The sequence below is a fragment of the Archangium sp. Cb G35 genome, assembly GCF_001896145.1.
Lineage (GTDB): Bacteria > Myxococcota > Myxococcia > Myxococcales > Myxococcaceae > Archangium > Archangium violaceum.
In genome coordinates this window covers 1-230,686 of the sequence record NZ_MPOI01000001.1, presented here as the reverse complement: position 1 = coordinate 230,686, position 230,686 = coordinate 1, and the positions used below count along the sequence as shown (strand labels likewise).

General features: G+C 68.2%; 189 protein-coding genes, 7 tRNA genes and 1 pseudogene (1 of these 197 cut by a window edge). 101 read left to right on the top strand and 96 right to left on the bottom strand.

Going from position 1 to position 230,686, the window contains the following annotated elements; genetic code table 11:
- The 3 genes from BO221_RS00975 to BO221_RS00965 all read left to right on the top strand — a co-directional run.
- Positions 1-1,813, top strand: partial view of a SusC/RagA family TonB-linked outer membrane protein gene (locus tag BO221_RS00975; RefSeq protein ID WP_198956043.1) — the 3' portion only. It extends 1,187 nt beyond the left edge of the window; 1,813 of the gene's 3,000 nt are visible here — the last part of the coding sequence; its start codon lies beyond the left edge, outside the window; its stop codon occupies positions 1,811-1,813.
- A 4-nt stretch (positions 1,814-1,817) separates the two neighbouring features.
- Positions 1,818-3,218: a RagB/SusD family nutrient uptake outer membrane protein gene (locus BO221_RS00970; RefSeq protein ID WP_233165564.1), complete on the top strand. Its 1,401-nt coding sequence runs from the start codon at positions 1,818-1,820 to the stop codon at positions 3,216-3,218.
- Positions 3,219-3,296: 78 nt separating this feature from the next.
- The gene (locus BO221_RS00965) at positions 3,297-4,838 is read left to right on the top strand and encodes an Hsp70 family protein (RefSeq protein ID WP_073558455.1); all 1,542 of its coding nucleotides are present in this window, start codon (positions 3,297-3,299) and stop codon (positions 4,836-4,838) included.
- 85 nt (positions 4,839-4,923) lie between these two features.
- On the opposite strand, the gene BO221_RS00960 is transcribed toward BO221_RS00965, so the two are convergent.
- Positions 4,924-6,702, bottom strand: coding sequence for a M20/M25/M40 family metallo-hydrolase (locus BO221_RS00960; protein WP_073558454.1), 1,779 nt, complete (start codon positions 6,700-6,702; stop codon positions 4,924-4,926).
- A 277-nt stretch (positions 6,703-6,979) separates the two neighbouring features.
- On the opposite strand from BO221_RS00960, the gene BO221_RS00955 reads away from it, so the two are divergent.
- The 5 genes from BO221_RS00955 to BO221_RS00935 all read left to right on the top strand — a co-directional run bounded on the left by BO221_RS00955 (position 6,980) and on the right by BO221_RS00935 (position 16,677).
- Positions 6,980-7,402, top strand: a complete 423-nt coding sequence (locus BO221_RS00955) for an SET domain-containing protein-lysine N-methyltransferase (protein ID WP_073558453.1) — start codon at positions 6,980-6,982, stop codon at positions 7,400-7,402.
- Positions 7,403-7,474: 72 nt separating this feature from the next.
- A complete protein-coding gene (locus BO221_RS00950; protein ID WP_233165563.1) occupies positions 7,475-9,142 on the top strand; it encodes an NHL repeat-containing protein in 1,668 nt (555 codons plus the stop codon).
- A 240-nt stretch (positions 9,143-9,382) separates the two neighbouring features.
- The gene (locus tag BO221_RS00945) at positions 9,383-12,457 is read left to right on the top strand and encodes a serine/threonine-protein kinase (RefSeq protein WP_083680613.1); all 3,075 of its coding nucleotides are present in this window, start codon (positions 9,383-9,385) and stop codon (positions 12,455-12,457) included.
- Positions 12,458-12,465: 8 nt separating this feature from the next.
- On the top strand, positions 12,466-13,722 hold the full coding sequence (locus BO221_RS00940) for a hypothetical protein (protein ID WP_073558450.1): 1,257 nt from the start codon (positions 12,466-12,468) through the stop codon (positions 13,720-13,722).
- 24 nt (positions 13,723-13,746) lie between these two features.
- A complete protein-coding gene (locus BO221_RS00935) occupies positions 13,747-16,677 on the top strand; it encodes a DUF4215 domain-containing protein (protein ID WP_083680611.1) in 2,931 nt (976 codons plus the stop codon).
- Positions 16,678-16,963: 286 nt separating this feature from the next.
- Here BO221_RS00935 and BO221_RS00930 read toward each other — a convergent pair whose 3' ends face one another.
- Positions 16,964-19,225: a M4 family metallopeptidase gene (locus tag BO221_RS00930; RefSeq protein ID WP_073558448.1), complete on the bottom strand. Its 2,262-nt coding sequence runs from the start codon at positions 19,223-19,225 to the stop codon at positions 16,964-16,966.
- A gap of 475 nt (positions 19,226-19,700) precedes the next feature.
- Between BO221_RS00930 and BO221_RS00925 the strand changes: the two genes are divergently transcribed.
- The 4 genes from BO221_RS00925 (at position 19,701) to BO221_RS00910 (ending at position 22,116) form a co-directional block, all read left to right on the top strand.
- Complete coding sequence (locus tag BO221_RS00925) at positions 19,701-20,417, top strand: MotA/TolQ/ExbB proton channel family protein (protein ID WP_073558447.1); 717 nt, start codon at positions 19,701-19,703, stop codon at positions 20,415-20,417.
- Between the two features lie 3 nt (positions 20,418-20,420).
- Positions 20,421-20,855, top strand: coding sequence for a biopolymer transporter ExbD (locus BO221_RS00920; RefSeq protein ID WP_073558446.1), 435 nt, complete (start codon positions 20,421-20,423; stop codon positions 20,853-20,855).
- A gap of 16 nt (positions 20,856-20,871) precedes the next feature.
- Positions 20,872-21,669: an energy transducer TonB gene (locus BO221_RS00915; RefSeq protein WP_073558445.1), complete on the top strand. Its 798-nt coding sequence runs from the start codon at positions 20,872-20,874 to the stop codon at positions 21,667-21,669.
- A 114-nt stretch (positions 21,670-21,783) separates the two neighbouring features.
- Positions 21,784-22,116 (top strand): hypothetical protein, encoded by a 333-nt coding sequence (locus BO221_RS00910; RefSeq protein ID WP_073558444.1) that lies wholly within the window; start codon positions 21,784-21,786, stop codon positions 22,114-22,116.
- Positions 22,117-22,134: 18 nt separating this feature from the next.
- On the opposite strand, the gene BO221_RS00905 is transcribed toward BO221_RS00910, so the two are convergent.
- From BO221_RS00905 to BO221_RS00895, 3 genes are all read right to left on the bottom strand, one after another.
- A complete protein-coding gene (locus BO221_RS00905; protein WP_073558443.1) occupies positions 22,135-22,557 on the bottom strand; it encodes a hypothetical protein in 423 nt (140 codons plus the stop codon).
- 145 nt (positions 22,558-22,702) lie between these two features.
- Complete coding sequence (locus BO221_RS00900; RefSeq protein WP_073558442.1) at positions 22,703-23,329, bottom strand: hypothetical protein; 627 nt, start codon at positions 23,327-23,329, stop codon at positions 22,703-22,705.
- 128 nt (positions 23,330-23,457) lie between these two features.
- On the bottom strand, positions 23,458-23,793 hold the full coding sequence (locus tag BO221_RS00895) for a hypothetical protein (RefSeq protein WP_143195196.1): 336 nt from the start codon (positions 23,791-23,793) through the stop codon (positions 23,458-23,460).
- Between the two features lie 499 nt (positions 23,794-24,292).
- Between BO221_RS00895 and BO221_RS00890 the strand changes: the two genes are divergently transcribed.
- Together BO221_RS00890 and BO221_RS00885 are read left to right on the top strand one after the other, a co-directional pair.
- Positions 24,293-27,169 (top strand): hypothetical protein, encoded by a 2,877-nt coding sequence (locus tag BO221_RS00890; protein WP_073558440.1) that lies wholly within the window; start codon positions 24,293-24,295, stop codon positions 27,167-27,169.
- 142 nt (positions 27,170-27,311) lie between these two features.
- Positions 27,312-27,593, top strand: coding sequence for a mersacidin/lichenicidin family type 2 lantibiotic (locus BO221_RS00885; protein WP_073558439.1), 282 nt, complete (start codon positions 27,312-27,314; stop codon positions 27,591-27,593).
- 88 nt (positions 27,594-27,681) lie between these two features.
- On the opposite strand, the gene BO221_RS00880 is transcribed toward BO221_RS00885, so the two are convergent.
- Entirely contained in the window at positions 27,682-28,503 is an 822-nt protein-coding gene (locus tag BO221_RS00880; protein WP_043395317.1) for an alpha/beta hydrolase, read from the bottom strand.
- Between the two features lie 136 nt (positions 28,504-28,639).
- On the opposite strand from BO221_RS00880, the gene BO221_RS00875 reads away from it, so the two are divergent.
- From BO221_RS00875 to BO221_RS00850, 6 genes and pseudogenes are all read left to right on the top strand, one after another.
- Entirely contained in the window at positions 28,640-29,566 is a 927-nt protein-coding gene (locus BO221_RS00875) for a LysR family transcriptional regulator (protein ID WP_073558438.1), read from the top strand.
- A 396-nt stretch (positions 29,567-29,962) separates the two neighbouring features.
- Positions 29,963-30,478 (top strand): annotated as a pseudogene (locus BO221_RS00870) (MotA/TolQ/ExbB proton channel family protein); the annotation flags it as partial.
- Positions 30,479-30,526: 48 nt separating this feature from the next.
- Positions 30,527-30,937, top strand: coding sequence for a helix-turn-helix transcriptional regulator (locus tag BO221_RS00865; RefSeq protein WP_073558437.1), 411 nt, complete (start codon positions 30,527-30,529; stop codon positions 30,935-30,937).
- On the top strand, positions 30,934-31,332 hold the full coding sequence (gene tnpB, locus BO221_RS00860; RefSeq protein WP_083680609.1) for an IS66 family insertion sequence element accessory protein TnpB: 399 nt from the start codon (positions 30,934-30,936) through the stop codon (positions 31,330-31,332). The genes BO221_RS00865 and tnpB overlap by 4 nt, the downstream gene beginning before the upstream one ends.
- 55 nt (positions 31,333-31,387) lie before the next feature.
- Entirely contained in the window at positions 31,388-32,884 is a 1,497-nt protein-coding gene (locus BO221_RS00855) for an IS66 family transposase (protein WP_143195195.1), read from the top strand.
- Positions 32,885-33,044: 160 nt separating this feature from the next.
- Positions 33,045-33,599, top strand: a complete 555-nt coding sequence (locus tag BO221_RS00850; RefSeq protein ID WP_073558435.1) for a transposase — start codon at positions 33,045-33,047, stop codon at positions 33,597-33,599.
- Between the two features lie 291 nt (positions 33,600-33,890).
- Here the strand turns inward: BO221_RS00850 and BO221_RS00845 are convergent, their stop codons facing one another.
- The 5 genes from BO221_RS00845 to BO221_RS00825 all read right to left on the bottom strand — a co-directional run bounded on the left by BO221_RS00845 (position 33,891) and on the right by BO221_RS00825 (position 39,183).
- Positions 33,891-34,361: an NUDIX hydrolase gene (locus BO221_RS00845; protein WP_073558434.1), complete on the bottom strand. Its 471-nt coding sequence runs from the start codon at positions 34,359-34,361 to the stop codon at positions 33,891-33,893.
- On the bottom strand, positions 34,358-35,884 hold the full coding sequence (locus tag BO221_RS00840) for a DUF2380 domain-containing protein (protein WP_083680607.1): 1,527 nt from the start codon (positions 35,882-35,884) through the stop codon (positions 34,358-34,360). Before BO221_RS00840 ends, BO221_RS00845 begins: the two co-directional genes overlap by 4 nt.
- A gap of 111 nt (positions 35,885-35,995) precedes the next feature.
- Entirely contained in the window at positions 35,996-37,120 is a 1,125-nt protein-coding gene (locus BO221_RS00835) for a hypothetical protein (protein ID WP_073558433.1), read from the bottom strand.
- Between the two features lie 39 nt (positions 37,121-37,159).
- Entirely contained in the window at positions 37,160-38,269 is a 1,110-nt protein-coding gene (locus tag BO221_RS00830; protein ID WP_369864081.1) for a 5'-nucleotidase, read from the bottom strand.
- 83 nt (positions 38,270-38,352) lie between these two features.
- Positions 38,353-39,183 (bottom strand): SH3 domain-containing protein, encoded by an 831-nt coding sequence (locus tag BO221_RS00825; RefSeq protein WP_073558432.1) that lies wholly within the window; start codon positions 39,181-39,183, stop codon positions 38,353-38,355.
- Positions 39,184-39,426: 243 nt separating this feature from the next.
- On the opposite strand from BO221_RS00825, the gene BO221_RS00820 reads away from it, so the two are divergent.
- The 4 genes from BO221_RS00820 (at position 39,427) to BO221_RS00805 (ending at position 44,033) form a co-directional block, all read left to right on the top strand.
- A complete protein-coding gene (locus BO221_RS00820; RefSeq protein ID WP_073558431.1) occupies positions 39,427-40,383 on the top strand; it encodes a DUF808 domain-containing protein in 957 nt (318 codons plus the stop codon).
- Between the two features lie 113 nt (positions 40,384-40,496).
- Positions 40,497-40,739: a hypothetical protein gene (locus BO221_RS00815; RefSeq protein ID WP_043398644.1), complete on the top strand. Its 243-nt coding sequence runs from the start codon at positions 40,497-40,499 to the stop codon at positions 40,737-40,739.
- Positions 40,736-42,121: a bifunctional 2-polyprenyl-6-hydroxyphenol methylase/3-demethylubiquinol 3-O-methyltransferase UbiG gene (locus BO221_RS00810; protein WP_073558430.1), complete on the top strand. Its 1,386-nt coding sequence runs from the start codon at positions 40,736-40,738 to the stop codon at positions 42,119-42,121. The genes BO221_RS00815 and BO221_RS00810 overlap by 4 nt, the downstream gene beginning before the upstream one ends.
- A gap of 10 nt (positions 42,122-42,131) precedes the next feature.
- On the top strand, positions 42,132-44,033 hold the full coding sequence (locus BO221_RS00805) for a sulfatase (protein ID WP_073558429.1): 1,902 nt from the start codon (positions 42,132-42,134) through the stop codon (positions 44,031-44,033).
- A gap of 6 nt (positions 44,034-44,039) precedes the next feature.
- Here BO221_RS00805 and BO221_RS00800 read toward each other — a convergent pair whose 3' ends face one another.
- The 5 genes from BO221_RS00800 to BO221_RS00780 all read right to left on the bottom strand — a co-directional run bounded on the left by BO221_RS00800 (position 44,040) and on the right by BO221_RS00780 (position 47,871).
- Positions 44,040-44,618: an HD family hydrolase gene (locus BO221_RS00800; RefSeq protein WP_073558428.1), complete on the bottom strand. Its 579-nt coding sequence runs from the start codon at positions 44,616-44,618 to the stop codon at positions 44,040-44,042.
- Between the two features lie 110 nt (positions 44,619-44,728).
- Entirely contained in the window at positions 44,729-45,973 is a 1,245-nt protein-coding gene (locus BO221_RS00795) for a cytochrome P450 (protein ID WP_073558427.1), read from the bottom strand.
- A gap of 43 nt (positions 45,974-46,016) precedes the next feature.
- On the bottom strand, positions 46,017-46,211 hold the full coding sequence (locus BO221_RS00790) for a ferredoxin (protein WP_083680604.1): 195 nt from the start codon (positions 46,209-46,211) through the stop codon (positions 46,017-46,019).
- Positions 46,212-46,267: 56 nt separating this feature from the next.
- Positions 46,268-46,861 carry a TetR/AcrR family transcriptional regulator gene (locus BO221_RS00785; RefSeq protein WP_143195193.1) on the bottom strand — a complete coding sequence of 198 codons (594 nt, stop codon included), beginning with the start codon at positions 46,859-46,861 and terminating at the stop codon, positions 46,268-46,270.
- Between the two features lie 107 nt (positions 46,862-46,968).
- The gene (locus tag BO221_RS00780) at positions 46,969-47,871 is read right to left on the bottom strand and encodes a LysR substrate-binding domain-containing protein (RefSeq protein ID WP_073558424.1); all 903 of its coding nucleotides are present in this window, start codon (positions 47,869-47,871) and stop codon (positions 46,969-46,971) included.
- A 127-nt stretch (positions 47,872-47,998) separates the two neighbouring features.
- Here BO221_RS00780 and BO221_RS00775 point away from each other — a divergent pair, with 127 nt between their 5' ends.
- The 3 genes from BO221_RS00775 to BO221_RS00765 all read left to right on the top strand — a co-directional run bounded on the left by BO221_RS00775 (position 47,999) and on the right by BO221_RS00765 (position 51,269).
- Positions 47,999-48,751: a glucose 1-dehydrogenase gene (locus tag BO221_RS00775; RefSeq protein WP_073558423.1), complete on the top strand. Its 753-nt coding sequence runs from the start codon at positions 47,999-48,001 to the stop codon at positions 48,749-48,751.
- Between the two features lie 235 nt (positions 48,752-48,986).
- Entirely contained in the window at positions 48,987-50,066 is a 1,080-nt protein-coding gene (locus BO221_RS00770; protein ID WP_143195192.1) for a hypothetical protein, read from the top strand.
- A 90-nt stretch (positions 50,067-50,156) separates the two neighbouring features.
- Positions 50,157-51,269: a hypothetical protein gene (locus tag BO221_RS00765; RefSeq protein WP_143195191.1), complete on the top strand. Its 1,113-nt coding sequence runs from the start codon at positions 50,157-50,159 to the stop codon at positions 51,267-51,269.
- A 9-nt stretch (positions 51,270-51,278) separates the two neighbouring features.
- On the opposite strand, the gene BO221_RS00760 is transcribed toward BO221_RS00765, so the two are convergent.
- A complete protein-coding gene (locus BO221_RS00760) occupies positions 51,279-51,815 on the bottom strand; it encodes a hypothetical protein (RefSeq protein WP_073558420.1) in 537 nt (178 codons plus the stop codon).
- A gap of 109 nt (positions 51,816-51,924) precedes the next feature.
- Here BO221_RS00760 and BO221_RS00755 point away from each other — a divergent pair, with 109 nt between their 5' ends.
- Genes BO221_RS00755 through BO221_RS00740 form a run of 4 tightly spaced genes read left to right on the top strand, consistent with a single transcriptional unit; the run spans position 51,925 to position 56,456 of the window.
- On the top strand, positions 51,925-53,835 hold the full coding sequence (locus BO221_RS00755; RefSeq protein WP_233165562.1) for a 3-oxoacyl-[acyl-carrier-protein] synthase III C-terminal domain-containing protein: 1,911 nt from the start codon (positions 51,925-51,927) through the stop codon (positions 53,833-53,835).
- Entirely contained in the window at positions 53,835-54,692 is an 858-nt protein-coding gene (locus tag BO221_RS00750; protein ID WP_143195190.1) for an acyl-CoA desaturase, read from the top strand. The genes BO221_RS00755 and BO221_RS00750 overlap by 1 nt, the downstream gene beginning before the upstream one ends.
- Positions 54,676-55,686, top strand: a complete 1,011-nt coding sequence (locus tag BO221_RS00745) for a hypothetical protein (protein WP_198956041.1) — start codon at positions 54,676-54,678, stop codon at positions 55,684-55,686. The genes BO221_RS00750 and BO221_RS00745 overlap by 17 nt, the downstream gene beginning before the upstream one ends.
- Positions 55,683-56,456, top strand: coding sequence for a sterol desaturase family protein (locus BO221_RS00740; RefSeq protein ID WP_083680603.1), 774 nt, complete (start codon positions 55,683-55,685; stop codon positions 56,454-56,456). The genes BO221_RS00745 and BO221_RS00740 overlap by 4 nt, the downstream gene beginning before the upstream one ends.
- Before the next feature lie 4 nt (positions 56,457-56,460).
- Here the strand turns inward: BO221_RS00740 and BO221_RS00735 are convergent, their stop codons facing one another.
- From BO221_RS00735 to BO221_RS00705, 7 genes are all read right to left on the bottom strand, one after another.
- Entirely contained in the window at positions 56,461-59,010 is a 2,550-nt protein-coding gene (locus BO221_RS00735) for an FtsX-like permease family protein (RefSeq protein ID WP_073558418.1), read from the bottom strand.
- Entirely contained in the window at positions 59,007-59,606 is a 600-nt protein-coding gene (locus BO221_RS00730) for an ABC transporter ATP-binding protein (RefSeq protein WP_233165707.1), read from the bottom strand. Before BO221_RS00730 ends, BO221_RS00735 begins: the two co-directional genes overlap by 4 nt.
- 126 nt (positions 59,607-59,732) lie before the next feature.
- Complete coding sequence (locus BO221_RS00725; protein WP_073558416.1) at positions 59,733-60,272, bottom strand: AAA family ATPase; 540 nt, start codon at positions 60,270-60,272, stop codon at positions 59,733-59,735.
- A gap of 27 nt (positions 60,273-60,299) precedes the next feature.
- Positions 60,300-61,295: a tetratricopeptide repeat protein gene (locus tag BO221_RS00720; protein ID WP_143195189.1), complete on the bottom strand. Its 996-nt coding sequence runs from the start codon at positions 61,293-61,295 to the stop codon at positions 60,300-60,302.
- A gap of 124 nt (positions 61,296-61,419) precedes the next feature.
- Positions 61,420-61,767, bottom strand: a complete 348-nt coding sequence (locus tag BO221_RS00715) for a hypothetical protein (protein WP_073558415.1) — start codon at positions 61,765-61,767, stop codon at positions 61,420-61,422.
- 137 nt (positions 61,768-61,904) lie between these two features.
- Complete coding sequence (locus tag BO221_RS00710) at positions 61,905-62,696, bottom strand: enoyl-CoA hydratase/isomerase family protein (protein ID WP_073558414.1); 792 nt, start codon at positions 62,694-62,696, stop codon at positions 61,905-61,907.
- Positions 62,697-62,756: 60 nt separating this feature from the next.
- Entirely contained in the window at positions 62,757-63,935 is a 1,179-nt protein-coding gene (locus BO221_RS00705) for a DUF6068 family protein (RefSeq protein ID WP_073558413.1), read from the bottom strand.
- A 334-nt stretch (positions 63,936-64,269) separates the two neighbouring features.
- Here BO221_RS00705 and BO221_RS00700 point away from each other — a divergent pair, with 334 nt between their 5' ends.
- The 9 genes from BO221_RS00700 to BO221_RS00660 all read left to right on the top strand — a co-directional run bounded on the left by BO221_RS00700 (position 64,270) and on the right by BO221_RS00660 (position 74,050).
- Positions 64,270-65,034: a zinc-dependent metalloprotease gene (locus BO221_RS00700; protein WP_073558412.1), complete on the top strand. Its 765-nt coding sequence runs from the start codon at positions 64,270-64,272 to the stop codon at positions 65,032-65,034.
- Positions 65,035-65,470: 436 nt separating this feature from the next.
- The gene (locus BO221_RS00695; protein WP_073558411.1) at positions 65,471-66,229 is read left to right on the top strand and encodes a zinc-dependent metalloprotease; all 759 of its coding nucleotides are present in this window, start codon (positions 65,471-65,473) and stop codon (positions 66,227-66,229) included.
- Positions 66,230-66,671: 442 nt separating this feature from the next.
- Entirely contained in the window at positions 66,672-67,430 is a 759-nt protein-coding gene (locus BO221_RS00690; protein WP_073558410.1) for a zinc-dependent metalloprotease, read from the top strand.
- Between the two features lie 4 nt (positions 67,431-67,434).
- Positions 67,435-68,247, top strand: a complete 813-nt coding sequence (locus BO221_RS00685) for a serine protease (RefSeq protein WP_073558409.1) — start codon at positions 67,435-67,437, stop codon at positions 68,245-68,247.
- Between the two features lie 128 nt (positions 68,248-68,375).
- On the top strand, positions 68,376-69,149 hold the full coding sequence (locus BO221_RS00680; protein WP_073558408.1) for a hypothetical protein: 774 nt from the start codon (positions 68,376-68,378) through the stop codon (positions 69,147-69,149).
- Positions 69,150-69,195: 46 nt separating this feature from the next.
- Entirely contained in the window at positions 69,196-70,932 is a 1,737-nt protein-coding gene (locus tag BO221_RS00675; RefSeq protein WP_073558407.1) for a sigma 54-interacting transcriptional regulator, read from the top strand.
- Between the two features lie 18 nt (positions 70,933-70,950).
- On the top strand, positions 70,951-71,484 hold the full coding sequence (locus tag BO221_RS55780; RefSeq protein ID WP_073558406.1) for a hypothetical protein: 534 nt from the start codon (positions 70,951-70,953) through the stop codon (positions 71,482-71,484).
- A gap of 38 nt (positions 71,485-71,522) precedes the next feature.
- Positions 71,523-73,331: a serine/threonine-protein kinase gene (locus tag BO221_RS00665; protein WP_073558405.1), complete on the top strand. Its 1,809-nt coding sequence runs from the start codon at positions 71,523-71,525 to the stop codon at positions 73,329-73,331.
- Positions 73,328-74,050: a hypothetical protein gene (locus tag BO221_RS00660; protein WP_073558404.1), complete on the top strand. Its 723-nt coding sequence runs from the start codon at positions 73,328-73,330 to the stop codon at positions 74,048-74,050. The genes BO221_RS00665 and BO221_RS00660 overlap by 4 nt, the downstream gene beginning before the upstream one ends.
- On the opposite strand, the gene BO221_RS00655 is transcribed toward BO221_RS00660, so the two are convergent.
- A complete protein-coding gene (locus BO221_RS00655; RefSeq protein ID WP_143195188.1) occupies positions 74,035-75,798 on the bottom strand; it encodes a DNRLRE domain-containing protein in 1,764 nt (587 codons plus the stop codon). The two genes, BO221_RS00660 and BO221_RS00655, sit on opposite strands and share 16 nt — an antisense overlap.
- Before the next feature lie 407 nt (positions 75,799-76,205).
- Between BO221_RS00655 and BO221_RS00650 the strand changes: the two genes are divergently transcribed.
- On the top strand, positions 76,206-78,701 hold the full coding sequence (locus BO221_RS00650) for a LamG domain-containing protein (protein ID WP_233165561.1): 2,496 nt from the start codon (positions 76,206-76,208) through the stop codon (positions 78,699-78,701).
- A gap of 7 nt (positions 78,702-78,708) precedes the next feature.
- Positions 78,709-79,650, top strand: a complete 942-nt coding sequence (locus BO221_RS00645; RefSeq protein WP_073558401.1) for a LysR family transcriptional regulator — start codon at positions 78,709-78,711, stop codon at positions 79,648-79,650.
- Here the strand turns inward: BO221_RS00645 and BO221_RS00640 are convergent.
- The 5 genes from BO221_RS00640 to BO221_RS00620 all read right to left on the bottom strand — a co-directional run bounded on the left by BO221_RS00640 (position 79,647) and on the right by BO221_RS00620 (position 86,578).
- Positions 79,647-80,642: a zinc-binding alcohol dehydrogenase family protein gene (locus BO221_RS00640; protein WP_073558400.1), complete on the bottom strand. Its 996-nt coding sequence runs from the start codon at positions 80,640-80,642 to the stop codon at positions 79,647-79,649. The genes BO221_RS00645 and BO221_RS00640 overlap by 4 nt on opposite strands.
- 162 nt (positions 80,643-80,804) lie before the next feature.
- A complete protein-coding gene (locus BO221_RS00635; protein ID WP_073558399.1) occupies positions 80,805-82,421 on the bottom strand; it encodes an NADP-dependent glyceraldehyde-3-phosphate dehydrogenase in 1,617 nt (538 codons plus the stop codon).
- 44 nt (positions 82,422-82,465) lie between these two features.
- Entirely contained in the window at positions 82,466-84,694 is a 2,229-nt protein-coding gene (locus tag BO221_RS00630) for a peptidase domain-containing ABC transporter (protein WP_073558398.1), read from the bottom strand.
- On the bottom strand, positions 84,684-85,643 hold the full coding sequence (locus BO221_RS00625) for an efflux RND transporter periplasmic adaptor subunit (RefSeq protein ID WP_073558397.1): 960 nt from the start codon (positions 85,641-85,643) through the stop codon (positions 84,684-84,686). The genes BO221_RS00630 and BO221_RS00625 overlap by 11 nt, the downstream gene beginning before the upstream one ends.
- Positions 85,640-86,578, bottom strand: coding sequence for an efflux RND transporter periplasmic adaptor subunit (locus BO221_RS00620; RefSeq protein WP_073558396.1), 939 nt, complete (start codon positions 86,576-86,578; stop codon positions 85,640-85,642). The genes BO221_RS00625 and BO221_RS00620 overlap by 4 nt, the downstream gene beginning before the upstream one ends.
- A gap of 458 nt (positions 86,579-87,036) precedes the next feature.
- On the opposite strand from BO221_RS00620, the gene BO221_RS00615 reads away from it, so the two are divergent.
- The 5 genes from BO221_RS00615 to BO221_RS00595 are packed head-to-tail and all read left to right on the top strand — an operon-like array spanning position 87,037 to position 89,309.
- Entirely contained in the window at positions 87,037-88,479 is a 1,443-nt protein-coding gene (locus tag BO221_RS00615; protein WP_073558395.1) for a radical SAM protein, read from the top strand.
- A gap of 25 nt (positions 88,480-88,504) precedes the next feature.
- The gene (locus tag BO221_RS00610) at positions 88,505-88,684 is read left to right on the top strand and encodes a hypothetical protein (RefSeq protein WP_073558394.1); all 180 of its coding nucleotides are present in this window, start codon (positions 88,505-88,507) and stop codon (positions 88,682-88,684) included.
- A complete protein-coding gene (locus tag BO221_RS00605; protein WP_073558393.1) occupies positions 88,677-88,862 on the top strand; it encodes a hypothetical protein in 186 nt (61 codons plus the stop codon). Before BO221_RS00610 ends, BO221_RS00605 begins: the two co-directional genes overlap by 8 nt.
- A gap of 39 nt (positions 88,863-88,901) precedes the next feature.
- A complete protein-coding gene (locus BO221_RS00600) occupies positions 88,902-89,087 on the top strand; it encodes a hypothetical protein (protein WP_073558392.1) in 186 nt (61 codons plus the stop codon).
- 39 nt (positions 89,088-89,126) lie between these two features.
- Entirely contained in the window at positions 89,127-89,309 is a 183-nt protein-coding gene (locus BO221_RS00595) for a hypothetical protein (RefSeq protein ID WP_073558391.1), read from the top strand.
- Between the two features lie 149 nt (positions 89,310-89,458).
- Here the strand turns inward: BO221_RS00595 and BO221_RS00590 are convergent, their stop codons facing one another.
- Positions 89,459-90,025: a hypothetical protein gene (locus BO221_RS00590; RefSeq protein ID WP_073558390.1), complete on the bottom strand. Its 567-nt coding sequence runs from the start codon at positions 90,023-90,025 to the stop codon at positions 89,459-89,461.
- A 250-nt stretch (positions 90,026-90,275) separates the two neighbouring features.
- On the opposite strand from BO221_RS00590, the gene BO221_RS00585 reads away from it, so the two are divergent.
- From BO221_RS00585 to BO221_RS00575, 3 genes are all read left to right on the top strand, one after another.
- A complete protein-coding gene (locus BO221_RS00585; RefSeq protein ID WP_073558389.1) occupies positions 90,276-90,962 on the top strand; it encodes a Coq4 family protein in 687 nt (228 codons plus the stop codon).
- 6 nt (positions 90,963-90,968) lie between these two features.
- A complete protein-coding gene (locus tag BO221_RS00580; RefSeq protein ID WP_233165560.1) occupies positions 90,969-91,514 on the top strand; it encodes a MarR family winged helix-turn-helix transcriptional regulator in 546 nt (181 codons plus the stop codon).
- A 377-nt stretch (positions 91,515-91,891) separates the two neighbouring features.
- Positions 91,892-92,434: a hypothetical protein gene (locus tag BO221_RS00575; RefSeq protein WP_073558388.1), complete on the top strand. Its 543-nt coding sequence runs from the start codon at positions 91,892-91,894 to the stop codon at positions 92,432-92,434.
- Positions 92,435-92,549: 115 nt separating this feature from the next.
- On the opposite strand, the gene BO221_RS00570 is transcribed toward BO221_RS00575, so the two are convergent.
- The gene (locus BO221_RS00570; protein ID WP_073558387.1) at positions 92,550-95,291 is read right to left on the bottom strand and encodes a PQQ-dependent sugar dehydrogenase; all 2,742 of its coding nucleotides are present in this window, start codon (positions 95,289-95,291) and stop codon (positions 92,550-92,552) included.
- 141 nt (positions 95,292-95,432) lie between these two features.
- Here BO221_RS00570 and BO221_RS00565 point away from each other — a divergent pair, with 141 nt between their 5' ends.
- On the top strand, positions 95,433-97,349 hold the full coding sequence (locus BO221_RS00565) for a family 43 glycosylhydrolase (protein WP_073558386.1): 1,917 nt from the start codon (positions 95,433-95,435) through the stop codon (positions 97,347-97,349).
- Between the two features lie 112 nt (positions 97,350-97,461).
- Positions 97,462-99,084 (top strand): M4 family metallopeptidase, encoded by a 1,623-nt coding sequence (locus BO221_RS00560; protein WP_073558385.1) that lies wholly within the window; start codon positions 97,462-97,464, stop codon positions 99,082-99,084.
- Positions 99,085-99,087: 3 nt separating this feature from the next.
- Here the strand turns inward: BO221_RS00560 and BO221_RS54715 are convergent.
- The 3 genes from BO221_RS54715 to BO221_RS53335 form a co-directional block, all read right to left on the bottom strand.
- Positions 99,088-99,193: transfer RNA gene (locus BO221_RS54715), tRNA-OTHER, on the bottom strand.
- A gap of 558 nt (positions 99,194-99,751) precedes the next feature.
- A complete protein-coding gene (locus BO221_RS00555) occupies positions 99,752-100,117 on the bottom strand; it encodes a hypothetical protein (protein WP_073558384.1) in 366 nt (121 codons plus the stop codon).
- On the bottom strand, positions 100,114-100,674 hold the full coding sequence (locus tag BO221_RS53335; RefSeq protein ID WP_143195187.1) for a hypothetical protein: 561 nt from the start codon (positions 100,672-100,674) through the stop codon (positions 100,114-100,116). Before BO221_RS53335 ends, BO221_RS00555 begins: the two co-directional genes overlap by 4 nt.
- A gap of 442 nt (positions 100,675-101,116) precedes the next feature.
- On the opposite strand from BO221_RS53335, the gene rpsD reads away from it, so the two are divergent.
- From rpsD to BO221_RS00535, 3 genes are all read left to right on the top strand, one after another.
- Positions 101,117-101,749 carry a 30S ribosomal protein S4 gene (rpsD, locus tag BO221_RS00545; protein WP_073558382.1) on the top strand — a complete coding sequence of 211 codons (633 nt, stop codon included), beginning with the start codon at positions 101,117-101,119 and terminating at the stop codon, positions 101,747-101,749.
- A 196-nt stretch (positions 101,750-101,945) separates the two neighbouring features.
- Positions 101,946-102,566 carry a uridine kinase gene (udk, locus tag BO221_RS00540; protein WP_073558381.1) on the top strand — a complete coding sequence of 207 codons (621 nt, stop codon included), beginning with the start codon at positions 101,946-101,948 and terminating at the stop codon, positions 102,564-102,566.
- Positions 102,567-102,631: 65 nt separating this feature from the next.
- Positions 102,632-103,459, top strand: coding sequence for a class I SAM-dependent methyltransferase (locus tag BO221_RS00535; protein ID WP_073558380.1), 828 nt, complete (start codon positions 102,632-102,634; stop codon positions 103,457-103,459).
- Between the two features lie 94 nt (positions 103,460-103,553).
- Here the strand turns inward: BO221_RS00535 and BO221_RS00530 are convergent, their stop codons facing one another.
- Entirely contained in the window at positions 103,554-103,892 is a 339-nt protein-coding gene (locus tag BO221_RS00530) for a hypothetical protein (RefSeq protein WP_073558379.1), read from the bottom strand.
- 205 nt (positions 103,893-104,097) lie between these two features.
- Positions 104,098-105,234, bottom strand: coding sequence for a DUF1624 domain-containing protein (locus BO221_RS00525; RefSeq protein WP_233165559.1), 1,137 nt, complete (start codon positions 105,232-105,234; stop codon positions 104,098-104,100).
- 502 nt (positions 105,235-105,736) lie between these two features.
- Between BO221_RS00525 and BO221_RS00520 the strand changes: the two genes are divergently transcribed.
- Positions 105,737-105,988 (top strand): hypothetical protein, encoded by a 252-nt coding sequence (locus BO221_RS00520; RefSeq protein WP_073558377.1) that lies wholly within the window; start codon positions 105,737-105,739, stop codon positions 105,986-105,988.
- 59 nt (positions 105,989-106,047) lie between these two features.
- Here BO221_RS00520 and cysI read toward each other — a convergent pair whose 3' ends face one another.
- The 8 genes from cysI to BO221_RS00480 are packed head-to-tail and all read right to left on the bottom strand — an operon-like array spanning position 106,048 to position 115,221.
- Entirely contained in the window at positions 106,048-107,760 is a 1,713-nt protein-coding gene (gene cysI, locus BO221_RS00515; protein ID WP_073558376.1) for an assimilatory sulfite reductase (NADPH) hemoprotein subunit, read from the bottom strand.
- A 12-nt stretch (positions 107,761-107,772) separates the two neighbouring features.
- Positions 107,773-109,599 (bottom strand): assimilatory sulfite reductase (NADPH) flavoprotein subunit, encoded by a 1,827-nt coding sequence (locus BO221_RS00510; RefSeq protein ID WP_083680600.1) that lies wholly within the window; start codon positions 109,597-109,599, stop codon positions 107,773-107,775.
- Positions 109,596-111,254 carry a GTP-binding protein gene (locus tag BO221_RS00505; protein ID WP_073558375.1) on the bottom strand — a complete coding sequence of 553 codons (1,659 nt, stop codon included), beginning with the start codon at positions 111,252-111,254 and terminating at the stop codon, positions 109,596-109,598. The genes BO221_RS00510 and BO221_RS00505 overlap by 4 nt, the downstream gene beginning before the upstream one ends.
- On the bottom strand, positions 111,254-112,171 hold the full coding sequence (gene cysD / locus BO221_RS00500; RefSeq protein WP_073558374.1) for a sulfate adenylyltransferase subunit CysD: 918 nt from the start codon (positions 112,169-112,171) through the stop codon (positions 111,254-111,256). Before cysD ends, BO221_RS00505 begins: the two co-directional genes overlap by 1 nt.
- A complete protein-coding gene (gene cobA / locus BO221_RS00495; RefSeq protein ID WP_073558373.1) occupies positions 112,164-112,964 on the bottom strand; it encodes a uroporphyrinogen-III C-methyltransferase in 801 nt (266 codons plus the stop codon). The genes cysD and cobA overlap by 8 nt, the downstream gene beginning before the upstream one ends.
- Complete coding sequence (locus tag BO221_RS00490) at positions 112,961-113,602, bottom strand: bifunctional precorrin-2 dehydrogenase/sirohydrochlorin ferrochelatase (protein WP_073558372.1); 642 nt, start codon at positions 113,600-113,602, stop codon at positions 112,961-112,963. Before BO221_RS00490 ends, cobA begins: the two co-directional genes overlap by 4 nt.
- Positions 113,599-114,462, bottom strand: a complete 864-nt coding sequence (locus BO221_RS00485; protein ID WP_073558371.1) for a sulfite exporter TauE/SafE family protein — start codon at positions 114,460-114,462, stop codon at positions 113,599-113,601. Before BO221_RS00485 ends, BO221_RS00490 begins: the two co-directional genes overlap by 4 nt.
- A gap of 21 nt (positions 114,463-114,483) precedes the next feature.
- Positions 114,484-115,221 carry a phosphoadenylyl-sulfate reductase gene (locus tag BO221_RS00480; RefSeq protein ID WP_073558370.1) on the bottom strand — a complete coding sequence of 246 codons (738 nt, stop codon included), beginning with the start codon at positions 115,219-115,221 and terminating at the stop codon, positions 114,484-114,486.
- 279 nt (positions 115,222-115,500) lie between these two features.
- Between BO221_RS00480 and BO221_RS00475 the strand changes: the two genes are divergently transcribed.
- The gene (locus BO221_RS00475; RefSeq protein ID WP_073558369.1) at positions 115,501-116,307 is read left to right on the top strand and encodes an MOSC domain-containing protein; all 807 of its coding nucleotides are present in this window, start codon (positions 115,501-115,503) and stop codon (positions 116,305-116,307) included.
- Here the strand turns inward: BO221_RS00475 and BO221_RS00470 are convergent.
- Complete coding sequence (locus BO221_RS00470) at positions 116,249-120,397, bottom strand: protein kinase (protein WP_073558368.1); 4,149 nt, start codon at positions 120,395-120,397, stop codon at positions 116,249-116,251. The genes BO221_RS00475 and BO221_RS00470 overlap by 59 nt on opposite strands.
- A 225-nt stretch (positions 120,398-120,622) precedes the next feature.
- On the opposite strand from BO221_RS00470, the gene BO221_RS00465 reads away from it, so the two are divergent.
- The 3 genes from BO221_RS00465 (at position 120,623) to BO221_RS00455 (ending at position 124,338) form a co-directional block, all read left to right on the top strand.
- Entirely contained in the window at positions 120,623-121,489 is an 867-nt protein-coding gene (locus BO221_RS00465; protein WP_073558367.1) for a YihY/virulence factor BrkB family protein, read from the top strand.
- Positions 121,490-121,663: 174 nt separating this feature from the next.
- Complete coding sequence (locus tag BO221_RS00460) at positions 121,664-123,160, top strand: hypothetical protein (protein WP_073558366.1); 1,497 nt, start codon at positions 121,664-121,666, stop codon at positions 123,158-123,160.
- Complete coding sequence (locus tag BO221_RS00455) at positions 123,160-124,338, top strand: hypothetical protein (protein ID WP_073558365.1); 1,179 nt, start codon at positions 123,160-123,162, stop codon at positions 124,336-124,338. Before BO221_RS00460 ends, BO221_RS00455 begins: the two co-directional genes overlap by 1 nt.
- Positions 124,339-124,424: 86 nt before the next feature.
- Here the strand turns inward: BO221_RS00455 and BO221_RS55775 are convergent, their stop codons facing one another.
- Positions 124,425-125,126: a hypothetical protein gene (locus BO221_RS55775; protein WP_233165558.1), complete on the bottom strand. Its 702-nt coding sequence runs from the start codon at positions 125,124-125,126 to the stop codon at positions 124,425-124,427.
- Between the two features lie 140 nt (positions 125,127-125,266).
- Here BO221_RS55775 and BO221_RS00445 point away from each other — a divergent pair, with 140 nt between their 5' ends.
- Positions 125,267-126,730 carry a PQQ-dependent sugar dehydrogenase gene (locus tag BO221_RS00445; RefSeq protein ID WP_073558364.1) on the top strand — a complete coding sequence of 488 codons (1,464 nt, stop codon included), beginning with the start codon at positions 125,267-125,269 and terminating at the stop codon, positions 126,728-126,730.
- Between the two features lie 45 nt (positions 126,731-126,775).
- Here the strand turns inward: BO221_RS00445 and BO221_RS00440 are convergent, their stop codons facing one another.
- Positions 126,776-127,534, bottom strand: coding sequence for an SDR family NAD(P)-dependent oxidoreductase (locus tag BO221_RS00440; protein WP_073558363.1), 759 nt, complete (start codon positions 127,532-127,534; stop codon positions 126,776-126,778).
- Between the two features lie 70 nt (positions 127,535-127,604).
- On the bottom strand, positions 127,605-128,381 hold the full coding sequence (nth, locus tag BO221_RS00435) for an endonuclease III (protein ID WP_073558362.1): 777 nt from the start codon (positions 128,379-128,381) through the stop codon (positions 127,605-127,607).
- A gap of 167 nt (positions 128,382-128,548) precedes the next feature.
- Here nth and BO221_RS00430 point away from each other — a divergent pair, with 167 nt between their 5' ends.
- The 8 genes from BO221_RS00430 (at position 128,549) to BO221_RS00395 (ending at position 137,140) form a co-directional block, all read left to right on the top strand.
- Complete coding sequence (locus BO221_RS00430; protein ID WP_073558361.1) at positions 128,549-130,399, top strand: HAMP domain-containing sensor histidine kinase; 1,851 nt, start codon at positions 128,549-128,551, stop codon at positions 130,397-130,399.
- The gene (locus BO221_RS00425) at positions 130,374-131,090 is read left to right on the top strand and encodes a response regulator transcription factor (protein ID WP_073558360.1); all 717 of its coding nucleotides are present in this window, start codon (positions 130,374-130,376) and stop codon (positions 131,088-131,090) included. Before BO221_RS00430 ends, BO221_RS00425 begins: the two co-directional genes overlap by 26 nt.
- A gap of 183 nt (positions 131,091-131,273) precedes the next feature.
- Positions 131,274-132,029, top strand: coding sequence for an energy transducer TonB (locus BO221_RS00420; RefSeq protein WP_073558359.1), 756 nt, complete (start codon positions 131,274-131,276; stop codon positions 132,027-132,029).
- Positions 132,030-132,178: 149 nt separating this feature from the next.
- Positions 132,179-132,946, top strand: a complete 768-nt coding sequence (locus BO221_RS00415; RefSeq protein ID WP_073558358.1) for a hypothetical protein — start codon at positions 132,179-132,181, stop codon at positions 132,944-132,946.
- Positions 132,928-133,608, top strand: a complete 681-nt coding sequence (locus tag BO221_RS00410; RefSeq protein WP_073558357.1) for a plastocyanin/azurin family copper-binding protein — start codon at positions 132,928-132,930, stop codon at positions 133,606-133,608. Before BO221_RS00415 ends, BO221_RS00410 begins: the two co-directional genes overlap by 19 nt.
- A gap of 46 nt (positions 133,609-133,654) precedes the next feature.
- Positions 133,655-135,850 carry an adenylate/guanylate cyclase domain-containing protein gene (locus tag BO221_RS00405; RefSeq protein WP_233165557.1) on the top strand — a complete coding sequence of 732 codons (2,196 nt, stop codon included), beginning with the start codon at positions 133,655-133,657 and terminating at the stop codon, positions 135,848-135,850.
- A 111-nt stretch (positions 135,851-135,961) separates the two neighbouring features.
- On the top strand, positions 135,962-136,717 hold the full coding sequence (locus BO221_RS00400) for an energy transducer TonB (protein WP_073558356.1): 756 nt from the start codon (positions 135,962-135,964) through the stop codon (positions 136,715-136,717).
- Positions 136,718-136,837: 120 nt separating this feature from the next.
- On the top strand, positions 136,838-137,140 hold the full coding sequence (locus tag BO221_RS00395) for a hypothetical protein (protein ID WP_073558355.1): 303 nt from the start codon (positions 136,838-136,840) through the stop codon (positions 137,138-137,140).
- A gap of 9 nt (positions 137,141-137,149) precedes the next feature.
- Here BO221_RS00395 and BO221_RS00390 read toward each other — a convergent pair whose 3' ends face one another.
- The 6 genes from BO221_RS00390 to BO221_RS00365 form a co-directional block, all read right to left on the bottom strand.
- Positions 137,150-138,817 carry an ABC transporter substrate-binding protein gene (locus BO221_RS00390; RefSeq protein ID WP_083680597.1) on the bottom strand — a complete coding sequence of 556 codons (1,668 nt, stop codon included), beginning with the start codon at positions 138,815-138,817 and terminating at the stop codon, positions 137,150-137,152.
- Positions 138,804-139,937 (bottom strand): SCO family protein, encoded by a 1,134-nt coding sequence (locus BO221_RS00385; protein ID WP_073558354.1) that lies wholly within the window; start codon positions 139,935-139,937, stop codon positions 138,804-138,806. The genes BO221_RS00390 and BO221_RS00385 overlap by 14 nt, the downstream gene beginning before the upstream one ends.
- Entirely contained in the window at positions 139,934-141,931 is a 1,998-nt protein-coding gene (locus BO221_RS00380) for a YncE family protein (protein ID WP_073559367.1), read from the bottom strand. Before BO221_RS00380 ends, BO221_RS00385 begins: the two co-directional genes overlap by 4 nt.
- Before the next feature lie 93 nt (positions 141,932-142,024).
- Positions 142,025-146,839 (bottom strand): copper oxidase, encoded by a 4,815-nt coding sequence (locus BO221_RS00375; protein ID WP_073558353.1) that lies wholly within the window; start codon positions 146,837-146,839, stop codon positions 142,025-142,027.
- 297 nt (positions 146,840-147,136) lie between these two features.
- Entirely contained in the window at positions 147,137-148,990 is a 1,854-nt protein-coding gene (locus BO221_RS00370) for a fibronectin type III domain-containing protein (RefSeq protein WP_073558352.1), read from the bottom strand.
- A gap of 639 nt (positions 148,991-149,629) precedes the next feature.
- Positions 149,630-150,187, bottom strand: a complete 558-nt coding sequence (locus BO221_RS00365; protein WP_073558351.1) for an Ig-like domain-containing protein — start codon at positions 150,185-150,187, stop codon at positions 149,630-149,632.
- 371 nt (positions 150,188-150,558) lie between these two features.
- Here BO221_RS00365 and modA point away from each other — a divergent pair, with 371 nt between their 5' ends.
- The 3 genes from modA to modC are packed head-to-tail and all read left to right on the top strand — an operon-like array spanning position 150,559 to position 153,144.
- Positions 150,559-151,392: a molybdate ABC transporter substrate-binding protein gene (gene modA, locus BO221_RS00360; RefSeq protein ID WP_073558350.1), complete on the top strand. Its 834-nt coding sequence runs from the start codon at positions 150,559-150,561 to the stop codon at positions 151,390-151,392.
- A gap of 4 nt (positions 151,393-151,396) precedes the next feature.
- Complete coding sequence (gene modB / locus BO221_RS00355; protein WP_073559366.1) at positions 151,397-152,074, top strand: molybdate ABC transporter permease subunit; 678 nt, start codon at positions 151,397-151,399, stop codon at positions 152,072-152,074.
- A complete protein-coding gene (gene modC, locus BO221_RS00350; RefSeq protein ID WP_073558349.1) occupies positions 152,056-153,144 on the top strand; it encodes a molybdenum ABC transporter ATP-binding protein in 1,089 nt (362 codons plus the stop codon). Before modB ends, modC begins: the two co-directional genes overlap by 19 nt.
- 54 nt (positions 153,145-153,198) lie before the next feature.
- On the opposite strand, the gene BO221_RS00345 is transcribed toward modC, so the two are convergent.
- Positions 153,199-153,660, bottom strand: a complete 462-nt coding sequence (locus BO221_RS00345) for a peroxiredoxin (RefSeq protein ID WP_073558348.1) — start codon at positions 153,658-153,660, stop codon at positions 153,199-153,201.
- A gap of 77 nt (positions 153,661-153,737) precedes the next feature.
- On the opposite strand from BO221_RS00345, the gene BO221_RS00340 reads away from it, so the two are divergent.
- Positions 153,738-155,732 (top strand): VWA domain-containing protein, encoded by a 1,995-nt coding sequence (locus BO221_RS00340; RefSeq protein ID WP_073558347.1) that lies wholly within the window; start codon positions 153,738-153,740, stop codon positions 155,730-155,732.
- Here the strand turns inward: BO221_RS00340 and BO221_RS00335 are convergent.
- Positions 155,729-156,217 (bottom strand): response regulator, encoded by a 489-nt coding sequence (locus BO221_RS00335; RefSeq protein WP_073558346.1) that lies wholly within the window; start codon positions 156,215-156,217, stop codon positions 155,729-155,731. The two genes, BO221_RS00340 and BO221_RS00335, sit on opposite strands and share 4 nt — an antisense overlap.
- Positions 156,218-156,535: 318 nt before the next feature.
- Here BO221_RS00335 and BO221_RS00330 point away from each other — a divergent pair, with 318 nt between their 5' ends.
- The 9 genes from BO221_RS00330 to BO221_RS00285 all read left to right on the top strand — a co-directional run bounded on the left by BO221_RS00330 (position 156,536) and on the right by BO221_RS00285 (position 167,549).
- Positions 156,536-157,174, top strand: coding sequence for a serine/threonine-protein kinase (locus BO221_RS00330; protein WP_158079768.1), 639 nt, complete (start codon positions 156,536-156,538; stop codon positions 157,172-157,174).
- 170 nt (positions 157,175-157,344) lie between these two features.
- A complete protein-coding gene (locus BO221_RS00325; protein ID WP_073558344.1) occupies positions 157,345-157,602 on the top strand; it encodes a hypothetical protein in 258 nt (85 codons plus the stop codon).
- 1,051 nt (positions 157,603-158,653) lie between these two features.
- Positions 158,654-159,553 carry an efflux RND transporter periplasmic adaptor subunit gene (locus BO221_RS00315; protein ID WP_233165556.1) on the top strand — a complete coding sequence of 300 codons (900 nt, stop codon included), beginning with the start codon at positions 158,654-158,656 and terminating at the stop codon, positions 159,551-159,553.
- Positions 159,554-160,501, top strand: a complete 948-nt coding sequence (locus tag BO221_RS00310; RefSeq protein ID WP_073558342.1) for an efflux RND transporter periplasmic adaptor subunit — start codon at positions 159,554-159,556, stop codon at positions 160,499-160,501.
- A complete protein-coding gene (locus tag BO221_RS00305; protein ID WP_073558341.1) occupies positions 160,491-162,719 on the top strand; it encodes a peptidase domain-containing ABC transporter in 2,229 nt (742 codons plus the stop codon). The genes BO221_RS00310 and BO221_RS00305 overlap by 11 nt, the downstream gene beginning before the upstream one ends.
- A 104-nt stretch (positions 162,720-162,823) precedes the next feature.
- Positions 162,824-163,066 carry a mersacidin/lichenicidin family type 2 lantibiotic gene (locus BO221_RS00300; RefSeq protein ID WP_073558340.1) on the top strand — a complete coding sequence of 81 codons (243 nt, stop codon included), beginning with the start codon at positions 162,824-162,826 and terminating at the stop codon, positions 163,064-163,066.
- Positions 163,067-163,229: 163 nt separating this feature from the next.
- Positions 163,230-163,721 carry a thiol peroxidase gene (gene tpx, locus BO221_RS00295; RefSeq protein WP_073558339.1) on the top strand — a complete coding sequence of 164 codons (492 nt, stop codon included), beginning with the start codon at positions 163,230-163,232 and terminating at the stop codon, positions 163,719-163,721.
- 796 nt (positions 163,722-164,517) lie between these two features.
- Positions 164,518-166,437 (top strand): phosphatidylinositol-specific phospholipase C domain-containing protein, encoded by a 1,920-nt coding sequence (locus tag BO221_RS00290; RefSeq protein ID WP_158079767.1) that lies wholly within the window; start codon positions 164,518-164,520, stop codon positions 166,435-166,437.
- 239 nt (positions 166,438-166,676) lie between these two features.
- Positions 166,677-167,549, top strand: a complete 873-nt coding sequence (locus BO221_RS00285; protein ID WP_073558337.1) for a class I SAM-dependent methyltransferase — start codon at positions 166,677-166,679, stop codon at positions 167,547-167,549.
- Here the strand turns inward: BO221_RS00285 and BO221_RS00280 are convergent.
- Complete coding sequence (locus BO221_RS00280; RefSeq protein ID WP_143195185.1) at positions 167,534-168,169, bottom strand: hypothetical protein; 636 nt, start codon at positions 168,167-168,169, stop codon at positions 167,534-167,536. The two genes, BO221_RS00285 and BO221_RS00280, sit on opposite strands and share 16 nt — an antisense overlap.
- Positions 168,170-168,348: 179 nt before the next feature.
- Between BO221_RS00280 and BO221_RS00275 the strand changes: the two genes are divergently transcribed.
- On the top strand, positions 168,349-168,585 hold the full coding sequence (locus tag BO221_RS00275; protein ID WP_073558335.1) for a mersacidin/lichenicidin family type 2 lantibiotic: 237 nt from the start codon (positions 168,349-168,351) through the stop codon (positions 168,583-168,585).
- A 29-nt stretch (positions 168,586-168,614) separates the two neighbouring features.
- Positions 168,615-171,842, top strand: coding sequence for a type 2 lanthipeptide synthetase LanM family protein (locus BO221_RS00270; protein WP_073558334.1), 3,228 nt, complete (start codon positions 168,615-168,617; stop codon positions 171,840-171,842).
- Between the two features lies 1 nt (position 171,843).
- On the opposite strand, the gene BO221_RS00265 is transcribed toward BO221_RS00270, so the two are convergent.
- Both BO221_RS00265 and BO221_RS00260 read right to left on the bottom strand, forming a co-directional pair.
- The gene (locus tag BO221_RS00265; protein WP_073558333.1) at positions 171,844-172,536 is read right to left on the bottom strand and encodes a WecB/TagA/CpsF family glycosyltransferase; all 693 of its coding nucleotides are present in this window, start codon (positions 172,534-172,536) and stop codon (positions 171,844-171,846) included.
- Positions 172,537-172,762: 226 nt separating this feature from the next.
- Entirely contained in the window at positions 172,763-173,452 is a 690-nt protein-coding gene (locus BO221_RS00260) for a response regulator transcription factor (protein ID WP_073558332.1), read from the bottom strand.
- Positions 173,453-173,944: 492 nt separating this feature from the next.
- On the opposite strand from BO221_RS00260, the gene BO221_RS00255 reads away from it, so the two are divergent.
- Positions 173,945-174,454, top strand: a complete 510-nt coding sequence (locus BO221_RS00255; protein WP_073558331.1) for an Hsp20/alpha crystallin family protein — start codon at positions 173,945-173,947, stop codon at positions 174,452-174,454.
- Between the two features lie 70 nt (positions 174,455-174,524).
- Here BO221_RS00255 and BO221_RS00250 read toward each other — a convergent pair whose 3' ends face one another.
- Positions 174,525-175,049: a DUF2267 domain-containing protein gene (locus BO221_RS00250; protein WP_073558330.1), complete on the bottom strand. Its 525-nt coding sequence runs from the start codon at positions 175,047-175,049 to the stop codon at positions 174,525-174,527.
- Positions 175,050-175,195: 146 nt separating this feature from the next.
- On the opposite strand from BO221_RS00250, the gene BO221_RS00245 reads away from it, so the two are divergent.
- The gene (locus tag BO221_RS00245; protein WP_073558329.1) at positions 175,196-175,960 is read left to right on the top strand and encodes an RDD family protein; all 765 of its coding nucleotides are present in this window, start codon (positions 175,196-175,198) and stop codon (positions 175,958-175,960) included.
- Between the two features lies 1 nt (position 175,961).
- Entirely contained in the window at positions 175,962-176,939 is a 978-nt protein-coding gene (locus tag BO221_RS00240; protein WP_073558328.1) for a stage II sporulation protein M, read from the top strand.
- Here the strand turns inward: BO221_RS00240 and BO221_RS00235 are convergent.
- Positions 176,923-177,396 carry a hypothetical protein gene (locus BO221_RS00235; RefSeq protein ID WP_143195184.1) on the bottom strand — a complete coding sequence of 158 codons (474 nt, stop codon included), beginning with the start codon at positions 177,394-177,396 and terminating at the stop codon, positions 176,923-176,925. The genes BO221_RS00240 and BO221_RS00235 overlap by 17 nt on opposite strands.
- A 105-nt stretch (positions 177,397-177,501) precedes the next feature.
- Between BO221_RS00235 and BO221_RS00230 the strand changes: the two genes are divergently transcribed.
- The 5 genes from BO221_RS00230 to BO221_RS54705 all read left to right on the top strand — a co-directional run bounded on the left by BO221_RS00230 (position 177,502) and on the right by BO221_RS54705 (position 177,920).
- Positions 177,502-177,577 (top strand) — tRNA-Glu (locus BO221_RS00230).
- A gap of 19 nt (positions 177,578-177,596) precedes the next feature.
- Positions 177,597-177,667, top strand: a tRNA-Ile gene (locus BO221_RS00225).
- Between the two features lie 18 nt (positions 177,668-177,685).
- Positions 177,686-177,756, top strand: a tRNA-Val gene (locus tag BO221_RS00220).
- Between the two features lie 4 nt (positions 177,757-177,760).
- Positions 177,761-177,831: transfer RNA gene (locus BO221_RS54710), tRNA-Ala, on the top strand.
- A gap of 20 nt (positions 177,832-177,851) precedes the next feature.
- Positions 177,852-177,920 (top strand) — tRNA-OTHER (locus BO221_RS54705).
- A 21-nt stretch (positions 177,921-177,941) separates the two neighbouring features.
- On the opposite strand, the gene BO221_RS00215 is transcribed toward BO221_RS54705, so the two are convergent.
- Entirely contained in the window at positions 177,942-179,384 is a 1,443-nt protein-coding gene (locus BO221_RS00215; RefSeq protein ID WP_233165555.1) for a DUF92 domain-containing protein, read from the bottom strand.
- A gap of 202 nt (positions 179,385-179,586) precedes the next feature.
- Here BO221_RS00215 and BO221_RS00210 point away from each other — a divergent pair, with 202 nt between their 5' ends.
- From BO221_RS00210 to BO221_RS00195, 4 genes are read left to right on the top strand one after another with little or no spacing between them, the layout of a single operon-like run.
- Positions 179,587-183,360 (top strand): PilC/PilY family type IV pilus protein, encoded by a 3,774-nt coding sequence (locus BO221_RS00210; RefSeq protein ID WP_073558326.1) that lies wholly within the window; start codon positions 179,587-179,589, stop codon positions 183,358-183,360.
- 7 nt (positions 183,361-183,367) lie between these two features.
- On the top strand, positions 183,368-183,937 hold the full coding sequence (locus tag BO221_RS00205; RefSeq protein ID WP_073558325.1) for a prepilin-type N-terminal cleavage/methylation domain-containing protein: 570 nt from the start codon (positions 183,368-183,370) through the stop codon (positions 183,935-183,937).
- Positions 183,904-185,034, top strand: a complete 1,131-nt coding sequence (locus tag BO221_RS00200; RefSeq protein WP_143195183.1) for a PilW family protein — start codon at positions 183,904-183,906, stop codon at positions 185,032-185,034. Before BO221_RS00205 ends, BO221_RS00200 begins: the two co-directional genes overlap by 34 nt.
- A 17-nt stretch (positions 185,035-185,051) precedes the next feature.
- Positions 185,052-185,726: a hypothetical protein gene (locus BO221_RS00195; protein ID WP_143195182.1), complete on the top strand. Its 675-nt coding sequence runs from the start codon at positions 185,052-185,054 to the stop codon at positions 185,724-185,726.
- On the opposite strand, the gene BO221_RS00190 is transcribed toward BO221_RS00195, so the two are convergent.
- A complete protein-coding gene (locus BO221_RS00190; RefSeq protein ID WP_073558322.1) occupies positions 185,717-186,268 on the bottom strand; it encodes a J domain-containing protein in 552 nt (183 codons plus the stop codon). The genes BO221_RS00195 and BO221_RS00190 overlap by 10 nt on opposite strands.
- Positions 186,269-186,387: 119 nt before the next feature.
- On the opposite strand from BO221_RS00190, the gene proC reads away from it, so the two are divergent.
- From proC to BO221_RS00165, 5 genes are all read left to right on the top strand, one after another.
- The gene (gene proC, locus BO221_RS00185) at positions 186,388-187,215 is read left to right on the top strand and encodes a pyrroline-5-carboxylate reductase (RefSeq protein ID WP_073558321.1); all 828 of its coding nucleotides are present in this window, start codon (positions 186,388-186,390) and stop codon (positions 187,213-187,215) included.
- A 21-nt stretch (positions 187,216-187,236) separates the two neighbouring features.
- Positions 187,237-187,764, top strand: coding sequence for a DivIVA domain-containing protein (locus BO221_RS00180; protein ID WP_043392932.1), 528 nt, complete (start codon positions 187,237-187,239; stop codon positions 187,762-187,764).
- Between the two features lie 3 nt (positions 187,765-187,767).
- A complete protein-coding gene (locus tag BO221_RS00175; protein WP_073558320.1) occupies positions 187,768-188,067 on the top strand; it encodes a DUF167 domain-containing protein in 300 nt (99 codons plus the stop codon).
- Between the two features lie 7 nt (positions 188,068-188,074).
- The gene (locus BO221_RS00170) at positions 188,075-189,268 is read left to right on the top strand and encodes a peptidase MA family metallohydrolase (RefSeq protein ID WP_073558319.1); all 1,194 of its coding nucleotides are present in this window, start codon (positions 188,075-188,077) and stop codon (positions 189,266-189,268) included.
- Positions 189,269-189,527: 259 nt separating this feature from the next.
- Complete coding sequence (locus BO221_RS00165) at positions 189,528-190,025, top strand: hypothetical protein (RefSeq protein WP_369864025.1); 498 nt, start codon at positions 189,528-189,530, stop codon at positions 190,023-190,025.
- Positions 190,026-190,310: 285 nt separating this feature from the next.
- Here the strand turns inward: BO221_RS00165 and BO221_RS55770 are convergent, their stop codons facing one another.
- The 32 genes from BO221_RS55770 to BO221_RS00005 all read right to left on the bottom strand — a co-directional run.
- A complete protein-coding gene (locus BO221_RS55770; RefSeq protein ID WP_233165554.1) occupies positions 190,311-190,889 on the bottom strand; it encodes a hypothetical protein in 579 nt (192 codons plus the stop codon).
- On the bottom strand, positions 190,886-192,256 hold the full coding sequence (locus tag BO221_RS00155; protein ID WP_073558317.1) for an AHH domain-containing protein: 1,371 nt from the start codon (positions 192,254-192,256) through the stop codon (positions 190,886-190,888). The genes BO221_RS55770 and BO221_RS00155 overlap by 4 nt, the downstream gene beginning before the upstream one ends.
- Positions 192,256-194,988, bottom strand: coding sequence for a DNA polymerase I (gene polA / locus BO221_RS00150; RefSeq protein WP_073558316.1), 2,733 nt, complete (start codon positions 194,986-194,988; stop codon positions 192,256-192,258). Before polA ends, BO221_RS00155 begins: the two co-directional genes overlap by 1 nt.
- A gap of 93 nt (positions 194,989-195,081) precedes the next feature.
- Positions 195,082-197,355 carry an FHA domain-containing protein gene (locus tag BO221_RS00145; protein ID WP_073558315.1) on the bottom strand — a complete coding sequence of 758 codons (2,274 nt, stop codon included), beginning with the start codon at positions 197,353-197,355 and terminating at the stop codon, positions 195,082-195,084.
- Between the two features lie 7 nt (positions 197,356-197,362).
- Complete coding sequence (locus BO221_RS00140) at positions 197,363-199,132, bottom strand: ATPase, T2SS/T4P/T4SS family (protein ID WP_073558314.1); 1,770 nt, start codon at positions 199,130-199,132, stop codon at positions 197,363-197,365.
- Between the two features lie 133 nt (positions 199,133-199,265).
- Positions 199,266-200,714 (bottom strand): type II and III secretion system protein family protein, encoded by a 1,449-nt coding sequence (locus BO221_RS00135; protein ID WP_073558313.1) that lies wholly within the window; start codon positions 200,712-200,714, stop codon positions 199,266-199,268.
- Positions 200,715-200,743: 29 nt separating this feature from the next.
- Positions 200,744-201,280 carry a prepilin peptidase gene (locus tag BO221_RS00130; protein WP_073558312.1) on the bottom strand — a complete coding sequence of 179 codons (537 nt, stop codon included), beginning with the start codon at positions 201,278-201,280 and terminating at the stop codon, positions 200,744-200,746.
- Between the two features lie 109 nt (positions 201,281-201,389).
- Positions 201,390-202,286 (bottom strand): FHA domain-containing protein, encoded by an 897-nt coding sequence (locus BO221_RS00125; protein ID WP_073558311.1) that lies wholly within the window; start codon positions 202,284-202,286, stop codon positions 201,390-201,392.
- A 63-nt stretch (positions 202,287-202,349) separates the two neighbouring features.
- On the bottom strand, positions 202,350-204,554 hold the full coding sequence (locus BO221_RS00120; protein WP_073558310.1) for a hypothetical protein: 2,205 nt from the start codon (positions 204,552-204,554) through the stop codon (positions 202,350-202,352).
- On the bottom strand, positions 204,551-206,011 hold the full coding sequence (locus tag BO221_RS00115; protein ID WP_073558309.1) for a YncE family protein: 1,461 nt from the start codon (positions 206,009-206,011) through the stop codon (positions 204,551-204,553). Before BO221_RS00115 ends, BO221_RS00120 begins: the two co-directional genes overlap by 4 nt.
- 114 nt (positions 206,012-206,125) lie before the next feature.
- Entirely contained in the window at positions 206,126-208,225 is a 2,100-nt protein-coding gene (glyS, locus tag BO221_RS00110) for a glycine--tRNA ligase subunit beta (RefSeq protein WP_073558308.1), read from the bottom strand.
- Positions 208,215-209,195 carry a glycine--tRNA ligase subunit alpha gene (glyQ, locus tag BO221_RS00105; RefSeq protein WP_073558307.1) on the bottom strand — a complete coding sequence of 327 codons (981 nt, stop codon included), beginning with the start codon at positions 209,193-209,195 and terminating at the stop codon, positions 208,215-208,217. The genes glyS and glyQ overlap by 11 nt, the downstream gene beginning before the upstream one ends.
- 54 nt (positions 209,196-209,249) lie before the next feature.
- Entirely contained in the window at positions 209,250-211,445 is a 2,196-nt protein-coding gene (locus BO221_RS00100) for a serine/threonine-protein kinase (protein WP_073558306.1), read from the bottom strand.
- 47 nt (positions 211,446-211,492) lie between these two features.
- Complete coding sequence (locus tag BO221_RS00095; protein WP_073558305.1) at positions 211,493-212,476, bottom strand: carbohydrate kinase family protein; 984 nt, start codon at positions 212,474-212,476, stop codon at positions 211,493-211,495.
- Positions 212,477-212,500: 24 nt separating this feature from the next.
- On the bottom strand, positions 212,501-213,235 hold the full coding sequence (recO, locus tag BO221_RS00090) for a DNA repair protein RecO (protein WP_073558304.1): 735 nt from the start codon (positions 213,233-213,235) through the stop codon (positions 212,501-212,503).
- A 9-nt stretch (positions 213,236-213,244) separates the two neighbouring features.
- Positions 213,245-213,634, bottom strand: coding sequence for a RodZ family helix-turn-helix domain-containing protein (locus tag BO221_RS00085; protein WP_073558303.1), 390 nt, complete (start codon positions 213,632-213,634; stop codon positions 213,245-213,247).
- Positions 213,635-213,652: 18 nt separating this feature from the next.
- Positions 213,653-214,402, bottom strand: a complete 750-nt coding sequence (gene tgl, locus BO221_RS00080; protein WP_073558302.1) for a social motility TPR repeat lipoprotein Tgl — start codon at positions 214,400-214,402, stop codon at positions 213,653-213,655.
- Positions 214,403-214,440: 38 nt separating this feature from the next.
- Positions 214,441-214,908 carry a social motility and stimulation tgl protein gene (locus tag BO221_RS00075; RefSeq protein ID WP_073558301.1) on the bottom strand — a complete coding sequence of 156 codons (468 nt, stop codon included), beginning with the start codon at positions 214,906-214,908 and terminating at the stop codon, positions 214,441-214,443.
- A gap of 19 nt (positions 214,909-214,927) precedes the next feature.
- Positions 214,928-215,650 carry a hypothetical protein gene (locus tag BO221_RS00070; protein WP_073558300.1) on the bottom strand — a complete coding sequence of 241 codons (723 nt, stop codon included), beginning with the start codon at positions 215,648-215,650 and terminating at the stop codon, positions 214,928-214,930.
- Positions 215,651-215,757: 107 nt separating this feature from the next.
- Positions 215,758-216,501, bottom strand: a complete 744-nt coding sequence (locus BO221_RS00065; RefSeq protein ID WP_073558299.1) for a lytic transglycosylase domain-containing protein — start codon at positions 216,499-216,501, stop codon at positions 215,758-215,760.
- The gene (locus tag BO221_RS00060; RefSeq protein ID WP_073558298.1) at positions 216,501-216,845 is read right to left on the bottom strand and encodes a phasin family protein; all 345 of its coding nucleotides are present in this window, start codon (positions 216,843-216,845) and stop codon (positions 216,501-216,503) included. Before BO221_RS00060 ends, BO221_RS00065 begins: the two co-directional genes overlap by 1 nt.
- Before the next feature lie 293 nt (positions 216,846-217,138).
- Positions 217,139-221,359: a DNA-directed RNA polymerase subunit beta' gene (rpoC, locus tag BO221_RS00055; RefSeq protein ID WP_073558297.1), complete on the bottom strand. Its 4,221-nt coding sequence runs from the start codon at positions 221,357-221,359 to the stop codon at positions 217,139-217,141.
- A 105-nt stretch (positions 221,360-221,464) separates the two neighbouring features.
- Entirely contained in the window at positions 221,465-225,694 is a 4,230-nt protein-coding gene (gene rpoB, locus BO221_RS00050) for a DNA-directed RNA polymerase subunit beta (RefSeq protein ID WP_073558296.1), read from the bottom strand.
- Between the two features lie 183 nt (positions 225,695-225,877).
- Complete coding sequence (gene rplL, locus BO221_RS00045) at positions 225,878-226,255, bottom strand: 50S ribosomal protein L7/L12 (RefSeq protein WP_073558295.1); 378 nt, start codon at positions 226,253-226,255, stop codon at positions 225,878-225,880.
- A gap of 87 nt (positions 226,256-226,342) precedes the next feature.
- A complete protein-coding gene (gene rplJ / locus BO221_RS00040) occupies positions 226,343-226,861 on the bottom strand; it encodes a 50S ribosomal protein L10 (RefSeq protein ID WP_043392860.1) in 519 nt (172 codons plus the stop codon).
- A 412-nt stretch (positions 226,862-227,273) separates the two neighbouring features.
- A complete protein-coding gene (rplA, locus tag BO221_RS00035; protein ID WP_073558294.1) occupies positions 227,274-227,987 on the bottom strand; it encodes a 50S ribosomal protein L1 in 714 nt (237 codons plus the stop codon).
- 38 nt (positions 227,988-228,025) lie between these two features.
- Positions 228,026-228,469, bottom strand: a complete 444-nt coding sequence (rplK, locus tag BO221_RS00030; protein ID WP_073558293.1) for a 50S ribosomal protein L11 — start codon at positions 228,467-228,469, stop codon at positions 228,026-228,028.
- Positions 228,470-228,571: 102 nt separating this feature from the next.
- Positions 228,572-229,114, bottom strand: a complete 543-nt coding sequence (nusG, locus tag BO221_RS00025) for a transcription termination/antitermination protein NusG (RefSeq protein WP_043392853.1) — start codon at positions 229,112-229,114, stop codon at positions 228,572-228,574.
- Complete coding sequence (gene secE, locus BO221_RS00020) at positions 229,114-229,557, bottom strand: preprotein translocase subunit SecE (RefSeq protein WP_073558292.1); 444 nt, start codon at positions 229,555-229,557, stop codon at positions 229,114-229,116. Before secE ends, nusG begins: the two co-directional genes overlap by 1 nt.
- Before the next feature lie 86 nt (positions 229,558-229,643).
- Positions 229,644-229,719, bottom strand: a tRNA-Trp gene (locus tag BO221_RS00015).
- A 24-nt stretch (positions 229,720-229,743) separates the two neighbouring features.
- The gene (gene rpmG / locus BO221_RS00010) at positions 229,744-229,908 is read right to left on the bottom strand and encodes a 50S ribosomal protein L33 (RefSeq protein ID WP_043392848.1); all 165 of its coding nucleotides are present in this window, start codon (positions 229,906-229,908) and stop codon (positions 229,744-229,746) included.
- Between the two features lie 97 nt (positions 229,909-230,005).
- On the bottom strand, positions 230,006-230,686 hold a 681-nt coding region (locus tag BO221_RS00005), incomplete at its 5' end, for an EF-Tu/IF-2/RF-3 family GTPase (RefSeq protein ID WP_255408415.1).

Here is a 230,686-nt window from a genome sequence, read left to right as displayed (position 1 = left end):
CGATGTCGAGGTGAACGCCAGCGCCAACCTCGTCCACACCCTGGGCAACCGCGGCCTCACCAACAACGACAACACCAACATCACCTACTACATGGGGCTGGCCTCCACGCCCAGCTTCGTGGACCTGCGTGCCAACGGCGCCGGCATCTACCCGTCCAACCCCTTCGTCTCCAGCCGGGCCAACCCGCTGCAGACGGCCGCCCTCATGACGAACGATGAGGACGTGTGGCGCCTGCTGGGCTCCGCCGACGCGGTGTGGAACGTCTACAAGAGCGAGACGCAGAGCTTCAAGGTGCTCGGCAACCTCGGCGTGGACCGCTTCCAGCAGCAGAACAAGGTGTTCTCGCCCAGCACGCTCGCCTTCGAGCTCCCGCTGGACAACCTGCCGGGCACCTCGCTCCAGGGCAGCCACGAGGTCCTCAACCTCAACACCGGCGTCAACCTGGTGCACAACTACAAGCCCGCCGGCGGCGGCGTGAACGCCACCACCTCGGCCGGCTTCCAGTACGAGCAGAGCGGCGTGGACTCGCTCTACGTCATGAGCGCCGGGCAGATCGCGGATCAGCCCAACGTGAGCTCCGGCACGCAGCTGCGCGTGCGCCAGAACCGCGCGCTCGTGCGCGATCGCGGCTTCTACCTCCAGGAGGAGATGCTGCTGATGGACGAGCACCTCACCCTGGTGGGCGCGGTGCGCGGCGAGCAGAGCAGCGCCAACGGCGACCCCAACCAGCTCTTCTTCTTCCCCAAGGTGGCCACCGCCTACCGCTTCAAGCCCTTCCACCCGGCGGTGAACGAGTTCAAGGTGCGTCTGGCGTACGGTGAGACGGGCAACCGGCCCACCTACGCGCAGAAGTACCGCCCGCTGTCCTCCACCAACAACATCGAGGGCCTGCCGGCCATCATCGGCTCCGGCGTGGCCGGCGCCAAGGACCTCCGTCCCGAGCGCCAGCGGGAGTTCGAGGTCGGTGTGGACACGATGCTCTTCAACGGCAACGCCGTGGTGGAGCTCACCGCCTACCAGCGCAACATCTCCGACCTGCTGCTGCCGCGCACCATCCCCGGCTCCACCGGCTTCACCACCGAGTTCGCCAACGGTGGCGAGATGTTCAACCGCGGCGTGGAGGCCATGCTCCAGGTCACCCCGGTGCGCAACGATGACTGGGAGTGGACGTCCAACACCACCTTCACCCTCAACCGCAGCCAGGTCACCTCGCTGCCCGAGGGTGACGTGCGCATCCCCGTCTTCGGCACCAGCCTCGGCGAGTTCCGCCTCCAGCAGGGCGCCAGCGCCACGCAGATCGTCGGCGACCTGGTGCAGGAGGATGGGACGACGCTGCTCCGGAAGATTGGCGACGCGGAGCCGGACTTCCGCATGGGCTTCAACAACACGGTGAAGTACCGCGACTTCAGCCTGTCCTTCCTGCTCGACTGGCAGCAGGGCAGCGACATCATCAACCTCACCCGCTTCCTGTACGACGCCAACAAGAACTCGGTGGACTACACGACGCGTGGCATCGAGCGCCAGACGATGTCGCTGACCGACGCCGCCGCGTACGTGGAGGACGCCACGTTCCTCAAGCTGCGCGAGGTGACGTTGAGCTACAACCTGCCCGCGTCGCTGCTCTCCAAGGCCCCCATGGTGAAGTCGGCCCGCATCAACATCAGCGGCCGCAACCTGCTCACCTTCACCAACTACTCCGGCCTGGACCCCGAGGTGAGCAACTTCGGCAACCATCCCATCGCCCGTAACGTTGACGTGGCCCCCTTCCCGCCCAGCCGCAGCTTCTGGACGTCGCTCGACGTGGGGTTCTAGGACCATGAGGACTCGCAACAACATGAAGAACATGAAGAAGGTGGTCCTGGCGCTGTGCGCCACGGTGGGGCTTGGCGGGTGCGGTGACCTGTCGGTCCCGGACCTCAACAACCCGAGCCTCGAGTCGTTCCAGGAGACCCCGACGCGCACCGCCGTGCTCAACGCGTCCACGGGTCTGCTCATCGGCACCCGCGCGGGCGTGACGAACCAGAACGGCTACGTGGCCCTGCTGGGCGTGCTGGGCCGCGAGGGCATCGTGCTGGACTCGGCGGATCCCCGCTACATCGCCGAGATGCTGGCGGGCCCCGCGCTCAACGGCGGCAGCCCAGCCTTCGGCGGCAATCTCTGGGACAACCCCTACGCCAACATCCGCAACGCCAACACCCTGCTCAACGCCCTGGAGAAGGTGGACGGCGTCACGGATGCCGAGAAGAAGGCCATCCGCGGCTTCGCCAAGACGATCCAGGCGCTGGACTTCCTGGCCATCATCAACACCCGCGACACCAACGGCGCGCCCATCGACGTGAACCGTCCGTTCGGCGCCGAGCTGGCCCCCATCGAGAGCAAGGAGAAGGTGCTGGCCCACATCGCCCTGCTGCTCGACGAGGCCAAGGCGGACCTGGAGGAGGGTGGCACGGCGTTCCCCTTCCCCATGAGCAGCGGGTTCAAGGACCTCACCCCGAGGACGGACGGCAAGGTGATCGACATCACCGTGCTCAACTTCATCAAGGTCAACCGCGCCATCAAGGCCCGGGTGGACGTGTACCGCGAGCTCTGGGAAGAGGCGCTGGTGGACCTGGAGGAGTCGTTCATCACCACCGCTCCCGGCTCGCTCGACCTGGGCGTCTACCACGCCTACAGCACCGGCTCCGGTGACGTGAAGAACACGCTCAACGGCCCCAACATCTTCGCCAACCCCATCCTCCTGGAGGACGCGAAGCAGCCGGATGGGACGACGCTGGATGCCCGCGTGATGGACAAGGTGAAGGACGCGAAGAACTCCGGCGAGCTGCCGGGGGTCATCGAGAAGTTCACCAAGTCCTTCTCGCACTACGAGGCGGACAACGCCTCCATCCCCATCATCCGCAACGAGGAGCTCATCCTCCTGCGCGCCGAGGCCAACATCCGGCTGGAGCGGTACGAGGCGGCCATGAACGACATCAACCTCATCCGGACCTCGTCCGGTGGCCAGGCGGAGATCCCCGAGGTGCTGGAGGGCGAGCTCGCCATCAACGAGCTGCTCTATCAGCGCCGCTTCTCGCTGCTCTTCGAGGGCGGGCACCGGTGGATCGACATGCGCCGCTACGGGAGGCTGGAGGAGCTGAAGCGGGAGGATCCCCCGGGCATGTCCTTCAACGTCCACCCGCGCTTCCCCATCCCCACGACGGAGATGGTCGGACGCTAGTCCTCATTCACTGAGGGAATGAGCGGGCGGGCATCCATGCGATGTCCGCCCGCTTCGTTTAGAGTGGGTCCCCCCCTTATGAGTGCCCCCCAGAGTGGACCCATCCTCGGCATCGACTTCGGCACGACCAACACGGCGGCGGCGTTCTTCGACCGTCAGGGGAAGCTGAAGCTGGTGTCCGTGTCGGACAAGAACTTCATCCTCCCGTCCGTGGCCTGGTACCACGCCGCGGACAAGGCCATCGTCGGCCCGGCCGCGCGCCGGCAGATCATCGACGACCCGCGTCACACCATCTTCGGCAGCAAGCGCTTCCTCGGGCGGCGCTACCAGTCCGAGTACGTGCAGAGGCACCGCGAGCGCTTCGCCTTCAACCTGATGGAGGGCACGGACGGCTACTGCGCCGTGAAGGTGTACAACCGGGTGACGCCGCTCAACGAGGTGGCGTACTTCATCCTCAAGCACATCCTCACGCTGGCCAACCACGCCGCCGGAGAGCCCTTCTCCGAGTGCGTGCTCACCGTGCCGGCCCACGCGAGCATCCGCCAGCGCGAGGCGGTGCGCTACGCGGCCGAGCGCACGGGCCTCAAGGTGCGCGCCATCATCAACGAGCCCACCGCCGCGGCGCTCTACTACGCCAACCTGCGCAGCCCGGAGCAGACGGTGATGGTGTTCGACCTGGGCGGCGGCACCTTCGACGCCACGCTCATGTCCGTGCAGAACCGGGTGGTGAAGGTGCTGGCCACCGGTGGTGACGCCTTCCTCGGCGGCGCCAACTTCGACGAGTGCATCGTCGAGCACCTGGCCGAGGAGTTCCGCCAACAGCACGGTGTGGATCTGCGCGGCAACAAGATCGTCATGCAGCGGCTCGTCTTCGCCGCCGAGTCCGTGAAGATTCAACTCTCGCGGGCGGAGGTGGCGGAGCTGCGCGTGCCCTGCATCACCCAGGGGCCGGACGGCGGCTTCCTGGACTTCCAGTTCCGCCTCACGCGCAAGCGGCTGGAGGAGATGACGTCCCGGCTCATCGAGCGCACCGTGTCCGCGTGTGACGAGGTGCTGGAGCGCGCGGGCCTGAAGCCGGCCCAGGTGGACGAGCTGGTGCTGGTGGGCGGCCAGACGCGCATGCCCGCCATCCGCGAGCGCCTGTCGCACTTCCGCCGCTTCTCCTCGGAGAAGGACGTGCACCCGGAGCTGGGCGTGGCGGTGGGCGCCGCCATCCTCGGCCGCAACCTGTCCCGGCCCGGCGGCACCGGCCTCATGGACGTGGTGCCCATGCCCATCAGCGTCATGCTCCCCGGCGGCGCCACCCACGAGGTCATCCCCTCCAACACCCCCGTGCCCTGCCGCAAGTCCGTGTCCCTGGAAGCCCTTCCGCCCGGCCCCACCCCGCTGCCCGTGCTCGTCTTCGAGTCCCTGGACACCACCAGCGTGGACCGCGAGGTGCTCGGCACCCTCCAGGTGGGCCCCGAGTGGCGCCGCGGCGGCTCGCCCCGGCTCGAGCTGCACATGGGCCAGGACTTCGTGCTGCGGGCCTCTCTCGTTGGCGCCGACGGCAAGCCCGTCCCCGCCCCCATCGTCGACGCGAGCCCTCAAATGAGAGCGCCCCGGGCCGCGGCTTCTTGAGCCACGGCTCCGGGGCGGGATTCAAGCCGGGGTGAGAAACACCCTCACCCCGACCCTCTCCCGGGGGAGAGGGGGGAGTGACACCTCACTGCACCGTGAAGATCAGGTCGTCGCGGTCGTCGTACGAGCCCGTGGTGCAGACGCCCGCGGAGCCCTGGTAGCGGAAGTTCGCGCGGATGGCCTGGTTGGCACCGGTCGGCAGCGTGTAGTTGGCGGTGATGGTGCGCGCCCCGGAGCCCGCCGGCTTGTACGAGCCGATGAGCACCCACGACGGGCTGCTGGCGTTGGCCGCGTAGTACAGGTCCAGCGTGTCCGACGTGGCGGAGTAGGCCCACACCGTGGCCGTCACCGTCACCTGCTTGCCCGCCTTCAGGTTCGTCCCGTCCACCGTGGCCACCTTCAGCCGGTCATTGGACTCGTCCGAGTGGTAGGTGCCCGAGGCGCCGTCCGTGCAGGAGGCGTTGATGGTGTTGGGCTTGTTCACCTCGGGGCCCAGGCCGCCGCGGCCGTTGAGCAGCGTGCCCGAGTCGCAGCCCGCGCCCGCCGCCGTGCACCGAGGCGCCTTGAGCGTCGCGTCGTAGGTGGCCGTGTTGACGGTGCCACCACCGCCGCTGTCCACCGGCGGAGGCGTGTTGCCCGTCGTCGCGCCCTTGGCCAGCTCACCCATGAAGGACACCGCCAGCTTGGAGAACTTCACCGAGTTGGCCGCCGTGCCGCCCGTGACCGACAGCGTGTCGCCCGAGGTGTGGATCTGCGGGTTGTCCGTGCTCATCGTCGCCTCGAAGGGCATCGAGGCCGGGAAGCCCGCGCTATTCCACGAGGCGTGGTCCGAGCAGCCGTAACCGCACGTGATGTTCGTCCAGGTCAGCCCCGGCTGGTACGTGGAGATGAGGCTGGTGGTGAAGGAGTTCTGCGCGGCGTTGGTGTTGTCCGTCACCATGCCGAAGTCGTAGCTGGAGCCCTTGTAGTTGGTCATGTCCAGTTGGAGCACGCCCACCACGTTCACCCCGTTGTTCCTGTGCCAGTTGGCGATGTCCGCCGAGCCCCGCAGGCCAATCTCCTCGGCGGCATAGGCCATGAACTTCACCGTGCGGGCCGGCTTGTAGCCATTGGCCACGGCCACCCGGAAGGCCTCGGTGAGCGAGGCCACGCCCGAGGCGTCGTCATCCGCGCCCGGCGCCGCGGCGGTGGAGCCGCTCTGGTTGATGGAGTCCAGGTGCCCGCCGATCACCACCACCTCGTTGGGGTGCGTGGTGCCCGTGATGGTGGCGATGACGGACGGCTGCGGCGAGGTGGTGCTCGCGTGCGTGAAGAGCGCCACCGAGATGTCGCTGCGCCCGTTGGCGATGGTGGTCCACTGGCTCCTCAGCCAATTGGCCGCGTCGATGCCCGACTGCACGTTGTAGCGGCGCGTGGTCCAGGTGGTGGACAGGTAGTTGATGGTGTTGCGGATGTTGAGCTCCTGCACGCCGCTCAGCATCGCGTTCACCGACGGGCCGTTGTTGAGGTTGTAGCTCACCAGCGACGCCAGCGGCTGCGGCGCGGTGGAGCCCTCCACGGCCGCCAGTGCCTGCGCCTCGGTGTCATGGGCGATGAAGCCCGCGCACCGGTTGAGCTTGTCGTGCATCGCCGCGGCCAGCGTCTCCAGCTGCGACTCGCGCACGCGCAGCACCGCCACTCCGCCCTTCTCGAGCGCCGGCGCCGGCAGCGTCAGGCCCTTCTGCTGGAACGAGGCGCGCGCCGGCTCCAGCGCGTCCGCCCCGATGGTGATCCACACTTCCTTCTCCTTGGGGGCTGCTTCCGCGAACGCGGGGGCGGCACACGCGAGCATCGCCACGACCGTTCCAAACTTCCTGATTGCCATACGCTTCTCCTGGCGCTGGTGCTTCCTTCGGGGGGGGGGTTCCGCGAACCGAACCTGTCCGGTTCAAAGGAAAGGCAGACTTATCCGCCAATACGCGAACTTATTGTACCCAGGGCGTAGCCGGAAATAACTTGGAGTGTCGTGTGGAAAACCGGCTCGGGAAGAACCTGGGAGGAGATGCCGCCGCGCGGCAATGCTTGCGGGCTCAATCAATCCCAGGCCCTGGCGGTCCTCCGTTGTGGTAGCACGCGGCCTCCGCCAGGAAGGGTTTCCAAGGATGCAGCCAGGAGAGGCACTCTTCGTCCACCCGGGATTGAAGATCAAACCGTGCGAGTGGGGTTATGGCGTCTTCACGGAGGTGGCCATTCCCGAGGGGACCATCCTGGAGGAGTGCCACTACCTCAAGGTGCCCTTCCGCACCGTGCGCAGCTCCGCTCTGTCCGACTACGTCTTCAACATCGAGTGGGGCCCGCACGAGGAGGACCGTGGCGGCGAGTGGGTGGCGATCGTGATGGGCTCGGGGATGATCTACAACCACTCGCAGGACCCCAACGTGTCGTACTACCGGGGGTACCAGAAGGGCCACTCGCCCAAGGACGTCTTCACGTTCTACGCCCTGCGCGACATCGAGGCCGGCGAGCAGCTGTGCATCAGCTACGGGGAGAACTGGTGGAAGACGCGCGGCCAGGACATGCCCTGAGCCACGGCCCGGGCCTCGGGGAGCGCGGCTTGTCGCTCCGTCGGAGCCCGTGACATAAACCCTTGCATGCGCATGGGTCGCCTTGGAGTCCTGGTTCTGGCCACGCTGGTGGCTGCTTGCGAAGAGAAGCCCCCCGCCCCTCCCGCGAAGTACAGCGTGGGCGGAACGCTCGCCGGGCTCTCCGGCGGCGCCCTCACCCTCCAGCTCAACGGGCAGCAGAGCCTCACCCGGAGCGCGGACGGGCCGTTCTCGTTCGAGACGCCACTGGAGGACGGGAGCGGCTACGCGGTGACGGTGGCCAGCGCGCCCGCGGAGCAGGAGTGCTCCGTGGAAGGCGGAACCGGCAAGGTGGCCGGTGCGGACGTGAGCTCCGTCCAGGTGCGCTGCGCGACGAGGACGTACTCGATCGGCGGCACGGTGGAGGGCCTGCGCGGGACACTCGAGCTGGGCCTCGGAAGCGAGCGGCTCCAGGTCACCGCGAATGGCGGCTTCACCTTCACGACGAAGCTGCCCCGTGGCGGCACGTACTCGGTGGAGGTGAAGACGCTTCCCGCGGGCCAGCGCTGCACCCTCTCGAATGGAACCGGGACGGTGGCCGGCGACGTGACGAACCTCTCGGTCCGCTGCATCGACTGGTACACGCTGGACACCCACCAGGCCGCCAGCGTCGTCATCGGCCAGAAGGACTTCACCAGCGGCTTCCCGCACCAGGCGGACACCGCCGGGGCCAACACCCTGGATGGTCCCCTGGGCAACCCGGTGCTCGCGGGCGGGCGGCTCTACCTCTCGGACCAGAACTCCAGCCGCGTCCTCGGCTTCAACGGCGTGCCCTCGGCCAACGATGCCTCCGCGGCCTTCGTCCTCGGACAACCGGACTTCACCTCCATCGAAGCGGGCAGCGGGCAGGGAAACCTGGACGGACCCGCGGGCCTTGCCAGCGATGGGACCCGGCTGGCGGTGACGGACTATCGCAACAACCGCGTCCTGCTCTACCCGGCGCTTCCCGCGAGCACCGGGGCCACGCCCACGCTCGTGCTCGGCCAGCCCGCCCTGGACACCCAGGCCGAGGGCTGCGGCCGGGATGACCTCCGCCTCCCGAAGGACGTGTTCATCGGCCACGGCAAGGTGCTCGTGGCGGACAGCGGCAACAACCGCGTCCTCGTGTGGAACACGTTCCCCAGCGCGAACGCGGCCCCGGCGGAGCTCGTCCTCGGCCAGCAGTCATTCGAGTCCTGCGTCCCCAATGACGCCACGGGCGACGGCACGGAAGACGCCACGCCTTCCGCCTCCACGCTCTTCAGCCCCACGGGGGTGTGGACGGATGGCACCCGCCTCGCGGTGGTGGATACCGCCAACAGCCGCGTGCTCCTCTGGAACAGCTTCCCCACCGTGAATGGGCAGGCCGCGGACGTCGTGCTCGGACAGGCCGACTTCACTTCGCGTGTCACCGGCACCACCGCTTCCAGCCTGCGGATTCCCTCCTACATCGCCTCCACCGGGCTGCAGCTCTTCGTCGCCGACAACCAGAACAACCGGGTGCTGGTGTGGAACCAGTTCCCCACCGCCAACGGCGTGGCGGCGGATCTCGTCCTCGGGCAGCCGGACTTCACCTCCGACACCGAGGCCTCGCCTCCGAACGCCAGCGGCTTCAGCCAGCCGGCCGGCATCCTCCTGGCGTGGCCCCATGTGGTGGTGCCGGACGCCAGCAACAACCGCGTCCTCGTCTTCACCAGCCGTTGAATCCTACCTCGCCCGTCTGCCCGTCTGCCCGGCGGCCTGCCCGTCGGCCCACCTCTACTTTCCGAGGAAATGATGGTTCCTCGGGGTCGCCGACTATCCGAATTCCATCCCCCATGTATGATTACGTACAATCACGGGGAGAAAAGGGGATGACGTTGGAAGCTCCCTGATCCGGAGCAACTGGCGAAGTCGCCTTGAAGCACTCCCCGAGCGTGAATGCTTCGTAGGGGACGTCGCCTGATGAAGAAGAACGAAGCAGCTGCCGTGAGCTGGTCCGCCGACCCCTCCGTGGTGGTGGACACGGACATGGACGAGCGGACCATTGCCGCGGACGTGGAGTCGCTCTTCACGCCCGTGCCGCAGGCGCAGCCCCATACCTGGGATGGGCCCTCCAGCTCGGGCCACTCCAGTTCGGGGCATTCCAGCTCGGGCCATTCCAGTTCTGGGCTCTCGAACTCGGGGCTCTCGGGCTCGGGCTTCTCCGGGTCCAGCCCCTCGGGCTCGGGCCTCACGGGCCCCGGGGAGCTGGATGGCCACGGACTCAGGCCCGGCACGCGCATCCAGCACTACGAGTTGATCCGCGAGCTGGGCAGCGGCGGCATGGGTACCGTCTTCCTGGCGCGTGACACGCGGCTGGGCCGGCGCGTGGCCATCAAGTTCCTGCACACGCAGGACGCGGACGTCACCAAGCGCTTCATCCTCGAGGCGCGCACCACGGCGCGCTGCAGCCACGAGAACATCGTCATCATCTACGAGGTCGGCGAGTCGCAGGCCGGCCCGTTCATGGTGCTCGAGTTCCTCGAGGGCCAGCCGCTGATGAAGGTGATGGGCAAGCAGCGCCTGCCCCCCTCGCGCGCGGTGGAGCTGATGGTGCCGGTGGTGCGTGCCCTGGCGTGCGCCCACGAGCAGGGCATCGTCCACCGCGATTTGAAGCCGGAGAACATCGTCGTGACGAACGCGGGCGCCATCAAGGTGCTCGACTTCGGCATCGCCAAGGTGCTCCAGGGGGACGAGCCCAACGAGGGCCTGATGGCCCAGGGCAACGGCAAGCCCCACCTGCCCTCCGCGCACGAGCTGGGCGAGGACGTCTCCAACCTCACCCGCCGTGGCGCCATCATGGGCACCATGGCGTACATGGCCCCGGAGCAGTGGGGCATCGGCGTGCCCATCGACCACCGGGCGGACATCTGGGCCGTGGGCATCATGCTGTTCCGGATGATCGCCGGAAAGCACCCGTTGGACCCGCTGCGCGGCCCGCAGCTCATGGTCACGGCGATGATGGACGAGGCGATGCCGCGCCTGCAGAGCGTGGTGCCGGACGTGCCGCCGGACCTGGCCGCCGTCATCGACCGGTGTCTGCTCAAGCCCAAGGACGAGCGCTTCCCGGACGCCAACACGCTGCTCAAGGCGCTGGAGCCCTTCCTCCCCGGGCGCTACAGCCGCGAGCTGCGCATCGACGAGAGCCCCTACGCGGGCCTCAGCTCCTTCCAGGAGGCGGACGCGGACCGCTTCTTCGGCCGCACGCGCGAAATCGCCGCCCTGGTCAACCGCATCAGCGACCGGCCGCTGCTGGCCATCGTGGGCCCCTCGGGCACGGGCAAGTCCTCCTTCGTGCGCGCGGGCCTGGTGCCCGTGCTCAAGCGCTCCGGCACGGCCTGGGAGTCGCTCGTCATCCGTCCCGGCCGCAACCCGCTGGGGGCCCTGGCCAACATCGTGGCGCCGCTGGTGAGCTCCTCCACCACCGTGGAGGAGGACATCGCCGAGCAGCAGCGGCTCGTCGAGCGCCTGCAAGCGGAGCCCGGTTACGTGGGCAGCCTGCTGCGCAGCCGCGCCCGCCGCGAGCGCCGCAAGATTCTGCTCTTCATCGACCAGTTCGAGGAGCTCTACACGCTGGTGCCGGATGCGAAGGAGCGCCTGGCCTTCACGGCGTGCCTGTCGGGCATCGCGGATGACGCCACCTCGCCCATCCGCGTCATCCTCTCCATCCGCTCGGACTTCCTGGACCGGGTGCCCGAGGACGAGCGCTTCATGGGCGAGCTGAGCCAGGGGCTCTACTTCCTCACCGCGCCCAACCGCGATGGCCTGCGGGACGCCCTGGTGCAGCCGGCGGAGATGGCCGGCTACCAGTTCGAGAATCCGGCCATGGTGGACAACATGCTGGAGCACCTGGACGCCAGCCAGGGCGCGCTGCCGCTGCTCCAGTTCGCGGCCACCCAGCTGTGGGAGTCGCGCGACACCAAGAACAAGCTGCTCACCGAGAGCGCCTACCAGTCCATCGGCGGTATCGCCGGCGCGCTCGCCACCCACGCGGACAGCGTGCTCGCGAGCATGTCCAACGCGGAGCGCACCCTGGTGCGCGCCGTCTTCCTGCGGCTCGTCACCCCCGAGCGCACGCGCGCCATCGTGTCGGTGGACGAGCTGCGCGAGCTGACGAAGGACTCGGGGGAGATGTCGCGGCTCATCGATCACCTGGTGCAGGCGCGTCTGCTGGTGGTGCAGACGGGAGGCGGGGCCACGGGCGCGACGGTGGAGATCGTCCACGAGTCGCTGCTGCACAGCTGGCCCACGCTCAAGCGCTGGCTGGACGAGGGCCAGGAGGACGCGGGCTTCCTCGAGCAGCTGCGCAACGCGGCCCGGCAATGGCAGGCGAAGAGCTTCGACAACAACCTGCTGTGGCGCGGCGAGATGGTGGAGGAGGCGCTGCGCTTCCAGCGGCGCTTCCGCGGGGAGCTGCCGCAGTTGCAGCAGGACTACCTGGCGTCCGTCTTCGCGCAGGCGAAGAAGGGCAAGCGCTTGAGGAAGGCCCTGCTCTTCGGCGGCACGGCCTTCCTGGGCCTGCTGGTCATCGCGGCGGTGGTGGCACTGGTGGTCATCAGCAACGCGCAGCGCGAGGCCCAGCGTCAGGCGGAGGTGGCCATCAAGGCGGAAGCCGTGGCGCGCACCGCCGAGCAGACGGCGCGCAGTGCCGAGGTGGAGGCCAAGCAGCGTCTGGCCGAGGTGCAGGCCAAGGAGTTGGAGCGTCAGAAGGCGCAGCAGGCGGCGGAGGCCGCCAACAAGCAGGTGGCGCTCGCCAACGAGGAGCTGCTCAGCAAGAACGACGAGCTGCTGCTGGCGCTCAAGCGGGCGCAAGAGGCCCAGACGCGCGCCAAGGGCGCCAAGAGGCGCGCCGAGTCCAGTGCGCGGGAGGCGCGCCTGGCCAAGGAAGAGGCCATCAAGGCGGCGGAGAGCCTCGCCAACCTGCTGCGCCGCGAGCAGGAGCGCGCCCAGCGCCTGCAGTCCCAGCTCGGCAGTCCGGTCATCGAGGTCCTGAAGTGAGAACGGTGATGAACAGGTCCAGGTTCGCGCTCACCCTGTCCGCGGCGCTCCTCGCGCTGTGGACCGTGCCCACGGAGGCCCAGACGCCCCGCGGCAAGCAGAAGGCCCCGGCGGTGCGCAAGGCCGGCACGAAGCTGTCCGGTGCGAAGAAGCCCGGAGCGAAGCTGCCCGGCTCCAAGCAACGGGGCGGCAAGAAGCGGCCCGGAGCCGTGGAGAAACCCGCTGAGGATGCGGCCCTCTCCGGGCTCCCCACCGCGTCCGACGCGCCCGTGGAATCCGCGCCCGCGTCGCCCGACCTCACGCCTCCGGCTCCCGCCCCGCAGCCACAGGCGGCCACCGCCCCCGAGCCGGCCGGAGAGCGGCCCTGGGCCAAGGGCGTGTCTCCGGAGCAGCAGAAGGCCGCGATGGCGCTCTTCCAGTCGGCCAATGCGCTGCTCAAGGAGTCCGTCTTCGTCCAGGCCGTGGAGAAGTACCGCCAGGCGCTCGATGCGTGGCCCCACCCGGCCATCCACTACAACCTGGCCCTGGCGCTGATGAACCTGGACCAGCCCGTCGAGGTGCACGAGCAACTGGTGGCCGCGCTGCGCTTCGGCCCCGCGCCCCTGGAGACCGAGAAGTACGAGTACGCCCGCAACTACAAGACGCTCATGGAGCGGCAGCTCGCCCGGGTGGACATCTCCTGTGACACGCCCGGCACCACCGTGACGATGGATGGCCAGACGTTGTTCGTGGCCCCCGGCAAGTACTCGGGGCTGGTGCGTCCCGGCGCGCACAGCATCGTCGCCTCCAAGGAGGGCTTCCTCCCCACCGACCAGAGCCGCACGCTGCTGCCCGGTGAGACGGCGACCCTCCAGCTGAAGATGTTCACCTCCGAGGACCTCATCGAGTACCGGCGCAAGTGGGCCGCGTGGATGCCCTGGGCGGTGATGGGCGCGGGTGTGGCCGTGGGCGCGGGCAGTGGCTGGCTCCACCTCCAGGCCCGCGACAACCTGCGCGCCCTCGATGCCGGCGTCACCCAGTGCGGGGGATGCTTCCTGACGCCCACCCTCGATGCCACCCTCAACCGGGGCAACACCTACCAGGCGCTCGCCATGGGCGGGTACGCCGTCGGCGGGGCCGCGCTCATCACCGGCGTGGTGCTCGTCTTCATCAACCAGCCCCAGCCATTCCAGATCGACCCCAACCAGAAGAAGGTGGAGACCGTGAGTGTCGCGCCCCTCGTTGGCGGCGGCACGGGCGGCATCCTCACCACCTTCCGTTTCTGAAATCCCCCCTTCCGAGAGCCCCCCATGAGACGACAGCCGCCTCTCCAGATGAACGGCCGCATCGCCGCGCTCGCCCTGACGCTCCTGGCCCTCACCCCCTTCCTGTCCTCCTGCTTCGAGCCCACCAGCGTCCAGTGCCCCTCCGGCCTGTTCTGCCCCACCGGCCAGAAGTGCGCCGCCCGGCAGGACGTGTGCATCAAGACGGACTGTGGTGACGGCATGGTCCAGCAGGGCGAGGCCTGTGACGACGGCAACATCGTCGACGGCGACGGCTGTAACCGCACCTGTACGTCCATTGAAATCTGCGGCAACCAGGTCGTCGACGTGTCCAAGGAGGAGGTCTGCGACGACGGCAACACCCGGGACCGGGACGGCTGCAGCGCCAACTGCAAGTCCAGCGAGCTGTGCGGCAACGGCATCGTGGACCGGGCCGTGGGCGAGGTCTGCGACGACTTCAACAACCGCTCGGGTGACGGCTGCAGCGCGGACTGTCTGTCCGTGGAGGTGTGCGGCAACGGCTACACGGACGCCGCCAAGGGCGAGAAGTGCGACGACGGCAACAACGAGAGCGGCGACGGCTGCAGCTCCGACTGCAAGTCCCAGGAGAGCTGCGGCAACGGCTACAAGGACACCGCCAAGGGCGAGGTCTGCGACGACGGCAACAACATCAACGCCGACGGCTGCAGCTCCGACTGCAAGTCCAACGAGACGTGTGGCAACGGCGTCAAGGACGTCTCCGTCGGCGAGTTCTGCGACGACGGCAACCTCGTGAGCGGTGACGGCTGCAGCTCCGACTGTCTGTCCGGCGAGGGCTGCGGCAACGGCGTGCGCGACCCGGAGGAGCAGTGCGACGACGCGGGCGAGTCCTCCAACTGCAACGCCAACTGCACCCTGCGCATCTGCGGCGACGGCATCGTCAACCGCACCGCCGGTGAGCAGTGCGACACCCGGGGCGAGTCCGCCGAGTGCAACGCCAACTGCACGGCGCGGCGGTGCGGCGATGGCATCGTCAACTCCACCGCCGGCGAGCAGTGCGACAACGGCACCCCCGCCAACTCCGTCACCTGCGACAACGACTGCACCATCCCCTACTGCGGTGACCGCCACGTCAACGGCGCCCTGGGGGAGGTCTGCGACACCGGCGGCGACACCCTGACGTGCAACGCCAACTGCAAGCCGGCCGCCTGCGGCGACAAGTACCTCAACACGGCCGCGGGCGAGCAGTGCGACGACGGCCCCAACTCGCCCTACTGCGACAATGACTGCACGCCGCCCCTGTGTGGCGACAGCACCCTCAACACCGCCGCGGGTGAGAAGTGCGACGACGGCAACACCTCCAACGACGACGATTGCCTCGGCACCTGCCAGCCCAACATCTGCGGCGATGGCCGCGTCAACGTCAACGGCCCCGTCCGCACCGAGGCCTGCGACGACGGCAACACCAGCACCGAGATCGAGTGCTCGTACAACACCCGCACCTGCACCTACTGCAACGCCACCTGCTCCTCCGTCCTCAACCTGACGGGCCGCTACTGCGGTGACGGCGCGACGAACGACGCCAGCGAGAAGTGCGACGACGGCAACAACACCACCGAGACCGAGTGCGCCTACGGCACCAAGAACTGCTCGGCCTGTGACGCGGCCTGCTCGGCGACCCTCAGCCTGACGGGCCGCTTCTGCGGTGACGGTGCGAAGAACGACGCGAGCGAGGTCTGTGACGACGGAAACACCATCACCGATTCCGAGTGCAGGTACGGCGAGAAGACCTGCACGCTGTGCAACGCGGACTGCTCGGCCCCCATCGAGCGCACGGGCCGCTTCTGCGGTGACGGTGCCCGCAACGACGTGAGCGAGGCGTGCGACGACGGCAACAACGTCAACGAGGGCACCTGCCCCTATGGCCAGGCGAACTGCACCACCTGCAACGCCAACTGCACCGCCGCCCTCAACCTCACCGGCGCCTTCTGTGGTGACGGCCTCAAGAACCACCCCAGCGAGGTCTGCGACGACGGGGACAAGATCGACAACGCCGAGTGCCCCTATGGCCAGGCGAGCTGCAACATGTGCAACGCGGACTGCACGGCGTTCCTCCCCCTCACGGGCCGCTTCTGCGGCGATGGCGCGAAGAACGACCCCAGCGAGGTCTGTGACGATGGCAACACGCTCAACGAGACCGAGTGCCCCTATGGCCAGGCGAGCTGCAACACCTGCAACTCGACCTGCTCCGCCGTCATCCCCCGCACGGGCCGCTTCTGCGGTGACGGCCTGAAGAACGACGCGAGCGAGGTCTGCGACGACGGCAACACCATCACGGAGACCGAGTGCCCCTATGGCACCACGAGCTGCATCCGGTGCAACGCGACCTGTGCGGAGGAGCTGCCGCTCTCGGGCCCGTACTGCGGAGATGGGCGCGTCACCAACACCGAGGTCTGCGACGACGGCAACGCCGATGCCTGCGGCACCTGCAGCACCACGTGCAACCGGACCCAGTTCACCAAGGCCTCCGGCACCATCACCGCCGCCGCGGGCTCGAAGCTCAGGGACAAGGACAAGTTCACCATCACCGACGGCATCAACGGCACCACGGTGACCTTCGAGTTCGACGAGTTCGGAGGCGGGGTCTCCGCGGGCAACGTGCAGATCGCCTACACCGATTCGGCGACGGCGAGCCAGATCGCCAACTTCATCACCACGGCCATCAACACGAAGGTGACCGTTCCCTTCGAAATCACGGCGGTGGCCAGCGGCAGCACGGTGACCGTCACGCACCTGAAGGAGGGCTCGTTCGGCAACCGGGCCATGACCGAGTCCGTCAACGGCACCCTGGACTTCAAGGTCAACGGCATGGCCGGTGGCAGCGGCTACGACTGCCCCTCCGGCACGCGGTGCAAGAACGACACGGACTGCGACCCCAGTCTGGAGTGTCTGCCCGAAGGAGTCTGCGGAACGCCGTAGTCGCGGCATTCCGGCAGTGAAGCCGCCGGCGCGGCCTGGCGCTCGTCACGCGAGCGCGCCAGGACGTGGCCGGCGGTCTCGTTTCCGCCCCCCGCCGAGTGGAGCATCCACGAAGTCCCTGGACCTGGTCCGGGAGCCCGTGGATGTCCCCTCTCCCCCTGGGAGAGGGTCAGGGTGAGGGTCTTTCCGCCTCCAGGCCAATGCCCATTCCAGGCCCCCCGCAAGACAACGGGCGGCCCCCCTGGTGGGGAGCCGCCCGCTCAACAACCCATGCTGCTCACCTCGGCTACGGCCGGGTGTAGTTGATGGCCAGGTTGTAGGTAGCCGCGGTGTAGCCGCGCACCATGATGTACGCGCTGGTCTGGCCCGCGGGCACCGTCACGTCGCACGTCTCGGAGGCGCCCGAGAGGTACGGACGGCAGTTGTAGCTGGAGGTGGTCGGCTGGGCACCGAAGCGGACGTAGAGGTCCGGGTCACCCGAGCCCGTCATCACCACCTTGAACTGCGTCCCCGGCACCACGCTGAAGCCGCCGTGGAAGGCGTTCTGGCCCGAGGCCACCGAGCCACCGGCCGTCTCGCTCACCGGGCCGCCACCGCCGGAGCCAGCGGTGTACGAGCCCTTGAGGCTCATGCCCGAGGCGGACGAGTAGCCGTAGATCTTCACGTAGTACGTGCCGGCGCTCGGAGCGGCGAAGTTGCAGGCCTCCGTGTTGCCACCCGCGTAGGGACGGCAGTCGTACGAGGAGCTGGTCGGCTCGGAGCCGAACTTCACGTACATGTCGCCGTCACCCGTGCCACCGCTCAGGTTGAACGCGAGGTTGGTGGAGCCCGCGGGCACCGCCAGCGTGTAGGTGCAGCTCCACGCGCTACCGGACACGGAGATACCCGTGACGCTCACGCCGTTGGAGAGCGCGACGGGCGTGGTGCAGGTCGGCGGCGGGGTGGTGCCACCGCCCACGCCCACGGCCGTCCAGGCGGCCGTCACGGACGCGACCTCCGCCGTGGAGTAGCCGAGCGCCGTCGCGGCCTGCTCGGTGTACGTCTTCGCCTGGGCGAAGGTGGTGGAGGCCGTCATGTAGTCCACGTTGGCCTTGTAGAAGATGGCGCCGGCCTTCTGGATGCCGATGCCCGTCACCACCGTGGTCGTCTTGCCGCGCGGGTGCGTGCCACCATCGCTCAGCAGGTAGAAGGCCAGGTTGGCGATGCCCGAGTTCCAGTGCACGCCGCCGTTGTCGGAGCTGCCCGTGTAGCGCTCGGGGTAGTAGTCGTAGGACGAGCCGTCCTGCGTGGGGTTGGCCATGTAGCGGAGCGCGTCACCCGGGGTGTTGGGCGTCCACACGTCATCGCCCACCATCCACACCGCCGCGTCCGTCACCCAGCCCTTCGTCCACGCCTCGCAGTAGGCGCCGAAGATGTCGCTCATACCCTCGTTGAGCGCGCCGGACTCGTTGGCGTAGGTGAGGTTGGACTCGGAGCTGGTCACCGCGTGGGTCAGCTCGTGCACCGTCACGTCCAGCGACTTGCCCAGCGGCGCGGACTGCGTGCCGTTGCTGTCGCCGTACACCATCTGGCTGCCGTTCCAGAAGGCGTTGGTGTAGTTGCTGCTGTAGTGCACCGTGCTGCGCAGCTGCGCGCCCGCGTTGTTGTACGAGTCGCGGCCGAAGTTCTGGTAGTAGCACTGGTAGGTGGTGCCCAGGTGGCCGTAGTTGTCGTCCACGTGGGTGTCACCGGTGGCCGCGCCACCCTCGGAGCGGCGGAGGGTACCGGGCAGCGAGGTGCCGTTGTTGGCCGAGTACACCGCGCGGTTCTGCGCTGCGTGGATGTCCGTGGACACCACCTCCACCGCGCCGGTCAGCGCGTTCACGTAGACGCGGTCACGGATGGGCAGGTCGCGGCCCTCGCCCGTCACCACCACCTCGTGCACCAGCTTCAGGCGGCTGTCCTTCTCGGAGCGGATGTACACCAGGCGGGCCTCGCCCTCGGTGGCGAGACGGCGGCCCACGGTGTTGTCCAGGGCGGCGGCGCGGGCGGCCTCACCGGAGATGCGCGCCTGCGTGGGGGCGAGCTCGCCACCGCGCGCCGAGCCGTTGGCCGCGTAGATGCGGCCGTCCTGGTCCACGTGCACCACGAGCTCGCCACCCACCACCGGCAGCCCGTTCTGCGTCTGGGCATAGCGGATGTGGCTGTGGCCCTGCTCATCCACGGAGATGCGCTGCACCACGAGATCCGCGGCCTGGAGGCGGAAGATGGGGGCGATGCGGTGGAGCGCGTCACCCACGCGGGCGCTCGCGTCACGGGCGGCGAGGCCCCGCAGCGACTGGCCCGCGGAACCGAAGTCACCGCGCACGAAGTAGGGCACCACACCGTCCTCGTGCTTGCCGAGCACCTGCGCGCCGGGGATGGCGCTCAGCGCCGCCTTCACGTCAGCGGAGGAGAGGGAACCAACGCTGTCGGTGCTCTTCTCCGTCAGCGTCTCGCTCGAGTCCTCCACCGCGCACGCAGCCAGGGGCAGAGAGAGGAGTGCAGCCAGAATCCGATTACGTACCAAAGGGGGACCTCCTGCTGGCCGATGGCGGAGATGCCATCGCAGCCGGGCTCTCCTTCAGCAGGAGTCATACCGAACCCCGAACTCCCGCCCTTTCCCTCTCAAATTCATTTTCCGGGAAGACGCACTGGAGCATGAATGTCCCATGCTCCCGCCCCCTCCGTGTAACCCTTCTTGACAAAGGTGGGTGTAAGTGCGCGTATTGATTGATGATCCAACAAATTGACGGGCTGTCCTGGATTCGGACACCGGGAGAGCGATGAGGTCCCGATCGACCCCGGCCCCAAAGGGAGGTGGACCCCCCCGCCGCCCGCGCAACATCCGGCCGGTGCCTCCATTCCCGAGCGGCTCCACGGGGGTGTGCAACGGATTGGTAGCAACCGGGGAGGCAAGAGCCAAGGTGGCTGATTCATTTGACTTTCGATGCGATGAGGAAGAATTGGAAGCGTCGCTTCACCCCTAGTCATCACAGGTCTCCATGACGTCCTTCGTTCTCCTGGCCCAGATGGGCCACAACGAGCAGCTGGGTTGGCTCAGCCGCAAGCTGCTCGGCGTGACGCTCACCAGCGCCGAGTGGGTGCTGTGGGTGCTGGTCATCCTCTCGGTGCTCTCCATCGCGCTGATGCTGGAGCGGGCCGTGTATTTCGCCACGCACCGGCTGCCCAACTCCGAGGAGCTGGCCGTGCGGCTGGCCCGCGGTGAGTTGGAGGCCGTGCGCACCGCGGTGGCCAAACACAAGGGCATGGAGGCCGCCGTGCTGCGCGAGGCCCTGGCTTCGGTGGATCAGGGCGCGGACACGGTGGAGCAGGTCATTGCCTCCACGGTGGCGCGCGAGCGCCCCCAGTACGAGCGCTACCTGTCCTTCCTGGGCACGCTGGGCAACAACGCGCCCTTCATCGGTCTGTTCGGCACGGTGCTCGGCATCATCAAGGCCTTCAACGACCTGGGCCAGATGAACGCCAAGGGCGCCTCCATGCAGCAGACGGTGATGTCCGGCATCTCCGAGGCGCTGGTGGCCACGGCGGTGGGTCTGGCGGTGGCCATCCCCGCGGTGGTGGCCTTCAACGTCTTCAACCGTCAGCTCAAGACGATCACCTCGCGCACCAACGCCCTGGGCCACGCCCTGGTGGGCAGCCTGCGCGCCGAGCGGGGCCAGGGCGCCACTCGCGCCGTGGCGTCCGGGGAGGCGCGCTAGGTCATGGCCGGCGGCGCTCAGGACAACGACGAGGAGATCACGGGCATCAACGTCACGCCGCTGGTGGACGTGGTGCTGGTGCTGCTCATCATCTTCATGGTGACGGCCAACTTCATCGTCCGCGAGACGGTGGAGGTGGACCTGCCCCGGGCCGCCAACGGCGGGGAAACGGTGCAGGGGCTCGTCAACGTGGTGCTGGACAAGCAGGGCAAGCTCTTCTTCGACGGCGCGGAGGTGAGCGAGGACGAGCTGCGGCGCAAGGTGGTGGAGTCACTGGCCAAGGACAAGGAGACGCGCGCCATCATCAGCGCGGACCAGAGCCTGCCGTACGGCCGGGTGATGAGGCTCATCGACGTGGTGAAGGGCGAGGGCATCGCGAAGTTCGCCCTCAACATCGAGAAGGACGTGGCGCCCGCGGCTACACCCGCGGCGCCCTGAGGGGTCTCCCAGGGTCATGAGCGAGGCCGCGATCAACCCACCCGTGTCCATCCGCCGCGACTCGTCGCGGGCGGTGCTGCTCTTCCTGCTGGTGTCCCTCGGGGTGCACGGCGGGGGCTTCTTCCTGCTGTCGCGGATGCAGGAGCGCACGCCTCCTCCGGTGCAACGCCCGGTGGATCTCGTGATGGTGGAGGTGGCGAAACCGCCTCCTCCGCCGCCCCCGCCACAGGAGGAGCCCAAGCCGCCCCCGCCCAAGCCGAAGGTGGTGCCCAAGCCTCCGCCGGTGAAGGTGGCCCAGGCCGAGAAGCCACCCCCGCCGCCTCCGCCCGACGCGGCGCCTCCGCCGCCCAACGACGCGCCTCCGCCCGAGCCGCCCTCCAAGCCGGTGCCGCTGGTGGTGGGCATCTCCATGTCCTCCACCACGAGCACCGGTGGCTTCGCCGCGCCGGTGGGCAACACCGCCTATGGCAAGACGGGGAACACGGCCACGGACCCCAAGGAGGTGAAGGCCTACGCGGCACCCAAGTACGTGCCCGTGTACCAGGTGGACACCGAGCCCAGCGTGGCCTCCGAGGTGAAGATTCCCTACCCCGACGAGGCCCGGCGCGCGGGCATCGAGGGCACGGTGACGCTGTCCATCACCATCGACAACGAGGGCCGCGTGGTGAAGGCCACCGTCGTCAAGGGACTCGGCTACGGGCTGGACGAGGCCGCGCGCACCGCCCTGCTGCGCTTCCGCTTCAAGCCCGCCATCAAGAACGGCGAGCCCGTCTCCACGGAGATGAAGTACTCGTACACGTTCATGCTGGATTGACAGGCACGCAACACCGGAACGGGCGTCCACCCCTGGACGCCCGGGCCCGCCCCTCTCCCTTGGCACTCCGCGCTCCGGTGTAGAGTCCGTCCTCCCTACCGCCGAGGATGCCGGATGACGCTCACCGCCGAGGACCGCTTCAACATCGAGGTCATCAAGCTGCTGCTCCAGGTCGCATGGGTGGACCGGGAGATCACCAAGACCGAGCGCATGGTCGTCCTGGGCCTGGGCCGCAGTTGGAGCGTGCCAGAGGCCGAGCTGCACGCGATGATGGACCGGCTGGACATTGGCGGCACCATGCCCGAGCCGGACCTGGAAGTGCTGCGCACCCGCCCGGACGAGGTGTTGGAGGCCGCCCGGGCCCTGTGCGTCTCCGATGGCAAGCTCGCCGAGGGGGAGAAGGCCATGCTCGAGCGCATCACCTCCCGGCTGGGTGTGACGCCGTAGGCCCCTCCTCGCGCGGGCTCAGGCCACCGCGGGCTTCTCGGCGGGCGCCAGGTGCACGTCGATGCTCTGCGAGCCCTTCACGCCCAGGAACGTCTCCACGTTGCCCTTGCCGCCCGGCTCGAAGGTGATGGTCTGCATGTTCGAGCCCAGCTTCGCCTCGATGGTCAGCTTGCTGCCGCTGGTGGTGTACGTGGCCTCGGAGGCGCGGTTGCCGTTGAGGGTGACCTCGGCCTTGCCGCCCTCGTTCAGCTTCAGCGTGAGCGAGAGGTCTCCCTTGTAGAAGACCGTGTCGATCTTCCCCTTGAAGGCCGCCTGGGCGGGGCCGAGGTCGATGAACTCGCCGTTGCCCACGTTCACGAAGGCGAAGACCACCTTCGCGAAGATGTTCAGCTTCCCGCCCGCCGCGGTGCCACGTCCGATGAAGTTGCGGAAATCGACCATGTTCTCCCAGTCCGATGCCGATGAGTGAGACGGGGCACATGCCCCGGCGCCACACATCGTACCAGCGCCCGGCGTCCCCACCCGCCGCTGTTTCGCATGACGCGGGCGGACAGACGTGGACTGGCGGACAGGGGAGCGGCCCCGCTCAGGGGCTGACCTGGGTAACCGAGCCGTCCACGCTGGCATTGCGCGGCCGGGCGAAGCGGGCGAGCGACATGACGGGCGAGTAGGTGCTCGTGAAGTTGACCAGCATCAGCGTCATCAGGGATGCCCTCTCCCCGAGCGGACGCTCCATGAGGGGCTCCGGGAAATCCACCCGGAGGTCACCTTCCAGCGACCCGCCGCAGCTGCGCCGGCCCACGAAGCCATCCTCGGCGCGCCGCAGCACGTAGCCGCAGCCGCCCACGTTGCCGTAGAGCCACTCCTTGTCCAGGGTGAGGTCCACCGGCATGCCGCCGAAGCTGCCCCAGACGCGGGTGTCATCGCCCTCGGCGAGCTCCAGGTAGGTGCCGCGCGCGTCCACCGAGCCGGTGACCTCCTGCCAGGTCCACGCGAGGGACACGGGCCTGTCCCGGAAGCGGCCGCGGATGGCGTCGTTGTCGATGACGAGCGAGGACGCGGGGCCGGTGACGTACGAGCCCTGCACCAGCATGGGCTCTCCCGCCGGTTGGCCCAGGGGATACGCCGGCCCTCCGGTGCGGAAGTTGGAGTGGGAACCCGCACACCCGGCACCCAGGAGCATGAAACCCGACAGCAGCAGCAGACGCGACATGGCAGCCTCCGAATCGCTTGGCCGTGACACTCCAGGAAACGCACGGCCCGAAAAGGCATATCGGCCGGGAGGAGCGCTGCCCTATCTCCACCGGCGCGCGGGAGCCATCCCCCCCGCGCGCCAGCGGCTCAGGGACCCGTGGGGTCGCGCACGCAGGCATCTCCGAGGAAGAAGATGTAGGAGCAGACGGGCAACCGCGGTCCGCAATCCGTGTCCACCCGACACGGCCCCGAGCAGTAATAGCTGTTCCAACCCTCGACACAGAGCGCGCTCTCGCAATCATTGCCACTGACGCAGGGATCGACGCCCGCGCGTCCGGTTCCGCGCGCTCCGGTGAGGCACTGACAACCCGTCTCCTCATCGCACTCGCAGCGCTCATCCAGGGGACAATCGCTGTTGAAGGTGCACTCGAGCCCCGAGCCGCCGCCAGGACTCCCCGCATCGAAGGCCTGACCTCCGTCCATCGGAGCGCCCGCATCCGGCATTTCACCAGCATCTGGTACGCCCGCGTCCACGGGTTCGACGTCTGGAGAACCCGAATCCACGGGGCCGGCATCCGGTGAGCCCGCGTCTGGCGCGTTCCCGGCGTCCGGCAAGCTCGCGTCGGGCGTCCCCCCGCCCGCGTCGGGTGTCCCGCCATCCACATGGGTAGTGCCGTCCCCAGCGTCTGGAGCAGGACCGTCGGAAGGGACGCCGCCACAACGCGCGAGCGACACGATTCCCAGCACCACGAAAAAGACACTCCACCGTCTCACGAGCACACTCCCCTTCCAGTCAGCGTCACGAGGGCGCTCTCGTTGTCGTTGCCGAGGAGCGGACATCCGCCATCCGCCCATCATGACGCGCCGCGTCCCGTCAGCACCCTCGGCGTCAGCCGCGGAGCCTGCATTTCAGAAGAGGGAGGTGCAATCCGGCAGCATTTTGAGCGAAAATGAAAATCCTGCTTTCCATGGAGATCCAGCGATGCGCATCTTCTCTCGACCGCCCTCCGTACCGCAGAAGACCTCGAGCACGAACAACGCACGCCCGGCTTCGCAGCCCGCTCCCCAGCCCGCCCCCCACGTGAACCGGGCCCCCGTCGATTCCTTCAGTGCACCGCCCCGCGCCCCCGTCGCGCTCGAGGCGCCGCCACCGCCGCCGCGCCTCCCCCAGCAGGTCCAGGCGCAGCAGACCCAGGCGCAGCGGACGGGGCAGCAGACACAGGCGCAGGCACGGCAGGCGCAGCAGGCCCAGCAGGCGCGTCCGAGCACGAGCTCGGGTGCCTCCACGCTGCGCAACGAGGTGCTCGACGATGGGCGGAGCAACTGCCTGGAGGAGGCCTATGAGCTGGCCCGCCCGGGCGATCAGGTGGTGCTGCTGGCCGACTCGACGGATCCCGTGGGCCACGCGGTGGTGCAGCATCCGAATGGCTCGGTGGTGGACCCCAATGAGCCCACGCGCACATACCCGAGCTTGAAGGCCTGGAACGCCGCGCACCCGGAGTACACGAATCCGCAGGCCGTCTCGCAGCAGAACCTCCAGCGCCTCTTCTCCGTGCCTCCTGGAGCCCAGCGTGACGCGCTCATCCAGGACATGGGCCTGCAGCGCCTGGCCTCGCGCCAGGTGGCCGACGAGATGGTTCCCGCGGGCGTGAGCGAGGCCCGTGCGGAGGAGATCTCATCGCAGGCCAACGACGCCTCCGACTGCTGGGACGTCGTGGACGCCCTGGCGACGATGCCCGAGGGCCCCGAGCGCGACTACTTCATGCGCTGCCTGATGGAGCGCGATCCGGGAGAGGTCACCGAGATCCTGGGCGAGATGGGCGATCTGGGGGAGAGCCTCCCCCCGGAGGAGATGAACCTGGTCACGGACAGCCTGGCCTCCGCCTATGAGTCGGGACTGATCGACAACACGCACCTGGACGCGCTGTTGGATCCCGCGCGGGGCATGGCCTATCCGGGCGGGGGCGCCTGGAGGGATCCCACCTCGTTGGGGAAGCTGCTGGGACAGGTGCCCTCCGACGAGCTGAGGACCCACGCGGCGCTCACCCTGCAGGCCAACGCCGCGTCGCTCGACCCCACCAGTCCCACCAGCACCCTGATGATGAACGCGGCCGCGTACACGGCCGCCAGCAGCCCCGCCGCCGCGCAGGCGCTCCTGACCCGGGTGGGCCCGGAGAACATGCGGGCCTTCATCCACCCGCTCATCAACGGCGACACGCCGGTGGGCGACCCGGTCGGCAACCGCGAGGTGGTGACCACCCTGCTGAACACGGTGTCCAGCGCGCGCACGCCCGCGACCGACGCCATGGTGGCCAACATCCTGAACTACCCCCAGGTGAGCTCGCTGCTCCAGGACGACGCCCTGCGCGGCGCGCTCTCCGACTACATGGCCACGGTGCGCAACCCCGCGGACCCCGCCGCGGACGCCGCCCAGTGGGACACCTTCCTGGCCTCTCCGGGCGGGCAGCGGATGCTCGGCGATGCCGCGGCGTCCGGGACCACGATGGACGTGGTGCGCTTCCTGATGACCCAGCCCACGCTGGATACCGGGATGGCCAACCACTACGACGGAGACTTCGCCCGTTACGCGGCCACCTCCGCCCAGCAGCTCATTGGCGGGGTGGACCCCTCGCAGGTGGCTCCGAATGCCCAGGTGCCCGCCGAGCTGATGGCCGAGTTTCCGGAGCTGGCACACCTGCCTCAGCCCGTGACCGCGGCCTCCGTGGCGGCGCTGGTGCCCAACCCCCTGAGCGCCGAAGCGGTGGCCACCCGCCTGGAGGATCTGGCCACGACCGTGGAGTCCACGGGCAACCCGGACCTGGGCCAGTACGGCGCCGACCCAGTCCTGTCGGGCATCATCACCACGCTGTGGGGCAACCCCATCGAGAACGCACGCCTGCCGGAGTTCGCGCAGATGAGCGGTGACCAGCTCAGGGAGTTGGCGGCACAGGTGCGCACCGAGACGGATCCACAGCTCATCGCCAACAGCCTGGTGCTGGGGACGCTGCAGCACCGTGCGTACTTCGACAACGTGCAGGGCTTCGCCCACCACATCCAGGGCCAGGGCCAGAACATCCAGGGCCAGATCGACTTCGTGAAGGGCACCGCGGAGCTGGTGTTGTCGGCGAGCGCGAACAGCCTGGGCATGGCGCTGGGAGGTCCGGCGGGCGCGGCGGTCGCCAACGGCATGGTGGGTGGCTTCTTGAATGGCCGCGATCAGGTGGTGCGCAACGGAGGCTTCAGCAACTTCAACATGGGCGAGCTGGCCCTGGTGAGCGCCGCCAACGCGGGCGCCAGCCTGGCCTCCGCCATGATTCCAGCGCTCGGCACGCACCTGACCCAGCGCCTCCAGAACCTGAGCCCGGCGGCGCAGGCCCTCATCACGGGAGGCGCCACGGTGGCGGGCGCCATGGCCGACTCGGGGCTCTCGCAGATGGCGGGCCTGCTCGGTGACCCCGCCAGACGCGAGCAGTTCTTCGCGGCGGACCCGAGCGTGCAGTCCGAGGTGCTCAAGGCCTTCGTCGTCGGCGTGGCGGCGGGCGTCGTTCCCTGGGACGCCGTCGTGCCTCCTGGCGGCGACATGGGCGAGACCTGGCGGCTGTTCACGCAAGGGGGACGGCTGGGCGAGGAGTTCCAGGCCAACCTCTCGGAGGAGGTCGCCAAGGGGACCTTCTCATTCGTGGCCGGCGCGATCGCCAACCCCAGCATGGCGGATGCCGTGGCCACGTCGGACAGTCCCCAGCAGCTCCTGGAGCGCGCCCGCGAGCTGAACGTCGACCTCTTCGGCGGCCAGACGGGACAGGTGGACGACGCGGCGGCGGCGGCCATGCTCTGGGCGCTCTACCACCCCGAGAGCTGAGCCCCCGGGCCGGCCCCTGCACCGCTATTGGCAGACGAGGCCAGAGAACCCAGGGAGCGTGCTGGCCCTCGTGTCACGGACAGCGCCCGGGAACTCCATCTGGATGGCCGTGTGAGCGCGGCCCCGCAGGAGGACGGACGACATGAACAAGGAGAGCATCATCCGGGCCTGGAAGGACCCGGCGTACCGGGCGAGTCTGTCGCCCGAGCAGCGGGCGGAGTTGCCGGAGCACCCGGCCGGCGTGACGGAGTTGGACGAGGGCACGTTGGGACAGGCGGTCGGAGGGGGTGGCCTGGACCCCGTGGTCATCGGGAACATCCGCATCATCCGGCTCAGTGCGGTGGACGCATGCCCCTCGCTGTTCTGCCCCTTCTGGGAGCAGGACATCCGCATCAACCCGCAGCAGTTCGCGGCGCGCGTCTAGCGGCCAGACGGCCTCGGGAAACGCTGCGGGCCGCCCACTCCCAAGGTGGACGGCCCGCCTGGACTCCGAGGATTCGCTGGGGCACGTGCTACTGCATCGGGACCGGCTGCGGATTCCGCGCCCACTCGAGCGCAGCGGTGGCGACCTCTTCCCAGCCCTTCTCCCCGACGATGAAGTGGTCGCGGCCAGCGAACTCGCGGAAGGCGACGATGCCGCTCCGGTACTTCCTGGCGTTATCGCGGTTGAGTGCCGCGGGCATGATGTGGTCGTGCTCTCCGGCGATGAAGAAGAGGGGCGCTCGGTCTTCCTTGTGGAAGTCCACCTTCGCGGCGGTGTTCGGGTTCAAGTTGATGGTCGCGCCTTCGAAGAGGATTCGGCCCGGCGCGGCGACGGCGTAGCGCTCATACGCCTCCCGGCTCTCCTCCTCGCTCAGCGTGTTGGTGAAGGCGTAGTGGAACTCTTCGTGGGTGAACGGCACCGCGCGCTTCACGTTCGCCGGATTCTTGAGCACGGGGAACGTCGAACGCACTTGAGTCAGCGGCACCCGCAGCACCCCCTTCACCGGCGCCGAATCAATCACCACCCCCGCTGCACCCAATCCCCGGTCGAGCAGGAGCTGCACCACCGTGCCGCCGAACGAGTGGCCGATGAGGATGGGCTTGGAGGGGAGCGCCTCGATGATGCTCGCGTAGTGGTCCACCACCTTCTGCACGCTCAGCTCGGCAATCGGCGAGGAGTCCTTGCGCAGGCCGTCCACTTCACCCTCCATCCCCGGGTAGGTGGGCGCCAGCACCTTGTACCCACGGGCTTCGTAGAACTTCACCCAGTTCTCCCAGCTACGGGGCGTCACCCAAAGGCCGTGAATGAGGACGATGGTGTCGGGGGAATTGTTCTTGCCGGTGGTCTCCATGGCTTTCTCTCTCTCTCCGGTGCCGCGAAGTTCGTGTCGCGTTGATGAGAGGAGTATGTGCATTCGCCATTTCCTCCGGTAGGAACAGGTTGCGACAATCACCTTCAACCCGAAGTTGAAGATAGGGAGCAAGTGCGTGGAACCCCTTTCAGCCATCGAAGCCTTCGTACGCAGCGCCGAGCTGGGCAGCTTCTCCGCGGCTGCGCGAAAGCTCGTCCTGACGCCCGCGGCGGTGAGCAAGAGCGTCGCCAGGCTCGAGGACTCGCTGGGGGTGCGCCTGTTCCAGCGCACCACACGCAAGCTCAAGCTGACCGAGGCGGGTGAGCACCTGTTCGCTGACGTGGCGGGGAGTCTGCACACGCTGCAGGAGGCACTCACACGCGTCTCGAGCGAGAGACTCGAACCGACGGGGACGCTCAAGCTGAGCCTCGCTCCAGCGTTCGGGCGCGAGTACGTGCTGCCCGTCTTGAAGCCCTACCGGGAGGCCTGCCCTCGCGTACTTCCCGAGTGGCACTTCGAGAACCGGCAGGTGGATCTCATCGCCGAGGGTTATGACGTCGCGGTGGGCGCCGGGTTGGAGCTGAGCGCGGGGCTCGTCGCGCGGGAGCTGGCGCGCATCCACATCATCGCGGTGTCGTCCAAGGAGTACCTCAAGAAGCACGGCACGCCGAAGACGCCGGAGGAGCTGGCCCATCACCAGGTGATCGCGTTCCGTTCGCCGCGCACGGGCAAGCCACGGGTCTGGACGATGCGGAACCGCGACGGCACCGAGGCCCTCGTCGACCCGAAGCCGGCCATCTTGCTGAGCGAGGTGGACGCGATGGCCGCGGCGGTCCGCGGCGGCATGGGCGTGGCGCTGCTGCCGACCTCGCAGGTGCTGGCGGATGTGGAGCGCGGCACGGCCATCCGCGTGCTCCCGGAGTGGTACGCCGACGGCGGCCCCTTGCTCGTCTACTTCTCGAGCCAGCGCCTGCTGCCCGCGCGGGTTCGCGTGTTCATCGAGCTGCTCGCGGCCCACTTCAAGCAGGAGAAGCTCGCGCAGCGGTTCCGGGCGGATCGGTAGAGGAGGAGGCTCCGCACCAGCGAGTACGAATGCGAGGCTGCGCCGCCACCAGCGACACCTCGCCGCGGGCGCCGAGCGCCAGGGGAATCCCAGGCAGACACAGGCGCATCCGTCCAAAGCGGAGCAGGACGAGCACCCGGCGCACGTAGGGAATGAGCAGCTTCCGGGCGAACATCACATCCCCGAGGAGGACGCACCCAGCGAAGGGCACGAGGAGGCGGGGACCCTCTGCCCGTCGATGGTGGCTTCCTCGCCGCACAGTTCGAGTCACCGGACAGGCCCCATGACGCGGCCATGACACAGAAATGGAGCGCCCAAGACCACCGGCCCTCCCCGACTCCGTAGGTTGAGCGGTGTCAGTCCCCTACCCCGCTCGAGGAGGAGCGCATCCACGCCATGGATCATTCCGCTCATTTCACGCTTGCTGGCATCTGGCAATCCACGGGTCCTTTCGCCCGGGGCATCATCTTCGCCCTGGCGCTCATGTCCGTCGCGTCGTTGGTGGTGATGGCCGAGCGCATCATCGTCTTCCGTAAGACGCGCAAGGACTCGCGCAACTTCGCGGCCAAGATGGGCGCCATCCTGGCCGAGGGCGATCTGCAGCAGGCCGCCAACACCAACATGGGCAAGGAGATCGGCCACCTGGGCCGCGTGATCGGCTCCGGCCTGACCGCGTACCGCATCAGCCCTTCCGACAAGGAAGTGGCGGTGGAGTCGGTGGCGCGCGCCCTGGAGCGCCAGGCGCAGCGTGAGGTGCAGAGCCTCAAGCGCGGCCTGGGCGTGCTGGCCACGGTGGGCTCCACGGCCCCGTTCGTGGGTCTGCTGGGCACCACGATGGGTATCGTGAACGCCTTCCAACTCATGGCGGCAGCTGGTGCGGGTGGTCTGGGGACCATCTCCGCCGGTATCGCCGTAAATCCTCGCCCGAGCCCGTCGTGACGCGAGAGCAGAGGCGTGAGCATGTCCGTCGCCCCCGTGAAGGAGGAGGAAGCGATGGAAATGAAGGAGCAGGCGGAGAAGTTCCGGCGGCAGGTACTCGAGCGGGGCGAAGTGGGCCCGCGTACGCGCTACACGCAGGAGCAGAGACAGGAAGCGGTGGCGTACATGCGAGCGCGCCAGCAACAGGGGGCGAGCAGGGAGGAAGCGGCGAAGGAGTTGGGCGTGAGCAGTTGGACGCTCAGCCGCTGGGGCAGCGCAGCTCGCCGTGCCACTCATGAGGAGCCCGCGAGGGCAGCGCTGGTCCCCGTGGAGGTGAAGGACGCGCGCCCCGAGGCCAGAAGAGGAGGGCTGGTGGCGCACGGGCCCGGAGGAGTACGGGTAGAGGGCCTGTGCGTTGAGGACGCGGTGAGGTTGCTGCGAGGGCTGCTGTGATTGGCTCCACGCGCAGGCTCGCGGTGTACGCCTACGGGCAGCCGTGCGACATGCGCAAGAGCTACGACGCGCTGAGCGGGCTGGTGACGCAGGCACTGGGCCGCGACTTCCTCTCGGGCGACGTCTTCCTCTTCGTGGGACGGGACAGGAAGAGGGCCAAGGCGCTCTTCTGGGACGGCACCGGGCTGTGCCTGTACGCCAAGCGGCTGGAGAAAGGACGCTTCGCGCCGCTGTGGCAGCCAGAGAGCGACAAGCCGCCGCTGGTGCTGACGGTGTCGGAGTTGGCCCTGTTTCTGGAGGGCAGCGAGCTGGTGGGACGAGCGCCGCTGTCGCCCGCGCCGTACACGCTGGCGCCGCTCTTCCAGCCGGAGGACGCTGGGGCGGTGACTTCGTGAGTCATGCCGCGCGCACTACTTGCGCGGGCGGGTGCTGGCATGGCACTACCCGCGCATGAGCTTCCAGCTTACGACGGAGAAGGACGTGGAGAGGCTGCGCCAGGCGGCCCTCCTGTTGGAGGCGGAAAACAGACGCCTGGTGGCGCGCGTGGTGGAGCTCACGCGCAAGCTGATGAGCGCCCAGGGCAAGGACGCCGAGGAGTTGCAGCTGCGTTTGCAGGAGTTGGAGCGGCAGCTCGCGCAGCGCACCGGCGAGCTGTTTGGCCGCTCCAGCGAGAAGCGCCCCCAGCGCGAGCAGGACGAGGGGAACAAACCCGAGCCGCCCACGCACGGCCACGGCCCGCGCGCCCAGCCCACGCTGCCGACGCTGGAGGTGGAACACACGCTGGAGGAGCCCGACAAGCAGTGTCCCAAGTGCGGCGGGGCGCTGGCGCAGATGAAGGGCTGCTACGAGGAGGCCGAGGAGGTGGACGTGGTGGAGCGGCGCTTCGTGCTGCGCCGCCACAAGCGCCAGAAGTATCGCTGCGGCTGCGGCGGGTGCGTGGAGACGGCCCTGGGCCCGCCCAAGCTCCAGGCCGGTGGGCGCTACTCCGTGGACTTCGCCGTGGAGGTGGCCGTGGCCAAGTACCTCGACCACATGCCCCTGGAGCGGCAGGTGGGAAGCATGGAGCGCGAGGGGCTGGTGGTGGACAGCCAGACACTCTGGGACCAGATTGACGCGCTGGCGCGGTTGCTGTCGCCCGCGCACGAGGCGCTGCACGCGGCGCTGCTGACGCGCGAGATTCTGGGGGGAGACGAGACGCGCTGGCCGCTGCTGGGCAGCAAGAGCCAGACGCGCTGGCACGCCTGGGCGCTGTGCGCCCCCGACGCAGTGGTGTACCGGATACAGGAGGGCCGGGACACCGAGGCCGCGCGCAACATGCTCCAGGATTATGGCGGAATCCTCATGGTGGATGGGCTGAGCACCTACGAGAGCGCCGCCGCGGGCTCCGGGGGGAAGCTGACCCTGGTGAACTGCTGGATGCACGCGCGGCGCAAGTACGTGGAGTGCGTGGAGGCCTTCCCCCAGGCCGAAGAGGCTCTGGAGATGATTGCCGGGCTGTACGCAGTGGAGCGCGAGTACAAGGAGGGACCCGAGAGCCTGGAGCGCCTGCTGGAGCTGCGACAGCACAAGAGTCGTACCATCATCGAGCGGCTGCACCAGTGGGCGTGCGAGCAGCGCGCATTGCCCCAGTCGGCGCTGGGCCAGGCAATCAAATACATGAGCAACCGGTGGACGGGGCTGACGCGGTTTCTGACGGACCCGCGGGTGCCGCTGGACAATGGGGCCACCGAGCGCGCCATGCGCGGGCTGGCGCTGGGGCGCAAGAACCACTACGGCAGCCGGAGCCGGCGTGGCACCGAGGTGGCGGCCCTCTACTACAGCCTGATGGAGACGGCGAAGCTGGGCGGGGTGGACCCCAAGCGCTACCTGCGAGAGGCCGCGCTGGCGGCCCTGCGCGGGGAAGCGATTCCCCTGCCCAACCAGCTCGCGCAGTCCGCTGCGGGCTGACTCGCCACGGCACTCATTCCCACCTGTCTTGAGCTGACCGGGCGCCGCGCTGGCTGTCGCACCGCGGTGAGCGCTCCCTCATGCCCCGCGCTCGTCGTCAAGCTCCTCGACCACGGGGCTCGGCGAGCATTTACATTTCACCGACCCGGACTCGAGAATCATGCCTCGGGCAGGTGCCTTCCAGCAGTCCTACAACGCACAGGTAGCGGCGGACGCGGACACGCAATTGATAGTGGCGCAGCAGGTGGGGCAGAGCGCCAGCGATGCACGCCAGCTGACGCCCATGGTGGAGCAGGTGGAGGCCAACACGGGATTGGTGCCCGAGGAGCTGAGCGCGGATACGGGCTACCTGTGCAAGGAGGACATTGAGAAGGTAGAGGACAAGGGTGTGGAGTGCTTCATCGCCACCGGGCGCAGCAAGCATGGGGAGCAGGCACCGCCTGCCCCGCGAGGGCGCCCGCCGGCTGGCCTGAGCTTCAAGGAGCGCATGAAGCGCAAGGTTTTGACGAAGCGGGGGCGCAAGGCATACGCGCGGCGCAAGGTGACAGCCGAGCCGGTGATTGGGCAGGTGAAGAACGGAATCCTGCCGCGCTTCTCTCTGCGGGGCCTCACCAAGGTGCAAGGGGAATTCTCGCTGGCGTGTGCCGTCCACAACCTGAAGAAGTTGTGGAAGCTGGGGTGGGAACTGCCCAGCCTGGCCGCGCAGGCGGCGTAGCGGAGCAGGTCGCCGCACGGCGGTCGCGGCTCCACGGCCTCTGCACCTGGGGCGCCATATGGCGCCCGCTACGCGTTACCGTACCTCTGGCCGATTCGCCGACAAGCTCCTAGCCAGGACGATGTACCGGCGTGCCACGGAAAAGCCGTGGCACGCCGTAAACCCTAACGGCAGTCCGCGCGCCGCAGCGAGACACCGGCCTCGGTGCGGTACTGGTAGACGACGCCTCCCTCGTCCAGGACGGCGAAGTCCCGGAACGTCTCCTCGGGCATGGTGTTGAGCGGGAGAGGTTCAGACCTCCTCGTCGGGCAGGAGCGTGCGCAACAACTCGTCGTCGGGCCCGAGGGGACGCCAGCCGGGCGGTGGTGGCGCGGCGCGGAGTGCGGCCCTGGCATTCCCAACACGCTCCTCATGCGTTTCAGGAGTGTACGAGGACCAGCGGCCAAATGCCTCGGCAACCTTGAAACGGTTGGCGTCGTCCATCACTGCCGGCCATCCCTCGGGGACGCTCTGGGCCCACAGGCGCACGAATAGATCGCGCACAAAACGAGTGACCTGCTTGCGCCGCTCCGCCTCGGCGAGCAGCCCCTCCAAGACTTGCACCCCAGCGATGTCGTCCTTGCCCAGTTCCTTGGCAAGCATGTGCAGCGGCATGGTGGGGTGCGCATCAGCGAAGGCAGTGAGCGAGTCGTAACCCCGCTCGCGGACCCGCTCGTACAGGCGTGTCACCCAGTTGCCCTGCCAAGGATGTCCGTCGCTCATGGCCCTCTCCAGGGGATGAAATTCATCGGGATGTAGTAGTCCTCCATGGCCTTCGCGACGATCTTCAGGATCTCATTCCGCGTCAACATCCGGCCAACGTCGGCCTCGGCTTCGTGCAACGCCTTCATGATCATCCGGTTCCATTCACGCGGCCAGGTGCGGCCCAGCTTCCAGTTTCCACCGCCGTGAATGGCCTCGTGGTGCGCCTGCTCCAACTTGACGCAGAACTCGTCAATGTCCATCTCGCCAGTGAAGCCGCGCTTCTCGAACCACTCGCGGAACTCTTTCGGCATGACGTGGTGCCGCGGTGGCTCGGCCATGCCAGCCCCCGCTTTGCCCGTCTCGTGCATGGCCCCCACCTCGGGCCCATCGCCCAGCGCCTCGCGCACGCCCCGCGGCAGCTCGCCGTGCGCCTGCGCCAGCATCACCTGGCCCGCCTGAATCCGCACGGCGGCGCTGACGACGGGCAGGGAGAGGACGCCCGCGCGCACCAACTGGCGCACCATCTCCACCCACTCGGCGGACACGACCATCCGCGCGCCCATCATCACGCCGTCGCCGCCCACCGCCAGGCCAATTCCGGCCAGGGCGGGAGCGGACGGAGGCACCGAGGGCAGCGAAAACCTCATCGTCGAGAGCATCGTGACAGTCTCGATGGCTTCCTTGAGCACCAGCACCTTCTGGAGGTTTTCCGCCCCCACTCGCATTCTTTCCACGGTGGCCGCGAATTCCTCCGTGAGGTGGCCTACCAGCGGAGGTACGTCTTGCGCCGCCGCCTCCATCTGCTCGTGCTCCCGAGAGGAGAGTGCCCTCATTGCGGGCTCAAGCGTCTCCTGCCAGCGCCACATGTCCGCGAAGAGCGTCTCCACCGAGTAGAAGTGTTGTCTGAGCGCGACGTCCGCGAGGTTGAGGAAATCGAGCCAGACGGAGAGCAAGAGCGAGCCCACCATGGCGGCTTCCAGCCGTGGGCCGGCCACGCGCAGCAGGGCGAGTTGCAGGTCCGGCTCCTCCACCTCCGCAGCGGCGTTGGCCAGCCGGGTGGCGGCGACGAGCTGGGCGTCAATCCACCGCAGTTGCTCGGTGCCGTAATCGGCATAGCGGAGGAAGACACCGTCTGCGCTGGCGAGGCCCCGGCCACTGACCTTGAGCCGGGCGAGCTCGCCGGAAATGCGACGGGTGGAGCCCGACACGTCGAGAACGGCACCGCGAAACGCCAACTGGGCCGCGAGGGCGCGTTGCCGCGCCTCCCTTTCCGCGCTGTTCGGGCTCACCGCCGTCACCACACGGGAGGCCCGGCGCCGGTGTAGCCGCTCCGGTGCCTCGGCCTCAGACGTTGAGACGAGGAGGCGCGGAGACTCGACACCCAGCCCCTGAGTCGAGGCAGGTACCGTGGCCTCGCGAGGTGCGTAACGCAAGCTCGTCCCCTGGCCGGGTGGTGGCGTCAGCGAGGCACAGCCAGTGGACAGCAGCGACAAGGCGAGCAGCAGGCCCGCCCACACGGCCCGGAGCGAGTCGGCCCTCATTGTCCACTCCCAGGTCCACGGTCCAAATCCGTGTGCGTTCTGCGACACGAGACCACCTATGCACGCCTCGGGAGGAAGCACCCGCCGCCTCGCGTGGCGGGTGCTCGCCGGCTACCGGCAGTCCGCGCGCCGCAGCGAGACACCGGCCTCGGTGCGGTACTGGTAGACGACGCCTCCCTCGTCCAGGACGGCGAAGTCCCGGAACGTCTCCTCGGGCATGGTGTTGAGCGGCAGGTCCGCCTGGCCCAGCACCTTCCCGTCGAGTGGATCCAGACAGAAGAGCCGCACGCCGGGCTCGGAAGCGGGGCTCGCCTTGCCCGTGGGCAGCTCACCGGCCACTCCCAGGTAGATGACACCCGAGCGGTCGGAGTCGAGCAGCGTGATGTACATCAGCGGGAACTGCACCCGGTACTCGCGGGTGTAGCGCTGCTGGTTCGTCTGGCGATCGACGGCGTTGACCAGCAGGCGCCCACTCGGCCTTTCGATGATGGCCGCGAGGATGTACGAGCGGCCATCCCGGGTGGGACGGCCCGGAACCTCCGGGCGCGTGGTGTCGGCCGTGCCCGAGAGATCGCCGATGCGCACCAGCGCGCCGTGCTCGCGCTCGACGTACACCGAGTCCCCATCCACGAAGGTGCCGGTGATGCCACCCACCTCCGGGATGCCCTGGCCTTGCAGCGGCAATTCTCCACGGAGCGTGCCCGTCTCGGGGTCGATGATGGCCACGGATTTGTCCCGCAGCCGATCCATCACCAGCATCGTGCCGTCCCTGGCCACGGTGACGTCCTGGGGCGTCTGCTGGGTGATGGGCGTGGTCCCGAGCACCTTGCCGTCCTGGCCGATGCGGACGAGCCGTCCATTGAGCTGATCCAGCACCACGACGTCCCCGAGCGGCGTCACCGCCAGCGACATGGGCGCCTCGGGGTTGGCTTCCTGGGGACGGTCGCGCCCGAGCTGCGAGGAACCACTGCCCCAGCCCAGCTCGGCGATCACTCCCGGGGCCCTGTTGGAAGGCGCCGAAGGAGATGCACCCTCCCCCGCCTTGCCCTGACTGGCGCCAGAGGGAGACCGGGGTGCGGTGCCGCCCTGGGCCGACGCCGGGGCCGCCGGCTCTCGAGTGGACGAGGCGGAGCCCGGGCCGTCCTCCCTGCCCGAACGAGCCATCACGAACGCGATGCCGAGCGCGAGCACCGTAAGACCCACGAAGATGACGACAGCGCGCTTGCGCGACTTCATGACTTCTTCCTTTTCAGCTTCGGCTTCAATGAACACGGCTCAATGCGACGGGGAACCCTGCGCCACGAGCCGATCCACCCGCGCCTTCAGCTCCGGATCATCCGGCACGTCCGGCCCGAGCTGGATGAACGAGAGCAACTGGGTACGGCCCTCCGTGACCGGGCGCTCCCGGGCCTGCTCCTCCAGGCGTTGCCGCCGGGACAGGAAACCGGCCAGTGTCTCCTCGAGCGGCTTCCGGGCCGCCTCGTCCTTCGCCGCGGCCAGCCGCTCGCGAGCCCGCTGGATGTTCTCGTCCAGGAGCTTCAGCCCCTGCCGGGCCCTCGCCACCTCGGCGAGATCGACGAACGGCCCCGTCCCCGCGACGGTGAGCTCCAGGCGGCCCAATTGCCTGCCGCGCTCGCCCGAGGGCACCAGGGTGGCGTGACCGGGGCGCTGCGCCGTTCCCGGTAGACGGCCCTCGTGGGACTGCACGACGAAGTCCACCGCATCCCCCACCTCCCGCGCGAGCGCCTGGGCGGACTCCAGGGGCAGCGCGGCCAGCACCACCACCACGTCCACCCGCTCCTTCTCGCGAAGCCGGCGAGCCTCGGCGAGGGCCACGGGGGCGGGAGGCCGGCCCGTCACACCTGGCCGCACCTCGCCCTCGGGCGAGAGCCCCACCACACCGAACGCCAGCTGGCCCACCTTCACCACCGTGGAGGCCGTGAAGAGCGGCTTGCCCTTCGCGTCCACGAGGTTGGCCGACAGCACCTTCATCTTCGACTTCCGGGTGGCCTGCTTCAGGAAGTCCGTGCCGAGCACCAGGTCCCGCGCCCCCACGGCCATGGCCGAGGTACCCAGCGCGTCCATCTGCTCGAGCAACAACTCCGCGCGCTCGCGTGCACCCGGCTCACCCTCCGGCTCGGGCGTCTTGAAGAGCGCATTGCCCGCGTCCAGCACCAGCACCGGCTCGCCCTTCGCGCGCTCGCGCGAGAGGATCGTCTTGCGCCGGGCCAGCCCTCCCGCCGGCAGCTGCCCGCAGCCGCAGTGGGAAATCTCTCCCCGGTTGTCTCCGGTGAACAGGAGCACCGCCTTCCCGGGCGCGGCTCCCGCCACCAGGGGACTCAGCAGCAACACCAGCAGGGCGAGCAGGCCCGGTCGAACGCGCATCACATCCTCGGAAGACAGCCACTCCCCAACGAACGGCGGCCGGGCCACACGCACCCGGCCGCCCCCTCCCCACGGCGGAGGGACTAGAAGTGACGGATGGCGTGGTACGTGGTGGTGGCGGTGCGGAGGTTGTACACGCAACCGGCCGCGCAGCCCTTGCACTCGTAGGCCCACATGCTGCCCCAGCCATCACCCGACTCGTAGAGGAAGATGTGGCCGGCGCCGTTCTGGTTGTAGACGAGCGCGTCGGCCTTCAGCAGGGCGTCCCGGGAGATGGTCGTCCACTGGCTGGTGTCGGAGTTGAAGCTGACGGTGCTGTAGGGATGCGAGTCGACGGCCGTGTTGCTGTTGGTGCTGGGCACCACCCACACCTTGGCGAGGAAGCCGGAGCAGTCCGCGCCGTACGAGCCGCTGTGCGTGCAGGTCGGGCAATTCCCCGAGCACGAGCCCACGGCGGAGCCCGGGTTCCAGGCGCCGTGGCCCCACCAGTACGAAAAGCCCATTCCACTCTTCGCCTTGGCGATGGCGGTGTCACGCGTCGAGGTGGAGGTGGTCACCAGGGTGAGGTAGCTGCCCGAGGCCCAGCCCGTCACGCCGCTGTAGGTGAGCTTGTACCAACCGCTGGTGGGACAACCTCCGCCCGCCTCCTTGGCGATGGCACCGCCCGGCATCGTCAGGAGGATGCCGTAGGACGTCCCGGGCCCGCTGCGCAGGTTCAGGCCCGTGGTCGTCTGGAGGCTGGAGCCCGCGGTGACACAGGTGGTGATCGCGTCGGCGCTGCTGCCCACGCTCTCGTCCACGCCCTTCAGTTCGAAGCTCTCCACGGACGACTGGCCGCCGCCGCAGCCCGCCGCCACCACTGCCAGGACCGCCAACCACTTCAAGGAATGACCGCTCATGCTCCGGGTGCTCATACGTCCCTCCATGGGGGGAACTGCGGGGAAGGCAGGCGCGTCCCACGGCCCTTCACTCCACTGGCATGGCAGGGACGCCTTGAAAAACCAGAAAGCGCATGATTGCAGGAAATGTGGGAGCCGCACAACCCGCGAGAGCGCTCTTCACACCGGCACCGCCCTCCTCCACGAGGGTGCTCGTTCTCTCCCCACAGAGCCCCCGTTCTTCTCTATGTTCCACCGCCTCAACCAAGGAGCCCTATCTTGGCCGGATCCAGCCTTCTCGCACTGCTCGACGACATCGCCACCATCCTCGACGACGTGTCGGTGATGACCAAGGTGGCCGCGAAGAAGACGGCTGGCGTGCTGGGCGATGACCTGGCGCTCAATGCCGAGCAGGTCGCGGGCGTCAACGCCGACCGCGAGCTGCCGGTGGTGTGGGCCGTGGCCAAGGGCTCGATGGTGAACAAGGCCATCCTGGTGCCCGCGGCGCTGCTCATCAGCGCTTACATCCCCTGGGCGATCACGCCGCTGCTGATGCTGGGCGGTCTGTACCTCTGTTACGAGGGCGTCGAGAAGCTGGCGCACAAGTTCCTGCACAGCGAGGCCGAGGACGAGGCCCACCACGCCGAGCTCACCCAGGCCCTGGCGGACCCGAAGGTCGATCTGGTGGCGCTCGAGAAGGAGAAGATCAAGGGCGCGGTGCGCACCGACTTCATCCTCTCGGCGGAGATCATCGTCATCTCGCTGGGTGTCATGGCGTCCGCGCCCTTCAAGACGCAGGTGCTGGCGCTGGTGGGCGTGGCCCTCCTGATGACGGTGGGCGTGTACGGACTGGTGGCGGGCATCGTCAAGCTCGACGACGCGGGGCTCTTCCTCAGCCGGCGGACCGGCTTCCAGCGCACCCTGGGCGTGGGCCTCCTGAAGGGAGCGCCGTACCTCATGAAGGGCCTGTCGATCGCCGGCACCGCGGCCATGTTCCTGGTCGGCGGCGGCATCATCTCGCACGGCATCTCCACGCTGCACCACGGCATCGAGGGCCTGGCCCATCACGCGGGCCAGGTGTCCATCATCGGCGGTCTGCTCGGGGGGCTCACGTCGTCATTGGCCAACGCCCTGGTGGGCCTCGTGGCCGGTACGGCGGCGCTCCTCCTGGTGCTCGGGGTGCAGCGCCTGCTGAAGCGGGGCGACAAGGCTGGAGCCTCGAAGACGCACGGGTGAGTCGCACGCCTGCCCGCCCATGAGGCTGGCCAGCGGGGGCTGGCCGGCCGCCCGGACGGGCTGGAGCGTTTCGTGGAGCGACGAGGCCGCGCGACTTGCTAGGCTCGCGCGCGATGAGACTCCTGGCCCCCCTGCTCCTCGTCTCCCTGCTGCTGTCGTTGGATGCCCATGCCTACGTGGACCCCGGCACCGGCAGCGTGCTGCTGCAAATCCTGCTCGGCGGCTTCGCGGGCCTGGCCCTCTTCGGCAAGCTCTTCTGGCGCCGCGTCACCGAGCTGTTCGGCCGCAAGCCCCTGCCCCCTCCGGCCGCCGCCCCGGCTCCCTCCGACTCGCGTGACGTGAAGAGCGACCGGTGATCGCCTACGAACCCGGCTCCTTCAAGGACCCCTCCGGCCGCGTCTTCTATCTGCGCGATGAGGTGTACCGCACGCTGACCCCCGAGGCGGGCGAGGCGCTGGGCCGCGCGTGGGAGAGCGGCCTGATGCCGGAGCTCACGCGGGCCGGGTTGGTGCTCGAGACGGAGCGGGTGCGCGCCGCGGAGGTGGAGGTACCGGGCCTGGAGGGCACGGCTCAGTTGCTGCGCCAGCCGCGCGTGCCCGTGGTCAGCTACGCGTACGAGTGGAGCTTCGAGATGCTCCGCGACGCCGCCCTGGTGACGCTGGAGATTCTCGAGCGCTGCCTGGCCGCGGGCTTCCTGCTCAAGGACGCCAACTCCTTCAACCTGCTGTTCCTGGCCGGCAAGCCGCGCCTGGTGGACGTTCCCTCCATCGAGCCCTACCAGGAGGGCATGCTGTGGGCGGGCTACGGCCAGTTCTGCCGCAGCTTCCTCTTCCCGCTGCTGCTCGGGGCGCACCTGGGCCTGGAGTTCCAGCCGCTGCTGCGTGGCACGATGGGCGAGCTGCCGGTGCGGGAGGTGGCCCGGCTCTTCCGGCTGCGCGACTGGTTCAAGCCGGGCGTGCTGCGCGACGTGGTGCTGCAAGCGCGCCTGGAGCGGGACTTCGCCCGCCGGCAGGAGACGCTGGCCGGCTCGGTGAGCAACTACCGGCTGCCGAAGGAGCTGCTGGTGGCCAACGTGCGCCGGCTGCGGCGCATCATCGAGCGTTTGCGCACGCCCAACACGCCCTCGGAGTGGTCCGGCTACACCGCGTTCCACAACTACACGGACGAGGACCAGCGGCAGAAGCGCGTCTTCGTGGAGCGGGCCTTGGAGGAGGCGAAGCCCGCGCGGGTGCTCGACCTGGGGTGCAACACCGGGCAGTACACGGAGCTGGCGAGGGCCCGGGGCGCACAGGTGGTGGCGGTGGACGTGGACGCGCAGGCCATCGACCTGCTCTACCGTGGCCTGCCGGCCGGGGCGTCCGTGTGGCCGATGGTGGCCAACCTGGCCAACCCCACACCGGCCATGGGATGGGCGCTGAAGGAGCGCCGCTCGCTGCTGGATCGCCTCGGCTCGGACTTCGTGCTGGCACTGGCGCTGGTGCACCACCTGCGGATTACGGCGGGCGTACCGCTGGAGCAGGTGGTGGAGCAGCTCTTCGCCCTGGCGCCCGAGGGCGTGGTGGAGTGGGTGGACAAGCAGGACTCGATGGTGCGGCGGATGCTGAGCCTGAGGCCGGACGTCTACCCCGACTACACCTGGGAGAACTTCCGGGCGCTGCTGGAGCGCCACGGCACGCTGGTGTCCGTCCAGGAGACGCACGAGGGCCGCCGCCGGCTGTGCCACGTGCGCCGCCGCTGAGAGGTGGACCGTGGCGGGTGAGCGGGTGAACGTCGTGCGTGGTGGAGCCGTCGCGGTGTGGCAGGCCGTCTGGGCCTGCTACGCGTTCGTGCTGCTGGAGTGGCTCTTCCTCGTCACCCAGCAGGGCTTCATGGTGTCGTTCCCGCGCACGGTGTGGGCCAGCACCCTGGCGTGCCTCCCGCTGGTGCTGCTGCTCCCGTCGCTCGCCGTGCTCCCGCCGCTGCTCGGTGTCGAGGCGCTGCTCGCGCGCCTCCCCGAGGGCTCCAGGGCGCGGACGCTGCCCGTCGCCTCCGCCGTCCCGGCGCTGGTGCTGACGGGCCTGTCCTTCCTGCTCATCGACAACTTCACCTACACCCTCTTCGGCTTCGGGGTGGTGACGGTCTCGAAGTCCCTGCTGTTCCTGTACGTGCTGCTGCTGCTCGTGCTCTTCGGCACGCTGGTGCGGAAGCTGGCCCGTGCACGTCAGGAAGTGCTGGCCTCGGACGGGTGGCGCTGTCGGCTCGCGGTGGCGGGAGGGCTCGTGACCCTCTCGCTCGGGGTGCTGGCCCTCCGGCTCGCGGGGGGGAGAGAAGCACCGGAGCAGGAGGCGCCCCTGGCCTCGGCCACGGCCCGGCGGCCCAACGTGCTCTTCATCGCCTCGGACGGACTGGAGGCGCGGCGGATGTCCGCCTACGGCTACGAGCGCCCGAACACGCCCTTCCTGGCGCGCTTCAAGGAGCGCACCCTCTTCTTCGAGAACGCCTTCTCCAACGCCGGGCGCACCACGGGCTCGCTCACCTCGATGCTCACCTCGCGCCTGCCCACGAGCACCCGGGTCATCTTCCCGCCGCACATCCTCTCCGGCGAGGCGGCGTTCCAGCACCTGCCGGGGCTGCTGCGGCGCGCTGGCTACGAGACGCACCAGTTCACCGTCCGCTACTACGCGGACGGGGCCGACCTGAACCTGCAAGGGGGCTTCGAGCGGGCCGGCGGACGGGAGTTGTCCACGGACGTGCCCTCGGGGCCCTGGCGGAACCTCATGGAGGAGCGCTACGTGGCCGAGCGCATGGCCGAACGGCTCTCCGAGCGTGTGCTGTATGTGCTCGGGCTCCGGCCGATGGTGAACTACTTCAAGCTCGTGCAGCTGCCCACGCGCATCTACGGCTGGGACACGGACGAGGATCGCATCAAGGGGGCCCTCGCCGTGGCGGAGAAGGCCCAGCGGCCCTTCTTCACGCACATCCACCTGATGGGGACGCACTGCTGCGCCTACAGGAAGAGTCCCGAGCCGGTCTTCGCGCGCACCCCCGCAGCCACGCCCGAGGAGCAGCGGGAGAACATGCTGGACGACGCCATCCTCGACGCGGACCGCCTCATCGAGCGCCTCCTCACCGGGCTCGAGGAGCGCGGGCTGCTGGAGAACACGCTGGTGGTCATCAGCTCCGATCACAACCAGGGCTGGATGACGCTCGACCGGGTGCCGCTGATGATCCACTTCCCCGGCGGGCAGCGGCACGGAGTGGTGAAGGAGAACGCCCAACTGCTCGACGTGGCACCCACGGTGCTCGAGGCCGTGGGGCTGTCCGTCCCGGGCTGGATGGAGGGCCGCTCCCTGCTCTCCGCACCGCGCGGTCCCACCGAGCCCATTCTCAGCACGGGGGAAGTCGACTCGATGCGCACCGAGGCGAACTGGGAGCGCATCTCACGCCTGAGGGATCCGGGGCCACCGCTCTACGGCCTGAGCACCCTCTCCGCGGTGGTGTGCGACCAGTGGTGGACGCTCCAGCTCAAGACGGGGGAGCTCCAGAAGGGCAAGGTGTCCGGGCACACGGCGCCGTGCGCGGAGACGTCACTTCCCGCGGACCCGGACATCCGCCGGACCCTCCTCACGCACCTGCGGGAGCGCGGCTTCGAGCTCGCGGACCCGCGGTAGAGCCCATCAGGCGCCGAACCACCCCTTCTGGAGCGCCTCCTCGAGACGGCCTTCCAGATAGGCCCACAGGGCCGGACAGCCATCCTTGATGGGCGGAGCGATGCGGCGCACCACACGCTCATGGCTGACGCCGTTCTCTCGCCAGCTCTGCCCCGAGTTGGCCAGGTTCAGCAGCACCGGCATGGCCCGGTCCACGGCATGCGCGAAACGGGCTTCCGGCGTCTCGCCCGTCTCGAACTCCTGCCACAGCGCCAGGAAGGCCGCGCCCTGCTGCTCCGGCAACAACCCGAAGATCCGTTTCACCGCCGCCAGCTCGGCCGCCTTGCGCTCCTTCCAATCTCCCTCGGCGTACACCAGGGTGTCCCCGGTATCGATCTCCCCGATGTCATGCACCAGCAGCATGCGGATGACCCGGTTGATGTCGATGGTGGAGCCCGCGTAGGGCGCCAGCGAGGCGGCCAGCATGGCGATCTGCCAGCTGTGCTCCGCGGAGTTCTCATAGCGCTCGAGCCCCAGCGGACGGGTCTTGCGCGTCACGCCCTTGAGCTTGTCCAGCTCCAGGATGAAGTCGATGATCTGCTGCATCGCCGTGCCTCCAGGAGCCCTCTGAGCCAGCCCCTCGCGGCACTCTACAAAAAGCGGCCTGGACTGGCGTGGGATCATCACCCCCACGCCAGCCCGGAAGCTGCCTCGGGTTACTGCTGGTTCAGCTGGACCTCGAGCGACTCCATCTTGCGGATGACCGGATGGGGCCCGAACGAGGGCTCCTTCGCCAGCCGCAGCGCCGGGTAGCGCTTGATGAACGTCTCCACGGCGATCTGCACCTCCAGCCGAGCCAGGCTCGCGCCCAGGCAGAAGTGCATGCCGTGGCCGAAGGCGATGCTCGAGTTCGTGTTGCGGCGCACGTCGAAGACATCCGCCTTCGGGAACACGTTCTCGTCACGCAGCGCGCTGTTGAGCAGGACGAGCACCATCTGGCCCTTCTTGATGGTCACCCCGCCCATCTCCACGTCCTCGAGCGCGTAGCGGGCGATGCCCAGCTTGCCGAAGTTGTCGAAGCGCAGCACCTCTTCGATGACGCCCTTGAGCAGCTCGGGCTCGGACTTGACCTGCGCGAGCAGCTCGGGCCGCTTGAGCACGTTGTAGACCGTGAAACCGATGAGGTGCACGGTGGTCTCGAAGCCGCCCACGATGAGCGCGGCCACCAGCGACAACAGCTCCGAGGTGTTGAGCCGATCCCCCTGCTCCTCCGTCTGGATGAGCGTGGTGAGGATGTCATCCGGCAGGGGGTTGCGGCGCCGCTCCTCGATCGTCTCGCGCACCAGGGCGATGCCCTCCTGGACGTCGGCGCGCAGGGAGGGCACCTCCTCCGGGCGGAGCAGTCCGGGCAGGAAGCTCTTGATCGCCGCCTCCGTGAAGCGCTGGAACAGCGTCTCGCGCCCCTTGGGGATCTTCAGCATGGAGCCGATCACCCGCGGCGGAATCCGGTCCGAGATGTCCGTGACCACGTTGATGGTGTTCCGTCCCTTCAGGTCATTCAGGATGTCATCGACGATGGCCTGGAGCTCCGGCCGCAGCCGCTCGATGGCGCGCGGCGTGAGCGCAGGGCTCACGAGCTTGCGCACCCGGGCATGGTCCGAGCCCGACAGCGCGAAGAGGCCTCCCTTGTTGAGCTCCGCCAGCTCGGGGATCAGCGCCGCGGATCCGGCCACCGCGGCGAACTCCCACTCGTCCCGGTTGGGCGAGAAGCGCTTCGAGTCCCGGAGCACGGCGGTGGCGTCCTCGTACCGGCTCAGCAGCCAGGACCGGCCTTCCGGCCAGTAGTACAAGGGCGCCTTGGTGCGCAGCTCCTCGAGCGCGGGATAGGGATCGAGGACGTAGCCGGGTGCGTCCGGCGCGAAGGCCACGGAGGGGGGATGGGAAGGCGTCTGAGGCGACATGGGTCATCTCCTTCGGGGGGGAACAACGAACAAGGGTGGGAACTCAGTCTTCCGAGAGCGACAGCGCCTGCTTCGGACATCCGAGGATGGCCTTGTCCACCTTGGCGCGCAGCTCGGGGGAAACCGTCTCGGTGAGGACGTGCAGCTGATCCTTGTCATCGAGTTGGAAGGACTCGGGCGCCGCGCGCACGCAGACGCCGTTGGCCTCGCAGCGATCCCAATCGACCACGATCTTCATGTGCATCTCCTTGAGGTGGGACTCTGAGGTGGGACTTCGAAACGGAAGGGAGGGCGTCAGGCCTTGAGCAGCCGGAGCACCAGTTCGATGGGCGGCCGCGCCATGCCGGGATGCACGGCCTGGTTGATGGCGAGCCCCTGCGTCACCGCCATCCACGCACGCGCGAGTTCTCCGGGCGGGCCGGCGGCGGCGGCTCCCGTGCGCTGCGCCTCCTCGATGAGCGAGGACAGGGGCTCGTGCACGTGCCGCTCCAGCCGGTCCAGCGCCTCGCGCACTGGCTGGGGCGCGTCCCCTCCCATGGAGGCATGCACGATGATCCGCAGGTGCTCGGAAGCCTCCACCGAGCTCTCCCCCATGATGGAACACACGTACACGAGCCGCTCCCATGCGGAGACGGGCATCGCCCGGGCCCGGGCGATCAGCGCCTCCCAGCCGTGGATGGACTCCTCGATGACGGCGACGAAGAGCGCTTCCTTGGTGGGGAAGTAGTGGTGCACCAGCCCATGACTGATGCCCGCGGCGGACGCGATGTCGGAGATCTTCGCCGCGGCGAAGCCCTTGCGCGCGAACACCCGCCGGGCCGCGCCCAGCACGTCCCTCCGCCGCTCTTCTCGAAGCTGCTCCACCCGCGCCGTCGGACGAGGACTCATGACCATCCCCAACTCTTGATTGACTGGTGGGTCAATCAACCAACCACCGTCCCCAGCTCTAGCAAACCCAGAAAAAGGACACAACCCCGGAATGACTCAGGGTTCAGTCACAGGGGTGAGAGCGCGCGGAAACGCTCGGCGAGGTGGTCGATCAACGCCCCCACGGGCGGCGGCAGGCCCCGGCGGGAGGTGTAGACGAGATGGACGGTCCCGTCCGGGGCATGCCAGTCCGGAAGCACCTGGACGAGCTGGCCGGAGCGCAACGCGGAGGCGCAGGTGTGCTCGGGCAGCATCGCGAGGCCGAGTCCCGCCGACGCCGCCTCACGCAACGCGCCGAAGTCTCCACACGCCAGCCGCGGCTCGTGGCGCACGGAGAGGGTCTGCTCCCCGGGCCCCACCAGCTCCCAGACCTCCTGGCCCGCTTCCTCGCTCGCGCTCAGGGTCGGCCACGAGGCGAGCCGCGCCACGTCCCGGAGCTCCCCGAGACGCGAGACCAGGGAGGGACTCGCGACGAGGATGCGGCGGCTGCGCGCGAGCGTCCGCAGGATGAGCGCCGCATCGGTGTCCAGCGTGGTGCGCACACGGAGCGCGACGTCGATCCGCTCGTGGATGAGGTCCACCCGCCGGTTGGTGGCCACCACGTGCAGGTTCACCCGGGGATGGCGCGACAGGAAGTCGGCCAGCAGGGGCGACACCACCTCCATCATGCCCAGGGGGCAGCTGAACCGGACGAGCCCATGGGGCTCACCCTGGGTCGCGGCCACCGCCTCCTCGGCCCGCTGCACCTCCGCCATGACGTTGCGGCAATGCTCGTAGAAGGCCTGCCCCACCTCGGTGATGCGGAACCGGCGGGACGACCGTTCTATGAGCCTGACGCCGAGCCGCTCCTCGAGCTGGGCCACCCGGCGGCTGAGTTTCGACTTGGGTTGCCGGAGCGCACGGCCCGCCTGCGAGAACCCTCCCCACTCGACGACCTCGGTGAAGAAGAACAGGTCATTGAGATCCTGCATGAGGGCTCCATCGTTCCATTTCGTGAACGCAGGGTGCCACAAGCGCCCGCTTTCGGCCTCATCGTTCCACGGCTATCTCTTTCCGGGCGAGCGACGAACTCCTTCGCCTCGCGACAGGGAACGAGCCATGAGCAACAGACTTCAGGACAAGGTGGCGGTCATCACGGGTGGGACCACGGGGATCGGGCTGGCGGCGGCGAAGCGGTTCGCGGCCGAGGGGGCGCACGTCTTCATCACGGGCCGCCGCCAGGCGGAGCTGGACGCGGCGGTGAAGGAGCTGGGCCCTCGCGTCACGGGAGTGCAGGGCGATGTGTCCCAGCTGGCCGACCTGGATCGCCTCTACGAGCGGGTGCGGCGCGAGCACGACCACATCGACATCCTCTTCGCCAACGCGGGAGGCGGGGAGTTCGCGGCCCTGGGCACCCTCTCCGAGGAGCACGTCGACAAGACCTTCGACATCAACGTCAAGGGCACGGTGTTCACGGTGCAGAAGGCCCTGCCGCTGCTGCGCGACGGCGCGTCGATCATCCTCACGGGCTCGACGGCGGCCACCACGGGCAGCCCGGCGTTCAGCATCTACAGCGCGACCAAGGCGGCCCTGCGCAGCTTCGCCCGCAACTGGATGCTGGATCTCAAGGACCGGCACATCCGCATCAACACGTTGAGCCCGGGCCCCATCCGGACGCCCGGCCTGCATGGCCTGGGCAAGACGGAGGACGAGTCGCGGGCGATCCTCGACAGCCTGGCGGCCAGCGTCCCCATGGGCCGCCTGGGCGAGCCGGACGAGGTGGCCAAAGCGGCGGTGTTCCTCGCCTCGGACGACAGCAGCTTCGTCAACGGCACCGAGCTCTTCGTCGACGGCGGCCTGGCGCAGATCTGAGCAGGCCCCGGCTGATGTCGCGCGCGGGCGAGTTGGCGCGGTGGTGGGATTTTTCACCTGGGGTATCACCCGGCTCATCGACGCGATCACCGGAAAGAAACACAAGATCGCCGGCCTCCAGATTGGCTGAGGCGAGCACCGGGGCACGGCCGGGGCCGGGGCCCTTCTTTTCTTCCTCCGTGGATCTACAATCCCCGGCGTGATGAACCTTCGACCTTCACGTTGGGGTACCGTGTTGTCTCTCGCCCTGGTGCTCGGGCTCGGCATGCCGGGGCCGGAGGCCTGGGCGGCCAGGGGCACGCGGAGCGCCAGATCGGCCAAGAAGGCCGGCAAGGCGAAGGCCCGGAAGGGACCACAGCCGAAGCTGCTCACGCCCGCGGAGGACGCGGAGCTCCAGCCGGGCAGGAAGGTCACCTTCAAATGGAAGGTGGCCGCGAAACTCGTGCGTCTCCAGGTGGCGCGCGACGAGGAGTTCACCGACACGGTCATCGACCGGCCGGTGAAAGGACGCTTCGCGATTCTCCCGCTCGAGGAGGGCTCGTACCACTGGCGGGTGTCGGTGAAGGGGATCGCTTCCGACCCGCGCAGGCTGACCGTGGGCACCGAGCCGCCCCCGGAGTCCCAACCGGAATCGCAGCCGGTGGCCCAGGCGCAACCGGAAGAGACGATGACCGGTGGTCTGGGGCTGGATCTCACCGCGGCCACCACCCCGAGCGACACCAGCACGGAGTCCTCGAGCGACACGATCGCCCAGACTTCCGCCGCGGAGCCCGTGACGAGCGAGCCCGCCAGGCCGGTGGAGGCCGAGGCGGAGCGTCCGTCCTCCTCGCAGCGCGGCAACCAGAAGCGCTGGAGCGTGCTCATCGGCGGCTCGGCCGCGTTCGGCCCGGGCGCACCCAATTCGATGGCGTCGCTGCGGTACGAGGCCAGCGTCGCGTTCCGGATCGCGAATCCCTTCGAGCTGAGCCTGGCGGTGGGTGGCACATCGCTCAACGTGCTGGGCACCCGCGATGAGACCTGGCCGTACTACACGTGGTCCGGGCAGTACTACTTCGACCTCGGGGCACGGTACCGGCTGGTTCGTTTCGAGGGCGGAGCGTTGTTCGGGCTCGTGGCCGGGCGGGTCTCCTTCTTCACCGCCTCGCCGGAGCAGTTGGGCTTCCTGGCGGAGCGCAGCCCGTTCTCGGCCGGTGCGGGTGTTGCCTTGCGCTTCCGGGCGGGCCTCCCGCTGGAGCTCGGTGTGCGTGGCAACGTCATCACCGGCAAGAGCCTGGGCGGCGAGCTCGAGCTCGGCCTGCGCGTCATGGTGTTCTGACGCCGCTTGGAGGCAGGAACACCGCGGCTCCTGTTTCTCCAGACTTCCTCGAAATACTGTGATTGACTGGGAGGAACGAAGGAGGAAGACGTGCGCATCGAACGGCTATCGGTGGGGTTGCTCGCGACGGTGACGCTGGTCCTGGGGGGAACCCAGGCGGGCTGTGGCCAACCGGAGCACGAGTCTCCGGAAACCCCCGGGGAGGAGCAGGGCACGAGTACCTCCGCCCTGAGCTACCCCAACGGGAGCAGCCGGACCGTGGTGTCGAAGCGGGTGGTCTACAAGGATGGCTCGGGCAACTACCAGGCCGCGCCGGGCTTCGAGCAGTTCCGCGCGGCCGGAGCACCGGACGGAGACCTCCACAACATCCGGATCGCCGAGGTGGATGCGCCCCTCACGCGCGAGGCGATCGTCCTGATGTCGTCCGGCCAGAAGATGTCCAGCAGCGGGCACAACAGCGGGGTGACGGGGCAAGGGGCGAGCTGGGACGCGGCCTGTGATGCCGTCTCCTGCCCGAACGTGACGCTGGACGGCCGCTCGCTGGCGATGAAGCTGCGCTCCCTGGGCTGGTTTCCCACGGGCTCCACCTACCTGGCCGTGGTCAATGACAACAACTTCGACCACTTGTTCGACAGCGGCAAGAAGCAGCAGCTGCTGAACGGATTCACCCGCTGGCTCCAGGCGCAGATCCGCCCCGAGACCCGGTCCATCTACCTGGCGGGGAGCTCGCGCGGAGGCTGCCTGGTGATGCTCATGGCCCAGGCGCTGCGCGCCAACCCGGCGTACGACGGCATCGATCTCTACGTGTCGTCGTTCGACGGGGTGTGCAAGTACACCCAGGGCGAGCTGGGGACCTTCGGGGAGAAGATCAACAACCCCGTCCGCCCCTGGGGCACGTTCTACGGCGGCTGGGCCACGGATCTCTCCGCGCAGTTCCCCCGGAAGGGGCGGCTGCGCATGTACCACATCGCGGGTGGGGAGGAGGTCGCTCCGGCCTCGGGGATCCGCGCCTTCTCGGCGTACTCGGGCTCGCCCCCGTCGACGGGCAGCAACCTCGACTGGGGCTGGTACAAGCAGACCTGGGTGCGCTGGCAGCACAAGGAGATCGGCAATCCCTACACCGAGCCCAGCTCGTCGGATCAGCCGCGCGTCATCTCCGAGACCATCGACGCGCAGCTCACCTGGCTCGATGCCTTCCTGTGAGGGTCCAGTTCAGCAAACCCCCAAGCTAACGGCCCAGGACCGGATGAAGGCCCGGTGCTTCTCCTCCTTGGGGGCACCGATGTCCTCCGGCTGTATCTGTTCCTCGGTGAAGAAGCAGGCCAGGGCGGCGATGGAACTGGCGGCTGGATCCTTGCGCGTGAGGTCCGCGCGGCGCTGGTGCACGACCAGGTAGCAGTGGGCCTCGGGGATGCCCGGCAAGCCCTCGCGCGCGAGGATGGCTCCTACCCCCGGCGTGTTGCGCTCGTGCATCTCGTAGATGCCGAGCGTCAGCTGGACGGGCTGTCCGTGCGCACGCGCCAGGGCGGCCAGGAGGGCATGCTTGGTGCTGCTGGTGCCTCGCCCTTCCGGCAGGACGAGCCGGAAGTCCGCCCGGTCCGAGTTGCGTCCGTAGGGCAACTCCCAGACATGCCGCGCCGCATCCACGAACCCGCGCAACCCGAGCGCCAGGAAGCCCTGGGCCAGGGGCTCATGCTCCGACAGCGGGAAGTCGGGGAGTGCCAGGAGGGGGAAGAGGGACGTCCGCATGGACCGCAGCGTACAGCCGGCGTGCAGGAGTCTGCGCGGTCCTGCCTCCCTTCTTGCACAGGCTGCACATCCCATCGTCCTCATCGACCTTGGTTGAACGGCATCGGCCTTGCAAAATCCGGCGCGCAACCCTCGCACTTCCGCCCTGGAGGCAGTCATTCTTCGCGACGTCTACATCACCTCGCTGGGCACGTTTCTCCCCGGCAAACCCATCGGCAACGACGAGATGGAAGCGTATCTCGGGCGTATCCAGGGAAAGCCCTCGCGCGCCCGCGCCCGCGTTCTCAAACAGAACGGAATCCAGACCCGCCACTACGCCATCGACACGCAGCAACGCAGCCTCTTCCGCAATAGCGAGATGGCCGCACTGGCGGTGCGAGACGCGTTGACCCGGCGGCAGCGCCCGCTCGAACAGGTGGATTTCCTCGCCGCCGCCACCACCCAGGGCGATCTCTGTGTCCCAGGCTTCGGCAGCATGGTGCATGGCGAGCTCCAGAACCCCACGTGCGAGATCGCGTCCCTGCACGGCGTCTGCGCCAGCGGCGTCATGGCCCTGCGAAGCGCCATGCTTCAGGTCAAGGCAGAGGAACGGCAGCTCGCCATCGCCTGCGCCAGCGAGTTTCCCAGCCGCCTCTTCAAGGCCTCGCGCTTCACCGCCCAGCTCGGTGAGGACGGAGAGCTTCCCTTCGACACGGAATTCCTCCGCTGGATGCTGTCCGATGGCTCCGGTGCCGCCGTGCTCGAACCCGCACCGCGCTCGGAAGGGCTCTCGCTCAAGATCGAGTGGATCGAACTGCGCTCTCACGCACACCAGTACGGCGTCTGCATGTATGCCGGCGCCAATACCGCCCAAGGGGAGCTCGGGCCCTCGTGGCTGGACTACCCCAGCTTCGAGGCTGCCTCAGCTGAGGGCGCCATCAACCTCAAGCAGGACATCCGGCTCCTGGACAACATGGTGAAGATCGGGGTCGACGGCTACTTCGATCTCCTCGAGAAGGGACGGCTCACTCCCGACTTCGACTACTTCGTGTGTCACTACTCCTCGCACTTCTTCCGCGAGCAGATCCGCAGGCTCCTGGATCAGGCCGGCGCCTCCATCCCCGAGGAGAAGTGGTTCACCAACCTGTACACCAAGGGCAACGTGGGCTGCGCGTCCATCTACGTGCTGCTCGAGGAGCTGTTCCACTCCGGCAAACTCCGTCCGGGTCAACGCATCCTCTGCATGGTGCCGGAGAGCGGCCGCTTCATCGCCTCCTACATGCTGCTCACCGTGGTGGGCCAGGAGGCTCCCGCGCGCCCCGCCCTCCCCCCGGTGACCCCGGCGGGACCGCCCGCCCTTCAAGTCAATACCACCGATCCGTTGCAGGCCTCCCTCGTCCGCCAGCTCACCCGGGTGTGGATCGACTTCGAGGCCCGCCTCCACCAGGTGCCCATCGTGTCGCGGCTCGAGCATGGACAGCTCACGGTGGAGGACTACCGGCTGCTCCTCCTGAACCTGCGCCAACAGGTTGCCGAGGGGGCACGCTGGATCGCACGCGCGGCCTCCCACATCGATCTCTCGGCGTTTCCGCTCCGCTCGCTCTTCATCACCCATGCCCGCGAGGAACACCGGGACTTCCAGATGCTGGAGCGCGATTACGTCTCGGTGGGCGGGAAGCTCGAGGACATCCAGAACGGGCAGAAGAATGTCGGCAGTGAAGCCCTCAGCGCGTGGATGTTCCAGCGCGCGAGCCAGCCCAATCCCTTTGATCTCATGGGGGCGATGTTCATCATCGAGGGACTGGGCAGCCGCCTCGCCCGCGGTTGGGGGGAGCGCATCCGCGATCAGTTGGGACTCGCGGACTCGCAGGTGTCCTTCCTGCTGTACCATGGCTCCAACGATGAATCGCACCTCGACAAGCTGGAGACCGCGGTCCAGTCAGGACTGTTGACCGAGGCGCTCGTCGAGCGCGTGGTCAAGACCGCCAAGGTGACCGCGCGCCTGTACCTCCTGCAGCTCGAGGAGCTGGGAAACGTGTGATGCAGCTGCTCAACGCCCTCATTCTCTGCATGGTGTACATGGTGCTCGCCGGCCTGGCGGTGGGCCTCGTGTACCACCGCACTCTCAGTCACCGGGCGCTGCGGCTGGCTCCCTGGTTCGAACGGACCCTTGTCACCCTGGGCCTGCCCGCCGGTACTCCGGTGCAGTGGGCGGGAAACCATCGCCGCCATCACGCGCACACGGACCAGGAGGGGGATCCGCACTCCCCGCGGCACGGGTTCTGGCACGCCCACAACGGGTGGTACATCGGCCAGACGCACTGGCTTCCGTGCCTGGCGTACGCGCTCGCGGGTCCGCTGCGCACGCTCTTCGATGGATGGCATCGGCCGCGCAGCAACCAGGAGTCCGTTCACCTGGCACCCGATGTGGCCGCGGATCCGTACTACAGGTTCGTGAGCCGTCCCGGTCCGTACCTCGCGTTCGCCGTGGCGCACGTGGCTGGATTCTATGGTGCGGCGTGGGCGCTCGGAGGCACCGCGGGGGTGGTCATGCTCCTGGCCACGCAGATCCTCGTCTACAACCTGGGGGACGCCATCGACAGCGCGGCCCACCTCATCGGAGACCGCCCCTTCGCCGTCACCCACCTGGCCACGAATCACCGATGGATGGCTTTTTTGACCTTCGGTGAAGGCTGGCACGCCAACCACCACAGCTTTCCACGCAGTCCCCGCACCGATATATTTCGCGGCCAGGTGGACGTCATCTGGTGGGAGATCCGGCTCCTGGCGCTGCTCGGCATCGCGAGCGAGCTCCAGCGGGCTCCCTCCGCCGCCGACGTCCGTGCCCGATTGAAGGATTCCGTGAAGGATTCTCCCGCTCATGTCCCTGCCCGCTGAGACCGCTCCACGGAGGCCGACGGACACCGCGCCCTCATCGGAGGTGCACGACTTCCAGGCGCCCTTCCTGGAGCGCACGCACGATCCCAGGGATCCGGATCCCTCCCTGGCCGCCTACCTGGACACCAGCCTGCCGCTGCAACCCCAGGTGCGGGCCGCGCTGCTGCAGGATCTGGAGCTGTTCTCCCGGAGGGTCCTCCACCGGATCTTCAGGCCCCTGGGGATCTTCGCCATCGTCGTCATCGGCATCCTGAAGATCTTCATTCCCCGGGCCTTCACCAGCTCCCCCCTGCTGCACAAATTCATCCACTGGGGACTCGAGTACTTCGTCGCGCCGCCTTCGAACTTCCTCATCCTCCGCCACTTCCACGTGGGCTCGGAGATCCTCGCGTTCATCGCCGCCAACGCGCCGGTACAGGTCCCCACCAACCCCATCCGGCCGAAGTTCCTGAAGGACGTGGAGCAGGAGATCTTCCTCAACCACGATCTCAACCTCTACAACTTCATCATCCGTCTCAACACCGCGCTGCAGAATGAGGGCACTCACCTCCATCCTCCGAAGCGGCTCAACTTCGACATGATCACCGATGGTCCGTTCGACATCGCGCCGCTTCCCCGGAGATGGACCAACTTCATCGACCTGTCGTCGGCGATCGAGGTCTACACCCCGCTGTACCAGCTCTTCCTGACGGAGCGGGACTTCCGCCGGGCCTACCACTCGCTCCAGCTCGATGAGACAGTCGCCATCTACGTGGCACGGTTGCTGGGGGACACCACCCACCTCGCACTGGTGAACAACCGCCACCCCCTGGTGCCTGACTCGGCATTCCGGTCCGCCAAGCGGCTGGTGCTCCATGGCCTGGCGTCCGAGGCCCTGCACGCGCTCCTCGTGCACCACAAGCGGCGGCAGAAGGAGCTGGACGCGCGGGGAGTCACGGCCTCGGGACATGGACTCGTCTCCCTGTGGAAGGCCCCATCACAGGGTGAGCCATGAACGCGCTGTTGGCCCAGGCGCGAGAGGCGCCCCTGTGGGCGATCTACGTCTTCACCGTCGTGGGCTTCGCCACGATCTACTTCGGGCTGGGTGCGCTGACCGCGTGGCTCACCGGGCACGTCTTCCCTGCCCTCGGTGTCGGCCGCAAGCTGGAGCTCCGCCCGGTGCGCCCCGGTCAGATCGGCGAGGAGATACGCGGCTCGTTGCGCTCGATCGCCATCTTCGGAGTCTACGGCGTGGCCGCCGTCGGCATGGACCGGGTGGGATGGACGCACATCATCTGGAACCTCGACCTGGTCCGATTGCCCGCCGAGTTGTTGCTTCTGACGCTGTGGAACGAGGTGCACTTCTATGGGTGCCACCGCTTGCTCCACCTTCCCTGGCTGTACCGCAAGGTCCACCACGACCATCACCGTTCGGTCGCCCCGACTCCCTGGTCGACCTTCAGCTTCCATTGGGGCGAGGCCGTGCTCCTGGGAAGCGTCATGCTGCCGGTTCTGCCGCTCTTCGATTTCAGCGCCCCTGCGCTCGTGCTCTTCCCGGTGGTGAGCCTGACGCTCAACAACCTGGGGCACATGAACTACGACCTGGTGCCGGACCAGGGCACCTGGCATCCATTGGCCGCGAGCCGACGCCACGCCCTCCACCATGCGAAGGTGGCGTGGAACCTCGGCTTCCTCTTGCCGTTCATGGATCGGGCGCTGGGCACCGCGCTTCCAGTCCATGAGGGGGACAAGGTCCTTCAGCGCGCCTCGAAGCCGTCGGCCTGAGCCCTCACCCTTCGCGCAGGGCCTCGGCCGGGGAGATCCGCATCGCCCGGCGCGCCGGGAGGAAGGCCGCGGGCAAGGCCGCCAGGAGGGCCGCTACCGACGCCAGCAGCAACGCTCGCCAGGGCGGAACGAAGGCCACCGGGAAGCCCATCCGGTGCGTGGCCTCCGAGAAGATCCACGCCAGCAACATCCCCACCACCATTCCCCCCAGGGAGCCCACCGCCGAGGTGACGACCGCCTCCGCGACGAGCATGGCGCCCACCTGCTTCCGGGCCATCCCCAGGCTGCGCAGCGCCGCGATGTCCCCCCGGCGCTCGAAGGCAGAGAGCGCGACGGCCGATCCCACCGCCAACAACCCCACGACGCCCGCGAGCAACAGGAGCCCGTCCATCGCCGACAGGGCCTGATCCACCATGTCGAGCACGCGCTGCTTGAGACTCGCCTGACGCTCGCTTCGCACACCCGGCATCGCGGAGAGGGCGCGCTCGACGGCCGCGAGGTGCTGGGGGCCCTCGAGGCGCAAGGCCATCAGGTCCGTCCCCTCGACCCCAAAGGCCTCTTCGAGCAGCACCTGCGAGACGATCACCGCGAAGCCATTCTGCGTGTAGTCCACGATCTCCGCCGACACGGTGAGCGTCCGCGGGCCGGTGGGGGTCTTCAGCGTGAGGCGTTGTCCCGCGCGCACGCCGAGCTGCTCGGCCAGGACCGAGGTCACCAACGCGCGATCGGTCTGCTCGATGGAACGGACGAGGTTTCTCGACTCATCGGGTTCCGAAGCACCCACGACCGTGTAGGCGCCCTCCTCGGCGTAGGCCCGGGCCGAGATGCCCACCACCGACAGTCCCAGCGTCCTGCCATCCTCGGCCTGCACTTGCGCGGCCCGGACGGTCACGGGGGAAGCGCGCCGGACGCCCTCGAGCGCCTGCAGCTGGCGTACGAGCGCCTCATCCAGACCCGAGGGCTTGCGCACGAAGAGATCCCACCCGAGCGCCCGATCCGACCATTCCTCCATCTGCCCGCGAACGCCCAGCGCCACCGAGGACATGCCCCCCACCATCGCCACCGCGCAGAGCACCGCCCCGGCGGCCAGTCCGCTGCGCACCGGTCTCCAGCGTGGGCCCGCGGCGCCCAGCGCCCAACCGCCGCCGAACCACCGCGCCGCGATACGGCTCATCCCCGAGGCCATGGGCCCGATGAGGGCTGGGAGGGCGCCGGTACAGCCGGCGATGAACAGGAGCCCCAGCGAGTAGGTCAGGATCGGCCCCGAGGAGCGCGGAGGAAAGAGCCAGAGCCCCGCGAGCGCCGTCACCGCGAGCGCCATCCAGGCCAGCGTGGCCGTCTTGCCAGGGCTCTCGGCGGCGCCTGCCCGCGCGCGAACGGCGTCGAACGGAGGTTGACGCGCCCCTTGAATCGCCGGGATGAGCGCACTGAGCACAGCCACCACGATGCCCGCGCCGGCCACGAGCACCGCGCCCCACGGATCGGAGGGAGGCGGGCGAGCCTCGGTGGCAGCCACCCGGGCGAAGATCTCGGCGACCCCCGCCGCCAGCGGCGCACCGAGCACCGCCCCCAGCAACGCACCGGGCACGGAACAGAGCAGGGCTTCCCACAGCAGCGGCAGTGCCGCCTGGACCTTCGTGGCCCCCACACACCGGAGCATGCCCGTCTCACGGCGGCGCTCGGCGGCGGCCGAGGCATACAGCCCATAAATCAAGAAGGCGGACAGGAAGAGCGCCAGCGTGGAGGTCAGATCCGTCCCCGCCCGCATGTTGTTCATCCGCAAGGCGACGTCCTTGCCACGCTCGCCGGGGCGCACCACCGAGGCCCCTTCCCCCAGCGTCTCCCGCAGCTGCCCCACCACCTCGTCGATGCGATGATCCGGCACCACGAGCGCCACTTCGGAGATCGCCTCCGGAGCGAGGCCAAAAGCGCGCCGCACCGGCTCGATGGGCGCGATCAGGACGTTCCCTCCGTTGCGGGCACCCAGTCCTTCCCTGGCGAGCAACCCCCGCACCTCGAAGGTGGCCTCACCGCCGGGCGCCACCAACCGGATCGTCGAGCCCGGACGCAGCCCCCGCTCGCGCGCATAGCTCTCGCCCAGCCACACCCCCGGCGTGAGCGGCTGGCCCTCCAGGGGGACGACACGGCCGCGCCCCGGCTCGCGCGCCAGGTCAACCCCTTGGACCCACAAGCCGCTGATCTGACCCGGGTAGAGAGGGGCCTGCCACTCCGCGAGTTCCTCGACACGCACCGTGGAGAGCTGGACCGAGGGCAATGCGGCCTCCACCCCCGGCACACCTTCGATCGCCTCGAGCGTGCCCGCGGGCAGGGGCACATGGGACTCGCCCGGTGGAATGACCGCCACCGCGGTGGTCCCGGCCGCCTGCTCGAAGGCCGCCTTGACGGAGTCCAGCGCGCCCTGCGTTCCCAGTTGCACGGCACGAAGCCCCGCGACCCCGGCCGCGATCCCCAGCAGCGTCACCAGGGTCCGCATGGGCCGTTGCAAGGCATGGCGGACCGCCAGCGCGAACCCCAGCCCGAGCGCCCGGCTCATGGAGCCTCCAAGCGCCCATCACGGAGGCGGATGATCCGGTCGGCCCTGCGTGCGGCCTCCTCGTCGTGGGTGACCATCACCACGGTACGGCCCTGCTCGGTGCAGGCGCGGCGCAACAGCGTCAGCACGCCCTGCCCCTTCTCACGATCCAACGCTCCCGTGGGCTCGTCCGCGAAGATCAGGATGGGATCCGCGACGAGAGCCCGCGCAATCGCCGCACGCTGCCTCTCCCCACCGCTGACCCGATCAGGCAGGTGCCTAGCCCGATGCGTGAGCTCGACGGACGCGAGCGCCGCCGCCACCTTCGCCGCATAGCTCGCGGGTGGCGTGCCCTCGAGCAGGAAGGGCAGCGCGACGTTCTCCTCGAGGGTCAGGACAGGGACCAGATTGTAGCTCTGGAAGACGAACCCCACCCGGGTGCGCCGCAGCCGGCTGATGGCCTCGTCCGACTGCTGGTGCAGCGGCTCTCCCCCGAGCCACACCTCGCCCGACGTGGGCGACTCGAGCCCGGCCAGGAGCGAGATCAGCGTGGATTTCCCGCTCCCCGAGGGCCCCATCACCGCCACGAATTCACCCGCGTGGACTTCGAGATCCACGTCACGCAAGGCCCAGACTTCTTCGTCCCCTGCCCGAAACGAGCGCGACAGCTTCGATGCTTTGAGTACGTTCATGATGATGGGATGTGCCCGCTCTGGCTGCGGCCGAACACGTGCCGGAGGATACTATCTTCGCCCAAGGTGCTCGAGAACCTGGGAGACCCGCGCGCTCGTGGACCCGTGGACGGGTAGCACTTCCATTCCCAACTCAAACGGGTCGTCGAACAGTATCCAGGCGAGCTTCTCGTCCACCTCCCGCCTCAGCCCGGCATCTTCGTGTGCGGGGAGCTGGATGCGATCGCGCTCCTCGATGGGCACGAAGACGATGAGGTCCAGGGTCTGGATAGTGGAACGAACCCGGGCAAGCCACTCCTCCAGCTCGAACGAATCGGAGTCCTCGTGGGTCAGGAGGTATCCCAGGAAATCGAGGGGGCAGCGATCGAACAGAACGTTTCGCGTGCCCTCCTCGTCCTCGAGCAACTCCATCGAGCGGCGAAGCTGTTCGAGGAAGTCTTCGAGGCACGGTGGAGAAGCGAACTCGTATCCCTCCTCTTCGAGGAGGTGGTACGGCTCGTCGACGACCCGATATTCCGCGAGTCGTTCCTCGAGCTCTTCAATGAGCGTCGACTTCCCCACCCGGTGCGATCCAGTCACCGCGATGCGCATCTCAGTACCCCTGGAAGACGAAGCGGCTCAGTGCGCATCCTCCGTGGCCTCCCGGAGGGCGTTGCAGGCGGGGCCGAACCCGAGGTCGCACCCCTTCTTGAAGAGGGCATTGGCGCGCTCCTGACTCGCCTCCACTCCATCACCATGCTGGTAGGCGAGGCCAAGGTTGAGGCAGCCTCCCGCCAGCCCCGCATCACAGGCCTTCTCGAAGAGGCTGGCGCCTCGCTTCATGTCCTCCTTCACACCGTTCCCGGACATGTAGGAGTGGCCGAGGATGTTGCAGCCGTTCATGTCTCCCGCGTCACACGCCTGCGTGAGAAGCTTCGCGGCACGCTCCTGATTCTTCTCCACCCCGTTACCGTCCGCGTAGGCGAGGCCGAGGCTGAAGCAGCCGGCGGCCGCGCCCCCGGTGCAGGCCTTCTCGTAGAAGGTGGCGGCGCGCGCCAGATCCTTCGTCACCCCATTGCCCATCGCGTAGGTAATGCCGACGTTGAAGCAACCCTTCGCGCTCTTCGCGTTGCAGGTCTTCTCGAAGAGGGCGATGGCCTGCTTCGGATCCTGCTTCACCCCCGCACCTTGCATGTAGGCGATGCCGAGGCCGTTGCACGCGTCCAGATGACCCTTGTCACACGCCTTCTTGAAAAAGGAGGCCGAACGTTCCGCGTCCTTGGCCACACCCAGGCCCTGCGCGTAGGCCACACCCAGCTTGTAGCAACCATCCAGGTCGCCCTTCGTGCAGTTCTTCTCGTTGACCTTCGCGACGCGGGCCAGTTCCTCCTTGCTGACGGGCGCCGCCTGCTTCGACACCTCCTTCTTCGTGGTCTCCTTCTTCGAGGCTTCCGCCTTCGCCGGATCTCCCTTCGGCGGCTGCGTCTTCGGGGCCTCCGCCTTCGACGCCTCCGCCTTCGACGCCTCCGCCTTCGCCGCCTCATGCGCGGAGCCGCGCGTCCCCAGCAGCATCACGGCCACGGTGAGCCCGAGCACCCAGGGGCGCCGACGCGTCTCGATTCCAGAGCGAAGCATGGAGAAGTCCTTTCCGGGCATGATGGCCCGTCGCGAAAAGTTCAGAATCCCCATGATACGGGATTCAGACACATCGGGAACCCGGGTGAGCGTCAATCGCACGCGCTCCCCGTGCTGACCTCCCCTACTCCACCACCGCGATGGCGAAGCCGCCCCATGCGCGCTTCCCTTCCGTCTCCTGCCCGAGAACCCGGTGCTCTCCGGGTGAAAGTCCGCAGGACAGGAGCAACCCGGCAAGGCGCTCGCTCACCGGCGGACGGCTATCGATGCCGAATTTCAGCGGCTCTCCGCTGGCCCTGGTCCCCGCTCTCGCCATGCGCCAGTAGAGCGCCCGCGATTCGAGCGACTCGGTCGTGAAGTAGTCGAACGCGACGACACTGCCCCTGGCGGTGCTGGCGATCTTGCGCAGGGTGTCCTCGACGGCTTGCTTCTCCAGGTAGTAGAAAACGCCGGCCGAGATGAGAGGGTGCATGTCATCAGCTCTTCGCTATTCTCTTCGAGCAGGTGGTAGGGCTCGCCGACAACCCGATACTCCGCGAGTCGTTCCTCGAGCGCTTCAATGAGCGTCGACTTTCCCACCCGGTGCGTGCCCGTCACCGAGATCGCATCTCAGCGCCCCTGGAAGACGGGAGCCCTGCGCGCCGCCGCGGCCGCGAGCCCCTCGCCCAGGTCCTCGCTCCCGTAGCTCTCCGCCTGGAAACGCGCCTCGTCCTCCAGGGCCCGCAGGAGGGCGGCCCGGTCCGGGGCCAGCCTGCGCTTGAGCGCTCGAATCGCCAGCGGAGCATTCGCCGCCACCTGGGCCGCGAGCGTCCGGGCGCGCGAGAGCACCTCGGGCCCCGGCGCCGCCTCCAGCGCCAGTCCGAGCCGCACCGCCTCACGCCCATCGAAGCGGCGGCCCGTCAGCAGCAGCTCCGCGCCCCGCTGCGCGCCCGCCCTCCACGGCACGAAGTACGTGGCCCCCATGCCCGGGTGCAGGCCCAGCTGGACGAAGTTGAGCGCGAGCTTCGCGTCCTCGGCCACCACGCACAGGTCGCACGCGAGTGCCACGCACAGCCCGGCGCCAATCGCCGCGCCCTCCACCGCCGCCACCGTGGGCACCGGCAGGTCCAACACACTGAGGTAGCGCGCATAGAAGTCGAGCATGAAGGTGCGCGCCTCCTCCGAGGACACCCGGCGCAGCCGCTCGAGCATCTGGAGGTCGCCCCCCGCGGAGAACGCCCCGCCAGCCCCCGCGAGAACAACAGCCCTCACGTCGGGGCGTAGCTTGAGCTCGGCCACCCGGTCCCGCAGCGCCTCCCCGAGCTCGGGGGTCATCGCGTTGCGGCGGGCGGCATCATTCAACGTGAGGGTGGCGACGGCACCCTCCACCTCGAGCAGGACGGCAGTGGACGGAGTGGACATGGGGCCCCTTCTATCAGGCCCGGCCCGAGGTCCGGGGCCCCCACTGTCAGGCGTCAGGAGTTACTTCTGGCCCCCGAGCCACGAGCCCCACCGCTCGAGCCGCGCACCGCCCTCGGGCTCGCGCTTGCCACCGGCGGCTAGGCGCTCGGTGCCACTGGCGAGCGGCATGAAACGGGCCTCATAGGGAAGGCCCGCCAGCGCCGGAGCCCACGGCTCGGCCGCGTAGGTGTCCGTGAAGACGCGCTGGGTGCCCTCGACGTCCTCGGTGCGCTGATCGATGAGGGCGGGCACGCTACGGCCCTCCACGGTGAAGGTGCCGCGGGTGCCGGCCGCGGCGACGGAGGGAGGCCAGTCCCCCGAGGCCAGCACGTCCCAGGGCAGGCCCATCAGCACCTCCTCGAGGGCCTCCGGCTCGGCCTGGGAGAAGTCCGAGCACGGGGCGGCGTTGGCGTCCACGGGGCCCTCGGCGCGCAGGAAGTAGCCACGCTCGGCGGCGAAGCACACGCGCTGCACGCCGGGAGCGGGACCCACGTCCACGCGCCGCTCGTAGTACGTGCCCGGGCCCAGGGGCCGCTCCAGCGCGGGCACGGCGGCGTTGGCACCGGCCGAGCCCTCGCGGAACTCGCGCAGTGTCAGCTTGATGCCGCCCGGAACGTGGAAGCCGGCCGACTCGGTGCTCGCCTCGAGCAGGCCGCCCGTGAGGTAGAGCGGGCCCGGCTCGTTGGCGTACACGCGCGTGCGCAGGGGGCCGTCCACGGGGCGCTGGTCACTCACGTAACGCATGGCCTCCCAGGTGCGGCCCGCGCTGGTGGGCTTCTCGGCGGTCGTCTCTCCCGCGTGGGGCACCTCGAGCGGGCGCGTCGTGTCCGCGCGCACGGGCACGAGGAGCTCCTGCGCCAGCCTCGGGTGCGCCAGGGGCTTGCCGGCCTCATCGGTGTAGGCCACACGCACCCAGACCCAGGGCTGCTGCACGGCCACCACTTCCAGCGTCAGTTGACCGCCCAGGGTGCGCGCGGCACCGCCACCACCGCGCCCGGGGCCCTGGTTCGCGGTGAAGGAGTAGGTGACCCGATCACCCACACGGGCTCGCTTCCAGGCGTCAGCGGCTTTCATGGAGGCGGACTCCTGAGCCTGGGGATCGGAAGGAGAAGGGCTGCTCGACTTCGTGCTCTCGCAGCCCGGGAGGAAGGACAGGGCCGCGCCCAGCAGCGCGGCGAGGGGGAGTGTGGAGTGGCGCATATGAAGGTGTGACTGGATACACCAGGAGTGTATTCACGCCTCTGTCCGATGGATGAACATGCTGTCCGAGATTCGGACAGCCCATATCGTATGCGCTCAAACCATTGATGGTGCAATAGTTTCACCGCAAAACGTCAGGGCGCTTTACAAGAAGTCCCAGGACGATGGGTACATCCCTGCTCCAGGGCCAATCTTGCCTCATCAACTAAGTCCCTGATTTCCGGTGTCTCCCGGTGTTGGCCCGAGGGTTGCTCATGGGATGGGGGCGCGGCCGCGGCTGGAATCCCCAGGCGGCAGCGTCCAACCCCCGTCGTCCCCCGAAAAGGAAGCCCCCATGCGCAAGCTTTCCATGGCGTTGCTGGCTGGTGTTGCCCTCGTTGGCTGCGGTCTCGACCCGCAGGCCGAGAACCAGGAGATCGTGTCCAACCTGGTCAAGGCCGGCTTTCCGGCCGACGACATCAAGGTCGTCGACAACCAGGTGTACGTGGGCAACGACGCTCACGTGACCCTCGAGGCCTCCCTCGAGATGCTCCAGGCCGGCACCGACAGCGCGGAGCAGTACCGGACGACCAACACCGTCGGCACCAGCGTGACGAAGATCTGCATCAACCCCACCTCTCAGTTCAACAGCTACAGCCGCCTGAGCGCTGGCCTGGATGCGGCCATCGCCAACTACAACTCCCTGGGCCTGCGCATCACCTTCGCGCGTGGCCCGACCACCGGCTGCACCGCGAACATCACCGCGAGGACCATGTCCGGCACCGGCGGCTCGGCGGGCTTCCCCTCGGGTGGCAAGCCCTACGGCACCATCAACATCGGCACCGGCCTGCAGAGCTACAGCTCCGGCGTGAACAAGCACGTCATCTCGCACGAGATCGGCCACTGCATCGGCTTCCGTCACTCCGACTACTACAACCGCTCCATCAGCTGCGGCGGCTCCGCCACCAACGAGGGCACCGCCGGCGTGGGCGCCATCCTCATCCCCGGCACGCCCAGCACGGCCACCTCGGGCGGCTCGGTCATGAACTCCTGCTTCAGCTCGAGCTCCACCGGCACCTGGACCAGCTCCGACCGCACCGCGCTGAACTACCTCTTCTGAGGTGACACGGGGACCGGGGATGCACGGCGTCATCAGCGCATGAACCGATGACGCGGGTGCTTCCCCGGCGCCCCGCCGATGGAGATGACCGTGGCGCAACGCGCCAGATCGTTGGTGGGCCCCCTCCGAACCCGGCAGGCCGGCCCCTGTCCGATGGATGAACATGCTGTCCGAGATTCGGACATTCCAGATGCTATGCATTCAAACTCTTGATGTCTCAAATGTTTTGCCATCAAACGTCAGGGTTTTTTACACGCCGTCTTAGGGCAGCTGGCACATCTGTGGTCCAGGGCTATCCAGGTATTGCTCGCTAAGTTCTTGTTTTCAGGTGTGCGGAGCTGTTGGCCCGAGGGTTGCTCATGGGATGGGGGCGCGGCCGCGGCTGAAACCCCAGGCGGCAGCGTCAAACCCCCGTCGTCCCCAAAAGGAACCCCCCATGCGCAAGCTTTCCATGGCGTTGCTGGCTGGTGTCGCTCTCGTTGGCTGCGGTCTCGACACGGAGACCGAGAACAAGGAGATCGTGCAGAACCTGGTGCAGGCCGGCTTCCCGGCCGACGACATCCAGATCGTCGATGGCCAGGTGTACGTGGGCCGCGACGCTCACGTGACGCTCGAGGCCTCCCAGGAGATGCTGCAGGCCGACAAGGGCGCCGAGCAGTATCGGACGACCAACCTGATGAGCGGCATCACCAAGATCTGCATCAACCCCACCTCCGGCTTCAACAGCTACAGCCGTCTGAGCGCGGGCCTGGATGCGGCCATCGCCAACTACAACGCCCTGGGTCTGTCCTTCACCATGGTTCGCGGCCCGGCGACCGGCTGCAGCGCGAACATCACCGCGACCACCATGTCCGGCGCCGGCGGCTCCGCGGGCTTCCCCTCGGGTGGCCGGCCCTACGGCACCATCAACATCGGCACCGGCCTGCAGAGCTACAGCTCCGGCGTGAACAAGCACGTCATCACGCACGAGCTCGGCCACTGCATCGGCTTCCGTCACTCTGACTACTACAACCGCTCCATCAGCTGCGGCGGCTCCGCCACCAACGAGGGCACCGCCGGCGTGGGCGCCATCCTCATCCCCGGCACGCCCAGCACGGCCACCTCGGGCGGCTCGGTCATGAACTCCTGCTTCAGCTCGAGCTCCACCGGCACCTGGACCAGCTCCGACCGCACCGCGCTGAACTACCTGTACTGATGTGACACGGGGACCGGGGATGCACAGCGTCATCAGGAAATAAGTTGATGATGCAACTGCTTCCCCGGCACCCCGGATGATTGGGATTGGCCATGGCGCAACGCGCCAGGACGGTGATGGGCTCCCCCGCAACCCGGGAGGTGGCCTGCTGTCCTATTGCCAAACACATCGTCCGAGACTCGGACGATCCCGGTGTCTTGCGCGCAACCCATTGAGCCAACAAACGATTCACTGGGAAACGTCAGGCTCCTTTACAAGAACTCCCAGGACGGCTGGCACATCCGTGTTCCAGAGCTATCCGGGTATTGCTCGCTAAGTTCTTGTTTTCTGGTGTGCGGGGGCGTTGGCCCAAGGGTTGCTCAAGGGAAGGAGCGCGCGGCCGCGGCTGGAAGTACCAGGCGGCAGCGTCCAACCCCTGTAGTCCCTCGAAAAGGAAGCCCCCATGCGTAAGCTTTCTATGGCGTTGCTGGCCGGTGTTGCTCTCGTTGGCTGCGGTCTCGACACGGAGACCGAGAACAAGGAGATCGTGCAGAACCTGGTCCAGGCCGGCTTCCCGGCCGATGACATCCAGGTTGTCGACGGCCTGGTGTACGTGGGCAACGACGCTCACGTGACGCTCGAGGCCTCCCAGGAGATGCTGCAGGCCGACAAGGGCGCCGAGCAGTATCGGACGACCAACCTGATGAGCGGCATCACCAAGATCTGCATCAACCCCACCTCCGGCTTCAACAGCTACAGCCGTCTGAGCGCGGGCCTGGATGCGGCCATCGCCAACTACAACAACCTGGGTCTGTCCTTCACCATGGTTCGCGGCCCGGCGACCGGCTGCAGCGCGAACATCACCGCGACCACCATGTCCGGCGCCGGCGGCTCGGCGGGCTTCCCCTCGGGTGGCAAGCCCTACGGCACCATCAACATCGGCACCGGCCTGCAGAGCTACAGCGCGGGCGTGAACAAGCACGTCATCTCGCACGAGCTCGGTCACTGCATCGGATTCCGTCACTCTGACTACTACAACCGCGCCATCAGCTGCGGCGGCTCCGCCTCCAACGAGGGCACCGCCGGCGTGGGCGCCATCCTCATCCCCGGCACCCCGAGCACCGCGGTGTCGGGCGGCTCGGTCATGAACTCCTGCTTCAGCTCGAGCTCGACCGGCACCTGGACCAGCTCCGACGTCACGGCGCTGAACTACCTGTACTGAGAAAATGGCGCGGCGGCCCCCTGATCCATTCATGAATCTGTGGGGCCTGCGCCTCGCGGGCACCGTCCTCCTGGGCCTCACGGCCTGTGGAACGCCGGTGCCCGCGGTTCCTCAGGTCTGCGGAAACGCGAAGCAGCCCGAGGTGAGCAGTCCCGCTGTACGCAGTCTCGATGTAAGCAGTCTCGATGTCAGCAGTCTGTCTCAGTGCGGCCCGACCGCCGACTTCACCCCCGTCAACAGCTATCAGGGCGAGTTCGCCGATGTGCTGGACAGGGAAGAGGCGGTCGCCCTGATCGACGGGCGTTGCACCGGAACCCTGATTGAAGCAAGCGCGGGACCGGTGGTGATCACCGCGGGTCACTGTGCCGGCCTCGGAGACCGGCCGCTGCTGGTCTTCAACTTCGAGGACAATCCAGACGGAGAGGAGCGGGTGACCGAAGGCACGGTCATCGAGCAGTCGCTCGATCCCGACTATGCGCTCATCCAGCTGGACGTGCTTCCCGCGGTGACGCCGGTCCCACTGACAGCCCAGCCCACCGAGCAGCTGGCGATCATCCAGCATCCCCGGGGCAAGCCCAAGTCCATCGCCGAAGGCAGGTACCTGGACGCGTGTGATCGGCAGGTCTACTACGTGGATCTGGACACCCTGGTCGGGAGCTCCGGCGCTGGCATCCTCACCCGTCAAGGGTACCTGCTGGGAATCCACACCGACGGCGATTGCGACGAAAAGGGCGGCGGCGCCAACAGGGGTTGGACCGCGGAAGCGATCGTCGAGGCGTCCGAGTACCTGCGGAGCACCGACATCGCCGAGCGCTGAGGGCGTGCGGGCACGGCCCAGGACCCTTCGTCTCGTTGGATTGCACTCCCAGTCTCTTCCGGGATTGCAGGTTTTCCAGGTTGGCGGTATTGTTCAAGGCCCCCCCCTTGAAGCCTCATCACCGCCCCATGCCCCTCGCCTCCTTCCGAATCCGTCCCCTCCTGCTGTCCACGTTGCTGCTCAGCGCGTGCGGTGCCCCCCTGGAGTCCACGTCCCCTGACGAGACGCCGGGCCAGGTGGAGTCCGCGATGTGCGCGGGCCTGAGCGTCACCTCGCTCACCCTCGCGGGAGCCAGTTCCTACGGAGGCGAGCTGGGCGCCGCGGGCAACTGGGCGGTGTCCACCTTCGCCAATGGCGTCCGCCTGGAGTACTACGTGGACGGCCAGCGGCAGGCCTGGTCCGAGATGGCCTCCCCCACGGGCACCTGGAATCACAGCAGCTCCAACATCGCCTGCGGCACGCATACCCTCGAGGTGCGCGCCTGGCCCATGGTCATCGACAGCAATGGCAATCGGACCACGTGTATGGCGCAAGGCGCGCGCGTCGTCTCGAGCACCTTCTCCCAGGCCTGCCCTTCCGCCTCCATGCAGTGCTACCGCAATAACAATCAGCAGGTCACCTGCACGGGCTATTCCTCGGGAGGAACCGGCTCCCACACCCCTGTCTGGCAGCAGGTGAACCGGTTCAACCACATCCCCGAGCCGTACGTGAGCATGCCCTGGTACGAGGGCTACTGGAGCCATGTCTTCTACTGCGAGGCCCCCATGTACGCCTCCATGGAGGACGCCCAGGTCCAGATCCAATTCAGGGTGGAGGACAGCACGGGGATGGGCTCCACGGAGATCAACAACTACTTCTACTGCAAGGAGTACTCGGTCGAGCAGCCCGATATCGGTCCCTGATGAGGGCTGAACCCCCGGCCCCGGCTCCACCGGATATCGTTGCTCCATGCCGCACGTGCTCGTCCTGCCCGATGGCAGCCACGTTCCCTTGGAGAAACCGGTGGTGTCGGTGGGCTCCGACTCCGCCTGTGACGTCGTCCTCCGGGAAGCCGGGGTGAAACCCAGCCACGCCCTGCTCTTCCAGGAGGCGCGAGGCTGGACGGTGTCCGCCGCGGCCAGGGGCTGTGAGGTGCGGGTGCGCAACAAGCGCGTGGAGTTGGCACCGCTTGCCCCTGGAGATTCCTTCTCCGTGGGGCGTGTCACCCTCACCCTGCTCTCCACCGAAGCGGTCCGGCCGGCCACGGGCTCCGCGCCGGAGGTGGCCCCGGGGGGACGGCTGCTGGCGGTGTTGACGGGCTTCGCCTCGCGGCTGATGGTCCAGCGGCCCACCGTGGAGCTCCTGGACGTGGCCATGCGCGGGCTCGCGGAGGTCGCGGACGCGGACGTGGGCTTCCTCGTGTCGGTGGAGGGAACCCGGCGCCAGGTGCTGTGCGCCACCGGGCCGGTGCCCGAGGCGGCGGTGGTGGACAGCCTGGTGGACCAGGTGGTGGCCTCGGGCGCCCCCGTCCTCGTGGCGGACGTGGCCACGGACGCGGCGCTGGCCGGGGCACCCAGTATCGTGGCCCTGCACCTCACCTCCGCCCTGGTGCTGCCCTTGCGCGGAGGAACGGCGGCGCTGTCCGCCGTGTACCTCGGACGGCGCGGAGGCCGCCCCCCCTTCACCCCCCGGGAGCTGGAGGAGGCCATGGCCCTGTCCTCGCTGGCGGCGCTGTTGCTGGCCTCCTCGCGCGAGTTGATGGAGCTGCGCGCACGGGTGGACAACCTCACCCAGCGCATCGAAGCGGCCACCTTCGAGGGGCTCATCGGCGAGTCGCACGCCATGCGCGCGATGTACCGGCAGGTGGAGCGCGTGGGGCCCACCTCGCTCCACGTGCTCATCCAGGGCGAGACGGGCACGGGCAAGGAGGAGGTGGCGCGGGCGCTGCACCGGCGCAGTGGACGGCGCGGGCGGCTGGTGGCCATCAACTGCGCGGCCCTGCCCGAGTCGCTCATCGAGCGGGAGCTGTTCGGCCACGTGAAGGGAGCCTTCTCGGGGGCTGGGACGGACCGGCCCGGGCTGGTGGAGGCCGCGGACGGCGGCACGCTCTTCCTGGATGAGATGGGAGACATGCCCCTGCCGCTCCAGTCCCGCCTGTTGCGCGTGGTGCAGGAGCGCGAGGTGACGCGGCTGGGGGAGAACCATCCGCGCAAGGTGGACATGCGCGTGGTGTCCGCCACGCACCGTCCCCTCAAGACCCTGGTGGAGGAAGGCCGCTTCCGGGGCGATCTGCTCTTCCGTCTGGACGAGGTCCGGGTGGAGGTGCCGCCCCTGCGCGAGCGGGGTGATGACGTGCTGCTCATCGCCCACCAGGTGCTGCGCCGCGAGGCCGGGCGCGCGCGGGGCTTCACCCAGAAGGCCACCGAGGCCCTGCGCGGCCATCCCTTCCCGGGCAACGTGCGCGAGCTGGTGTCGCGGGTGCGGCGCGCGGCGATCCTCGCGGCTGGAGAGCTCATCGGCCCCGAGGATCTGGAGCTGGGGGCGGACACGGCGCCGCTGGTGCCGCTGGAGGAGGCGCGCGAGGCCTTCGTGCAGCGCTACGTGCGCGAGGCCATCGCCCGGAGCGGCGGCAGCAAGAAGGACGCGGCGCAGGCGCTCGGCATCGGGCTGCGCTCCATCTTCCGCTACCTGGGCGAGGAGCCCTGAGGGTATTCCCGCGTGGCCATGCACCGACTCGTCCGACTCCTCGCGCCCCTCGCCCTGGTGACCATGCTGGGCTGCCCTCTCGACATCCAGGTCCGGGAGGAGGACCCCGGCGACGCCGGACCGCGGGCGTGTGTGAAGGACCAGGAGTGTCCGGACGGCCAGCGCTGCAACGACGCCAGCCGGGACAACGTCTGTGAGGACGGTCCCCGGGTCACCCAACCCTGTCCGGGGTTCGGCACGTGCTCCTACACGGTCTTCTGCGAGAAGGGCGTCTGCGTGCACGGTTGCCTGGGGGCCGACTGCCGGCCGGGCTACCAATGCGCCCCGGATTACAAGTGCGTCGAGGCGTGCGCCGAGGGGCCGCCCACGAAGGCCGGCGAATTCTGCGACACCTCCACCGATTGCGGCCGTTGTGGCTTCTGCGTGTCCCTGGGGGGCGAAGCAAAGCGATGCCATGTGCCCTGCACCGCTGACACGCAGTGTCCTGGAGGCGCACCGGGAGCGTGTGTGTTGGTGCCGGGGAAGACGGTGCGCGTCTGCCGTCCGGGGTGATTGCCCGGGTGGAAGGGGCTTTCTAGGATGGGCGTGGCATGACGGACGAATTGCTGGCCGGCCGCTACCAGTTGGAGCAGGAGCTGGGGCGAGGAGGCATGGCCACGGTCTTCCTGGCTCGGGACACCCGTCTGGCGCGCCATGTGGCGGTCAAGGTGATGCACCCGGGCGAGGATGGGCGCCGCGCGGAGCGCTTCCGCCGGGAAGCCGAGCTGGCGGCTTCCATCAAGCACCCCCACGTGCTGGAGATTCACGACTTCGGCGAGGACGCCCGCCGGGGGCCCTTCCTCGTGTGCGAGTGGGTGCAGGGCGAGGATCTGCGCGCACTGGCCCAACGGCTCGCGCCCGTGCCGCCCGAGGTGGCCGCAGTGCTGGGCTGGACGCTGGCGCGGGCGCTGGGTGAGGCGCACGCGCGGGGTGTGGTGCACCGGGACGTGAAGCCGGAGAACGTGCTCGTGTCCCGGAGCGGGACGCTGAAGCTGGCGGACTTCGGGCTCGCCGCGCTGGCGGACGACGAGCGGCTGACGAGCACCGGCGCCGTCACGGGCTCGCTCGCGTACATGGCTCCCGAGCGCCTGGATACGGGCGCCTTCTCCCCGGCCTCGGACGTCTACGCGGTGGGCGTCCTCCTCTTCGAGCTGTGCGCGGGGACGACGCCGCATGCGGGCAAGGGGGGCGCGCACCTGGTGGCCTCGGTGATGACGCGGGACGCGCCCCGGCTCGCTGACATCGTGCCCGGCATGCCCGAGCCCCTGGGCGCGCTGGTGGACCGCTGCCTCGCCCGGGACGCGCGAGCCCGGCCCCAGAACGGCACGGAGCTGGCCGCGCTCCTGGAAGACGTGGTGACCCGCATCGCTGGATCACCCGCCGAGGTCTCCCGTGGCTTCTTCCAGGCGCCCGAGGCCGAAGCCGCGAGGTGGCGCGAGCTCCACTTCCAACGGTTGCTGAAGGAGGGCGGAGCCTTGCTCGCCCGGGGCGAGGGAGCCCGGGCCGCGAAGCTGCTCAACGCGGCCCTGTCGCTCCGCCCTGACTCCTCCGAGGTGCGCGAGTTGCTGCGCGCGCGTCCGCCGGCACGCCGCTCGCGGGCCCTGGTGGGCGGCGCCCTGTTGGTGGGCCTTCTCGTGACCCTGGGCATCGTCTGGACTGCCCTTCCAGCGAACGCGCCCCCATCGGCCCCGCCACCGGAGACTGTCTCGAAGCCCGTGGAGACCGTTGAACCCGCTCCCGAGCCTGTCCCGGCACCCATCGACAAGGAGGCCGCGCCCGTTGCCGCGGAACCCGCTCCTCGAGTCTCGCGGACCCAGCCGCCTCGCCCGGTCCCGTCGAAGCGGAAGGAGCCCCCGGCCACCCGCTCCGTGAATCCAGTGAGTCCACCTCGGGAGGAGCCGCCCCCGGCCGCCGAAATGGCCTCGCGGGAGCCACAGGTGCCCGCGACATTGCACGTGGTGACGCGCCCATGGGCGGAGGTGTTCGTGGACGGGCAGAGCCGGGGCTACACCCCCCGCGTGCGCGAGCTGCGCCTGTCGCCGGGCACCCACCGGCTGCGCTTCGACAACCCCTTGTGTGAGCCCATCGAGGAAGTCATCCAGGTGTCTCCGGGCCAGACGGTGTCGCGCGAGCTCTCCCTGCGGGTGCACAAGGCGGAAGTGCGCATCGTCGCGCCCGAGGGCTCGCGGCTCCTCGTGGATGGGACGGAGCTGGGCGTGGCGCCCCTGCCGGGGCCGGTGTTCGTGGAGCACGGAGGACATGTGTTCTCGGCCAGGCTCCCGGGAGGAAGTGTCGTGCGACGCGAGGTGGACGTGGTGGCGGGAGCGCGGACCGAGGTGATGTTGAGGTCCTCGCCATGATGGGGCTCGTGATGACCCTGGTGCTGTCAGCATCCCCAGCGCTGGAGCCCGCCCGCGAGGCGTACCAGGCCGGGGAACTGGCGAAGGCCCATGCCGAGCTGGAAGCGCTCCTCTACCCGTTGCGGCTGAACGACGCCGGAGAGGAGGCCGAGGCCCACCTGCTGCTGGCCGCCACGTACCACGCCCAGGAGGACCCGGGCCGGGCGGAGCGCGAGGCCGTGGAGGCGCTGGCGGCGAGCCCCGAGGTGAAGCGGGATCCCCTGCTCTATCCACCGGACTTCATCGCCTTCGTGGAGCGGGTGCGCACCCAGCGCGCGGCGCTCATCTCCGAGCGGGCCGGGCAGCGCCGCCGCCCCGTGCTCCTCCCCCCGGAACCCGCGCCCCCTGCGCAGGTGGAACTGGCGCTCCCTCCGCGCGCCGTGCCCTCGCGGGGCTGGTACCTGGTGCCCTTTGGCGTGGGCCATTTCATGCACCAGCGGGAGACGAAGGGCGCGGTGCTGGCGGTGACGCAGGGGAGCACCTTCGCCGTGTCCGCCGCTTCGCTCGGCGCGGCGCTGGCCCTGCGCGGCCCCGACGGCAAATACACCGCCGGGGACGCGGCCACGGCCCGGGTGCTCAACGTCTCCTACCTGGTGGGGGCGTATGCCTTCGCGGCGCTCTACGCCTATGGCGTGCTGGACGGGCTCGTCCTCACGCCCGACGCTCAAACGGGGAGGTAGTAGTAGACGAGCAGCGTCGGCCAATGGGCCTCGGTGTTCGTGTACTCGCGCGACCAGTAGCGCGTCAGGAACCCGGGAGAGCTCAGCCGGAAGGAGATCAATCCATCCGTTTCCAGCGCCTGCTGCACCGGGGCCACCAGCTTCGGGCTCGAGTTGATGCCCAGCTGGATGGCGTACTTGTCGGCGTCGTACCGCACGAGCCAGGAGCCGAGCTCTCCGCCCGAGATGGCCGGCTTGTTGTTCCAGGTGATGCCGGTCTCGCTCCAGGTATCGTTGGGGACCAGGTGCGTGTAGACGTTGCCGTCACCCCCGTAGGCGTAGCCGCTGTGGGCAGTGGCCACCAGGGAGACCGCGGCGATCCGGGCGTTGGGGGGGAGGTTGGCGAGGCTGAAGCGCAGGAAGGTCTCCGAGCCCCCCTGATTCACGAGCATGCTCTGCTGCGTGCCGAAGTTCGTGGTGGGGCTGCTCGACACGACGTGCGCATCCGCCGTGGGGAAGATGGCCGCCGCCTGGAGGCTCGACCACACCGGAGGATAGGCGTAGCGGACGGAGAGCGCCGGCCGCGCGCTCGCGTCCGGGTACTCGCGCGAGCGGTAGTTCGTCACGGAACTGACGGCGCTCAACCGGAAGGAGATCAACCCATCCGAGTCCAGGGCGTTCTGCACGGGGGCGATCAGCATCTGGCTCGAGTTGGAGACGGACTGCTCCAGGGGAGGATTGCCGGAGAACTCCAGCCACCAGGAGCCGAGCGCGGGAGCCGGGTTGCCCTCGGAATCCAGGTCGCTCGGCCGGGTGTTCCAGGTGAGGACGGTCTCGCTCCAGCTGTCATCGGGGACCAGGTAGGTGTGGACGCTCCAGTCACCGGTGCTGTCCGGACCGCTGTAGCCCGTGGCCCGCAGGGTGCTCCAGGACACGTGGGCTCCGGCGGGGATGCTCCCGAGGTTGAAACGCAGGTAGGCGGCGTGGTTGTCCGAGTCGGCCGTCAGCGTCTCACCCGTGCCGAAATTCACATCCGGCTGGGCGGCGTCCACATGCGCATCCGCCTCGGGCTCGAGCACCGCCTGCGAGGAAGCGTCGAACCAGGTAACGATGAGCTTGGGGCGCTGGTCCGCGACCGAGTGCTCGCGGGAGTAATACCGCGTCTTGTACCCGGGAGAGCTCAGCCGGAAGGAGATCAACCCATCCGAGTCCAGGGCCTGCTGGACCGGCGCCCTCAGCTTCGGGCTGAAGTTGACGCCCACCTGCACGGGTTTGTCATTGGCATACCACAGCCACCAGGAACCGAGGTCGGTCCCCGAGACGGCGGGCTGGTTGTACCAGTGCATGCCCGTCTCGCTCCACGTGTCATTGGGGACCAGGTAGGTGTAGACGTTGCCGTTACCGCCGTGCGCCCAGCCATCGAAGGACACGGCCTGCAGCATGACCGAGGCGATGCGGGCACCGGCGGGAATGCCGTGGAGGTTGAAGCGCAGGTAGCTGAACGAGCTGGTCGTTTCCACGGACATGGCCGTGCTCGTGCCGTAGTTCGTTCCTGGGAGGCTTGCCCAGACATAGGTATCCGCCTCGGGCTCGATGACCACGCGGTTGGGAATGGGCGCGCTGGAGAGGGGTGAGGGCCGCGTCACGAGCGGGCGCGGAGTCCCCTCCCCCGGCTCGCCGCCGGCACCACAGGCCGTGGCGAGCCCCAGCATGAGGGGAGGAAGGACAAGAGAACGAAGGGACTGCTTCCGATGATGAACGCGATGCATGTGCTGGCTCCGGGGGTGGCTCGCGCGTCGGCACCTGCCGGCGCGGTCGGACCTCTCCTTGAGCAAGCGGGAGACCAGGGTTCGGGAAGCAGCGGTGGGCCCAGTCTTCTCAAGGAGTTGGGCGCGAGAACGCTCCCGGAGTCATGGGACAACGCGAGAGGAACGTGCCAGGACTGGCACGCGGGCGCTCCCTCCCAGGGGACACCGATGTCAGGTCAGGGGATTCGAGGTTCTTCCATGAAGTCCTGAAAATCTGTTATGGCGGGTTTCCAAACCCAGGAGCCCCCCGCATGGTCCCTCCCCTTCGTTCCCGGCCGTGTCCACGTTCGCGGTCACGCCTCCTCGTTCCCCTGCTTGGACTCACCCTGTGCGCGACGGAAGCGGCCGCGGCGACGCGGCCCTCGCTGGTGAATACGCGCATCTCGACGCCCTTTGGCTCCAACGGCCACACCTCGAGCCTCGATGGCCGGCTCTTCATCGGCAACGTGGGAGAGGATCACGCAACGACGACCACGACCTGGAGGGCGCGTGTGTTCCGGCCCGAGGCGGTGACGTACGACGCCGAGGGGAAACCGGGCTTCTCGAGCGCCTTCTCGCCCGGGAAGACGATCCAGGTGAAGAACGGGGAGAACGCGCTGGCCTTCTGCTTCCTCAACCCGGCGCAGCCCTACACGCTCAGCAGCGGTGTCGCCGTCTACCAGCCCTACATCTTCGACTCGATGATGTTCAACGGCCCGAATCGCTTCCGCCGCCGTACCGCGGATGTCCGGGTCAGCCAGCCCTTCACGGTGCAGGCGGAGATCGCCTCCTTCTCCACGGGCCCGTTGGAAGAGCTGAAGACCCTCTCGGGCGCCCCCATCATGGGCATTGAGCCGACGATGACCTCCGACGGGCGGCTGCTCCTCTTCCAGGGCGGCCCCCTCAACAACGGCGCCATCGACTACCTGATGTACAGCTACAACCCCACCCCCTGCGCCGCCACGGGTTGGAGTGAGCCCCGGCCCCTGTCCATGATGTTCAACGACACCACCCCGGGCATCAAGCGCTACCCGATGGCCTGGCAGCGGATGAAGGCGGCCACCGGCGAGGCCTTCGGTGACACCGTCGCTGGCGGCAATCTGATTCGTGCCGCCTATCCCTGGGTGGACCACGAGGGCCGCAACGTCCTCTATGCCGCCGTCGGGTTCACCGGGGCCGCGGGCGGGCGGCGCGAGGCGATGAGCCTGATTGGCGCGGACACGGGGTGGATCGCCCATCACATCGATGGGAGCCTCAACACCGACCGGCAGGACATCGCCCACCTCTTCTACTCGGGCCCCATGTGGAACTTCGAGCAGGAGCGCGCTCCCTCGCAGAACTTCCCGCCGGGCTCGAGCAACGAGACCCGCTACCTCCCCGTCACCAAGACGCACGACGTGCTCTCGCTCTTCGGCAGCAACACGGCGGACTACAACGAGGTGGACCTGGGAGAGTTGCTCAATCCCTTCGAGCTGCTCTTCCTGCCCATGAACGAGATGGTCACCCGGGCGGGAACGTATGATCTGACGCGCACGCCCGATAGCGCGGGCCGCTTCTACACGGGCACGCTCGTGGGCACGGCGCAGATCTCCGAGAAGAACGACGTGACGCAGCCGCCCTCGGGCTCCTTGTGGGAGCCGCACGGCAAGGGCAAGGCGCTCGTCCTCCCCGGCGGCGGTGCCGCCACCGTGAGCCTGACCGACCCCACCAACACCCTTCCTGGCGTTGGGGCCACCGTCCGGGGCTTCACGGTGCAGCTCGCCATCCGCCCGGACCCGGCCATCAACCAGGGCTGCACGGGCAATCCCTACCGCTACCTCCTGGCGAAGCCCGGGGGCCTGGATCTCATCTACGAGGCGAACGGCGCGTTGCACATGTCGTTCGTGATCAATGGACAGCGGGTCCGCCTGGGGTTCAGCCAGCCGCTGCCCAAGGGCGTCTGGACGCACGTGGCCTACACCTGGGATGGAGTCACGGGACAGTTCGGCGAGTACTTCAACGGCAAGGCCACGGGACGCACGTTGCCCAACGCCCCCGGCACCCTCAAGTTGGGCACGGGGACGCTCTCCATTGGCGCGGGCACGAACCTCGACACCCAGAGCTGCCCGGCCAACGGGGAGGGCTCGTTCAAGGGCTACATCGACGAGGTGCGCCTCTTCACGAATGCCCGCTCCAACCGCAGCATCTGCCTGACGACCCATGGAGCGGACTGCAAGGAGGCCGCCATCCAGGAAGAGCCCACCGGGGGCCAGTTCGTCATGAATCAGCAGCACCCGTCCTGCAACAGCCTGCCGGCGCTGGGTACTCAGACGTGCGCCGTGTCCATGCACCGCGTCTGCGCGCAGCGCGGGGCAGATGACGCGCTGAGCAGCGCCACCAACTTCTTCGAGACCCTCCAGCAGGTCATCGGCAACCGCCCGCCCATCTCGCTGCTGGGAGTTCCCGCTTCCGCCACCAGCACGGAGGTCGGCGTGGCGTGTGCGCCCATCCAGCACCAGAGCCTGGGGGTGACCTTCGAGGAGTTGGCGCGCCGTCACGCGGGCTGCACCGACGAGCGGGTCTCCATGAACAACGACTGCACCGCCGCCGCCCACCGGTGGTGCCGGGGCCTGGGGTGGACGTCCGGAATGATCTTCGAGATGACCTCCCGGCCATGGGTGGGCTGCTTCAACTCGGGGCTCATCCAGGATGTGGCCCGGTCGCAGATCGGTACCGCCACCAACACGGGCAGCCTCGCCTCCGCGGAATCGCGGCTGGAGGTCAGCAGGTGGTGTCAGGCGCGCGGTTACGGGGCGGGAGTCATCCAGGAGGTGCCCAGCACCACCACCGTCCACGTCCACTGCTTCCAGCCCGCGGTGACCCAGAGCTGGAAGTTCGTTCCCTGATCCTCGGATGACGGCCGCCGGATTGACCGGGCGTCAACCGGCGGCTAACGATCATTCGATGCAGGAAACAGACCTGAATGACCTTCGGAATTTCGTCGCCGTCTATCAGGCCGGTTCTTTCACGGCGGCGGCGAAAAGGCTCGAGGTCTCGAAGGTCGCGGTAGCGAAGCGCCTCGGACTTTTCGAGGCAAGGCTCAACTACCGTCTCTTCAGACGGAGCACGCGGCGCCTGGCGCCGACACCTGAAGCCGAACAGCTTTACGGTCACGCGCTCCAACTTCTCCAGCATGTGCGGGAATTCGAGGCACAGCTCTCGAATGCCTCTCCAATGGAGGGCGTCGTCCGGGTGACGTGCTCCTACAGCATGGCGATGACCTTCGTTGGAGAGCTGCTCGTCACGTTCCAGAGGAAGCATCCGGGCCTGAGAATCGAGCTCATTTCGACGGATAGCGTTCTGGATTTGATCGAGCACAACATCGACCTCGCGTTCCGGATCGGAAACCTGACGGCCCAATCCATGGTCGGCAGGAAACTTGGAACGAACGACATCGTCCTGTGTGCTTCGCCCGCGTATTTGAAGTCGGCCGCCCCGCTCAAGGCGCTGAGCGACATCAAGAATCATCCGGTTTTCTGCATGAACTATCACCTGGGGCTGAAGTTCGCGAAAACCGGAACTTCATTGGCGGACGTGATGGGACAGCCGCGTCTCGCGACCAATGAGGGCGAGCTGGTCACGAAACTGGGCCTTGGGGGCCATGGATTGATCGTCCGCTCGAAATGGGCGGTGAAGCGGTATCTCGAGGACGGCTCGCTGGCCGAGGTGCTGCCGAAGTTTCCCCTGACAAACGCGGGCGACATCTGGTTGGTCAGCTCGGCCGGGCGAATGCAGTCGGCCCGCATTCGCGCCGTCTTCGAGATGTTCATCGAGGAGTCGAGAAGGTTCCTCTAGCGCTCGATGACGATCTTTCCAACGCCCTTGCTCTGCTCGGCCATCTCGTGGGCGAACCGGAGATGCTCGGCGGTCGCGCCCTTGAGAATCGTGTTCGCGGTCGTCTTGATCTTCCCCTCGTCCACGAGCTGCGCGAGCTCCTTCAGGATTTCGCCCTGCGATTCCAACCGGTAGCTGAGGAGGGTCTTCGTGAACATCAGCTCCCAGTGAACCGAGATGGACTTCCTCTTGAAGGGCACGATGTCGAAGGTCTTCGGATCATCGATGAGGCTGAGATTTCCGAAGGGCCGCAGGATCTTGGGGAACACCCCCGCATAGGTGTCGCTATGGGTGGTGCTGAAGATCGCATCCACTTCCTTGATGCCGATCCGCTCCAGCTCCTTCTCCAGATCCTTCCGGTGATCAATCGTCGCGTCCGCGCCCATTCGTGAGCACCACTCGATGGTCTCGGAGCGGGAGGCGGTCGCGATCACCTTCGCCTGGGTCTTCTGCTTCAGGAGTTGGATCGCGATCGACCCCACGCCGCCGGCTCCCCCGATGACCAGGACGGACGAACCACGGCCGAGCTCGAGCTCGGGCCTCGCGATCAGCGCCTCCCATGCGGTCAACGCGGTGAGGGGCAAGGCCGCCGCCTGGGTAAACGAAAGCGACCGGGGCTTCCGGGCGATGATCCGGGAGTCGATCGCATACAGCTCACCATATGAGCCCGCCCGGGTGAGGTCACCGGCGCCGTAGACCTCGTCGCCCACCTTGAAGCCCTTGGCCTCGGGTCCGGCTTCGACGACGACTCCAGCCGCGTCCCACCCGAGGATCACCGGCTCGCCGTCCGGCAGGGTCCGGCTTCCGCGAACCTTGTAGTCCACCGGATTGATCGAGAAGGCCTTCACCTCCATCAGGACATCATGAGGTCTCAGCGCCGGACGCGGAACCTCCAGGTCCTTGATCTGGAAATCGGTCAGTGGGTGGGCCTTGGTATAGGCGAGGGCTTTCATGGGGTTTCTCCTGGCTTCTTGAAGCACGTGTCGCTTCAACGAAATCAGGATAGCCACTGGCGGAGGACCAAGAAGCTGGAGCGGCTTTGATTCAGAGTAAACCACCGGTTTACGACAGAGGCCCCCTCCCGCCGCCGGAGAGGGCCTCGTGCACGAAGGCGGCTAGAAGAGGAAGTCGGTGGAGAGGAAGTCCGACTCGTGGCGCGTGAGGATGGACTTCACGAGCGTGGTGTTCTCGGCCGTCGTCTTCGCCGCGACGAGCGTGCGGATGGAGAACACCCGCAGGGCATCCGCCACCGACAGCGTGCCCTCGGCCGAGTCCTTGCGGCCGTTGAAGGGGAACGTGTCCGGGCCGCGCTGGCACTGGCAGTTGAGGTTGATGCGGCCCACCTGGTTGGAGAAGGCGTCGATGAGACGGCCGATGCGCGCCGAATCCCGGCCGAAGATGCTCAGCTGCTGACCGAACTGGGAGTTGACGACGAAGCGCACCACCTCCTCGTCCTCGTCGAACACCATCACCGGTATCACGGGGCCGAACTGCTCCTCGGACGCCAGCCGCATGTCCGCCGTCACCGGGTACACCACCGCGGGTGAGAAGTACGACTGGTTCGTGCGTCCCCCGCTGGGGTTGACCACCCGGGCGCCCTTGGCCACCGCGTCGTCCACCAGGCCCCGCAGGTACGAGGTCTTCTCCGGCTCGGGCAGGGGCGTAAGCGAGACGCCCGGCGTCCAGGGCATGCCGGGCTTCAAGCGCTCCACCGCGGCGCAGAAGCGCTCGAGGAAGGGCTCGACGATGCTGCGGTGCACGAGCAGCAACTTGAGCGCCGTGCAGCGCTGGCCGTTGAAGGACAGCGTGCCGGTGATGCACTCCTTCACCGCGTTATCCAGGTCCGCGTCCGGCAGGAGGATGCCCGGGTTTTTCGCGTCCAGGCCGAGCACGGCGCGCAGCCGGTGCGGACGCGGGTGCAGCCGCTTGAGCTCGCTGGCGCCCCGGTTGGTGCCGATGAAGGCGAAGACGTCCACCAGCCCGCTCTCCATCAGTGCACCCACCGTCTCGCGGCCCCGGCCGTAGATGACGTTGATGACACCCGGCGGGAAGCTGTCGCGGAAGGCCTCGAGCAGGGGGCGGATGAGCAGCACGCCGAACTTCGCCGGCTTGAAGACCACGGTGTTGCCCATCAGCAGCGCGGGAAAGAGCGTGCTGAACGTCTCGTTGAGCGGGTAGTTGTACGGACCCATGCACAGCGCCACGCCGAAGGGCGCCCGGCGGATCTGCGCCATGATGCCCTGCTCCTGCACGAAGCGGGACGCGGAGCGATCCAGCTCCTTGAGCGCGCGGATCGTCTCGACGATGAGATCGATGGTGCGGTCGAACTCCTTCTCGGAGTCCGGCTGCGTCTTGCCAATCTCCCACATCAGCAGGTTGACCACCTCGGTGCGCCGCGCGCGCATGGCCACGAGGAAGCGCTCCACGTGCTCGATGCGATCGGCGACGCGCATGGAGGGCCAGGCACCCCGGCCGTTGTCATAGGCCTTCACCGCGGCGTGCAGGGCGTCGAGCGACTCCTTCGAGGTGAGCAACGGCGTGGCCCCGAGCTTCTGCTGCTCCGGCCCCCGGGGCGTGTTCACGAAGACGGGGCTGCGCACCACGTTGAGGTCACCTGGCCAGATGCGCAGCTCGCCTCCCACGAGGTACTCGCGTTGCTCGATATACCCCGGGAGCCGCACGCTCGCGGGGATCTGGTCTTCCGTGGGGAAGAGGTCATCAAGAGGGGTCATGGACGGTCCTTTCGTCCCCCACTCTATCTTCCGCCCTGCCCCGCTTACGCGGCGAAAGAGTCCCGTGCCGGACCCTCCAATTGCGCCATCACCAGGCGCGAGTACGCGCCCCCCCGCGAGAGCAGTTCCTCGTGGGTGCCCTTTTCCACGACCTGTCCTCCCTCCATGACCAGGATGAGGTCGGCCCGACGGATGGTGCTCAAACGATGGGCGATGACCACCCGCGTGCAATGAAGACCGGCCAGGGCCCCGTTTACCCGGCTCTCGGAAATCGAGTCCAGCGCGCTCGTGGCCTCGTCCAGCAGCAGCAGCACCGGCTTGCGCACCAGGGCTCGCGCCAGGGCCAGACGCTGCCGCTGACCGCCAGACAAGGACAGGCCCCTATCCGCCAGCACGGTATCGTACGCCATGGGCATCCGTGCGATCTCGTCGTGAATCTGGGCGAGCCGCGCCGCGGCGATGACGTCCTCCATGCTCAAGGCCGGATCCCCGAGCGTGATGTTCTCCCGGATGGACGAGCTCAAGAAGAACGACTCTTGCGGCACCACGCCGACCTGGGCACGCACCGAACGCAGGTCGAGCTCGAGCAGATCATTCCCGTCATAGAGAATGCGCCCGGAAGACGGCAGGTGCAGGCCCAGCAGGAGGTTGGCCAGCGTGGACTTGCCCGCGCCCGAGGGTCCGACGATCGCCACGAGCTGTCCGGGCTGGACGTCCAGCGACACCTCATGGATGACCCGCTGCTCCGACGCGGAGTAGCGGAAGCAGACCTTGTCGAGGGAGATTCCCCCCTTGAGCACCGCCTGACACCCCGTCTGCTCGGGCAGACGTTCCGGCGGGGTATCCAGCACGTCATCGATGCGCTCGAGGTAGCTGCCCAGGTACTGGAATTGACCACCGGTTCCCACCAGATTGGACAGTGGGACCAGCAGGGCCGCCGCCAACGCGTTCAGGCTCAGCATCTCCCCCAGGGTGAGCGCCCCCTCGAGGACCCGGTACGAGCCCACTCCCAACAAGACGAGCGGCGCCATCAGCCGGAGGATGCCCGTGAGGGACTCCACCCAGATGGACAGCCGGCCCTGGGCCAGGCTGACGTTCGTCAGATCGACGAAGAGGTTGGAGTAACCCTGGAGCATGCGCTGCTCCGCGCCAAAGGCCTTCAGGGTCTGCATGCCCGTGAGCACCGTCATCTGATAGCTCTGGTTCTTCCCCTCCAGCTCCAGGTTCTGGGCCAGCAGGCTGCGCTGCCAGCGCCGGGGAACGAGGAAGAACAGCGCCTGCAGGACACCCATCACCAGCACCAGCGACCCCATCATCACGTCCGCGCTGAACAGCACGAGGATGTAGACCAGGACCAGCGCCCCATCCAGCGCCGCCGAGAGCACCGAGGACGAGAGGATCTCCCGGACCTTCGACTGGAGATTCATGCGCATGGCGAGATCGCCCGCGGGGCGCAGCTGGAAGAACGAACAGGGCAGCTCGACCAGATGGCCCAGGAAGCCCAGGGTCATCCAGGAGTCCAGCCGGGTCTTCAACTCCAACAGCACGTGCCCACGGATGACCATGGCCATGAACTGGAAGAGGCCGAGGCTGCCCAGCGACAGGCCCAGCGTCAGCAACAGGTGGTAGTCCTTTCGCGGCACCACCCGGTCCACCACCATCCCCATCATCATCGGGGTGGCCAGCAACAGGAGTTGCAGCAGCAGGGACAACACCAGGATGCGTCCCAGCGTGTCCGATTGCCGCGACAACAGCTGGAGATAGCGGTGGGAGGAGCGCCGCTTGGAGTTGCCGATCTGGAAGTTCTCGGCCGGCTCCAGCAGGAGCGCCAGCCCGGTGAAGCATTGGCTGAACTGCTCCATCGAGACCCTGCGCCGGCCCAGGGCGGGATCCACCAACTGGACGTAATCCTCGCCCAGCTTCTCGAAGACCACGAAGTGGGCGAAGCGCCAGTGAAGGATGGAACCCGGCTGGAGATAGTCCAGCCGATCCATGTCCAGGGAGACGCCCCGGGCGCGCAGGCCCAGGGCTCGCGCTCCTTCCAGCAGGTTCCTCGCCGTCGTTCCGTTCCTGGATGTGCCGATGGCCTCGCGCACGTCGTCCAGGCGCATCTCCCGCCCGTGATAGGCCAACACCATCGCCAGGCACGCGGCCCCGCAGTCCGTGGCCGTCATCTGACGAAGCTCCGGAATGCGCCGCCTGCCCCGCCGGGGCCGCAGGTGCCTCAACGCCGGGAAGCGCTCGACCAGCTTTTGATTGGATTCAACTTCCATGGGAGAACAACCCCCTCCAGCCGGGCACCATGAGGGTCCAGATCGGTTCCATGCGCACGGGGACCCTCACGTTCGCGGGCATGCCATCGAAGTAGTTGAAGGACTGTCCCTCGCTGACGAAGTGAGACTCGGGAATCCGGGCCTTCACCAGCACGATGGGCCCTTCCAGCTTCACCGCGTCTCCCAGGTCCGGCCCCAGGAAGCGCCGCAGCTCGTCCGGGCCGATGATCTGGCTCGCGACCGAATCGATGATCAAATCCTGGTACTCGTAGCGGAAGCCCTCCAGCTCGACGCGCAAGGGCATGCCCGGTTTGAGCAGGGGCCGGTAATGGCCGGGAAGGAAGGCCATCAGGAAGGTGGGCGCATCCGCGCGGTGAATGGACAGCACACGCGCTCCCGGGGCGAGATAGTGCCCGGGCTGGACCCGCACATCTCCCAGGACTCCCGCGAAGGGGGCCTTGAGCGTGCGTGCCTCCAGCCGGGCCCGCGCATGCTCCAGTTCCGCGTTCAAGGCCGTGAGGGACTGGCGCGCCGACTGATCCAGGGGATCCCTCATGAAGCGCACCAACTGCGCGTCGATCTCCTGGCGGAGCCGGGCGACCGCGTTGCGCTCCTCCTCGGCCATGAACGTCACGAGCGTCTGGCCGGCCTCGACCGGTTGCCCCGGCTGGACCTCCACCGAGAGCACGACCCCCGCCTGGGACATGGTGAGATCCGTCCGGCCCACCATGCGGACCACCGCGGAACCCGACGCGAACTCACACAAGGAGCCCACGATGCAGAAGAAGAGCCCCGCCACGCTCATGGCGATGATGAGCCAATAGGCCCGCTTCATCCATACCGGCGAGAGGTGGAGCACGTCGCCTTCCTGCGCCCCTCCCTTCTGGTGGTACTCCAAGGCCTTCTGCCGGAAGAAGGAGGGCTGACTGGAACGCTCTGGCTGGCTCATGGAACGCTCCGGCGCGCGGTCATCCCGGAGACGGGAAAGACCCGGACCACGGCTCCCGAGGACACCTGGAGCGAATCCGGAACCTGGTCCAGTGACGCGAGACAGAGCACCACCCGGGCCGCGGCATCCACTTCGGGAGAGAGATGGGACACGCGTCCGGAGAGCTCCAGTCCCTGGGCTTGCAGCACGATGCGGACCTCATGGCCCACGGCCAGTTGGCGTGCCTGGGCTTCCGGTACGGCGAAGCGCACGCGTTGCTCGCCGATCCGCAAGAGGTGGAAGAGGACCTGCCCCGGCTTCACCAGCGCGCCTGGGTCCACGAAGCGGTTCGCGACCACTCCCGCGAAGGGCGCGCGCAGCTCCGCTTCCTTCAGATCCTGCCGGAGCCGCTCGAGGCGGGCCAGACTCTCACGGGCCTTGGCATGGGCCGCGTCCTGCCGGGCGGCCGCCACCTGGTGGGCGTAGCGCACCGTGGCCACCTCCTCCTTCGAAACGGCTCCCAGGCCGAGCGACGCCGTCTCCTCCAACCGCTTGTGGCGCTCCTCCGCCTCCGCGAGGGATATCCTGGCGATCTCCGTCTCCACCTGGGCGGCCTGGAGTTGAGCTTCCGCGACCAGGATGTCCTTGCGCAGCGCTTCCCCATCGAGGGTGGCCAGCACCTCGCTGCGCTCCACCGTATCCCCCACCTGGCGGCGCACCGAAGCCAGACGCCCCTCGATGCGCGAGGCGATGTCCACCGTCGCCTCGGGAAGGATGATGCCCACGAAGCCATCCTTGGCTCCCTCGGACTCCCGGAGCGACGAGGCCCGGTCCGGGAACTCCGGCCGTGGCGCGGCGGACGCCACACGCGTGGGTTCCACTTTTCGCAAGGCCATGGCCCCCAGGCCCATGGCCACCAATCCACAGAGCCCGCCGATCAAGTAGCGAGAGGACATCGCGAGGTTCCAGACAGTCAATGACGAGACAATGACGAGAAGGGAACGCCGACGGAAAGACACATCAGCGAGCCGCGCTCAGGCTACCCGGATTTTCATCCATCGGCATGCGCCGTGTCTGTGATTGAACTCTCCACGGACCTTCCAGGAAGGGCTCGTCCCCACGCCTGCTGGACGAGCGGCCGCTATTCATTACATTGCAAATGCTCGATTTCCAGACAGGTCAGCAGTGACAAGTCACTCCACGGCACGTCACTCGGTGAACAGTCTTTTCCCAGTCGCCAGCGGCGGAAAAGCAAGACCAGCATTGCGTGCATGACCGCTCGGTGCGGGGCCTTACGAGGAGCCCGTTCCCCGCCCAATCACTTTCATTCTTCTGACGGGCGCTGGTAGAAGCTCTTTCACTGACGCGCCATCAGGGCGTCTGTCTTCATTCCCGGAAGGAAGAGCTCCGACACATGGATTTGACCAGCAAGGCAAATCTCCTGAAGCAGTCTCCCTTGGATGGACGCGCCCTGGCTCCGGCCTCGCAGCAGAATGAGGCGGGCGTGAAGCACTGGGTCCCCTCCCGGTACAACATCCGGACCTCGGCGTCGGATGGGCGGCTCATCATCTGGAACACGCTGCGGGGCTCCATGAGTGTCTTCAAGCCGGAGCAGTCGGCGGAGATCGTCGGCATGCTCAGCCAGAAGGGCTTCCAGGCGCCTCAGCGGGACCTGGTGAAGTACCTGGTGGACCGGGGCATCCTCATCGAGAAGGGCACCAACGAGCTGCGTCAGTTCCGGATGCTCTTTGGCCATCAGCAGTACCGCTCGGACACGTTGCAGCTCATCCTCCTGTCGTCCGAGGACTGCAACTTCCGCTGCCGCTACTGCTACGAGAAGTTCGAGCACGGCACCATGCACCCGCTGGTGCGCACGGGCATCAAGAAGATGCTCGAGAAGAAGATGGCGCAACTGCGTAACCTGCACATCGACTGGTTCGGAGGCGAGCCGCTCTATGGCTTCTCCGCCATCGAGGACATCGCCCCCTGGGTGGCGGAGACCGCTGCGCGGCACGGCGTGCGCTACAGCAGCGCCATGACGACCAACGGCTATCTGCTCACCCCGGAGGCCGCCGACAAGCTGCTGTCTTGGAAGGTGAACCACTTCCAGATCACCCTCGATGGTCCGCCGGAGAACCACAACCAGAGCCGGCCCGCCCGTGATGGCAGCGAGACCTTCCAGACCATCTTCAACAACATCACGGCGATGGCGCGCCGCGAGGAGGACTTCGGCATCCTGCTGCGCGTCAACTTCGACCCGACGAACCATCCCCACGTGCCCCGGTTGATGGATGCGCTCAAGGCGGAGGTCGGCGCCGATTCCCGCTTCCGCTTCCACTTCCATCCGGTGGGCAAGTGGGGAGGAGCCAACGACGAGAACCTCGAGGTGTGTGGAAGCAGCGGCTTCGACACCGCCGCCATGTTGAAGGCCGCCGCGCAGGAGCGTGGCTTCAACGTCGAGACGCTCCGAGGCAAGAACCTGCCGGGCTCGCAGGTGTGTTACGCGTCCCGTCCCTACAGCCTCATCATCGGAGCGACGGGAAAGGTGATGAAGTGCACCGTCGTTCTCGACACGGACGAGCGCAACATCGTGGGCCAGCTCCAGCCGTCCGGTGAGCTGAATCTGAACGCGGAGAGGATGGGCCTGTGGACCGAGCCCGCCTTCGAGTCGGACAGCCAATGCCAGAAGTGCATCATGCTGCCGCAGTGCCAGGGCATCTCCTGCCCGCTCGTCCGCATGCAGACCAATGAGTCGCCGTGCATCCCCACCCGGCGCTACGCCAAGCGGCAGATGCTGGAGACCTTGGAGTACCACGACAACTGCAAGGTCCGCGAAGTCCCGGCGATGACGCGCTGAACCCCCCGGGCCCTCGAGAAAACGCATGCCGAAGAAGCTGGAGAAGCCGGAGCCGCCCAAGCGCTCCGAGGTGATCGAGCTGGACGATGCCCTGCTCGACCTCGCCGTGGGTGGGCTGGATTCGGACCTGTTCAAGGACAACTGCCCTTCCATCCCCACCACCAACCCAGGTGTTTCAACCCCAGAGGAGCGCACGCATGTCTGACAAGCTGGAGAAGATCGAGTCCCCGAAGGCCGTCGAGGTGGTCGAGCTGGAAGACACCATGCTCGACACCGTCGCCGGTGGCGTGGCCGCGGACATCAGCGGCAGCCTCAACATCGACTGCGACAAGACCGTCAACGAGGGCTGCAACACCGTCGCGGGTTGCGGCGGCAAGGGCTAGTCCACCTCTCGAGTCGTTTCACCACCCAAGGAGCAGAACATGTCTGACAAGCTGGAGAAGATCGAGTCCCCGAAGGCCATCGAGGTGGTTGAGCTGGAGGACACCATGCTCGACACCGTCGCGGGCGGCGTGGCCGTGGAGATCGGCGGCACCCTCAACATCGACTGCGACACCACCACCAACGTCGGCTGTAACACCGTGGCGGGTTGCGGCGGCAAGGGCTAGTCCACCTCACAAGTGTTTCACCCCCCAAGGAGCACACACATGACGAACAAGCTGGAGAAGACCGAGTCCCCGAAGTCCATCGAAGTGGCCGAGCTGGAGGACGCCACGCTCGACACCGTCGCCGGTGGCGTGGCGGACAGCACCATTGGCCTCAACATCGACTGCGACACCACCACCAACCAGGGCTGCAACACCGTCGCGGGTTGCGGCGGCAAGGGCTAGTTGGACCGTCCAGGCATCCCTGGACATGAACCCCAGGGGACCTCACGGCCGCGGTACGGGCACGACGTGTGGTCCCCTTGGGGACACGGCTGACGAGTCACAGGACGTCTTCGCCGCCCCGCGGCGCCGGCCCACGCACGCCGCGCGCACTACGGCTTGAAGAGATCCTGGAAGGCAGCGGAGACGTCCGGGTGCATGAGCATGTCGGGCTTCTGCTGCACCACCCGGCCGCTGCCCGGGATGGCGGTGGAGTTGACGAGCTGGAGCGACTTCCAGTTGAGGCCGAACTGGTTGTCCCCCTTGTTCACATCCACCCGGATGGGGCGGTGCTCGTTGCCAGGGACGCGCGCGGCGCTCTCGGGGACGGAGGACTTGCGGACCTGCTCGAAGGTGTCGTGCGGAACGTCGAAGGCCTTCATCACCGTCTGGCGATGACCCTGATCGTGACGGACGGCGAGGAACTCCTCGGCGCGGACGCGGTCCCCGAAGTTGAGGAAGGCGCGATCCTGGTACTCCATGGGCTTCTTGTAGAGGCCCGGCTTGCTCTCGTTCGTCGCGCTGTCGAAGGACTTCGAGACGTGAGCGTTGCCCTGGGGGTTGATGGAGACGCGCTGATTGTCCGGCCCTTCCACCCGGTAGACGGTGACGGGCTTCTGGTCCAGCGAGCGCGCAGGAGGCGTGAACCCAGGACCGGAGATGCCGCGGAGCTTACCCATGGTGATTTCCTTTTGAAGAAGTGAACCTGCCACGACCCAAAGCAGGAGACGTGCCAGCGGCACGCAGGCCCCGGGTTGGACTCGGAAGTGCCCGGTTTCCCTCGGAAGACACCGGGAACCGGAGCTCCTGGAGGGCTGGGACCCCTGGTGACTCCCCTCTCCGGTGGTGACTCCTGTCACCACGCTGCCCCCGGGTACACGTTGCCCAGATGGTTTACTCCATATACTATTTACGATGGAAAGGACCTCCATGAGCGCTGCCCAGACCCTGTCCCTCCCTGACAACGCCCCCCTGTTCACCCGCCTGCGCGTGGCGAGCCAGTGCTTGAAGGTGCTCAAGCACGACGCGGGGAATCCCACCGCCGGCCAGACGTTCAACCTGAGCCTGAACGTCAACGTCTACGCCTCGATCGCCCAGCGGCTCCAGCGCGGCGAGGAGGGGCGCCGCCTGCTGTCCAAACGCCCTTCCCTGCAGGGCAAGGAGCTGGACCTGGCCGCGTTGGAGCGCCTGCCCGAGGAATCGCTCGGCCATCAGTTCGCGCGCTACTTCCGCGACAACAAGATCTTCCCCTTCGAGACGACGCTCGAGCTCAAGAGCGACATCGAATACCTCTCCAAGCGCTACCGCGAGACGCATGATCTGCTGCACGTCCTGACGGGCTACGGCACGGACGTGGTGGGCGAGATGGAGCTGCAGGCGTACTGCCTGGGCAACCTGGGGCTCCGGACGACGATGTTCGTCCTGCTGAACGGCACGCTCGGACTCCTCAAGGAGCCGCAGTCCGGCGTCGGGCGGTCCGAGTACCTGCGGCGGGCATGGGCCGCGTATCGCCGTGGCCGTGCGTCCCCGCAGTTCCTCGACTTCTGGTTCGAGGAGCACTGGGAGACCCCCGTGGCCACGCTGCGCGCGCGGCTGTGCGCCCCCGCGAACGGGTAGGCAGCGATGGCCCGGAGCAATCCCCCCATCGAGCACGCGGAGCGCGCACTGCTGCTGATGTCCCGCCTCCAGCGCTGGGCCGCCGCGAGCGTGCAGGCGAACCAGCTGAGCGGGGAGTTGAGTCTGCGCCAGCTCACCATGCTCTATGCCATCCAGCGGGGAATCTCCTCGCCCGGACTCCTGGCGCGGCGGCTGATGGTCACGCCGGCCGTCATCACCGGAATGCTCGATCGCCTGGAGCGGCAGGGCTATGTGCGGCGCGAGCCCGAGCCCGACGACCGGCGGCGGCTCCGCATGGTGCTGACGGAGGCCGGACTGGCGGTGAGCGAGCACGTCCGGAAGGCGCTGACCGGTGAGCTGGCCGCCCAGTTCGCGAGCGCCTCCGCGGCGGAGCTGAAGGAACTGGGCCACGCGCTGGAGCTCATGGAGCGTGCGCTCGGCGCGCTGGAGCAACATGCGCCCTCGTCCACCGACGAGGGACTGGAAGACGAGGAGGGGCGGCCCACCCGGCGGAGACGCGTACCAGCCGCGAGCAGCGGCCGGAAGAAGTGACTATCACCGGCCGCTCACCATGGGTCGGTTGGAGCCGCAGTTTGGCTCCTCGGACCTCACGCTGGACAACACGCCGCTGGAACCTAGTCCTCCTGTACCCACGCCACCACACACAACACCTCCTCATCGCACATATGTGGCGAGGGCGCCCCACCAATCCCCTGCCTCACCCGAGAGCGTCGGGAATGGGGAGCGCCCTGAGTCCATCCGCTCACAAACACCTGACTTCATTGGACTTTTGGGCTGACGCGCGAGGAAGGAACCAGCGAACCTTGACGGCCTCGTTTTATGTATGACTTTACAGGGACGCCCTGTCGGATCGACCAGGGATAACCGCTCGGAACTCCGGGCCACACACGAAACCCCGGAGGAACCCCATGCAGTCCGCACTCGCGAAGCAGCCGCCGGTACAGGAACCGGCGCAACTCGTCCAGACCATCACCCAGGAAGATTTCCCCAAGTTCATATCGGCCCCATACGCGCTCATCCGCGCCGGCGACAAAGTCAAGAAGATGCCGCCGATCATCAGTGCCCGCTACGGGCTCTTCCACAGCCCGCCTGTGCGTCTCGGGGTCATGGATCTGTCGGTGGTCGATTGGACGCCCGGCATACGACTCTATGTCGGACTCCAGTTGAAGGTTGCGGGCCTGAATCCTGACATCCAGGGAAGACCACCCGCTGGCTATTATCTCTTCTCCAGAGGTGCCCTTCTCGGCTTCCACCCAGGAAACATCGATATCGAGCAGGACCAGAAACAGCTCGGCATTGCCCTGTTCGCCAAGCTCCTGGGTCACAACACCAACGACTCATCCCTTGCCGAGCTAGGCAAGGAGGCCAGCTTCACCGCCGCCACATGGAATGCAGGTGAACGGGTCATCGAGGTCTTTGACCAGCTGATCAAGAACAGCACGGCTCGCTGACCCTCCGCCTCGAACTCAACGAAGAGCCTGGCAATCCGAAGAAGGGTTGCCAGGCTCTTCCATTTCAAGGGCGGCGTTCCGGCCCACGAGGCGAGGATCTCGCTCGCGCCCGGAATCAGTCCTCGCGCACCCGCCTCCGCCGGAGCGCCAGCGCTCCCAGCACCAGCCATGCGAGGGGCGCCACCGGAGCCGCACCACAGCCGCAGCCCCCGTCGCCGACCACGGGGGAAGGCTGGCCTGTCCCGGCATCCGGCCCATCCGTGCCCGCGTCCGGCTGCTGCAGCTCGCAGCTCCCCTCCCCCACGCACACCTTCACCTCTGCGTGGCCCTGCATCCCCGTGGTGTCCACCACGACGAAGCGCACCAGGTGCCCACCCGGCGCCAGCCCCGTGGTGTCCCAACGGTTGTGCTCGCCGCCGAAGTGGAAGTGGTTGTCCGTGCGCGTGTCCGTGTATTGCAGCTCGCCGTCCACGTAGAACTCGGCGTGCGTGCAGCCCACGTCGTCCTCACAGTCGCCGAAGAACTCCGCCATGCTGCCGGACACGCGCTCTCCCTCCACGGGCCGCGTGAGGATGGCGCGCGGCCCTTCATCCACCTTCACGGTGACGGTGAAGGACTGCTCCGCGTCCGGAGCCACGCCGTTGCTCACCCGCACCGTGACCTCCACCGGGCCCGCCGCCGTGGGCGTCCAGGAAATGAGGCCGGTGGTCCCGATGGCCATCCCCGCCGGCACCGAGCCTACCAGCGAGTACTCCGGCTCCGGCCGCCCCCGCGCCTGCACGTCGTAGCGGTAGGGATTGCCCACCACGGCGGTGGTGATGGGCGTGGAGGAGATGACTGGAGCCAACGGTTCGTCATCCTGCTCGAACACCTCCAGTGAGCGCGCATCCAGGCCGGGCGCGGCCACGGTGATGGTGGCGGCACCGTCCAGGTTGTCCGCATCCGAGTCCGCCCGCAGCGTGACGGTCCGCGGGACGTTCCAGTTGGCGACAGTGAACACGAGCGTCGCTCCGTCCTGCACGGTGATGTCCTCGTCGCCCTGCGTGCGCGCCACGGTGACGGTGACATTCCCGGTGGGCCGCTTGGACAGCGACACGTCGAAGGTCGCGGTGTTGTTCTCCGGAATGTCCACCCGAGCGGAGGACAGCACCAACCGGGAAGAGTTGTTGTCGATGGTGGTGACCACCACCGGCTCGTCCCCCAGTCCCTCCGACGTCACCATGAAGGTAGCGGTGTCCGCGAGGGCATCCGCATCCTCCGCCGCCGCGAGCGTCACCACCCGGGGCACACTCCAGTCCGCCGGGGAGAACGTGAGCGTGGCATCGCCGGCGATGCTCAGGTCCTCGGAGCCGTCCGACCGCGTCACCCGCACCGTGACAGGCGCGGTGGGCGCCTCGGCCAGCCGCACGGTGAAAACCGCGCGTCCACCCTCCACCACGCGCAGGTGGAGCCCGGACACCACCAGCTTCTGCCCGGACGCCGACGAGGTGATGCGGCGCAGGGTGCCGCCGGTGTTCCCCAGCGTGTACAGCGCGCCATCAGGCCCCACGGCCATGTCCACCTGCGAGGAGAAGCCAGTGCCCCACTCGGCCACCGTCTCCACCGAGTTGTCCGTAGCCAACGTGGCACGCGTCACCTGACCGGAGTTGTAGTCACCGAAGAAGTAGTTGCCGCGGAACTCGGGCGGGAAGAGCGTGGCGTCGTAGAAGGTACCGCCGGTGATGGAGCCACCCAGGGGCCTCGTCTTCGCGGTGCCCCCGCCGCTGCGCGCATCGGGCAGCCCCGGCTGGGCCACGGTGAAGGTGGTGGCGTTGGGGTCGTTGGGAGCGCTGGTGATGTAGCGCTCGCCGTTGAAGCTTGCATCCGGCACCCCTTCGATGAGGATCTTCTCACCCTTGCGGAAACCATGCCGCTCGGAGGTGGTGAAGGTGGTGACACCGCCGCTGCGCACCGCCCCGATCTCGACTCCGCTCCCGTCCACCGTGGCGAGGCCGCGCGTGTCGATGTTGTTGGTGCGGTACTTGATGACGGGCGTGATGTATTCGTTGATGAGAGGCTGGTTGTTCTCGTAGTCGGAGTAGCCAGCATGGCCACGCCTGTTCACGACGAAGACCTGCTCGTAGCCGGTCCCCACGCTGTTGACCCACAGCTGCCCGGTGGCCGGCTGGAATGTCATGGTGAACGGGTTGCGGAAACCTCGGGCCCAGATGTACTCGTCGTTGGGACCCACGCCGTCGTTGAACGGGTTGTCGTTGGCCGGAGTGCCATCCAGGTTGGCGCGGCTCACCTTAGCTGCGAGTGACGTCAGATCCGCGTTCACGCCGGTGCCGTTGCCCAGGTCGCCAATGGCCCAGTAGAGCAGTCCATCCGGCCCGAAGCCGAGTCCTCCACCGTCATGGTTGGCGCCCACGGTGGGTAGTCTGGTGATGACTTCCGTGCGCGCGGTGCCCGTCCCGTTGGCGTCGGTGTAGCGGACGATGCGCTGCTCGGAGGCGGAGACGGTGACGAAGAGGTAGACGTAGCGGTTGACCACGTAGTTCGGGTCGAACGCGATGCCGATGACGCCACACTCGCTGTTGGTGTGGACCTGGGGTTCCGTCGCGAACAGGCGCGTCACCAGCGTGTTGGTTCCCGGCTGCGTCTCCGGGACGCCGTCCTTCATCGTCACCACCCGGACCGGACCGTTCTTGATGGTGATGAACAGGCGGCCCGAGCCGTCCGGTGCCCAGGCAATGCCCGTGGCGGAATTCAGCGAGGAGGAGGTGTAACTCGTCTCCGAGAAGCCGGTGGGCACCGTGGCCCAGGCGGGTGAGGACAACAACAACACGAATAGGGGGAACAGGAGGGGGGCACGCATGACGCGAAACCCTAGCGCACACGGAGTGCGGCATCAGTACCTCCCAGCACACCTCGTGGAGGATTCGAGCGGGACTTTTAATATTCACAATGATACTGGAATCCCAGATATTCCAGTTGAAATAAAAGAATGGAGATTCGAATGGGAACACACACGCACGCGCGCACGGTGGTGCTCACCCTGCTCGCACTGACCTCGTGGGGCTGTGGGCCGCAGGAGCCACGAACGGACGAGAGCCCCGCTGACTCGGGCACCGCCGCGGCCGGTCTGGAACGCCCGCTGACCGCGGGCGGCTTCTACAACGTGCTCATGCAGGACGGTGCCGATCCCTGGGCATACCGGCACTCGGACGGCTACTACTACTTCACCAAGACGACGGGCGGGGACGTGACCCTGTGGCGCTCGCGCACGCTCACCGGTGTCGATACGGGCGAGCGGAAGACCATCTGGTTCCCGCCAGCGTCGGGCCCTGGCAGCAAGGGCCTCTGGGCACCGGAGATCCACTACCTCGATGGCAAGTGGTACGTCTATTACGCGGCGGACGACGGTGACAACGCCAACCACCGCATGTACGTGCTCGAGAACGCGAGCGCCGACCCCTTCCAGGGCACCTGGACGAACAAGGGGCAGATCACCGACCCGACCAACCGCTGGGCCATCGATGGCACCGTCCTCATGGTGGGCTCCGAGAAGTACTTCCTGTGGTCCGGCTGGGAGGGCACGGTCAACGACCGGCAGAACCTCTACATCGCGCGCATGAGCAGCCCGTGGACCCTCAGCTCGGCCCGGGTGCGCATCTCCACCCCCACCTACGCGTGGGAGACCAACACCTCGCCGCAGGTGAACGAGGGGCCGCAGGTCATCATCCGCAATGGCGTCATCAGCCTCGTGTACTCGGCCAGTGGCAGCTGGACGGACAACTATTGCCTGGGGCTCATCACGGCGCGGGTGGGCACGGATCTGCTCAACCCCGCCTCCTGGACGAAGCGCTCCACCCCCATCTTCCGCAGTGGCAACGGCCTGTACGGCCCGGGGCACCACTCCTTCACGAAGTCGATGGATGGGACGGAGGACTGGATCGTCTACCACACCGCACGCTGGCAGGGCGCCGGGTGGACCCGGAACATCCGCGCCCAACGCTTCACCTGGAACGCGGACAACACCCCGAACCTCGGTGCGCCGGCGAATCCCAACCAGCCCATCCCGCTGCCCTCCGGCGAGCCGAGCCGGAGCCACTACGAGGCCGAGCGGGCCGCCTTCGCCAATGGCCCCCGGGCGGTGGCCGAGACCACCGCCTCCGAAGGGTCCAAGCTCGGTTACATCGACTCCACGTCGAGCTACGTGGAGTTCACCGTCTCCGTTCCCCGCGCGGGCGAGTACATCGTCGCCGCGCGCACGGGCAATGGCACCACGGGAGGGCCGTGGGCGGTGCACACGCTCTCGGTCAACGGCGGCCCGGGTACGGACTTCTTCATCGCGTACTCGGGGTGGAACCAGTGGGGCAACGCCACGGCCCGGGTGCAGCTGCTCGCGGGCACCAACAGGCTGCGCTTCACCAAGAAGGAACACTATGCCGAGTTCGACAGCATCGACGTGTTCCCCGTGAATACCCTCGCGGGAGGCGCGATCGCCGATGGCACCTACCGGCTGATCTCCAAGAGCAGCGGCAAGGCACTGGACGTCGGCGGGTGCTCCGCGGCGGACGGAGCGAATGTCATCCAGTGGCCCTACAACGGCGGGGACTGCCAGAAGTGGCGTCTGCAGCACGTGGGGGCCGGCTACTACATGCTGCTGGCGGCCCACAGCGGCAAGGCGCTGGACGTCGGCGGGTGCTCCGCGGCGGATGGCGCGGACGTCATCCAGTGGCCCTACTCGGGTGCCAACTGCCAGCAGTGGCTGCTGGAGCGCACGGACGACGGCGCGAGCTTCCGGCTCCTGGCCCGGCACAGCGGCAAGGCGTTGGATGTGGCGGGGTGCTCCACGGCGGATGGCGCGGACGTCATCCAATGGCCCTACTGGGGTGCGGACTGCCAGCGCTGGTACATCCAGGCGCCCTGAGTTCGCGAAAAATACCCACGGGAGATCCAGGAGGGCTTCCTCGTCGCAATTCAGGGTGTCCCGTCTTTTCCATGTCCGAGGGCGCCCTACCCCTCTTCCAGGAGTGAATCCGATGAAGCTCATCCTTCCCGCGGCATTCGTCACGTTGACCCTGTGGGGCTGCGGCGATTCGGGCAGCACGCGTGTCACCTCCACTCGTGAGCTGGCCGAGGGCTCGGAGCGCACGGCGGCCGTCCAGCGCGCGGTCTCGCGGGTGATGCGCGAGGGGGCGAAGCTGGGGGTAGCGGCTCCCGAGGCGCTGTCCGCGCGCACGGTGCTGGTGGATGACGACGGGACGGAGCATGTCCGGCTCGAGCGGACCTGGCAGGGCCTGCGGGTCATTGGTGGTGACATGGTCGTCCACCAGCGCGGAGGCGCGGACGCACGAGGCTCCGGTCTGGCGGGCCAGCCCTCGCTCGCGTCCGTGGCGAGCCGTCCCACGCTGGATGCGTCCGGGGCCGCCCTGCGCGCCCGGCCGGCCTTCGTTGGGACGCTGAGTGGGCCGCGCACCGCGAAGCTGGTGGTGGACGCACGCAAGGGCCACGAGCCCGCGCTCGCCTACGAGGTGGTGCTCGACGGCTACCAGCCGGACCAGACTCCCTCCGAGCTGCACGTGCTGGTGGACGCCACCACGGGCGCCATCCGGGGCAAATGGGACGCCGTCCACACGACCGCGGGCACGGGCAAGTCGCTCTACTCGGGGCAGGTGTCCCTCCAGACGAGCCCGGCGCTGCTCGGGGGCTACACGCTGCGCGACACGACGCGGGGCGGAGGCTTCTACACGACGGACATGAACAACCTCGGTTCGATTCCGATCGTGGGCGACGCGCTTCCGCTGCCCCCGCTCCTGCTGCCCGGCACCGTCTTCACGGACTCAGACAACGTCTGGGGTGATGGCACGCCGGGCAACCGCCAATCCGCCGCGGTGGATGCGCACTTCGGCCAGCAGACGACGTATGACTATTTCCACGACGTCCATGGCCGTGACGGCATCGACGGCGCGGGCCGCATGGGCTACAGCCGCGTGCACTACGGCGACAAGTACAACAACGCCTTCTGGTACGACCTCTGCTTCTGCATGACGTATGGCGATGGGGACGGCAGCATCCTCTCCCCGCTCACCTCGCTGGACGTCGCGGGCCATGAGATGACCCACGGCATCACCAGCCAGACCGCGGGCCTCACGTACTCGGGCGAGTCCGGCGGGCTCAACGAGGCCACCAGCGACATCTTCGGCTCCTTGGTGGAGTACTACGCCAACACCTCGCAGAACCCGGGCAACTACCTCATCGGAGAGACCATCTACACCCCGGGGACGCCGGGGGACGCGCTGCGCTACATGCACAAGCCCTCCCTGGACGGCAAGTCGCCGGACTGCTGGTCCCCCAGCCTCGCGTCGCTCGACGTGCACTACTCCAGCGGCGTGGCCAACCACTTCTTCTACCTGCTGGCCGAGGGCTCCAACCCCGCCACTGGCCCGGCCAGCCCCACCTGTGATGGCTCGTCGCACGCGGGCATCGGCCGGCTCGAGGCCGGGAAGATCTGGTACCGCGCCCTCACGGTGTACATGACCTCGTCCACCGACTACGCGGGGGCGCGCGAGGCCACCCTCGCCGCCGCGTCGGACCTCCATGGCGCGAACAGCGCCCAGGTCAGCGCCGTGGCCGCCGCCTGGTCCGCGGTGAACGTGAACTGAGCCTGGGAGGCGGCGGGAATCGAACCCGCGGCCGGAGGCCTCCGGCCAGAGCGCTCCAGAACGGTCGAGAGCGGCTTTCGTAGGAGTTCCAGCCGCTTACGCCGTGCCCTACCCCGCGCCGAGCTGCGTTGAGAGCGCTCCAGCGCGGGTCTGCTGTAGCAATGCAGCAAAGCACGTCGCGGCGGCCCAGGATGCCCAGGAAGGGGGCAATCCGGCGCGGGCTGCGACCCTCCTCCGCATCCTGCTTTCGTAGGCCTCGAACCCACAAGCAGCCAGGGGCTCCACGGAGACCAGTGGGAGGCTGATGTTAGCGTGTGCCCTGGCGAGGTATTGCTGGGGAGGGGCAGGAGGAGGAGCTCGGGTGGGCTTACCGGCGGAGGCAGCCGGAGAGGACAGTGCTGTACGAGGCGGTGAGGGACAACCTCGCCACGCTGCTGGCGGATGCCAGCGAGGTGGGGCGCGGCCCCCCCTGTGTCAGGGTAGATGACCGCCTTGCTCAATATCCTAACATTAATTGGCCAGATGAATCGGGCGCGACAGCTCCCTGTTGACGGAGCATGACGCCGGCTCAACTGCGCAAGCTCGACAGAAGAGTTGTCTACTGGCACTGACGCTTCATGCTACTGCCGCCTCGAATCCCCTGAAACCTGCCCCGGAGCCACTTCGTTCACCCAATCCGGGCTCGAAGGGGGACACGGCTACAGAGCAGAATGGCCAAGAGGCAGCAGCTCGCGCCAGCCACTGCCAGGAAAAGGGCCCTGACTGGATGCTCGGGAAGCAGATAGTAGAATGTCGTGGCGACGAACACGACGACTCCCGCCACCTTGAGCAAGATCCGAGGCACGAGCGCCATCATGAGATTGAGTACCAGGTGGGCCATCACGATCAGTTCCATGGTGATCCCAAGGGAGACCCCTCTGGCCGGCGGCCGTCCACGGACTTCTTCATGGAAGGAGAAGGCGATGAAGCCGAGCACGAGGAATACCGCCGTGGCACTCGCATGGATGAAAAGATGCAGAAGCCTTCTCTTCATTTCTTTCTCCACACGCCATACTTGCTCAGTGGGAGGTGGGTGATGGGCTTCTTCAAATCATTCATGTCCCGGAACTGGTAGTGGACACTGATCTTCGTGAGCGTGACCCTCTCTCCGTATCCGGCGGAAACCTCTGTTTCCGTTTTGGTGAAGCGGTGATTGTTGGCGGCCCAGAGCGCCCCTCTCAGCACCATGAAGTTGTCGTAGTTGTTCGTAGGATCTTTAGTGGTGAAGAAGATCGAGCCGTCGCCATGCTTGATGCCCGTCTTGATTGTTTGAATGATGGCCTTGTCCTTATCTCCCATCTCTTCAAGCTTGGATTTGTATGTATCCACCGCGAAGGGAATCTGGCCAATGGCATCTGCCCAGTAAGGATATCCTTCGAGACTGACGAGCAGAAAACCATCCGCCCCGTCCTTCGCGATGGATCGATGGAGTGGATGGAATCCCCATGTGTTGGCTCCTGGCCCGGCACTACCTAGTAGCGACTCTAGAATGGCTTCACTGGAGGAACCAAACCTCCGACGTGAGCGGCGGGCGTCCTTCCGGCCCCTCACCCCGTCCCGCTCCCGGAGAGGGCGGAGAAATCGGGACTCAGTGGCCCATCCTCCTGGGTTTCTCAGGTCCCGACCCTGGTGGAAGTGGTTTCCTGGAGGTGACTCCAGGCATCAACTACCCTGACACAGGGGGTACCCCACGTAACGCTCAGTCGTTTTGGCCTACCTCATGGAGTCGAGGAAGCGGCCCACGATCTCAGCGTTGCCGTAAACGGCGGACTCAAGGCGGCGGGCAACCTCTACTGGAAGCGGCGGGAATCGAACCCGCCGCCGGTGGTCCGATCGCCGTCCGGACGCGTCGAAGGCTCCGCAGTGGTGCTCCCCGCCCCTTCTTTTTTCCGCCCCTCCCTCCCTTGACGCGACCGGAAGTCTCGTGTAGTTGATATTGATACTCATTATCAATTTCAACTTGGCGACGACCGCCGGGTAGGAGGAACGAGACGTGGCGCGGAATACGGGAGCTCGGGGCAGGGTGTGCCGGCGGTTGGGGGTGGCGCTGTCGAACATCACGGCGAAGGACCCGGACAAGGATCCCGTGTTGCGCCGGCCGTACCCGCCCGGGCAGCACGGCGCGACGGCGCGCCCCTCGGTGAGCGACTACGGGCAGCGGCTGCGCGAGAAGCAGAAGCTCAAGCTGTACTACGGGCTCCTGGAGGCGCAGTGCCGCAAGGCCTTCCTCGAGGCGCGCCGCTCGCCGGGCAACACGGGCACGGTGCTGCTGCAGCTGCTCGAGCAGCGGCTGGACGTGGTGGTGCTGCGCGCGGGGCTGGCCACGAGCATCCGCCAGGCGCGCCAGTTCGTGCGCCATGGCTACCTGCTGGTGAATGGGCGGCGCACCAACATCGGCAGCTTCCGGGTGAAGGTGGGCTCCGAGGTGCGCTTCTCTCCCTCGCACCGGGAGCTGCCCATCGTGAAGGAGTGCTTCGAGCGGATGAAGGGCCGTCAGGTGCCGGGCTACCTCGAGGTGCTCGACGGCGGCGCGGGCGTGCGCTCCGTGCGCGAGCCCGAGCGCGACGAGATTCCCGTCACGCTCAACGTGGCGTTCATCGTGGAGTTCTACGCGCAGCGCGTCTGAGCGCGCGGCTCAGCGCATGGGCGGCCCCCCCCGGAACTTTATTTCAGTTCTGAACGAATCGCCACCTCCCCTCTTGTTCACCCCTCCGCGGAATCTGGGGCATGCTGCGGGAGGAGGCGCCATGCGCTGGCTCGATGTCGAAGGCCTGTCGCCGTGCCCCAACCCTGGCGCTCGTTGAACCCCCGGGAGGCCCGACATGGCTGTGCCCTTCATGGTTGGAATCGCAGGCGGCACGGGGAGTGGCAAGACCACCCTGGCCGACAAGCTCATTGGAGCGCTCAATCGAGAGGCGGTGTTGATCCGTCACGATTGGTACTACTTCGATCGCTCGCATCAGACGCGCGAGGAGATTGCACGCGTCAATTTCGACGAACCCGCCGCACTGGACAATGAGCTGCTGGTAGGCCACCTCCGGCAACTCAAGCATGGCCGGGCCGTGGAGTGCCCGGACTATGACTTCAAGAAACATACGAGCACCCGGGGGGTGTTCAAGCTGGAGCCGAGACCCATCGTCATCGCCGAGGGCATCCTGCTCTTCTGTGAGCCCCGGCTGCGAGACGAGTTCGACCTTCGTATCTTCGTGGACACCGACGACGACATACGGCTCATGCGGCGCATCAAACGAGACATCCAGGAGCGGAATCGCGACCTGGCGTCCGTGGAGCGGCAGTACTTCGAGACGGTCCGTCCCATGCATCGGCTCCACGTGGAGCCCTCCCGGCAGCATGCCCACCTGATCGTTCCCGAAGGAGGAGGCAACACCCAGGCCCTGGATGTCATCGCGGGCCGTCTCCAGTTCCTTCTGCAACAGAGTTGACGATGACGGCGCACCACGCCCGCCCTCGCTCCAGGCGCCGTGGGAAATCGGTGTAGAAACGCGGAATGGACCAGGCTCGCAACCCGCAGGCGGAGCAGATGGCCGACGAGTCGATGGCGCGGACGCTCGCGCATCAGGCCGAGGCCATCTGGCCGCAGGAACGGCACCTCTTCGAACGTTATGGCTTGTCAGGTCCGCTGAACATTCTCGATCTCGGCTGTGGCACCGGCCAGATCACCCGGTGGCTGGCCTCCCGCTATCCGCAAGCGCAAGTGCTGGGCATCGACATTCTCGAGTCGAACCTCGCCATCGCGCGGCAGGGAGATGTGTTCGGAGGGCGGATCCGCTACGCACGGGGTGATGCCTTCGCGCTCGAGCAGGGCGATGCCAGCTTCGGGCTCGTGGTGTGCCGCCACATGTCGCAAGCCGTGCCCGACTTTCCACAGGTGCTGGCCGAGATCACCCGGGTGCTCGAGCCCGGGGGGTGGTTGCACCTGTTGTCCGAGGACTACGGCATGTTGCACATGCCCGTGCCTCCGGATGGCTCTTTCGATCCAGATCGATTCTGGAACGAAATCATGGGCGCGTTCGCGCGCAAGACCGCCTGTGATGTCCGCATTGGCCGCCACTCTCCGCCATTGCTGGAGCGGTTTGGATATCGCGACATCGCGATGGACTACATCACCGTGGACACGCTGCGCGTGCCACGCGCCACCTTCGCCGGTATCCTCAAGGCCTGGCGGGATGGTTATGTGAAGCCTCTGGCCGAGGCGAGTGGACGCTCCATCGCCGAGGTCACCACTGGCTTCAATAGCCTGATCTCCGCGATCGAGACTCCGCCGCAGTACGCTGTGTGGCACGTCCCCATCGTCTCGGGCCGCAAACCCGAATGAGGAGCGCGAAGACTCGCCACCCCCCTCCATACGGCACGCGCATGTGCCGCGGCGGATGGGCGCCCCACCAGTGACGCCCATCTGTCGTGGTTTCTCAATAGGCGCTGAAGCTCGCGAACTCGCCCGGCCGGAACGTCCTCAGCGTGCCCAGCCGGATCTGATATCCGCTGCAGTCCTCGCTCCGGTAGGCAATCACGTTCTCGAAGTTGCTCCATCCCACGAGGGCATCAGCGGTGGCCGGGAAGGGATGGCACCCGCCGTCGGGGTTGGGGAAGTTCGCCACGGGGGTCCTGAAGTTGTCGCCGTAGAACGTCAGGCCCGCCTCCCAGTTGACCGAGGGGGTGGCGGACGCGGCACCCGATGAGACGGCGAGGCCCGCGATGGTGACGACGGCGGTCACGGCAAGAACAGCACGAAGAGCGGTTTTGCGCATGGTGATTTCCTCCAAAGACGTGAATGTCTTTGACTGCGAGGATGACGGGAATCACCTGGAGTCGCAATCCATAAACCATTTCAAGAATAGACATACTGAAGCAACTCAGTAGGTCTGCCGGATGAAGGCCCGCTCATCATCCGAGCACCAGGTCTTGATAAAGCAAGAAACAACAGCCGGGCTGCGAAGAGCACCCAGGCTCAGCTCACAGGTAGCTCATCCAGGCACTCTGGGTCCGCGACTTGAGTCCGACGAACCAGCGGCAGGCGAACCACAGCGGAAACGATACGAGCGCGGCCAGGACCCAGAGCGAGAACACATTCGGGACGCTGAAGAGCGCTCCCTGGTTGGGACCGAAAAGGGCAAGCGCCACGTTGTTGAGGCCGTGCAGCAGGTAGAGGTGAACCAGATAGAAGAACAGCGGGGCCGCGCCGAAGGTGGAGAGAAGCGTCTGGAGTCCCAATGGCAGACGCTCCAGCATCGCGAGAAGCAGCGCTCCCACTCCCAGCGTCAACAGCAGGAAGTCCAACGAGGGAGGGTATTTGGTCAGGTTCAGGAAGGAGATCAGGGTGAGGAGCGGCGTCGCGCCTGACTCCCAGGGAACGGGCTCGCCATACACATTGACCATCCGCAGCAGGATGAAGAGCGTCAACGCCGCCAGACCCAGGGCGTACAACCTGAACCGGCGGACCGCCGGCCCGAGCTGAGCAGCGAACCAGGGGCCCACTCCATGGCCCAGCGCGATCACTCCGATCCACGGGAGGATCGGATAGGACGTGCGTGCGCGGGCTCCCCAAGGCAACTCGATGAAGGCGCGATCATGGAGGATCGCCCACAGGGTGGCTCCCGGCGTCCCCGCTTCGAGCGCGATGGGATCGAGCAGGTTGTGTCCGAAGACGATGGCCAGGCCCACGCCTATCAACACCGGCCTCGGCAGCCACAGGAGACCGGACAGCGCGATCATCGACAGCCCGATGGCCCAGATGACCTGGAGGTAATAGGTCCGTGGGGTCAACGAGAACGTCCAGGCGAAGTTGACGAGCGTGAGCTCCAGCAGGACGAGGAACAACCCGCGCTTCAGCAGGAACTCGGAGGCGGCGCGCCTGCCACCCCGGCGCTGACCGTAGAGCCATGCCGAAAGCCCGGTCAGCGCGACGAACACCGGCGCGCAGAGGTGCGCGGTGAGCCGTGTGAAGAAGAGGCCAGGCGGCGTGGCCGCCACGTTCACCGGATCGCCGACCTGCGCGTGCAGATAGAAGAACTCACGCGCGTGATCGACGAGCATCAGCAGCATGACGAGACCGCGCAAGGCGTCGATGGCGACGATCCGTCCCGCCAGCACGCGCCCTCCCGCAGCCGCACCTTCCGTCCGCTGACCCGCCGCTGGAGTGGCCTCCGTTTGTCCCATCACCCAGGCTTCCGTTGACACTCTCTCGCCCCTTTGATGCGCAACGTCAAGGCGGATACGCCTCCGCTCCCCCCCGCGAGGCGCCCCCTCCACCCCATGAATTGATAGGCTCCCCGCCCCCCCACCAGGGATGCCCCCTGGGGATTTGGAGCTGCCGATGCGTCTGCCTCGTGGTCTTGGAATGTTTGTCTTGGCTGCCGTCTTCACCGTTGCCCTCCCCCTTGCGCAGGCCCAGGAGGCAACGTCCGACGTCAGCACTTCATCCGTCGTTTCTTCGGAACCGCCCCCGACCTGCCGGCCGGCCGACCAGGGCTCGTTGTCCTGCGCCCAGCACTGCATGCTCAACAACTATCCCAGCTGTGATTATTGCTCCACGCCGTGCCCCCCGACCTGCCGGCCGCCCGAGATGGGCCGGTTGGCATGCACCCAGCATTGCATGGTCAACGGCTACTATCCCAACTGCGGCTACTGCGACACGCAGTGTCTCCCGACCTGCCGCCCGGCCGACCAGGGCTCGTTGGCGTGCGTCCAGAGCTGCATGATCAACAACTATCCCAGCTGCGACTACTGCAACACGCCGTGCGCCCCGACCTGCCGGCCGGCCAACCAGGGCTCGTTGGCGTGCGTCCAGAGCTGCATGATCAACAACTATCCCAGCTGCGACTACTGCAACACGCCGTGCTCCTAGCCAGCCAGGTTGTTCGCACTGCGCCAGCACATTGAGGTGCTGGCGCTGACACGGGATGCTCAGCCCGCGGCGGCGGGCACTGGACGCGTGGTGACCGGAGGCGCGGTCACCACGCCCGTGCGCACGGTGAAGTCACCGAATCCTTCCCCGGGCTGACGGTCGCGTGCGAACGCGGCGAACAGGGGCTCGAGCGCCGACAGGATGCCGGCCTCGTCCACGTTCTCGCGGTACAGGCGGTTGAGCCGTTGCCCCCGCTGATCGCCCCCGAGGAAGAGGTTGTAACGGCCGGGCCCCTTCCCCACCAGGGCGATCTCCGCCAGATACGGCCGCGCGCAGCCATTCGGGCACCCGGTGATGCGCAGCAGGATGTTCTCCTGCTCCAGTCCGTGCGCCGCCAGCCGCTCCTCCAGCAGGCCCGCCACGCGCGGCATGTAGCGCTCGGCCTCCGCCATGGCCAGGGCGCACGTCGGCAGCGCCACGCAGGCCAGCGCGTTACGCCGCAGCGGGCTCGCGCTCCGGAAGCTCGTGATGCCGTACGTCTCGACCAGCTTCTCGATGGTCTGCCGCTCCTCCGGCGGAATGCCCGCGATGATCAGGTTCTGGTTGGGCGTGAGCCTGAAGTCTCCCTTGTGCAGCCGGGCGATCTCCCGCAGGCCCGTCAGGAAGCGCTGGCCCTCCGCATCCGCCACCCGGCCGCTGTCGATGTGCAGCGTCAGGTTCCACCGGCCATCGTGGCCCTGGATCCACCCGAAACGGTCCCCGTTGTGATCGAACGCGAACGGCCGCGCGGGCTCCAGCGGATAACCCAGCCGCTTCTGTAGCTCGGCGACGAACCAGGCGATGCCACGATCCTCGATGGTGTACTTCAGGCGCGCGTGCTTGCGGCTGGTGCGGTCGCCGTAGTCTCGCTGCACCATCACCACGTTCTCCGCCACGTGCAGCATCTGCTCCGGGCGGATGAAGCCGATGACGTCCGCGAGCCGCGGGAACGTCGCCGCCTCACCGTGCGTGGCGCCCATGCCTCCGCCCACCAGCACGTTGAAGCCCACCAGCTCCCCGCCCTCGATGATGGCGATGAAGCCCAGGTCCTGCGAGAAGATGTCCACGTCGTTCAGCGGCGGCACCGTGATGCCCGCCTTGAACTTCCGCGGCAGGTAGGTGGGGCCGTAGATGGGCTCCTCCTCGCCGCCGGCCACCTTCTCCTTGTCCAGCCAGATCTCGTAGTACGCCCGCGTCTTCGGCAGCAGGTGCTCGGAGAGGCGGATGGTCCACTGGTGCACCACCTCGTGCGCGCGAGAGTCCACCGGGTTGGGGTTGCACATCACGTTGCGGTTGACGTCTCCGCACGCGGCGATGCTGTCGAGCAGCACCGCCTCCATCCCCTTCATGGTGCTCTTCATGTCCCCCTTGAGCACTCCATGCAGCTGGAAGGCCTGGCGCGTGGTGATGCGCAGCGTACCGTTGGCGTACGTGCGCGCCAGCTCGTCCAGGGCGAGCCATTGCTTCGGGGTGCACACCCCGCCGGGCAGGCGGGTGCGGATCATGAAGCTGTAGGCCGGCTCCAGCTTCTGCTGCCGGCGCTCCTCGCGGATGTCCCGATCGTCCTGCTGGTAGCTGCCGTGGAACTTGATGAGCTGGGTGTCGGCCGGAGCGATGGCGCCGGTGAGCGGGTCCGCGAGGCTCTCGGCCAGAGTGCCTCGCAGGTTCCGGCTGCGCGCCTTGATGTGCTCCACCTCGGTAAGGGCCGGAGTCGTCGGATTCTTGCTGCTCATGGTGTCTCTCGCTCAGTAGACGTCGCGCAGGTAGCGCTGCTGCTCGCGCAGCGAATCGAGATAGGCCTTCGCGTCCTCACGGCTCTTGCCCCCGTGGGTCGCGATGATGTCGAGGAGAGCTTCCTCCACGTCCGGCGCCATGCGCTTCGCATCGCCGCAGACGTAGAAGGACGCACCGCCCTCCAACCACGCGTAGACGTCGCTCCCCTTCTCGCGCAGGCGGTTCTGGACGTAGACCTTCTGGCCCTGGTCCCGCGAGAACGCCAGGTCGATCCGGTGCAGCGTCCCCTGCTTCACCGCCTCCTGCCACTCCACCTGGTAGAGGAACTGGGTGCGGAAGTGCTGCTCGCCGAAGAAGAGCCAGTTGCGGCCGCTCGCGCCCGTCTCCGCGCGCTCCTGCACGAAGGCTCGGAATGGCGCCACGCCCGTGCCAGGGCCCACCATGATGATGTCGCGGCTCGGATCCTTCGGGAGCCGGAACCGCTCGTTGGCCTCGATGAAGACATCCACCGTGTCCTGGCCCGCCTCTCGCGTCGCCAGATAGTTCGAGGCGGCTCCCACGTGGCGCGTGCCGAAGGCCTCGTAGTCCACCAGGCCCAGCGTGAGGTGGACCTCCTCCCCTACCCGCTTCTGGCTGGAGGCGATCGAGTAGAGCCGCGGCGTCAGGCGGCGCAACCCACCCACCAGCTCCTCCGCGCTCCACTTGCCGGGGTATTGGCGGAGCAGATCGATCACCTGATGGCTGTTGAGCAGCGCACGCAGGGCCTCACCGCCCTCCGGCGTGAGCAGGCGCCGCAGCTCCGCGTGGTTGGAGCGCTCGGCGTGGCTCGCCAGGAACGGACGGCTCAGGCGGGTGATCTCCAGCTCCTCCGTGAGCCAGCGCTTCAGTGGCAGAGCGCGCCCCTCGCGCTTCACCTCGGCGGCGCCATCGAGCCGCAGCTCGGAGAGCATCGCCTCGACCAGCTCCGGCGGATTCCGGGGAATCACGCCGAGCGCATCGCCCGGCTCGTACGTCAGGCCCGAGCCCTCCAGCGACAGCTCCAGGTGGCGGACGTCCTTGAGGGCCCCACGCCCGGTGATGCGCTGGTTGGCCAGCACCTGGGACGGATAGGGGTTCTCCTTGCTGAAGGTGGGCGGCACCTGCACGGTGCGCAGCGGCGTGACCGTCGCCAATGCCGCCTCGGGCGCGAGCTCCTTCTTCGCGTGCTCCAGGGCCTGGCCCAGCCAGGGCTCGGCCACGGGCTCGAAGTCCACGTCGCACTCGGCGCGCGCGAACAGCCGCGTGCCCCCGAGCTCCGCGAAACGCTCGTCCAGGATGCGGCCGATCTCGCAGAACTTGGGGTAGCTCGAATCGCCCAGCCCCAGCACCGCGAACCGCAGCTGCCCGAGCGCCGGAGCGCGCTTGCCCCGGATGAAGTCGAAGAAGCCGCGCGCGTCGTCCGGCGGATCTCCATCACCCTGGGTGCTGATCACCACGTACAGGAGCCGCTCGTTCTTCAGCTCGCGCACGGGGTAGTCGCTGGCGCGGAAGCTTCGCACGGCGAGCCCGGTGGCCTCGGCCCGCTGCTTCAGGCGCTCGGCCAGTTGACGGCTGTTCCCCGTCTGGGTGCCATAGACGATGGTCAGCGTCCCCTGGGGCGCGGCCTGCACCGCCGCCGCGGGCTGGGTGACCGGGAGCGCACCCGGGAGTTGCCGGGCCGCGAGCCCGGCGAAATAGCCGCTCAGCCACGTGAGCGACGGCGAATCGAGCCCCTCGACGAGGCGCTGCAACAGCGCGCTCTTCTCCGCGCCGAGCGGTGTCGCCAGGGCGGGAATGGAGGCGTTCACGGAAGAGGTCACGGCCGGTTCTCCTGGGCGTCCAGGATCTGCTTCACCTGGCGCTCCAGCTCGTGGGTGGGCTCCAGCTCCAGCCAGGGGACACCGGCGCCGCGGAGCTGATCCCGCAGCCCCTGCCGCGCCTGCGGAACGGGGGTGTAGAGGATGGCGAGCAGCCCGGCCTCGGCCAGTGCGAGCGCGTTCTCCGCGTCGCCCTGGACGGTGACCACGTGCCGGCCCTGGTCGAACAGCGCCCGCTCCAGCCGGGGCGCCAGCGTCCGCACCTCGGGGGTGCCCGCCAGGAGGATGACCGCGCCCGATTGCCCCAGACGCGCGCGCCGCTCCTCGGCGGAGATGAGCGATTGCGCTTCCTGATCGCCCTCCTGTCCCGCCGCGCCGAGGATCATGCCCGCCGCGACCGTGTCGTTGGTGAGCGGATCCACGACGATGAAAGCGCCCGTCTTGCGGTTCTCCGTGTACGGATCGCAGATGAGCGGCCGCTTGCAGACGAGCCGGACCTTGCCGATGTCGTTGAGTGACAGGGACTCGGCGGGCACCTCGGAGAGGGCCTCCAGGTCCTTGCGCCAGAGCACCTGCTCGACGTGGGCCGGCACGTACTTGGAGGTGTGCTTCACGAGGTAGCGGCGCGAGGTGTCCAGGCGCTCCTCGCCGAACCACACCAGCACGGCCTCCAGGTACTGGAGCGCCACCGGTGCCTTCTCGGCATGGGCGATGAGGTCTCCCCGGCTGACATCCACCTCGTCCGCCAGCCGCAGCGTCACCGAGGACGGTGCGCTGGCCTCCCCGAGGCTCCCATCGAAGGTGTCGATGGCCGCGATGTGCGTGCGCCGCTTCGAGGGGAAGACGACGACCTCGTCGCCCACGCGCACCGTGCCGGAGGCGATCTGCCCGGCGAACCCGCGGTAGTCCAGGTTGGGCCGCAGCACGTACTGCACGGGGAAGCGGAAGGGCGCTCCGTCCAGCCGGCGCTGGTGCGGCAGCGACTCCAGCCACCCGAGCAGCGTCTCCCCGTCATGCCAGGGCGTGCGAGCACTCGGCTGGGTGATGTTGTCACCGCCGCGCGCGCTGATCGGGAAGTAGCGCACCTGCTCGAAGCCGAGCGTGGAGGCGAACGCGTCGAACTCCTTCGACAGCCGCTCGTAGACAGCCGGGTCGAAGTCCATCAGGTCCATCTTGTTGACGGACACCGCGAGGTACGGAATGCCCAGCAGCGAGGCGATGTACGCGTGGCGCCGCGTCTGCGGGAGGATGCCCAGGCGCGCGTCCACCAGGATGACGGCCGCGTCCGCCGTGGACGCCCCGGTGGCCATGTTGCGCGTGTACTGGAGGTGTCCCGGCGTGTCCGCGACGATCACCTTGCGCCGCCGCGTGGAGAAATAGCGGTACGCCACGTCGATGGTGATGCCCTGCTCGCGCTCGGCGCGCAGTCCGTCCGTGAAGAGCGAGAAGTCGATCTCCTCGCCCGCGCTGGCGCGCTTCACCGCCGCCACCTGATCCTCGAACAGCCCGTTGCACTCGTACAGGAGCCGGCCGATCAGCGTGGACTTGCCGTCATCCACCGAGCCCACCACCACCAGGCGCAGCAGCTCCTTCTCGTAGTGCTCGGCGAGGAAGCGCTGGAGGTCACCCTTGTCGTTCAGCTGCAATGCGGCGGTCATTAGAAGTACCCCTCGCGCTTCTTGAGCTCCATCGAGCCTTCTTCGTCGTGGTCGATGAGGCGGCCCTGCCGCTCGGACACGCGGGCCTCCATCATCTCGGTGATGATCTCCTCGACGTTGGAGGCCGAGGACTCGATCGCACCGCTCAGCGGGTAGCAGCCCAGCGTGCGGAAGCGCACGCGCTTCATCGTGGTCTTCTCGCCCGGACGCAGCCGCATCCGCTCGTCGTCCACCATGATCCACTGGCCCTTGCGGTCCACCACCGGGCGCTCGGCGGCGAAGTACAGCGGCACCACGGGGATGCGCTCCTTGAGGATGTAGTGCCACACATCCAGCTCGGTCCAGTTGGAGAGCGGGAAGACGCGCATGCTCTCGCCCGCGTCGATGCGGCCGTTGTAGAGGTTCCACAGCTCGGGCCGCTGCTTGCGCGGCTCCCACTGGCCGTGGCGGTCGCGGAACGAGTAGACGCGCTCCTTCGCGCGGGACTTCTCCTCGTCGCGCCGGGCACCGCCGAAGGCCGCGTCGAAGCCGTGCAGCGAGAGCGCCTCCAGCAGCGACTGCGTCTTCATGGCGTGCGTGTACTTCTGGCTGCCATGGTCGAAGGGGTTGATGCCCTCGGCGAGCGCCTTCTTGTTCTGGTGCACCAGCAGCTTCAGCCCGTGCTTCGCCGTGAAGCTGTCACGGAACTGGTACATCTCCCGGAACTTCCACGTGGTGTCCACGTGCAGCAGGGGGAACGGCAGGGGCGCCGGATGGAAGGCCTTGCGCGCCAGATGCAGCAGCACCTGCGAGTCCTTGCCAATGCTGTAGAGCATCACCGGATTGGCGAACTCGGCCGCCGTCTCACGGATGATGTGGATGCTCTCCGCCTCGAGCACCGCCAGATGCGAGAGCCGCGCGGACAGGGTTTCACTCATGACCAGCCTCCACCTTCAGGAACTGCTCGCGCTCGGATACCAGGGGCCGCGACTCGACCAGCGAGCGGAGCTGGGAGCGCAGGGAAACGACTTCGCCCACCACCAACATGGCGGGAGAGCCAACAGACGCCTCACGGGCCTTCGCGGCGATGGAGGAGAGCGGAGCCTCGAGCACCCGCTGGTGCTCCCACGTCCCCGCCTCGACGATGGCCGTGGGGGTATGGGGAGAACGTCCCGCGGCGATGAGCCCCAGCGTCGCCTCCTCCAGCCGGCTGCCCGTCATGAACAGCACGAGCGTCTCCGACCCGGCCAGGTGCGCCCAGTCCGGCGCCTTCCCGGCCCGGTGCGCGGTGGCGAACGTCACCGAGCCCGACAGGCCCCGGTGGGTGATGGGAATTCCCGCCGCCGCCGGAGCCGCCACGCCGCTGGAGACACCCGGCACCACCTCGTAGGCGATGCCCGCCTCCTCCAGCGCGAGGGCCTCCTCCCCGCCCCGGCCGAAGACGAAGGGATCTCCCCCCTTCAGCCGCACCACCGAGCGGCCGAGCCGCGCCTGGGCGACGAGCAGCGCGTTGATCTCCTCCTGCCGCACCGACTCGCCCCCACCCTCCTTGCCGACGAACAGCAGCCGCGCCCGAGGCCGGGCGTGCTTCAACACGTCCGGGTGGATCAGCCGGTCGTAGACCACCGCGTCCGCGCCCGCGAGCAGCTGGGCCGCTCGCAGCGTCAGCAGACCGGGATCTCCGGGCCCCGCGCCCACCAGGTAGACCTTGCCGTTGACCTGCTTGCTCATTGCTTCTCTCCAAACGTCTCCAGCGCGGCGCGCACCCGCACCCAGGCGGCCTTGCGCTCACCCCGCGTCAGCAGCTCCCCGGCCTCGCCCTCCACCAGCTGCTTCAGCAACCGCATCCGCTCGGCGCCCGCGGGCAGCCGCTTGCGAAGCCAGCCCGTCAACCGCGCGAGCTGCACGTGCCCGGGCGCCACCTGCTCCACGAACTGCTGACGCAGCCGCCGGGCCAGCGCGGGCGCATGTCCGGAGGTGGAGACCGCCACCACGATGGGGCCACGCCGGCCCACCGAGGGCAGCGTGAAGTCACACAGCTCCGGGATGTCCGCCGCGTTCACCCAGATGCCCAGGGCACGCGCCTCGTCCGCCACCGCCTCGCTCACCCGCCTGTCATCCGTGGCCACGAACACGACGTGGTACCCGCGCACGTCTCCGGCCGCGTAGGGGCGCTCGGCCAGCTCCAGCCGGCCCTCTTCCGCGAGACGGCGGATCGCCGGGCCGGCGGCGGGCGCCACCACGCGCAGCACAGCGCCCGCGTCGACGAGCTGCTGGCTCCGCTCCTCGGCGATGTTGCCAGCTCCCACCAGCAGCACCCGCTTGCCGCGCAGCCGGAGGCAGACGGGGAAGTCCACGTGCGCGCTCACGACGACGCCACCTGACTCTTGCGCAGCAGGAGGAACCGCTGCCACGCGGAGCCCACGATGAAGCCGCCGATCGCCGCCGACACCGCGTAGCTCACCGCGCGATCCACCCAGCCCAGCTGCTGGAGCGCGACGCCCAGACCCACGCTGACGAGCGCCGCGTCCACGCCCATGCACAACCGCCGGAAGGCCTCCTTGCTGACACGCCGCAGCAGCAAACGCCCCAGGGGCAGCCCGAGCGCGACCGCGGGCAGGAGGAGCCAGAAGAGGCCCAGGCTCGGCGCGCCATAGAATCCGAGGAAGAGGTACGTCACCAGGGTGAGGCTCGATTCTGCCACGCGGATGAGAGCGATGGCCGCGCGGAACTCGTCCTGCGCCAGTCCCTGGTTGTTGAGCAGGAGGGCGAGCGGCGGACCGGAGATGGTGGTGGTCGAGTACAGCACCCCGAGCCCCAGACCGAACGGGACACCCACCTTGCGCTCGTCACGGATGGGCCAGCGCACGCCCGCGGCCTGAAGCAGGATGAGCGGCAGCAGGACAGCGTAGGTGGCCGCCTTGAGCGCCACGGCCGCGACCACCGTGAGGAACACCCCGCCGAGGATGACGCCCGGCACCAGGCCGCCGATCAGCGGCAGCATGCGCCGCCAGACCGCCGGGAGCGCCCGCCGGTTGAGGAACAGCGAGACGAGGTTGAGCACGACCTCCAGCAGCACCAGCGCGGGGTTGAGCACCCGGTTGGCCACGAACCCCAGCGCCACCGGCACGGTGATGGACGAGAACCCGTAGCCCAGGGCGCCATTGACCACGGCCGCCACCAGGGCGGTCAGGAACAGGGCGAGCTCCGCTGGAGTAAAGGAAGGCATGGCCTCTCCTCGAGCCTGGGGTTAGCGGCGGACGTGCAGTCCGCACTCGCGGTTCTCGGGGGACTCCCACCACCAGCGGCCGGCGCGCTCGTCCTCGTAGGGCTTCACCGCGCGCGTGCACGGCGCGCACCCGATGGACGGGTAGCCCCGGTCGTGCAGCACGTTGTAGGGCACGCCGTTGGCCTTCACGTACGCCCACACGTCCTTGCTGCTCCACCGCACCAGCGGGTTCACCTTGATGAGGCCATGATCCGCATCCGCCGAGACCGCCTGGACCTCGGTGCGGGTAACGGACTGCTCGCGGCGCAGCCCCGTCACCCACGCCTCCCGCCCCGCCAGCGCGCGCCGCAGCGGCTCCACCTTGCGGATGCCGCAGCACTCCTTGCGCTCCTCGATGCTCTGCTTGAACGAGAAGTACCCCTTGGCGGACTCCAGCGCCTCCACCCGCGCCCGCTCCGGGAAGTACGTCTCGATCTCCACACCGTAGCGGCGGCGCACCACGTCCATCACCTCGTACGTCTCCGGCGGCAACCGGCCCGTATCCAGCGTGAACAGGCGCACGCTCGGAGCGTGCGTGCGGGCCAGGTCGATGAGCACCATGTCCTCCACGCCGAAGCTGGAGGCGATGGCCGCGCGCGAGCCGAAGCGCTGCTCCACCCACGCGAGCACCGCCTCGGCGGGCGCCTCGAGCAACTGCTCCGCCGTGGCGCGCAGCTCATCCTGGGACAGAGCAAGGGATAGGGCTGAGGACTGGGACATGGAGATTCCCTGCAACGAAAACGGCCCGTCACCTCTCATGAGGGCGGGCCACACCAACGGGGGGGTGGAGAAGCAATTCGCCCGGCACCTCCCTGGCGCGCAGGGGGTGGAGCTTCATCGTGTGGACACTAGTAACGCCGATGACTTCCATCCGTCAAGGTGGACAGTGTGCCAATATTGCGGATGCCACCCGGGCCCGCCTCCCCGGACGCTTCCGTGCCGGGTTGACCCGGTGGAGCAAGGATGCAGTCCAAGCAGGGATAGGGCAGAACAGGCCTCGTGCCGACCCTGACCTCCATCACCCTGTATCCCCTCAAGTCGTGCGCGGGTCTGCCGTTGACCCGCGCCACCGTGGAGCCGCTCGGGCTCCAATATGATCGCCGGTGGATGGCGGTCCGCCCGGATGGCTCCTTCATGACCGGACGCGAGCTGCCCGCCCTGGTGCTCGTGCGCGCCGTGCCGGGGCCCTCGGGGCTGCACCTGTCCGCCCCGGGCATGCCGGAGCTCGAGGTGCCCCTGCCTCCCGCCGGTGCGCCCCGCCTCGACGTCACCGTCTGGGATGACACCTGCTCGGCCGCCCGCGCCCATGAGAACGCGGACCGGTGGCTCTCCGAGTACCTCGGTGAGCCCACGCGGCTCGTGTACGTGGACGAGCGCATGCAGCGCCCGGTGGATCCGAAGTACGCCGCCCCGGAGGACCGTGTCGGCTTCGCCGATGGCTTCCCCTTGCTGCTCATCTCCCAGGCCTCGCTGGCGGACCTCAATCAGCGGCTGGCCCAGCCCGTGCCGATGAGCCGCTTCCGTCCCAACCTCGTGGTGGACGGCTGCGAGGCCTTCGCCGAGGACGGGTGGAAGCGGCTGCGCATCGGCACCGTGGAGCTGGCCGGGGTCAAGCCCTGCGCCCGCTGCGTCTTCACCACGGTGGATCCGGAGACGGCCCGCGCCGATCCCCAGCAGGAGCCCCTGCGCACGCTCGCCACGTACAGGCGCAGCGGCCCCAGCAAGGGCGTGATGTTCGGCCAGAACGTCATCGTGCGTCGCCCGGGGGAGATTCGCGTGGGGGATGCGGTGGAGATCCTGGAGTAGGCCGGAGCGAGCCGAGCAGGGCCCGGGCCTCCTGGAGCTCCGCCAGCTCCAGGTCCGGAGCGACCCGGCCGCACATTCGCTCCAGCCCGCGCCGTGCCGCCTCCGGGTGTCCCGTGTCCCGGAGCTGGCGTGCCAGGGCCACTCGTGCTCGCAGCTCGAAGAGCCAGGCCCGCTGACGGTGGGCGACGACCGCGGCCCGGAGCAGGCTGCGCATGGCGTCCCCTTCCCTTCCGGCCATTCGGAGCAGCGCTCCCTGGAGCCGGTGCAGCTCGGCCTCGAACACACGCACCCCTGTCTCCTCGATGAGCGCCAACGCCTCACCCGCCGCGGCCAGCCCTTGCTCCACCCGCCCCAACAGGACGCACACGTCCGCGAGCAGGTAGAGGTAGTAGGGCAGCAAGACCCTGGCGCCCAGCTCCCGCATCAGCTCCATGCCATGGAGCAGGGCCTCGGCTCCTTCCCGTGTCTGCCCGAGCTTGCAGAGCGCCCATCCGCGCAGCGCACCGGTGAAGGCCAGCAGGGGTTGGAACACCATTCCAGTGGCAACAGCCATGCCCTCCTCGGCCCACCGCAGGGCGCACGCCACCTCGCCGCGGAGCTGGCAGGCCGCGGACAGAAAGACCAGCGCCGCTCCCCGGGCCGAGGGGCCTGGACCGCGAATCAGCTCGAGCATCTCCTGACTGAAGCGCTGGGAGAGCTCGGGCCGCGCCTGCAACAGGTGGACGAAACAGGGGATCGACAGATCATCCATCCACTCATCGACCGAGATGGAATCCTTCAGGGCTCGTGGCGCGGCCGGGCGGGGCTCCATGAGCCGCACCGCCTGTTCCCGGTGCTCCAGCGCCTTGTCGAGCGCTCCTTCGTAGAAACAGAGGATCGACAACAAGCGGTAGCCTTGAGCCATCAGCCTCGGCTCCCGCTGCCGCTGGCCCAGCTCCAACAGCCGGTGGGTCAATGCGTATGCGTTCTCGAACCGCGCGCTCTCGATGAAGTAGGCACTCACCCCCATGGACAGCACGAGCGCCGGAAGCGCATCCCCGTCCTCCTGGAGCAGCTCCACCGCGCGCGTATAGGCCCGCGCCACCTCGGGTGAGCCGTACCCCTGGGTGCGCATCAACAAGGTACCGAGGTTGCTGAGCAAACGCATCTCGACCTCGGCCCGCTTCGCCCCAGCCGGGAGGCTCCGCACCAGCGTCAGCGCCTGCGTCAAATGGGAGCCCGCCTCCAGGCTGGCGGAACGATGGAGGGCGAGCTTCGCGGCGAGCTCCCACTGGTGGATGGCCAGCGCGGACTCCCCCGCTTCCGTGTAGTGATGCGCGAGAACCTCGGGCCGCGTGTCCACCATGTCCTGGAAGCCCTCCACCAGGGCCTGGGCCACACGCTGGTGGTGCTGCCTCCGCAGTCCTCGCGGGAGGGACTGATAGGCCGCCTCCTGGATGAGGGCATGGCGGAACTGGTACGCCTCCACGCCAGACTCCTCCCCCTTGCGTTGCAGCAGCCCCGCCGAGACGAGCCCCTGGAGATCCTCCCGCAGCGTGGCCTCGTCACGGGCCAGAAGACGCACGAGCAGGGGACGGATGAACTCGCGCCCGGCCACGGCGCAGAGCTGTGCCAGCGTCTTGCGACGGGGAGGGAGCGCGTCCAGGCGGGCCAACAGCAGCTCGTGCAGGGTGACGGGGATGGTGGACAGCGTGCCCGTGAAGGACCGCTCGAGCACCATGCGCGTCATCTCCTCCACGAAGAGCGGGATGCCGTCCGTCTTCGCCACGAGCTGCTGGACCGTCTCCTCCGGCAGGTGCGTGCCATGAGCGGCCTCCCGCACCAGGGCCGCCGCGGACTCCGCTGGCAGCCGGTCGAGCACGAGCCGATGGAAGCCCGGGCCTGACGGCCAGGACGGCTGGAACCCGGGGCGGGCCGTGAGGACGAGGAGGAACCCCGCCGCCGCGACGTCCTCTTTCAGGAGGCCGAGCAGCTCCAACGTGGAGGGATCGGCCCAATGCAGATCCTCGATGACGCACAGCACCGGCCGCTCCCCAGCCACCCGCAGGAACAGGAGCTTCAGGGCCTCGAGCACCTTGCGCTTGCGCTCCTTCTGGTGCTGCAGCGCCTTCAGCAGGGCGGAAGGCCCCATGGCCTCGGGCGAGGCGAGCAGCGGGAAGATCTGCTGTCCGTGCTCCCGAGGCACACCGAGCCCTTCCAACCGCGCCTCCACCGCGCGCATCCCGGGCTGCGAGAGCCCCTCCGGTCCGAGCTGGAAGAAGCGCCGCAGCAGCTCGACGACGGGATGGAAGGCGCTCTGGTGCAAGGGCGCCCAGCACTGGCCGACCAGGAGGTGGCTCGACTCCGGAGACACCCGCTCACGCAGTTCCTGGACGAGGCGGGACTTGCCCATACCCGCCTCGCCGCTGAGCAGGACCGTGGACCCCCGCGCCCGCTCCCAGAGGCCCCACAGACACTCCAGCTCGTGTTCGCGCCCCACCAGTGGAGTGAGCCCTCCAGCCGAGAGCGCCCGCTCGAAGCGGGAGACCGCCCTCCTCTCGCGCACCACCCGGTACGCCTCCTCCGGATGGGGACCGGGTGGCTCGGTCTCGAAGGCGCCCCGCACGAGCGTCCACGTGGTCGCGCTGAGCAGCACCCCACCGGGCCCGGCCCTCCGCGCCAATCCGGCCGCCACTCGTGGAGCTCCCCCCTGCATGGTGGGCAACGGTCCCAGCCCCTCCGAGGCGAGCGCATCGAACACCACGGCCTCCGTATGGATGCCCACCTCCACCGTGAGCCCGGGGTGCGACGCCCACGGCCCTTGTGTGGGGCGCTCCCGTGCCAGCTGGAGCCCCGCGCGCACCGCCCGCTCCGAGTCATCCTCCCGGGCCGTGGGATAGCCGAAGCAGGCCAGCACCTCATCCCCCACGGACAAGGCGAGGACTCCGTCGTACCGGTGGAAGACCTCCGCACACCACCGTTGAAAGGCCGCCTGGAGCTCGCCGGTGTCCTCGGGATCGAGCCGCTCCCGGTCTCCGGAGGGAATGACGAGCCCGCAGGACACCAGGGTGACCTGCCGGCGCTGAGGGGCCACGAGCGCCGGGAGCTCACGCCAGGGCCCGAGTGATTCCTCCACCCGGAGCAGCCGTGCACGCAGCTCGGACGCACTGCCCAGACGACGCCCGGGCTCCTTGGCCAGCAGCGCGGACACGAGCTGGTCCACCTCCCCGGGCAGCTCCGGGACGCGCTCGCGCACGGAAGGCACCAGCTCGGGAGACGTCACCCGCTCGCGCAACTCCTGGAGCGATGTGAACGGATAGGGCAGCTCGCCGCTGAGCAACTCGTACAGCATGACCCCCGCCGCCCAGAGATCGGTCCGCGCGTCCTGCTCTTCGCCCCGCCACTGCTCCGGAGCCATGTACGCGGGCGTTCCGGCCGTGGGCAGATGGGGAACGAGCGGGGACTCGCCTGACATGAGGTGCGCCAGGCCGAAGTCGAGCAGCTTCACCCTGCCCTCGCGGGTGACGAGCACGTTGCTCGGCTTGAGGTCGCGGTGGATGAGGTGGTTCGCATGGGCGTGCGCCAGACCCGCGGCCACGGCGCCCAGGATCTCCAGCGTCCGCCGCAGCCCAGGCCGCTCGCGCCGCAGCAGCGAGGCCAGGGACTCGCCCTCGAGCAGTTCCATCACCAGGAAGGGCACGCGAGGCTCCCAGGGAGCACCACTCCACTCGGAGACGTCGAAGAGACGGACGATGTTCTCGTGATCGAGCCGTGCAATGGCCCGAGCCTCCTCCCACAGCGGAGAACCCGGCAGTGGTCCGCCCAGCGCGTTCCGGGGCAGCAGGAACTTGAGGGCCACCTCGCGCCGCAGCTCGCAATCCCGGGCGCGGAAGACCTGTCCCATCGCGCCGCCGCCCAACTCTTGGAGGATCTCGAACCGCTTCCCATCCCACCCGCCCATCCGGGTGCCGGGCAGCGGAACACGGAGCGGAGTCTCCGCCCGGGCCACCTCGGACAGGAAGGAGTCCTTGAAGTCCTCCTCCTCCGGAGGGAAGTCACCGGATGGGGGCTCGTTCGCTTGCTCCCCCTCCTGGTTCTCCGCCTCGTGCATCGCGCGTCCCCCGGGCCCGGGTAGCAACCCTCCTCATGGGTAACCCCGGCGCCGGGGCGTGAAATCGGCGACGCCGGGGCAGTCGAGTGCCCGCTTCCAGAGGGGGCTGAAAGAATTACGCGCCCTCACGAAGACCCGCCTGTCTCCGGGCGCTCGTTTCCCTCGGATTCGAGGCCAGCACGTGGAGCCGGAGCGCTGGCACGGCGCGTGCTGTGCCCATGCGCCATGACCGTTGCGCTGCGTGCTCGAAACACCCTCCAGCTCTTCAAGAAGGCCTTCTCGGAGTGGAACGAGGACAAGGCCCCGACATTCGCCGCCTCGCTCTCCTATTACACGATGTTCTCCATCGCCCCGATGCTCGTCATCGCCGTGAGCGTGGCCGGCATGGTCTTCGGCGAGGAAGCGGCGAGAGGACAGATCCAGACGCAGCTGGAGGGGCTCGTGGGCACGAGCGGGGCCGAGATCATCGGGCAGATGATGATCAGCGCCCGCAAGCCGAGCTCCGGCATCCTCGCGACGGCACTGGGCGTGATTGCCCTCATCTTCGGCGCCACGGGCGTCTTCGTGCAGTTGCAGGAAGCGCTCAACCACATCTGGCACGTCCAACCGAAGCCACGAAACGGCGTGCTGAACTTCCTGCGCAACCGCTTCCTGTCGTTCGCGATGGTGCTGGTGATCGGCTTCCTGCTGCTCGTGTCGCTGGTGGTGAGCGCCGCGCTGGCGGGCATCGGCGCCTATTTCGAGCACGTGTTTCCCGGCTGGACGCTGCTGTGGCAGGGGCTCAACCTGATCATCTCCTTCGCCGTCATCACCGTGCTGTTCGCGATGATGTACAAAATCCTCCCCGACACGCATGTGGCCTGGAGGGACGTGTGGCTCGGGGCCGCGGTGACGTCGCTGCTCTTCAGCCTGGGCAAGCTCGGCATTGGCCTGTACCTGGGCCAGAGCACCGTCTCCTCGAGCTACGGCGCCGCGGGCTCGCTGGCGGTGGTGCTCATCTGGGTCTACTACTCCGCGCAGATCCTCTTCCTGGGCGCGGAGTTCACCCAGGTCTACGCCCGGAGCCACGGCAGCCGGGCCCAGCCGGCGTGACCCGCCCCTGGTGCGCGTCAGGAAGCGGGCGCGCCAGCCGTCGTGCTAGGGTGAAGGAGCCGCTCGCGGGACTGTGATGCGACTTCCGAAACGAGCCTCTGGAGCTTGACTAGCTGGTCGTGTCCGCCTTCCCCGAGCGGCTCCTTCTTTCCTCCAGGCGGAGGTGGACGTGTGATGGACGCGGCGTTGGCGCGCGCCGAGCAGGTCGCTCGCGAGGATCTGGTGATGTTCGTGAACGCGTGCTTCTCCTGCACGGGGCAGCGCGAGTTCTACAACGACGCACGCGGGCAGGCCGTCTCCATCGAGTTCCTGCACGCGTACATCCTGGGCAACTACCGCCGCCTCTACGCGCGGACGCTGGCCGCGGGCATCAACCACTTCAACCAGGCGCAGATCATCCTCAACCTGCTGGCCACCGGGAAGGAGACGCGGGCCGAGGACAAGCAGGAGGAGGGAGCCCTCATCGCGGCGGCGCTCCGGGCATTGCCTCCGCAGCGGGCCTTCCGGATGCTGGAGGTGCTGCGCGAGCGCCGCATCAACAACCGCCGGGCCCGCGCCATCATCCAGGAGTACCTGGAGGGACGGCCGGATCCGAGCTTCGACGCCATCAAGTACCGCTCCAAGCTGCGGGCCGCGGTGTCGCACGGGCACCTGAAGCTCGGGGGCGAGCTGAACTCCTTCCTGTTCCACGGCTGGCGCAAGCGCTCATTCAAGACGCCGCTGTTGGAGAAGTTCCGCCAGGCCCACTACGACCAGTCGGCGATCTTCGAACTGCCCTTCACCGTCGCCGAGGGGCTGGCCGTCAAGCACAGCATTCCCCGCGATGTGTTCCTGAAGCGCATCGAGCCGCGCCTCACCGCCGCCGAGCGGCTGCGTCTCCAGGGCGCGGCGGCCCGCGAGGACGGCGTGACGCTCACGATGGACCTGGGACGCGCGCCGCTCACGAAGCTGGCGCTCTATGTGCTGTCCCTGAAGCCCGAGGTGCGGCGGGAGCGCCGATCCGAGCTGCATGCCGCGATGGAGCAGGCCGCCGCCCGCACACTGCGCCGGGCCTCGGTGCCCCTGGGCCGGGTGGCCGCCGTGCTGGACAACAGCTACTCCGCCTCGGGCTCCACCGAGAAGCGCCGCCGTCCGCTCGCCGTGGCGCTCGCCGCGCACTACCTGCTGTCCGCCTCGGCCCGCGAGTACCGCGCCTTCTGGACGAACCCCGTCGAGGAGCCGCTCTTCATGGGCGCACGGGGACAGACCGACCTGGCCACCCCGCTGCTCGATGCCCTGGACTGGATGCCGCACCTGGTCGTCGTGGTGTCCGACGGCTACGACAATGATCCGCCCAACGCCGTGGCCGAGGTGACCCGCGTCTTCCGCACGAAGCTGGACCCGGCGCGCCGCACGTCCATCGTCCACACGAACCCCGTGTTCGCCTCGGAGCTGTACGCGCCCCGGAGCATCGGCTTCCACGTGCCCACGGTGGGCGTGCGGGACGCGGAGGATCTGCCCACGGTGCTCGGCTTCGCGCGCTTCGCCGAGGGCGCGGCCCCGCTGTCGGAGCTCGAGGACTACCTCGCGGCACGCGTGCGGATGCTGCTGGAGCGCGGGCAACGGAGCCAGGGGACGGCGAAGCCCCTGGATACCACCGGAGAAGTCACGATGGCCGGGGAGGAGGAGTGATGGCCCACACGGAGACGAAGCGCATCCTGCCCAACGGCCTGCGGCTGGCGCCCTCGCAGGTGTGGGGGAGCATCCGTCTGGTCCCGGTGCTGCGGGACGAGGTGCGGGGAGACCTGCGCTTCGCCCGGCGGACGTACAACGACGATCTCACCATCGTCTCGCTCAAGGGCGGGCTGATGGAGCCCGGGCTCAAGTACGTCTCCTACGTGCCGCACGGGCTGGTCATGGGGTGGGACGACAAGAGCCGGAGCGCGGGCGCGGTCTTCGGGACACAGCTCCACCAGCCGGAGGGCAAGGCGCTGAAGGCGGGCCCCTTCACCGTCCGCGTGCTGCACCGTATGGCGCACCGCGAGGACAAGAACCGGCTGCGGCTGTTGCCCCTGCACCTGGCGATGGAGGGATTCCTCGCCCTGCACTTCGGTGGGCCGGAGGTGGCTTGGACCGAGTACTCGCAGGAAGCCCTGTCCCGGGGGTTGAATCCCCGGAGCGAGTGGTCCGTGCCGGGCTGGTCGAGCACGGCCTTCGACGAGGCCCTGCGCATCTTCGAGATCCACGAGCAGCAGGTGGGCGTGCTCATCTTCCACGCGGACCTGCTGCTGTCCGCCTTCATCGTCTCGCACCCCGAGGACTACCGGGCGCTGCACCGGGCGCTGCTGGAGGACTTCTACGGAGACCTGCTGCTCCAGTACGGATTCCTCGGGGACGTGCCGCCCCTGTCGCTGTCCATCGATGACCGGCGTGTCTCCTCGCTCGGGGACCTGCGGGCCGCCGTCGCGCGGATGCGCGAGGACTGGGGCGTGTTCCAGGGCTTCATGGCCGGAGGCGTGTTCGGCGTGGAGGTCTCGGCGAGTACCGTCTACGAGGCGGGGCCCTTCCACCTCCAACGCTTCGTCACGAGCCTGTCGCCCTCGGAGGAGAACCACGTCGGCGAGGTCATCGTGCGCGGGGATGGGACGCTGGAGTACCTCAAGACGTACCGCCTGTCGGCGGCGCAGACACGGCGGGCCTACCTGCTCAAGCAGCTCTCGCAGGCGGACTGGAACCTGGAGCGCGCGGCAGTGAACCTGAAGACCACCCGGGACGATCTGATGCTGCGGCTGAGCAACGCGGGCTTCGGATACCTGCTCAAGGAGTCCGTGCTCCAGGCGGCCCTGCGGCAACATCAGGGCCGGCGATAGCGCCCAGGGGCATCCAAAGAGAACGCCCGGAAGCCGATGGGGCTCCCGGGCGTCTTCACTTCAGCGGATGCTCCGGCGGGGTACCACTACGCCTTCGGAGCCTCCTGCTGGGACTGCTGCTCCGGCTTCTTGGGGGAGACCAGCGAGTCGATCTTCCGCGTCAGCCGATCCAGCTCGCGGTTGATGGCCTCCACCTGCGACTGGCTCGCCACGCCGCCCACCACCTTCACCATGCGGTCCTGCAGCCCGTTGAGGCGCTGGCGCACCTCGCCACCCACCCACGTCGCCTTCTTCTCCAGCTCCTTCACCGCCGGCTTCTCGCGCAGCTCGTTCACGTGCAGCCGCTGCAGCACCTCGCGGCTGGACTCGCGGCCGCGCGACACCAGCGTCTGCAGCGCCTTCTGCGCCTCCGTCTCGAGCTGGCCGAACTGCTTCTGCGCCTGCTCCAGCCGGCCCTTCACGAAGGACGTCACCTGGCCCGCGGCCTCGGTCACCACCGTCTCCACCTTCGCCGCCTCGGCCTTCACCGCCTCGGCCACCTTCTCCACCACCGGCGTCTCGGCCTTCACCGCCTCGGCCTTCACTGCCTCGGCCACGACCGTCTCCGCATTCACCGTCTCGGTCTGCTGCTGGGCCACCGGCGCGGCCTCCTGGGCCACCGTCTCGGTCTGCTGCTGGGCCACCGGCGCGGCCTCCTGGGCCACTCCCTCGGTGTTCACCTGCTCCGTCGTCTGGGCCACGGACTCCTTGGCGGCCCCCTCGGTCTTCGCCGTCTTGTTCTTCGCCATGTGTGCTCGTCTCCTGGACTCGGACTGACGGGCCTACAGGTAACGCATTGCGTCAACGGCGTCAACCCTTTTTGACGCAATGCGACAAATGCCTCGTACCCCAGGGAGGGACGGGCAGGCGGGCATACAGTGTACGCCTCATGTTCAACGCCTTTCGATCCACCCTGACGTGCGGCCTGCTTGGACTGTCCACTCTCGTACAAGCCCAGCCTTCCCAGGCCTCCCGGCGCGACGTCGCCGGCATCTACGCCTCGCTCTGCGCCAACTGCCATGGCGCCAAGATGGAGGGCGCGCTGGGGCCGAGCCTGATCGACGACATCTGGAAGTCCGGCGCCGACGACGAGGGCATCGCGCGGTCCATCCGCGAGGGACAACCCGCCTCGGGCATGCCGGCGTTCTCGAGCGCTCTGTCGTCCCAGGACATCCGCGCGCTCGTCATCTACATCCGCGAGGAGGGCGCGCAGCGGCGGAACGCGGCCGCATCGATCGCGAAGCCGGTGGCCGACAAGGCCGTGCGCAGCGAGCTGCATGCCTTCAAGCTCGAGACGGTCACCGAGGGGCTCGACACGCCATGGTCCGTGGCCTTCCTGCCAGACGGGCGCATGCTCGTGACGGAGAAGGCGGGACGGCTGCGCGTGGTGGAGAAGGGCCGCCTCCTGCCCGAGCCCATCGCCGGCACGCCGGGCGTCTGGTCCAGGGGCCAGGGGGGGCTGCTCGATGTCGCCGTGCATCCCGACTACGCGAAGAACGGGTGGATCTACCTCTCCTACAGCGACCCGGGCCCGAATGGCTCCGCCATGACGGCGATCGTCCGGGGCAAGCTGCGCGAGGGCCGGTTCGTGGAGCAGCAGACGCTCTTCCGCGCGCCGCCCGAGCAGTACCGCACCGGGAACGTGCACTTCGGCTCGCGGTTCGTCTTCGACGGCAAGGGGCACCTGTTCTTCTCCATCGGCGAGCGGGGCCGGAAGGAGGACGCGCAGGATCTGTCACGGCCCAACGGCAAGGTGCACCGCATCCACGATGATGGACGGATTCCCCAGGACAACCCGTTCGCGGGCCGAGAGGGAGCCATCGCGAGCATCTGGAGCTACGGCAACCGCAACCCGCAGGGGCTCGCGCGGCACCCGGTGACGGGAGAGCTCTGGGAGACGGAGCACGGCCCCCGGGGCGGCGACGAGCTGAACCGCATCGAGCCGGGCCGCAACTACGGCTGGCCGGTCATCACCTACGGCATGAACTACGACGGCACGCCGATGACGGATCGCACCGCGCAGGAGGGCATGCAGCAGCCGGTGCTGCACTGGACGCCGTCCATCGCCGTGTGCTCGGCGGACTTCTACACGGGCAGCCGCTTCCCCCAGTGGAAGAACGATCTGTTCGTGGGTGCGCTCGCGCAGCAGGAGGTGCGGCGCCTGAGGCTCGAGGGCGGCAAGGTGGTGCACCAGGAAGTGCTGTTCAAGGACGTGGGCCGCGTGCGCGACGTGGTGAGCGGCCCGGATGGCTACCTCTATGTGGCCTTCAACGGGCCCGATCGTATCGCGCGGCTCGTCCCAGCGCCCGTGGTGGAGCCCGCCTCCGGCAAGGCCCCGGGCGCGAAGCCGTGAGCGAAGGACGCGCTCCGCGGCCAGCACCCGGGAGCCCTCACGGGCTCACGACATGACGAGACCGCCCGTGGCGCCAATGGACTGACCCGTCACCCATTGGCTGCTCTCCGAGGCGAGGAGGGCAACGATGTCCGAGATGTCCTCGGGCTTCGCCACGCGCCGCAGGGGGGTGGCCTGGATCATCGCCTGGATCCTCGCCTGGGACGATTCTCCCGAGGTGTGCCCCGCCGTCATGTCCGTCTCCACCATGCCGGCGAAGATGACATTGGCGGTGATGCCCCTCGGTCCGAGCTCGACCGCGAGGGTGCGCGTGAAGGCCTCCACGGCGGCCTTGCTCGCCGCATAGATGCCGAGCGCAGTGAAGGGCGTACGGGAGGAAGCCGAGGAGATGTTGATGATCCGGCCGCCCTGGCCCAGACGCCGCGCGGCCTGCTGACTGGCGCACACGACGCCCCACAGGTTGGTATCCATCACTCGCTGGAAGTGCGTCCGATCAATGACGTCGAGGGGACGGAACTCGAGGATGCCCGCGTTGTTGACCAGGATGTCCAGGCGCCCGAAGCGCGCGTCCGTCCGCTCGAAGAGCTGTTTCACCTGGGCCTCATCGGCCACGTCCGCGCGCTCGACGAGCACCTCGCCTCCAGCACGCTGGATGTCGGCGGCCACCTGGTGGGCGGCATCCTCGTTGCGCGTGTAGTTGATGACGACCTTCGCGCCCTGCGACGCCAGCTTCCGCGCGATGCTCGCTCCAATACCGCGCGAGGCTCCCGTGACGACGGCGACCTTTCCTTCGAGTCCGTGCATGTGTGCTCCTTGGGAAGAAGCCACATCATGCCCCAACACTACAGGGAACCGTCTCGACCCACCGGAAGAGTCACGTTGCCGGGAGTTTCTCCTCCCCGGTGTCTCCGATGGGCCTCGAGCCCCGCTGGGACGCGAGCCGGGCTTGACCCGTGGGGCACAGGTCGAGCACCGGGCACCGCTGACACGCGGGCTCCCGATAGAAGCAGCACCGCTGTCCATGCAGCATCAGCGCCTCGTGGTTGTCATAGACGCGCTGCGCATCCCAGTCCGGCGGGAGCTGAGCCTCCAGCAACCGGTGCGCCGGCCCCACCGCCGTCGTCTCGGGGATGAGCCCCAGCCGTACCGCGACCCGGTGGTGGTGGCTGTCCACCGGTAGCGCGGGCTTCCTCAGCCGGCTGAACAGCAGCGTCGCGGCGCTCGACTTGGGCCCCACCCCGGGCAGGTGCTCGAGCCAGTCCCGCGCCTCGCGCACCGGCAGCTCCGCCAGGAAGTCCAGTGACAGCTCCCCTCCCCTCCGGTCGGTGATGCACCGCAGCACCTGCTGGACGCGGGGCGCCTTCTGCTCCGGCCAGGTCACCGCGGAGATCGCCTCCTGCACCTCCACGCAGGGTGCATCACGCACTTCCTCCCAGGTGGGAAGGCGCGCGCGCAGCTGGCGGAAGGCCGCGCCGCTGGAGGCATTGCGCGTGCGGTGGCTCAGCAGCGCGGAGACGAGCTCACTGAGCGGATCCTGCGAGCGGAACCAGGGGATGGGACAGCCGTACTCGGCGCACAGGCGCTCGTGCACCCGCAGTGCCTTCGCGCTCAGGCCGGCCGGGGCCTCGGGAAACAACGGGAGAGATGGCATGGCAGCACCCCACTTCTGAAGTCACCCCTCCAACCTTCTCATCCCCTTCCCTCCTGACGACCCCACACGTCCCCTCCGAGCGGCGGCCGGGCCAGCGAGCGTCCGGGAGTCCGCGCGATGGCCAGCCCCCCCCCCGCACGTATAATGGACAGGCCCCTCGGGCCCCCATGCTGCGCCGGCTCCTCCCTACCCTCATCGCGCTCGGATGCGGACTCCTCGCCCTCACCTGGGGGCTGGTGAGCCTCCAGCGCATCTTCGCCCAGGAGCGCGAGGACGCTCGCGCCCAGCTCGCCTCCCGCCGCCACGCCATCGAGGAGTTCGCCACCCTGGCCCTGCGCCAGACGCTCGGCCAGCAACTCAAGGGCAACCTCCCCGCCCTCCACGCGGCCATGGGAGATCCGCTCGCCCCGGGCGAGGGCTTCCTCCTCAATTTCCGCGGCCACCAGTTCCTGCCCCGCCTCACCCGCTCCGCTCGCGGCTCGCGCGCCACCGCGGCACGTCACTACCGCGAGCTCGTCAAGGCCTTCTCCGAGGGCTCCACGGCCGAGCCCTGGGGCGAGCGGCTCGGCCGCCTTCGCGCGGTGGAGGCGGCGCTCGACCAGGGCCGTGCCTCCCGCGCCCATGCGCTCGCCGAGGAGCTGCTGCGCTACCACGCGGAGCACCCCCTCCCGCCCGTCCAGGAGCTCCCCTTCGTCCTCCTCATGCTGGAGCGGCTCCAGCGCGGCGAGGTCACTCCACCGCTCGTCCGCGCGCTGCTGCGCGAGGGGCTCCCCGAGGACTTCGGCGGCATCGAGCGCTCCGCCGGCCTGCAGCGCGATCTCCTGCGCGAGCGCTGGCGCTTCACCCAGCCCGACTTCGAGTTCCTGCTCGCCCATGTGGTCCAGGTCAGCACGGCGCTCGGCGAGCCCTCCGACGACTTCCAGGCCCGTGCCCGCGAGGCCGGCGCCGGCATGCTCGTCATCCCCGAGAACCTCCCCGGGCCCACCCTCATCGGCCAGCGCTGGTACGTGGAGCAGCAGGAGGAGGTGGTGCGCGGCATCGCCGTGGACCTCGACGCGCTCCTGCGCGACCTGGCCCAGGAGCTGCGCCGGCGCAACCACTTCGGCGCGGACGGTCTGGTGCGGCTGCGGGACTCCGAGGCCATGCAGCCCCTGGAGTCCCTGTGGCTGGAGGTGTCCGTCCCCGCGTGGACCGCCGCGGAGAACGCCATCGAGCAGCGCTACGGGCTGAAGACGCTGCTGGTGGCCACCTGTGGGGCGCTCGCGGTGGCCATCGTGGTGATGGCGGTGGTGGCCCAGCACGGCCGCTACCGCTACGTGGAGCTCAAGAGCGACTTCGTGGCCACCGTCTCCCACGAGCTGCGCACCCCCCTGGCCTCCATCCGCCTGCTGGCCGAGACGATGGAGCGCAAGCTCTCCAAGGTCCCCGAGATGCGCGACTACCCCGAGCGCATCATCCAGGCCGCCGACGGGCTGCACTTCCTCGTCGAGAACATCCTGTCCTTCAACCGCATCGACAAGGGCCGCTGGCAGCTCAAGCCCGCCCGCGTGAAGCTGGACGAGCTGGTGGGCATGTTGCGCTCGGACCTGGTGGGCAACACCTCCGTCCCCGTCCAGCTCACCGCCGACGTGGGCGACGTGGAGCTCGAGGTGGACCCGTCCCTGCTGCGCCTGCTGCTCATCAACCTCGCGCGCAACGCGTGCGCCTACAACCGCCGCAATCCCGTGGAGCTCTCCATCCGCGCCTACCCCCACGAGGGCCATGGCTGCGTGGTGCTCTTCTGCGACAACGGCATCGGCATCCCCGAGTCCGAGTGGGAGAACGTCTTCCGCGACTTCTACCGGCTGGGCTCGCAGGGCCCCGAGGTCCACGGCAGTGGCCTGGGGCTCGCGCTGTGCCGGAAGATCATGGCCCTGCACGGGGGCCGCATCTCCATCGACAACTCCGGCCCCCAGGGCACCACCTTCTCCCTGCTCTTCCCCGAACCCCGCCATGAACGCCCCGAGCAGCCCTCCTAACCCCCGCCCCTCCATCCTCGTCGTCGAGGACGACGCGAACCTGCGGATCGGCCTGCGCGACAACCTCCAGGACGAGGGGTACGACGTGACCGTGGCCTCCCACACCCAGGAGGCCGAGCCGCTGCTGCGCGCGCGGACGTATGATCTGCTCATCCTCGACGTGATGCTCCCGGGCGAGGACGGCTATTCGTTCTGCCGGCGGCTGCGCGCCAGTGGCGTCCAGTCCATGGTGCTGATGCTCACCGCGCGCTCGCTCGAGGACGACATCGTCCGCGGCTTCGACGCCGGAGCGCAGGACTACCTCACCAAGCCCTACCGGCTGCGTGAGCTGCTCGCCCGGGTGGGAGCCCTGGTGCGCCGGGCCGGTGGCGCGCCGCCCACCGTCATGTCCTTCGCGGGCTTCTCCCTGGACCTGGGCAAGCGCATCCTCGCGCGCGCCGATGGGAGCGTCATCGACCTCACCCGCACCGAGTTCGATCTGCTCGTCTACCTCCTCAAGCACCGCGACCGCGCCCTGCCCCGGGGGGAGATCCTCGACGCGGTGTGGGGCCGGGACGTCATCGTGGACCCGCGCACCGTGGACAACTTCGTCTCCAACCTGAAGAAGAAGCTCGGCTGGACGAGCGCATCCTCCTTCTCCATCCACACCATCCGCGGGGTGGGATACCGCATGGAGCTCGGGGGGCCGTGACGCGGCATGCCGTCACCTCCCCAGGCAATCGCCCGGACGGGAGGCCGTAGTATCGGTGAATCGTCACCCGGCCCCCTGGCGCCGGGGTCCATGACGAAACCATGACGAAGAGATGGCCAACCCAAGGCCACCCGCCCTCCTGGGATCCGTAGCTTTACGGATGTCAGCCAGGAGGGATTTCACATGTTCCAGTCGGTCATCAATCAGCCGGGATTGAGCGCGGGTCGGTTCGGGACGGGGATGTGGGTGTCGTTGATGTTGCACGCGGGTGTGTTCGCCGGCCTGATCGGCGTGTCCGGCCAGGCGGCGAAAACCATCAAGGACGATCCCGTGCTCACCTTCAACGTCCCCCAGCCGCCCAAGGGCAACCCGAATCCGCCCAAGGCGGCGGTGACACCCACCGCGCCCAAGCCGAAGCCCAAGCCGAAGACCGAGCTGGTCCAGCCCAAGAAGATCCCTCCCCCGCCTCCGGAAGAGACGAAGACCGTCGAGGCGGCTCCTCCCCCGGAGGACACCGAGCCCGAGAACAATGACCTGCCCTACATCCCCGGCAGCTCTCCCGATGGTGTCGAGACGGGCGGCATCCCCGGTGCGCAGGCCATCGCCGCGAGCGCGCTGACCAACATCGGCCAGTCCACGGGTGAAGAGGTGCTCCCCTTCGGCGCTGGCATGACGCCGCCGCAGCTCATCACCACCGGCGTGCCCCTGCAGTACACCTACGATGCGCTCCGCGCCCGCGTCAGTGGCGTCATCATCGCCAAGTGCACCATCACCCGCGAAGGCGATGTCGAGAAGTGCCGCATCATCAAGGGCCTGCCCTTCATGGATGAGGCCGTGCTCCAGTCCGTGTCGAGCCGCCAGTACCGCCCGGTCACCTTCCAGGGCAGGCCGGTCAACGTGAGCTACACCTTCACCGTGACCCTCAAGATGCCGCTGTAGCGGGAAACGCCCGGTCGGGGGGCCGGGCCTGAAGGGAAATACCCGCTGTGCTCGCACAGGCACCGGCTCGTCGGATATGCCTGCCTCCTGGACGGCTCCCCTGGCTCCCGCTGGTGCGGAAGGCTCGGGGCCCGTCCCCGGGAGGGTAGATGAGCGCCGTGCGTCGTTTCGTGTTGCTGGGGGCCCTCGCCCTGGCCGTGCTTCCCACGCCGGCCGAGGCTGGACGGCGGCCCTTCATCTGGGTGTGGGACACGGAGATCGTCCCCAAGGGGGATGTGGAGCTCGAGCAGTGGTTGTGGGCGAAGTCCCGGGCGCCCGGTGTGCCGGAACGGACCTCCAACTACTGGGTCTGGTGGGGCCCCGTCTTCGGCCTCACCCAGCGGCTGGAGCTGGCCGTCCCCTTCCAGGTGCTGGCCACCCGCGACCGTACACAGCTCGAATCCTTCGACGCGGACCTGCGCCTGCGCTTCAACCCCCGGGGGGATGACTCGCCCTGGCAGGGTCTGCTGCGCGTGGCCTACCACCACACCATCCACACGACGCAGCCCTCCCGCCTGGACGCCAACCTGGTGCAGTCCTTCGAGACGGAGGGTGGCCTGCGCCTGGTGCTCGATCTGGGCGCGCAGGTGGGCCTGCCGGCGCTGCGAGGGCAGGAGGGTCCGGTACGGCTGCTCGGGACCTATGCGGCGGGCGTGTCCTATCCCATCGTCGAGGACGAGTGGCGCGCCTCGCTCGAGGCCTTCGGGGAGATTCCGCTCCAGGGCATTCCGGGCGGGCAGCACCACTTCGTGGGCGCTGACGTGGCCTGGACGTTCGGCCGGACGTGGGTCACGCTCGGAGTCCTGGTGGGTCTCACTCCCCTCTTCCCGGAGACACCCCAGTTCATGCCGAGGCTGATATGGGCCGTGGTGCTCTGATCCTCCTGCTGTCCCTCGCCGCTCCACTCGCCGCCGCGCAGCAGGGCACCGTCCGCGGCGAGGTCCGCATCACCGTCCAGGGCCCGGATGGGCGCCCCGTTCCCAAGGCGGATCGCTCCGGCGTGGTGGTCTACCTCACCGGCTACACCGAGCCCCCTCCCGCGGGCGAGGTGAACATGGCCCAGCGAAACAAGGCCTTCCAGCCCTCGGTGGTGGGCGTGGTGGCCGGGCAGAAGGTGCGCTTCTCCAACAACGACGTGGTGGTGCACAACGTCTTCTCCCGCTCGCGCGCCGCGAAGTTCGACGCCGGCAAGAACCGCCCGGGCGAGGACTACACGGAGACCTTCAAGAAGACGGGCATCATCGACGTCTACTGCGACATCCACGAGCAGATGGTGGCCACGCTGGTGGTGGTGCCCAACCGGGCCTTCGCCGTCACCGGGCCGGATGGGCGCTTCGTGCTCAAGGGGGTGCCTCCTGGTACGCATCCCATCTTCGCCGTGCACCGGCGGGATGAGCGCAGCGACGTGTCCCGCGCCGAGGTCACCGTGAAGCCCGGCGAGGAGGCGGTGGTGACGCTGGAGATGACCGAGACGCGCGCCGACGACAAGCACCTGGACAAGCATGGCCGCCAGTACACCCCCCGCTCCGATGCCTACTGAGCCCCCGGCGTCGCGGGAAGCTGGTACCCGTGCCGGAGGACTGGGGTTGAATTCGCTCTCCGCGCGGCTCGTGGCGGCCTTCATGCTGCTGTCGGTGCTGGCGCTCGCCGTGGCGCTGGTGGTCACCTGGCGAGCAGTGAAGACCGCCGCCGAGGGCAGGATCCGCGAAGACCTGAGCCGTACGCTGGAAGCCTTCCAGCGGCTCTCCCTGGCCACCCAGGACCGCACCCGCGCTGTCGCCGACGCACATGCGCGCGACCGCACGTTCAAGGAGGCTGCCCTCACCGTCAATTCCGACGACAGCATCGCCGGACTCGACGACGGAGATGCCGAACTCGAAGGCATCCAGAGTGCGCGTGACATCATCATCTCCGCGGATACCGAGGTCTTCGGATGGATCGAAAAGAAAGCGAGCATCTGGGCCCTCTTCAACGTGCGCAAGCGGCTGGTCTTCACCCACGGCGATGATGAACAGGTGGGGAACACCGGGAACGGCGTGCCCCTACTGGACCGGGCGCTGCACCAGGACTCCGCCTCTGAAGGTGGGGGGTTTGTCTCCGAGCTCTGGTCTCCCGCCTACCTGCGCAGCCTGCCCTTCACCTTCGTGTCCGGGGAATGCACCGATGGGAGCAAGGACGAGACGCCGTGCATGCGCGAAGACGATCTGTTGCTCGTACACGCGCACCTGGTCACCACATCCGGTGGAGAGAACTCGCTGGAACAGCCGGTTCGCCGGCCTATTGGCGTGGTGCTGACGGGCCGTTGGGTGAAGAAACTGCTGTGGGAGAACGCCCAGGAGCAGGCGTCCTCTGGAGCCACCCGCCAGGGAGACAGGGCACGCTTCGCCCTGCTCGCCAAGGACGGCACGCTGGCCACCTTCAGCGATGTACCCGAACAGGTACGCAAGAGGCTCGTCGAGTCCGGCTCCACCGCCATCACCTCCCGCGAAGCACCCATTGACGATGGCGCTCACAGGCCCCGCGAGGATGACTCCCAGGACGAGCACGAAAAGAACACCGGCCGGGCCTTCGAAGTACTCACTGACGATGGCCTCTATCTCGTCCGCGAGGCCGTCTTCGAGGACGTGCAGGGGACGGAAATCGGCCGGGTGTTCGTCATGAGGAACCTCGACGCGGAGATCGAACCCATCCTCACGGAAGTCCGCGAATGGATGCTGCCCACCGCGGTGGGCGTGGTGCTGCTGGCCTTCGTCCTCGCCGTGTTGCTGGCGCGCCGTCTCTCCGCGCCCCTGGTGCAATTGGAGGCCGCCGCCCGGCAGGTGCGCCTGGGCTCGTTGGACGTCGAGGTCCCCGTCCGGGGCTCGGATGAGGTGGGCCGGCTCACCGGTGCCTTCAACGAGATGGTCGCCGGCCTCCGCCAGCGAGACCAGATCCATGGCCTCTTCAAGCGCTACCTGGCGCCCCAGGTCGTGGACGAGCTCATCCGCCACCCCGAGAAGGCCGCCCCCGGCGGCGAGCGCCGCGAGCTCACCGTGCTCTTCAGCGATCTCGTGGGCTTCACCTCGATGAGCGAGGAGATGAGCCCCGAGGCGCTCGTCGACGTGCTCAACGGCTACTTCGAGCGCGCCACCGCGGTGCTCGGCGAGCACGGCGCCACGCTCGACAAGTTCATCGGCGACGCCATCATGTGCTTCTGGAACGCCCCACTGCCCCAGGAGGACCATGCGGCTCGCGCATGCCTCACCGCGCTGCGGCTCGTGGCCGTGGTGGACAAGCTGGCTCCCGAGCTGGAGGCCCGAGGCGTGTCCCGGTTGGACTGCCGCATCGGCCTCAACACCGGCCCCGGCGTGGTGGGCAACATCGGTTCGCGCGCGGCTCAGGACTACACCGTCATCGGCGACACGGTGAACCTCGCCTCCCGCCTGGAGGGCGCCGCCAAGGTGTATGGCACCCGCATCCTCGTCTCCGAGGAGACCGTGCTGGCCTCTCGCGGCACCGTGCTCGCCCGGGAGCTGGATCTGCTGCGCGTGAAGGGGCGGCAACTCCCCGTGCGCGTCTACGAACTGGTGGACGTGGCCGGAGCCCCTCCCCCCGCGCACCTCGCCCGGTTCGCCGAGGGACTCGCGCTCTACCGCTCCCGCCGCTTCAGCGAGGCCCGCGAGCGCTTCCTCTCCTCGCCCGAGGATCCGCCCTCGCGCGTCTTCGCCGCCCGCTGCGAGGCCTTGAGCCTCCAACCTCCCACCGAGGACTGGGACGGCGTGTTCTCGCTCGACACCAAATAGTCTGCCTGAAGTGCCCGCATGACGCGGCCATGACGCAGAAATGGCATGGCCAAGGCCACCGGCCTCCTCCGACTCCGTACGTTGAGCGGTGTCAGCCAGGAGGGTGTCCGGATGTTCCAATCGATCATCAATCAGCCAGCCGTGGGCGCGGGCCGTTTCGGAGCGGGCATGTGGGTGTCCTTGATGGTGCACGCGGGCGTGTTCGCCAGTGTGCTCGGCTTGTCAGGCGGGGCCACCCAGGAGCCCCCATTCGAGGGGTGCGAGATCAGCCCCATTCGCCGCGTCGTGCAGCCCGCTCCCAGGGAGTCGAATCCCCAGCCCACCCCGGCGCCCACACAGTCACCACGTTCCCGGGCTGAGAGGAAACCCCGCCGGGAGCTGGTCCAGCTCGTGAAGAGTCCTCTGCCCGCTCCCCTGGACGAGGCGCCGGGAAACGAGGCGTCCCCCTCGGAGGAGCCGCCAGCCGATTGCGTTGACTGCGCCCCCAACACCATCGGGTCCCTCGCACTCGGGCCGAACGAAGCACTCTCCGGCCACCTCGACCCCGAGGCGTGGAGGGAGAACAGCGGAGCCCGCGAGGAGGTGCTCCCGTTCGGCGCCGGCATGGCCCCACCGCAACTGCTCGCCGGAGCGCAGCTCCAATACACGCGGGAAGCCCTGGAGGCGCGTGTCAGCGGCACCGTCATCGCCCGGTGCACCATCACCCGCGAAGGAGAGGTCGAGAACTGCCGCGTCATCCGCGGCCTGCCCCATATGGACGCGGCGGTGCTCGACGCGCTGACGAGCCGCCACTATCGCCCCGTGTCCTTCCAGGGCCAGCCCGTAAGTGTTTCCTACACCTTCCACGTCAGGCTCGAGCTGCCCTGACGCATGTCCGCCACGGCGTCTCCACACGCTCCGTGTCTTCAAGAGCGCACCGGGAAAGGGATATCAGACGGCCCCTTTCACGCGTGACCGATGAGCGTGTCATCGAGTCTTCATGCGGCAATGCGTCGTTCCGAGAATCTCTTCGAAAACCAGAACGCTCCCACTTCGTCCTCGCCTCCTCAGCCGTACGAGGTCCAGATTCCACCGCATGTCCGCGCCGTGCTGGAGAATGCGCCTCGCCGCAGCCGTGCGGCCCTCGAGCGCAAGCTCCAGGAGGCCGCACGGCTCGCCGCGATGCGGCAATGGGTCCACGAGTCCGAGGAGCAACACCCCATCCGCCTCCAACTCGCCGGGTACGAGGGCAGCTATTCGATCGATCCCCGTACCCGCCAACTGACGCTCTGGGATCTCACCCGTCGCTGAGTCCTCCCCTCACGGAGACAGGGCAATCCAGTCGGACAGCGGGGCCACCTCCTGGGAGGCCTCGCCCGGCCGTACGATGAAGCCACCCCGGATTCCCACCCGTCCCTGGGAGCCGTAGGTGATGGGCCACGTGACGCCCGTGTCCACGTCCTGGAAGGACTCCAGCGCCGACACGAGCCCGGCCCGGCTGACATCCGCCCCACTCCTCCTCAACGCCTCCACCAGCAGCCTCGCCGAGGCGTAGGCATTCAACTGCCAGGCGAGGTTCCTCGGGGCCAGTCCATGCCGCTTCAGGAAGGACTCGAACTCCTGCCGTCCGGGCGCGTGGCCCTCCGAAGGTGACGCGGGATGGATGAATCGTACCCGCGACCCGGCGGCCGTGGGCACGGGCCCCGTCAGTCCCGGCAACATGCCCGATGCGTAGAGGGGAATGTTCCCGCTCGCGGCCCCCGGCCGCGCCAGGAGCGCGGACAGCTCGGCACCTGTACCGGAGAACAATACCGCTCCGGCGCGCAGGCCTTCCCACCACCGGATGGCCTCCTCCGCGTCGAGCTGGCCCGGTGCGTAGGAGAAGACCCGGGGCCGAGGCCAGTCCCGCCGCTCGGCCTCGGTGCGCACGCCCCGGGCCCAGGCCTCTCCCGAGCCGTTGCGTGCGTGCACCACCGCGAGCACGGGCTCGGGCTTCCTGCGCTCCCACGTGGAGTGAAGGTGCTGCACGGCCACCCGCGCCTGCAACTCCGGGCCCGGGTACACGTAGAAGATCATCCGGCCGCCGTTCTCGGCATGCACGTCCGACAGCCCCACCGGCGCGACGAGAGGAACCTCCTCCGCCTCCAGCCGGGCATCCGACTCGCGCGGCCCCGTGCGGACACTGCCCACCAGCGCGAACACCTCCGTGTTCAGCAGCCGGCCGGTCCCGTCCATGCCCGCCACCGCCAGCGCATCGTCCTCCACGCGCAGTTCCAGTTGGCGGCCAAACACCCCGCCCCGCTGGTTCACCTCCGCGAAGACAGCGTTCAGCACCGCGCGCACGTCCGCCCCCACCTGGGCCAGCTTCCCGGTGAGCGGCAGCGCCGCCCCGAGCACCAGCCGCGCGTCGGACACACCCGGATCCCGGTCGTCCCCGAGCCGGTGCAGGTAGGCGAGGAGGTCCGCGAGCTCCCGCTCCGGCAGCTCGAAGCGGGGCATCACCGGTCCCAGCACGCGCCCGCTGGACGACACACCCCGGCGGAGCGCCCCGGTGAGCGATGCGCCGTCATACGCGGGGCGCTCCCACTGGCCCGAACCCGCGGCCGCCGTGGACACCGGGGCGAACAACCGGGAGGCCTGGATGTTCGGAGCCACCACCCCTCCCTCTCCGGTGCCCCTTCCCCTCGGACCATGGCAGCGGGCGCAGGCCGCCACCGAGCCCGTCAGCTCCACACCCTCGGGGCCCAGCCGCCCCACCACGGGCTCGCCCGAGGACATCACTCCGCGCAGGAACAAGGCCTTGCCGCGCAGCTCGGACGCGGAGAGGGCCGAGCTCCGCTCCTCGGCCGGAACCGGCTTCGACGCGAACAGCATCCACGCCGCCCAGGCACCGAGCACCAGGATGGGGACGGCGAAGAGCCACCCCCTCGGGCGCACGGAAGGCGGGACCGGGGAGACCCGGCGATTGCGGCGTCTAGTGATTCTCATCGTTGAGGTGCTCCACCGCGTAGGCGAGGTTCTCGGGCGGGGCCATGGCCAGGGCCCTCAGCCAGGTGCCCGTGACGGAGTCGCCGATGATCACCGACGTCAGGTGTTTCTCCGGATCCTCCGTGTAGCCACCGACCTTCTCGAGCACGGCCTTCACGTTGGCGCGGGAGCCCGAGAGGAAGTACCAGCCGGGGCTCGCCTGGAAGCGCTGGGAGAACGCCTTGAGCTTCGCGGGCGTGTCGTTCACGGGGTCCACGGTGATGGTGATCATGTGGATGTCCTTGCCCAGCCGGGGCCCCAGCAGCCGCTGCACGCGCGCGAGGTTCGCGGTGATGGGCGAGCACGCCGTCTTGCACGAGGCGAACGCGAAGTTGATCAACACCGTCTTCCCCCGGATGAGGTCCGAGTAGAAGCGGCGCGGCTTGCCGTCCTGGTCCACGAGCTCGGTGTCGGTGAAGTACCGGGCCGCCGCGGCATCCGCCTCGGGCCCGCCGGTGATGGGCAGGCGCTCGGTGCGCGCGGGAGCCTTGGGCTCGGGGTCCTCGAGGAGGGCTTCGAGTTGCCCGGCGAGCTGCTTGGGGGCGGAGAGGCCGTAGGCGCGCGTCCACTCTCCGGTGGCCTCGTTGCCCAGCAGCACCACGGGGGTGTGGGACTCCTTCGTGGCCACCGAGCCGCCCAGCGCCGTGAGCGCGCGCTTGACCCGATCCGCCGGGCCGGTGACGAACGTCCAGCCCTCGCGGCGGTCGAACTTCCCGGCGTAACGCGCGAGGCGCTCGGGGGTGTCCGCCGCCGGATCCAACGAAATGGAGATGAGGTACACGTCCCTGCCCAGCCGCTCGCCCAGCTCCTTCTGCAGCCGGCTGAAGACGGCCGTCATGGGCGAGCAGATGGTGCTGCACGTGGTGAAGACGAAGTTCACCGCTACCACCCGCCCCTTCATCAGATCCGAGTACAGGCGCACCGGCCTGCCGTCCTGATCCACGAGCTGCTCATCGGGAATCTCCAACTTGCGAGCTGGCTCGCTCCTGGCCGGAGCCACAGCCGGCTCCTGCTCCCCGGCCATCGCCACCGAGCCGGCCAGCAGCAGCGCCAGCACCACACCATTCAAACGCGTCTTCATGGATTCACTCCTCCCGCGAGGCGCGGGGCAGCCTTGGCGTCCAACCCCTCCACCACGCCCAGGGTGACGGGCCAGAACGAGCCGAGCGGCGCGCCTCGGGACTCCACTCCGGCCAGGAACTTGAACTGACCCGGACCTGGCGGGCGGAAGGTGACCTCGAACTCGCCATCTCCCACCGCTCGCGGGCTGCCGCGCCACTGCCACGCACCAGGCGAGCGGAAGAGCAGCACGGTGACCTCCCCGGCACTCACCGGCTCGCCAGAACCGGAGTCCGTGAGCCGGAAGCGCAGCGCGTGCTCCTCGCCGGCCTTCCAGCGCATGGAGGCATCGAACCGCGGCTCCAGTTGCACCCGGTGCGCCTGCCGCGCCGTCACCTCCGGTGAGGCACCCACCCGCTGCTCCAGACAGGCCACGACGCGCGGGCTGTCCAGGAGGAACGCCACGTCATGGGTGCCGGGATCCTTCACTCGCACCTGCGTGCTGTACACGCCGGGCCGTACCTCCCGGAGCGAACGATCCAGGACGAGCACGGCCTTGGGCTCGCGGCCATAGTTCAGCAGCGTGCCCATCGGGGCCATCATGCCCTCGCGGTAGAAGTAGAGCGCCTTGTCCGCCGGGCTGGACACGATGACGCCATCGCCCTCGGGCACGGGCGCGAACGGACCGGCGAGCCCGAGCCCCCGCGCCTCCTCGGGAGCCTTCTGGCCGACCTGCACGTCCACCACGCCCGGGGCCTCCGGCTGGTCCAGCGAGGCCAGCTTCACCAGCGAAATGCGCGCGTCCCCGGTGTTGCGCACGTAGGCATAGCCGTCCGTGAAGGACACCGCGTCGGGCGCGTCGAAGCCGGCGAGCACGTGCCGGACCTGGCCCGACGAGGCATCCAGCACCGGCACCTCGTTGCGCGCACCATTCACCACGAAGGCCCAGCGGCCCGAGGGATCGAACCGCACCGACTTCAAGCCGGGCGAGAGCGCCACGCGGCCCGTCACCGAGAGCGTCCGGCCATGGACCACCACCACCTCGCCCGTCCGGCCGTTGGCCACGTACACCGCGCGGGCCGTGTCGCTCGCGGCGATGGCCACCGCTCCACGCCCCACCTTCACCCGCTCCAGGAGTTCGAAGGTGACCGTGTCGATCACCGCCACCTCGTCCGAGGCCTCGCTCGTCACCCAGGCCGTGCGCCCGTCGTCCGCGAAGGCGAACTCATGGTGCCCCTCCCCCACCTCCACCGTCGCGAGCGCCTTCTGCGTGCGGTGGTCGATGACGGTGACGGTGCCGTCCCCATCATTGCCCACCCAGAGCGTCCGCCCGTCCGGAGAGAGCGCCAGGCGCGTCGGCGCGCGGCCCACCTCCACGTGGGCACTGGCCAGGAAGGTGCGCGTGTCCACCCGCGACACGCGGTGGGCCGTGGGCAGGCTCACGTACAGCGCGCTCCGATCCGGGTGAAGCGCCCAGTCCTCCGCTGGCGCGGAGAGCGTGACGAGGCTGCGCAGCTTCGTGCGGTTGAAGGCCAGCTGCGGATTGATGACGGAGATGGAGTTGTCGTGGTTCAGCGCGAGCACGAAGTACGAGTTCAGGTCCGCGTCCGCCTGGACCGACAACAGTCCACCCAGGTACGTCTTCACCTTCGCGGCGCACTGCGCATCCGTGAGGGCCTCGGTGCCCTCGCGCAGGGACATCCAACCGAGCGGGCGGGCTCCCCGCACCGGCTGGCCGGAGCGAGCATCGGTGAGGGTGAAGGTGGCGATGGCCTCGGACTGCGCCTCCACCGGACCGGCGCCCACGGCCGGCCGCAGGTCGAACTGGATGGAGAGACCATCACGCTCGAGGCGCGGGCCTTCCGGAACCACCGGGCCAGGAGCGGTGGGCGTCCGCGCGGGAGCCTCCACCGCGGACGTGGGTGCGGCCACGGCGGGCCGCTCGCCGAGCAACGCCTGGACATACACATAGACGGACAACGGCCCCAGCGTGCACAGGGCGATGAGTTTCTTCATGGGGGTCATATCGAGGGAGGAAGAGGGAGAGGAGGAGGCTCCCAGGCGGCACGGAGAGCCGCGCCACCCGGGAGCCGATGGGGCTCTCGCGGCCTACGGCTGCACGCGGACGATGCCCCACAGGCCATCGGCGAGCATGGAGGCGGGCTGATCCCGGTACATGTAGTCACCGGGGATGGCGTTCGCGCCGCCCGCGCCATACAGCGGCGTGAAGTTCCAGGCCTTCATCACCGACATGCCGTCCTGCGTGGTCATCGCGCAGGACTTCGTGTTGGTGCCCAGGAAGTCGGAACCGGAGCCATCCGCCCAGGCGTCGTGGATCCACTCGGCGCCGTGCAGGGTGAAGGCGTGCTGGCGCGCGTGCCCCGAGGGCTGCACCACTCGGAAGCGGACCGCCGCGCCGGCCTTCGCGGTGAACACCGGCGTCTCCGGATCCCCATGCACCCGCGAGCTGAAGACATCGCCGAGCTGCTGGTCGTTCACCGTGCCCTCGCTGGCGTGAGGCGGCAGGCCGAGCCGGGCCCAGAGGGGCTCGGTGCGGTAGTTGAAGCCCTTGTGCCCCACGTCCTCGGCGTCGTCCGCGCCGCTCATGTTGCGCAGTGCGGTGCCTCCGTTGAGGTCCGGATCGTTCGACTGGAACTCCGGCCGATCGCTGTGGAGCGCGAGCTCGTCCTGGTAGACGAGCACGAACTCGCGGAAGGACGTGGTGGTGCCGCTCCGGGTCTTGTACGTCACCGTGGCCTGGGCCTCGGTGCCCGGGTCCGTGCTCCAGGTGGCGCCCTGCGGCTCGACGATGAGCGTGCCCACCGCGCCGTGCATGCCGTGGGTCACCACGTCCGCCATGTCACGCAGGTTGACGGCGCCCAGTTCCACCGGCTTGCCCTCGAACAGGAGCGTGTTGCCGCCCTGGTCCGTGAGATTGAAGTCCGCGGACGCGAGCAGCGCCTGGATGGTCCAGTCGAGCAGGTTGATGCCCGAGGAGAGCTTCGTCACCTCGTAGCGCCCGGCGTACCACTGGTAGGTGCGCGACTGGCCGGGGGCCACCGTCTGCACGCTGTTGTAGCCCACGTTGGCACCGTCCCCACGGTTCACGTCGTACTGGAGCAGCTGCGGGTGCAGCGACACCTGGCTGGACATGGGCACCTGGTTGACGTTGAAGCCATCGGTGATGGGCGTGAGGTAGTTCCAGTGCGGAGACCGGGAGAACTGCGTGGGCAACTCGTTGACGAGCTTCACCTCGATGCAATCGCCCGCGGAGGCCCGGAGGATGAGGGGCTCGGGACGGCGCGCACCCGAGCGCACGGCGGCCAGGTGCTCGGCCTTCACGAAGAGGATGGCGTCCGGGTCATACAGCCCGTGCTTCTGGCTGTAGACGAGCCTGCCCCCCGGCACGTTGCCCCGGGCGGTGATGGCATGGACGGTGTACTGCCGCTTCGGCGCCGTGGCGGGGCACGCGGGCACCACCTTGGTCAGATCGATGCGTGCGGTGTTGTTGGGCAGCGGCTTGAGATCCGGGCGCGCCTGGCCATACGAGCGGAGGATGCCCCACATCCCGTTCCACAGGTCGTCCGTGGAGGCGCCCTGGTACAGGTAGTCCGCCGCGCCGAGCAGGTTCTTGTTGCCTGGAATCTCCAGCATGAACTCCATGTGCTCGGAGATGCCGATGGCCTGGCCGTTGACGAAGCCGCTGTCCTTGCGATCCGGCTCGTGCAACCACCTCAGTCCGTTGAGGGTGAAGACGTGCTGGTCCTCCTGGGCGCCTTGAATCATGCGGATCTGCACCCGGTCTCCCTCGTACACCGGCAGCAGCGGCGTGTGCGGGTCGCCGTGCAGGTCCGAGCGGAACACATTGGCCATGTCGCCCAGCGCTCCGGGCCGGGGTGACCACTGGCCGTCCGGTCCGCGCGAGGCGATGCGCAGCGGAATGGGCTCGTGGCGGTAGTTGACGAGCATGGAGCCCGGATCCGCGGTGGAGAGGACCTCGGGGGCCACGACGCCCGCCGGGTGCTCCACGGCCCTGGGCAGCGCCACCTCGTGAATGGTGGGCGGATTCACCGGCTTGCCGCTGGCGTCGTAGACGATGGCGTAGTCGGCGAAGGCCAGGTTGAACTCGCGGAAGCTCTCCTTGGGGTCCGCGGTGAGGATGTCCGCCTTGAAGCTGGTGGGGCCGCCATCGTCACGCGTGCCGAAGACGGTGCCCGTCACCGGATCCCTCCAGGTGCTGCCGGCCGGCTCCACCACCAGCGCGCCGTAGAAGCCGTGGTGCTGGGCGGACGAGGGCGTGAAGTGGTCATGCGTGAAGACGGTGCGCATGGTGCGGTCCTTCCCGCCGCTGTTGACGAGCGGATCCGCCCACCAGCGCTGGCGGGTGCTCTGCGCGCCCAGCGGCGCCCCGGGAATGCGCGGGTGCGAGGTGGCCGAGAGGAACACGCGCGAGCCCGTCGCCGTCAGCGCGCCGTCCGCCGCGAAGGCGCCCCCGGCCGCGTTGGCCGCGTTGATGCGGTGGCGCACGTCGTCCGCCGAGAAGGTGCCATCCTCGTAGTTCCAGCCGTTGCCAGCGCCGTCCGAGGCCGTCACGTCGAACTTCACCAGGTGGATGTGCTGGCCGATGGTGTCCGTGGGCGTGAAGATCTGGAAGTCATCCGCCTGCAGCGCGTCCGGGATGAGGTTGGTGGCGGTGAAGTTGATGCAGTCGCCGGAGTTGGCCCGGAAGAAGAAGGGCTCGGGCGAGCGCGTCTTGTCCAGCGTGGCCTGCACGTCACGCTCGAGCACCATGATGCGGCCCTGCGGGTCATGCCAGCCCGCCTTGTTCACCGTCAGGTCCGTCTGCACGTAGGCCGCGCGGTAGTTGCGCTCGGGAGCGCCCGGCTTGCAGGGCTCGGCGAACGGAGCGCCCGGCTTGGGCGGCTGGCCGTTGACGAGGAACCAGCCCTGCTGGCCCTCGGGCGTGTAGGCCGGGTAGCCCGCCGCGGGCCAGCCGTAACGCGTGTTGATGCGGGCCGCGCCCGGGAGTTGTCCCGCGTGGTACTGCATCGCCACCTGCTCGCCCGGCGTGCCGTCCTCGGGCAGCAGCTTGATGTGGGCCTCGTGCACCTCCACGTCGAACTCGCCGCGCCGGCCGTACTCCACCGCGTGCGGCGTGGCGGGCACCCCCGTCATGATGTGCCGCGGCAGGCCGCCGTTGTGCTCGAGGTCGAGCGGCGGCTGCGGGGGCCGGTGGCCCGGCACTCCCGCGACGAAGAAGGGGTAACCGGGCACGGCCGGGCGCTGCGAGGTGCCACCGCTGGCCAGCGCCACCTGCGTGGGCGCATAGGTGGGCATGGGCGGCATGGCGCGGCCGGGCACGGGCACCACCGCCGGGTTGGGCGTGCCCCCGCCGATCTCCCCGTCCGGAAGCCGGCGATCCGCCGTCCCCGCCTCGAAGACGTCATGCGCCCGCCACAGCGACCACATGCCCTGCGCGAAGTGCGGGTAGAGGTGGCAGTGCATGATGGCATCGCCCACCGTGAGGTTGCGGTTGCCCGCGCCGCCGTAGGTGATGTCGTACGTGAAGGCACCGCCCGGGCCGATCGTCTGCGAGTCCAGGTAGGTGGAGTTGTCGTCCGCCCATGCGTGCAGCCACTGGTGGCCGTGCAGGTGGAAGACGTGCGTCTCCTTGGGCCCCGCGTGGATGTTGCGGATGCGCACCGGATCTCCCAGATAGCTGTGGTGCACGTTGGACGGGTCATCCGGGTAGAGCGCCGCCACCGCCCTGCCCTCCGCGTCCCGCTCCACGTTCAGCGCTGGATCTCCGTTCGCCCAGGACTCGAGGAAGAACTCCTCGAACTTGCACTCGGCGCAATCCTTCGTGGGGCCAATCTTCTTGCGGTTGGCCAACAGCTCCGAGCCCAGGCCCGAGGCGCCATAGTTGATGCCGAAGCCGTCCCGCACGCCGTGCAGCATCGGGCGCGCCTCCAGCTCCTGGAACGCCTGCACCGCCTTCATCTCGTCATGGAAGAGCACGGTGAATTCGCGGAACCGGCCCTCGTTCAGCGACACGCTGCTGTTCATCGCCGAGCCGGAGTAGCCGCTGATGATGGCGTTGAGATCGCCATGGACGATCTCCCCGCCCGCCGTGGTCATCCGCAGGAGGGGGATGCCCGCCGCGTCCACCGCGTTGTAGTCGAGGAGCGGCGTGCCATCCGGGTTGCGCAGCGGCTGCCCCGTGGCGGGGTCCTTCCGCGTCGCCGCCGCCAGCTGCTCCGCCGTCACCTGCGAGCGGTACCAGATGGAACCCGCCGGCTCCACGTTCACCGCGCCGAACAGGCCGTGCGTCGTCGAGCCTCCCATGCCCTCGCCGCCCACCGGCGCACCCAGGCTCTCGACGAAGAAGGCCCCCTCCCGGTCCGCGTGCCAGTTGTAGACGCGCGTCTCGCCCGGCCTCGCCAGCGAGCTCCAGTTGAAGCCCACGTTCGAGCCGTCCGACATGATGTCCAGCGGCTGCAAGCCGTTGACGTGGAACGAGGCGAGCCGCGTCGCCGGTGAGTCACTCCGCATGTCCCCGTTGTCCGGCTCCTCCCCCGGCTCCGGTGGCTCGGGCGTCCGGTCGTACGCCCAGTCCGGCACCCCGTGCAGCGGAATCTGCTCCCGCGTGGGCGCCAGCCAGTTGGTGAAACGCACCTGCAGGCAGTCCCCCACGTTCGCCCGCAGCGTGAGGGGACGCGGGCGCTTGCCGTCCTTCAGGCGCACGTTGCCCGGGCCCGGCGGGAACGAGGGATCCACCGCCACCACGTCCCGCTTCAGGGCGTAGATCATCCCCACCGGGTTGAACGACCCGAAGCGGTTGTAGGTGATGACCTGGTCGAGCGCGACCACGTCCGCCGTCAGTGTCCGCGAACAGGACGCCAGCCCCGCGCGGTGCTCGTCCATTGGCACGGCGGATGGGCTCGGTTCGTCCGCGGAGGAGGGTGGCCGTGGATCACAGCCCGCGGACAGCACGCTGGTCCATAGCAGCACGGCTCGGAGGGTGTTGCGACGTCGTGATGGGATGACGGGAGTTCTCATGACTGGATGGGCATTGCTGGCTTGGGTGTCACGGCGATGGGTCAGGGGCCTGGGGAGAGGGCCCCTGAGCCAGTGATGCGCTCCGTGCTCACGGGGGTGGAGCACGGAGACGGATACCCTCACCCCGACCCTCTCCCGGGGGGCGAGGGAGGAGTGGTCAGGTTAGAAACCGGGGCCCGTGGGCGTGAGCGTCGCGCTGGCTACGTCTGTCATTGCCGTGGCCGACTCCGCCTCGGCCACTCCCCTGCCGCGTGCATCCGCCGTGAACTCCACCGTGTGACTGGCGCCTTCTCCGCTCACCGTCAGCCGGTATTGGCCCCCAGGCGTCAGGAACCGGCCAATCAGTTGCAAGCCAATGCGGTTGCCACCATTCACCGTGTCCGGCGCGATGGCCACCGTGCCCGACAGCGACTGGCCTCCAGAGCCCGTGAACTCAAAGTCACGCCCCGTCGCCAGCACCGTCACCTCCCTCACGAACGTGGTGCTCTTGCCCAGTCCGTCCGTCGCCCGTGCGTACAGGTAGATGACCTGCTCCACCACCACCACCGGCGCCAGCCAGTTCGTCTCGTACCCGCCCGTCTGCGCGTTGAGCGTCAGCGGCTGCCAGAGCGCCGGGTCCGGCTGCGGAGCCTCCTCGATCTCCACCCCCAGCGGCACCGCGTACAACTGCCAGTCCACCGCCGTGATGCCCGAGCCCGAATCCGTCGCGGAGACCTGCACCAGGTGCTCGATTCCTCCCGCCAGGTGCGCGTCCACCACCGGAGAGATCATGTCCACCGCCGGCGCACCCCGGTCCACCGTCACGTTGATGGAGGTCTGCGCTACCTGCCTCGCGCCGTCCGTCGCCCGGACGCCCAGCACCTGTGCCCCCTCCTCCAGGTTGTTCGTGTCCAGCCGGACCTCGTAGTTCCCCGTCAGGCTGTTGAAGCCCATGGCGTTCCAGACAATCCCTCCCACCGTGTACTCGACCTTGGCGACACCGAAGTCATCCGAGGCCTGGGCCTGCAAGGTGATGGCTCCTTGGAGCACCGCCCCCTCGGCCAGGTTCACGATGCCCACCGTGGGCGCCAGATCCACGCCCGTGGAGAACGCGAGCACCTGCGAGGCACCCGCGTTGCCCGACGCGTCCACCGAGCGGACCCGGTAGAAGTACGTCGTGTTCGGCTGCAGGCTCGTGAGGCTCACCCCATGGCTCGTGGTGCGCGCCAGCTCCACGCCCGTCGCGGAACCCAGCGCGCTGGTGGTGCCGTACTCCACCTGCGAGCTCGCCGGCTCGTCCGTGGTCCAGGAGATATCGGCGAAGGTGGGCCCCGCCGCCGCCACCATCCCGCTCGCGAATGGAGCGCGGTTGTCGATGGGCATCCCGGACACCTCACCGGAGCGCGGGGACTCGTTGCCCGCCACGTCCACCGCCGCCACCACGTAGTAGTAGGAGGTGCCGTTGCTCAGCCCCTGGTCCCGGTGGAAGCTCACCGAGGTGGCCGCCACCTTCGTGTACGGGCCTCCGGGCGTGGTGCTCCGGTAGACCGCGTAGCCCACCAGGTCCATCTCCGTATTGGAGCTCCAGGAGAGGTCCAGGTACCCGCCGTTGCTCGCGGCCACCTGCGCGGCCACCTTCACCCCCGTGGGTGCCGCGGGGGGATTGCCCACCACCGCCACGGTGTACACCAGCCGCTGGTTCCCATCCCCGTCCGTGGCCCGGACGTACACGCTGTGGCTGCCATCCGCCACCGCCGTGGTGTTCCACGTGCCCCGGTACGTCGTCGACAGCAGGCTCCCGGACAGCGCCGTCCAGACACCGTCCGCGGTGTCGACCTGGTACTCCACCCGGCTGATGCCCGAGCCCAACAGCCCGTCATCCGCGCGGACCTCGAGGGCGGCCTGGCCACTGACGGCCGCGCCACTCGCGGGCTTCACGATCGTCACCGTGGGGGGCGTCGAGTCCAGCCCGAGCAACGCCAGCGCGGGGGTGCTCGCCAGGGACGCCAGGAGCGCCGCTCCATATCTCCAATGCATGTTCAACTCCAACCTTGATGTGGGGGAAGGACTGCCGAGGACATGACGCGGCCCTGGCGGAGACGGGCGCAAAGCCTGTCACCGGCACGCTACAAACACAGACATCGACACAGGGCACGCCATCACCCGGGCTCGACGGCACCGCGCCCCGGGCGGGAACGCTGTCGGGCCGCGACAAAAGCCAGATTCGTGCCGTTCGCTGAACACTCGGCTCACCCCGGAGGGCCGGGCGAACCTCCAGATTCTTTTCTTTCGGGAAAACGCGGGGTTATCGGTTCACCTTCGAACGCACGAAGGGCCCATGGACTTGCGCACCCGCCCGGACGCTCTCCAGGCAGCGCCGCCATCCGGGAGTTCTTTCAGCCGTTCCGTGCGGTATCCGGCAAAACCTACCGGTTCTTGCAGTGCCATTGCAGCGGCTGCAGTGAGACGGAAGCGTGCTGTCCGTCAGCGGGCGCACGGCCGCCCCGCGTTCCTGAAAGGAATTCAGTGTCCCGCGGGGGGGTGGTTGGAATCCGCGAGAGGCTTCACCGGAGGCGGGCTCGTGGAGCGCCAGGCCAACATCGGTGAAGAGACCGCGGGGACTGCATCAACCCGGACTGCGCGGGGCACACGGAGCGCCCCGGTGGACGGCGGCCTTCAGTGCGACCGGAGCAGGACCGAGAGAAGGTTCCCGCCCCACCCCCGCCGCTCGTCCTCGCGCTTCGAGGAGAGATCCTGCGTGCCGTCCACCACGGGCCGGGGCGCGAGCTCCTCACGAGGCTCGGCGGAGGACGGGTCCACCTTCACCGTGACGAACACGGTGCGCAGGTTGCCCGTGAAGTCCACCGCGCGGATGTAGAGCTCATGGCCCCCGGCCGGCACGGCTCCCGCCTTGGTGCTCGCCTTGTAGGTCATGGACTCCGGGTCCAGCGTCAGCGGCTTCCAGACGCCCGAGGTGGAGCCCAGCTGGTACTCCACGCTCCGCACCCCCGAACCCGTGGGACCGTCGTCCGCCTGGACCGAGATCTCCAGGTGTCCACTGATGGACGCGCCCGTGGCGGGCTGGAGCACCTTCACGTCCGGTGCCGACGAGTACAGGCCCAGCGAGGCGGCCAGGATGTGGGCACCCACCAGGGCGACGACGCCCGCCGAGGGCATCCAGGTTTCCCAGATGGAGTGGTTGTAGATCCGCTTCTGATTCTTGCTCGGTGCCATCACCGGTCATCTGTAGCCAGAACCGTGCCGGACCCCGGACAGTCCACCCGTTCCCGGGGGTGGCTCGCACCCTCCCTCCCTTTCTTTCGGGAAAACAGCGGGTTGGCCGATTTCTCCTGGCTTGTGCCATCTTTCCTGGAGATCGGCTCACGGCGGGCGGTGGCGGAAAGACGGAAGTTCTTTCAGCCTCGCCCGAGGACATCGGGGAAAAAACTCCACGCTGCGTGTCACCCGGCTGTCACCCCGCGCGCCGCACCCGGGACTTCTTGTCACCGCCCCCCACGCGGGCCCCGTTAAGCTGCGGACGTCATGATCGCCCCCGCGTACACCGGGGGCCCAGGGCGGGGAGCACCCTCCTGGGAAGGGACCGGATGAACGTCATCGTGAAGGGAGCGCTCGCCGCGGGCGCCCTGATCATCATCGCGGCGGGCCTGCGGGTGGGCCTGCGCGAGAATGGAGCCGTTGCCAGCCCCACCCCGTCCGGGGGCACCGAGCAGAAGCGGACGTTGACCATCGCCGCGGCCTCGGACCTGAAGTTCGCGCTGGACGAGGTGCTGGTGCGATTCCGCGCGAAGCACCCCGGCGCGGACATCCAGGTCACCTACGGCTCGTCGGGCAACTTCCTCGCGCAGATTGGCAACGGCGCCCCCTTCGACGTCTTCCTCTCCGCGGACGTGGCCTATCCGCGCGAACTGGCCGGGCAGGGACTGGTGGCGGGCGAGGTCTTCCTCTACGCCGTGGGCCGCATCGTGGTGTGGGTGCCCAGGGACTCGCCGCTGCCCGTGGAGCAGCGCGGAATGGAGGCCCTGCGCGAACCGGCCGCCCGGCGCATCGCCATCGCCAACCCCCAGCATGCCCCCTACGGCCGGGCCGCCGAGGCCGCCCTGAAGAGCCAGGGCGTGTACGACACCGTGAAGGACAAGCTGGTGCTCGGGGAGAACATCGCGCAGACCGCGCAGTTCGTGCAGAGCGGAGCCGCGGACGCGGGCATCATCGCCCTGGCACTCGCGCTCGCCCCGGCCATGAAGGAGCAGGGCAACGCCTGGGTGGTGCCGCTCGACGCCTACCCGCGCATGGAGCAGGGGGGCGCCATCCTGAAACGCGCGAAGGATCCGGCGCTCGCCCGGGAGTTCCGCGGCCACCTGCTCGGCCCCGAGGGCACGGCGGTGCTCGAGCGCTACGGCTTCTCCCTGCCCGAGGAGTGAAGTGTTGGACCAGGCCGCCATCCTCTTGAGCCTGCGCCTCGCCGCGTGGACGACGCTCCTCCTGCTGGTGCTGGGACTTCCCCTCTCCTGGTGGCTGGCCACGTCGCGCTGGCGGTGGAAGTTCCTCGTGGAGGCCGTGGTGTCCCTGCCACTGGTGCTGCCCCCCACGGTGCTGGGCTTCTACCTGCTGCTCGCGCTCGGCCCTCGGGGACCGCTGGGCGGGGCCTTCGAGTCGCTCTTCGGCAGCACCCTGCCCTTCAGCTTCACTGGCCTGCTGGTGGCCTCGGTGCTCTACAGCCTGCCCTTTAGCGTCCAGCCCTTCACCGCCGCCCTGGCGGGCGTGGATCGCCGTCTGCTGGAGGCGTCGTGGTGCCTGGGCGTCTCGCGCTTCCAGACGTTCCTGCGCGTCGTGCTGCCCCTGTCCGCCACCGGCATCCTCTCCGGCATGGTGCTGACGTTCGCGCACACGCTGGGGGAGTTCGGCGTGGTGCTCATGGTGGGCGGCAACCTGGAGGGCCGCACGCGCACGGCCTCCATTTCCATCTACGACGCGGTGCAGGCGCTGGACTACGCCTCGGCGGGCCGCACGGCGCTGGTGCTGCTCGTCTTCTCGTTCATCGTGCTGGCCCTCACCTACGGGCTCCAGCGCAGGGTGTGGGCATCATGGCCGGCACGCTCGTAGTCGACCTGGAGAAACGCTTCCACGGCGGGCCCACCGTCCGGGCCACCCTGGAGCTGCCCGCCACGCCCGGCCGGGTGGCGGTGCTGTTCGGCCCCTCGGGCGCGGGAAAGACGACGGTGTTGCGGTGCCTCGCGGGGCTCGACCAGCCCGAGCACGGGCGCATCCTCTTCCACGGCGAGCCCTGGTGTGACACCTCGGCCCGCCTCTTCCTGCCGCCCCAGCGGCGGCGCGTGGGCCTGCTCTTCCAGGACTACGCCCTCTTCCCCCACCTCACCGCGGAGCAGAACGTCCAGTACGGCCTGGGAGAGCTGCCCGCGGACGAGCGGCGCGAGCGCTCGCGCTCCCTCTTCGCGCTGTTGCACCTCGAGGGGCTGGAGGGGCGCCGGCCGCGCGAGCTGTCCGGCGGGCAGCAACAGCGGGTGGCGCTGGCCCGGGCATTGGCCATCCGCCCACGCCTGCTGCTGCTGGACGAGCCCCTGTCCGCGTTGGACGCCCCCTCGCGCGAGCACCTCCGGGGTGAGTTGCGGCGGCTGCTGCGGGAGCTGGGGGTTCCCACGGTGGTGGTGACGCACGACCGGCTGGAGGCGCTGGCGCTGGGGGATGACCTGGTGGCCATGGAGGGCGGCCGGGTGTGCCAGGTGGGGCCGGTGGCGGACGTGTTCAACCACCCGGCGGAGCTGGCGGTGGCGCGGATGACGGGCATCGAGACGGTGCTACCGGGCACGGTGCTGAAACGCGAGGAGGGGCTGGCCACGGTGGAGGTGGGTCCGCATCACCTGGTGGCCCTGGAGCCCGCGCACGAGGGGAGCTCCGTCTTCGTGTGTCTCCGGGCAGAGGACGTCACCCTGGGCCTGCCAGAGGCCGCGCCCACCAGCGCGCGCAACCGGTTGCCCTGCAGGGTGGTATCGCTCACACACGAGGGAGCCCTGGTCCGTGTGGGGCTGGACGCGGGCTTCCCCCTGGTGGCGCGGGTGACGCGCTTCTCCACGGAGGAACTGGGGCTCGCCGAGGGGCGGGCGCTCACCGCCACCTTCAAGGCACCCGCGGTGCGGCTGGTGCCTCGCCCGTGAGCGGAGTTCCCTCTCCCCCCTGGGAGAGGGTCAGGGTGAGGGTCTTCCCTCCGGTTACGCTCCCTGGAGCTGCTTGACGATGCCCAGCGCCTCGGAGACGTGGCGCGTGGCGTTGAGCTGCGAGTTGAAGACGTGACGGACGACGCCCTTGCGGTCGATGACGTACGTCACCCGCCCCGGCAGCAGGCCCAGGGTGCTCGGCACGCCGTACTCGCGCCGCACCTTGCCGCCCTCGTCGGCCAGCAGCGTGAAGGGCAGCCGGTACTTCGCCGCGAAGGCCTCGTGCGAGGCCGCCGACTGCGAGCTGATGCCCACCACCTCGGCTCCGGCATCCTTGAATGCCTCGTACGAGTCGCGGAACGAGCACGCCTCCTTCGTGCAGCCCGGCGTATCGTCCTTGGGGTAGAAATAGAGGACCACCGTCGCCTTCTGGAGCAAGTCCTTCAGCTGTACGGAGGTGCCATCCTGCTTGGGCAATGAGAAATCGGGGGCCTGGTCGCCGGTCTTGATGCTCATGGCCGCCTTGCTAACCAACAGCCCCTGGCGTTTCAACGAACAAGCAGCAACAAGCCGCTGACGGGTAGAATGCCCCCATGCGGAACCTCTCGCGTCCCCTCCCGCTCTGGGTTCTCCTCCTCCTGGCCTGGGGGCCGGGGACGGCCGTGGCGGAGGAGCCCTCGCCCTGCGAGGAGGACAGGCTCACCGGAGCGGAGCGCGGCCACGAGGTGGAGCACCGGGTGGAGGCCCGGCCCGAGGAAGACCTGGTGCGCTTCACCGTGCACCGCACCTTCCACAACCCCCGCCCGCGCCACACCGAGCTGGAAGCCCACTTCACCCTGCCCCGAGAGGGCACGGTGCATGGCCTCGCCCTCGAGTCCCAGGGACAGTGGACGGAGGGGCTCCTGCTCGAGGCCGCCCAGGCGGAGCGCCGCTACGAGTCCCTCCGGCGCAAGGGCCCCGCCGCCCCCCGGGCGCTCGCGCTGCTGTCCTCGGAGGGCGGAGCCACGGTCCGCCTGAAGCTCTGGAACCTGCCGCCCCGGGCCTCGGTGACGGTGCGCTACGAGGTCCGCGCGCGGCTCGCCTATGCCCACGGGCGGAAATCCTTCACCTATCCCCTGCCCGAATGCGAGCACAGCCCCCGGCCCGCGCTCACCCTGGTGCCCGCCTCTCCCGGCGAGGACCTCCGCCTCGAGACGCGGAACACGAATTCCTGGAGGCCCGAGCTGGAGGCCTCCTGGGAAGCGGGGACCGCCCGGGGGCTCGACGCGCGCGCCGGCCTCGTCCCCTGGGGCACTGGCTCCCTGGGCTTCCTCCAGGTCCGGGCGGAACGCCTCTCCGAGGTGCCCGCCCGGGCCCGGGTCGTCTTCGTGGTGGATGCCTCCCACAGCGTGGGCCCCCAGGGCATCTCCCGCCAGTTGGAGCTCGCCGGCGAGTACCTCCAGTGGCTGCCCGATGCGACGGCCGAGGTGGTGGTGTTCCGCCGCTCCGCCCAGCGCCTCTTCGGACGCCTCCTCCCCGCCTCGGAGTGGAAGACGGCGCTGGCCACCCTTCCCCCCGAGCGGCTCGCTCCCGGCAATGGCTCGCACCTGGACGAGGGGCTGAAGCTCGCCCAGCGGGTGCTCGAGGACGGCAGCGGGCCCGCGCGCGTCCTCGCCCTCACGGACGGGCTGCTCCGCGAGGCCTTCGAGCCTGTGCCCCCCGCCCCCTCCACCTCGGCCCCGGATGCCGCCGTGCACCTGCGGTGGCTGCCCCGCCGCACCGGCTACGCCGCCCCGCATGAGAAGCTCTCCGAGCCCCTCGTTCGCGGCTCCTGCGGCACGCAGTTGCACGCCTACGGCGGCAGCAGCAGCCTGGAGCCGCTCGTGCGTCCCCTGCGGTGGGAGGAGGTCCACCTCCAGGACGGCCAGGGCGCCCGGCTGAAGGATCTGCCCACGCTCCAGGAGGGCGAAGGGCTCCAGCTCTGGCTGCCAAGCCCCCAGACGCCCCTGGGCGAGCTGGTGCTGCATGGACGGCGCTGGGGCTGTGCCGCCTCCCAGCCGGTGGCCCGCGATGACGCGCTCTCCGCCGACCTCGTCCGCAACGCCTGGGCCAACCAGCGCTTCGAGCCGTGGAACCGGAACAAGGAGGAGCTCCCCCCCGAGGAAGCGGTCGAGCTGCTCGCGCGAAAGGGGGACTGGGTCTCCGGGACCCACTCGCTCCTGGTGGTGCCCCCGGGCGCGGGGCCCTCGACGGCGCGGACGCATGCGCTGCCGGACGGGGTGGCCGGCGGCGTCATCGGAGGCGTGGTCGGAGGCACCACCAACTGCCCCATGGCGGCCCCCTTCCAGCGGCCGGCGTCTCCCGAGCTCATGGAAGCACTGGAGCGGCTCCTCCAGCCGGTCTTCACCACCTGCCTGGGAGAAGGAGGCAACCCCTCCCTCCAGGTCCGGCTGGAGACCACGGGAGACGAGCTCGTCGACGTGCGGGTGACGGGCGCGGCCTCCGAGCCCCAGGCCGCGTGCGTACGCGAGGCCACCTGGGCCCTCCGCCTGCCGGCCCTCTGCGATGACGGCCTGCGGGGAACCTACACGCTCACCCCCCGGCGCTAGACGCGCGTCTGGCGCGAGGAGGCCAGCGACACGACGGTGGAGCGCAGATCCTCCAGGCCCGCGGAGTGGTCCATGAACCAGGCACCGGGGATGCGCGCGATCTGCTCGCGCAGCCGGGGGTTGGTGAAGGGGCTATAGAGGATGACGGGCACGTCCGGGTTGCTGGCGCACAGCCGCGCGAGCGCCGCGAGACCGGCATCACCCAGCATCCGCGCATTGCACAGGATCAACTCCGGCACCTGCCGCTGCCCGGAGAGGAGCTCCCCGGCGAGCAGCTGAATGGCCTCCCGCGCGTCCTCGACCACCCCGACCTCGAAGCGCTCGTGGGTGAGCATGTCGCACATGAGGTGGCGGCGCTCCTTCAGGTTCTCGATCAGCAACACCTGACCGTGAAACGCCACCGGACGCTTCCGGGACTCGCCCCGGAACATGGACCGGCCCGCCCTCGACGACGCCCCCTGCTGGTTCACCGTACTGGCTTGCATGACGACCCTTCCCCTTGCTCGCGACCGGCCGCTGCAGAGCAGGAACCGTGCCGCCTCCCGATGCGCCGCGCCATGGCACGGCGACACCCGGAATGACTAAACATCCCTGACAGGTCTGACCAGCCCGTGTGGCAGGGAAGAACGCCACATGTGGCATTCCGCCACAGGGTCTGGGACGCCCACGACAGACCCACAGGACCCCAGCCGGAGGCGGGCCCTTCTCAGGTGCCGAGACCGATGAGGGCTCCGGTCTCGGGAACCGAGAGGGCCGGGGGACGAGACTATACAAGTCACCTCCGGCCTGCTACTGCGCAGGTCATGCCCTCCTCTGACTTCGACCCTCTCTCCCTTCGGCCCGCGGATGAAGTCGCGGGCTGGCGTGTGCACCACCTCTGGCGCCGGGACACCTTCAGCGTCACCTGGGCCGTGGAACGGGACGGCGAACGCCGCCTGCTGCGCATGGCCCTGCGGCCACCCGGCTCACGCGAGGGCCCGGAGATGGAACGGTTCCTGGAGCGCGAGGTGGGAGCACTGAGGCGCGTGCGGCACGTCAGCATTCCCCGGCTGCACGAGGACGGACGCTGGCCGGACCCGGTGCAAGGGTTCCGCTACCTGCTGATGGATGACGTCGAGGGCTCGGAACTGATGGACATGAGGCGCCGCGGTTTCACGGCGCTGCAGGTCGCTCAGATGATGATGCATCTGACCAGGGCCGTGGACGCCATGCGCCGCGAGGGCGTCAACCATGGCTCCCTCGGGCCGAATAACATCCTGATACGCGACGCGGACTCGCCGCCCATGCTCGTGGACTTCAGCCTCGCCGACTGGCCGGGCAATCCCTTCCCTCCCGAGCACTACCCGCTCGCCGCATTCGGAGGCATCGACACGATCCTGAGGGAGAACCCGGATATCGGCTTCCAGGCTCCCGCCATCCGCGGCAAACGCTACCTGTCCTGAGGGGACAGCGGCCGCGGAGTTGCCATCGTTCCCACCAGAAGAAGCGCGAGAGACCGCCACGGGAGAGGTCGTGTCAGGATGGATTACCTCCGGAGTCCACCCTGGCGGAGACAGTCATCGCACGGGTCTACGCTGGCTGCTATCCTGCGCTTCTCGGCGCTGGAGGCCCCATGACGAGGCAGCTCCTGACGTTGCTGGCGATTCTTCCCTTGCAGTTGGGGTGCGGCTCGACCTGGGGCCGGTCGAGCGCCGTCGAAGTGCCCCTGCACCGGAGTGTGTGGGGACTCGAACCAAAGGGACCCGGGTGCACGCTCAAGGAGGAGGAGTGGAAGAAGCGTTGCACCCGGGAGCACTACGGTCAGTTCGACATCTGCCCTCAAGGATGTCCCCCGTCTGAACCAGAGACGTTCTTGGAGGAGGAGGATTGACGCCTCCCCGGAAATGGCGCGCGCTCCTGCTCGCCCTGCTCTGCATCATCCTCCCGATTCCATTGGTGGGACTGGTCTTGATGGCCTCGCATCCGCCGCGGACGCAAACGCCGCAGGCCGAAACGAGCCTCATCCCGATGCTCCCTCCCGATGCACGAAGAGCATTGCCGACCCATGCACGGAGTTGCAACACGGTAGCGGACTGCGACCCACCACTCGATTGCTTGTTCATCGAAAGCGAGCTGCGTGCCGAATGTACGGACAGCATGTGCATGAAGGACGAAGACTGTCCGGAGGAGTTCTCCTGCGTTTCAGTCAAGACGCAGAACGGAAAGGCACTGGTCCGCAGGTGCGCTCTCACCGGGCATCGGAAGGAAGGAGAGAACTGCGAGCTGCTCGCGCTCACCCATCACCTGGGATGTGAACGAGGACTGCTCTGCCAGGAGGGTTGGTGTGGCCGGCCATGCCGGTTGGACGAGCCATCGAGCTGCCCCACCGGATTCTTCTGTTCCGAAGGGCGCGAGGGCCCTCCCTCCTGTCTTCCTTCCTGCAAGGGCCGCTCGTGCCCTGAAGGCCAGCGATGCCTTCGTGCATCGGGTGGGGCCTCTGTTTGCAGGCAGTTGGAGGGCCCTGATTGCACGAAGAATTCCTGTCCCGAGGGCCACACCTGCAAGCTTCTGTCGCCCCCACAGCGCCCCTGGGAGCTGCGGACGGAATGCAGGCGGAGCTGCGACTCCGACAAGCCCTGCCCACAGGGGCTCGTCTGCTACCGCTTCGAATGCCGCGAGGTGTGTGACCCCCACGGGCCTTCCACATGCGGTCCCGGTCAGCTTTGTGGTCAGCGCAGTCCCACGGACCCCGGGTATTACTGCCTCCCCGGCTGAGTAGACGGCCAGGCCCGGCTCCCCTCCGATCGCCCTGGCCTGTCACAAACACCCCGCGCCGCCTCCTCCCAGGTGGGACCTGCCACCGGGAGAGACACGGGATGCGTCGTTGGGTGCGGATGATGGCAGTGGGGTGGGGACTGACTTGCTTGGAAAGCGTGGGGCTCGTGGCGCCCGCCCTCGCGAACCCTGGCCCGAACGGGAACGGCGCGCCGCCCGCCCTGGTGGTGGACGGTGGCGCCGCTTCCCGTACGGCACTGGAGGATCCCTTCCTCGGCGTCATCATTCCCCACGAAACCGTGAACGTGAGCACCCGCTTCGACTCGCGGCTGGAGAAGCTCGAGGTCGAGGTCGGCCAGCGCGTCCACGCGGGCCAGGTGCTCGCACGGCTGGACACCCGCTCGCTGCGGCAGGACCTCGCCGCCGCCGACGCCAGCCTCCAGGGCTCTCGCGCCGAGGAACGGGCCGCCCGCCTGGCCCTCTCCGAGGCCCGCGCGAAGAAGGCCCGCTACTTCACCCCGCGCTCCCTGGAGCTGGGCGTCTATTCCCAGGAGGAGCTGGACAAGGTGCGCTACGAGGAGAGCACCGCCAACGCCCGCCTGCAGGCCGCCCGGTCACAGACGCTCCAGCGGAGCGCCGAGGCCACCGAGCTGCGGCAGAACCTCGACGACGCCACGCTCGTGGCCCCCTTCGACGGCGTGGTGGCGGCGAAGCTCTCCAGCCCCGGCGCACGGCTGGCGGCGGGACAGCCCGTGCTCAAGCTGCTCGGCACCGGCGGTTGGAAGGTGCGCTTCGCCGTGCCCGAGGACGCGGCGCGGCGGCTCCAAACAGGCGGCCCCGTGGAGGTGAAGACGGTGCGGCGTGACCTCGCGCTCGACGGCACGGTGGAGAGCGTGGCGCCCGAGGTGGACTCCGCGGCCCGGCTCGTCTTCGCCACCGCCACCTTCAACCAGCCACCGCCGCCCGAGGTCTCCACGGGCATGGTCGTCCACGTCCGTCCGGGGCCCTCACAGCAACTCGGAGGGCGAGGCACCAGTGGCTCCGCGCCAACGGGAGCCGCTCCGTAAATGGAAGCCACGCAACGCACCCGCATCTTCCGCGAGGAGGCCCTGCGCCACCACGAGGGCTCCCAGGAAGACGGAGACCTCCTCCGCATCTCCCCCCGATGGACCCGGTGGACGTACTGGGTGCTGATCGCCCTGGTCGTCTGCGCCGCCCTCTACTCGGTGCTCGGTACCATCCCTGAGTACGCCTCGGGCCCGGCCATGGTGAAGGTCGAGGGCCGGAGCGATCTCACCACCCAGTTGCCGGGAATCGTCGCCTCGGTGGAGGTGAAGCCGGGGCAGCGGGTGGAAGCGGGACAGCCCATGGTGAGCTTCCTCTCCCAGGATGAGACGGCGTCACTGGAGCGCATCCAGCGGGAGTTCGAGCTGCAACTCGTGCGCGTGTTGCAGGACCCATCGGACGAGGCCGCGCGCCAGGCCCTCACGTCGCTGCGCGCCGAGCGCGAGCTGGCCGAGGCCCGGCAGCAGGCGCGGACGCTGAGGGCCCCGCACGCCGGAGTGGTGGGCATCCTGCGCGTGCGCGAGGGCCAGTACGTCAACCCGGGAGAGAACGTGGTGTCCGTGGTGGGGGACGACGTGCACGTGACATTGGTGGCGCTGCTGCCCGGTGGCTATCGGCCGAGGCTCGAGCCGGGCAAGCCGCTGCGCGTGGAGCTCAACGGCTTCAACCACGAGTACCAGACGTTCACCATCGAGTCGGTGGGAGATCAGATCATCGGCCCGAGCGAGGTGCGGCGCTACCTCGGCGCGGACACGGGGGATGCGATCAACCTCTCGGGTCCGATGGTGCTGGTGCGGGCGCGCATCGACTCGCCCACGTTCACCATCAAGGGCAAGACGTTCAACTACTTCGACGGAATGCTGGCCCAGGCGGACGCGCGGGTGCGCAAGGAGCGGATCCTCGTGACGCTGATTCCAGGCCTGAAGGGAGCACTGGGACATGAGGACTGACGCCGTCCGGCATCCGGGGCTCACCGAGCGGTTCCCCGCGTTCCGCAACCTCAAGGTGAAGGGCCGCGAGCGCCGCATCCCGCTGGTGCGCCAGCTGTCGGAGATGGAATGCGGCGCCGCGTGCCTGGCCATGGTGCTGGGCTATTACGGCAAGCCGCTGCGCCTGGAGGAAGTCCGTCAGGCGATGGGGGCGGCGCGGGATGGGGTGTCGGCGCTCGACATCCTGCGCACGGCGCGCACCTTCGGACTGCGCGGGCGGGGTGTCTCCGTGGATGACGAGGCGCTGCACTACCTGCCCACTGGCACCATCCTCCACTGGCAGTTCACGCACTTCGTCGTCTTCGAGAAGCTGGGACGGGACGGCGTGCACCTGCTGGACCCGGGGCACGGCCGGCGCAAGGTGTCACTGGAGCGCTTCCGCCAGTCCTTCACCGGCGTGGCCCTGCTGCTGGAGCCGGGCGAGACCTTCGAGACGGGCAAGAAGCCCCGGCCCCGCTCGGCCGCGAGGTACGCGGTGCAGGTGCTCCAGCAGTCGCACGTCCTGCAGCGCATCATCGTCGTGTCGCTCATCCTGCAGCTCTTCGCGCTGGCGGTGCCGGCACTGACGGGGCTCATCATCGACCGGGTGGTGCCTCGCGGGGACAAGGAACTGCTGCTGGTGGTGGGCCTGGGCTTCATCTCGCTGGCCGGCTTCCAACTGCTCACCTCGCTCATCCGGAGCCACCTGCTGCTCGAGCTGCGCACGCGCATGGACTCGAACATGACGCTGGGCTTCCTGGAGCACATGGTGAGCCTGTCCTACGCCTTCTTCCAGGTGCGCGCGGCGGGAGACCTGATGCAGCGGCTCAACAGCAACGCCACCGTGCGGGAGATCCTCTCCTCCAGCACGCTGTCCGCGCTGCTCGATGGCGCCCTGGTGGTCATCTACCTCGGGCTCCTGTTCCTGATCAGCCCGGCCATGGCGCTCATCGTCCTGGGGCTGGGCAGCCTGCAGATCCTCATCCTCCTGCTCTCCACGAGACGCCAGCGCGCACTGATGTCGGAGAACCTGGAGGTGGAGGCGAAGAACCAGAGCTACCAGATCGAGATGCTCACGGGCATCCAGACGCTGAAGGCGTTCGGGGTGGAGCACCAGGCGGTGCAGCGCTTCTCGGAGAGCTTCGTCAACGTGCTCAACGTGTCGCTGAAGAGGGGCCGGCTGTCGGCGTGGGTGGACGCGCTCACGGGGACGCTGCGGCTGGTGGCGCCACTGGTGCTGCTCACCTGCGGCGCCCTGCTGGTGCTCGAGGGGAGCATGTCGCTGGGAACGATGATGGGGCTCAACGCGCTGGCCGGGGCGCTGCTGGTGCCGCTGGGCAACCTGGTGACCACGGGCAGCCAGCTCCAGTTGCTGCGCAGCTACATCGAGCGCATCGACGACGTGCTGGACACTCCGCCCGAGCGGGACGCATCCAAGCCGGGCCGGCAGATGAAGCTGCGAGGGGGCATCGAGCTGGACCGGGTGTCGTTCCGCTACGCGGCCACGTCGCCGCTGGTGGTGCAGGACGTGTCGGTGCGCATCGAGCCCGGCCAGTCCGTGGCGATCGTCGGCCGCTCGGGCGCGGGGAAGACGACGCTGGCCAACCTGCTGCTCGGCCTGTACCTGCCCACCTCCGGGCGTGTGCTCTTCGACGGGGAGGATCTGACGGAGCTGGATCTGCACTCGGTGCGCGGCCAGGTGGGGGTGGTGCCCCAGGAGCCGACGTTCTTCAGCTCGACGCTGCGGGGCAACATCGCCATCACGGACCCGGTGGCCCCACTGGAGCCCGTCATCGAGGCGGCCCAGCTGGCGCAGTTGCATGGCGACGTGATGAACATGCCCATGGGCTATGACACGCCACTGGTGGACCGTGGCGCGTCGTTGTCTGGAGGGCAGCGGCAGCGGCTGGCGCTGGCGCGGGCGCTGATGCAGAAGCCGGCGGTGCTGCTGCTGGACGAGGCCACCAGTTCCCTGGACGCCATCACCGAGGCGCGGGTGCAACAATCGCTGGCATCGCTCCAGTGCACGCGCGTCATCATCGCGCACCGGCTGAGCACGGTGGTGGACGCGGACCTCATCCTGGTGATGGACGAGGGCCATCTGGTGGAAGCGGGAAAGCACCAGGAGCTGCTGCTGCACGGGGGCATCTACGCGGAGCTCGTGCGCGCCCAGATGCGCAGCGGCGGCCGGGTGGAGTGAGGCTCACGTCCCGCGTCACCAATGTCTTTCACGAACTCCTTCCAGGTGCCTGCTCCGATTTTCCGGGGCCGGCATCATCCAAGGAGGATGGATTGAAAAAGGAAATGATTGTCAGGGCCTGGAAGGATCCTGCGTACCGCGCGAGCCTCACCGACGAGGAGCGCTCGTCCCTCCCCGAGTCTCCCTCCGGGAGGGCGATGACCGAGCTCGAGGACGATGAGTTGCTCGGCATCTCCGGCGGGAAGAGGGGCCCCGACTACTCCGTCGACACCTTCCGCTGCCCCGCCCCCACATTCTTCAACTGCCAGGACACCGTCAACTCGTGCGGAATCGTCGCCTGCGTGTAGCGGTGAGGCAGTGAGGGAGAGCCTCCCGGGCGCGTATCGCGCGAACTTGTCCAACAGTTGGACAAGTTCAGGAATGACCGCGCCAGTGGGACCATGTTCCACTGGCGCTTTCCCCCTTGTGCCACTACGACGGGCGCCCCTCACTTCGAAGGAGACGCACCCCATGGCCAAGATCACCCTGAAGGGAAACCCCATCCAGACCGAGAGCAACCTGCCCGCCGTCGGCGCCCAGGCACCGGACGCCACGCTCACCGGCATCGACCTCTCCGACAAGAAGCTCTCGTCCATCCCGGGCAAGCGCGTGCTCAACATCTTCCCCAGCATCGACACCGGGGTCTGCGCCACGTCCGTGCGCACCTTCAACAAGCGCGCCACCGAGAAGCCCAACGTCACCGTCATCAACGTCTCCATGGACCTGCCCTTCGCGCTCAAGCGCTTCTGTGGCGCCGAGGGCATCGAGAAGGCGCTGACCTTCTCGGGCTTCCGCGGTGACTTCGGCAAGCAGTACGGCGTGACCATCAAGGACGGCGGCCTCGCGGGCCTCTACTCGCGCGCGGTCGTCGTGCTCGACGAGAACGGCAAGATCCTCCACACCGAGCAGGTGCCCGAGATCGGCCAGGAGCCGAACTACGACGCGGCCCTCGCGAAGCTGTAGCCGGGACTCGGTTCAGTCGTTGGAGACAAGAAAGCACTCGAACGTCCGCCGGGCTCGATGCTCCCCCGAAAAATATGAGGCCCCAGGTTCGAGAGAACCTGGAGCCCTGTAAATGGCGAGGCATAGAACGGTCAGGTCGGCGTGCGCCCGCTCGTGTACTACCCCAAGTGGTTGAAGTCGATGGTCACGAGGCAGGAGTCCAAGTCATCACTCGGAGGAGGGGTCGCTGCACTCCATGCTCTGGTTCGTCCGGTAGTCCGCCTGTCGTTGGCGAGCCGAAGACGCATTGCCCGGAGCGCGGACCATCCGTGGTGAGCGTGGCCGGGTTGCGTGCGACATGGGACCGCCCCACTGCTTGAAGGGCTGGTGCCCCCCCTTCTTCAGTGCTCTCTTTTTCGGTGCTCAAAGAATGATGCGCTCTGGCACTGATTCCCCTGCGGCCAGGGGAGCGACTCCAGGAGGGGGCCTGGAAAGCTTTTGCAGGAGCAAAGCATTGGATGTTCCCCGAAAAGGGCAGGCCGCCTTTCACCTGTGACGAACCTCACGTTTTTCGTGTGAGGTGCTTTACGACGTTCGCAATGGGCCTGATTCAAGATGCTTTGCCAGAGAACCATAGGGGTTCTCGGTGAACGCATCGCTCAAGGTGAAGTACGCACTTCTCTGCCATGGCCCCGAAGGCTGTAGCCCACGGGCTTCCCTCTCGACCCAGTTCGCTGTCCACCCTCTCAGTCGAGGTTCCACCATGTTGTCATGTCGCTTCCCTGGCGCTCACCGTGCCGTCTCGCTCGTGCTGCTCTTGCTCGCCCTGCTCATCCCTGTGCATTTCGCTGCCGCCCAGGCGGGGAATGCCAACATCCTCACCAGCAACACAGACTGGATGCGCTGGATCCCCAATGATACCAGCGTTGCCGCGCTCTCCATCCCTGGCACGCATGACACCATGACCAGTGGATTCCTCATAGACGATATCGAAGATCACTTCTCGTACCCATGGATCATGACCCAGGACCGGGGGCTTCGCTCCCAACTTGACGCCGGTGTCCGTGCCCTGGACATCCGCGCCCGCCACTACGGCGATCGCTTCACCATGCATCACGCAGACGCCTATCTCAATTCCAATTTTGACGATGTCCTGCAAACCGTGGTGCAGTTCCTGAAGGAGCATCCCACTGAAACCATTCTGATGCGCGTCAAGCAGGAGCACCTGCCAGAGGCCACGACCCGTTCATTCATCGAGACCTTCAGATGGTATCGTGACCAGGCCGCCTACAAGGACTTCATCTGGGGCGGGAACTTCATTCCCGCTCTGCGAGAGGTGCGCGGCAAGATCGTCATCCTCGATGATTTCAGCGGCGGTGCCTACGGGATCAGTTGGGGTAGCATCCAACTCCAGGATAATTACAACCCGGACAGCAAGGACCAGAAATGGGATGATGCGCGCGCGCTCATCGACAGGGCCAGCGGGGGTGATCTGGGAAACCTGTATGTCAACTTCCTGAGCGGCTACATCATCCCCTTTAGCTCTCCTGATGTCATGGCCAGTAATATCAATCCGCGCGCGCTCGGCTATCTGACCGAGGGCCGCGCTCGGCGCACCGGGGTGCTCATGATGGACTTCCCGAGCGAGGATTTGATCCAGGCCGTCATCGCCCTCAACCCCCAAGGGCTCATTCCCAGGCCCGTCCGAGGTGCCACGGTCAGCCCGGGCACGAGCCTCGATTTCGGGGTGGACCGCATCGGCGGGGACTACACGGCCTTCTCGCTTGTGGAAGCGCGCCCCGAGTTGTGCCGTAATGCCTGCCTGGCGGATGCTCCCCGGTGCACGGCTTTCAATTACATCCAGCCGGGCGTGTTTACCCGGCAGGCCCGGTGCTTCCTCAAGCAAGGCACTCCCCCCCCGCCTGTCGCCACTCCCAACGCCGTCTCCGGCCTCGCCCCGAAGAACGCCGACGTCGGACTCTCAAGCGGGTTGCTGGAGACCGGTGTCGATCGCTACGGCGGTGATGACTACCGCAACTTCGACATGGAGGAACCGGTGCCCGAGCAGTGCCGTGAGGCATGCCGCAACGAGTACCCCTACTGCCAGTCCTTCTCCTACAACAAGCCGGGTGTGCAGGGTCCCAAGGCCCGGTGCTATCTCAAGCGCAGCATCCCCGCGCCTGTCCCCAATGCGTGCTGTGATTCCGGTGTCATCACCAGTGCCTTGCCGGATGCTCCCGTCCCCACCACGGGAACGAGCATCGAGTTCAACGTCGATCGTCCAGGTCAGGATTACTTCGAATTCGAGCCGGCCGAAGCGACGCCCAAGAAGTGTCTCGAAGCCTGCTTCAGCCAGGCGGAGTGCAAGGCGTTCACCTATATCAGGCCCGGCTCGCTTGCCCCCAGGGGCCGCTGCTATCTCAAGAACGGTGTCCCGGCGCCAGTCGCCAACGCCAATACGGATTCAGGCACCAAGATGGCGAAGCCGTCCGCCGGTGTGTACAGCGGGCTGATCGAGACCAATATCAACCGGGGCGGCCAGGATTTCCACCAGTTCGACCTGGACGAGGCGCGACCCGAGGCCTGCCGTGAGGCCTGCCAGAACAGTACGGCCTGCAGGGCTTTCACCTACGTCAAGCCTGGCGTTCAGGCCGCCAAGGCCCGGTGCTATCTCAAGTCCGGTGTTCCCGCGCCGAGTTCCAGCGAGTGCTGTGATTCGGGTGTCATTGCCCGGTAATGAAGGGGCGCGAAGGGCCCCGGGTTCCATGGAACCTGGGGCCCTGAAAAGGGCAAGCACCGCCTATTCGTAGACCGCCGAGGACTGCTGCTATCCGCTCTGCTGTCGACCGCCAATATGCGGCTCGGGTCAGAAGTGCTGCCCAGGCGACATGAACTCAGACGGCAGCCTCATGTTTCAGTCAATGCGAGGAGCGTGTTGAGGATGAGGGTGTACCTTGCCCTGAACCGGTGAAACCCATGACCACTCCCCCACCCCAGCAGCAGATCTCCTGGGCCGAGCGCATCGCCATCGTCCGCAGGCACCACGAGATGGAGTCACGTCTCACGGCACCCGTCAGTGAGCGGATGCTCGACCTCGCCCGGCTTGGACCGGGCATGCGGGTGCTCGATGTGGCCTCGGGCATGGGCGAGCCCTCGCTCCGTGCCGCGCAGCGTGTGGGCCCCTCCGGCTTCGTACTGGGAACGGACCTGGTCGACGGCATGCTCGAGGTCGCGCGGGAGCAGGCACATGCCCTGGCTCTGTCCAACATCGAGTTCCGTGCCGCGGATGCGGAGACGCTTGAGGTGCCGGAGCAATCCTTCGATGTGTCGACCGTGCGCTGGGCATTGATGTACATGCCCCGGCCCGAACGTGCGCTGGAGCGGATCTGGCGAGCGCTCCGGCCCTCCGGGCTCCTTGTGTGTGCGACCTGGGGAGGACCCGAGCAGGTCGAGTACGCATCACTGCCGCGCAGGACCATGGCCCGATTCCGTCCCCTGCCTTCCGTCGAGCCCGATGCTCCGAGCGTGTTCCGCTACGCCGACCCCGAGCGCTTCCGCGAGGTGTTGACGCGCAGCGGGTTCGCGGTGGAGCATGTCGAGTCCATGCACATCCCCGTGATGGAGGCAGCGGATGGTGCGGGAGTCGTGCACTGGATTCGCAGCTTCGGGGGGCCCGTGGCGAAGCTCGCGCAGGAGTTGTCTCCGGAGGAGCAGCGAGCCTGGGAGGGGGAGGTCATCCGCGAGTGCGAGCACTACCGGACGGGCGGGAAGGTCCAGCTCGGCGGAGTGACGTGGCTCTTCGCGGCGAGGAGGACGGAGCGCGAACCTTCGTCTCACTCCGCCGCGTAGCCGCCGAAGACCAGGCCAATGCCACCATGGAGCGCCGTTTCCCCGGAGCCGAGGGACCTGCCCGCCCGATGCAGCAGGGAGACCTCGGGAACGATGCGGAACACCTGGCCGATGGGAATGGCCAGACCCAGTGAGGAGCCCACGATGATATTGCCGTCGAAGCTCTGGGACGTGAGGGACTGCCCGGTCTTGATGACGTAGCCCACCCGGGGTCCGAGCACGAGCTGGCTCCCGCCCAGGTTGAAGCCCACCAGCAGCGGCAGCGAGGGGAAGACGAGTCCCGGAGTGGTCGAGCTCATGGGCAAGACGTAGGCGAGGCTGGGGGCCAGCGTGACGTCGACCCCGCTCTTCAGCGAGGGCGCGCGCAGCAGCGCGAACCGGGCATCCACCTCGGCGCCCGGCAGGAACAGGCGAGCACCCACGTCGACCCGCTCGGTCACGCCATAGCGGACGGCCAGCTCGCCCTGGGGGATGTAGCTGACGTTCCCCTGAAGGCCACCGGAGAGCGACACCTGGAGCTTCCCCGGATCCACGGTACGGGCCATCCCCGTCGACACGCAGCCCGGCAGCGCTCCCAGGCCCGCCACGCACGTCACGAGCAGAAACACGGTTCTTGTCATGTCCGGGCCCCTAGCACGGGCCGTACCAGCGAGCGGTCCCGAGCCACTTCACGCGAGGCGTGTGCATCCAGATGCGCGAAAGGCCCAGCGCTCGTGCAGGTCCCGTGTCACATCCGGGGCCCTCTCACTCCAACCGGGTGCCGGGTGTGACGCCCGGTCCCAGCCCTGGAGTGAACGAAATGAAGAAGGAATCGATTGTCCGTGCCTGGAAGGACCCCGCGTTCCGCGCCAGCCTCTCCGCCGAGGAGCGTGCCTCCCTCCCCGAGTCTCCCTCGGGCCGGGCGTTGACCGAGCTCGACGAGAGCGAGTTGCTCGGAGTCACCGGCGGTAGGGCCGCCCTGGAGCCCTCCACGGGGTGTACCGATGGGGTGCCGACGTGCGGCATCGTCATGTGCCGCGACCTCGAGGTGGCCTGACCGTTTCCCCGGACCCCAGGTGACCCTCCATGCAATTCATTGCTCCTGTCTTTCCCTGGAAGAAAGCCGCGTTCCTTCACGAGCGGGCTACCGCGAAGCACGAGGATCCCCCTTCGGAAAGTGAGCCGGTACTCCAGGAAGCCGAGCGCCGGGCGAGCGCCTGGCGTCAGCTCATGGCGGGAGACGATGCGACGCTCGACGAGCGGTTGAAGAGCGTCGGGCTCGATCGGGAGGCCTTCCTGCGGATCCTCGTCCGGTCCGGGAACCAGGAGGACGCCCCCGAGGACAATGGCCCCTGGGTCTCCCTCATCGAGGAGGTCATCGAGCAGCGGCACGCCGGAGAGCCGCTGCCTCCCTCGCTCCAGCCTCCCTCCGGTCCAGGGCAGCCAGGACTGGCGTTCTCCGGCTTCGTCCAACCGTTCCTCCGGCTCGCCGCCGCGAGGCTGCGCACCGTCACCGCCGCGTTGCAGGCCCGTTTCGGACTGGGGCTTCCGCTGCTGTCTCCCGAGGCCGAGGCCTCGCTGCTCGAGGGCCTGGCGCGCCGGCTCCAGACCCTTTCCACCCGCACCCTCATCCTCGAGCTGAACGTGGCGCGGGTCATGGAGGAGCTCCCCGGCGATACGCCCCAGGAGCGCTTCCACCACTTCTCCACCGTGCGTCTCCAGGAGCCGAGGGTGCTCGCCGCCCTGCTGGAGGAGTACCCGGTGCTCGCCCGCCTGCTCGCCACCAGCACCGAGCGGTGGCTCACCGTGAGCCTGGAGCTCCTCGAGCGCCTCGCCAGTGAGCGGGAACAGCTCGGCCAGACCTTTCTCGACGGCCAGGACATCGGCACCCTGGTGGGCCTCCAGTCGGGCGTCTCGGACCTGCACCGCGAGGGCCGCAGCGTGGTCCTGCTGCGCTTCAGCTCCGGTCTGCGGCTCGTCTACAAGCCGAAGTCGCTCGCGGTGGACGTCCGCTTCCAGCAGCTCCTCCAGACGCTGAACGCGTGGGGCGCGCGCTACCCGCACCGCGTGCTCACCGTGCTGGACCGGGGCACCCATGGCTGGGTCGAGCACGTGGAGGCCACGGGCTGTGACTCGCGCGAGGCGCTCCAGCGCTTCTACTGGCGGCAGGGCAGCTCCCTGGCCCTGCTCCACCTGTTGGCGGCCGTGGACTTCCACCTGGAGAACCTCATCGCCGCGGGCGAGTACCCCGTGCTCGTGGACCTGGAGGCGCTCTTCCATCAGCGGCTCGCCCTGGAGACCGGGGACTCGGCCATGCAGCGCGCCTGGGGCGAGCTGGATCGCTCCATCATCTCCGTGGGCATGCTGCCCATGCTCATCTTCGGCCGGGCGGGACGCGCCGGGGTGGACATGAGCGGCCTGGGCGGCGAGGCCGGACAACTCTCGCCCCAGGCCGTGCCCATGGTGGAGGACGCCCACAGCGACACCATGCGCATGGTGCGCCGCCAGGGCCGCACCTCGGGCTCCAGCAACCGTCCCCTGCTCCAGGGTCAGCCCGTGGACGCCGCCGGCTTCACCGAGGACATCGTCCAGGGCTTCGAGGAGACACACCGGCTCCTGCGCCAGCACCGCGAGGAGCTCGGCGCCCGCCTCCAGTCCTTCGCCGATGTGGAAGTCCGCCACATCGTGCGCGCCACCCAGCGCTACGCCCTGCTGTTGCAGGAGAGCGTCCACCCCGACTTCCTGCGCGAGGGCCTGGAGCGCGACAAGGTGCTCGACAACCTCTGGGCCGAGGCCTCCCTGGTGCCCGCGCTGCGGCGGCTCGTGCCCTCGGAGCACGCGGACCTGCGGCTCGGGGACATTCCCCTCTTCACCACGCGTCCCGGCCAGCGCCACCTGTGGAACAGCACCGGCGAGTGCATCCGCGACTACTTCGCGCGCGACAGCCTGTCCGAGGTACGCGAGCGGCTCGCGCGGATGGACGAGAAGGACTGTGCCTGGCAGGTCTCCCTCATCCGCAAGTCCATGGTGTCGCTCGACAAGGGCCGGGGTACCGCGCGTCCCGCCGCGAGCACCACCCCGCCCCCTTCCCTTCCGCCCGCCTCGCGCGAGGACTGCCTCGCCGCCGCCGTCTCCATCGGAGAGCAGCTCGCGGCCAGGGCCATCCGGGGCAAGACGGATGTGTCGTGGATCGGCATGAGCCTGGAGGACCTCGGCCAATGGCGCTGGAGCCTCTCGCCCCTGGGGACGGATCTGTACGAGGGCGTCGGCGGCGTCTCCCTCTTCCTCGCGTACCTCGCCCGGGAGACGGGACGCGCGGACTTCGAGCAGCTCGCCCGCGCGGGCCTGGAGACCGTCCGCGATGCCTGGCGCAACCCCGATCCGAGCGACGCGGGCGTGGGCGCCTATGTCGGCCGGACTTCCTCCGCGTACGTGCTCGCCCACCTGTCCGCGCTCTGGAACCAGCCAGCGCTGCTGGACGATGTGATCGCCGGCCTCCCCACCCTGGAACCACTCATCGACGCCGACACCCGCTTGGATCTCCTCAGTGGCTCCGCGGGCTGCGCGCTCGTGCTGCTCGGACTCCATGCCCGCACCGGGGACCCGCGGCTGCTGGACGCGGCGAGACGGTGCGGGGAGCGGCTCCTCGTCACCGCCCAACCGTGTCCGGAGGGGGGCCTGGGCTGGAAGGGGCCGGCGGCCCAGCGGCCCTTGTCGGGCTTCTCCCACGGCGCGGCGGGCATCGCGTACGCATTGCTGGCACTGGCCGCCGCCACGGGCGACACGCGCTACCGGGAGCTCGCCCACCAGGCGCTCATCTACGAGCGCGCGCTCTTCGTGCCGGAGCGCGGCAACTGGAAGGATCTCCGCGAGCCCGAGGCGTCCACGGGAGAAGCCAGCCCCGGCTTCATGGTGACGTGGTGCCATGGCGCGCCGGGCATCGCGCTCGGGAGGCTGTGCTCACTGCGGTACCTGGATGGCCCGGAAGTCCGCGCGGAGCTCGAGACGGCGCTCACCACCACCCTGAGCGAGGGCTTCGGCGGCGGCCACTGTCTCTGCCATGGGGACCTGGGCAACGTGGAGTCGCTGCTCCTGGCGGGCGAGGTGCTCGGGGAGCAGCGATGGAGCCACGCCGCGAGGGAGCGCGCGGCCCACATCCTCCACCAGGCCCGGACGCGCGGCTGGCGGTGCGGACTGCCCCGGGGTACCGAGACCCCGGGGCTATTGATGGGACTGGCCGGTATCGGCTACGGCCTGTTGCGGCTGGCGGCACCGGAGCAGGTGCCCCCGGTGCTCACCCTGGCCATGCCCTGAGTCAGCGCCGCGAAGCGGCAATCACGCGCAGGAAGGCCAGGCTCCGGCGCAGCCACCGCACCGGGGCCATCACCGAGGCCAGCAACGGCCGCCGGCGGCGGGGAACCCAGGGCCTGTCCAACAACGACTCCAGCGCCCGGCCCGTCCCCACCACCACCGCCGTCTGCAACAACTCCGCGGCGTACTGGCAGAACAGCTCCTGCTTCGGCGTCGCCATGGACACCAGCACCAGGTCCGGACGCGTCAGGGCCACACGATCGATCAGCCGCTCCACCCCGGGCCCCTGCCCGTCCTCGGGCACACCCGTGGCGGCAACGCCCACGGCGAGCAACTCGTACCGGTCCCGCAGCGCGCACGCGGTCCACTCGGCCAGCCCGGGCTGATCCGCCACCACGAGCACCCGCCACGCCCGCGCACGGGCCAGCCCGGCCAGCGCCGGCAACCACCGGGCACCCAGCTCCGGCAGCGGCGAGCCAATCACCCGCGCCGCACGCACCAGCGCCGTGCCGCTCGCGAGCGACAGCTCCGCCGTGGCGAGCGCCTCGCGCAACGGTGCCTCCCGCTCGGCGCGGACGATCTGCTCCACCCCTGGCGTGAGGACCCGGCCACCCCGGCCGGTGGCCACGAGCCGCTCGATGCACACGAGCACCTCGTCGAGGCTCCCCATGTCCAGCGGAACCTGACCGATGCGCATGCGCGGAAAGGCCCATCCGGCCTCCCGCTCAACTCTCCTCGGTGCTGGAAGCGCGAGACTCCCTGGCGTCTCCAGCCCGACAACCCCGTTCATCACCCTCCTCCTCCTGGCGCCCTCGATGGGCTGGGACAGTGGTGTCACGCACCACGATCTGCCAGGGGGGTCTGACGAATGAATGACCGGGGACTGACGACGGTGTTACATCCGTCCCCGGATTCTTGGAGCGCTAGAGATCCGGCGGAGGCCGGACACCCAGGTGACAGGCGCGCAACGCCAGCTGGGTCCGGTTCTCCGCCCCCAGCTTCCGGTACAGCTGTGTCACATGCGACTTCACTGTACGCTCGGCGATCTGCAGGTGCGCGGCGATCTTCAAGTTGTCCGCGCCGCCGGCCACGTACTGGAGCACCTCGCGCTCACGTTGCGTGAGGGTGAGCAGCACGCTCGCGGTGGATGTGGCCACCGGAGGATGCTCGAAGTCGTTGCGCAACAGTTGCACCGGGAAGAGTTTCTCCCCGCGCACCAGGGCGTTGACGGCCGTGCACACGGCGTTCGTCGTCAGGGTTTGCCGGAAGAGGTAGCCCGAGGCCCCCTCGTCGAAGCACTGGGAGATGAAGTCCTGTGCATGCGCCGAGGACAGCACGAGCATCCGAACCTCCAGCCGGCGCTTGCGCGCCTCACGCAGGAGGTTCAGCCCTTCCGTGGCCGGGCAGCCCAGGTGCGCGTCGCCTTCCGGCTCCACGTCCAGGATGGCCACCTGCGGCGGATCCGTGCCGATGCCATCGAGGAGCGTCCTCACATCCCGGGTCACCCACAGGACCTGAAGCCCTTCTCCCCTCAGCCCATCGGCCAGTCCCTGATAGACCGCCCACGGTCCTTCCAACAATCCAACCCGCACTTCCGCTTGATTCGTTGCCATGCGAGGGCCCCCCAGCCGTCATGGCGTACAACTACCTTTGAGACTCACTGCACCCGGTGTTGGAAGCACTCGCGGCTCCTGATGTGGTCTGCGTCGATTTTCCGCGAGGCCTTCGTCCCACCGGTCAGCACCATCCACAACCTGTTGACGCTTGTCTCTCTCCTGAGTCGCACCTCCGACGTCTACTGGAAAGATTCGACCCACCACTCCCTCCAGTTCACCCACCGTGTGACTGGCGTTACCCACGAATGCCCATCGGTATGGCATCCGTCCAGTCGCGATCCACGCCAATTTGCCGCTGAGTGTGCACGGCTACACCCATAGCCCCTGGAGGTGTCGGGTGGTGGGCTATTCCAGGGTCCGCGGGCGGATGCTCTGGAGGACAGGGGGCGGCCTCCGGGTGTGCCTTGTGCGTCGACATCCCCGCTCTACCCTGACTGTAGGGGCCGTACCCCAGCGTGGGTACGACCCGAGCACAAGGAGGGACTTGTCATGGCGGATCTTCCAGTGCGTCGAGGCAGTGGCTCGCCGGTTGGCCGGTGGACCCGGGGGTTGGATCCCTTCGAGCGGATGAAGGAATTGATGGGGTTCGATCCGTTCGAGCAGGTGGGCCGCATGGTGGGCGGCGGTGACACGCCGTTGGGCTTCATCCCGGCCTTCGAGGTGAAGGAGACGAAGGACGCCTACATCTTCAAGGCGGACGTGCCCGGGGTGAAGGAGGGAGACCTGGACATCACGCTGACGGGGGACAGGCTCACCATCAGCGGCAAGCGGGAGACGGAGCAGCAGGAGGAATCGGATCGCTTCTACACCTACGAGCGCAGCTACGGCTCGTTCACCCGCTCGTTCACGCTGCCCGAGGGCGTGGATGCCAACAACGTCAACGCGGAGCTGAAGGATGGCGTGCTCCACCTGCGGTTGCCCAAGCAGCCGGAGATGCAGCCCAAGCGCATCCAGGTGAGCACCACGGACGCCGGCAAGCAGGGCAAGATGAAGGCCTGAGCCGGGCGTGAAACAACGGGAAAGGGGCTGGAGTCCTCCAGCCCCTTCTTCATTCCAGGCCCCGGGCCCGTCAGATGGTGCGCTGCCACAGATCGCGCAGGTCGTGGGGCATCTGGCCGATGACGTCCTCGATCTCCCCCTCGGAGACCTGATCCCTCACCGCGGTGAAGACGGCGCGGATCTTCCGCTCGGCCTCGAGCGAGTCCACATCCAGGTCCTCCGACACCATCTGGACGAAGCCATCCCTGCCGAACTTGCTGGCCGGCTTGCCAACGTGCCGCTCGCAGCGGATGAGCAGATCCTGGAGCTTGCCGGGCAGCTGGGCCTCCAGGTGCGCGGCCTCCTCGCCGAAGAGCCGCTGCTCCAGCACGCAGAGCACCGACACCGCGGCGCGTTCCGCCTCCTCCTCGTTCATCGAGCCGATGACCATGAGGTTGCGCAAGAAGGCCTTGTAGGTCTGGTTGCGCCGGGTTTCGCTGCGCTGCTCGCGCCGGGTCTGCAGGTCCACCCCCGAGAGCCGCCGCGACTGGCCCTGGTCCTCCGTGCGCTGCGACGGCTGATTGATGTTGGTTCCCGTGGGATCCGTGTCCGCCATGTCCGCCTCCCCGTGGCATTGAAGGGTTCCTTCTGACCTTGACCACGCCCGGGCATGGCGTGCAGCGAGGCCGGGGCAATGGGGTGCCCGCCCTGGTGCCTGCCCTGGCGGACCTCCAGGCGTGTTCCGGGTAATCTCCCGGACGAATGGACTCCGCCCCCTCCCCGAGCCTCGACGTCGCCACGCCCGAGCGGGTATCGCTCTCGCTGCCCGTGGCCGGCATCGGCTACCGATGCCTCGCCTACCTGGTCGATCTCTTCATCCTCTTCGTCTTCTGGGTGGTCGCCTACTTCACCTTCACGCTGCTGGTGAGTGACGTGGTGGGCTTCTTCCAGGGGCTGTCCGGCCTGGCGCAGACGCTGATGGTGGTGGGGGTGTTCGCCACGCAGTGGGTGTACTGGACGGCGGCCGAGGTGCTCATGGGCGGGCAGACGCCGGGCAAGCGCCTCGTGGGCATCCGGGTGGTGCGCGTGGATGGCTCGCCCGTGGGCGTGCTGGAGAGCGCGGTGCGCAACCTGGTGCGCGTGGTGGACTCGCTGCCGCTCGTCTACGCCGTGGGCGTCCTCAGCGTGCTGCTGACGCGCCAGCACCGGAGGCTGGGAGATCTGCTCGCCGGCACGTTGCTGGTGCGCGAGGAGCGCATCGACCTGGACAAGTACACGGCGCCCACCGTGGGAGCGACGGCACTGCCCACCGCCACCCACTCCGAGCGGCTCACCGCGGAGGACGTGGAGCTCATCCTTTCCTTCCTGACCCGGGCGCCGGAGCTGGAGCCCCAGGCCCGGGCGCGCCTGGGGACGAAGCTGGTGGAGCGCTACGGAGGGCTCGACAAGGCCGGACGCGCCACCGTGCTGGCCTCGGCCCAGAGCACCGAGGCCTTCCTGAGGGCCCGCGTCCAGGCGGAGCGCTGACGTGGCCGCTCCCCTGCCCGCCTTCGTCACCCGCCGCCGCCCCGACTGGGACGCCCTGAAGGAACTGCTCGACCGGCAGCGCGCGGGCACCCTGCAATTGGGCGAGCTGCGAACGCTCGATGTCCTCTACCGCCGGGCGGCGGCGGACCTGGCGCATGCCCAGACCTTCTACGCGGGCACGGACGTGCACCGCTTCCTCAACCAGCTGTGCGGCCAGGCCTACGCCACCATCTACCAGCCGCCGCGCGAGCGGCTGGCCTCCACCCTGGCCTTCTTCCGCCAGGACTTCCCGCGCACCCTGCGCGCCAACGGTGCCTTCGTGGCCGCCAGCGCGGGCCTCTTCCTGTTGGGAATCCTCCTGGGCGCGGTGGTGGTGCTGCTGGAGCCGCGTGGCGCGGAACTGCTCGTCCCCGAGCACCTGCGCGGCTTCATCGCGCGCAAGGAGATGTGGACGGATGGCATCCTCACGGTGTCGCCGCCCAACGCGGTGGCCTCGGGCATCGCCACCAACAACCTCACGGTGACCATCGTCACCTTCGCCTCCGGCATCCTGCTGGGGCTGGGGACGGTGTTCGTGCTCATCAACAACGGCGTGCACCTGGGCTCGGTGGCCGCCCTGTGCGTGCACGAAGGCATGGGCGCGAAGCTGTTCGACTTCATCGCCGCCCACGGGCCGGTGGAGCTCTCCATCATCGTCATCGCCGGAGGCGCGGGGCTCATGGTGGGCCAGGCCCTCGTCGACCCGGGCGAGCTGCCCCGTGGGCAGGCGCTCGCGCTGCGGGGGCGCGAGGCCGTGAAGCTGGTGCTCGGCTGCGCGCCCTTCCTCGCCCTCATCGCCGTGGTGGAGGGCTTCGTGTCCCCCGGCGACTTCTTCTCCTCGTGGGTGAAGGCCGCGCTGGGACTCGCGCTGGGGGGCTTCTTCTGGCTCTACCTGCTGCGCGCCGGCAGGGACGGAACCGGGCCTACGCCTGTTGGATGAACACGGCGAGGAGCGCACCGGCCCCGAGCGCGAGGAGGAGCCAGACCCAGGTTGGCCGCCCCGTGTCCCGCCTCGCGGCGTCTCCCGGAAACGGCAGAGGGCTCTTCCGCCGCAGCTCCGCTTCGAGGGCCTCGACCTCGTCCTTGGCCTCCTTCAGACCCGTGCGCGCGATCTGGCGATGGAGCTTGATGGCCTCGATCTTCTTTCCCTCGACGATCAGCCGCTCGAGCTCGGCCCGCTGCCCGGCGGAGAAGGACTCACCCGGCGGTGCGCCCGTCATCCGCTGGAGCGCCTCGGACGAGAAGCGCGGAGGGCGCCCCTCGGCGAGCTGCTCGATGGCATCCTTGGACTCCTTCAACCCTTCGCCCGTCAGCTCGCGGTAGCGCTTGATGGCATCGATGGTGCGGCCCTCCCGCACCAGGGCGGTCACTTCGGCGAGTGCTTCGTCTGGAGTCATGGAACCGGATACTACCCCGTTCCACGCGAGCAGTGGCCTGAACCACGCCCCTGTCAGGAACCCGTGGCATTTCGCGTCTGATTTCGCATGACGGTTGAAGCAGCCGTCCCGTTCGTCTAACGGCTCAGGATGCTGGCTTTTCATTCCAGCGATGAGGGTTCGACTCCCTCACGGGATGCCACCGCTTCAACCAGACACGAGGGGATGTAGCTCAAAGGTAGAGCACCTGCCTGATAAGCGGGAGACAGCAGTTCGAGTCTGCTCGTCCCTACTGGTTCCATAGACAGACACGCGTGTAGCTCAACAGCAGAGCACCGGTCCGACACGCCGGAGATCAGGGTGCGACTCCCTGCTCGCGTAATCTGGGGTCATCGTCCAACAGGAAGATGCCGCCATCGCAAGGCGGAGATCCGGGTGCAACTCCCGGTGACTCCACTCTCCTTCCCCACACTCACGGGCTGGCCGCCGGGGCGGAATCGGGCTTTGCACGCCTGATGTGCCGGGTTCGACTCCCGGCCGGTCCAATTCCTCTCACGCGCGGCGCGCTACGCCCAGAACGCCACCAGGGCGCCCGCGGCCGTGGCCACCACGTTGACGGTGTCATTGCCCAGCCAGGAGAAGCCACGCAGGGGCCGCGCGGAGCGTCCGCACCGGTGCACCCTGCGCTCGGTCTCCCGCCCACAGGCATCGCACCAGCGCACGTCCTGCACCGTGGCGCCCAGCAGGCTGTCCACCAGCGAGCCCGCCACTCCCGCCAGCACGAGCCACGGAATGAGCGCCACCGGTACTCCCGCGAGCACGGCCAGGCCTCCCACGAACGCAGCGCCCGCGGTGGATGCCAGCAGCCCGGCTCCCGACACGGCGCCGGACGTACCGGGCGGAACCTGCCGCAACGTGGTGACGAGCCTCGGCGGCGAGCGCGAGAGCACTCCCAGTTCCGTGGCCCACGTGTCCGCGTTGGCCGCGACCAGGGCTCCCAGCATGGCCAGCGAGTAGCGCGCGTCTCCGGTGACGCCCAGCAGCACCGCCGCCACCGCGGCCACGCCTCCGTTGGCCAGCGCCTGGCCCAGATCCCTCGTCCCCGTCTTGGCGTACTCCTCCTCCACACCGGCCTTCCGGGCCCGGAACGTCTTGGAGAGCACGCTCGAGGAGATGAAGAAGCCGAGCAGCGCCGCGGAGCCCACCGCCCCCGCCAGCCCGAAGACGGGCGTGCCGACGAGGATCGCCCCCAGCACACCACTCGGGCTCAGCGAGCCCCGGGCCCACGACAGCACGCCGATGGCCAGGGCGATGACGGCTCCCACTCCCAGTCCCCAGGCATGCGTGGACGGCACCAGGTAGAGGACGGCCCCCGCGGACAGCGGCACCCAGAGGTTGTCCCGTCCCTTCGTGCCGAGCGCCTCGGCACAGGTGGCCACCACGGCGCACAGCAGCGCCAGCGGCACCCGCGGCATGTCCGGCGCCACTCCCGGCATCCACGTCAACACGGCCAGCACGGCCACGAAGGTGCTGGCGCACAGGGCCAGCGAGCCCTCCAGGCTCTTGTGCTCCCCGTGAAAGGTCTCGTACCGGTGGCGCCCGAAACGCCGGCCCACCAGCGAGGCCACGGCATCTCCCACCGCCATGGCCATGACACCTCCCGCCGCCACCGCCGGCCTGTCCCACGCCAGCCACACCAGCATCGAGTAGGCCACCGGAAACCACACCGTGCCCAGGTTGTCGGGCTCGGCCTCCACCGACTTCAGCAGCCGCTTGCGGTGGATGTACCAGTTCGCCATCGCCGCCGTCGCCGACGGCACCACCGCGAACTCCCGGCTCTCGAAGAGCCCCAGCGTCCCGAAAATCCAGAAGCCCACGCCCACGTGGATGATCTTCCGCGCGAGCTCACGCGACAGGCCCAGCCGCAGGGCCAGCTCCCCCGCCGCGACACAAACCCCGACATATCCGTAGGACCAGAAAAGCGCCTGGATGTCCTGACTCATCATCATTTCTTGGGACTCAAGAAAAATACAGGAAATCCCGTAGGGGGGCGAGTCTCCCGCATCTCTTACTTGTAGTCTTTTGTCAGCTTTTCTTCCAGTATGCTACCCTGCCGCAGATAAGCGCAGAGCCACCCCCGTGGGATCTGCGCCTACCCCTGAACGTCGACCGGCGTCCCCTCGCCGGCCCCCTTCTGGAGGACAGACACGGATGAAAGCTTTGCGCATTCGCCCCCTGGTCGTCCTGTGCCTCATGACGTTGCCATTCGTTGCTAGCGCAACGGATGTCCGCTTCGAACAGGGCTCGCTCATCATTCCCATGCAGCGGGCGTATCAGACCCAATGCGGCTCGGTGGCCGCGTACGGGCTCATCTACCGGTTCCTGCAGAAGGGAGTGACGGTCTACTGGGCGGTGCAGCCCACGAAGACGAGCCACCACCGGTGCAAGAACTCGGTGGACACGGCGGTCCACATCGACGGTTGCGACATGGAGGTGGCCAAGGAGAGTGGCTGGCCCGTGTCGCTGCTGAACAACACGACCGGCGAGTTCATCAATGAGTTCGACACGTTCGACACCCGCGGCGCCCCGAACGGCATGGGCGAGAACACGTTCCGGGTGAAGGGCACCGTGAAGCGGATGCGCTACATGGGCGGGCCCTTCATCATCGAGGCGTCCGAGGCGGCCAAGGCCGTCAATCTGCTGAAGGACGATCCGGACTTCGCGAAGTTCAAGGGCCCGGAAGGAACCCCCGACCCCAACTGCGGCCCGGGCACGGGCTTCTACGTCCGGGTGCACAAGGTCAACAACGCCTTCGTGGCGCCCATCGCCCGCATCATGAACGAGGTCCCCCCGCCCATCGCGCTCGTCGAGGGCAGCGGCGGCTCGGTGGGCATCCTGCGCCAGTACCTCTTCAACGCCGGCCTGAACTTCGAGGGCGCCGAGGGCACCTTCGAGCACCACGGGAAGATCTTCGACGTGCTCCACCAGGAGCGGGATCTCATCGACGACGGCACGCACCCCCGGGGCAAGCTCAACTACGCGCCGGATCCGACCATGCCCAACAAGACCTACTACAAGGTCATGTGGGCCCCGCACTGGCAGGCAAACACCCGGGAGCAGGAGAAGCTCAAGCAGGGCCTGGACAACATCGCCCACTTCGCCGACCTCGGGAACAGCATCTTCAACGAGTGCGCGTCCATCGAGACGTACGAGGACAGCTACCGCCCCAACGACACCCGGCGCACCCACTACAGCGACAACGAGCCCACGCAGTTCATGTCCAAGCGCACCCCGGAGCAGGCGGTGGGCGATGGCCTGCAGACCATGTACACCGGTGAGCTCACCGGCAACGGTGGCTTCGCGACCAACGGGCAGGACTGCTCGGATCCGGGTGCCAGCGGGGACTGCTACATCTTCCGCAACTACGGGGACCTCTTCAGCCAGAAGGGTGACTACCCGTTCGTCATCACCTCGGGTGTCGTCGAGGGCTTCCGGGTGCGCCCGGGCAAGGAGTACGGCGACGGAACCCTGCGGATGATCACCACGAAGTCCACCTCGAACGCCGCCAAGAACGGGTGGGACCTGTACGTCTCGCGCCCGAAGGACAACAACCGCCAGAAGGGCAACATCCTCTACCTGGCGGGCCACAGCTTCGCGAACTCGACGGCCGGCAACCGCGTGGTGCTCAACACGCTGCTCAACCTCGCCTACAAGCCCAGCTCGCTGGAGACCAGCCGCGCCGAGCCCGTGGCGGACATCACCTACAAGGGGGATGGCACGGTGGATAAGGTGCGCGTGCTGTCGGGCACCTTCCTGGATACCCCTCCCCCGGCCCACTTCCCCGAGCGCATCAACTTCCAGATGGGCGCCAAGGGCGCGGACTGGATCTTCCCCTATGTCGAGGGCCGCTTCCGCTCCATCCTGTCCACCGACATCGAGGGCAAGCAGAACTTCGCCGCCGACGCCGAGTGGGAGGCCGCCGCGCGCATGCCCAAGCCGGGCGAGCGCGAGATCTTCACCGTCCTGGGAACGAACCAGGAAGGGCTCAAGAAGGTGGACTTCAAGCTGAGCGAGCTCCGGGCGGGCTGCCAGGATGATGACAAGACCGGGAAGCTGCGCAACGTGTGCGATCTCCAGGAGGCCTTCGGGCTGGACCGCAACGCCGCGGGCGCGAGCGTGTTGGATCCGGACGGGAATGGCATCGTGGAAACGGCGCTGGCGGCGCTGCTCAACGAGCACAACCACACCAGCCAGCACTTCCTGCAGCGGGTGCGGGGCTTCTGCGTGGCGCATGATCGGACGGACAGCACCCCGTACGACGACATGGAGCCCAACGAGGCGAAGTGCGACAACCGCCAGTTCGGCGAGGTCCGCTCGACGCTCGGCGGTCTGGACCACGCGAGCGCGGCGGTGGTGGGCCGCAGCGACTACATCGAGATCCAGCGCCCGGACATGGCCTACATCGGCGGGTTGGATGGCCAGCTGCACGCCATCTACCTGCGCGGCCCCATCCCTGGCCGGACGGCGCCCGCCGCGGGCACCGAGCTGTGGTCCTTCATCCCCAAGGGCCAGCTGTCGCGCCTGAGGACCAACGACGCGCGGGTGGACATCTCGCCGGTGGTCTCCGACGTGTACGTGGACTACGAGGACGTCAACCGCAACGGCGTGCTGGATCCGGACGAGCGCAACACGGGCATCTTCCGCTGGCGCACGGTGCTCGTCTCCGGCTCGGGCCGCCTGGGTGGAGAGATGTTCGCGCTGGACGTGACGGATCCCCGCTTCCCCACCGTGCTGTGGGATGTGACGGCGGACCAGGACAACTTCGATGACCCGGAGGCCGACAAGAACACGGCCTTCCGGTGGTCGGACCGCCAGGGGGGACCCGTTCCCAACTACACCGAGCTGGACGGCGCGCGGATCTCGGGTCCCTACAACTTCAGGGACTTCGGAGACTCGCTGGCGATCAACCTGGTGCCGGTGCGCCGGGGCAATGTGCCCACCTTCCAGGTCGTCGTCGCCACCAACGGCGCGACGACGGGGGCGCAGCAGATGCACGTGTTCGCCCTGGACTCCGGCACGGGCCGCAAGCTCTGGCAGTGGGAGCGGCCCTACGGTGCCAGCACGTCCAACTCCGTGCCGGGTGGCACCTCCACGCTGGACATGGACAACGACGGCTCCATGGATCGCGTGTACGTGGGAGACATGGAGGGCCGGCTCTGGGAGCTGGACATCCGCACCGGCGCCAACCTCAATGCCTTCACCACGGGCAGCGGCGGCAGCTACCCCCTGTTCTCCACGGACAATGCCCAGCACCCCATCAGCACGGTGCCCGCCATCATGCGGCTGCCCTATGAGATGGCCGCCGACAGTCTCTTCTCGAAGATGGGCGTGGGCCAGGCGGCCGCGGGCAAGCTCGCGCTCGTGTTCGGCACGGCGGGCCCGGACTGGGTGCTCACGACGAACCCCAACATCAAGGGCCGCGTGTACGTGGTGGCCTCCAGCCCGGAGGACGTGAAGATCCGCAACCAGCTCACCTATGACAAGGTGAGCTCCGTCTCTCCCACGACGGCGTCCGACATGAACCGGTGGGGCAACGCGAAGCAGGGAGCGGCCTTCTACTTCGAGTTGGACGAGAAGGAGCGCGCCGTGGGCTCGCCGAAGATCGTCGGCAGCCAGATCGTGCTCACCACGGCCTTCGGCACCACCGAGAACAACCCCTTCAAGTCGGACATGGCGGGCCACACCCGCGTGCGAGACCTGAGCCAGTCGAAATCGGCGGAGGGATACAAGAGCGCCAGCGGCAAGGCGGCGGCCGGCAGTCTGGTGCTGCCCGATGGCACCATCATCACCCAGAGCATGGTGGGCCTGGAGAGCACCGGGGACCAGAAGCCCGCCGGCAGCGTGCCGGGCTCGGGCCTCCCCGGGAAGCGGACGCCGGCGCGGATCGGATCCTGGCTGGACCTGGGCCGTGCACTCGCGGAGTAGGTGAAGCATGCGTGGGCAGAGACACCCTCGAGGAATGACGCTGGTCGAGGTGATGGTCGGCATGGCGCTGGTGGCGGTGGCGATGTTGGCGCTCGTATCGGCCAACACCCTCGCCGCCCGCGCCTCCAGCCGCTCCTACCGCCACCACATGGCCATGCGTCTGGCACAGCAACGGGTGGACGCGTTGGTGCTCGGTGACCTCAAGCCGAAGCTGCGCCCTGAGGCCAACAGCGCCGCCTTCGTCCACGATGGAACGCTCCTGGATTGCCAGGAGGCGTTCGGCACCCTGCTCCCCGCCACCATCGCGGAGCTGTGCAACGGGAGCAAACCGGAGTTGGTGGGCTGGGTGGACATCTACGGCCGTCCGTGCAGGAAGACCGGAATGCCGGAGGAAGGCTTCCACCCCACCTGCCAGTACCGCCGCCACGTGCGCTTCGAGCGGGTCGTCGACGGGACCGCCCAGGGAGACCTCTGGCGCGTCTTCGTCGCGGTCAGTCACGCCTCGGACGGCGAGTGCGAGAACTTCAGAGAGGGCGATACCCAATGCGTCGTCACCAGCGCACTCCTGACCCGCTGAGGCTCGCCCGGAGGCGGCGCTCCGCGCGGGGACTCACCCTGGTGGAGCTGTTGCTCAGCGCGGCGCTCGGCATCGTGATGCTGGGCGCCGCCGTGGCGGTGTTGCTGGCGGCCGGACGCATGAGGCGCAACCAGCAGCTGCTCTCGGATGCCAACGAGGAGGCCCGCACGGCCCTGCGCCTGGTGTCCCGGGCCATTGCCGCCGCGGGAGCCGGCGGTCCCGTCTACAGCGTCACGGGCGCGGATGGCACGCCGCAGCAGCGCCCCGCCATGCTCTTCACCAACGGCGTCGCGGCCCTGCACGACGGGGACATGCCGCAGAGGCCCGACACGCTGACGCTCGTGCGTTACGGCGCGGATCGGCGCACCGTGCTGGTCACCCCGCTCGCCGCGGACCGGGTGAACGTGGCACCGGATGGGCGGCTGACGACGACGCCCGGCGTCCAGGCCGAGATCTTCCAGGACGGGGAGGGCGCGCTGATCACCAACTTCCAGCGCGCCATGCTGGTGCCCATCCAGGCGAAGAACATCACCATGGATGGAGCCGTGGCGAGGAACGTCGTCCAGTTGGACATGCCCGGCACCGTCAATCCCCTGCAGCTGCAGGATCCGCTGATCCCCATCGAGCCCGGAGCCACCGTGTTCCCGGTCCGGGTCGTCCGCTTCCACGTGATGTACGTGGAGGCGGTGGGCAAGACCCCGGCCCGGACCGACCTGGTGATGGAGACGTTGAATCCGCGGACGCTCGCGCCGCTCGTGCCGCCGGAGCGGACGGTGCTGGCCAAGGACATCGAGGACTTCCAGGTGCAGTGGGGCTACGACCGCAACGACGATGGCGTGGCGGATGACGGCTTCAGCGACCAGGGGCCCACGGAGACCCTGCTGGACCCGGGGCTCACCTTCGCCCGGATCTCCATCTCGGCGCGCACGAGCAGCACCCTGGTCAGCGACGAGGGGGAGTACGTCGTGCAGGAAGACACCCCGTTCGAGCGGGGAATCGACCTCGGAGGAGCCCCCCGGCCCGAGGCCAGCGGACACCGCCGCCGGGTGCTCAGCACCGTGGTCCTGCTCAAGAACGTCGCCGCAACCCGTATCTGATGGTGGGAGAGCGTGCCATGAAGTCCCGAGTCCCTCGTCGTGGGTCTACCCTGTTGACGGCCCTGGGCGTGACGTTGCTGATCGCCCTGATCATCCTCGGCGCCCTCGCGTACACGGGGGCGGAGCAGGAGCGCAGCGGCCGCTCCGTGCGCGACATCGACGCGCAGACGTGCTCCGAGTCCGCCGCGCAGTGGGGCCGCAAGTTCTACGGAGAGAAGTACCACGAGTGGAACCTGATGCTGTCGGCGTCGTCCGGGGCCCGCTACAACAACCCGGAGTCCAAGCTGGAGAACCTCGTGGATGAGTGGGGCGCGGGCTCCTACGGCCGCATCGACGGGCAGCCGGTCGTCATGCCTGGCCGTCCGCCCGACTTCCGGGTCACCATCTCCGACAACATCGACGAGTTCCCGCCGAACGATCCCAACCCCACCCGGGACAATGATCTCCAGGTGGTGATCCGGGCGGAGTGTCTGATTCCCCGGCTCGCCATCGCGACGCCGAAACTGGTGGAGAACCTGGAGAGGAAGGCCGAGGAAGACCCGAACCACTGGCGCGGCCCGGTGCTCGCCGAGACGAACGAGACGCGCAAGAACAAGGTCGTGGAGATCGTCCTCATCCACACGCCCGGCAACGAGTACCGGGCGGGTCAGCGCGGCGGCGGCTCCAGCGGCGACCAGAACATCTACAACTGATCTCCCTCCCCGCGCGCCTGGCGGCCGCGAGCGGCGGGCAGCGCCGAGGCCCCGCGCACCGCCGTCGAACCCGCCTCCAGCGCTTCGATCCGCTTGCGCTGACGGTGGCGGAGGATCTTCTCGTAGGCCAGGTTCAGCTCGCGCATCTTGGCCTCGGAGCCACCGCGATCCGGGTGGCGCTCCAGCGCCAGCTCACGGAAGCGGGCCCGCACCACCTCGGGGGAGTCCGAGGGCGACACCCCCAGCACCCGGTAGGGATCCTGGTCGTCGATGGCGGCCAGCCACGCCTCCAGCCGGTCCTTCACGGCGAGGAACTGGGCGTCCCCCTCCGTCTTCTCCTTCACCGGGTGGGTGCGCATCTTCGCGTCCGAGCGGAAGACCTCCGTGTAGACGCTGGAGACCCAGCGGTGGCACGAGCCGCAGCGGAAGTACTTGACCCGTGGCCCCGAGTGGCCGCTCATGCGCACACCGCAGTGGGTGCACTCGACCTCCACGTTCTCCAGGGTCCGCCAGTTCCAGTTCGTCGCAGCCGCCGCGCTCATGGTGCTCTCGACCTCTCCCGTGCAGGCGCTACAGGCCTGTTGTGGGTGTCAAGGTCCCACGATCCGATCTCCCGTCAAGAAATCTGCAACCAGACGGTCGCGCTGGTAGAAGCGGGCGGATGCTCGAACAGACGATCGCCTTCCTCGGCGCCGGCAACATGGCCGAGGCGCTCATCAAGGGCCTGCTGCGCGCCGGCAACGCGAAGCCCGGGTCCATCATCGCCACCGGGCGCCGGAAGGATCGGCTGGAGACGCTCGAGCGTACCTACGGGGTGCGGACGACGCAGGACAACCTGGCCGCGGTGCGCGAAGCGGACGTGGTGGTGCTGTCCGTGAAGCCGCAGGCGCTGGACAAGGTGCTCGTCCAGGTGGCCACGGCGGTGGATCCGCACAAGCTCATCATCTCCGTGGCGGCCGGCGTGCCCATCGCGGCCATGGAGCGGCGGCTGGGGGCCGGGGCGCGCATCATCCGCACCATGCCCAACACCCCGTCCCTGGTGGGCATGGGCGCCTGCGCGCTGTCCCCGGGCGAGCATGCCAGCGAGGAGGACCTGGCGGTGGCCACCCGCATCTTCCAGTCCGTGGGCACCACCACCGTGGTGGACGAGAACCTCCTGGACGCCGTCACCGGCCTGTCCGGCAGCGGCCCCGCCTACATCTTCCTCATCATCGAGGCCCTGTCGGACGCGGGCGTGAAGGTGGGACTGCCCCGCTACACCGCGCTCAAGCTGGCCTCGCAGACGGTGCTGGGCAGCGCCCAGCTGCTCATCGAGACGGGGGCCCACCCCGGACAGCTCAAGGACCAGGTGACGAGCCCCGGGGGCACGGCGATCGCCGGCTTGCATACCCTGGAGGCAGGCGGGCTGCGGACCACCCTCATCAACGCGGTGGAGGCCGCCACCCGGCGGGCCAGGGAACTGGGGGAGCAGTTCCTGGAGAAGTCCTAGGGCTGGCTTATACTGGGGGGCATGAAGATCACCCCGCTCGACATCCGGCAGAAGCGCTTCGAGACGGCCCTGCGCGGCTTCTCGAAGCGGGAGGTGGAAGCGTTCCTGGAGCTCATCGCCGGAGAGTTCGAGGAGGTGGTGAAGGAGAACATCGGCCTGAAGGAGGAGCTCAAGCGCACCCAGCTCAAGCTGGAGCAGCATGTGGAGCGCGAGCGCACCCTGCAGGAGACGATGGTCACCGCGCAGCGCATCAGCGAGGACATGAAGGCCGCGGCCAAGAAGGAAGCGGAGATCATCCTCGCGGACGCCGAGCACCAGGCGGAGAAGATCGTCCACGGCGCGCACCAGCGGCTGGTGCAGGTGGTGGAGGACATCAACGAGCTGAAGCGCCAGCGCGCCCAGTTCGAGTCCCAGGTGAAGTCGGTGGTGGAGGCGCACCAGAAGCTGCTGGAGACGTTCAGCGGCCGCACCTTCGCCGACAAGGACTACGCCCGCGTGGAGGACAACGTGGCGTACCTCACGCAGAAGAAGGCGCAGAACGCCGAGTAGCCCATGGCGGCACCCTGGGTGAAGGAAGTCCCCGGCGCGGTGGAGCTGGCCGTGGTGGTGCAGCCCAGGGCCTCGCGCACGCGCGTGGTGGGCGAGCACGACGGCCTGCTGAAAATCCAGCTCGCCGCCCCCCCGGTGGATGGCGAGGCCAACGCGGCCCTGCTGGAGTTCCTGGCGAAGCAGCTGGGGGTGCCCAAACGGCAGGTGAGCCTGGTATCGGGTGACACCTCGCGTCGTAAACGGGTGCGAGTCGAGGGGCTTGGCGCGGCACACGCCGAGGCTGTTATGTCTGGAGCCACGTGAGGCTCCCATGCGCCACCTGCTCCTGCTCCTGATGTTGTTGCTGGCCCCGCTCACGCGGGCGCAGGAGCTCACCCTCCCCACCCCGGAGGCTGGCCACGCCAATGGAGGCGTGGAGCCGGCGATGGTGCCCATGCCCCGCCCCGCGCTGGTGGTGGGAGAAGTGGCCACACCCCGCTTCCGCCTGCTCTACACGGCGAGGTCCGAGGGTTCCGCGCGCCAGCTGGCCGGGAGCATCGAGCCCATCCGGGACGCCTTCGTGAGCGTGCTGGGGCGGGACTGGCCGGGGGTGACGGAGATCCGCGTGGGTGTGGGCCGCGAGGAATTCGAGGCGCTGGCGCTGCCCGGGGGAGCACCTCCGGGCTGGGCGGTGGCGCTGGCGTACCCGTCGCATCGCATCGTCCTGCTCAATGCGCTGACCATGGCGGGGCCCGAGGGCATGGTGACGCTGCGGCACGAGCTGGCGCACGTGGCGCTGGGGCAACTGGCGCGCGGCTGGCCGCGGTGGTTCCAGGAAGGCCTGGCGCAGAACCTGACGGGCGAGAATTGGTCCATGACGCACTACGCGGCGCTCTTCCGGGCGGTGAAGCAGGAGAAGGTGTTCCGCTTCGAGCACCTGCACAGCGCGTGGCCGGACCTGCCGTCGGACGTGGAAATCGCGTACGCGCAGAGCGCGGCCTTCGTGGCGTGGCTGTCGGCGAAGTACGGCCCGGAGGGCATGGGCCGGCTGGTGGACGAAGTGGCCACGGGCCAACCCTTCGAGCAGGCCTTCGGCAAGGCCTTCAAGTCGTCGCTGTGGGTGGAGGAGATGGCGTGGCGCGAGGGGCTGGCGGCGCGCTACGGCTGGCTGCCGCTGACGACGAGCTCCTCGCTGCTGTGGCTGGGGATGACGGGACTGGTGGTGGCGGCGTACGTGCGGCGGCGCAAGCAGAAGGAAGAGCACCTGGCCGAGATGGAAGAGCGGGACGTGGCCGAGGAGGCGGAGCTGCGCGCGGCCCTCGAGGCGGAGCTGGCCCAGCAGCGCGCCCTGTACCCGCCCCCGCCGCAGCCGGTGGACGGGGGCAATGGAGCGGACACGCCGAAGCAGGCGGATGCGCTGGCCTCCGAGTGGAACGAGCCCGGAGAGCCGCTCGTGACGAACGGCCAGGAATTCGAGGACGACGAGGAAGGCGTGCCGCGTCCGCCCAAGCCGACAGTGCACTGAAACGGGAGTCACGCCGTGTCCCTCCGGTGGGAAAAAACCTGCCCACGGAGGAGACCGCGCGACCCACGGCCCCACCCTTTCCCCGGGCGCGGCGAAAAAACTACAGCTTGTTGGGACTCTCGGCGCCCAGGCACCGAGGCAAACGGCTGATTTCACTGTCCACCCGCGACGCGCGGACGTTGGCAACCGGCTTGCTTTAGACGGCGCCACGAGAGCGGAGGGCGGCGGAATGGTGGAGCGGGCGCGGCGGGGAGCAGGGGTGGCGAGGGTGTTCGCGGGGCAGCCGGAGCGGCTGGCCGCGGCATGGCGCCGGGTGCGCTTCGCCGAGGCGCGTAAGGACGGGGGACCGCCGCGCAACCAATTGGACAGCGTGGTGGAGCCGTTCATCCGCGAGGTGGGAAGGAAGCTGGAGGGCAAGGAAGGCAGCCCGTGGAGCCGGACGCGTGCGGTGCTGAGGCTGGCACCGGGGCGTGGGGCGCGCGCGCTGCACGAGGAATTCGCGGCGCTGCGCCGCTGCCTGGTGGACGCGGTGGAGGCCCTGGGTGGGGGCGACGCGGAGCGGGCGGTGGTGAACCAGGCGCTGGACGAGGCGGTGGACTCGTCGGTGGCGCTGATGGAGCGCCTGGGCAATCCGCTGGCGCCGAGGCCGCGGGTGCATTTCGCGGGACTGGTGGTGCAGCTCTTCGAGAAGCAGCCGGTGGCGATTCACGAGCGGCCGGCGATGAACGAGGAGCACGAGCGGCTGGCGATGCATTGAGTTGAGGGGGGTGCCGACCCGTCCGGCTTGACTGCTCCAATGCTGGGAGCAGTCCGAGGGCCGGCGGTTGAAGGGGGCGCGCTGACGGGCCAAATGGGGGGCCCGAGGCGCGAAAAGGGGGCGTGTTCCCGCGCGGGGGTGCGGTGAGCGCGCAAGGAGTGGCCGCCGAAGGCCGCGTGAATGGGGGTTCACGCGCCTCGACGGCCGGACGGGTCGGCGTTGTTCTCCGGGCGGACGCGTACGTCGGTATGCGTCCGCCCTGGTTCTTTTCAGACTTCGCGCACGTCAGGCTTCCCTGAGCAGGAGGCCAGTCATCCCCGCGCATTCCATGGCCAGTTTGATGCGCTCGGTGAGGATGATGGCTCCCGTCCATCCCCAGGGACGGCAGATGCTGAGGTCTCCCATCCTGGCCGGGTCCACCTTCAATCCACTGACATTCTGATACTTTCCAACCAACTCTGGCTCCCCATCCTCCGGCTTCCAGTACGACACTTCCTCGCACCGAGCGTCGTCGATGCAGCGGATGACGTGTAAGACATTCAGGATGAAATAGGGCTCCGTGTGTCCCTCCACTAGAGCTGGAATGAATTGGACCTCCCTTCCAAGCTCCAGTTGCTCGAAGAGCGAGACGAAGCGCCCGGTCACCACGGGAGTGGCAATCTCTGTCAGACTGAAATCCAGCGGAATGCCGGGATGGGCAACGCCAAGGACTGGCCGTCCCTCTAGATGAAGCAGTGTCCCTCGCTTGAATTGCCAGGGGTCCACCCTTCGCTCCTGGTCATCGATATCCTTCTGATGCAATACCCATCGACCCCGCACATCCATGTCGTCCCACAACTCAAAATAACGCGGATGAATGCTCATGGCGTTCTGGTGGCAAGCTTATTGAGCTTCGAGCCGGGCGTGCACACATCACGAGCGATACCGTCGATAGCATTGATGAGCCTGCTCCGACAGGAAGCCGGTGTCTGACACTCTCCAAGGGCATCCTGGAGCCGGCGGAATACCGCCTCATGGTACTCTCTGGGGTGTGGGCCTACATGGCCGATGAGATAGACGATATTCGATGGATCATCGAGGCTCATCCCCGCTCGATCGAAAAGGGACTTGAATCGCGGGGTCCAAGGGCCACCGGAGACATCAGATGTATCGTTTTTGTTGGTCGCGAGGTGGTGTGCCTTGGCCTCTCCTTTGTCCGAGACATCTCGGCAGGCCCCGGTTGTCCGGGCGGAAGCGACCGCCGAGGCTACCGCAGAGGCCGCCGTATTCGCGGACACTCCCATGAGCACTACCGTTCCATGCGCCACATTCACGTGAGCGCGTGATCCCGCCACAACGGAGAAGCCACCCCGAGCTCCCGCTCCTGCAAAAGCGAAGCGTGGAGGTGAAAAGCGCGTCCACATCCCGCCCTTGGGAACCTCCGGCAGACCTTTGGCCAGCTTCGCCCCGGCCACTGTCACGAGCACGCGCAACCCCACGCCTCCGATTGCCCTACCAAATCGCTCGGCGGCTGCTTCGAGTTGTTCCTGCGTCCTCGCCGCCTCTGCATCCCGATAGAGATTCAGGCACGCCTGCCCCACGGTGTAGAGCTCCGCCGCGCTGTAGGTCATCAACAACCCGAGGGTCACCGCCGCGGCCAATGCCTTGGAGAACACAGGCTCCGGCACGGCCCATGCCGCCATGTACAGCATCATCGACAACGCCATGGAATACGCGACGGTCCGCGAGCTGAGCAGTTCCATGGCCGCATCGCGCACGCCGTCGTCCATGTAACGAGGTGAGAGCTTGAGCGCCAGGAACCACCGGCTGCTCTCGAGAGAGGACAGCAGCGGAATGGTCGGAGGTCCGTACAGCTGTGCGTATGACTCACGCACACGCCTCTCCAGATCAGACAAACGTGCGCCTGGCGATGGTCCCGAGAGAAGGCCCACCGTCACCGCCGACCGCGGGAGTCCCGACAGCAGGGGCCTTCCAGCTCGCGGCCTGGGCGCCTGGAATGCCGTCTCCAGGGCCGCCACGAATGCCCGTGCATCGTCCACGCTGAGTCGTGCCAGGGCCGGGTCCGGCCCGAGTTGCTTGAAGGTGAGCTCGAGACCGTGGCCGTATGTGGCGCTGTGGTGCTCACTGACCGCCACGCCCTCCAGCACGGGAAGGCGTGATTCGGATTCAGCTCGGGCCCATTGCGGCACCAGCAGCAGCAGGCCCAGGGCGAGGACCGCGCGCGGAAGCATCAGTGCGCGTCCGCCCACGTCCTTCCCGCCCCCACTTCCACCTTGAGGGGCACCTTGAGCTGCATCACCGCGTTCATGCACTGGCGCGCCAGCTCCTTCACCTGCTCCACCTCGGACTCCGGCGCCTCGAAGAGCAATTCGTCGTGCACCTGCAGCAGCATCTGCGTGCGCAGCCCCTGCTTCTGCAGCTCCGCGTCCACCGCCAGCATCGCCTTCTTGATGAGGTCCGCCGCGGTGCCCTGAATCGGCATGTTGATGGCGGCGCGCTCGGCCGCCTGCACCACCTGCCGGTTCTTCGCGCGCAGATCCGCCATCGGCCGGCGCCGCCCGAAGAGCGTCTCTACGTAGCCCCGCTCCCGCGCCACCCGCACCGTCTCCTCCAGGTAGCGTTTGATGCCCGCGTAGCGTTTGAAGTAGCGCTCGATGATGTCGCGCGCCTCCTCGTCCGGGATGTTCAGGCGCGTGGACAAGCCGTAGGAGCTCAGGCCGTAGGCGATGCCGAAGTTCACCGTCTTCGCCACCCGGCGCTGATCCCTCGTCACCTGGTCCTGCGCCACGCCGAAGATCTCCGCCGCCGTGCGGCTGTGGATGTCCTCGTCCCGCGCGAAGGCGTCGATGAGCACCGGGTCCTCGGCGATGTGCGCCAGCAGCCGCAGCTCGATCTGGCTGTAGTCCGCCGAGACGAGCTGGTTCCCCTCCTCCGCGATGAAGGCGCGGCGGATCTCCATTCCCAGCTCGGTGCGGATGGGGATGTTCTGCAGGTTGGGATCCGACGAGGACAACCGCCCCGTGGCGGTGGCCGCCTGGTGGAAGGTGGTGTGGATGCGCCCGTTCCTCGCCAGCTCCGGCAGCGTGTCCAGGTAGGTGCTCTTGAGCTTGGACAGCGAGCGGTACTCGATGATGGCGCGCGGCAACGGGTGCACCTCGGCCAGCTTCTCCAGCACCTCCTGGTCCGTGGAGGGGCCTGTCTTCCCTCGCTTCAGGACCGGCAACTCCAGCTTCTTGTAAAGCACCTCCGCCAGCTGCGGGTTGGAGCCCACGTTGAACTCGGTGCCCGCGAGCTGGTGGATCTCCTTCACCTTCGCCTCGCAGTCCGCCCCCACCTTGTCGGAGATCTGCCGCAGCACCTTCACGTCCACCTTCACGCCGCGCGACTCCATCCGCGCGAGCAGCGGCACCAGCGGCAGCTCCAGCTCCCGCGCGAGCTTCGCCAACCCCAGCGGCTCCAGCTCCTCCCACAGCCCGGGGGCCAGTTGCCGCGCCGCTTCCGCGCGGACCGCATACGCCAGCGCCACCTCCTCGGGCGAGTGCTCCTTCAGCGCACGGGCCTTGCGGCCACTCGTGGTGGGCAGCCCGGGCAGATCCACCTGGAGCCGCTCGCGGGAGAGGAACTCCACGCTGTGATCCCTCCGCGACGCATCCAGCAGGTAGCTGAGCAGCTCGACGTCGTCCTCCCCTCCCCTCAGCTGGATTCCCTCGCGGTTGAGCAGCAGCCAGAGGGCCTTGAGATCATGCCCGCCCTTCTTCACCGCCTCGTCCTCCAGCACGCCCTGGAGCGCCGCCTTGAAGTCCGCGGGCCGGGCCTGCTGCACGAGCCCCTCATGGGCCAGCGGCACATAGCGCGTGGTGCCGTCCTTCAGCGCCACCCCCAGGCCCACCAGTGACGAGGCGAAAGGCAGGCCCTCGTACGCGGGCACCAGCGTCACCGCGCCCGCCTCGCGGATCGCCGTGGCCAACGCCTCGAGCGCCTCCTTCGTGGTGATGATCTCCGTCTTCGCCGGCAGCGTCGCGGCCGTCCTCGGGGTCACGCCCACGCCCGTGCCCGTCCCCTCCCCCGCGGCCTCGCCACCCGTGGCCGCCTTCGGCGGCAGCTCGCGCAGCAGCGCGGAGAACTCCAGCTCGGTGAAGAGCTGGCGCATCTGCTCGTCATGCGGCGGCTGGCGCTTCAGTCCCTCGATGGACACGTCCAGCTGCAGGTCCGTGCGGAACGTCACCAGGTCGCGCGCGCGCAGCAGGCTCTCGCGGTGCGCCGCGATGGCCTCGCGCATCTTCGGCTTCTTCACCTCCGAGAGCCGCTCGAGCATCGCATCCACGGAGCCGAACTGCGTCAGCAGCTCCACCGCCGACTTCGGACCGATGCCCGGCACCTTGGGGACGTTGTCCACGGCGTCGCCGATGAGCGCCAGGTAGTCGCGCATCTGCGTGGGCTCGATGCCCAGCCGCTCCTTCACCCCGGCGGGATCCGTGTAGCGCTCGTTCTGCGGATCGTACAGGTGCACGTCCTTGTCGACGATCTGCACGAAGTCCTTGTCGCCGGTGACCACCAGGACGCAGAAGCCCTCGGCCGTGGCGCGCCGGGCCAGGGTGCCAATCACGTCGTCCGCTTCCCAACCGGCCACTTCCAGCACGGGCAGGTTCATGGCCTCCACCACCTGGCGGATGAAGGGGAACTGCTGCGCCAGGTCCTCCGGCGTCTCCTTCCGGTTGGCCTTGTAGTTGGGGTCGATCTTCTGGCGCTCGGCGCGGCTCTCCTTGTCGAAGGCGAGCGCCACGTGGGTGGGGTTCAGCTCCTTGAGCGCCTTGAGCACCTGCCGGGTGAAGCCCAGCGTGGCATTGGTGGGCACCCCCTTGCGGTTCGTCAGGGGAGGGATCGCGTGATAGGCGCGGAAGATGAAGCTGGAGGCGTCGATCAGGACGAGGCGGGGCGAGCCGCTCGGAGGGCTGGGAACCATAGGTCCCCGGCCATAATCGAGCCCCCTGCCCCCTGTCCATGGTGGGGACGCCCTCCGGGAGCACCCGTCAACGCTCCCGGGGCGCCCCGGGGCTCAGCAGTTGTTCTCCTTCTTCAGGGCCGCCACCTTCTCCTCGAGCCCGTCACCCGGCACGGCGAGATCCAGCACGGCATCCAGCTCCGCGCAGCTCCCGGCCACCTTGAAGGCCTTGAGGCCACGCGTGGAGCAGCGGCCCACCTGGAAGTTCAGGTCCGTGTTGCCCGCGTAGAAACGGAAGCCCAGCTTCCAGATGCGGCAGGCGCGGCGCGGATCGCCACGATCATCCCAGTACGTGCCCCGGGTGATGGCCTTGGCCGCCATGTCCTGCTGGATGTTGCGCTTGTAGAAGGACGGCCGGGTGTCGGCCAGATCGCCCATCAGCCGCTTGTCCACCTCCAGCGCCTCCATCAGCGGGTCGGCGGCCTTCTCCACGTCCTCGTTCTGCAGGTGGCCCTGGCCGATCTTGAAGAGCTGATCCACGTTGCTCACGGCCGTGAGCAGCTCGTCCGCCGTGCCGTGGTACTGGGCCAGCTCGTAGTTGGAGCGCAGCTTCTGCAGGGTGGCGAACGACTCGTTCCCGCGTCCGCCCCAGTAGTCCATCATCGCCGCGACGAGGAACTTGTTGGGCAGACGCTGCTTGAAGGTCTCCTCCACCAGCTTCTTGGGATCCGGCGCGGCCTCGTCCTCGAAGAAGATGTCGGACACCGGGCAGTGCCACGGCGGGGCGTTGGGCTCCACCCGCTTCCGGGCGATGAGGAAGTCCAGGTAGATCTTATGCTTGGGCCGCCACTCGGTGCGCCTCAGCCGCCTGTTCTTCTCCAGCACCAGGGTGTAGCCGATGGGCGGCTCCAGCTCCTCGCGGGACATCTTCTGGCAGGCGAAGCCCATGTAGCGGCCGCACGTCTGCACCGCGGGAGACCACTGCGAGTCGCGCAGGTAGCGCTTGCAGTCGTCCTCGGCGCGCTTCACCACCTGGGCCACCGCCTCCTGCACCTTGGGCTTGGCGCGGCGGAAGTAGGCGCTCTCCTTGGGAATCTTCTTGAAGAGGTCCAGCGCCTCCTCCTCCTTGAGGCGCCCGAGGGCCTTCTGGCCCTGCACGTAGAGGTCCGCGGACTCCTTCTCCAGCTTGATGCGGCGCATCAGCGTGTTGGCTTCGGCGTTGATCGGATCGATGTCCAGCGCCTTGGAGCAGGCGGCCTCCGCCTTCACCCAGTCCGGCTCGCCACCCTCCATGGAGGCATAGGAGCGGCACTGGCTGAGCGACTCCTGCACCAGCTCGGTGGGGCTCGGAGGCGGAGGGGCCAGCTTGCCGGACGAATTGCCCCCGGCCGTGCCGCTGCCCTGGGTGCTCTTGACGATTCCCGCCACCAGCAGCAGGCCCACCACGCTGGCCACCACCACCAGCAGCCGCTTGCGCGACGCCGGAGCCCCCTCGGCCGGGGCCACCTCGGCCGGCGGCGCGCCTTCCGCGCCCGAGCCACGCCGCGAGGGCACGTCCCGCCCACGCCGCGCGGGAAGGTTGGAGGACCCGACGGACCCCTCGACCTCCACCTCCACCATGCCGAAGGTGATGATGTCACCGGGCTGCAGCACCACCGGCTCCGTGCCCGTGGGCTCGCCGTTGATCAACGTGCCGTTGGCGCTGCCCAGGTCGCGCAGCACCGCGCCGTCGGGCGTCTGCTCCACCTCGGCGTGCTTGCGGCTCACCGAGTCGTCTTCCAGCACCACCGAGGCGGGCGCCTGACGGCCCACCACCAGCTTGCCCTTCACGGGGTAGCGCTTGTTGGCCCAGGGACCGGTGAGGCCCTTGAGCACCAGACCCTCCGGCTCCGCACCCGCGCCCGCCGCCGCGCCGGGGCGCCCGGGCCGGGGACGCTTCGCCAGGGCCGAGGGGCCTCCGGCGCCCGGCGCGGGCCGCTTGATGGCGGGCATGGCCCGGGTGGCCGAGCGAGGCATGGGCACGCCTCCGCCCTCCGCGGGCGCCGCCCCCTCGTCCGAGGGCTTCGCCTGCTTGCGGACACCGGTGGAGCGCGGACCCGCGGGCGCCTTGAGCCGCAGCTCGTAGTCGCCCAGCAGCACCTGGGACTTGGACGTGAGCACCGTCATGCCGGTGATGCGCTGGCCATCCACGAAGGTGCCGTTGGCGCTGCCCACGTCCTCCACCATCACCTTGCCGCCCTCCACCACGAAGCGGGAGTGGCGGCGCGACACACCGCCCTCGGCAAGGACCAGATCATTCTGGCCTTCCTGGCGGCCGATCTTCAGCTCACCGGAAAGCTCGTGCTCACTCTCGCTGCCGTCGGGGTGACGGACGACCAGGGTAGGCATGGGGGCGTCAGTCCTCGCGGAAGATGCTCATGTTGACGGGGATGCCCTTGCGCTGCAGGTCATCGTAGAACTTCGGCACGAAGCCGCTGGCCACGTAGCGCCCGCGCACCTTCCCGTCTTCCGTGAAGCCTTCCTGCTTGAAATAGAAGATGTCCTGGAGGGTGACGATGTCCACCTCCATGCCGGCGATCTCGGTGATGTAGCAGATCTTCCGGGTGCCATCCGAGAAGCGCGTCTGCTGCACGATGATGTGCACGGCGCTGGCGATCTGTTCGCGGATGGCCTTCACCGGCAGCTCCATGCCGCTCATCAGCACCATCGTCTCCAGCCGGGCGATGGCGTCACGAGGCGTATTGGCATGCAGCGTGGTGAGCGAGCCGTCGTGGCCCGTGTTCATCGCCTGGAGCATGTCCAGCGTCTCGCCCGCGCGGCACTCTCCCACGACGATGCGGTCCGGCCGCATGCGCAGGCAGTTCTTCACCAGGTCGCGGATGGTGATGGCGCCCTTGCCTTCCAGGTTGGGCGGGCGGCTCTCCAGCTGCACCCAGTGATCCTGCGGCAGCTGAAGCTCGGCGGCGTCCTCCACCGTGACGATGCGCTCGTCCTCGGGGATGAAGGAGCTGATGATGTTGAGCGTCGTCGTCTTGCCCGAGCCCGTTCCGCCCGAGATGACGATGTTCTTGCGCGCCTTGACGCACATCTCCAGGAACTCGGCCATCTGCGCCGTGACGGTCTTGTACTTGATGAGATCCTGGATCTTCAGCGAGTCCTTCTTGAACTTGCGGATGGTGATGCAGGGTCCCTTGAGCGCCAGCGGCGGGATGATGGCGTTCACGCGGCTGCCGTCCTTGAGGCGCGCGTCCACCAGCGGGCTGGACTCGTCGATGCGCCGGCCGATGGGCGCGACGATCCGTTCGATCACACCGAGCACCGCCTGGTTCGAGCTGAACGTCTTCTCGGACAGGACGAGCTTGCCCTTGCGCTCGATGTAGATCTGGTTGGCGTGGTTCACCATGATCTCGCTGATCTCATCCGACGCGAGGAACGCCTCGAGGGGCCCCAGGCCCAGCGCCTCGTTGATGACGTCGGTGAGCAGCTCTTCCCGGTCCACCTCGGGAGGGAGCTCTCCGTCCGCTTCCATCTGGTCGATGATGTCGCGGATGGCCTTCTCGGTGCGCCGCCACAGCTCGTCGTCGCCGAGCCGGTCCATGTCCATGCGGCGCAGATCGAGGTACTCGATCAAGCGGTCGTGGATCTCCTTCTGGAGCCGGGTATAGGCCTCCAACCGGGGGTCCACGCGCTTCTTGTTCTTCGCCAGCGCCGAGGCCAGCGAGGCTGGCATGCGCGCGTTGGCGGCCGGGGCCTGGGGCGGAGGCTCCTCGTACGGCTCCTCCTCGTAGGCGCCCTGCCCGCCATCATCGTAGCCCTGCTCCTCCTCGTAGTACTCCTCCTCGGGAGGCGCGGTGCGCGTCATGGAGCCCTGCTCCTCCAGGGGCTCCACGTTGATGATGTAATCGCCGATGAAGATCTGATCGGCCGGCTTCACCACCTGCGGCCCGGCGATCTTCTTGCCGTTCACGAAGGTGCCGTTCGTGGACTTCATGTCCACGACGATGAGCTTGCCGTCCTTCTCGACGATCTTCGAGTGGTACTTGGAGACGTTGCCCTTGGCGAGGACGATGTCATTTCCAGCGAGGCGGCCGATGGTGATCTCGTTCTTTTCGAACTCGATCTGCTCGGTACCTCCGCCCTTCTCCTCGAGCGTGACGAGAAACATGGCGCGGATGCTACCAAGCGCGCACGTCCCCTCAAAGAGGAGGCAACGCATCGGGCCATGAAAGCGACGAGGCCGGCGCCCATCCCCTGGGGGACGAGGCCGGCCTCGAGCAGCCGAGCAGCCGTGCGGGCGCTCAGTCGAAGATGTTGAAGTTGACCTCGGAGCGGGCCTGCTTGTAGCGGCTCTTCACGTCCTCGATGATCGTCCGGATCTTGTCCGAGTCCGGGTTGACGATGCGGGGCGTGACGAAGATGACCAGCTCGCGCTTGGTGGAGTCGAAGGCGCGGCTCTTGAAGAGCTCGCCGATGATGGGGATGTGACCCAGGCCCGGCAGCTTGGAGACGGCCTTCTGCTCGTCGTGGCTGAACACGCCCGACAGGACGATCGTCTCGCCGTGGCGCACGGTGACGTTCGTCTTCACCTTGCGGGAGCGGAAGCCGGGGATGGCGGCGGAGCTGCCGAAGGACACGGCCACCGAGGTGTCGATCTCGCTGGCCTCGGCCTCGATTTCCGTCTGGATGTTGCCGTTGCGGTCCGCGGTGGGGCGCAGGTTGAGGATGACGCCGTAGGGCTTGTACTCCACCGAGAACTGGTTCTGGGTGATGAGGGGGATGGGCACCTCACCGCCGGCGAGGAACTCGGCCTTCTCGCCGCTGGCGCACACCAGCTTGGGCTGCGCCAGGAGCCGGCCGTAGCCGTCGTTGCCCTGGAAGCCGATGGAGAAGTCCGAGTTGCCCACCACGCCCATCAGGCCGCTGCCCGTGCCGAAGGTGCCGGGATAGAGGCTCTGGGTGAAAGAGGCCGTGGCGGACACGCTGCCGGTGATGTCGGTGGGATACTTGATGCCGTAACGATCGCGCGAGTTGCGGCGGATCTCCACGAACTGCACCTCGGAGAGGATCATCCGCTTGATGCCGACGACGAGCAGGTTCTCCACCTTCTCGCCCACCGCCTTGACGATGAGCTCGGACTTCTGCAGGTCCTGCTGGCTCTCCACCGAGCCCTCCAGGAAGATGGTGGAGCCCACCACGTTCACCTGCACGTTGCGCAGGCCCGCCTTCTGGAAGGCCGCGGTGAGGTTCTGCGCCACCAGCTTCTTGGCGTTGGGCGCCACCTTCACGAAGCTCTTCACGTTCGGGTAGAGCGACACCACCTGATCGATGCGCTCGGCATCGCCCGCGGTGTACGCCTGCCCTTCCAGGTAGATGCGGTCACCCACCATGCGCACGGACACGCCCTCGATCTCCCCGAGCAGCTTCTTGAGCTCGGAGATGACCTCGTTGGGGTCCTGCTTGCGCACGGTGACCAGGTAGCTCACGCGCTGGCCGGAGCTCTTCCAGACGAGCAGCGTCGTCTTTCCCTCGGCCTGACCCTGCAGGAGGATCTGGTTGTTACCGATGACCTTCACCTCGGCCACGCTCGGATCACCCAGTGCGATGCGGGTGGTACCGGGCACGGTGATCACCTTCTGGGTGCCCACGCCGAGGTTGATGGTGCTGCTATCCTGGGCCCAGGCGGAGCCCGCGGCGAACAGGGCCAGCAGGGTGCCGAGCGCGGCCACCTGCGTGAAGCGTCCAAGCATCGTGAGAGTCCCTTCGCGTCGCATCCGAACTACCCCAGTTTGTCGTGCTGCCAGTACATGGCCCAGAAAGTTCCCAGGGCAATCGCCACGCCGTAGGGGATGTGGCGCCCCGGTGCGCTGCTCGCGCGCTCGTCCATCAGCCGGACCCGGACCGCCCACCGCCGCACCATGTGGCCCAGTGTCTCCCAGACGGCGCCATGCCACAGCAGTGTCACCACCGCCTGCAGCGCACCCGCCAGGGAGATGAAGGCCGCCGCCGCCATCACCGTGGGAAAGCCCAGCACCGCCCCGACCCCCGCCATCAACTTCACGTCCCCCCACCCCATCTTCCCGCCCGTCGCCGCCGGCACCAGCAGCAGCGCCAGCCCCAGCCCGGATACCACTCCACTCACCAGCCCCGTCTCCAGGTCACCCACGCCCTCGCTCCACCAACGCACGCCCAGGGCCACCGCCATCAAGGGATAGGTGACGGCGTCCAGGATCCGGCGGCTCAGCACGTCCGTGCCCACCGAGATCACCAGCGCCACTCCCAGGACGGTCCAGAGCGCGATGTGAGAGGAAGTCATGTCCAATCCGCCCCTCAATCCGGAAAGAGGCGGATTTGGGAACTAAATCAGGGAGGGCCGCTCTCCGTCAATTGGCCAACAGCCCGGTCCCCGGCGTACGGGCAGGCACTCAGGCGTAGGAGAGCCGCACCCGCTCGCTGCAGATGAAGTACTCGTCGCCGTCCTCGACCTTGCGGCGCTTGATGCGCTGCTTGTTGAACCAGGTGCCGTTGGAGGAGCCCAGGTCCTCGATGAAGAAGTCGTCGCCCTCGCGGACGATGACGGCGTGCTCGCGCGAGACCTTGCCGGAGTTGATCATCAGGTCGCAGTGCTTGCCGCGGCCGATGACGAAGCGCTCCTTGGTGATGGTCTGGGGCTCGGCGTTGTCCATGGCGAGGATGAGCGCGGCACCACCCGGCTCGTCCATGGGCTCGTCGTCCATGGGCTGGTCCTGGTCCTGGTCCATGGGCTCGTCCTCGTCCAGGGGCTCGTCCCCGGCGGCCATGTCCATGCCGGAGTCGTCCTGGTCGTCGGGCAGCGGCTCCTCGTCGATCTCCTCACGGGGCTCGTTGCTCTTGCCCTTGATGAGGCGCTCGAGCTCGGCGGCGGTCTCCAGGACGCGCTCGGCGACCTCGCGGCGGGCGGGGTCGTTGTCCAGGGCGTTGGCGGGAGGACGCTCCTCGACGGCGGCGGTGCGGGAGGGCCGCTGGGGAGGCGGAGCGGGCAGCGGAGTGTCATCGCGGGGAGGAGGCGCCGCCTTGGCGGACGCGCCCCCGGAGACGGGCTGCAGCACGGGCGGAGCGGACTTGCCGGGGACCGGGGCCGCGGCGGCGACGCGTGGAGCGGGGGCCTCGGAGGAGGACCGGGCCACCTCGATGAAGCCGTTGAGACGGGCGAACATGAACAGCGCCTGGTTGATGAGCGCGTCACGATCCGAGCCCATCTGCCGGGCCATGTCTTCGTAGGTCTCCCACAAATGGTCGGCGATGCCGACCTTACGGGCGGGGCGGGTGTTCTGATCGATCATCTGTCTTGACTCTCGAATCCTGGACCCTGGGACTCTAGCAGAGCCGCCCAGGGACGCGAAATCTCACAGGTACGTGACCAGGCCATTGCTGTTGGCCACACCCGCGGTGATGGCCGTCAGGTCGACCTCGAGGACGCCGTTGGCCGAGGGATAGGCGAGGTAGGCGTAGTCCTTGTTGCCCACCGTCGTCTGCACCACCGGTCCCGGCAGCCGGAAGTTGGTCAGGTCCTCCACCTGCGACACCGAGACCAGGTACGGGAAGAAGTGGGAATCGGTCGTGATGACGTAGCGCTCCCCCCGAAGGAGGCCTCCGTTCGGGTCGTCCAGGTTGGACCGGGTGACGCGGAAGCGCAGCGCCACCCCCTCGGTCTGTCCCTGGTAGCCCGGGGGATGGAAGAAGTACGGCCCGCGGATCTCATAGGTGTCACCCGAGCCCACCCGGACGATGTAGTCCTCGCTGGCGCTGGACAACACGAGCGGCTTGGGGCCCGCGGCGCGGACCTGGAAGAACGGGTACTGGCTCGTGGGGCAGTCGGCCGGGAGCGCCGAGGGAGTCAGGGTGGCCAGGGTGCCTCCACCGGTTGGCGCCTGTACCGAAAGCACCGGCACGGCCGTGGCACACGCCTGCCCGCCCGTGCGCGCCGTCAACAGGATGATGAGGTCCCCGGGGAACACCACCTGCCCCTTGCCCGCTCGCGGCACGAAGGGGACCTGGAAGGAGTCATTGGCCCTGATGGCCACGGCCGACATCTCGGGCAGGATTCCCTGGTACGTCAGCAGGTACGTCTGGTCCCGGGTGACACCGAACGTCAGATCCTCCTGGGGCGCCGGATCATCCCTCTGAGCGTGCTGTTCGATCCGGATGTCCAACGAGCCATCCGAGGAGGCCCCCAGGGCGTTGATGAACGCGATGGACGCGGTGGCGATGTTCTGCTTCTGCGTCTCGGTCCAGATGGCGTCGGTGTTGAGGTGCGTCAGCCTCACCGCGTCGAAGAACAGGATGGTGCCGTTGGAGAGCGGCACGATGCCCAGCACGGGCAGCGTGAGGCCGCGTTGCCTCGGGGCGGTCACGGTGGGGTCCGGGTTCAGACGGTCCAGGGGCTCCCCCGCGGCGACCTGCAGGTTCCTGTCCGTGGCCACGGACAGGCCCGTGGGCAACCCGGTCCCCGCGCTGATGGGCAGCATGTCATACAGGCGCACGGGGTTGCCCAGCTCGTCCCAGCTCGAGAATTCCTTGGCCACCCGGCCCGAGGCCACGTCCACGGCCAGCACGCCCGTGCACTGGAGCAGCACGCCACAGTTGGACGGGTCGAGGACGCCGAAGATGCGCGAGCCCGCTTCCACGACCAGGGGCGGCTCCGTGGTCCGCGTGCCGTCGGCGAGCTGCCGGACCTCGCGGTACTCCACGCGCCCATGGGTGGCGAGCTGGAGCACCTGCGAACCGCCGAAGTCCAGCTCTTGAATCACCGTGGAGGCGCCCTCCGCCCCCAGGTCCATCCTGTACACGGTACCGGCCGCGCCACGCGTGGCCACGGCGATCACTCCGCGATGGGACACGCCCACCGGATTGGGCAGCACGACGAGGGAGTTGACGGCCACGTTGGCGGGCAGATCCACCCCTGGCAGAGGCGCCGCCGTGATGGCCGCGCTGGAGCCCAGCTCATTCCGGGCCGGCAGCTGCGCCGACCACAGCCGGGCACCGGTGATCTCCTGGGTCGCGAAGTAGAGCGTGGTACCGCCGCCCTCCTGCTCGGGGGCCCTGGCCGCGAAGGCCGTCACCGGGCCCGCGGCGGGGGCTACCGGGGAACCCTCCACCCGGGTGATCTCCCGGGTGTCCAGCCGCCGCACCTCCCTGAGGACCTCGCGGTCCGCGTCCACGACGGAGATCAGCGTCGTGCCGCTGCTGCGCGCGAACACGAGACGGCCGGACTGCTCCGCGCCGTTCGCGTCGTAGCGCATGTCCTGCGTGAGCGCCTGGGGCCGGGGCAGGACCGGGATGGAGAGCGGCTGCAGCGGGTTGGGCGCACGCAGGAATTCCCGCTCTTCCACCTCCTCCGTGAGCGAGATGACGCGCAGCTCGTTGTTGTCCGTCGAGGTGACGAACAGGAGCCGCGTCGGCTCTTCCTCGCCCTGCTGGGGCGGATAGGTCACCAGGGCCACGTCGTACGTGCCCGCGAGGCCCACCCGCTGCTCGAACTGCGACTCCTCGGTGCAGGCGGACGACAGCGCCCCGGCCACCACCATCAACGACACGATCAAGCGCTTCACAGCTGCTCCTCCTGGCACTGCGCCGACTGGCCCGCATCCTGACGGACTCCCAGATGAGCCACCAGCCGGGCCAGCTGCGGGCTGCCGAGATCCGCGATATCGATCACCGAGATGCGCCCATCCCCGAAGTTGCTGGCGAAGATGCGCGCCCCACTCCCCTGCTGCTGCACGGCGAGCCCGAAGGGCTGGGGCGACTGCGTGCCGCTGACCTCGCCCACCGACACCTGCGCCACGACCTGGCCCACCTCCGGGTCATAGATGGACACCACGCCCGCGTCGCTGCAGGACACCAACACCAGCTCGCTGCGCGTCTCGCCACGGGACACCAGCTCCACCTCGGTGGGACCGTTGGGCAGGGGCACCGCGCCCACCACGGTGAACCGGGGCGTGGCGGACTCCCGCTCGATGCCCTCCACGTTGACGATGAGCAACGTGTCCGGGTCGCGCACCGCCACGTACAGCCGCCGGGGTGCCGAGGGCGTCAGCGTGGAGCGCGGGGTCAGCGCGAGTCCCCGAGCCTCCGAGCCGGCGAAGCCCAGATCCACGCCAGGATCGAGGAGCTGGTTCTCCTCCAGGTTCTCCTTGTCCAGCACGCGCAGCAGGAACCGCCGGGCCAGCGAGGTGTCCGAGATGAAGTTGTTGAGCCGGCCCGTGACGAAGACGTACCGCTCGTCGGCGACCACCGAACTGGTGCCACCCACGGGGAAGCCGGACACGTTCATGGAGTGGAAGTCCACGCTGGACACGCCGGGGGTCTGCGCGGGCACGTCCACCAGGTACGACGCGTAGCTCGTCCCCGACCGCGCGGGCGAGTCCACGGGGTTCAGGTGCGTTATCCACACACGCACCCCCTCCTTCCCGGGCTGGGGCTCGATGATGCCGGAGGTATCCACGAAGGCGCCGAAGGGAGCGTCCGCGCGCGGCTGCCCCGCCACGGACCCCGGCACTCCCGAGGCGAGCGACAGGGCACCAGCGGTGCAGTCGTTGCTCTCCGGACTGTTCACGCAGGACAGTTGCGTGGGCGCCGTGATGTCGACGTAGTGGAGGTAGTTTCCATCCCCACGGGTGGGGATGAAGAGCCGGGGAGCGGCGTCCGTGCGCTCCCAGAGCGCCATCTCTCCCGCGAAGTTCTCGATGTAGCGGAAAGACTCCGGGGCGATGTTGAGCTGCCCGAGCTCCGCCGTCTCGGCGGTTCCCGGGTAGGAGCCAAGGGGCAGCAGGGGCGCGTTGTCAGCACCGGATACCCGATCCAGGTCCACCGCCATCACCGTGCCCTGGTCGAAGCACCGGTCGAAGTTGGCGCTCGCCACATAGAGGACGCCGTTGGTGGAGCCGGGCACCGAGCGGTGCACGAGACCGCTCGGATAGACGAAGCGATCCGTGGGCGGGAGCCGCTCGTCGGTTCGTGAGCACGCGGCGGCGGAAAGGAGCGCGAGACTGAGGAAAAGGGGGCGCATGGAAGGGGGGCGGAGTGTAGAAACCGCCCCACCGCCGGGCAACTACAAAGGTCCCCGGCTATTCCCTACCTGCCATATGCCCCCGGCGGAGGGCCGTCTACCCTCCAGCCGAGATCAGGCCTCGGACTGGATCTTCGAGAAGTCGGCCACCTGATTGAACAGGGTGCCAATCTCCACGAGGAGCCGGATGCGGTTCTCGCGCAGGTCCTTGTCCTCGGCCATCACCATGACCTTGTCGAAGAAGGTGTCCACGGTGGGCTTGAGGCCGGTGATCTCCTTGAGGGCGCCGGAGAAGTCGTCGGCCTTCACCTGGTCGGTGACGCGGGAGCGCGCCTGGACGTAGGCCGAGTGGAGCTGACGCTCGGCCTCGTCGGTGAGGCGGTTGGAGTCCACGCCGCCGCGGGACACGTCCTTGCCCTGCTTCTCGACGATGTTGACCACGCGCTTGAAGGCGGCCGCCAGGGGAGCGAAGTCCGCCTGGCCCACGATGCTGGCGAGCGCCTGCAGCCGCTTGTGGGCGGCCACGAGGTCGTCGTAGCCGGCGGACAGCACGGCCTCCACCACGTCGGTGCGGTACTGCTCCGTCCACAGCGCCTTGAGGCGGCCGCGGAAGAACTCGAGCACCTGCTCGCGAGGCGCGGGATCCCCGGCCTTGCGCTTGACGTTGGCGATCTTCGGCCCGAGCTGCTCCAGCGCCGCGTCCACCGCCTGGGAGAGGGAGAAGCGGTAGCCGCGGCCCAGGACGATGCGGATGACGGACAGGCAGGCGCGCCGCAGGGCGAACGGGTCCGCCGCGCCGCTGGGGCCCTTGCCGATGGCGAAGATGCCGCACAGCGTGTCCAGCCGGTCCGCCAGGCCGATGAGGGCCCCGGGGTCCTGCGTGGGCAGCGAGTCCTCGGCGGTGCGAGGCAGGTAGTGCTCGAAGATGGCCAGGGCCACCGCCTCCGGCTCGCCGCCGGCGCGGGCGTACTCGCGGCCCATGACGCCCTGGAGCTCGGGGAACTCGCCCACCATGCCGGTGACGAGGTCCGCCTTGGCCAGGGTGGCGGCGCGCTCGAGGGTGGACTGGAGGCCACCGTGGCCCGTCCACCCGGCCAGCTTCACGGACAGGGAGCGGAAGCGCTCCACCTTCTCGGCGTAGCTGCCGAGCTGGCCCTGCCACACCACGCGCGCCAGCTTCTCCGTGCGGGCCTCGAGCGGCGTCTTGCGGTCCTCGTCGAAGAAGAAGCGTCCGTCGGCGAGGCGGGCGCGCAGCACGCGCTGGTAGCCTCGCAGGGAGAGGTTCACGTCACGCACCGGCGTGTTGGACACGGCGATGAAGCGCGGCAGCAGCTTGCCGTTGCCGTCCACCACGGAGAAGTAGCGCTGGTGGCTCTTCATCTCCTGCACCAGCACCTCGGGAGGCAGCTCCAGGTGCCGCTCCTCGAAGGAGCCCACCACCGGGTTGGGCAGCTCCACGAGGTTGGTCACCTGATCCACCAGGGACTCGTCCTCCATGAGCTTGCCGCCCGCCTGCTGGGCGGCCGCGCGCACCTTCTCCAGGAGCTGAGCGCGCCGCTTGGAGATGTCCGCCACCACGTTCGCCTTCTCCAGGGCCGCCTCGTAGTCCGAGGGCTTGGAGATCTCGATGGCCGCGGGCGACAGGAAGCGGTGGCCGTACGTGGTGCGGCCGCTCTTCACGTCACCGAGCACCACCGGCAGCACCTCGCCGCCCAGCAGCGTCACCAGCCACTGCACGGGCCGCGCGAAGGCCTGGTCCACGTCGCCCCAGCGCATCGTCTTGCGGAAGTTGATGCCGTGCACCGCCGCGTGGAGCACGTCCTTGAGGATGTCCGCCGCCGGACGGCCCTTCTCCTCCACCTTGGCGCCCAGGTACTCGCCCTTGGGCGTCTGCACTCTCAGCAGCGCGTCCACGGAGAGCTTCTGGCTCTCGGCGAACTTCTCCGCCGCCTTGGTGGGCTTGCCGTCCTTGTCGAAGGCCGCCTTCGCGCTCGGGCCGAGCACCTCGCGGGTGATGTCCTCTCCCCGCTCCGCGATGTCCTTCACCCACACCGCCAGCCGCCGCGGCGTGCCGTAGGTGCGCACCTCGCCGTGCTTCAGCCGCGCCTCGGCCGCGCGCTCCGTGATGATGCGCTTGAGGTCCTCGAGCGCCGGAACGATGAACGACGCGGGGATCTCCTCGGCGCCGATCTCCAACAGCAGATCACTTGCCACGGGCCACCTCCGCCTCGGCGGGCTTGTTGAACGTCACCGTCTTCCAGTACTCGCTGGCGGCCTTGCCCTCGAGCACCGGCGGCTGCTCGCCCACCGTCCACGGCGTCTTGAGCAGCGGGAAGCCGAGCTTCTCGCGCATCTTGAGGTAGCCCTCGGCGCACAGCCGCGCGTTGTCGCGCACGCGCTTGATGAAGTTGGCGCGCTCCGTCACCGAGATGGCTCCGCGCGCATCCAGCAGGTTGAAGGCGTGCGAGCACTTGAGCGCGTAGTCATACGCGGGCAGCGGCACCTCGCGCTCGATGAGGCGCTTGCACTCCTTCTCGTAGGCGTCGAACAGGCTGAACAGCATCTGCGGGTCCGACTCCTGCAAGGCGTACCGGCTCATCTCCACTTCGTTGGCGTGGAAGATCTCGCGGTACTTGACGCCCTTGACCCACTCGATGTCGTAGATGTTCTCCACGTTCTGCAGGTACATGGCGATGCGCTCGAGGCCGTACGTCAGCTCCGCCGCCACGGGCCGGCACTCGAAACCCCCGCACTGCTGGAAGTAGGTGAACTGGGTGATCTCCATCCCGTCACACCACACCTCCCAGCCCAGGCCCCAGGCGCCCAGGGTGGGCGACTCCCAGTCGTCCTCGACGAAACGGATGTCGTGCTCGAGGGGGTCGATGCCAAACGCGCGGATGGAGTCCAGGTAGAGCTGCTGGACGTTCTTGGGCGCGGGCTTGAGGATGACCTGGAACTGGTGGTGCTGGAACAGGCGGTTGGGGTTCTCGCCGAACCGGCCGTCGGCGGGACGCCGCGAGGGCTGCACGTAGGCCACGTTCCAGGGCTCGGGCCCCAGGGCGCGGAGGAAGGTGGCCGGGTGCATGGTGCCCGCACCCACTTCGAGATCATAGGGCTGGGTGATGATGCACCCTTGCTTCGCCCAGTGATTCTGGAGCGTGAGGATGAGATCCTGGAAGTACATGGCGGCGCGGACCCTAGTGACGGGGTCCGGGAGCGTCAAGGACAGCCGTGACGCTCACTGCACCTGCCAGTCGGGAAGATCGGAGACACGCACCGTCATGTCCGTCACCTGACCTGGCTTGATGGGGACGGAGAGCATCTTGTTGACGCCATCCGGGTCCACCACCAGCAGCCGGTAGGTGTCCACGGGCAGCGGCATCTTGCGCAGCGGCGTGGTGCCGAGCTGATTCTCACCATCGAACACCGCGGCGCGGGGGATGGTGCGGAGCGTGAGCCAGCCGAGCTCCGCCTTCGCCGCGCCCTTGGCGGTGCGCGTGTCGATGATCTCGGGCTCGCCATCGACCGGCGGCTCGGCCTCGGCGGTGGCCGGTTTCGCCGGGGCGGCGGCTTTCGGCTTGGGCTCCGGCGCGGTCTCGGCCGAGGCCGGGACCGGGGCAGCCGGGGTGACCGGCTTGCGCGTCCGCTTGGAAACGGTACGGGTGGGCTCCGGCGCGGGTTCCGAAGCCTGGGCCACCACGGGCTCCTGGGCCTCCACCGGCTCCTGCTCCGCCGCGGGCTGCGGCGTGGGCTGTGGGGCCTGGCTCCCCTCCCCCGCCGCCTGCTCCGTGGGGGTCTGAGGCACGGGCAACGGCTCCGCCGGGGGTGGCCCGAGAGGCAGCTCCTCCCCCTTCAGACGCTCGAGCGCGGTGGCGAACAGCGGGGTCAGCCGGGCCCGCGTCGGCGGGTGGTAGAAGGCGACGCCCACGGCCACGAGCAGCAGCAACAGGAAGAGCAACCCGCCCCAGCCCCTTCGCTGCTTCGCCAGCTCCGCCTGGGCCTCCGGGGACAACCTGGCGCGCGGGGACGGCGGGAGCACCTCGCGCTCCTCGGTTCCGGCGGCCTCGGCCTCGGTCTCCTCCGGGATGGCCACGGGCCGGAACCCTCCGGGGGCCCGGCGGACGGGCTGCGTCTTGGCGAGCGGATCCTCCTCGTCCTCCTCGGGCTCGGGCTCGGCGGCCATGGGGCGGGAGAACGCCCCCCGGGCCGGAGACCGCACGGGGGTGGCCACGGACGAGGCCCGGCGCGGAATGGGAGCGGGCGTCTTCGCCGGAGGGGCCACCAGGGGGGCCACCTGCCCCGAGGGGGACTTCACGACACGCGTCGTTTCAGCCGGAACCGGAGGAGAAACCCGGCGGACCCGCTCGGTGGGATCTTCCTTGTCGGGCACACCGAGCGGCACCGCGGGCTTCGCGGTCCCCGTGTCCCGATCGATTTCGTTGGCGCTCTCCAGCAGCGCGCGCGTCTTCTGGAGCTTGTCCTCGAAGAGCTGGCGCATCACCGCGGCCATCTGCTCCTCGTGGAAGAACTCCGGCCCACATGCGGCCTCGATGGCGCGGGCCAGCTCCCGGCCCGTGGCGAAGCGCCGTTCCGGCTCCCGGGCCAAGGCGCGCATCACCACCTGGGACAGTGCCTCGGGCACGCGGGGGTTGAGGCCCGAGGGCGGGGGCACCTCCGCCGCGGCGATCTTCAGCATCACCGCCCCCTCATGGGCGCCGGAGAACAACCGGCGTCCGCACAGCAGCTCGTGCAGGATGATGCCGGCGCAGAAGAGGTCGCTGCGGCCGTCGAGCTGCTCGGAGCCCTTCACCTGCTCGGGGGACATGTAGCCGGTGGTGCCCTTCACCATGCCCACCTGCGTGCGGCCGAGCCGGCCCTTCGCCTTGGCGATGCCGAAGTCGATCACCTTCACCTGGCCTTCGAAGGTGACCATCACGTTCTTGGGCGACACGTCCCGGTGCACCACCGGCCGGGGCTTGCCCGAGGAGTCGGTGAAGTGGTGCGCGTAGTGGAGCCCGAGACACGCGTCCCTCACGGCGCGGGCCGCGAAGCCCAGGGGCAGCGGGCGCTGCTGCTTGAGGGAGGCCTGGAGGATCTGCTCGAGGTTCTGCCCGGCGAGGAACTCCATGGCCAGGTACAGCTCCTCGTCCTCCTGGCCGAGATCGAAGACCTGGCCGATGTTGGCGTGCGCGAGGGCGGCGGTGATGCGGGCCTCGTCCAGGAACATGCGGACGAAGTGCTCGTCCTTCTGGACGTCCGGGAGGATCTGCTTCAGCGCGACGAACTTGCGGAACCCACCGGGCCCGGCGGTGAAGGCGAGGAACAGTTCGGCCATCCCGCCGACGGTCAGGCGGGTGACGATCTCGTACTTGCCGATGCGGCGTCCGCGATCGGGGTCGAGACCCGCGATTCCTGGGTCCCCTGAGTTGGCCATTGCGGGGGCATTCTAGCGGTTGGGTCGCACCGGGTCGACAACGTGACTCAGGCGGTGTCCCGTAGCCAGGGAGGCAACGCGCCAGCCATCGCCTCCCTGCCGGGCAGTCCCGCCACCGCCCCGAGATGCTCCACCACCCGGGAGCCCACGGCACAGCCGAAGGTGGTCAGAGCCTCCAGCTCCTCGCGCGAGGCCTCCGCGAGCGCCGCGTCATCCGCGTAGCGCCGCGAGAGCCCATGGAGGAAGGCCGCCGTGAAGCCATCCCCCGCCCCGGTGGTATCCACCACGCGAACCCGGGGCGCCGGAACGCGCACCACCTCACCGCGCCAGAGGAAGACGGCGCCGGCCTCGCCCCGCGTCACCACGGGCAGCGTCACGCCCAGCCCCGAGAGGTGACGCAGTGCATCTTCCGGCTCCTTGCGGCCGGTGGCGAAGGTGATCTCCTCTTCGGAGAGCTTCACCACCGAGCACCGGGGCAGAAGAATCCGGAGCTGCTCGCGCAGCACCTCCGGCTCCTCCCACGCGTGGAGCCGGAGGTTGGGATCACAGCTCACGATGCGCCCCGCGGAGCGCGCGGCCTCCACGGTGCGCAGCATGGCCGCCCGGGCCTCGGGCAGCTTCAGCGAGTTGGTCCCGAAGTGCACCACGCGCGCGCGCCCGAGGAAGGCCGGGTCCACGTCCCGCTCGCTCAAGAGGAACTCGGCCGAGTTCGTACGGAAGTACGTGAAGCTGCGCTCGCCGCGCGCGTCGATGGAGATGAAGACGAGCCCCGTCCTGGCCTCGGCGGTCTGGCGCACGTGGCTGACGTCCACGCCCTCGGCGGCGAGGCGCTCGCGCAGGAAGTGGCCGAACTCGTCCTGGCCCACCACGCCCACGTAGGCCGAGCGGCCGCCCAACCGCGCCACGCCCACGGAGACGTTGGCCAGCGAGCCGCCGATGCTCGGCTTCCACGCCGTCACGTCGCGCACGCGCTGAGCGGACTCCGCGGGGAGGAAATCCACCAGACTCTCCCCGACACACACCACGTCCATGAGCCGCCTCCTGGAAGCCGCCCGTCAGTCCAACCCCACCTGGGCCATGAAGTCCACGCTCTTGAGGCGGCGGCCCAGGTGGTGGGAGATGAAGACGTTGAGCACCCCGCGCGCCCGGGCCCGGAGCTCGGCCGGCAACGGGGTGCGCTGGCCCTCCTGCAGCGCGCGGAGCCCGGACAGCAGCTCGGCGGGGACGGCCACCGCGTCGCGTGCCCGGAAGCCGCAGGGCTCGCACACGGCGCCGCCATGGGCCTGATCGAAACGGGGCCGCTCACCTGGCGGGCCACCACACAGCGAGCACGAGTCGAAGCGGGGCATCAACCCGGCCTGGGCCAGGGCGGACAGCTCGAAGGCCAGCAGCGAGGTGGGCCCGGCCTCCTTCGCGTCCAGCTTGCCCAGGTACGCCTCCAACAACTCGAAGAGCTCCAGGTGGGGCTCGTGGTCGCGGGTCAGCTCGCGGCACAGCTCCACGGCGTAGAGGGCACGGGCGATGAGGGACAGGTCCTCGCGGGCCCCGTAGTAGCCGGCCACGATGTCGGCCGAGTCCAGGCGCACGGTGGAGCCGCGCGTCTCCACCAGTTGCACGCGCAGCCGCATGTAGGGCTCCAGCGCGCCGGCGAAGCGCCGCTTGCTCTTGCGGGCGCCGGCCGCGAAGGCCGTCAGCTTGCCGTGCTCGCGCGTGAGGAGGGTGACCAGCCGGTCGGACTCCCCGTAATCCACCGTGGAGAGGACCAGCGCGTCGTCGACGAAACGCTCCATGAATCCCCTTCAACGCGCGAGGGGGTTGGGTGCCTTCCCGGTCATCACCAGGGCCACGTACGCCCCCACGCCGAGCACCACCACCAGGAGCACCGCGAGCGCCACCCAGGCCCGCCGCCGCCGCTCGCGCTCCAGCACCACGGGGCTCGGCTCCGGCGTCGCCTTGTCCACCTCCTCGTAACGGAGGATGGCCTCTTCCGGCGCCAGGCCGATGACGGTCGCGTAGGCGCGGATGTAGTTGACGACGAAGACGCGCGAGGGCAGCCGCTCCATCTGCCCTTCCTCGAGGGCGGCGATGAGGCTCGGGGAGATCTTCGTCACCTGCGACACCTCGTCGCGGGACAGACCGCGCAGCTCGCGCTGCTGGGAGAGGTATTTGCCGAATTCGACGTGGTCCACGGCGGTGGGACTTTCTGGTTACAAGGCCTCGAGGAGCCGGTGGCAGTCGTCCTTGAGGACCTGGCTCTTCGCCTTGGCCTCGCAGGCGGCGAAGCTCTGCCGCGCCTCCTCCATCTTCCCCTGCTTCAGCTGACAGGCTCCCTCGCGCAGGTAGGCATCGGCTACGTCCGGGCAGGCCTCACGATAACGTCCGAAGTAGCGGCATGCGTCGGAAACATTACCCGTCTCCTCGTAGATGACCCCCAGATTCTTGTAGCCCATGCAGAAACCGGGGTTGGTCGTCACCGAGGCCTTGATGTTCTGCAGCGCGCGCTCCGTGTCGCCCTTCTTGTAGAGGGCCCAGCCGAGGTTGCCCTGGGCGATGAAGGGCGTGGGGTACAGCATGTCGTTGAGGGACTGCTCGTACAGCTTGATGGCCTCGTCGTAGCGCGCCTGGGAGAGGTACACGTTGGCCAGGTTCGTCTTGGCCTCGGAGAAGCCCGGACGGTACTCCAGCGCCTTCTTGTAGTGCTGGATGGCCTCCTCGGGGCGGTTGAAGGCCAGGTGCAGGAGGATGGCCATGGCGTTGTGGGCCTCCGGGTACTCCGGATCCAACGCCAGGGACTTCTCCATCTCCTTGTAGGCATCCTGCACGCTGCCCGCTGCCTGGGCCTGGAGGCCGAGCTCGTAGCGGAGCTCGGCGCCGCGGCGCTCCTGCTCGGTGGGGACGTGCCTACAGCCCACGAGGGCGAGCGCGAGGAGCCAGGCGGAGGAAAGGCGGCGGTGCATGGGTTCAGCTCTTCTCTTCACGACGGGTAAGGGGTGCTTCAGAAGGAGGCCAGCAGGCGGCCCAGGTTCATCGAGGCGGTGCGCTTCTCGTCGGCGCGGCTCTTGGCGGCGCCCGGCACTAGCTTCGGGTCCTTGTAGAAGACGGGCAGCGTCTTGAGCAGCTCATCCTGGCCCGGGGGCGGCAGGGAGCGGAAGTGCGCGTCGTCCATCATGAAGCCCATGGACTCCACGAAGGCGAGCGCCGCGGCCTCGTCCTGCTGGTAGTCATCCTGGCTCGCGGCGCGCCGGCCGGGGACGTACACGGCGCAGTCCTGGGCCTCGGAGAGGTACAGGTAGATGAAAACGGCGAAGCCATTGGCGCCGCGCAGACCCAACACGAAGGCCTGTGCTGGCCCCGCCGGCTTGCCGGGGATGGCCAGGTGCGGCGAGTTGATGGACTGGTACAGCGCGAGGACCTGCTCGCGGCTGGCGGGAAGGCCTCGGAACCGCTCGTCGATGGAGAACACGTTCGGCGCAACCCCCGCGCTACCGCGTGATGAGGGTGAACTCCTCGGACAGATCTTCCGTCTCCGCCGCGGTGCGCTGGTAGCGGATGAGCGGGTTGTCGATCATCACGTTGCCGCCGCCCTCGTTGCCCTCGCCGATGATGACCTTGAACACGTGCTGGGGAGATTCGCTCCGCCGCGAGCCGGCCGCCACTTTACGGGCGATCATCAGCAGGGTGTTCTTCCCCGGCTGGAGCTCGCGGGTGATCTCCGCGATGACCTGGTCCTCGGCGCTGCGCAGCTTCCGCACCCAGCGGGAGTTGACGTAGAGGTCGACGTCGTACTCCGCCATACCCACCACGGGCTGCTCCGTCACGAGCCAGTAACGCCGGGTGATGCGCGCCGGGGCGGTGTCCACCGGGGCGGGCGCCGGAGCTGGGGCCGCGACGGCTGGAGCAGGCGCCGGGGCCGCGGTGGCCGGAGCGGGAGGCGGGGTCGCGGGAGCCACCGGAGCGGGAGCCGGGGCCGGAGCCGCGGCGACGGGAGCTGGGGCCGCAGGGGCGTTCACCAGCTTCACGGCGTAGGCGGGAGCGTCGATGTGGACGTTGCCCTTGTCGTCGATGCGGACCGAGGCGACCTTCTCGAACTTCTGGTTCGTCACGCCGTCGATACGGACGCCGTTGAGGAACACCGAGCCAGCGAGAGCCGAGACGGGCAACAGCAGGGCCGAGAGGACGAGGGCGGGGATGGAGCGGCGCGGCATGATGAAGACTCCTCCGGGGTAAAAGCGATAGCGCACCCGCCCGGGGTGGACAAGCGCGTGTCACCGGAGACCGGGGCAGCCGCCCGGAAATTCAGACGGCTGCCTGCTCAGGGAGCCTTCTCTTCGGGGCTCTTCTCCAGGGACTCCCGCTGGGCGAGCGCCCAGTCACCGCCGAGCCCCTCCCCTTCCCGGAACCGCTTGAAATCACGGCGGACGAGCCGGGGATAGCGGCGGAAGATGTCCAGCTCCCCCGCCTTCTTGGCCTGCCAGATGCGGGTGGGGCCGGCGTTGTAGGCCATGAGGGCCAGGTCCAGGTCGCCGAAACGGTCGTTCAGCTCGCGCAGGTAGCGGATACCCAGGCGCACACCCAGGGCCGGATCCGAGGCCACCTCCTCGCGAGACAGGCGCAGGCCCTGCTTCTCCGCGAGGAAGTGCAGCGTGCTGGGCTTGATCTGCATCAGCCCCCGCGCGCCCTTCTCGGAGACGGCCTCCTCGGTGAAGTCCGACTCCACGTCGATGATGGCGAGGATCAGCAGCGGGTCATACGCCGACCGGCCGGACTCCTCGGCGATGGCATGGACGATCTGCCGGCGCAGGGTGAGACCGAGGTCCGGGGCCCGCTTGGCGAGCACCGCGTCGATGAGCGCCGCGTCGGGGGGCGTCACCTCGAAGCGCGAGGGCTCGGCCACCAGCGGCACCTCGGGAGGGGTGAACAGGGGCACGGCCCGGGCGGAGAGCACCAGGGCCACTCCGGCCACCAGGGGCAGCTTTCCACACCCCGAGCCGAGTGCATGAAGCCAGCGGAACAGCCCCTCCCCACGCCGCCCACCTGGAGCGGAGGGAGTCCCCATCACTTGCGCTGCCCCAGAGCGTCGATGCGCTCGGCCAATCGGATCAGCCGTGCCTCGATGTCCTGGATTTCCTCCCTGCGGGGAACCTTGATGGTGAGCAGGGCGCGCTTCACACCCTCCTCCACGTTGTGCTCCAGGTCCTTGCGGTGACCCGCCAACCGCTCCGTCAGCAGCCGGCCCTGGCGGATCATCTCCTCCTGGCTCCAACCCGCCAGATCGGCCACGCGCTGCACGGTGCGGGCGGCCTCGTCCTCAGCGGTGGACACGGCCAGCAAGGCCTGGCTCCACACCCGCTCGAACGTCTCCGCCAGCGGGCGCTTCTGCGGGGTCTCCACCTTGTCCATGCAACGCTCTCCAGCACGGCTTCCCGGGCTCGAGTCCCGGAAAGCGGGGTAAGGACAACCGAGGAAAGCACACGCCCCGATTGAAGAAAACGCCACCCATGCTCGCCCGCCTGCTCCAGGCGTCCACTGCTGGATGCTCGCCCGGGGGGCCCGGGTCGACCTCCGTGGTTCCCTCCGGCTTAGTGCACCGGCGCGTCAACCGTCAAGCCGTGAAACCGTAAAGAGCCGAAAAGAAAACCGCCACCCCGGAGCAACCGGAGTGGCGGCGGAAACATCAAGACAGCGGGTGCGGACTAGGCGGCACCGCTGGTCTGGGAGCCCTCGGGCCGGCCGCCGGTGGGGGGCAGGCTGGGAGCCACGTCGTCCTCGTGAGCGATGGCCAGGGCGGCCTCCATCTCGGAGATCTCGTCGGCGGGGCTCTCCACCTCGATGTCGAGGTACTTGTAGTTGGGGAGACCCGTACCGGCGGGGATGAGCCGGCCCATGATGACGTTCTCCTTGAGGCCGCGCAGGTAGTCCACCTTGCCGTTGATGGCGGCCTCGGTGAGCACCTTGGTCGTCTCCTGGAAGGAGGACGCCGAGATGAACGACTCGGTGGAGAGCGAGGCCTTGGTGATGCCGAGCAGCAGCGGCTCGCCGACGGCGGGACGCATGTCCTTGGCCATGACCTTCTCGTTCTCCTCCTCGAACACGTACTTCTCGACCTGCTCGTCGACGAGGAAGCTGGTGTCGCCCACGTCGGTGACGCGCACGCGGCGGAGCATCTGCCGGACGATCACCTCGATGTGCTTGTCGTTGATCTTCACGCCCTGGAGCCGGTAGACCTCCTGCACCTCATCCACGAGGTAGCCCGCGAGCGCCTTCTCGCCGAGCACCTTGAGGATGTCGTGCGGGTTGGCCGAGCCCTCCATCAGCGCCTCGCCGGCCTTCACGCGGTCACCGGCGTGCACGTTGATGTTCTTGCCCTTGGAGATCAGGTACTCCTTGGCCAGGTCGGTGCGCAGCTCGCCGCCCACCTCGGGGGTGAGGATGAGCTTGCGCTTGCCCTTGGTGTCCTTGCCGAAGGAGACCACGCCGTCGATCTCCGCGATGGCGGCGGCGTCCTTGGGCTTACGGGCCTCGAAGAGCTCGGCCACGCGGGGCAGACCGCCCGTGATGTCCTTGGTCTTCGTGGTCTCGCGAGGCACCTTGGCGATGACCTCACCGGCGTGGATCTCATCGCCGTCGTTGACGGTGATGATGGAGCCCTGGGGCAGGAAGTAGCTGGCCGGGGCCTTGGAGGAGATGAGGTTCTTGGTGTTGCCCTCCTCGTCGCGCAGGGTGATGCGCGGACGGGCCTCCGGGTCCTTGGACTCGACGACCGTCTTACGGCTGAGGCCGGTCACCTCGTCCAGCGACTCGTTCATCGTGACGCCTTCGATGATGTCCTCGAAGCGCACGATGCCGCCCACCTCGGTGAGGAGGGGAATCGCGAACGGATCCCACTCGGCCAGCAGGGTGCCGGCCTCGAGCTTCTGGCCCTCCTTCACGAGGATGCGGGCGCCGTAGATGACCTGGTAGCGCTCGCGCTCGCGGCCGGTGTCGTCGACGATGACGAGCTCGCCGTTGCGGTTCATGGCGACCAGGCTGCCGTCCTTCCTCTGGACGGTGGCGAGGCCGGAGAACTTCACCGTACCGGCGTTGCGGTTCTCGAGGCTGGACTGCTCGGCGCGCCGCGTGGCCGCACCACCGATGTGGAAGGTGCGCATCGTGAGCTGGGTACCCGGCTCGCCGATGGACTGCGCCGCGATGACGCCGACGGCCTCGCCCACGGACACCTTGCGGCCACGGGCCAGATCACGGCCGTAGCACTCCACGCAGATGCCGCGCTTGGCCTGGCAGGTGAGCACCGAGCGGATCTTCACCTTGTCGAGACCGCTGTTCTCGATCTTCTTGACGCGGTCCTCGTCGATCTCCTCGTTGGCGCGCACGAGCACGTCGTTGGTGACCGGGTCGAGGATGTCATCGAGGGCCACGCGGCCCAGGATGCGCTCGCCGAGCGGCTCGATGATCTCACCGCCCTCGACGAGGGCGCCGATGAACAGGCCGTCCATGGTGCCGCAGTCGTACTCGTTGATGATGGCGTCCTGGGCCACGTCGACGAGACGGCGGGTGAGGTAACCGGAGTTGGCCGTCTTGAGGGCCGTGTCCGCGAGACCCTTGCGGGCGCCGTGGGTGGAGATGAAGTACTGGAGCACCGAGAGGCCTTCACGGAAGTTGGCCGTGATGGGGGTCTCGATGATTTCACCGGACGGCTTGGCCATCAGGCCGCGCATACCGGCCAGCTGGCGGATCTGCTGGGCCGAGCCGCGGGCACCGGAGTCGGCCATGATGTAGATGGGGTTGAACGACGGCTGCTTGCGCACCTCGCGCTTGCCGTCCTTCTCGCCCACGGCCTCGTCCTGGGAGATCTGCTGCATCATCTCGGCGGCCACCTTCTCGGTGATCTCCGCCCAGATATCGATGACCTTGTTGTAGCGCTCGCCGTCGGTGATGAGACCCTCGAGGTACTGGTTCTCGATCTCGGCCACTTCCTTGCGCGCGAAGTCCAGGAACTCCTGCTTCTTGGCAGGAATGATCATGTCCTTGAGCGCGATGGAGATACCAGCGCGGGTGGCGTTGGTGTAGCCGAGCGACCGGATGCGGTCGGCCAGCAGCACCGTCTCCTTCTCACCGGTGAGGCGGTAGCAGAGGTCGATGAGGCCGCCGAGCGACTTCTTGTCGAGCACCTTGTTGATGGCGTCGAAGCCCACCGTGCGCGGCACGATGTCCCAGAGGAGGACGCGGCCGACGGTGGTCTCCTTGCGCTTGCCGAGGATGCGGCAGACCACCTTCGCCTGCAGGTGCACCTCGCCGTGGTCGTACGCGGCGCGGACCTCGTCGGGCGAGGCGAACACACGGCCCTCGCCGTGAGCGAACTCGCGGGCGCGGGTCATGTAGTAGATGCCGAGCACCATGTCCTGCGTGGGGACGATGATGGGCTTGCCGTTGGCGGGGCTGAGGATGTTGTTGGTGGACATCATCAGCACGCGGGCCTCCATCTGAGCCTCGATGGAGAGCGGCACGTGGACGGCCATCTGGTCACCGTCGAAGTCCGCGTTGAAGGCGGCGCACACCAGCGGGTGCAGCTGGATGGCCTTGCCTTCGATCAGCACGGGCTCGAAGGCCTGCATGCCGAGGCGGTGCAGCGTGGGCGCGCGGTTGAGGAGGACCGGGTGCTCGCGGATGACGTCCTCGAGGATGTCCCAGACCTCGGGACGCTCCTTCTCCACCATCTTCTTGGCGCTCTTGATGGTGGTGACGTAGCCCTTCTCTTCGAGCTTGTTGTAGATGAACGGCTTGAAGAGCTCGAGCGCCATGATCTTCGGCAGGCCGCACTGGTGCAGGCGCAGCTCGGGACCGACGACGATCACGGAACGGCCGGAGTAGTCCACGCGCTTGCCGAGCAGGTTCTGACGGAACCGGCCCTGCTTGCCCTTGAGCATGTCGGACAGCGACTTCAGCGGCCGCTTGTTGGGGCCGGTGATCGTCTTGCCGCGGCGGCCGTTGTCGAACAGCGCGTCCACGGCCTCCTGGAGCATCCGCTTCTCGTTGCGGATGATGATGTCCGGGGCGTTGAGCTCCTGGAGCCGCTTGAGGCGGTTGTTGCGGTTGATGACGCGGCGGTACAGGTCGTTGAGGTCCGACGTGGCGAAGCGGCCACCGTCCAGGGGGACGAGCGGACGCAGGTCGGGCGGGATGACGGGGATGACGTCGAGCATCATCCACTCCGGCTTGTTGCCGGACATCCGGAAGGCCTCGGCGACCTTGAGGCGCTTGGCGTACTTCTTCTTCTTGGCCTCCGAGTTGGTCTCGCGCATGTCGCGGCGGAGATCCTCGGACAGCCGGTTCACGTCGATCGACTTGAGCAGCTCGCGGACGGCCTCGCCGCCCATGCCAGCGGAGAAGGAGTCCTCACCGTGCTCCTCGTAGAGCCGGTGGAGCTTCTCCTCGCTGACGAGCTCGCCCCTCTGCAGCGGCGTCGCCTTGGGGTCGATGATGATGTAGCTCTCGCAGTAGAGGACCTTCTCGAGCTCCTTGAGCGTGATGTCGAGCAGGTTGCCGATACGCGAGGGCAGCGACTTGAGGAACCAGATGTGCGCCACGGGCGTGGCGAGCGTGATGTGGCCCAGGCGCTCACGGCGCACCTTGGACTGGATGACCTCCACGCCGCACTTCTCGCACACGACGCCGCGGTGCTTCATGCGCTTGTACTTGCCGCAGTTGCACTCGTAGTCCTTCACGGGGCCGAAGATGCGGGCGCAGAACAGGCCGTCCCGCTCCGGCTTGAAGGTGCGGTAGTTGATCGTCTCCGGCTTCTTGACCTCGCCGTGCGACCACTGCCGGATCTTGTCCGGCGACGCCAGCGCGATGCGGATGGCGTTGAACGAGAGCGGATCCTTCGGCTTCTCGAAGAAGTTGAAAATGTCCTTCACGGTGCCTCCGAATTTCTTCTGAGCGCGTGAGCGCGAATTCGTTTCGCCTGGGCCGCCAGCGCCCGCCCGCTAAGGGAGCGGGCGCCGGGGGTCAGGCACGCTGGACTAGGCCTCGGTACCGGTCTTCACGCGGTCCTCGCCGTCGCCACCACCACCGAAGTCTCCGGAGAAGGAGCGCTGGCGCTCGGGGGGAGCGCTCTCCAGGAGCTCGACGTCGAGCGCGAGCGACTGGAGCTCCTTGAGGAGCACGTTGAACGACTCGGGCAGGCCAGACTCGAGGACGTTGTCGCCCTTGACGATCGCCTCGTACATGCGCGTGCGGCCCACCACGTCGTCGGACTTGACGGTGAGGAACTCCTGGAGCGTGTACGCCGCGCCGTAGGCCTCCATCGCCCACACTTCCATCTCTCCCAGACGCTGGCCGCCGAACTGGGCCTTGCCGCCCAGGGGCTGCTGCGTGACGAGCGAGTAGGGCCCGATGGAGCGGGCGTGGATCTTCTCGTCCACCAGGTGGTGCAGCTTGAGGATGTACATGACGCCGACGGTGACGTTCTGGTCGAACGGCTCACCGGTGCGGCCGTCGAAGAGCACCATCTGGCCGGTACGCGGCAGGCGGGCCTCGTCGAAGAGCGAGTGGATCTCCGTCTCGCGCGCGCCGTCGAACACCGGCGTGGCGACATGGATGCCCCTCTTCAGGCGGTAGCACAGGCTCTTGACCTCGTCGTCGGACAGCCCGTCCACGAAGTCGCCGAAGGCCTTGTCGTCGTAGACGGTCTTCAGCTGCTTCTTGAGGTTCTCGCCGCTGTAGTTCTCCTCGATGTAGCGCTGGAGCTGCTCGCCCACGCCCTTGGCGGCCCAGCCCAGGTGCGTCTCGAGGATCTGCCCGATGTTCATGCGCGAAGGCACGCCCAGCGGGTTGAGCACGATGTCCACCGGACGCCCGTCCTCGAGGTACGGCAGATCCTCCTCGGGGAGGATGCGGGAGACGACGCCCTTGTTACCGTGGCGGCCGGCCATCTTGTCGCCCACGGCCAGCTTGCGCTTGATGGCGACGTACACCTTGACCATCTTGATGACGCCCGGCGGGAGCTCATCGCCCTTCTTGATGCGGGCGATCTTCTCGCCGAAGGCCAGCTTCACGGCCTCGGTGGTCTCCTCCAGGTTGCGGAGGATGTCGCGCAGCTTGCCGTCGAGCGGATCGCCGACGGAGATCTCCGTCCAGTACTTGTACGGGACGGTGGCGAGCAGCTCGTCGGAGACGATGTCCCCCTTCTTCAGGAGGATCTTGCCCTTGTCGTCCACGAGCTTGCCCTGGATCTCCTTGCCGCGGAGCATGGCACGCAGGCGGCCGTAGGCGCTGTCGCGCAGGACCTTGATCTCGTCGTTCTGGTCCTTGAGGAGCTTGGCTTCCTCCATGGACTCGATCTGCTTGGCGCGCTCGTCCTTCTCGACGCCCTTGCGGCTGAACACCTTGGCGTTGATGACGGTGCCCACCACGCCGGGGGGAACGCGCAGCGAGCTGTCGCGCACGTCGCCGGCCTTCTCACCGAAGATGGCGCGCAGCAGCTTCTCCTCGGGGGAGAGCTGGGTCTCGCCCTTCGGGGTGATCTTGCCCACGAGCACGTCGCCGGGCTTCACCTCGGCGCCGATGCGGATGATGCCGCTCTCGTCGAGATCCTTGAGAGCCTCCTCACCCACGTTCGGGATGTCGCGGGTGATCTCCTCCTTGCCGAGCTTGGTATCGCGCGCGATGCACTCGAACTCCTCGATGTGGATGGACGTGAAGACGTCCTCCTTGAGGATGCGCTCGGAGATGAGGATGGAGTCCTCGAAGTTGTAGCCCTGCCACGGCATGAACGCGACGACGACGTTCTGGCCCAGCGCGAGCTCGCCGGTCTCGGTGGCGGGACCGTCGGCGATCACGTCACCCTTCCGCACCCGGTCGCCCTTGCGGACGATGGGCTTCTGGTTGAGGCACGTGTTCTGGTTGGAGCGCTGGTACTTCAGGAGGTTGTAGATGTCGACCTCGCTGGAGATGTCGAACGCGCCCGCGGCGGAATCCGCCTTCACCACGATGCGGCTGGCGTCCACGCTCTCCACGATGCCATCGCGCCGGGCCACGCAGGTGACGCCGGAGTCGCGGGCCACAATGGCCTCGATGCCGGTGCCCACGAGCGGAGCGGCGGTGCGCAGCAGCGGAACGGCCTGGCGCTGCATGTTCGAGCCCATGAGGGCGCGGTTGGCGTCGTCGTTCTCGAGGAACGGGATGAGGGAGGCGGCCACCGACACCAGCTGGTTCGGGGACACGTCCATCAGGTCCACTTCCTCGGCCTTGGCCTGGACGAACTCGCCGCCGCGGCGGGAGGACACGAGGGGGTTGAGGAACTTGCCCTTCTTGTCCGTCTCGGCGTTGGCCTGGGCGATCGTGTGCTTCTCCTCCTCGAGCGCCGAGTAGAAGGCCACGTCACCGGTGACCGAGCCGGCCTCCACCTTCTTGTACGGCGTCTCGACGAAGCCGAACTCGTTGACGCGAGCGAAGGTGGACAGCGACGCGATGAGGCCGATGTTCGGACCTTCCGGGGTCTCGATGGGGCAGATGCGGCCGTAGTGCGTCGGGTGCACGTCGCGCACCTCGAAGCCCGCGCGCTCGCGGGTGAGGCCGCCGGGCCCGAGGGCGGACAGACGGCGCTTGTGCGTGACCTCGGACAGGGGGTTCGTCTGGTCCATGAACTGCGACAGCTGGCTGGACCCGAAGAACTCCTTGATGACCGCCGTCACCGGCTTGGCGTTGATCAGGTCGTGCGGCATGAGCGTCTCGATCTCCTGGAGGCTCATGCGCTCCTTGATCGCCCGCTCCATGCGCACCAGACCGATGCGGTACTGGTTCTCCAGCAGCTCGCCCACCGCGCGCACACGGCGGTTGCCGAGGTGATCGATGTCGTCGATCACACCCTTGCCGTTCTTGAGGTCCACCAGGTAGCGGATGACCTCGAGGATGTCGCGCTTGGTGAGGATCTGCCCGTCGAGCGGCTCCTCGAGGCCGAACTTGAAGTTCAGCTTGAGGCGGCCGACCTTGGACAGGTCGTAGCGCTCGGGGTTGAAGAAGAGGTTGCTGAACAGGTTGGTGGCCGTCTCCGGCGTCGGGGGATCACCCGGGCGCAGGCGGCGGTAGATCTCCATGATCGCCTGCTCGGGCGACTCGATCTTGTCCAGCATCAACGTCTCACGCAGGTAGGGACCCACGTTGAGGTTGTCGATGAAGAGGACCTTGAACTCCTTGATGTCGCGCTTGAGGAGCTCGTCGATCTTCTCCTGCGAGACCTCCTCGTTGCACTCGAGGATGACCTCACCGGTGTTCTCGTCCACCACGTCGTAGGCGGACACCTTGGTGAAGAGCTCGTCCGCGTCGATGGGGAGCGTCTTCATCTTGGCCGCCTCGAGCTTCTTGATGGCGGCGCGGGTGAACTTGCGGTTCTTCTTGACGATGATGTCGCCCGTCTTGGTCTTGATGTCGCGGGTAGCGCGCTGACCGGGCAACAGCTCCAGCTCCACGGACTTCTCGAAGTCGGTGTTGCTCTGGAGGTAGATGGTCTCCGTGGCGTAGTAGTAGTTGAGGATCTCCTCGGTGGAGCCACGGAACTCCAACGGGTTCTTCTTGGCGGTGTCCGCCACCGCGCCCAGGGCGCGGATGAGCACCGTGGCCGGCAGCTTGCGGCGCCGGTCGATGCGGACGTACAGGATGTCCTTGTGGTCGAACTCGAAGTCGATCCACGAGCCGCGGTACGGGATGATGCGGGCGTTGTAGAGCAGCTTGCCAGACGAGTGGCTCTTGCCCTTGTCGTGGTCGAAGAAGGCACCCGGGCTGCGGTGCAGCTGGCTGACCACCACGCGCTCGGTCCCGTTGATGATGAAGGTGCCGTTCTGGGTCATCAGCGGGATTTCGCCGAAGTAGACCTCCTGCTCCTTCACATCGCGGATGGACTGGGCGCCCGTCTCCTCGTCCTTGTCCCAGACGACCAGGCGCACGACGACCTTGATTGGCGCCGAGTAGGTCATGCCACGCTGGTGGCACTCATCCACGTCGTACTTGGGCTTCTCGAGGTGGTAGCTGACGAACTCGAGCGAGGACGTCTCGTTGAAATCCCGGATGGGGAAGACCGACTTGAAAACTCCCTGAAGCCCGATGTCCTCACGCTTCTCCGGCGGGATATCAGCCTGGAGGAACTTCTCGTAGGACTGCTTCTGGATGTTGATGAGGTTGGGAATGTCGATGGTCTTCGCGATCTTCGCGAAGGTCTTCCGCACTCGGAAGTTGTTCTGGATCTGCGTCGGCATTCGAACTCCGGGGCGAGCAAGCTCAGGCGGGGCGAGCTTGGGTAACGCGCAGCGGCAGCGGAAAATTTAGAGATACGGAAAGGGCAAAGCCGGCGCACCCTTTCCGGGCACGCCGGCCTGCTCATCCGGTCAGGAGGCGGCGGGAATTTTCCGAAACCCGTCGCCAACCTGAGTCACAACAAACTACTTGATGTCGACCTTGGCGCCAGCCGCGGTGAGCTGGTCCTTGATCTTCTTGGCGTCGTCCTTGTTGACGCCCTCCTTGACGGTCTTGGGAGCGCCCTCGACCAGGTCCTTGGCCTCCTTCAGGCCCAGGCCGGTGATCGCGCGGATCTCCTTGATGACGTTGATCTTGTTCGCGCCGGCGTCGGCGAGGATGACGTTGAACTCCGTCTTCTCCTCGACCGGGGCGGCGGCGGCGGCGCCAGCGGGGCCAGCGGCCACGGCAACGGCGGCGGCGGAGACGCCCCACTTGTTCTCGAGCTGCTTCACGAGCTCGGCGGCCTCCATCACCGTGAGGGTGGAGAGCTGGTCAACAATCGAATTCAGGTCAGCGGCCATTGTCAATGTCCTTCTTGTTCTAACGGCCTTCCTCCCCATGGGGAGGAAAAGGCCAGAGGTTTGCGGTGGGTCTGCTTCTGGGGGCTATTACTGGGGCTGCTTGTCCACGTTCGCCTGGAGCACGCGGGCCAGCTGGGAGCCGGGGGCCGCGATGGTGCGAACGAGCTTGCCGGCAGGCTGGTTGAGCATGCCGAGCAGCTGGGCGCGGAGCTCGGGCAGACCGGGCATCTTCGCCAGGGACTTCACGCCCTCGACGTCGACACGGCGGCCCTGCACGGACGCGCTGCGGACCTTGATGGTCTCGAGATCCTTGATGAAGTCCACGAGGATCTTCGCCGGGGCCACGACGTCGTCGTAGCTGATGGCGATGGCCACGGGCCCCACGAAGTCCTCGGCGATGACCTCCACCGGGGTACCCTTCGCAGCGCGCTTGGCCAGCGTGTTCTTCAGGACCTTGTAGTCCACCTTGCCGTCGCGGAACTTCTTGCGCAGCTTGGTCACGGTCTCCACGTTCAGCTTGGAGAACTCGGCGACAATCGCGGTCTGAGCCCTCGAAAACTTCTCGTTGAGCTCCTTGATCAGTTCTTCCTTCTCGCTCTTGATCACTTGGTTTCACCTCCTCACGACACCCACCCGAAGGCGGGCTGGATTACCTGGGCCACGCAAGTGGCAGAGCGAGAGGAGCCCCGTAAGGCACCACACCGCACCTCCAGTCTCGGCAGGGCGACTCTTCGAGTCGTTTGAACCCTGGGTGTTCTTCGTGGCTCCGACCGGTTGTCCGGTTGCCAACGGAGGGCACGAGGCCCACCCCGGGTCCCTGCTGTCTGGGACCAGGGATGTTGAAGCGTCCCGTCTCATCGACGTGGCGCCTCAATTGCAAAAGCCGGGGCGCTATACCCGCGGCTTCGCGAAACGTCCAGCAAATTATGACTGTGGGCGTCAATCAGACGACGAAGGGGGCCTCGGATGAAGAGGCCCCCCTCTGTCTGAACCGACGAACCCCCTGCCCTACTCCTGACTACCGGTGGCGGGCGAGGATCTCGTTGGTGTCGATCTTGATACCCGGGCTCATGGTGGCCGAGATGGCCACGCCCTTGAGGTAGACGCCCTTGGCGGTGGCCGGCTTGAGCTTCATCACCAGGTCCACCAGGGTGTTGAAGTTCTCGGTGAGCTTCTCCGGGGTGAAGGAGGCCTTGCCGACCTTGACGTGGACGATGCCGGCCTTCTCGGCGCGGAACTCCACCTTACCGCCCTTGGCGTCGCGGACGGCCTTGGCCACGTCCATGGTCACCGTGCCCACCTTCGGGTTGGGCATGAGGCCACGGGGACCGAGCACCTTACCGAGGCGGCCGACCACACCCATCATGTCCGGGGTGGCGATGACGGTGTCGAAGTCGAGGAAGCCGCCCTCGATGCGCTTGGCCAGCTCGTCGCCGCCGACCACGTCAGCGCCAGCACCCTCGGCCTCGGTGGCACGCTCGCCCTTGGCGAACACGGCCACGCGCACCGTGGCACCCGTACCGTGCGGGAGGACCACGGCGCCACGGACCATCTGGTCCGCGTGCTTCGGGTCCACGCCGAGGTTGAGCGCCACCTCGACGGTCTGATCGAACTTGGTGCCGCGAAGGGCCGTGGTCTCCTTCAGGAGAGCGAAACCCTCGGCGATGGTGTAGCGCTTGTTGCGGTCCACCTTGGCGGCGGACGCGCGGAACTTCTTACCGGTCTGAGGCATGGGAAATATCCTGTTTCAGAAGGAGTGGAGGGAGAGGGTCAGACGACGTCGATGCCCATGGAGCGCGCGGTGCCAGCGATGGTGCGCTTGGCGGCTTCCAGAGAACCAGCGGTCGTGTCCTCGATCTTCTTCTTGGCGATCTCCTCGAGCTGCTTCTGGGTGATCTGCCCCACCTTCTCCTTGCCCGGCTTCTTCGCGCCCGAGCCCTTCTTCTTCTCGGTGTGCAGGCCCGCCGCCTTCTTGATGAGGACGGCCGCGGGAGGCGTCTTCAGGATGAAGGTGAAGGAACGGTCCTGATACACGGTGATGATGACCGGGATGATCAGGCCTTCCTTGGCCTCCGCCTGGGTCTTGGCGTTGAACTGCTTGCAGAACTCCATGATGTTCACGCCCTGCTGACCGAGCGCGGGGCCGATCGGCGGAGCGGGGTTCGCCTTACCGGCGGGAATCTGCAGCTTGACCTGCCCTGTGACCTTCTTCATTTGCTGAAAACTGCCTTTCGAGACGGTGGTTCCTGCGGGCCGCTTGACGGGCGGCCCTCCCACCCTGGGTATCCCCGAGCGCTCTCACGCCGGGGAAGTCTGCTAGCCGGTGGTCTTCTCCACCTGCATGAAATCCAGCTCCACTGGAGTGGCGCGGCCGAAGATGCTCACGAGCACCTTCACGCGGCCCTTCTCGGCGTTGACCTCCTCCACCGTGCCATTGAAGTTGGCGAAGGGGCCGTCGATGACGCGGACGGTGTCGCCGTCGGAGAACTGCACCTTCGGCTTGGGCTTGAGCGTGCCCTCGGAGATTTGAGAGGTGAGCCGGGCCACTTCCTTGTCGGAGATGGGCGTGGGCTGCTCGTTCTGCGCCGCACCGGGGAAACCGGTGATCTTCGGCGTGTTCTTCACGAGGTGCCAGGAGCGATCATTGAGCTCCATCTGCACGAAGATGTAGCCCGGGAAGAACTTGCGCCGGGACGTCTTCTTCTCGCCCTTCACCATCTCGACGACCTGCTCCATCGGAATCAGGATTTCGCCGAACAGGTCCTGCAACCCCTCGAGACGAATGCGCTCTTCCAGGCTCTTCTTCGCCTGGTTCTCGAAGTTCGAGTAGGTGTGGACCACGTACCATTTCATCGCCATTACAACTTCCCCCAGATGGCGGGTATCCACTCAACCATAAGGTTGTAGGCGAGGGTGTCGATGCAGAAGAGCAGCACGGCCGCCACGACAGAGGCGACGATGACCGCCACGGTCGACGCCTTGGTCTCCGCCCAGGAAGGCCAGGTGACCTTCATCAGCTCGGAGGCGACTTCGATGGAGAGGGAGTGCGTCTTGGGGTGCACGTAAGCGCCCACCACGAGCCCCGCGGCGAGCAGGTAGCCCACCAGGGTGGAGACCCGCCAGTCGAGACCGTCGAGGATGACGGGATCGTTCCAGCTGGCCCGGGCCCAGATGAGACCACAGACGTGCTCCAGGAAGAGCGCGAAGATGAGACCCGCGATGAGGAAGAAGATGACCACGAGCCGCTTCGGGTCCATCCCTGAACGGTTCGCCTGCTGGCTGGCCTCGGATGCCGCTGCCATGATTCCTCGCTGACTGAAAACTGCCTGATCCCGGAAACACAGGGACCCCCGGTACCTGGGTACCGAGGGTCCCTGCAACTAACAACTGGCAGGCCAGGAGGGATTCGAACCCCCAACACGCGGATTTGGAGACCGCTGCTCTACCGTTGGAGCTACTGGCCTAAACACCCGACCACAACAACCGAACTAGACCTTACCTTCCTTATGGACGGTATGCTTCCGGTCGCGGGGGCAGTACTTGCTCAGCTCGAGCTTGTCCTGGCTCTTCCGCTTGTTCTTGGTGGTGTAGTAGTTCCGCTCCTTGCACACCGTGCACTCGAGCGAGATGATGCTGCGGTTACCCTTGGGCATGGCTTGAACTCGATAAGCACGAGGGGAAAGCCGTTTATCACAGCTCCCCCCTCGGGGTTAACCACCTGTTGGGACGGGCCGGAAGCCCGCCAGCCAACTAGGCGATGATCTCGGCGACGACGCCGGCGCCCACGGTGCGGCCACCCTCGCGAACGGCGAAGCGCAGCTCCTTCTCCATGGCCACAGGGGTGATCAGCTCCACCTCGATGGCGATGTTGTCACCGGGCATCACCATCTCGACGTTGTCCGGCAGCTTCACCGTGCCGGTCACGTCCGTGGTGCGGAAGTAGAACTGCGGGCGGTATCCCTTGAAGAACGGGGTGTGACGGCCACCCTCTTCCTTCGACAGGACGTAGATCTGGGCCTTGAACTTGGTGTGCGGGGTGATGGAGCCCGGCTTGGCCAGCACCTGGCCACGCTCGAGGTCCTCACGCTTGAGACCACGCAGCAGCGCGCCGATGTTGTCGCCCGCGCGGCCCTCGTCCAGCAGCTTGCGGAACATCTCCACGCCCGTGACGACCGTCTTCTGCGTGGGGCGGATTCCCACGATCTCGATTTCCTCGCCCACCTTGATGATGCCGCGCTCCACGCGGCCGGTGGCCACCGTACCGCGGCCGGCGATGGAGAACACGTCCTCCACCGGCATCAGGAAGGGCTTGTCCGTGGCGCGCTGCGGGGTGGGGATGTAGCTGTCCACCGCCTCCATCAGCTTGAGGATGGCCGGCTCGCCGATGTCCGAGGTGTCACCCTCCAGCGCCTTGAGGGCCGAGCCCTCCTC

Bases quoted from the DNA above. Each gene is read 5' to 3' on its own strand.
- cobA (WP_073558373.1), bottom strand. From the start codon at position 112,964: ATGAGCAAGCAGGTCAACGGCAAGGTCTACCTGGTGGGCGCGGGGCCC.
- BO221_RS00620 (WP_073558396.1), bottom strand. From the start codon at position 86,578: ATGTCCTCTCGCTACTTGATCGGCGGGCTCTGTGGATTGGTGGCCATG.
- BO221_RS00885 (WP_073558439.1), top strand. From the start codon at position 27,312: ATGAACAAGGAGAGCATCATCCGGGCCTGGAAGGACCCGGCGTACCGG.
- BO221_RS00665 (WP_073558405.1), top strand. From the start codon at position 71,523: ATGACGGACGAATTGCTGGCCGGCCGCTACCAGTTGGAGCAGGAGCTG.
- BO221_RS00855 (WP_143195195.1), top strand. From the start codon at position 31,388: ATGAGCTTCCAGCTTACGACGGAGAAGGACGTGGAGAGGCTGCGCCAG.
- BO221_RS00420 (WP_073558359.1), top strand. From the start codon at position 131,274: ATGTTCCAGTCGGTCATCAATCAGCCGGGATTGAGCGCGGGTCGGTTC.
- BO221_RS00945 (WP_083680613.1), top strand. From the start codon at position 9,383: ATGAAGAAGAACGAAGCAGCTGCCGTGAGCTGGTCCGCCGACCCCTCC.
- BO221_RS00570 (WP_073558387.1), bottom strand. From the start codon at position 95,291: ATGCGTGCCCCCCTCCTGTTCCCCCTATTCGTGTTGTTGTTGTCCTCA.
- BO221_RS00395 (WP_073558355.1), top strand. From the start codon at position 136,838: ATGCGTCGTTCCGAGAATCTCTTCGAAAACCAGAACGCTCCCACTTCG.
- BO221_RS00345 (WP_073558348.1), bottom strand. From the start codon at position 153,660: ATGAGCATCAAGACCGGCGACCAGGCCCCCGATTTCTCATTGCCCAAG.
- BO221_RS00925 (WP_073558447.1), top strand. From the start codon at position 19,701: ATGACGTCCTTCGTTCTCCTGGCCCAGATGGGCCACAACGAGCAGCTG.
- BO221_RS00175 (WP_073558320.1), top strand. From the start codon at position 187,768: ATGGCGGCACCCTGGGTGAAGGAAGTCCCCGGCGCGGTGGAGCTGGCC.
- BO221_RS00660 (WP_073558404.1), top strand. From the start codon at position 73,328: ATGATGGGGCTCGTGATGACCCTGGTGCTGTCAGCATCCCCAGCGCTG.
- BO221_RS00910 (WP_073558444.1), top strand. From the start codon at position 21,784: ATGACGCTCACCGCCGAGGACCGCTTCAACATCGAGGTCATCAAGCTG.
- nusG (WP_043392853.1), bottom strand. From the start codon at position 229,114: ATGGCGATGAAATGGTACGTGGTCCACACCTACTCGAACTTCGAGAAC.
- BO221_RS00060 (WP_073558298.1), bottom strand. From the start codon at position 216,845: ATGGACAAGGTGGAGACCCCGCAGAAGCGCCCGCTGGCGGAGACGTTC.
- glyQ (WP_073558307.1), bottom strand. From the start codon at position 209,195: ATGTACTTCCAGGATCTCATCCTCACGCTCCAGAATCACTGGGCGAAG.
- BO221_RS00680 (WP_073558408.1), top strand. From the start codon at position 68,376: ATGCCCCTCGCCTCCTTCCGAATCCGTCCCCTCCTGCTGTCCACGTTG.
- BO221_RS00835 (WP_073558433.1), bottom strand. From the start codon at position 37,120: ATGAAGTCGCGCAAGCGCGCTGTCGTCATCTTCGTGGGTCTTACGGTG.
- BO221_RS00560 (WP_073558385.1), top strand. From the start codon at position 97,462: ATGAAGCTCATCCTTCCCGCGGCATTCGTCACGTTGACCCTGTGGGGC.
- BO221_RS00905 (WP_073558443.1), bottom strand. From the start codon at position 22,557: ATGGTCGATTTCCGCAACTTCATCGGACGTGGCACCGCGGCGGGCGGG.
- rpoB (WP_073558296.1), bottom strand. From the start codon at position 225,694: ATGCCGACGCAGATCCAGAACAACTTCCGAGTGCGGAAGACCTTCGCG.
- BO221_RS00605 (WP_073558393.1), top strand. From the start codon at position 88,677: ATGTCTGACAAGCTGGAGAAGATCGAGTCCCCGAAGGCCGTCGAGGTG.
- BO221_RS00250 (WP_073558330.1), bottom strand. From the start codon at position 175,049: ATGGCGGACACGGATCCCACGGGAACCAACATCAATCAGCCGTCGCAG.
- BO221_RS00535 (WP_073558380.1), top strand. From the start codon at position 102,632: ATGGACCAGGCTCGCAACCCGCAGGCGGAGCAGATGGCCGACGAGTCG.
- BO221_RS00915 (WP_073558445.1), top strand. From the start codon at position 20,872: ATGAGCGAGGCCGCGATCAACCCACCCGTGTCCATCCGCCGCGACTCG.
- BO221_RS00785 (WP_143195193.1), bottom strand. From the start codon at position 46,861: ATGAGTCCTCGTCCGACGGCGCGGGTGGAGCAGCTTCGAGAAGAGCGG.
- BO221_RS00370 (WP_073558352.1), bottom strand. From the start codon at position 148,990: ATGCATTGGAGATATGGAGCGGCGCTCCTGGCGTCCCTGGCGAGCACC.
- BO221_RS00825 (WP_073558432.1), bottom strand. From the start codon at position 39,183: ATGAGCACCCGGAGCATGAGCGGTCATTCCTTGAAGTGGTTGGCGGTC.
- BO221_RS00830 (WP_369864081.1), bottom strand. From the start codon at position 38,269: ATGCGCGTTCGACCGGGCCTGCTCGCCCTGCTGGTGTTGCTGCTGAGT.
- rplA (WP_073558294.1), bottom strand. From the start codon at position 227,987: ATGCCTCAGACCGGTAAGAAGTTCCGCGCGTCCGCCGCCAAGGTGGAC.
- BO221_RS00095 (WP_073558305.1), bottom strand. From the start codon at position 212,476: ATGGACGTGGTGTGTGTCGGGGAGAGTCTGGTGGATTTCCTCCCCGCG.
- BO221_RS00335 (WP_073558346.1), bottom strand. From the start codon at position 156,217: ATGCAAGCCAGTACGGTGAACCAGCAGGGGGCGTCGTCGAGGGCGGGC.
- BO221_RS00155 (WP_073558317.1), bottom strand. From the start codon at position 192,256: ATGCTTCCGCGCGCGGTCCTCGCCCTGGGCCTGCTGCTGCTGGTGCCG.
- BO221_RS00565 (WP_073558386.1), top strand. From the start codon at position 95,433: ATGGGAACACACACGCACGCGCGCACGGTGGTGCTCACCCTGCTCGCA.
- BO221_RS00955 (WP_073558453.1), top strand. From the start codon at position 6,980: ATGCAGCCAGGAGAGGCACTCTTCGTCCACCCGGGATTGAAGATCAAA.
- BO221_RS00260 (WP_073558332.1), bottom strand. From the start codon at position 173,452: ATGGCAACGAATCAAGCGGAAGTGCGGGTTGGATTGTTGGAAGGACCG.
- BO221_RS00630 (WP_073558398.1), bottom strand. From the start codon at position 84,694: ATGGAAGTTGAATCCAATCAAAAGCTGGTCGAGCGCTTCCCGGCGTTG.
- BO221_RS00325 (WP_073558344.1), top strand. From the start codon at position 157,345: ATGACGAGGCAGCTCCTGACGTTGCTGGCGATTCTTCCCTTGCAGTTG.
- BO221_RS00065 (WP_073558299.1), bottom strand. From the start codon at position 216,501: ATGGGGACTCCCTCCGCTCCAGGTGGGCGGCGTGGGGAGGGGCTGTTC.
- BO221_RS00555 (WP_073558384.1), bottom strand. From the start codon at position 100,117: ATGAAGAGAAGGCTTCTGCATCTTTTCATCCATGCGAGTGCCACGGCG.
- BO221_RS00920 (WP_073558446.1), top strand. From the start codon at position 20,421: ATGGCCGGCGGCGCTCAGGACAACGACGAGGAGATCACGGGCATCAAC.
- BO221_RS00815 (WP_043398644.1), top strand. From the start codon at position 40,497: ATGAGACTCCTGGCCCCCCTGCTCCTCGTCTCCCTGCTGCTGTCGTTG.
- BO221_RS00460 (WP_073558366.1), top strand. From the start codon at position 121,664: ATGGACGCGGCGTTGGCGCGCGCCGAGCAGGTCGCTCGCGAGGATCTG.
- BO221_RS00935 (WP_083680611.1), top strand. From the start codon at position 13,747: ATGAGACGACAGCCGCCTCTCCAGATGAACGGCCGCATCGCCGCGCTC.
- BO221_RS00970 (WP_233165564.1), top strand. From the start codon at position 1,818: ATGAGGACTCGCAACAACATGAAGAACATGAAGAAGGTGGTCCTGGCG.
- proC (WP_073558321.1), top strand. From the start codon at position 186,388: ATGCTCGAACAGACGATCGCCTTCCTCGGCGCCGGCAACATGGCCGAG.
- BO221_RS00410 (WP_073558357.1), top strand. From the start codon at position 132,928: ATGGGCCGTGGTGCTCTGATCCTCCTGCTGTCCCTCGCCGCTCCACTC.
- BO221_RS00700 (WP_073558412.1), top strand. From the start codon at position 64,270: ATGCGCAAGCTTTCCATGGCGTTGCTGGCTGGTGTTGCCCTCGTTGGC.
- BO221_RS00900 (WP_073558442.1), bottom strand. From the start codon at position 23,329: ATGTCGCGTCTGCTGCTGCTGTCGGGTTTCATGCTCCTGGGTGCCGGG.
- BO221_RS00465 (WP_073558367.1), top strand. From the start codon at position 120,623: ATGACCGTTGCGCTGCGTGCTCGAAACACCCTCCAGCTCTTCAAGAAG.
- BO221_RS00125 (WP_073558311.1), bottom strand. From the start codon at position 202,286: ATGATCGATCAGAACACCCGCCCCGCCCGTAAGGTCGGCATCGCCGAC.
- BO221_RS00610 (WP_073558394.1), top strand. From the start codon at position 88,505: ATGCCGAAGAAGCTGGAGAAGCCGGAGCCGCCCAAGCGCTCCGAGGTG.
- BO221_RS00145 (WP_073558315.1), bottom strand. From the start codon at position 197,355: ATGCCTACCCTGGTCGTCCGTCACCCCGACGGCAGCGAGAGTGAGCAC.
- BO221_RS00595 (WP_073558391.1), top strand. From the start codon at position 89,127: ATGACGAACAAGCTGGAGAAGACCGAGTCCCCGAAGTCCATCGAAGTG.
- BO221_RS00140 (WP_073558314.1), bottom strand. From the start codon at position 199,132: ATGTTTCTCGTCACGCTCGAGGAGAAGGGCGGAGGTACCGAGCAGATC.
- BO221_RS00265 (WP_073558333.1), bottom strand. From the start codon at position 172,536: ATGCGCATCGGTCAGGTTCCGCTGGACATGGGGAGCCTCGACGAGGTG.
- BO221_RS00100 (WP_073558306.1), bottom strand. From the start codon at position 211,445: ATGGCCAACTCAGGGGACCCAGGAATCGCGGGTCTCGACCCCGATCGC.
- BO221_RS00840 (WP_083680607.1), bottom strand. From the start codon at position 35,884: ATGAGGGCCGACTCGCTCCGGGCCGTGTGGGCGGGCCTGCTGCTCGCC.
- BO221_RS00895 (WP_143195196.1), bottom strand. From the start codon at position 23,793: ATGGACGGAGGTCAGGCCTTCGATGCGGGGAGTCCTGGCGGCGGCTCG.
- BO221_RS00245 (WP_073558329.1), top strand. From the start codon at position 175,196: ATGGACTCCGCCCCCTCCCCGAGCCTCGACGTCGCCACGCCCGAGCGG.
- BO221_RS00380 (WP_073559367.1), bottom strand. From the start codon at position 141,931: ATGAAGAAACTCATCGCCCTGTGCACGCTGGGGCCGTTGTCCGTCTAT.
- BO221_RS00635 (WP_073558399.1), bottom strand. From the start codon at position 82,421: ATGACCCCTCTTGATGACCTCTTCCCCACGGAAGACCAGATCCCCGCG.
- BO221_RS00115 (WP_073558309.1), bottom strand. From the start codon at position 206,011: ATGCGCCCCCTTTTCCTCAGTCTCGCGCTCCTTTCCGCCGCCGCGTGC.
- tpx (WP_073558339.1), top strand. From the start codon at position 163,230: ATGGCCAAGATCACCCTGAAGGGAAACCCCATCCAGACCGAGAGCAAC.
- BO221_RS00440 (WP_073558363.1), bottom strand. From the start codon at position 127,534: ATGCACGGACTCGAAGGAAAGGTCGCCGTCGTCACGGGAGCCTCGCGC.
- BO221_RS00415 (WP_073558358.1), top strand. From the start codon at position 132,179: ATGAGCGCCGTGCGTCGTTTCGTGTTGCTGGGGGCCCTCGCCCTGGCC.
- BO221_RS00760 (WP_073558420.1), bottom strand. From the start codon at position 51,815: ATGCGGACGTCCCTCTTCCCCCTCCTGGCACTCCCCGACTTCCCGCTG.
- BO221_RS00340 (WP_073558347.1), top strand. From the start codon at position 153,738: ATGCGGAACCTCTCGCGTCCCCTCCCGCTCTGGGTTCTCCTCCTCCTG.
- rplL (WP_073558295.1), bottom strand. From the start codon at position 226,255: ATGGCCGCTGACCTGAATTCGATTGTTGACCAGCTCTCCACCCTCACG.
- BO221_RS00580 (WP_233165560.1), top strand. From the start codon at position 90,969: ATGGCCCGGAGCAATCCCCCCATCGAGCACGCGGAGCGCGCACTGCTG.
- BO221_RS00300 (WP_073558340.1), top strand. From the start codon at position 162,824: ATGATTGTCAGGGCCTGGAAGGATCCTGCGTACCGCGCGAGCCTCACC.
- BO221_RS00695 (WP_073558411.1), top strand. From the start codon at position 65,471: ATGCGCAAGCTTTCCATGGCGTTGCTGGCTGGTGTCGCTCTCGTTGGC.
- BO221_RS00750 (WP_143195190.1), top strand. From the start codon at position 53,835: ATGCAGCTGCTCAACGCCCTCATTCTCTGCATGGTGTACATGGTGCTC.
- udk (WP_073558381.1), top strand. From the start codon at position 101,946: ATGGCTGTGCCCTTCATGGTTGGAATCGCAGGCGGCACGGGGAGTGGC.
- BO221_RS00385 (WP_073558354.1), bottom strand. From the start codon at position 139,937: ATGAAGACGCGTTTGAATGGTGTGGTGCTGGCGCTGCTGCTGGCCGGC.
- BO221_RS00705 (WP_073558413.1), bottom strand. From the start codon at position 63,935: ATGCGCCACTCCACACTCCCCCTCGCCGCGCTGCTGGGCGCGGCCCTG.
- BO221_RS00880 (WP_043395317.1), bottom strand. From the start codon at position 28,503: ATGGAGACCACCGGCAAGAACAATTCCCCCGACACCATCGTCCTCATT.
- BO221_RS00890 (WP_073558440.1), top strand. From the start codon at position 24,293: ATGCGCATCTTCTCTCGACCGCCCTCCGTACCGCAGAAGACCTCGAGC.
- BO221_RS00615 (WP_073558395.1), top strand. From the start codon at position 87,037: ATGGATTTGACCAGCAAGGCAAATCTCCTGAAGCAGTCTCCCTTGGAT.
- BO221_RS00310 (WP_073558342.1), top strand. From the start codon at position 159,554: ATGGAAGCCACGCAACGCACCCGCATCTTCCGCGAGGAGGCCCTGCGC.
- BO221_RS55775 (WP_233165558.1), bottom strand. From the start codon at position 125,126: ATGGCGAAGAACAAGACGGCGAAGACCGAGGGGGCCGCCAAGGAGTCC.
- BO221_RS00720 (WP_143195189.1), bottom strand. From the start codon at position 61,295: ATGCTTCGCTCTGGAATCGAGACGCGTCGGCGCCCCTGGGTGCTCGGG.
- BO221_RS00480 (WP_073558370.1), bottom strand. From the start codon at position 115,221: ATGTCCCAGTCCTCAGCCCTATCCCTTGCTCTGTCCCAGGATGAGCTG.
- BO221_RS00200 (WP_143195183.1), top strand. From the start codon at position 183,904: ATGCGTCGTCACCAGCGCACTCCTGACCCGCTGAGGCTCGCCCGGAGG.
- BO221_RS00685 (WP_073558409.1), top strand. From the start codon at position 67,435: ATGGCGCGGCGGCCCCCTGATCCATTCATGAATCTGTGGGGCCTGCGC.
- BO221_RS00795 (WP_073558427.1), bottom strand. From the start codon at position 45,973: ATGTCGCCTCAGACGCCTTCCCATCCCCCCTCCGTGGCCTTCGCGCCG.
- BO221_RS00170 (WP_073558319.1), top strand. From the start codon at position 188,075: ATGCGCCACCTGCTCCTGCTCCTGATGTTGTTGCTGGCCCCGCTCACG.
- BO221_RS00740 (WP_083680603.1), top strand. From the start codon at position 55,683: ATGAACGCGCTGTTGGCCCAGGCGCGAGAGGCGCCCCTGTGGGCGATC.
- BO221_RS00400 (WP_073558356.1), top strand. From the start codon at position 135,962: ATGTTCCAATCGATCATCAATCAGCCAGCCGTGGGCGCGGGCCGTTTC.
- BO221_RS00575 (WP_073558388.1), top strand. From the start codon at position 91,892: ATGCAGTCCGCACTCGCGAAGCAGCCGCCGGTACAGGAACCGGCGCAA.
- BO221_RS00210 (WP_073558326.1), top strand. From the start codon at position 179,587: ATGAAAGCTTTGCGCATTCGCCCCCTGGTCGTCCTGTGCCTCATGACG.
- BO221_RS00130 (WP_073558312.1), bottom strand. From the start codon at position 201,280: ATGACTTCCTCTCACATCGCGCTCTGGACCGTCCTGGGAGTGGCGCTG.
- recO (WP_073558304.1), bottom strand. From the start codon at position 213,235: ATGGAGCGTTTCGTCGACGACGCGCTGGTCCTCTCCACGGTGGATTAC.
- BO221_RS55770 (WP_233165554.1), bottom strand. From the start codon at position 190,889: ATGAGCATTCATCCGCGTTATTTTGAGTTGTGGGACGACATGGATGTG.
- BO221_RS00645 (WP_073558401.1), top strand. From the start codon at position 78,709: ATGACGGCCGCCGGATTGACCGGGCGTCAACCGGCGGCTAACGATCAT.
- BO221_RS00445 (WP_073558364.1), top strand. From the start codon at position 125,267: ATGTTCAACGCCTTTCGATCCACCCTGACGTGCGGCCTGCTTGGACTG.
- BO221_RS00530 (WP_073558379.1), bottom strand. From the start codon at position 103,892: ATGCGCAAAACCGCTCTTCGTGCTGTTCTTGCCGTGACCGCCGTCGTC.
- BO221_RS00745 (WP_198956041.1), top strand. From the start codon at position 54,676: ATGTCCCTGCCCGCTGAGACCGCTCCACGGAGGCCGACGGACACCGCG.
- BO221_RS00270 (WP_073558334.1), top strand. From the start codon at position 168,615: ATGCAATTCATTGCTCCTGTCTTTCCCTGGAAGAAAGCCGCGTTCCTT.
- BO221_RS00505 (WP_073558375.1), bottom strand. From the start codon at position 111,254: ATGACCGCCGCATTGCAGCTGAACGACAAGGGTGACCTCCAGCGCTTC.
- BO221_RS00715 (WP_073558415.1), bottom strand. From the start codon at position 61,767: ATGCACCCTCTCATCTCGGCCGGCGTTTTCTACTACCTGGAGAAGCAA.
- modA (WP_073558350.1), top strand. From the start codon at position 150,559: ATGAACGTCATCGTGAAGGGAGCGCTCGCCGCGGGCGCCCTGATCATC.
- BO221_RS00285 (WP_073558337.1), top strand. From the start codon at position 166,677: ATGACCACTCCCCCACCCCAGCAGCAGATCTCCTGGGCCGAGCGCATC.
- nth (WP_073558362.1), bottom strand. From the start codon at position 128,381: ATGCCATCTCTCCCGTTGTTTCCCGAGGCCCCGGCCGGCCTGAGCGCG.
- rpmG (WP_043392848.1), bottom strand. From the start codon at position 229,908: ATGCCCAAGGGTAACCGCAGCATCATCTCGCTCGAGTGCACGGTGTGC.
- BO221_RS00205 (WP_073558325.1), top strand. From the start codon at position 183,368: ATGCGTGGGCAGAGACACCCTCGAGGAATGACGCTGGTCGAGGTGATG.
- BO221_RS00180 (WP_043392932.1), top strand. From the start codon at position 187,237: ATGAAGATCACCCCGCTCGACATCCGGCAGAAGCGCTTCGAGACGGCC.
- BO221_RS00675 (WP_073558407.1), top strand. From the start codon at position 69,196: ATGCCGCACGTGCTCGTCCTGCCCGATGGCAGCCACGTTCCCTTGGAG.
- BO221_RS00690 (WP_073558410.1), top strand. From the start codon at position 66,672: ATGCGTAAGCTTTCTATGGCGTTGCTGGCCGGTGTTGCTCTCGTTGGC.
- BO221_RS00790 (WP_083680604.1), bottom strand. From the start codon at position 46,211: ATGAAGATCGTGGTCGATTGGGATCGCTGCGAGGCCAACGGCGTCTGC.
- BO221_RS00390 (WP_083680597.1), bottom strand. From the start codon at position 138,817: ATGAGAATCACTAGACGCCGCAATCGCCGGGTCTCCCCGGTCCCGCCT.
- tgl (WP_073558302.1), bottom strand. From the start codon at position 214,402: ATGCACCGCCGCCTTTCCTCCGCCTGGCTCCTCGCGCTCGCCCTCGTG.
- BO221_RS55780 (WP_073558406.1), top strand. From the start codon at position 70,951: ATGCACCGACTCGTCCGACTCCTCGCGCCCCTCGCCCTGGTGACCATG.
- BO221_RS00640 (WP_073558400.1), bottom strand. From the start codon at position 80,642: ATGAAAGCCCTCGCCTATACCAAGGCCCACCCACTGACCGATTTCCAG.
- BO221_RS00520 (WP_073558377.1), top strand. From the start codon at position 105,737: ATGGTCAACGGCTACTATCCCAACTGCGGCTACTGCGACACGCAGTGT.
- BO221_RS00735 (WP_073558418.1), bottom strand. From the start codon at position 59,010: ATGAGCCGGGCGCTCGGGCTGGGGTTCGCGCTGGCGGTCCGCCATGCC.
- cysI (WP_073558376.1), bottom strand. From the start codon at position 107,760: ATGAGCAGCAAGAATCCGACGACTCCGGCCCTTACCGAGGTGGAGCAC.
- BO221_RS00455 (WP_073558365.1), top strand. From the start codon at position 123,160: ATGGCCCACACGGAGACGAAGCGCATCCTGCCCAACGGCCTGCGGCTG.
- BO221_RS00375 (WP_073558353.1), bottom strand. From the start codon at position 146,839: ATGGACGAGCACCGCGCGGGGCTGGCGTCCTGTTCGCGGACACTGACG.
- BO221_RS00190 (WP_073558322.1), bottom strand. From the start codon at position 186,268: ATGAGCGCGGCGGCTGCGACGAACTGGAACTGGCGGACCCTGGAGAAC.
- BO221_RS00430 (WP_073558361.1), top strand. From the start codon at position 128,549: ATGCTGCGCCGGCTCCTCCCTACCCTCATCGCGCTCGGATGCGGACTC.
- BO221_RS00845 (WP_073558434.1), bottom strand. From the start codon at position 34,361: ATGAGCGACGGACATCCTTGGCAGGGCAACTGGGTGACACGCCTGTAC.
- cysD (WP_073558374.1), bottom strand. From the start codon at position 112,171: ATGAGTGAAACCCTGTCCGCGCGGCTCTCGCATCTGGCGGTGCTCGAG.
- BO221_RS00585 (WP_073558389.1), top strand. From the start codon at position 90,276: ATGAGCGCTGCCCAGACCCTGTCCCTCCCTGACAACGCCCCCCTGTTC.
- BO221_RS00070 (WP_073558300.1), bottom strand. From the start codon at position 215,650: ATGCCGCGCCGCTCCATCCCCGCCCTCGTCCTCTCGGCCCTGCTGTTG.
- BO221_RS00195 (WP_143195182.1), top strand. From the start codon at position 185,052: ATGAAGTCCCGAGTCCCTCGTCGTGGGTCTACCCTGTTGACGGCCCTG.
- BO221_RS00940 (WP_073558450.1), top strand. From the start codon at position 12,466: ATGAACAGGTCCAGGTTCGCGCTCACCCTGTCCGCGGCGCTCCTCGCG.
- BO221_RS00365 (WP_073558351.1), bottom strand. From the start codon at position 150,187: ATGGCACCGAGCAAGAATCAGAAGCGGATCTACAACCACTCCATCTGG.
- BO221_RS00305 (WP_073558341.1), top strand. From the start codon at position 160,491: ATGAGGACTGACGCCGTCCGGCATCCGGGGCTCACCGAGCGGTTCCCC.
- BO221_RS00800 (WP_073558428.1), bottom strand. From the start codon at position 44,618: ATGCAGCAGATCATCGACTTCATCCTGGAGCTGGACAAGCTCAAGGGC.
- BO221_RS00590 (WP_073558390.1), bottom strand. From the start codon at position 90,025: ATGGGTAAGCTCCGCGGCATCTCCGGTCCTGGGTTCACGCCTCCTGCG.
- BO221_RS00135 (WP_073558313.1), bottom strand. From the start codon at position 200,714: ATGCTTGGACGCTTCACGCAGGTGGCCGCGCTCGGCACCCTGCTGGCC.
- BO221_RS00330 (WP_158079768.1), top strand. From the start codon at position 156,536: ATGCCCTCCTCTGACTTCGACCCTCTCTCCCTTCGGCCCGCGGATGAA.
- secE (WP_073558292.1), bottom strand. From the start codon at position 229,557: ATGGCAGCGGCATCCGAGGCCAGCCAGCAGGCGAACCGTTCAGGGATG.
- BO221_RS00865 (WP_073558437.1), top strand. From the start codon at position 30,527: ATGTCCGTCGCCCCCGTGAAGGAGGAGGAAGCGATGGAAATGAAGGAG.
- BO221_RS00470 (WP_073558368.1), bottom strand. From the start codon at position 120,397: ATGCACGAGGCGGAGAACCAGGAGGGGGAGCAAGCGAACGAGCCCCCA.
- BO221_RS00950 (WP_233165563.1), top strand. From the start codon at position 7,475: ATGGGTCGCCTTGGAGTCCTGGTTCTGGCCACGCTGGTGGCTGCTTGC.
- BO221_RS00425 (WP_073558360.1), top strand. From the start codon at position 130,374: ATGAACGCCCCGAGCAGCCCTCCTAACCCCCGCCCCTCCATCCTCGTC.
- BO221_RS00960 (WP_073558454.1), bottom strand. From the start codon at position 6,702: ATGGCAATCAGGAAGTTTGGAACGGTCGTGGCGATGCTCGCGTGTGCC.
- BO221_RS00215 (WP_233165555.1), bottom strand. From the start codon at position 179,384: ATGATGATGAGTCAGGACATCCAGGCGCTTTTCTGGTCCTACGGATAT.
- BO221_RS00725 (WP_073558416.1), bottom strand. From the start codon at position 60,272: ATGCGCATCGCGGTGACTGGATCGCACCGGGTGGGGAAGTCGACGCTC.
- BO221_RS00655 (WP_143195188.1), bottom strand. From the start codon at position 75,798: ATGCATCGCGTTCATCATCGGAAGCAGTCCCTTCGTTCTCTTGTCCTT.
- BO221_RS00775 (WP_073558423.1), top strand. From the start codon at position 47,999: ATGAGCAACAGACTTCAGGACAAGGTGGCGGTCATCACGGGTGGGACC.
- BO221_RS00275 (WP_073558335.1), top strand. From the start codon at position 168,349: ATGAAGAAGGAATCGATTGTCCGTGCCTGGAAGGACCCCGCGTTCCGC.
- BO221_RS00625 (WP_073558397.1), bottom strand. From the start codon at position 85,643: ATGAGCCAGCCAGAGCGTTCCAGTCAGCCCTCCTTCTTCCGGCAGAAG.
- BO221_RS00255 (WP_073558331.1), top strand. From the start codon at position 173,945: ATGGCGGATCTTCCAGTGCGTCGAGGCAGTGGCTCGCCGGTTGGCCGG.
- BO221_RS00280 (WP_143195185.1), bottom strand. From the start codon at position 168,169: ATGACAAGAACCGTGTTTCTGCTCGTGACGTGCGTGGCGGGCCTGGGA.
- BO221_RS00235 (WP_143195184.1), bottom strand. From the start codon at position 177,396: ATGACTCCAGACGAAGCACTCGCCGAAGTGACCGCCCTGGTGCGGGAG.
- BO221_RS00600 (WP_073558392.1), top strand. From the start codon at position 88,902: ATGTCTGACAAGCTGGAGAAGATCGAGTCCCCGAAGGCCATCGAGGTG.
- rplK (WP_073558293.1), bottom strand. From the start codon at position 228,469: ATGAAGAAGGTCACAGGGCAGGTCAAGCTGCAGATTCCCGCCGGTAAG.
- polA (WP_073558316.1), bottom strand. From the start codon at position 194,988: ATGGTTCCCAGCCCTCCGAGCGGCTCGCCCCGCCTCGTCCTGATCGAC.
- BO221_RS00850 (WP_073558435.1), top strand. From the start codon at position 33,045: ATGCCTCGGGCAGGTGCCTTCCAGCAGTCCTACAACGCACAGGTAGCG.
- BO221_RS00780 (WP_073558424.1), bottom strand. From the start codon at position 47,871: ATGCAGGATCTCAATGACCTGTTCTTCTTCACCGAGGTCGTCGAGTGG.
- BO221_RS00710 (WP_073558414.1), bottom strand. From the start codon at position 62,696: ATGTCCACTCCGTCCACTGCCGTCCTGCTCGAGGTGGAGGGTGCCGTC.
- modC (WP_073558349.1), top strand. From the start codon at position 152,056: ATGGCCGGCACGCTCGTAGTCGACCTGGAGAAACGCTTCCACGGCGGG.
- BO221_RS00485 (WP_073558371.1), bottom strand. From the start codon at position 114,462: ATGCCTTCCTTTACTCCAGCGGAGCTCGCCCTGTTCCTGACCGCCCTG.
- BO221_RS00965 (WP_073558455.1), top strand. From the start codon at position 3,297: ATGAGTGCCCCCCAGAGTGGACCCATCCTCGGCATCGACTTCGGCACG.